This is a genomic window from Aquimarina litoralis (assembly GCF_039523995.1).
GTDB lineage: Bacteria > Bacteroidota > Bacteroidia > Flavobacteriales > Flavobacteriaceae > Aquimarina > Aquimarina litoralis.
This window is the reverse complement of record NZ_BAAAGE010000002.1, coordinates 922,745-1,153,430: the sequence shown is the minus strand read 5'-3', so window position 1 is coordinate 1,153,430 and position 230,686 is coordinate 922,745. Positions and strand designations below refer to the sequence as shown.

At 32.8% G+C, this 230,686-nt stretch carries 189 protein-coding genes, 5 tRNA genes and 1 pseudogene (2 of these 195 cut by a window edge); 118 read left to right on the top strand and 77 right to left on the bottom strand.

Annotated features, from left to right (window positions below; translation table 11 throughout):
• The 20 genes from ABD077_RS14095 to ABD077_RS14000 all read right to left on the bottom strand — a co-directional run.
• A protein-coding gene (locus ABD077_RS14095) for a DUF6531 domain-containing protein (protein WP_343912927.1) crosses the window boundary here: on the bottom strand, positions 1 to 3,688 show its 5' portion. It extends 446 nt beyond the left edge of the window; only the first 3,688 of its 4,134 coding nucleotides appear in the window; it begins with the start codon at positions 3,686 to 3,688; the stop codon falls past the left edge of the window.
• Between the two features lie 2 nt (positions 3,689 to 3,690).
• On the bottom strand, positions 3,691 to 5,052 hold the full coding sequence (locus ABD077_RS14090; RefSeq protein WP_343912926.1) for a hypothetical protein: 1,362 nt from the start codon (positions 5,050 to 5,052) through the stop codon (positions 3,691 to 3,693).
• Between the two features lie 6 nt (positions 5,053 to 5,058).
• On the bottom strand, positions 5,059 to 6,846 hold the full coding sequence (locus ABD077_RS14085) for a type VI secretion system Vgr family protein (protein WP_343912925.1): 1,788 nt from the start codon (positions 6,844 to 6,846) through the stop codon (positions 5,059 to 5,061).
• 400 nt (positions 6,847 to 7,246) lie between these two features.
• Positions 7,247 to 7,756 (bottom strand): hypothetical protein, encoded by a 510-nt coding sequence (locus ABD077_RS14080; protein ID WP_343912924.1) that lies wholly within the window; start codon positions 7,754 to 7,756, stop codon positions 7,247 to 7,249.
• Positions 7,757 to 7,856: 100 nt separating this feature from the next.
• Positions 7,857 to 8,429, bottom strand: coding sequence for a hypothetical protein (locus tag ABD077_RS14075; protein WP_343912923.1), 573 nt, complete (start codon positions 8,427 to 8,429; stop codon positions 7,857 to 7,859).
• Positions 8,430 to 8,459: 30 nt separating this feature from the next.
• The gene (locus ABD077_RS14070; RefSeq protein ID WP_343912922.1) at positions 8,460 to 9,182 is read right to left on the bottom strand and encodes a hypothetical protein; all 723 of its coding nucleotides are present in this window, start codon (positions 9,180 to 9,182) and stop codon (positions 8,460 to 8,462) included.
• Positions 9,183 to 9,498: 316 nt separating this feature from the next.
• The gene (locus tag ABD077_RS14065) at positions 9,499 to 9,753 is read right to left on the bottom strand and encodes a hypothetical protein (RefSeq protein ID WP_343912921.1); all 255 of its coding nucleotides are present in this window, start codon (positions 9,751 to 9,753) and stop codon (positions 9,499 to 9,501) included.
• 1 nt (position 9,754) lies between these two features.
• A complete protein-coding gene (locus ABD077_RS14060; protein ID WP_343912920.1) occupies positions 9,755 to 10,444 on the bottom strand; it encodes a hypothetical protein in 690 nt (229 codons plus the stop codon).
• A gap of 116 nt (positions 10,445 to 10,560) precedes the next feature.
• Entirely contained in the window at positions 10,561 to 11,094 is a 534-nt protein-coding gene (locus tag ABD077_RS14055; RefSeq protein ID WP_343912919.1) for a hypothetical protein, read from the bottom strand.
• A gap of 34 nt (positions 11,095 to 11,128) precedes the next feature.
• Positions 11,129 to 11,995 carry a hypothetical protein gene (locus ABD077_RS14050; RefSeq protein ID WP_343912918.1) on the bottom strand — a complete coding sequence of 289 codons (867 nt, stop codon included), beginning with the start codon at positions 11,993 to 11,995 and terminating at the stop codon, positions 11,129 to 11,131.
• A gap of 85 nt (positions 11,996 to 12,080) precedes the next feature.
• Entirely contained in the window at positions 12,081 to 14,612 is a 2,532-nt protein-coding gene (locus ABD077_RS14045; RefSeq protein WP_343912917.1) for a hypothetical protein, read from the bottom strand.
• Positions 14,613 to 14,904: 292 nt separating this feature from the next.
• A complete protein-coding gene (locus ABD077_RS14040) occupies positions 14,905 to 15,516 on the bottom strand; it encodes a hypothetical protein (protein ID WP_343912916.1) in 612 nt (203 codons plus the stop codon).
• A gap of 23 nt (positions 15,517 to 15,539) precedes the next feature.
• On the bottom strand, positions 15,540 to 17,489 hold the full coding sequence (locus ABD077_RS14035; protein ID WP_343912915.1) for a DUF4280 domain-containing protein: 1,950 nt from the start codon (positions 17,487 to 17,489) through the stop codon (positions 15,540 to 15,542).
• 30 nt (positions 17,490 to 17,519) lie between these two features.
• Positions 17,520 to 18,500 carry a hypothetical protein gene (locus tag ABD077_RS14030; protein ID WP_343912914.1) on the bottom strand — a complete coding sequence of 327 codons (981 nt, stop codon included), beginning with the start codon at positions 18,498 to 18,500 and terminating at the stop codon, positions 17,520 to 17,522.
• Positions 18,501 to 18,515: 15 nt separating this feature from the next.
• Complete coding sequence (locus ABD077_RS14025; protein ID WP_343912913.1) at positions 18,516 to 20,300, bottom strand: type VI secretion system Vgr family protein; 1,785 nt, start codon at positions 20,298 to 20,300, stop codon at positions 18,516 to 18,518.
• 266 nt (positions 20,301 to 20,566) lie between these two features.
• Positions 20,567 to 20,962 carry a type VI secretion system tube protein TssD gene (tssD, locus tag ABD077_RS14020; RefSeq protein ID WP_343912912.1) on the bottom strand — a complete coding sequence of 132 codons (396 nt, stop codon included), beginning with the start codon at positions 20,960 to 20,962 and terminating at the stop codon, positions 20,567 to 20,569.
• A gap of 143 nt (positions 20,963 to 21,105) precedes the next feature.
• Positions 21,106 to 21,492, bottom strand: a complete 387-nt coding sequence (gene tssD, locus ABD077_RS14015) for a type VI secretion system tube protein TssD (protein ID WP_343912911.1) — start codon at positions 21,490 to 21,492, stop codon at positions 21,106 to 21,108.
• Positions 21,493 to 21,750: 258 nt separating this feature from the next.
• On the bottom strand, positions 21,751 to 22,626 hold the full coding sequence (locus tag ABD077_RS14010) for a TssN family type VI secretion system protein (protein ID WP_343912910.1): 876 nt from the start codon (positions 22,624 to 22,626) through the stop codon (positions 21,751 to 21,753).
• Positions 22,623 to 23,549, bottom strand: coding sequence for a hypothetical protein (locus tag ABD077_RS14005; protein ID WP_343912909.1), 927 nt, complete (start codon positions 23,547 to 23,549; stop codon positions 22,623 to 22,625). Before ABD077_RS14005 ends, ABD077_RS14010 begins: the two co-directional genes overlap by 4 nt.
• Positions 23,550 to 23,576: 27 nt before the next feature.
• Positions 23,577 to 24,206 carry a C40 family peptidase gene (locus tag ABD077_RS14000; RefSeq protein ID WP_343912908.1) on the bottom strand — a complete coding sequence of 210 codons (630 nt, stop codon included), beginning with the start codon at positions 24,204 to 24,206 and terminating at the stop codon, positions 23,577 to 23,579.
• A 202-nt stretch (positions 24,207 to 24,408) separates the two neighbouring features.
• Here ABD077_RS14000 and ABD077_RS13995 point away from each other — a divergent pair, with 202 nt between their 5' ends.
• From ABD077_RS13995 to tssO, 5 genes are read left to right on the top strand one after another with little or no spacing between them, the layout of a single operon-like run.
• A complete protein-coding gene (locus ABD077_RS13995) occupies positions 24,409 to 24,840 on the top strand; it encodes a GPW/gp25 family protein (protein WP_343912907.1) in 432 nt (143 codons plus the stop codon).
• A gap of 8 nt (positions 24,841 to 24,848) precedes the next feature.
• Complete coding sequence (locus ABD077_RS13990) at positions 24,849 to 26,684, top strand: type VI secretion system baseplate subunit TssF (protein WP_343912906.1); 1,836 nt, start codon at positions 24,849 to 24,851, stop codon at positions 26,682 to 26,684.
• Positions 26,685 to 26,706: 22 nt separating this feature from the next.
• Positions 26,707 to 27,696 carry a PKD domain-containing protein gene (locus ABD077_RS13985; RefSeq protein WP_343912905.1) on the top strand — a complete coding sequence of 330 codons (990 nt, stop codon included), beginning with the start codon at positions 26,707 to 26,709 and terminating at the stop codon, positions 27,694 to 27,696.
• Between the two features lie 19 nt (positions 27,697 to 27,715).
• The gene (locus ABD077_RS13980) at positions 27,716 to 28,873 is read left to right on the top strand and encodes a hypothetical protein (protein WP_343912904.1); all 1,158 of its coding nucleotides are present in this window, start codon (positions 27,716 to 27,718) and stop codon (positions 28,871 to 28,873) included.
• Between the two features lie 27 nt (positions 28,874 to 28,900).
• Positions 28,901 to 29,419, top strand: a complete 519-nt coding sequence (gene tssO, locus ABD077_RS13975; RefSeq protein ID WP_343912903.1) for a type VI secretion system TssO — start codon at positions 28,901 to 28,903, stop codon at positions 29,417 to 29,419.
• A gap of 79 nt (positions 29,420 to 29,498) precedes the next feature.
• Here the strand turns inward: tssO and ABD077_RS13970 are convergent, their stop codons facing one another.
• Positions 29,499 to 31,307: a M61 family metallopeptidase gene (locus ABD077_RS13970; RefSeq protein WP_343912902.1), complete on the bottom strand. Its 1,809-nt coding sequence runs from the start codon at positions 31,305 to 31,307 to the stop codon at positions 29,499 to 29,501.
• Between the two features lie 385 nt (positions 31,308 to 31,692).
• Here ABD077_RS13970 and folE (ABD077_RS13965) point away from each other — a divergent pair, with 385 nt between their 5' ends.
• From folE (ABD077_RS13965) to ABD077_RS13905, 13 genes are all read left to right on the top strand, one after another.
• Positions 31,693 to 32,391, top strand: coding sequence for a GTP cyclohydrolase I FolE (gene folE / locus ABD077_RS13965; RefSeq protein WP_299600238.1), 699 nt, complete (start codon positions 31,693 to 31,695; stop codon positions 32,389 to 32,391).
• Between the two features lie 33 nt (positions 32,392 to 32,424).
• Entirely contained in the window at positions 32,425 to 33,057 is a 633-nt protein-coding gene (locus tag ABD077_RS13960) for a flavin reductase family protein (RefSeq protein ID WP_343912901.1), read from the top strand.
• A 517-nt stretch (positions 33,058 to 33,574) separates the two neighbouring features.
• The gene (locus ABD077_RS13955) at positions 33,575 to 33,718 is read left to right on the top strand and encodes a DUF2256 domain-containing protein (RefSeq protein ID WP_299600242.1); all 144 of its coding nucleotides are present in this window, start codon (positions 33,575 to 33,577) and stop codon (positions 33,716 to 33,718) included.
• Positions 33,719 to 33,734: 16 nt separating this feature from the next.
• A complete protein-coding gene (locus tag ABD077_RS13950) occupies positions 33,735 to 35,036 on the top strand; it encodes a DASH family cryptochrome (protein ID WP_343912900.1) in 1,302 nt (433 codons plus the stop codon).
• 3 nt (positions 35,037 to 35,039) lie between these two features.
• The gene (locus tag ABD077_RS13945; RefSeq protein WP_343912899.1) at positions 35,040 to 36,575 is read left to right on the top strand and encodes a cryptochrome/photolyase family protein; all 1,536 of its coding nucleotides are present in this window, start codon (positions 35,040 to 35,042) and stop codon (positions 36,573 to 36,575) included.
• Positions 36,565 to 38,043 carry a cryptochrome/deoxyribodipyrimidine photo-lyase family protein gene (locus ABD077_RS13940; RefSeq protein WP_343912898.1) on the top strand — a complete coding sequence of 493 codons (1,479 nt, stop codon included), beginning with the start codon at positions 36,565 to 36,567 and terminating at the stop codon, positions 38,041 to 38,043. The genes ABD077_RS13945 and ABD077_RS13940 overlap by 11 nt, the downstream gene beginning before the upstream one ends.
• Before the next feature lie 6 nt (positions 38,044 to 38,049).
• Positions 38,050 to 38,331 carry a TIGR03643 family protein gene (locus ABD077_RS13935; RefSeq protein WP_299600253.1) on the top strand — a complete coding sequence of 94 codons (282 nt, stop codon included), beginning with the start codon at positions 38,050 to 38,052 and terminating at the stop codon, positions 38,329 to 38,331.
• On the top strand, positions 38,331 to 38,729 hold the full coding sequence (locus ABD077_RS13930; RefSeq protein WP_343912897.1) for a DUF2452 domain-containing protein: 399 nt from the start codon (positions 38,331 to 38,333) through the stop codon (positions 38,727 to 38,729). The genes ABD077_RS13935 and ABD077_RS13930 overlap by 1 nt, the downstream gene beginning before the upstream one ends.
• Positions 38,730 to 39,537: 808 nt before the next feature.
• Complete coding sequence (locus ABD077_RS13925; RefSeq protein ID WP_343912896.1) at positions 39,538 to 40,812, top strand: tyrosine-type recombinase/integrase; 1,275 nt, start codon at positions 39,538 to 39,540, stop codon at positions 40,810 to 40,812.
• Entirely contained in the window at positions 40,813 to 41,865 is a 1,053-nt protein-coding gene (locus tag ABD077_RS13920) for a hypothetical protein (RefSeq protein WP_343912895.1), read from the top strand. It abuts the gene before it with no gap.
• A gap of 79 nt (positions 41,866 to 41,944) precedes the next feature.
• On the top strand, positions 41,945 to 42,220 hold the full coding sequence (locus ABD077_RS13915) for a helix-turn-helix domain-containing protein (protein ID WP_343912894.1): 276 nt from the start codon (positions 41,945 to 41,947) through the stop codon (positions 42,218 to 42,220).
• Between the two features lie 33 nt (positions 42,221 to 42,253).
• On the top strand, positions 42,254 to 43,279 hold the full coding sequence (locus ABD077_RS13910; protein ID WP_343912893.1) for a protein rep: 1,026 nt from the start codon (positions 42,254 to 42,256) through the stop codon (positions 43,277 to 43,279).
• A 46-nt stretch (positions 43,280 to 43,325) separates the two neighbouring features.
• A complete protein-coding gene (locus ABD077_RS13905) occupies positions 43,326 to 43,928 on the top strand; it encodes a hypothetical protein (RefSeq protein ID WP_343912892.1) in 603 nt (200 codons plus the stop codon).
• A gap of 23 nt (positions 43,929 to 43,951) precedes the next feature.
• On the opposite strand, the gene ABD077_RS13900 is transcribed toward ABD077_RS13905, so the two are convergent.
• The 4 genes from ABD077_RS13900 to tssD (ABD077_RS13885) are packed head-to-tail and all read right to left on the bottom strand — an operon-like array spanning position 43,952 to position 47,034.
• Positions 43,952 to 44,398: a hypothetical protein gene (locus ABD077_RS13900; RefSeq protein WP_343912891.1), complete on the bottom strand. Its 447-nt coding sequence runs from the start codon at positions 44,396 to 44,398 to the stop codon at positions 43,952 to 43,954.
• Positions 44,399 to 44,400: 2 nt separating this feature from the next.
• Positions 44,401 to 45,003, bottom strand: a complete 603-nt coding sequence (locus tag ABD077_RS13895; RefSeq protein ID WP_343912889.1) for a toxin-antitoxin system YwqK family antitoxin — start codon at positions 45,001 to 45,003, stop codon at positions 44,401 to 44,403.
• Positions 44,996 to 46,345, bottom strand: a complete 1,350-nt coding sequence (locus ABD077_RS13890; protein WP_343912887.1) for a hypothetical protein — start codon at positions 46,343 to 46,345, stop codon at positions 44,996 to 44,998. The genes ABD077_RS13895 and ABD077_RS13890 overlap by 8 nt, the downstream gene beginning before the upstream one ends.
• Positions 46,345 to 47,034, bottom strand: coding sequence for a type VI secretion system tube protein TssD (gene tssD, locus ABD077_RS13885; RefSeq protein WP_343912886.1), 690 nt, complete (start codon positions 47,032 to 47,034; stop codon positions 46,345 to 46,347). Before tssD (ABD077_RS13885) ends, ABD077_RS13890 begins: the two co-directional genes overlap by 1 nt.
• Before the next feature lie 207 nt (positions 47,035 to 47,241).
• Here tssD (ABD077_RS13885) and ABD077_RS13880 point away from each other — a divergent pair, with 207 nt between their 5' ends.
• The 4 genes from ABD077_RS13880 to ABD077_RS13865 all read left to right on the top strand — a co-directional run bounded on the left by ABD077_RS13880 (position 47,242) and on the right by ABD077_RS13865 (position 55,005).
• Positions 47,242 to 49,344: a class I SAM-dependent DNA methyltransferase gene (locus ABD077_RS13880; protein ID WP_343912885.1), complete on the top strand. Its 2,103-nt coding sequence runs from the start codon at positions 47,242 to 47,244 to the stop codon at positions 49,342 to 49,344.
• Position 49,345: 1 nt separating this feature from the next.
• A complete protein-coding gene (locus ABD077_RS13875; RefSeq protein WP_343912884.1) occupies positions 49,346 to 50,692 on the top strand; it encodes a restriction endonuclease subunit S in 1,347 nt (448 codons plus the stop codon).
• On the top strand, positions 50,685 to 53,630 hold the full coding sequence (locus tag ABD077_RS13870) for a DEAD/DEAH box helicase family protein (RefSeq protein ID WP_343912883.1): 2,946 nt from the start codon (positions 50,685 to 50,687) through the stop codon (positions 53,628 to 53,630). The genes ABD077_RS13875 and ABD077_RS13870 overlap by 8 nt, the downstream gene beginning before the upstream one ends.
• Positions 53,631 to 53,691: 61 nt before the next feature.
• Positions 53,692 to 55,005, top strand: coding sequence for a protein NO VEIN domain-containing protein (locus ABD077_RS13865; RefSeq protein ID WP_343912882.1), 1,314 nt, complete (start codon positions 53,692 to 53,694; stop codon positions 55,003 to 55,005).
• 75 nt (positions 55,006 to 55,080) lie between these two features.
• Here ABD077_RS13865 and ABD077_RS13860 read toward each other — a convergent pair.
• Positions 55,081 to 55,165: transfer RNA gene (locus tag ABD077_RS13860), tRNA-Ser, on the bottom strand.
• Between the two features lie 263 nt (positions 55,166 to 55,428).
• Between ABD077_RS13860 and ABD077_RS13855 the strand changes: the two genes are divergently transcribed.
• On the top strand, positions 55,429 to 56,466 hold the full coding sequence (locus ABD077_RS13855; protein ID WP_343912881.1) for a M28 family metallopeptidase: 1,038 nt from the start codon (positions 55,429 to 55,431) through the stop codon (positions 56,464 to 56,466).
• A 79-nt stretch (positions 56,467 to 56,545) separates the two neighbouring features.
• Here the strand turns inward: ABD077_RS13855 and ABD077_RS13850 are convergent.
• The 4 genes from ABD077_RS13850 to ABD077_RS13835 all read right to left on the bottom strand — a co-directional run bounded on the left by ABD077_RS13850 (position 56,546) and on the right by ABD077_RS13835 (position 60,913).
• A tRNA-His gene (locus ABD077_RS13850) sits at positions 56,546 to 56,621 on the bottom strand.
• 59 nt (positions 56,622 to 56,680) lie between these two features.
• Entirely contained in the window at positions 56,681 to 57,397 is a 717-nt protein-coding gene (gene bshB1 / locus ABD077_RS13845) for a bacillithiol biosynthesis deacetylase BshB1 (protein ID WP_299600296.1), read from the bottom strand.
• 1 nt (position 57,398) lies between these two features.
• The gene (locus ABD077_RS13840) at positions 57,399 to 58,568 is read right to left on the bottom strand and encodes a trans-sulfuration enzyme family protein (protein WP_343912880.1); all 1,170 of its coding nucleotides are present in this window, start codon (positions 58,566 to 58,568) and stop codon (positions 57,399 to 57,401) included.
• Between the two features lie 101 nt (positions 58,569 to 58,669).
• A complete protein-coding gene (locus ABD077_RS13835; RefSeq protein ID WP_343912879.1) occupies positions 58,670 to 60,913 on the bottom strand; it encodes a tetratricopeptide repeat-containing hybrid sensor histidine kinase/response regulator in 2,244 nt (747 codons plus the stop codon).
• A gap of 276 nt (positions 60,914 to 61,189) precedes the next feature.
• On the opposite strand from ABD077_RS13835, the gene ABD077_RS13830 reads away from it, so the two are divergent.
• The 3 genes from ABD077_RS13830 to ABD077_RS13820 all read left to right on the top strand — a co-directional run bounded on the left by ABD077_RS13830 (position 61,190) and on the right by ABD077_RS13820 (position 62,471).
• Positions 61,190 to 61,828 carry a peroxiredoxin gene (locus tag ABD077_RS13830; protein ID WP_299600304.1) on the top strand — a complete coding sequence of 213 codons (639 nt, stop codon included), beginning with the start codon at positions 61,190 to 61,192 and terminating at the stop codon, positions 61,826 to 61,828.
• A gap of 90 nt (positions 61,829 to 61,918) precedes the next feature.
• Entirely contained in the window at positions 61,919 to 62,233 is a 315-nt protein-coding gene (locus tag ABD077_RS13825; protein ID WP_343912878.1) for a thioredoxin family protein, read from the top strand.
• Positions 62,214 to 62,471 (top strand): DUF6952 family protein, encoded by a 258-nt coding sequence (locus ABD077_RS13820; protein WP_299600312.1) that lies wholly within the window; start codon positions 62,214 to 62,216, stop codon positions 62,469 to 62,471. The genes ABD077_RS13825 and ABD077_RS13820 overlap by 20 nt, the downstream gene beginning before the upstream one ends.
• 116 nt (positions 62,472 to 62,587) lie before the next feature.
• Here ABD077_RS13820 and ABD077_RS13815 read toward each other — a convergent pair whose 3' ends face one another.
• A complete protein-coding gene (locus tag ABD077_RS13815) occupies positions 62,588 to 64,693 on the bottom strand; it encodes a T9SS type A sorting domain-containing protein (protein ID WP_343912877.1) in 2,106 nt (701 codons plus the stop codon).
• Positions 64,694 to 64,827: 134 nt separating this feature from the next.
• Here ABD077_RS13815 and tpx point away from each other — a divergent pair, with 134 nt between their 5' ends.
• From tpx to ribB, 6 genes are all read left to right on the top strand, one after another.
• Positions 64,828 to 65,328 carry a thiol peroxidase gene (gene tpx / locus ABD077_RS13810; protein ID WP_343912876.1) on the top strand — a complete coding sequence of 167 codons (501 nt, stop codon included), beginning with the start codon at positions 64,828 to 64,830 and terminating at the stop codon, positions 65,326 to 65,328.
• Between the two features lie 8 nt (positions 65,329 to 65,336).
• The gene (locus tag ABD077_RS13805) at positions 65,337 to 65,705 is read left to right on the top strand and encodes a diacylglycerol kinase (RefSeq protein ID WP_343912875.1); all 369 of its coding nucleotides are present in this window, start codon (positions 65,337 to 65,339) and stop codon (positions 65,703 to 65,705) included.
• Positions 65,706 to 65,772: 67 nt separating this feature from the next.
• Positions 65,773 to 68,250 (top strand): FtsK/SpoIIIE family DNA translocase, encoded by a 2,478-nt coding sequence (locus ABD077_RS13800; RefSeq protein WP_343912874.1) that lies wholly within the window; start codon positions 65,773 to 65,775, stop codon positions 68,248 to 68,250.
• A 43-nt stretch (positions 68,251 to 68,293) separates the two neighbouring features.
• Complete coding sequence (gene lolA1, locus ABD077_RS13795; protein ID WP_343912873.1) at positions 68,294 to 68,932, top strand: outer membrane lipoprotein periplasmic chaperone LolA1; 639 nt, start codon at positions 68,294 to 68,296, stop codon at positions 68,930 to 68,932.
• 76 nt (positions 68,933 to 69,008) lie between these two features.
• Positions 69,009 to 71,039, top strand: a complete 2,031-nt coding sequence (locus ABD077_RS13790; RefSeq protein WP_343912871.1) for an LptF/LptG family permease — start codon at positions 69,009 to 69,011, stop codon at positions 71,037 to 71,039.
• A 68-nt stretch (positions 71,040 to 71,107) separates the two neighbouring features.
• Positions 71,108 to 72,259, top strand: a complete 1,152-nt coding sequence (gene ribB, locus ABD077_RS13785; RefSeq protein WP_343912869.1) for a 3,4-dihydroxy-2-butanone-4-phosphate synthase — start codon at positions 71,108 to 71,110, stop codon at positions 72,257 to 72,259.
• A gap of 8 nt (positions 72,260 to 72,267) precedes the next feature.
• On the opposite strand, the gene ABD077_RS13780 is transcribed toward ribB, so the two are convergent.
• From ABD077_RS13780 to ABD077_RS13770, 3 genes are all read right to left on the bottom strand, one after another.
• A complete protein-coding gene (locus ABD077_RS13780; RefSeq protein WP_343912868.1) occupies positions 72,268 to 73,458 on the bottom strand; it encodes a DegT/DnrJ/EryC1/StrS family aminotransferase in 1,191 nt (396 codons plus the stop codon).
• A gap of 85 nt (positions 73,459 to 73,543) precedes the next feature.
• Positions 73,544 to 73,999 (bottom strand): thioredoxin family protein, encoded by a 456-nt coding sequence (locus tag ABD077_RS13775; protein WP_343912867.1) that lies wholly within the window; start codon positions 73,997 to 73,999, stop codon positions 73,544 to 73,546.
• A 70-nt stretch (positions 74,000 to 74,069) separates the two neighbouring features.
• Positions 74,070 to 74,699, bottom strand: a complete 630-nt coding sequence (locus ABD077_RS13770; RefSeq protein WP_343912866.1) for an NAD(P)H-dependent oxidoreductase — start codon at positions 74,697 to 74,699, stop codon at positions 74,070 to 74,072.
• 90 nt (positions 74,700 to 74,789) lie between these two features.
• Between ABD077_RS13770 and ABD077_RS13765 the strand changes: the two genes are divergently transcribed.
• Positions 74,790 to 75,176, top strand: coding sequence for an acyl-CoA thioesterase (locus tag ABD077_RS13765; RefSeq protein ID WP_299600333.1), 387 nt, complete (start codon positions 74,790 to 74,792; stop codon positions 75,174 to 75,176).
• Positions 75,177 to 75,232: 56 nt separating this feature from the next.
• Here the strand turns inward: ABD077_RS13765 and ABD077_RS13760 are convergent, their stop codons facing one another.
• Both ABD077_RS13760 and nhaC read right to left on the bottom strand, forming a co-directional pair.
• Positions 75,233 to 76,891 carry a S8 family peptidase gene (locus tag ABD077_RS13760; protein ID WP_343912865.1) on the bottom strand — a complete coding sequence of 553 codons (1,659 nt, stop codon included), beginning with the start codon at positions 76,889 to 76,891 and terminating at the stop codon, positions 75,233 to 75,235.
• A 102-nt stretch (positions 76,892 to 76,993) separates the two neighbouring features.
• Entirely contained in the window at positions 76,994 to 78,475 is a 1,482-nt protein-coding gene (gene nhaC / locus ABD077_RS13755) for a Na+/H+ antiporter NhaC (RefSeq protein WP_343912863.1), read from the bottom strand.
• Positions 78,476 to 79,516: 1,041 nt separating this feature from the next.
• Between nhaC and ABD077_RS13750 the strand changes: the two genes are divergently transcribed.
• Positions 79,517 to 80,149, top strand: a complete 633-nt coding sequence (locus tag ABD077_RS13750) for a CPBP family intramembrane glutamic endopeptidase (protein ID WP_343912862.1) — start codon at positions 79,517 to 79,519, stop codon at positions 80,147 to 80,149.
• On the opposite strand, the gene ABD077_RS13745 is transcribed toward ABD077_RS13750, so the two are convergent.
• From ABD077_RS13745 to ABD077_RS13735, 3 genes are all read right to left on the bottom strand, one after another.
• Entirely contained in the window at positions 80,146 to 80,718 is a 573-nt protein-coding gene (locus tag ABD077_RS13745; RefSeq protein WP_343912861.1) for a non-canonical purine NTP diphosphatase, read from the bottom strand. The genes ABD077_RS13750 and ABD077_RS13745 overlap by 4 nt on opposite strands.
• A gap of 108 nt (positions 80,719 to 80,826) precedes the next feature.
• Positions 80,827 to 81,351, bottom strand: coding sequence for a KdsC family phosphatase (locus ABD077_RS13740; RefSeq protein ID WP_299600343.1), 525 nt, complete (start codon positions 81,349 to 81,351; stop codon positions 80,827 to 80,829).
• The gene (locus ABD077_RS13735; protein WP_343912860.1) at positions 81,335 to 82,099 is read right to left on the bottom strand and encodes a Rossmann-like and DUF2520 domain-containing protein; all 765 of its coding nucleotides are present in this window, start codon (positions 82,097 to 82,099) and stop codon (positions 81,335 to 81,337) included. Before ABD077_RS13735 ends, ABD077_RS13740 begins: the two co-directional genes overlap by 17 nt.
• A 133-nt stretch (positions 82,100 to 82,232) precedes the next feature.
• Here ABD077_RS13735 and ABD077_RS13730 point away from each other — a divergent pair, with 133 nt between their 5' ends.
• From ABD077_RS13730 to ABD077_RS13675, 12 genes are all read left to right on the top strand, one after another.
• A complete protein-coding gene (locus ABD077_RS13730) occupies positions 82,233 to 85,394 on the top strand; it encodes a cytochrome c biogenesis protein CcsA (RefSeq protein WP_343912859.1) in 3,162 nt (1,053 codons plus the stop codon).
• A 144-nt stretch (positions 85,395 to 85,538) separates the two neighbouring features.
• Positions 85,539 to 87,119 carry a solute:sodium symporter family transporter gene (locus ABD077_RS13725; RefSeq protein WP_343912858.1) on the top strand — a complete coding sequence of 527 codons (1,581 nt, stop codon included), beginning with the start codon at positions 85,539 to 85,541 and terminating at the stop codon, positions 87,117 to 87,119.
• Positions 87,120 to 89,927: a helix-turn-helix and ligand-binding sensor domain-containing protein gene (locus tag ABD077_RS13720; protein WP_343912857.1), complete on the top strand. Its 2,808-nt coding sequence runs from the start codon at positions 87,120 to 87,122 to the stop codon at positions 89,925 to 89,927.
• Positions 89,928 to 90,182: 255 nt separating this feature from the next.
• Positions 90,183 to 93,200: a SusC/RagA family TonB-linked outer membrane protein gene (locus ABD077_RS13715; protein ID WP_343912856.1), complete on the top strand. Its 3,018-nt coding sequence runs from the start codon at positions 90,183 to 90,185 to the stop codon at positions 93,198 to 93,200.
• A gap of 6 nt (positions 93,201 to 93,206) precedes the next feature.
• Positions 93,207 to 94,676, top strand: coding sequence for a RagB/SusD family nutrient uptake outer membrane protein (locus ABD077_RS13710; protein WP_343912855.1), 1,470 nt, complete (start codon positions 93,207 to 93,209; stop codon positions 94,674 to 94,676).
• Between the two features lie 20 nt (positions 94,677 to 94,696).
• A complete protein-coding gene (locus ABD077_RS13705; RefSeq protein ID WP_343912854.1) occupies positions 94,697 to 96,754 on the top strand; it encodes a PKD domain-containing protein in 2,058 nt (685 codons plus the stop codon).
• A 92-nt stretch (positions 96,755 to 96,846) separates the two neighbouring features.
• Positions 96,847 to 98,463, top strand: a complete 1,617-nt coding sequence (locus tag ABD077_RS13700; RefSeq protein ID WP_343912853.1) for a glycoside hydrolase family 16 protein — start codon at positions 96,847 to 96,849, stop codon at positions 98,461 to 98,463.
• 195 nt (positions 98,464 to 98,658) lie between these two features.
• Positions 98,659 to 100,986: a beta-glucosidase BglX gene (gene bglX, locus ABD077_RS13695; RefSeq protein WP_343912852.1), complete on the top strand. Its 2,328-nt coding sequence runs from the start codon at positions 98,659 to 98,661 to the stop codon at positions 100,984 to 100,986.
• A 1-nt stretch (position 100,987) separates the two neighbouring features.
• On the top strand, positions 100,988 to 101,746 hold the full coding sequence (locus ABD077_RS13690) for a glycoside hydrolase family 16 protein (RefSeq protein WP_343912851.1): 759 nt from the start codon (positions 100,988 to 100,990) through the stop codon (positions 101,744 to 101,746).
• A 303-nt stretch (positions 101,747 to 102,049) separates the two neighbouring features.
• The gene (locus ABD077_RS13685) at positions 102,050 to 105,973 is read left to right on the top strand and encodes a family 16 glycosylhydrolase (protein WP_343912850.1); all 3,924 of its coding nucleotides are present in this window, start codon (positions 102,050 to 102,052) and stop codon (positions 105,971 to 105,973) included.
• Between the two features lie 210 nt (positions 105,974 to 106,183).
• On the top strand, positions 106,184 to 109,654 hold the full coding sequence (locus ABD077_RS13680; RefSeq protein WP_343912849.1) for a glycosyl hydrolase: 3,471 nt from the start codon (positions 106,184 to 106,186) through the stop codon (positions 109,652 to 109,654).
• 487 nt (positions 109,655 to 110,141) lie between these two features.
• On the top strand, positions 110,142 to 113,987 hold the full coding sequence (locus tag ABD077_RS13675; protein ID WP_343912848.1) for a hypothetical protein: 3,846 nt from the start codon (positions 110,142 to 110,144) through the stop codon (positions 113,985 to 113,987).
• A gap of 364 nt (positions 113,988 to 114,351) precedes the next feature.
• Here ABD077_RS13675 and ABD077_RS13670 read toward each other — a convergent pair whose 3' ends face one another.
• On the bottom strand, positions 114,352 to 114,960 hold the full coding sequence (locus tag ABD077_RS13670; RefSeq protein WP_343912847.1) for a hypothetical protein: 609 nt from the start codon (positions 114,958 to 114,960) through the stop codon (positions 114,352 to 114,354).
• A 291-nt stretch (positions 114,961 to 115,251) separates the two neighbouring features.
• Between ABD077_RS13670 and ABD077_RS13665 the strand changes: the two genes are divergently transcribed.
• The 3 genes from ABD077_RS13665 to ABD077_RS13655 all read left to right on the top strand — a co-directional run bounded on the left by ABD077_RS13665 (position 115,252) and on the right by ABD077_RS13655 (position 118,237).
• Positions 115,252 to 116,073 carry a LytTR family transcriptional regulator DNA-binding domain-containing protein gene (locus ABD077_RS13665; RefSeq protein WP_343912846.1) on the top strand — a complete coding sequence of 274 codons (822 nt, stop codon included), beginning with the start codon at positions 115,252 to 115,254 and terminating at the stop codon, positions 116,071 to 116,073.
• 94 nt (positions 116,074 to 116,167) lie between these two features.
• Positions 116,168 to 116,998, top strand: a complete 831-nt coding sequence (locus ABD077_RS13660; protein WP_343912845.1) for a cupin domain-containing protein — start codon at positions 116,168 to 116,170, stop codon at positions 116,996 to 116,998.
• A 192-nt stretch (positions 116,999 to 117,190) separates the two neighbouring features.
• Positions 117,191 to 118,237: a succinylglutamate desuccinylase/aspartoacylase family protein gene (locus ABD077_RS13655; RefSeq protein ID WP_343912844.1), complete on the top strand. Its 1,047-nt coding sequence runs from the start codon at positions 117,191 to 117,193 to the stop codon at positions 118,235 to 118,237.
• 6 nt (positions 118,238 to 118,243) lie between these two features.
• On the opposite strand, the gene ABD077_RS13650 is transcribed toward ABD077_RS13655, so the two are convergent.
• From ABD077_RS13650 to ABD077_RS13625, 6 genes are all read right to left on the bottom strand, one after another.
• Positions 118,244 to 119,590, bottom strand: coding sequence for a DUF3526 domain-containing protein (locus ABD077_RS13650; RefSeq protein WP_343912843.1), 1,347 nt, complete (start codon positions 119,588 to 119,590; stop codon positions 118,244 to 118,246).
• Positions 119,587 to 121,038 (bottom strand): DUF3526 domain-containing protein, encoded by a 1,452-nt coding sequence (locus ABD077_RS13645; RefSeq protein ID WP_343912842.1) that lies wholly within the window; start codon positions 121,036 to 121,038, stop codon positions 119,587 to 119,589. Before ABD077_RS13645 ends, ABD077_RS13650 begins: the two co-directional genes overlap by 4 nt.
• A 4-nt stretch (positions 121,039 to 121,042) precedes the next feature.
• Positions 121,043 to 123,541 (bottom strand): TonB-dependent receptor domain-containing protein, encoded by a 2,499-nt coding sequence (locus tag ABD077_RS13640; RefSeq protein ID WP_343912841.1) that lies wholly within the window; start codon positions 123,539 to 123,541, stop codon positions 121,043 to 121,045.
• Positions 123,542 to 123,565: 24 nt separating this feature from the next.
• Positions 123,566 to 124,261: an ABC transporter ATP-binding protein gene (locus tag ABD077_RS13635; protein ID WP_343912840.1), complete on the bottom strand. Its 696-nt coding sequence runs from the start codon at positions 124,259 to 124,261 to the stop codon at positions 123,566 to 123,568.
• A 247-nt stretch (positions 124,262 to 124,508) separates the two neighbouring features.
• Entirely contained in the window at positions 124,509 to 125,180 is a 672-nt protein-coding gene (gene folE / locus ABD077_RS13630; protein WP_425545863.1) for a GTP cyclohydrolase I FolE, read from the bottom strand.
• A 13-nt stretch (positions 125,181 to 125,193) separates the two neighbouring features.
• Positions 125,194 to 125,631 (bottom strand): MerC domain-containing protein, encoded by a 438-nt coding sequence (locus tag ABD077_RS13625; protein WP_343912839.1) that lies wholly within the window; start codon positions 125,629 to 125,631, stop codon positions 125,194 to 125,196.
• Between the two features lie 72 nt (positions 125,632 to 125,703).
• Between ABD077_RS13625 and ABD077_RS13620 the strand changes: the two genes are divergently transcribed.
• The 5 genes from ABD077_RS13620 (at position 125,704) to ABD077_RS13600 (ending at position 129,964) form a co-directional block, all read left to right on the top strand.
• On the top strand, positions 125,704 to 126,336 hold the full coding sequence (locus ABD077_RS13620; RefSeq protein WP_343912838.1) for an ABC transporter ATP-binding protein: 633 nt from the start codon (positions 125,704 to 125,706) through the stop codon (positions 126,334 to 126,336).
• A 53-nt stretch (positions 126,337 to 126,389) separates the two neighbouring features.
• Positions 126,390 to 127,751 carry an ABC transporter permease gene (locus ABD077_RS13615; protein WP_343912837.1) on the top strand — a complete coding sequence of 454 codons (1,362 nt, stop codon included), beginning with the start codon at positions 126,390 to 126,392 and terminating at the stop codon, positions 127,749 to 127,751.
• Positions 127,744 to 128,187: a hypothetical protein gene (locus ABD077_RS13610; RefSeq protein ID WP_343912836.1), complete on the top strand. Its 444-nt coding sequence runs from the start codon at positions 127,744 to 127,746 to the stop codon at positions 128,185 to 128,187. The genes ABD077_RS13615 and ABD077_RS13610 overlap by 8 nt, the downstream gene beginning before the upstream one ends.
• Positions 128,188 to 128,272: 85 nt before the next feature.
• The gene (locus ABD077_RS13605) at positions 128,273 to 129,040 is read left to right on the top strand and encodes a 5'-nucleotidase C-terminal domain-containing protein (RefSeq protein ID WP_343912835.1); all 768 of its coding nucleotides are present in this window, start codon (positions 128,273 to 128,275) and stop codon (positions 129,038 to 129,040) included.
• Positions 129,041 to 129,049: 9 nt separating this feature from the next.
• Entirely contained in the window at positions 129,050 to 129,964 is a 915-nt protein-coding gene (locus ABD077_RS13600; RefSeq protein ID WP_343912833.1) for a bifunctional metallophosphatase/5'-nucleotidase, read from the top strand.
• An 88-nt stretch (positions 129,965 to 130,052) separates the two neighbouring features.
• On the opposite strand, the gene ABD077_RS13595 is transcribed toward ABD077_RS13600, so the two are convergent.
• The 4 genes from ABD077_RS13595 to ABD077_RS13580 form a co-directional block, all read right to left on the bottom strand.
• Positions 130,053 to 130,883 (bottom strand): hypothetical protein, encoded by an 831-nt coding sequence (locus ABD077_RS13595; RefSeq protein WP_343912832.1) that lies wholly within the window; start codon positions 130,881 to 130,883, stop codon positions 130,053 to 130,055.
• A 210-nt stretch (positions 130,884 to 131,093) separates the two neighbouring features.
• On the bottom strand, positions 131,094 to 131,678 hold the full coding sequence (locus ABD077_RS13590) for a HupE/UreJ family protein (protein ID WP_343912831.1): 585 nt from the start codon (positions 131,676 to 131,678) through the stop codon (positions 131,094 to 131,096).
• Positions 131,679 to 131,721: 43 nt separating this feature from the next.
• The gene (locus ABD077_RS13585) at positions 131,722 to 132,240 is read right to left on the bottom strand and encodes a DUF6702 family protein (RefSeq protein WP_343912829.1); all 519 of its coding nucleotides are present in this window, start codon (positions 132,238 to 132,240) and stop codon (positions 131,722 to 131,724) included.
• Positions 132,241 to 132,256: 16 nt separating this feature from the next.
• Entirely contained in the window at positions 132,257 to 132,565 is a 309-nt protein-coding gene (locus ABD077_RS13580) for a cation transporter (RefSeq protein WP_343912827.1), read from the bottom strand.
• Positions 132,566 to 133,539: 974 nt separating this feature from the next.
• Here ABD077_RS13580 and ABD077_RS13575 point away from each other — a divergent pair.
• Positions 133,540 to 134,808, top strand: a complete 1,269-nt coding sequence (locus ABD077_RS13575; protein WP_343912826.1) for a S8 family serine peptidase — start codon at positions 133,540 to 133,542, stop codon at positions 134,806 to 134,808.
• Between the two features lie 69 nt (positions 134,809 to 134,877).
• On the opposite strand, the gene ABD077_RS13570 is transcribed toward ABD077_RS13575, so the two are convergent.
• The gene (locus ABD077_RS13570; RefSeq protein WP_343912825.1) at positions 134,878 to 135,267 is read right to left on the bottom strand and encodes a Fur family transcriptional regulator; all 390 of its coding nucleotides are present in this window, start codon (positions 135,265 to 135,267) and stop codon (positions 134,878 to 134,880) included.
• Between the two features lie 167 nt (positions 135,268 to 135,434).
• Between ABD077_RS13570 and ABD077_RS13565 the strand changes: the two genes are divergently transcribed.
• Positions 135,435 to 135,944 carry a hypothetical protein gene (locus tag ABD077_RS13565; RefSeq protein ID WP_343912824.1) on the top strand — a complete coding sequence of 170 codons (510 nt, stop codon included), beginning with the start codon at positions 135,435 to 135,437 and terminating at the stop codon, positions 135,942 to 135,944.
• A gap of 110 nt (positions 135,945 to 136,054) precedes the next feature.
• Here the strand turns inward: ABD077_RS13565 and ABD077_RS13560 are convergent, their stop codons facing one another.
• From ABD077_RS13560 to ABD077_RS13550, 3 genes are all read right to left on the bottom strand, one after another.
• Positions 136,055 to 136,975 carry a GTP-binding protein gene (locus tag ABD077_RS13560; RefSeq protein WP_343912823.1) on the bottom strand — a complete coding sequence of 307 codons (921 nt, stop codon included), beginning with the start codon at positions 136,973 to 136,975 and terminating at the stop codon, positions 136,055 to 136,057.
• 669 nt (positions 136,976 to 137,644) lie between these two features.
• Entirely contained in the window at positions 137,645 to 138,358 is a 714-nt protein-coding gene (locus tag ABD077_RS13555) for a hypothetical protein (protein WP_343912822.1), read from the bottom strand.
• Between the two features lie 181 nt (positions 138,359 to 138,539).
• Positions 138,540 to 139,766 (bottom strand): GTP-binding protein, encoded by a 1,227-nt coding sequence (locus tag ABD077_RS13550; RefSeq protein ID WP_343912821.1) that lies wholly within the window; start codon positions 139,764 to 139,766, stop codon positions 138,540 to 138,542.
• 165 nt (positions 139,767 to 139,931) lie between these two features.
• Here ABD077_RS13550 and mog point away from each other — a divergent pair, with 165 nt between their 5' ends.
• Positions 139,932 to 140,462, top strand: coding sequence for a molybdopterin adenylyltransferase (gene mog, locus ABD077_RS13545; protein ID WP_343912820.1), 531 nt, complete (start codon positions 139,932 to 139,934; stop codon positions 140,460 to 140,462).
• Between the two features lie 213 nt (positions 140,463 to 140,675).
• Positions 140,676 to 140,894, top strand: a complete 219-nt coding sequence (locus ABD077_RS13540; protein WP_343912819.1) for a hypothetical protein — start codon at positions 140,676 to 140,678, stop codon at positions 140,892 to 140,894.
• A gap of 221 nt (positions 140,895 to 141,115) precedes the next feature.
• On the opposite strand, the gene ABD077_RS13535 is transcribed toward ABD077_RS13540, so the two are convergent.
• From ABD077_RS13535 to ABD077_RS13520, 4 genes are all read right to left on the bottom strand, one after another.
• Positions 141,116 to 141,526 carry an arsenate reductase family protein gene (locus ABD077_RS13535; RefSeq protein ID WP_343912818.1) on the bottom strand — a complete coding sequence of 137 codons (411 nt, stop codon included), beginning with the start codon at positions 141,524 to 141,526 and terminating at the stop codon, positions 141,116 to 141,118.
• Positions 141,527 to 141,763: 237 nt separating this feature from the next.
• Positions 141,764 to 141,837, bottom strand: a tRNA-Arg gene (locus tag ABD077_RS13530).
• Positions 141,838 to 141,860: 23 nt separating this feature from the next.
• Positions 141,861 to 141,935, bottom strand: a tRNA-Pro gene (locus ABD077_RS13525).
• Between the two features lie 29 nt (positions 141,936 to 141,964).
• A tRNA-Ser gene (locus ABD077_RS13520) sits at positions 141,965 to 142,048 on the bottom strand.
• A 284-nt stretch (positions 142,049 to 142,332) separates the two neighbouring features.
• Between ABD077_RS13520 and ABD077_RS13515 the strand changes: the two genes are divergently transcribed.
• Complete coding sequence (locus ABD077_RS13515; protein WP_343912817.1) at positions 142,333 to 143,928, top strand: hypothetical protein; 1,596 nt, start codon at positions 142,333 to 142,335, stop codon at positions 143,926 to 143,928.
• A gap of 291 nt (positions 143,929 to 144,219) precedes the next feature.
• Here ABD077_RS13515 and ABD077_RS13510 read toward each other — a convergent pair whose 3' ends face one another.
• The gene (locus ABD077_RS13510; protein WP_343912816.1) at positions 144,220 to 145,464 is read right to left on the bottom strand and encodes an NAD(P)/FAD-dependent oxidoreductase; all 1,245 of its coding nucleotides are present in this window, start codon (positions 145,462 to 145,464) and stop codon (positions 144,220 to 144,222) included.
• A 102-nt stretch (positions 145,465 to 145,566) separates the two neighbouring features.
• On the opposite strand from ABD077_RS13510, the gene flxA reads away from it, so the two are divergent.
• The 32 genes from flxA (at position 145,567) to ABD077_RS13350 (ending at position 177,442) form a co-directional block, all read left to right on the top strand.
• The gene (gene flxA / locus ABD077_RS13505; RefSeq protein WP_343912815.1) at positions 145,567 to 147,096 is read left to right on the top strand and encodes a flexirubin biosynthesis tyrosine ammonia-lyase FlxA; all 1,530 of its coding nucleotides are present in this window, start codon (positions 145,567 to 145,569) and stop codon (positions 147,094 to 147,096) included.
• Between the two features lie 100 nt (positions 147,097 to 147,196).
• Entirely contained in the window at positions 147,197 to 148,336 is a 1,140-nt protein-coding gene (locus ABD077_RS13500; RefSeq protein WP_343912814.1) for a WG repeat-containing protein, read from the top strand.
• Positions 148,337 to 148,476: 140 nt separating this feature from the next.
• On the top strand, positions 148,477 to 149,208 hold the full coding sequence (gene flxB, locus ABD077_RS13495) for a flexirubin biosynthesis SDR family reductase FlxB (protein ID WP_343912813.1): 732 nt from the start codon (positions 148,477 to 148,479) through the stop codon (positions 149,206 to 149,208).
• Between the two features lie 3 nt (positions 149,209 to 149,211).
• Positions 149,212 to 150,435, top strand: coding sequence for a beta-ketoacyl-[acyl-carrier-protein] synthase family protein (locus tag ABD077_RS13490; RefSeq protein WP_343912812.1), 1,224 nt, complete (start codon positions 149,212 to 149,214; stop codon positions 150,433 to 150,435).
• Positions 150,436 to 150,461: 26 nt separating this feature from the next.
• On the top strand, positions 150,462 to 150,707 hold the full coding sequence (locus ABD077_RS13485) for a phosphopantetheine-binding protein (protein ID WP_027392758.1): 246 nt from the start codon (positions 150,462 to 150,464) through the stop codon (positions 150,705 to 150,707).
• Positions 150,708 to 150,716: 9 nt separating this feature from the next.
• Complete coding sequence (locus ABD077_RS13480; protein WP_343912811.1) at positions 150,717 to 151,607, top strand: lysophospholipid acyltransferase family protein; 891 nt, start codon at positions 150,717 to 150,719, stop codon at positions 151,605 to 151,607.
• A 3-nt stretch (positions 151,608 to 151,610) separates the two neighbouring features.
• Positions 151,611 to 152,534 (top strand): NADPH-dependent FMN reductase family protein, encoded by a 924-nt coding sequence (locus ABD077_RS13475; RefSeq protein WP_343912810.1) that lies wholly within the window; start codon positions 151,611 to 151,613, stop codon positions 152,532 to 152,534.
• 12 nt (positions 152,535 to 152,546) lie between these two features.
• Positions 152,547 to 153,680, top strand: a complete 1,134-nt coding sequence (gene darB / locus ABD077_RS13470; RefSeq protein ID WP_343912809.1) for a dialkylresorcinol biosynthesis protein DarB — start codon at positions 152,547 to 152,549, stop codon at positions 153,678 to 153,680.
• Positions 153,680 to 154,138, top strand: a complete 459-nt coding sequence (locus ABD077_RS13465) for a hotdog family protein (protein WP_343912808.1) — start codon at positions 153,680 to 153,682, stop codon at positions 154,136 to 154,138. The genes darB and ABD077_RS13465 overlap by 1 nt, the downstream gene beginning before the upstream one ends.
• 36 nt (positions 154,139 to 154,174) lie before the next feature.
• Positions 154,175 to 154,576, top strand: coding sequence for a flexirubin biosynthesis protein DarG (gene DarG / locus ABD077_RS13460; RefSeq protein ID WP_343912807.1), 402 nt, complete (start codon positions 154,175 to 154,177; stop codon positions 154,574 to 154,576).
• Positions 154,573 to 155,571, top strand: a complete 999-nt coding sequence (gene darH / locus ABD077_RS13455) for a BtrH-related acyltransferase DarH (RefSeq protein WP_343912806.1) — start codon at positions 154,573 to 154,575, stop codon at positions 155,569 to 155,571. Before DarG ends, darH begins: the two co-directional genes overlap by 4 nt.
• A gap of 7 nt (positions 155,572 to 155,578) precedes the next feature.
• On the top strand, positions 155,579 to 156,337 hold the full coding sequence (locus ABD077_RS13450; protein WP_343912805.1) for an ABC transporter ATP-binding protein: 759 nt from the start codon (positions 155,579 to 155,581) through the stop codon (positions 156,335 to 156,337).
• A complete protein-coding gene (locus ABD077_RS13445) occupies positions 156,330 to 157,622 on the top strand; it encodes an ABC transporter permease (RefSeq protein ID WP_343912804.1) in 1,293 nt (430 codons plus the stop codon). The genes ABD077_RS13450 and ABD077_RS13445 overlap by 8 nt, the downstream gene beginning before the upstream one ends.
• Positions 157,600 to 158,046 (top strand): acyl-CoA thioesterase, encoded by a 447-nt coding sequence (locus tag ABD077_RS13440; protein WP_299600491.1) that lies wholly within the window; start codon positions 157,600 to 157,602, stop codon positions 158,044 to 158,046. The genes ABD077_RS13445 and ABD077_RS13440 overlap by 23 nt, the downstream gene beginning before the upstream one ends.
• Positions 158,043 to 159,185: a beta-ketoacyl-[acyl-carrier-protein] synthase family protein gene (locus ABD077_RS13435; RefSeq protein WP_343912803.1), complete on the top strand. Its 1,143-nt coding sequence runs from the start codon at positions 158,043 to 158,045 to the stop codon at positions 159,183 to 159,185. The genes ABD077_RS13440 and ABD077_RS13435 overlap by 4 nt, the downstream gene beginning before the upstream one ends.
• A gap of 5 nt (positions 159,186 to 159,190) precedes the next feature.
• On the top strand, positions 159,191 to 159,799 hold the full coding sequence (locus tag ABD077_RS13430) for a 3-oxoacyl-ACP synthase (protein ID WP_343912802.1): 609 nt from the start codon (positions 159,191 to 159,193) through the stop codon (positions 159,797 to 159,799).
• A gap of 2 nt (positions 159,800 to 159,801) precedes the next feature.
• A complete protein-coding gene (locus tag ABD077_RS13425; protein WP_299600498.1) occupies positions 159,802 to 160,059 on the top strand; it encodes a phosphopantetheine-binding protein in 258 nt (85 codons plus the stop codon).
• A gap of 1 nt (position 160,060) precedes the next feature.
• A complete protein-coding gene (locus tag ABD077_RS13420) occupies positions 160,061 to 161,257 on the top strand; it encodes a beta-ketoacyl-[acyl-carrier-protein] synthase family protein (RefSeq protein WP_343912801.1) in 1,197 nt (398 codons plus the stop codon).
• Positions 161,257 to 162,321 carry a beta-ketoacyl synthase chain length factor gene (locus tag ABD077_RS13415; protein ID WP_343912800.1) on the top strand — a complete coding sequence of 355 codons (1,065 nt, stop codon included), beginning with the start codon at positions 161,257 to 161,259 and terminating at the stop codon, positions 162,319 to 162,321. Before ABD077_RS13420 ends, ABD077_RS13415 begins: the two co-directional genes overlap by 1 nt.
• 44 nt (positions 162,322 to 162,365) lie before the next feature.
• A complete protein-coding gene (locus ABD077_RS13410; protein ID WP_343912799.1) occupies positions 162,366 to 163,088 on the top strand; it encodes a polysaccharide deacetylase family protein in 723 nt (240 codons plus the stop codon).
• Positions 163,081 to 163,710: a flexirubin biosynthesis/transport protein LolA2 gene (gene lolA2 / locus ABD077_RS13405; RefSeq protein WP_343912798.1), complete on the top strand. Its 630-nt coding sequence runs from the start codon at positions 163,081 to 163,083 to the stop codon at positions 163,708 to 163,710. Before ABD077_RS13410 ends, lolA2 begins: the two co-directional genes overlap by 8 nt.
• Positions 163,691 to 164,311 (top strand): flexirubin biosynthesis protein LolB2, encoded by a 621-nt coding sequence (gene lolB2 / locus ABD077_RS13400; RefSeq protein WP_343912796.1) that lies wholly within the window; start codon positions 163,691 to 163,693, stop codon positions 164,309 to 164,311. Before lolA2 ends, lolB2 begins: the two co-directional genes overlap by 20 nt.
• Before the next feature lies 1 nt (position 164,312).
• Positions 164,313 to 164,678: an ApeI family dehydratase gene (locus tag ABD077_RS13395; RefSeq protein ID WP_343912795.1), complete on the top strand. Its 366-nt coding sequence runs from the start codon at positions 164,313 to 164,315 to the stop codon at positions 164,676 to 164,678.
• A gap of 10 nt (positions 164,679 to 164,688) precedes the next feature.
• Positions 164,689 to 165,159 carry a hypothetical protein gene (locus tag ABD077_RS13390; protein ID WP_343912794.1) on the top strand — a complete coding sequence of 157 codons (471 nt, stop codon included), beginning with the start codon at positions 164,689 to 164,691 and terminating at the stop codon, positions 165,157 to 165,159.
• An 84-nt stretch (positions 165,160 to 165,243) separates the two neighbouring features.
• Positions 165,244 to 166,452, top strand: coding sequence for a DUF2062 domain-containing protein (locus ABD077_RS13385; protein WP_343912793.1), 1,209 nt, complete (start codon positions 165,244 to 165,246; stop codon positions 166,450 to 166,452).
• Entirely contained in the window at positions 166,445 to 170,122 is a 3,678-nt protein-coding gene (locus ABD077_RS13380) for an MMPL family transporter (RefSeq protein ID WP_343912792.1), read from the top strand. Before ABD077_RS13385 ends, ABD077_RS13380 begins: the two co-directional genes overlap by 8 nt.
• A 3-nt stretch (positions 170,123 to 170,125) precedes the next feature.
• The gene (locus ABD077_RS13375) at positions 170,126 to 171,667 is read left to right on the top strand and encodes a phytoene desaturase family protein (RefSeq protein WP_343912791.1); all 1,542 of its coding nucleotides are present in this window, start codon (positions 170,126 to 170,128) and stop codon (positions 171,665 to 171,667) included.
• Positions 171,667 to 173,334 (top strand): C45 family autoproteolytic acyltransferase/hydrolase, encoded by a 1,668-nt coding sequence (locus ABD077_RS13370; protein ID WP_343912790.1) that lies wholly within the window; start codon positions 171,667 to 171,669, stop codon positions 173,332 to 173,334. Before ABD077_RS13375 ends, ABD077_RS13370 begins: the two co-directional genes overlap by 1 nt.
• Before the next feature lie 4 nt (positions 173,335 to 173,338).
• Positions 173,339 to 174,646 carry a flexirubin biosynthesis putative acyl-CoA ligase FlxY gene (gene flxY, locus ABD077_RS13365; RefSeq protein WP_343912789.1) on the top strand — a complete coding sequence of 436 codons (1,308 nt, stop codon included), beginning with the start codon at positions 173,339 to 173,341 and terminating at the stop codon, positions 174,644 to 174,646.
• Positions 174,647 to 174,947: 301 nt separating this feature from the next.
• On the top strand, positions 174,948 to 175,370 hold the full coding sequence (locus ABD077_RS13360) for a hypothetical protein (RefSeq protein WP_343912788.1): 423 nt from the start codon (positions 174,948 to 174,950) through the stop codon (positions 175,368 to 175,370).
• Positions 175,371 to 175,970: 600 nt separating this feature from the next.
• Entirely contained in the window at positions 175,971 to 176,777 is an 807-nt protein-coding gene (locus tag ABD077_RS13355; RefSeq protein WP_343912787.1) for a sensor histidine kinase, read from the top strand.
• On the top strand, positions 176,774 to 177,442 hold the full coding sequence (locus ABD077_RS13350; RefSeq protein WP_343912786.1) for a response regulator transcription factor: 669 nt from the start codon (positions 176,774 to 176,776) through the stop codon (positions 177,440 to 177,442). Before ABD077_RS13355 ends, ABD077_RS13350 begins: the two co-directional genes overlap by 4 nt.
• Before the next feature lie 17 nt (positions 177,443 to 177,459).
• On the opposite strand, the gene ABD077_RS13345 is transcribed toward ABD077_RS13350, so the two are convergent.
• From ABD077_RS13345 to ABD077_RS13330, 4 genes are all read right to left on the bottom strand, one after another.
• Positions 177,460 to 178,647, bottom strand: coding sequence for a THUMP-like domain-containing protein (locus ABD077_RS13345; RefSeq protein WP_425545866.1), 1,188 nt, complete (start codon positions 178,645 to 178,647; stop codon positions 177,460 to 177,462).
• Positions 178,648 to 178,797: 150 nt separating this feature from the next.
• Positions 178,798 to 179,886 carry an AI-2E family transporter gene (locus tag ABD077_RS13340; RefSeq protein ID WP_343912784.1) on the bottom strand — a complete coding sequence of 363 codons (1,089 nt, stop codon included), beginning with the start codon at positions 179,884 to 179,886 and terminating at the stop codon, positions 178,798 to 178,800.
• 88 nt (positions 179,887 to 179,974) lie between these two features.
• Positions 179,975 to 180,493, bottom strand: a complete 519-nt coding sequence (locus ABD077_RS13335; protein WP_343912783.1) for a TrmH family RNA methyltransferase — start codon at positions 180,491 to 180,493, stop codon at positions 179,975 to 179,977.
• A gap of 4 nt (positions 180,494 to 180,497) precedes the next feature.
• Entirely contained in the window at positions 180,498 to 181,145 is a 648-nt protein-coding gene (locus ABD077_RS13330; protein WP_299602573.1) for a DUF4159 domain-containing protein, read from the bottom strand.
• A 43-nt stretch (positions 181,146 to 181,188) separates the two neighbouring features.
• Between ABD077_RS13330 and ABD077_RS13325 the strand changes: the two genes are divergently transcribed.
• The 5 genes from ABD077_RS13325 (at position 181,189) to ABD077_RS13305 (ending at position 187,035) form a co-directional block, all read left to right on the top strand.
• On the top strand, positions 181,189 to 181,908 hold the full coding sequence (locus ABD077_RS13325) for a DUF1223 domain-containing protein (protein ID WP_343912782.1): 720 nt from the start codon (positions 181,189 to 181,191) through the stop codon (positions 181,906 to 181,908).
• 248 nt (positions 181,909 to 182,156) lie between these two features.
• The gene (locus ABD077_RS13320) at positions 182,157 to 182,660 is read left to right on the top strand and encodes a hypothetical protein (RefSeq protein ID WP_343912781.1); all 504 of its coding nucleotides are present in this window, start codon (positions 182,157 to 182,159) and stop codon (positions 182,658 to 182,660) included.
• A 41-nt stretch (positions 182,661 to 182,701) separates the two neighbouring features.
• The gene (locus ABD077_RS13315; protein WP_343912780.1) at positions 182,702 to 184,570 is read left to right on the top strand and encodes a DUF885 domain-containing protein; all 1,869 of its coding nucleotides are present in this window, start codon (positions 182,702 to 182,704) and stop codon (positions 184,568 to 184,570) included.
• Positions 184,571 to 184,680: 110 nt separating this feature from the next.
• On the top strand, positions 184,681 to 185,058 hold the full coding sequence (locus tag ABD077_RS13310; RefSeq protein WP_343912778.1) for a nuclear transport factor 2 family protein: 378 nt from the start codon (positions 184,681 to 184,683) through the stop codon (positions 185,056 to 185,058).
• A gap of 237 nt (positions 185,059 to 185,295) precedes the next feature.
• Positions 185,296 to 187,035, top strand: coding sequence for a T9SS type A sorting domain-containing protein (locus ABD077_RS13305; protein ID WP_343912777.1), 1,740 nt, complete (start codon positions 185,296 to 185,298; stop codon positions 187,033 to 187,035).
• 60 nt (positions 187,036 to 187,095) lie between these two features.
• On the opposite strand, the gene ABD077_RS13300 is transcribed toward ABD077_RS13305, so the two are convergent.
• Together ABD077_RS13300 and tsaD are read right to left on the bottom strand one after the other, a co-directional pair.
• A complete protein-coding gene (locus ABD077_RS13300; protein WP_343912776.1) occupies positions 187,096 to 187,800 on the bottom strand; it encodes a 16S rRNA (uracil(1498)-N(3))-methyltransferase in 705 nt (234 codons plus the stop codon).
• 5 nt (positions 187,801 to 187,805) lie between these two features.
• Positions 187,806 to 188,828, bottom strand: a complete 1,023-nt coding sequence (tsaD, locus tag ABD077_RS13295) for a tRNA (adenosine(37)-N6)-threonylcarbamoyltransferase complex transferase subunit TsaD (RefSeq protein WP_343912775.1) — start codon at positions 188,826 to 188,828, stop codon at positions 187,806 to 187,808.
• 81 nt (positions 188,829 to 188,909) lie between these two features.
• Here tsaD and ABD077_RS13290 point away from each other — a divergent pair, with 81 nt between their 5' ends.
• From ABD077_RS13290 to ABD077_RS13275, 4 genes are all read left to right on the top strand, one after another.
• Entirely contained in the window at positions 188,910 to 193,337 is a 4,428-nt protein-coding gene (locus ABD077_RS13290) for a translocation/assembly module TamB domain-containing protein (RefSeq protein WP_343912774.1), read from the top strand.
• A gap of 25 nt (positions 193,338 to 193,362) precedes the next feature.
• The gene (gene pfkA / locus ABD077_RS13285) at positions 193,363 to 194,349 is read left to right on the top strand and encodes a 6-phosphofructokinase (protein WP_343912773.1); all 987 of its coding nucleotides are present in this window, start codon (positions 193,363 to 193,365) and stop codon (positions 194,347 to 194,349) included.
• 7 nt (positions 194,350 to 194,356) lie between these two features.
• Positions 194,357 to 194,719, top strand: coding sequence for a methylglyoxal synthase (locus ABD077_RS13280; RefSeq protein ID WP_343912991.1), 363 nt, complete (start codon positions 194,357 to 194,359; stop codon positions 194,717 to 194,719).
• A gap of 356 nt (positions 194,720 to 195,075) precedes the next feature.
• Entirely contained in the window at positions 195,076 to 197,268 is a 2,193-nt protein-coding gene (locus ABD077_RS13275) for a T9SS type A sorting domain-containing protein (RefSeq protein ID WP_343912772.1), read from the top strand.
• Between the two features lie 73 nt (positions 197,269 to 197,341).
• On the opposite strand, the gene ABD077_RS13270 is transcribed toward ABD077_RS13275, so the two are convergent.
• Together ABD077_RS13270 and ABD077_RS13265 are read right to left on the bottom strand one after the other, a co-directional pair.
• Complete coding sequence (locus tag ABD077_RS13270; protein ID WP_343912771.1) at positions 197,342 to 197,722, bottom strand: RidA family protein; 381 nt, start codon at positions 197,720 to 197,722, stop codon at positions 197,342 to 197,344.
• Positions 197,723 to 197,789: 67 nt separating this feature from the next.
• Positions 197,790 to 200,570 (bottom strand): putative LPS assembly protein LptD, encoded by a 2,781-nt coding sequence (locus tag ABD077_RS13265; RefSeq protein WP_343912770.1) that lies wholly within the window; start codon positions 200,568 to 200,570, stop codon positions 197,790 to 197,792.
• Between the two features lie 199 nt (positions 200,571 to 200,769).
• Between ABD077_RS13265 and ABD077_RS13260 the strand changes: the two genes are divergently transcribed.
• The 10 genes from ABD077_RS13260 (at position 200,770) to ABD077_RS13215 (ending at position 214,455) form a co-directional block, all read left to right on the top strand.
• Positions 200,770 to 201,906, top strand: a complete 1,137-nt coding sequence (locus ABD077_RS13260; RefSeq protein ID WP_343912769.1) for an N-acetylmuramoyl-L-alanine amidase family protein — start codon at positions 200,770 to 200,772, stop codon at positions 201,904 to 201,906.
• An 86-nt stretch (positions 201,907 to 201,992) separates the two neighbouring features.
• On the top strand, positions 201,993 to 202,943 hold the full coding sequence (locus tag ABD077_RS13255) for an MlaD family protein (protein ID WP_343912768.1): 951 nt from the start codon (positions 201,993 to 201,995) through the stop codon (positions 202,941 to 202,943).
• Between the two features lie 13 nt (positions 202,944 to 202,956).
• Complete coding sequence (locus ABD077_RS13250; RefSeq protein WP_343912767.1) at positions 202,957 to 204,276, top strand: 4Fe-4S dicluster domain-containing protein; 1,320 nt, start codon at positions 202,957 to 202,959, stop codon at positions 204,274 to 204,276.
• Between the two features lie 66 nt (positions 204,277 to 204,342).
• On the top strand, positions 204,343 to 204,789 hold the full coding sequence (locus ABD077_RS13245) for an LNS2 domain-containing protein (protein WP_343912766.1): 447 nt from the start codon (positions 204,343 to 204,345) through the stop codon (positions 204,787 to 204,789).
• A gap of 57 nt (positions 204,790 to 204,846) precedes the next feature.
• Positions 204,847 to 205,638, top strand: coding sequence for a (Fe-S)-binding protein (locus ABD077_RS13240; protein WP_343912765.1), 792 nt, complete (start codon positions 204,847 to 204,849; stop codon positions 205,636 to 205,638).
• A 121-nt stretch (positions 205,639 to 205,759) separates the two neighbouring features.
• Positions 205,760 to 206,245 (top strand): ABC transporter ATPase, encoded by a 486-nt coding sequence (locus ABD077_RS13235; protein WP_343912764.1) that lies wholly within the window; start codon positions 205,760 to 205,762, stop codon positions 206,243 to 206,245.
• A gap of 134 nt (positions 206,246 to 206,379) precedes the next feature.
• Positions 206,380 to 209,262, top strand: a complete 2,883-nt coding sequence (locus ABD077_RS13230; RefSeq protein ID WP_425545865.1) for a serine hydrolase domain-containing protein — start codon at positions 206,380 to 206,382, stop codon at positions 209,260 to 209,262.
• A gap of 38 nt (positions 209,263 to 209,300) precedes the next feature.
• The gene (locus ABD077_RS13225; protein WP_343912763.1) at positions 209,301 to 210,203 is read left to right on the top strand and encodes an aldo/keto reductase; all 903 of its coding nucleotides are present in this window, start codon (positions 209,301 to 209,303) and stop codon (positions 210,201 to 210,203) included.
• A 505-nt stretch (positions 210,204 to 210,708) separates the two neighbouring features.
• On the top strand, positions 210,709 to 211,161 hold the full coding sequence (locus ABD077_RS13220; RefSeq protein ID WP_343912762.1) for a hypothetical protein: 453 nt from the start codon (positions 210,709 to 210,711) through the stop codon (positions 211,159 to 211,161).
• A gap of 399 nt (positions 211,162 to 211,560) precedes the next feature.
• On the top strand, positions 211,561 to 214,455 hold the full coding sequence (locus ABD077_RS13215; RefSeq protein WP_343912761.1) for a T9SS type A sorting domain-containing protein: 2,895 nt from the start codon (positions 211,561 to 211,563) through the stop codon (positions 214,453 to 214,455).
• A 54-nt stretch (positions 214,456 to 214,509) separates the two neighbouring features.
• Here the strand turns inward: ABD077_RS13215 and ABD077_RS13210 are convergent, their stop codons facing one another.
• From ABD077_RS13210 to ABD077_RS13200, 3 genes are read right to left on the bottom strand one after another with little or no spacing between them, the layout of a single operon-like run.
• Complete coding sequence (locus tag ABD077_RS13210) at positions 214,510 to 215,055, bottom strand: RsmD family RNA methyltransferase (protein WP_343912760.1); 546 nt, start codon at positions 215,053 to 215,055, stop codon at positions 214,510 to 214,512.
• A 1-nt stretch (position 215,056) separates the two neighbouring features.
• The gene (locus ABD077_RS13205; protein ID WP_343912759.1) at positions 215,057 to 215,893 is read right to left on the bottom strand and encodes a DUF3822 family protein; all 837 of its coding nucleotides are present in this window, start codon (positions 215,891 to 215,893) and stop codon (positions 215,057 to 215,059) included.
• Positions 215,862 to 216,521 (bottom strand): hypothetical protein, encoded by a 660-nt coding sequence (locus ABD077_RS13200; protein WP_343912758.1) that lies wholly within the window; start codon positions 216,519 to 216,521, stop codon positions 215,862 to 215,864. The genes ABD077_RS13205 and ABD077_RS13200 overlap by 32 nt, the downstream gene beginning before the upstream one ends.
• A 136-nt stretch (positions 216,522 to 216,657) precedes the next feature.
• Here ABD077_RS13200 and ABD077_RS13195 point away from each other — a divergent pair, with 136 nt between their 5' ends.
• The 6 genes and pseudogenes from ABD077_RS13195 to ABD077_RS13170 all read left to right on the top strand — a co-directional run bounded on the left by ABD077_RS13195 (position 216,658) and on the right by ABD077_RS13170 (position 221,930).
• Positions 216,658 to 218,085 (top strand): ATP-dependent DNA helicase, encoded by a 1,428-nt coding sequence (locus tag ABD077_RS13195; RefSeq protein ID WP_343912757.1) that lies wholly within the window; start codon positions 216,658 to 216,660, stop codon positions 218,083 to 218,085.
• Positions 218,086 to 218,096: 11 nt separating this feature from the next.
• Positions 218,097 to 218,660, top strand: a complete 564-nt coding sequence (locus ABD077_RS13190) for a DUF4126 domain-containing protein (protein WP_343912756.1) — start codon at positions 218,097 to 218,099, stop codon at positions 218,658 to 218,660.
• A 76-nt stretch (positions 218,661 to 218,736) separates the two neighbouring features.
• Positions 218,737 to 219,441: pseudogene (kdsB, locus tag ABD077_RS13185) on the top strand (3-deoxy-manno-octulosonate cytidylyltransferase); the annotation flags it as partial.
• Positions 219,442 to 219,519: 78 nt separating this feature from the next.
• Positions 219,520 to 220,581 carry an iron-containing alcohol dehydrogenase family protein gene (locus tag ABD077_RS13180; protein WP_343912989.1) on the top strand — a complete coding sequence of 354 codons (1,062 nt, stop codon included), beginning with the start codon at positions 219,520 to 219,522 and terminating at the stop codon, positions 220,579 to 220,581.
• Positions 220,582 to 220,607: 26 nt separating this feature from the next.
• Positions 220,608 to 221,159 carry a 1-acyl-sn-glycerol-3-phosphate acyltransferase gene (locus tag ABD077_RS13175; protein WP_343912755.1) on the top strand — a complete coding sequence of 184 codons (552 nt, stop codon included), beginning with the start codon at positions 220,608 to 220,610 and terminating at the stop codon, positions 221,157 to 221,159.
• Positions 221,160 to 221,198: 39 nt separating this feature from the next.
• Positions 221,199 to 221,930: a hypothetical protein gene (locus tag ABD077_RS13170; RefSeq protein WP_343912754.1), complete on the top strand. Its 732-nt coding sequence runs from the start codon at positions 221,199 to 221,201 to the stop codon at positions 221,928 to 221,930.
• Here the strand turns inward: ABD077_RS13170 and ABD077_RS13165 are convergent.
• The 7 genes from ABD077_RS13165 to ABD077_RS13135 form a co-directional block, all read right to left on the bottom strand.
• Positions 221,927 to 222,439, bottom strand: a complete 513-nt coding sequence (locus tag ABD077_RS13165; protein WP_343912753.1) for a hypothetical protein — start codon at positions 222,437 to 222,439, stop codon at positions 221,927 to 221,929. The genes ABD077_RS13170 and ABD077_RS13165 overlap by 4 nt on opposite strands.
• 100 nt (positions 222,440 to 222,539) lie before the next feature.
• Positions 222,540 to 223,265 carry a YebC/PmpR family DNA-binding transcriptional regulator gene (locus tag ABD077_RS13160; RefSeq protein ID WP_299897607.1) on the bottom strand — a complete coding sequence of 242 codons (726 nt, stop codon included), beginning with the start codon at positions 223,263 to 223,265 and terminating at the stop codon, positions 222,540 to 222,542.
• A gap of 81 nt (positions 223,266 to 223,346) precedes the next feature.
• Positions 223,347 to 223,631: a 4a-hydroxytetrahydrobiopterin dehydratase gene (locus ABD077_RS13155; RefSeq protein ID WP_299897605.1), complete on the bottom strand. Its 285-nt coding sequence runs from the start codon at positions 223,629 to 223,631 to the stop codon at positions 223,347 to 223,349.
• A 16-nt stretch (positions 223,632 to 223,647) separates the two neighbouring features.
• Positions 223,648 to 225,810 (bottom strand): glycoside hydrolase family 9 protein, encoded by a 2,163-nt coding sequence (locus ABD077_RS13150; protein ID WP_343912752.1) that lies wholly within the window; start codon positions 225,808 to 225,810, stop codon positions 223,648 to 223,650.
• Between the two features lie 152 nt (positions 225,811 to 225,962).
• A complete protein-coding gene (locus tag ABD077_RS13145) occupies positions 225,963 to 226,910 on the bottom strand; it encodes a septum formation inhibitor Maf (protein ID WP_343912751.1) in 948 nt (315 codons plus the stop codon).
• 101 nt (positions 226,911 to 227,011) lie between these two features.
• A complete protein-coding gene (locus ABD077_RS13140) occupies positions 227,012 to 227,599 on the bottom strand; it encodes a Maf-like protein (RefSeq protein ID WP_343912750.1) in 588 nt (195 codons plus the stop codon).
• A gap of 3 nt (positions 227,600 to 227,602) precedes the next feature.
• Positions 227,603 to 228,487 (bottom strand): geranylgeranylglycerol-phosphate geranylgeranyltransferase, encoded by an 885-nt coding sequence (locus tag ABD077_RS13135; protein WP_343912749.1) that lies wholly within the window; start codon positions 228,485 to 228,487, stop codon positions 227,603 to 227,605.
• A 202-nt stretch (positions 228,488 to 228,689) separates the two neighbouring features.
• Between ABD077_RS13135 and ABD077_RS13130 the strand changes: the two genes are divergently transcribed.
• Positions 228,690 to 229,877, top strand: a complete 1,188-nt coding sequence (locus ABD077_RS13130) for a S41 family peptidase (RefSeq protein WP_343912748.1) — start codon at positions 228,690 to 228,692, stop codon at positions 229,875 to 229,877.
• Positions 229,877 to 230,686, top strand: the 5' portion of a protein-coding gene (locus ABD077_RS13125) for a sensor histidine kinase (protein ID WP_343912747.1). Its footprint extends 588 nt past the window's final position; only the first 810 of its 1,398 coding nucleotides appear in the window; its start codon is at positions 229,877 to 229,879; the stop codon falls past the right edge of the window. Before ABD077_RS13130 ends, ABD077_RS13125 begins: the two co-directional genes overlap by 1 nt.

Below are 230,686 nucleotides of genomic sequence, written 5' to 3'. Positions count from 1 at the left end.
ATCCAATAGGATCCTGGCTCAAGTATAAACCTTCATCAGGCGAATAATATCTAAATCTATTATAATACAATCCAGTTTCTACATCTTCATACTGGCCTTGATATCTAAATGGACAATCATTCAATGAACCTTTTACAAGTTTACGTACTTTTCCATAAATATCATACTCTACTTGCCAGGTTTTTTCGCCTTTGCTATTGTACATTTCTACGGGAGTTCCCAGATAATCTGTAATGATAGAGTAGGAGTCTTCTGCTGTAATTTTAGCAGCAGGTTTAAACGTACTTTCATCAAATACCCAAGTAATCAGATTTTCAATAGGTTCAGGTTTACTTTCTGCCAGCATTCCAAACTCGTCTACTACTAGTTCGGGTCTGTCTTTGAGATCATAACTCCATTCGTGGAGAGGGACGTTGCCGTCCCACACCCATCGGGTGATTTGCTTATTTGCCTTCGACAGGCTCAGGCTGACATCGGCGATCTTGGCAGTTCTGCGACCTAGAGCATCGTATTCGAATTGCGTAGTGTTATTTTTAGGATCGGTTACAGATCGTAGCATCCCGTTTCCGTACCAATCATAGTCCCAGTTTCCTTTGTTGGTTACTTTAGTAATTAGATTTCCTTCAGCATCATACTTAAATGTATTTCCATCGGCTTCTAAAAGTTGTCCACCAGTTCCATATTTTCGATCACCTTTGCCTTCCGTTCTGTATAAATTACCCACCTCATCTGGTAATTTGTAATCAAACTGCTTGTTTTCATATCGAGCGCTAGCCAGATTATTAAATTCGTCATAACTATAGGCTACCGTTCCACGAGTTAATTCGTCGACCATTTTGGTCAATCGGTCATTTACATTCCAAGTGTAGGTACGATGGCGCATTTCTCTATTGCCAGCAGTTACTTTGTGTTGTATCGGTCTACCAGCATGATCATATTCTATATGATTGGTAATACCACCAGGAAGTATGCGTTCTACTTCCATACCCAAACTGTTGTGCGCAAATTGTGCGGTCCAAGAACCTCTCTGTCCACTTTGGGTGGACATCTCTCCTTCGGAAGGAGAGAAGCTTTTAAAAGAAACAGCAGCATTCATTTCTTCAATCAAGCCAAGTTTATTTCTAGTTAGGGCAATATTAGCACCTAGACTACTGGTAATGTTTGTACGATTGCTTAGTGCATCGTATTCACTCTCTACAATATGACCGTCTTGCTTTTCTGCAATGATTCTTCCTGCAGAGTCTCTAATGAGTTGTACATGGCTATGTTCGTTGATAGCTTCTGTTAAATTACCGTTTAGGTCATAACTATAGGTTTCCCAGGTACCATCACTATGTTCTGCTCTCGTAATTCGTCCGTTATAATCATATTCATACTCCGTATATTTATCATCTGGTCGATTTACTCTTAATACTTTTCCTGCGCGATCACGATCATATTTTCTGGTCAATCCATCAAAACCGATTTCTCTAATGATTTCTCCCTTTTCATTTCTAGAAAAACGATAGTATTCATTATGCTCGTTGGTAATAGTGTTTAACTGTTCTTCTGTGTCATACTTAAAAAATACTTTCCTGCCATTTTCTTCTCGCATTTTAAGGCTTCCCATTGGCGTATAGTCAAAATTCACTTCACGTTTCTTTTGATCAATGGTTTGTATTACTTCATCATAAGCATTGTATTTTAGTTTTACTAGATTGGTATCTGCTTGTCTTATTTGATAGATACGATCTAATTCATCGTAGAAGAATTGCTGCTGGTGATCTTCAGAATTTTTAGTGTGTAAACAGCGACCCCAAGCATCATATTCCCAATGAGATTCAGCACCATTAGGTAGTGTTAACTTGTGTAAGTTATGATCTTCATCATAAGTAAGTTTAGTTCTATTACCAGCATTGTCTCTTACTTCATTAATCAATCCTTGCTCATTATAATCAAAGGAAGTTACCCCTCCATCCAATCCAATTACGGCATGCAGGCGATCATTTTCAAAGGTTTTTACTACCGATCCACCAGCTGGATCTTTAGTAAGTACTAATCTGTCTTTTTCGTCATATACAAATCCAATTACAGAGCCATCTGGCTGATGTAATCCCGTTAGATTTCCACGTTCATCATAACTATATCCTGTAATGTTTCCTTCCTCATCAATATCCCGATACGGTTCCATATATGGAGTATATTCATGAAAAATATGATCTCCCATTGGATCTGTTACTTGCGTACAAAGATTCAGATTGTTGAAATAATATATGCTTTCTTGTTCTAAAGAATTGGTAACGATATTATATCCTTTATGATATTCAATGCTTCCTGAAAGAATACCACCATCTCCCCAAGTTCTGATACATTTAGCTCCCGTGGTTTTTCCATCATATTCCCAATAGAAGGCTTGACCATTACGGTCTGTTTTCTTAATCATTAGATGATTTTCATATTCCATCACCGTTTTTTGATCCAATGCATCAATGAGTTCGGTTAAATCTCCTTCTTTGTTATAATTGTATCGAACTAGTGTTCTCGTTTCTCCTTGGTGTGTTGCTGTTATTTCGGTAACTCTATTGTCTTCATCTAATTTTAAAACAATCCTTCTACCTGCAGTATCAATGATTTGCTCCAACTTATAAACTGCATTATATACAAATTGAATTTCGAAACCTTCAGGATTTCTTAAACTAGTAGGTTTATATAGCGTGTCAGTATATTTTGTAAACGTATAGGTTTGTTGGGTCTGATGATCTGTAACCTCATAGGTGCGACCATCGATGAAAGTGAGTGTTAATTTTTCAGTTCTGTTATAAGAAGATTCATTTTCTGCAAGTAGCATTGGGAAAGAAGTAATTCTTCCATCTGGTAAACGCATTACAATACTATCTTCGTCATAGTCTACGTGCAAGGCAAGGTCATAATTGCAATGCATTCCATATCCCATGATACCTTCATATGCGGAATCTGAGTACCAATTTCGTTCCCAACGAATAGGAATTGGTCCAGCAATACTAAAGTCTTCTCCTTCGTACACCATCCGACCTGTAACCAGATCTACAGGTTCGAATCCCATTTTACACATCTTTTTACTAAGACCTTGTGTGGCAGGAAACTTTTTTAATACTTTATGGTTTAATTTTTTCAAACCTTTTCCAGCCCCTTTCATCAATGCACCAAAACCATAAGACATCACTAGTGCCATTAGCATTCCCATTAAATCCGGAGCGTAGGGTCCACCAACATTTACAGGTTTTCCCATGGGCATAGGAACGCTCATTGATGACGGCAGGTATAAACTAGGAACAGGTTTCATTTTTTTTCCTGGAGTGGCAGATAAAGGCATTCCAATATCATTACAGGTCATGGTCATATATCCTGCAGGAGTGAAGTAGGAATCTTCTACACTTACTTTGGTACTTCCGAAAAAGTTCATGGAATCATGCCCAATCATAGGAGCCATGGCAAAAGGACCACCCATGGGTATATGGATTACAGTACCAATCATACCAGCAGTACCACTGTTTCCTTTTGGTACACAATTTACATTTACCGTAGACCCAATAATAGGAACATAATCCATAGGATCTATTACCATTCCAACATATGGATAGGGTAGTGGGGTAGGAATTCCTGGTGGAAGTACTGTGATATGTATATCGATTCCGATGACAGGAGTAAAATGTTTACTAGCTAATAACATACCTAAAACCAGTTTAAAATTGAAAGACTCTTTTTTTCCATTTCTTTACGATGTGCTTCTACATTTGTTCTCCATTGTTCTCCTTCGATTTCTTTCATAAAAACATCAATAGATTCACATTCGTTTAGATCTCTGTTCTTTTCGCATAGATTGTAATAATCTGCTGCGATATAGGCCATACAAGTTGATTTTATCAATTCTGGAGCTAAAGAAACTCCGTATTGATACGCTTCGGTAACAACAGTTGCATAGCGTTTTTTATCTCTTTTTTTAATCACATTATATCCTAGCCACCAAGCGGTTAATGCTTGCGGACCAAAGCCAAATTCTATAGAAGTTTCAGCTTGTTTACAAAATAAATCAGCTGCTAGATCCTTTTGTTTTTGTAATTGCTTACAGCTAGCTTGATATCCATAGGTTTGCACGATAATAGGTTTGCAATTATCTTCTCCACCAGACAGTCCTTGTTTTGCGATAGCCATTGCTTTTTGCAAAAGTTCATCAATAGCATGATATTCTTTAAAATTAAAAAGCATACCTGCATAAATCACATGCGCTGTTGCAAATGCAGACTTACTACCAGATTTCTGAGTGATCATTAGTCCTTTCTTTCCCCAGGTATGAAGTCGTGGTAAATTCTTTTTGGTAACGCTTTTAGACATTTCGATCATACATTGCCTAAATTGAACTTCGGGATCATTAGGATCTCCTGCGGCAGCGATTTTATTAATAGCTCCTTGTAAATCTAAAGGAACAGCTAAAGACTTAGTAATATCTGAGTGTGTTTTGACGAGATTGTCAAAATATCGTTCTTCTACATAATCAAAGAACATAATCCTAACCTTATCCGGTAAGCCTAGCTGTATCAGATGGTCAATCCATTTTCCATAATCTTTGGTTTCTTCTACAGAATATGGATACAAAGACAATGCTAGATGCAATTGAGGATTCGGCATGGCTTTTTGGAACGTACTTAACATTTCCAGCAATAGCAAATTATGATCTGTATCTTCATTTTCTAGTTTGGTCTCATATTCAGAAATATTCCAATCGAATTTTAAATCTCGTGCATTAAGTTCTTTCTGTAGTTCTTTATCCTTTTTAAAAGTTTCGATCCAATCTTTGATCAGATTTCTACTATGAGTTTCTTTATTTTCAAAAGCTGTTAGTAATACAATTGGAATATCTGGTAATCCACCATTGGGAGTAGATTCTAAACGCAGAAACCCTTCATATAATCTAGCTTGATCAGGTTTGATTAACCATCGTACAAGCTGTATATGATTATTTGGAGTTACCTCATCTATCCATTTTTGTTGAATGGTAGTAATCAATTGTGCTATAGGATTGTGTTCATTATTCATGATTAATTACCCACAATTAAGATTTAACAATCCTCCTTTTACATTGGTCATGGTAGTACCATCAATATCGGTCATCCCTTTACTCGTAAGTTTTAGTTCTGCTTTTCCTTCTACTAGTGTACTAGGGGCACCTACTTCTACTTTTGCAGCGCTATTGATAGTTACCTTAGAACTACCATCGTTTAGAATTTCTTTGGACTTAACGTTTACATTGTTTTTGCCATCAATATTTACAGTTTCTTCTGCATTGATATTAATCTCTTTAGAAGAAAAATTAATTTTTTCTGGAGCGCTAATGTTTATTTCTTTTTTAGAAGTATCCAGAATGATAGAATTGCCATTTTTATCGGTTATAGTAATCGTTTCCTTTCCATCTTCATCGGAAAAGGATAGGGTATGACCTCCACGCGTTTTGATTGCTTTGATATCATTTTTCTCGGTTTTCCAATCTCCTGCATTGCTACCTCCTGTAAACAAAGCTCCCATCACATATGGTCTCTCGGCGTTTCCGCCTTCAAATCCTACGATTACTTCTTCTCCTTTTTCTGGTGTAAACTGAAATCCTTTACCACCACCAGCATGAGGTGTTAGTACACGTAACCACGGCGTTTCTTCTCCGCTTGCTTTTTGCCAAGGGAACTGCACTTTTATTCTACTCATTCCTTCAGGATCCGAATTATCCATAACAGTGGCTACCTGAGATTCACTTTTTGGAAAAGCCATCATATTGGTATTTGGATAGACATCTAAATCGGCTGTAACGCCAATAAAATTATTTTGGTACTTACCATTTTCTGTAGAACTATGAGAAACACTAATGATTCTGAAACTGCCATAATCGGTTTGGTCTCCTTTAATTTTGATAACCTGTCCAATGTTAACACCTGGGTTATCACTTACACCTTGTACCTGAACTTGTCTGATTTCGGCAGCTTTCTTTTGCTGTTCTACGTGTGTGTCTAATCTCTTTTTTAATTGTGGATCGTAATATGAGTTTACATAAATACTAGTTTCTTTGGCAAAAATCGCTTCACTTTTTTGACTGGTAAACCCATTAAAACCATTTACTCCAGAATTCACCTGAGCGGTAGTCATTTCATGTTGCTCATCTGTGAGATAATCATTCGTGAAATACTTGAAGTTATTAGGAGTAGGGCGAAGATTAATAGAAAACTCCTGTAAATCATGGCCATAATTTAACTCTACAGTTTCTTTATCTTCCGGTTTTCCGAATACTAATTTACTTCCATCATAAAAGAACCATTCACTGTATTGGGCTGCCAGTCGGCTAGCATATTCAAAAGCACTTTCATTATGCTGCACACTATAATGAAGGCTTTCTGAATTGTTAGGGCTGATTGTAGTTTCCAACTTTGATTTGTCGTAGCCTTGAAATGTTTTATCTAATATTTCAGATAGTCCAACGTCGCTATGCGAATCATAATGTGGTCCATCATCAGTAATGATGCTACAAGAATGTGCCTTGATAGAAACCATATCACCATTTTGTTGATGAAACCCTTTGGTATTGCTTACAGAAGTTACAATACCTTTAAACTCTAGTTCTTTATATCCATTAGCAGTATCTAAAGAGGCTATTTTAATGGTTAGGATTTCTCCCAGGTAATTTTTGCTCTCCGAAGCAATTTCTCCTGAAACACCTTCTAATACATCCATTCTACAGATTAGTTCCAGAACGTGATGCGCATCAATCTCTTGATGAAGCATTAATCTTTTGTAAGCTTTAATAGGAGTTCCTCCTATGAAAATTTGAGTGTTTGATTGCAGCGCCATGATTTAGTTATTTATGTTGGTTGTATTCTATAATACTACTAACGAAATTTTCTTTATCGTGTTTATATATTAGTATACGATTGGTATACTGAGTTAACATTTTAGACGGTTCAATCGATTTGGGGAAGAAATTGATACATCGAACCGTATAATAGACTTCTTTATGTTATCAAAAATAGTACCTAACTATTCTCATATAAAAATACTTAATTTTTTAAGAGTGATGTAGTTACCTATGTTATTTTTATGTTTTCCTACATAAAAATGGGTGTTTTTCCCCATTAGATTACGTCTTTGTTATTAGATACAAATGGTAATGAAATTGTTACCCTTTTTTGAAAAGAAAATGATATTTGGGTATAATATATGGGATAAATAATGATAGAGTGGAGATTACATTCTATCCAGGTAATAGTTTTCGTCTTAAATCTACTTCTATCCATTGGATAAATAATTCCTCGAAGTATTGAATTTTATCTGGGCAACCTCTTTGAAAATCGTCGCAGGATATTCTTTTGGTGTTTTGATTATATATAATAGTAATTTGCAAAAGACTGTTATCTGTTGTTTCATTATTGTAGTGATCAGAACTGTTCAATACGTTATGTGTAATCATATAAGCTAACAAACTATCCTTTTGTTTTTTGGATATATGTTTTACAATTTTTTTGGAGTAAGTACTATCTTTTTCAAAACCTTCTTCGGATGGATGATAAGTAAGTATGGTATCCCTTAAACTAAAACTATCATACTCAAAAGCTCCTCTATCTACATATATTTCTAAACGAGCTGTTGGTTTATCTGTACCTGTTGGATTACTTTGTTGTGTGGTTTTTTTGCATCCAGAAATTATAGTTATTACTGATATTGAAGTTATTATAAGTGTTTTAAAAATTCGAGTCCTATTCATATCACTAAGATATTCTTTTTGCACACTACTTTTTAAAATACATTGTATTGTTTTTTCATCTTGGATAATCTAAGATCCTTTGATGTTAAAAAAGTAATGATTAGCATGGAAAGAAATAACGGAGTTCTTTTAATTTTTTGTTATGAAAGGTAAAGATATAGAGATCATCAGATAGGGTATGAGTCTTCATAAGAATAGTAATAATTCCATTTTTTTCATCATCTTTATTTTTCATAAAAGACACAGGAAAATCTTCTTTGAAATTTAACAATGTATAATTTTTTGAAAAAATAACTTTCTTATATTTAATGGTAAAGTTCGAAAGCTCTACATCTATTTTTCTAAATGCATATTCAGTTTTTGATACTTCAATTTCACAATGCAAATACTGCCATAATTCATCAGAATCTTCGATAATTGCTCCACAATCATCTATCTGTTTTTGAATAGTGTCGGGTGTTTTTATAAAAGACTTTAAGGTATCTAGTTTTCCTTTAAACGGATATTTACTGTTTACATATAAAGTTTCAGATAAATATTCAACTTCAGGTTGTTGAAACAAAATGGCATCTCCTTTTATTAAGGAATCAGTTGGTTGAGGAGTTATATTGCTTTCACAAACAGTTGAAAGTAATGCGATTAAAAATAATGTGATATGTATTGTTTTTATCAACTTTTATTTGTGAATTATTAGCCATCGAAATCACCAACCACCGATTGTTTCTCGTTCTTTTTGTTGTTCTTTAGTGGTTTCTGGAGTTTTGATATCGCTTGGATATAGAGGTTTTGGAAACCCAGACGCTTTGCGACGTTCATAATCTTGTTGTCGGAATTGATCGAAGACATCAACAGGTGGTAATGGCCTATTTTTATCCATATACCATACGTAGAATGACCAGATACTTAACAGTAAATTTTCTTGACTTGGATACTCTAGGTCTTTATAAATCTTTGTTCTGAAAAAGAAACCATAATTGGTTATTGATAGATAACAGAAATCAGGATCAGGATTTCCTTCTGTATCCATCAATCGTAATCTCTTTATTTTAATGTTTCTAAAACAAACTTTCTTTTTTATTCTTAATAGAGTTAAAGGAAAAGATATCGTGTTATTCTGTCTATCCAATTCTATATGATATTCTGAGGCGCTAAAACTTCGTATAATTACTAGTAAACCTATACATACAACAAAAGAAAAAAATATAGTCCATAAAATGTTTTCTTGAAAAGAAAAGAATAGAAGAAATATTGCAATAGAACAGATAATGATTCCGCTAACTAATGGATTATATTTCATGTCTTGACTAAAGTCAAGAATCATTTTAGTATGATCTAATTCAATAAAGTTTAAATCGAATGATTTAAATTTAGATGAATTAATTCCAGAATTAGCACTAATGTTGTGTTTAACTTTTTTGCCAAACATTATTTCTTAATGTTTATAAACTGCAAATTATGTAATTTTCAATTCTTACTTAAAACCTGTATTTGCTTGTGTATTACGTAATATTATTTCTCATTTATTAGAGAAATTCTTGTTGTCTTTTTTCCACTTCATAAATTAAATTGTTGTTATTACCCTTAAACTTTATATAAGTTTATTTAGTTAGAAGAATACATAAAAATAAGTAGATATTATAGCCATTTCTTTATTTTTTCTCTGAAACTTTTCCGATTTTCCATAATCTGTCGGCATAATGCAGACAGAAAGCATAACATGCAACTGAGATAAAAAGACCACTTTACAAAATAATTTCTGTGGTTATATCTATGCAAAGAAGTATACCTAAGAAAAGAAGATTTACAAAAGTAGCCATTAACGCACCTGCAGAAATAGTACCCAAAGTATTATAAAGTATCTTAATCGGTTTAAGAATATAACAAAGGATGCTTAAAATGATAGCTAAACCCATATTGCCAAAGATGAAAAAAGCTACAAGCAATCCTTTGTGTATATTATTAATATCAACCCATTTGACTATTTCATCTAATCCCATGTTAGTTAGAAAAGGATTTGTAAATAACAAAACACAGAATTCCAATGACTAGAAATACTATAAAAAAACCAACTTTCTTTTTCATAAAAGGGATATCTTCAAAAGTGAATTCATAAAAAGCTATATCCATAACACGTAACTCTTTATCTTTTTCGTCTTTTATAATTTCAACACTATTATTTTTATTGACGACCGTACCCGTAATGATATATTCTGTATCATCTTCTAGCAATAAATTTTCTACATCTAGTAACGTTCTTGACAGCTTTTTCTCTGATCGATTTACATTTATTTGTATCGAAATGTCTTTAGTATTTACTTTTATTTTTCCAGTATCATCTTGGATGTAGAAATCGGTACTTTTAGATTCGGTTCTATAGGTCCGCCATTTTTTACTCCCTTTTGCTCTTCTTACTCCTGCAGATCTGTATGCAAGCTGACTATAATTATAACCGATACATTTGGTTTCTGTGATAGGAGATTTTACATGATCTACTGCTTTTAATCTCCCTTTAATTTTAACTAATCCGCTAGAAAGTGTTTCTATTTTGGAAACTTCAAGAGTTTCGATTAGACCTGGTTTTTTCTTTTTAAGCAAAGGATATAAAAGCATGCCTGCTATTAATAGAAAAAATAGTATATCCCAAGAGCTAAAAGAAAACAAAAAAGTAAAAAAGAAAATATACTTCATGGAAAAAATATGAATTATATTATTAATAAATAATTAAATGTAAGCACTACATAGTTTCGCATTACAATTACAATCACAGAATGCATATATTCTATTAGCGAATTGTTAATGCTTTATCATATTCTAGAATAAACCAAAAACAGCAATCCTCCTATTATAATTATAGAAACTAAAATAGATCCGATATACATAAAGATAGACCAAAATGACTTTTTTATTAGGATTTTGTCTTTATAAGAAACAATTATTTTTTCTCCGATAATGATTTTTTCATTTGTTCCTTCATTACTATCAATACGGATTATGTTTCCTTTTTTATCTTCTAACTCAAGAACTGCATAGTTAAGGTATATTTCTCTTCCAAGATCACTTCGTCCATTATACTTGGAAACACTATCTACAGTTGTTGCTTCATATTCCGGGTAAGATACTATACCATATAATGCAAAAAAAGCACTAAAAGTCAATTCTAAAAGAAAATATGAAAAAGGAGTAACTCCGATTATATGAAATAGGAAAACTCCATACCCTTTTTTTTGATCTTTGCTCTTTTTTACTTTTTTAAAAATTAGGATGGTAAAAGTAATAAGTATTCCATAGATTATATAGATAATATAATCAGGCGATTGAGGTAATCCAAAAGAGTGCATGAAAAATTAAATAATATACTTAAGTAAACAATTATTATTTTCTTATAATCTCAAAAGTATCACTACCTAAAGGCATATGAATCTTTATTCCCATATCATATACACCTCCATCGTCATTATAAATTAGAGGGCTCCATCCTTTTATATTAGCATCATAACCTTCAAATTCTTCAGTTTTTCTTCTTTCTAAAGATAATATTTTACCTTCTGCATAAAAAAAGAGGTCATAATCCTCTAGTGGTAACATATTATTCCTACACTCATCAGTTACGGTCTTTTTTAGTTTTTTGAGGGTCTCTTTTATCTTATCCTTTTGTTTGTACATCAAGCTCCAGGTTTCCTCTCTTCTTTTTTTGGTTCTTTCTAACCATTCCTTATCATCTCCGATATTTAGAATATTTCTCAATTCCTCATAATAAGCTACTACTTGTTTCATAATAACTAAAGAATCTTCTTTTTTAAAAGCTTTACTTTTGCTCCAACCTTCTAGTTGATAAGGTAAGTCATCAATTTCTACTTCCCATTTCATTTCTATAAAGGGTAGAGGTGTTGTCATTGGGGGTAAAGGTAGTTTCATAACTTCTTCATCATACTTTAAACCTTTTCCATTTTGGTTTTTTATTACCTTTACTAATTCAAAATGACTCATTTCATAAGATTCCACATCAATTGTTTCTTTTCCCATCTGTGGTAACAGTCTAAGTCTTATGGTATGTGTTCCGTTACCCAATAAATAGGGATTCATCTCTATTGCAGCATTTGATCCTGAATCATAATCTTTTTCCGCTGCTATATCATTAATATACAATTCATATGGGATATAGGTTGTTACCGATATTGCGTAGGTGAATTGTTTGTCTAATGCAATTTCTTTTAATTTTAAGTTTTCAGCTGTTTGCATTTTTTTATTTTCATTTTTTTTGTTACATCCAACAACTAGTATTATTGAATAAAAAATTAAGTATCTCATTATTTATTATTTGCCATTAAGCGATCTTGGTCTCATTAATAAATTTAAAACCATCGTGTATTTTAAATTTATCTTTTGGTTTTTTCTTATCCTTCCGGTTATCTAATCCATTGTTTTGATCCATATCTAAATCAAAATTTGCATATACTACAGCAAAAAGCCCATCATAACTACATTCTAAACCTTCTGGTTTTTTAGCAACTGTAAATTTTGCAAATGCTTGCCCGCCGATAATTGCTTCACTAGTTATCTTTTTGACTTGAAATTTTGCTCTTAATTCACAATCAATACCAAATTTGAATTCGCATTTAACTTCTATATCATCACTTGTGAAACCATCAATCGTGTGATATTTTGTAGCGGTTGCTTCCACTTTAAGTTCTCCACTAGCAAAAAGATCAACATGATAATCAACATCAATGTTAATTTTGTCATCATCATCTCCACCAAAAGTATCTACTAACCAATTCCAGAAATCGTCTGAACCATCAATTGCATCTGCTGTTGCTGTTATGGCTTTAATTGCTTGTCCGATATATGGTATTTTTGTTGCTATAAATAATAAATCAAGACGTCCTTCTATAGCTATTAAAGGATCGGCTTTAAATTTTAAGGCATATTCTTTTCCTATTTTTGCAGGAAATTTAGTACTTGGGGCCATTTTCCATGCTATAGCACCAGCAAATACAGGTTGATCAATTTGAATTCTAAAAGGCAGAATCTTTCCTGCTTTTTTTCCAACTTTATCTACTTTTTTTAAGTATTTGTTTCTTTTTCTTTTTCTACCTTTTAATTGTTTTGCTTTTTTTCTGTCTTTAACCGATTTAGGATTTTCTATTAGTTCTTCAGCTTCTTTCTCTGCATCTTCAGATTCTTTTTTAAACGAAAGTGCACTAAGCTTATTTATAATCCACATACCGGTTTCAATAGCATTGATAACAGGTCCGTCTCCCTCTATTGGTATAGTGTTTTTTGTAAAACCTGTTTCTCCTTCATCTCCAAAAGCATATTCCAATCCCGCTTCAAATGAAGTGTAATTAAAAAGGGATCCTTCTTTTATAGCCTTTCGTTCTTCGTTGTAAGAGTTTCTTCTATCATTAATCGCTTGTCTTCGATTCTTTTTTCTTTTCTTTTTTTCTTTTTTCTTTTCTTTACCTGTAAAAAGACCTTTACCTCCACGATATTTCTTATCCGTATAAGCTTTAGTTTCTCTAGTGTCAAAAGGGTTATCAGTTTTATACTTGAAAAACAATTCATATTGGAGCATTGGATATACTTCAATGTCAATTTCTTTATTATATCGGCAAGTATTCAATTGAATTATATGCTTTATTGGGATAGCGTTTGGTAACCAAGCCATTTTGGCAAATTCAATAATACTTGGTGAAGGGTAAGATTGTTTAAATTTAAGTGACTTATCTGTTTTTTCTTCAACTTGAAAATTCCCACCTTTTTTTTTAAGAGTTATTACTTTATCGGTATGATCAAGAGAATTACCTTTGTGAATACAATCATTTGTATCTATATCAGGTAAACTGACAGTTACAGGAGTTTTATGTGGACCTGCTAATATTTGTATAGGTTCGTCGGTACAATCAATTGCTTTTTCCTTGTTAAAATATTCGGTGGATACGCTTTTATCATTTTTTCCATATTCAACAACTATCTTAGTGTAAAAACAAGGTTTAAATTCTGCTACATCGGTTACGATATCTCCAATGATTGTTGGTTTATTTCCAGATTTAGTAGCATTATTTACTTTGTTTTCCTCTCCTTTTTCTGGAGTTTTTACAATTAGAACATTTTGATCAAACAGTTTTTTTACACCTCCATCAATTTTACAAAGTACTTCAGCGATTAATTCTATCTCGCTTTCTTCGGTTTCCGCCCATCTTTTTTCCAGGCGTATATCGATTACTACTTTTTGTACTTTACTGGTGTTGTCGTCAGCATCTTGCAATACTTTTACTTCACGATTAAAATACTTTGCTAGGTTACTTGTGTCGTTGTCATGTACATTTTCATCTAATTCTAAACGATCGTTTTTACTTATAGTATCTTTATCATATAAGGTTACTTGTATTTCGTGCCCATATAATCCCGTGGTATAAATGTGTAATTGTACTGCCTCAGTAAAGAACTTAGAGTCACTTATTTCGTTTCCATGAGTATCTCTCCATTCTATCTTATCAATTTTACGTTCACCAATTGAATTGATAAAATATCCAAAAGGAGGTTTAAATTGGGGATCATGCCCTGGTATTACGGGTTCTACCCATCCTAATCCACCACCAGAATACACCGTAGGTACTCTAAATTTAGCTTTAGGACCTTTAAGGGTTTTATGAAAAGTTGAATTTTGAGGTCTGCCATGAAACATGTTGGCAATCCATTGGATGTTTTTTATTTCTTCATCCGTATATTTTTCAGTATCAGTAAATTCTAAAGTAACACTTACTCCTGGATCTAATGTAATTAAATTATCAGAATCGTGAACAGCTACTTCTGTTGCAGGATTGTGTACTTTTATATAATCTTTGGTTGTCATACTTCAACTATTTTTTTAGAGCCTTATTTACTGTAGAACCAGGCTAGTAAAATCATTCCAATAGATATTATTATTGGAATTTTAGTTAATAATCCTGTTGGCTTGTATATAAAATATAAAATGATAGATAAGATCAGTAGAACGATAGCAATTCCTCCAAAAATAAGCATTCTAATAAACCCAGCTGGCATATGAGTGTGACTTATTGTAGGTAGTAAATACCATATACAACTAATGATCTGTATGAGTATAAGAGGAAAAATTACGTTTTGCCTTGTCAGATTCCTTGCTATCATTTTATATATTTTTCTTTATAATTCTTGATAAAATCTATTTCTGTAGCATCATACCCATCTAAAGTTTTTTTACCTTCTATCATATACCATATATCTACAGTCATGGTTCCTACTAATTTTTCTGAATCTAGACCTTCTAGATCTTCTTCATTAGAATTCAATCCTCCAAACCATCGATTTTGAATCGCTAAATGTTTAGGGAAATCTGAAGTGTTTATTTCTTCAAAATCTCCATTTTCAACAGATTTAAAAAATTTAAATGTAGTATTATTGATGTCAGTTTCTCTATCATAATATATAATGTAGAAACTTTGATTTTCATATTTTATAGAAATAGGAATATATGGAGTTTTATGTTTATAGGATATTCCTGCATATTCAAAATCAATAGCATTTTTCTGATGTCCGCCACCCCATCCTAAACCATGTCCTCCAAAATATCCACGTTGAGAACTCATAAGATTCACTGATACTTCAGTGTTTGGAGCAACAGTTATATTTTCTGTCCATTCTTTGGTTTCTCTTTTAAAAAGTAAGTAAAAAATTAGCAGTACTACGATTAATACTATTCCCGAAAATATAAGTCCCATTTTTTTTAAAGTTTTCATCACAACACGTTTTGAAATGATCGTTATTCTGGATCAGGTTTAAATTCTTCTAAGCTACCTCCAGCTTTTTTATTAGCTGTGTTAACTCCTTTTTTATCTACACCAAATTTATACACAGTGTTTCTCAAATATTTTTCTAATTCATCACTAGATCTGCCATTACCAAATAAAACTAATATGGATGCGGATGCTTCTATCGCTCTTGTTATTGGTTTAGAATGACCGTGTGGATCTGCTTTATCAGGTTCACCGTGCTTATGTTCGTCTTGTTCGGTATAGGATTGTATTTGTAAAATACCCCCGGTTTTTTCATCTCTATGAACATGAGATGCAGAATAAGAGTCCTGTACCATATGCAGAATCTTTCCTACATGAAATAAACCATAGTAGTGATATAGATTTAGTTGTTTAGCTTTGTCTTTATTAGCTTTTTCTACTTCTTGAGCTTTGGTATACCATTCTTTTGCTTGTTCAACGATTTTGTCTACCACTTCCTGATTGGTAAAATCTCCAGGAGGAGCCATAGAATGCCAAAATTGATATTCTCCAAAATGACTTTTGTACACAATGCTGTTTTTGTCAATCCATTTTCGAGATGTTTTGGTCTTGTTGAGAGCCATTACATAGAGCATATCACCATAACAGGTCTCCACCGAGTTCTCATTACCACAGGGTACATCTGGCCATGCTACTCCTTTATCCAGTTTTTCGTCAAAATATATCTTACAGTTTAATCTTTTGCTAGCAATTTCTGCAGCTTGTTTTGTAATGCTTTCATGTACTGCACCTCCACCTTCAATTTTAAAGAATTCTACTTCTCTTTGTTCTCCATTTTTTAATGTTATGGTTCCGTGATCGTCAGATTTGTCTTCGACATACACCAAATCTTTTCCTTTTTTATCTTTATTAGGGGAACTTGTAAGGACCTTAGCCTCAAAGTCTCTAATACTGCCATCGGCCCCTTTTATCTTGAAACTTGCAAATTGAAAATCTTTAAAAAGTAATTGATTGTATATTACAAAATCAGCAGCAAATAACGTTCCTTCATCTCCAGCGGCATCACCTCCAATATTATCATATTCATTTCGCAATAAATCATCAATATAGTGTCCTGTTTCCTCTATCATTACTCTAAATAATAACCAACAAGCTTCTGGGTCTTGTTCTGCTTTTAAAACAAGGTTTTCATTTAAGTAAATGGTTTTGTCTGTATAGTAACCTCCACGATTATCACTAAGAGAACGATCTACTTCCCAAGATGGGGGAGGAATAGCACCTTTTTCAAGATTTTGTTTAAACTCTTTTAAAACAGGATGTTTAATGTCATCTCCAAAAATAGCTTTTAACCCTGAAATAAAAGGTTTAGAACTTTCGAAAAGTAATTGATCTTTACTATTTAAACGTGGAGTTTTTAAGTCATCAGTACTCTTAATATATAAGTCTGTGGTAACTGATACGACTCTTTCTTCTTCGTTTCGAACCCAATTTTCTTCTTCGACCTCTAGATCATTGTCTAAAGATTCTACCATCTTCTTTACATTAACTAATGGGTTTAGTTGACTTTGTACTTCTTCATCAGCTTGTTCTACACTACTACTGCCAGCAGCAGCGGTTTGGCCATGCCATGTAAATTCTACACTTGGCGAACCTGATATGGCACACATGGCTTTACTTTTTTCTGTAAGAATTTGCCCTTGATTGGATAATATCACTTTGTCATAAAAATCCTGCCACTGCGTAATTGCAGGAACACAAGGTAAATATCCGCTAGAACTTGGCTGTAGTTTACATTGCCCGAAAGTTTTGGCTTTTAAAGGCATGCCAATATCCATGGTATTTGCAATTAGTTTTTTACTCCCACCAGAATCATTAATATATTCTTTCTGTTGCGTTAATACAACTAAAGTATCTGGCGTTGTACCAAATTTGCATTTGCACATTGCTCCATCAACTACTACATGTCCTGTACTCATATATAATTATCTATTAATGATACTCTATATTTATTTCCCAAAGAAAAAGAAACGTTTTTTCTTCTTTTTAGGAACTTCTTTATCTTCTTCTATTTCGAAAAGAGCTGCTCTTTTACTCGAAGATAAAGGTGTTTTGTTTTTTAAACTATACATCTCTACAGTTGTTTTTTTAAATTTTCCAGAAGGAAACTCTAACAAACATACTCCAGTTATAGCATCTGCTATTAATGAGTTTTTATAGATTTGATATTTTAAATCTATTGAACCCTTTACAACTTTTTTATTTTTATCAATAGAAATAAGATTTCCTCTTAAGATATCTTTTTCACTTCTATTATCTATACATTTTCCTTTAACTTTTATAACAACGTCATTTTCCTTATGCTTATGATTGCCGATATTATTTTTTATTTGGAAAGGCACACTAGGAGCATAAGGAATAAAGGGTAACAATTGTTGTTTTTGCTTTTTGCTAATCTCTTCAATTCCATAAACAGAAGAAAAAAATAGTGAAATAAACCAATCTCTGCGAATGATAAGATCTGTAAGTTGGCTTTCATTATTAATAATAAGATCCATATTTTTTAGTAGAAGATCTATTTCCTTTCCTTTATAGGATTGTTTGATATTTTGTTCTTCGGTTTTCCACCTTTCGAGAATCTCATTCTGATTTAAAACAGAAACAGCTTTTCCTTGTCTATTTACTTTTAATCGTAATGGGTATAATACTTTTCCACATCTATCTGATAATTCATCTATCAGAATATCAGGAGCTTTTTCGTTAATAAAAACTTGATGTTTATAAACTTCAAATTCAAAATGATTGTTATCTGTTTCATCAATACAAATTACATCTATCTCGTAATGTATTTGCAGCTTTTTTTTCTTATCATCTTCAAAAACAAGTATAACCCCATACGTGTTTGCAACTCCAATAGGATTATAGTTAAAAGATCCAACTTTTTTTTGGTTATCTTCTATAATACCAGTGCCAATATCTAGTTTAGCCATTCTACGCTAGTACTACTAAAACAATTTTATTTTATCATCTGCCTGAATATCCACTTGTTTAGAACTTACAAGTTCCATGTTTTGTTTGGAACTTTCGATTCTAACTTTTTCTGCATTATCTAGTATTTCTTTGGCAATGAGCGTTTTATTTTCTTCAATACTTTCTGTAGCATTCTTTGCAGATATCGATAGGTCTTCCGTTACTCTAGTAATCAAATTCGTACCTGCATTTATCTTTACTTCTTCAGAAGCATTAATTTCGACATTCTTTGCATTCAATGTCATGTTTTCTCCTGCAGAAATGGTAATATCATTATTAGCAGTGTCGATATGGATGATATTTCTATTTTTATCAGTAATCATGATAAATTCAGAACCATCAGCGTCGTTTAGTTCAACAGTGTGTCCACTTCTGGTTCGTAATGCTTTGACATCATTGTTCGCAGTGTTCCAACCTGCTGGGTTAGCTCCTCCTGTATACAAAGTACCTAATACATAGGGTCTTTCTGCATTTCCTCCTTCAAACCCTATTAAAACTTCTTCATCAATTTCTGGAATAAAGTGAAATCCTTTTTCTCCTCCAGCGTGTGGAGTTACAATTCGTAACCAAGGAGTCAACTCACCAGTTTCTTTTTGCCAAGGGAATTGAACTCTTATTCTACCGATACCATCAGGATCGCTATTCTCTTTTACAACGGCTACCTGAGTCTCACTTTTTGGAAACGCCATCATATTGGTATGCGGATATGCATCTAATTCTGAAGTAACTGCTTCGAAATTATTTTGATATCTACCATTTTCGGTATTGGTATGTGTTATTTTGATCACACGAAAACTTCCGTAATCTCCGTTGTCACTTTTGATATTTATAAGTTGACCAAGTTTTACTCCTGGATTATCACTGGATCCTTTTAGGATAACTTGTTTTATTTCTTCGGCTTTTTTCTGTTTTTCAACATAGCCATCGATTCGTTGTTTTAAAGAAGGATCGTTATAAGAATTTAGGTAGATATTGGTTTCATTTGGAAAGATTTCATCAGATTTGTTGCTGGTAAAACCATTATATCCATTAACACCAGAACTTACTTCTGTAGTAGCTTTTTCGTGCTGTCCATCGGTTAAATAATCGTTGGTGAAATATTTGTAACTATTGGATGATGGTTTTAAATCCAAAGAAAACTCTTGTAGATCATGACCGTACGTAAGAACTACTTCATCTTCATCTTCTGGTTTTCCAAAAACTAATGCACTACCATTATAATAAAACCACTCCCCATATTGAGCAGCCAATCTACTGGCATACTGAAAAGCACTTTCTTGGTGCTGTACACTATAATGAATGTTTTCGGTATCTGATGGACTGAAAATAGTTTCTAATTTAGATTGATCGTATCCCTGAAAGGTGTTGCTTAAGATAGAAGCAAGATCCATATCATTAAAAGAGTTATAATGAGGACCATCATCTGCTATAATACTACAACTATGAGCCTTAATCGTTACTAGATCTCCATTTTGTTGATGGAATCCCATTGTGCTATTGACAGAAGTAACTACTCCCTTAAATTCAAATTCCTTATATCCAGAGAACGTACCCAAGGAAGAAATTTGAATGGTAATAATCTGACCTAGATAATCTTTAGTCTGAGAGGCGATATCTCCTGTGAAATTCTCTAAGACATCCATTCTACAGACCAATTCCATGATATGATGTGAATCAATTTGTTGATGCAACATTAACTTCTTGTAGGCACTTATAGCTGTTCCTCCAATAAATATTTGTGTTTTCGACTGTAACGCCATAGTATTATATTTTTAGGGGTACTATCAATATCATTAATAGTATTTAATTGTAATAAAGTTACCGAATTTATAATTGATACATACTCTTATCAAGAATCATTAAAGTACTCTCGTTTTTAAATCAGGTAAGTTTATCTGCGAATGATACTCCTTTTACTACTTAAAAAAGAAATAAAAGACCAAAAATCATCTACCAATTAGGATAGTCCCTATATGGATATAGAAACTATGCATAATTGATATTATGAAACTCAGAAAATTCAGTTTTAAGCTTTCGAAGGCCAATTATTGGTAAACGTAGTACCTTTAATTGTGATCTCCTTTGCTGAAAGTACTAAATGTATCTGTAAAGGTTTTGCACTTTCTGCATTAAAATGTTCGGTATATTCTATGCAGTAAGCATCTTTAACTTCTACATTTTTAAGACTGGACATGTTATCTCTTCTGAAAAAAGTGATTTTACAATTTTTAGTAATTGTAGGAGAGATCGTCCAATCTAAAAAATCAGCGCTTGCAGTGGATTCTATTAATAAGCTTACTTGTCCGCCTTGCGGTTTTGCACAAGGTCTTCCTGTATAATCGGTATCTTGTCTAAAGGAGAATGAGCAATCCAGAATGTTCATCTCTTCTCCATCAAGATCTAGTTTTGCTAAAAATGACATGAGTAATAGTTTTAAAATGAATAACTACTGTATCAGTTCCATTATTGTTTTCAGATATGTGAAAAAAAATGGAAATGATATTGTAAGATGAGAAAGGGAGTGAAAAACACTCCCTTTACTTAATACTATATTAAATGGGGAAATTATACCCACTCATTCACGTGCTCTCCGTTTCCGATAGAAATTTCTCTAGCTGAGATAGTGATCTTCTCTATCATTGGATTTTTTCCAGTAGCATCAAAATTCTCCATATACTTAACTGCATAAGCGTCAACGAAATTTAATTCTTTTGAAGTTGCCTCAGTATCTCTCTTTAAGAATACAACTGAACCACTTCTCATTTCGAAGTTATTAAACATCCAATCTGATAAACTAGTGTCAGAAGTAGACTCTACTTCGATAGTAATCATTCCTCCTCTTGTTACAGAAGAAGGACGTCCTGTTGCGTCAGTTTCCTGAGCTAATCCGTAATTGCAGTTTAACACGTTATACTCGTTTCCACCAACTTTTAATTTTGCTTTAAAAGACATAATAAATAAATTTTAATTAATAAATAATAATAATAATTGAATATAATAAATGTAACTTGTACGATGTAAAGATAGCAAAATATGTGGTAATCTGTATATTATGCTTTTGTTAAGTGCTTTAAAAATAGTTGTTTTAGAAAGAAAAGGACTACACTGTTTTCGGGGAATTTGCACTTTATCGTGGAATTCATCTAGCAAAAAAAAGATCTCAACGAGAAAATTGAGATCTTTTTTTAACAAAATTTTAACAGATATTTTTTATGCTCTTTTGCAAATAATAACGTCATTTTCCTTAATTCCATTTCCTTCTATCGTTCTGGTAAAGTCGATATGAGATTGCATTCCTATCCAATTAGGTTTAGTGTAAAAAATCCAACCATATGGATTGTTTTTATCGTCTAAAAACTCAATTTCTCCTTCAGGATGTCTATCGTTATAATCATTAATAAAGAAGTAAAAAAGCTTGCCAAATTCCATTTTTTCTGGCGCTTTTAGTCTAAAATTACTTAACTCGTCTGTAGTTTCTCCTTTGTTAAATTCAAATGAAATTACTAGTGGGTTGATTAATTCATCATCTTTAGGATCCTTCATTTTCTTATCGATAGGGTAGAACCACTTTTTATAGATCGGCACTGGTATTGAAATTGCAAATTCATATAGTTTTACTACCATTATAGGTATAATAAAGCAAATAGAAGAAGCGGCAAATATATATTTATAATCAGGCTTGTATATTTCTACCACAAATAGGAAAGTAATTAAACCAATGAAAACAGTAACTACCGTGTACAGAAATTCGGGCCAAAATTTAGTAAGATCATCATCTAATAAATTAGGGAAAAATTTTCTCATTGCTAATACATGCAGTGTTCCTAGGCATAAAAAGATAATTTGAAAACCTATAAAGCTATTTAAAGGAATATTATTAAGTACTTTTTCATTGCTTAATAAAGCTGTACCTGCAAATACAAGTAAAACTACTAGCATATATAGCAAGAATTTCTTTTTATTTTTAACAAAAAGTTTTTTTAATCCAGCAACTACTCCCATTAATATAGCACTAACTGCTAATAACAAGATTCCTACCTTAAAAAAATCAGCATTTACTGCTGCAGCTTGTAATGTTAAATTCATATCATAGTGGTTAGACCCATTCTGGGACTGTTAGTCTCATTTAATACAAATGTCTCTTCTTTATTCGAATATGTTACGTTAATTGTTGTGTCTATCTCCATAGGGATAAAATAGTCACAAAAGATACTAATAAATTTCTTAGTAGCTCCCCCAATTATATATTTATCGATATTTTTTTGGTCCACTGGACCTATATTAATTTCCCAAAAAGGATAAGAAATGACCGTTTCATTTAGTTCTAAAACTAAATCTACACCTAATTGATTTTTGCTATCATTGTCTTCATCTTCAGCATCTTCTAATGTGTGATATTTTCTTTTAATCGTTACTTTTTCTTCGATTATCTTTTCTAAACTTAATGCTGTTAGTTCAATTTCACCCGAGATTTTGTGCACATAAGGAAGAAGTTGCAATAGCTTTATGCTATAATCAGAAGGGATTTCTGGATCTAAATTCCAAAATTTTAAGAGAAAATCCGTTTTTAAATTTGCAAACTCATTTATAAGCTGTCGTTCATTTTTCTCAATATTTACACGCTGTGTAAAAAATTCATTTTCTAAAGGTGAAAAGAACGACCTGGCATCTTTTTCTTGTTTTTTTTGCTTTTGATGCAGCTCCGTAAAGGAAATATCGCTTTTTGCTTTTACCGGTTCATGAAAAAAACCTTCTGGAAGTGTATCATAAAGGCCATTTCTAGATAAGTGCAACTGTAATTTGTCTTTATCTCGTGAATAGGTGTCTAGTTTGATGTCAATAACATCCCTTCTATAAGACCTTGAAAAGGTGCTGCTGTTGAATATATCAATATCCGTAAGATCTAGACTCGACTTTTCTAAAATTTCAGTAACAAAAATTTCTGCTTTTAAATTTTGATAAGTTGAAATCAATTCTTCGTAGACAACCTGTACCTCTTCGTTGTTCATTCGTTTAGTTGGTGTAAATGAATGGAATTATTTGTTTTGTGCGGTTTTGTTATTGGTATATTTAGGTTTCTTTCCAGCTGCTACAAACATTCTTTTCCATGGTTGTTCAGATAAAATACTGATCTGTACGCCATTACCACCAGAGTTTCCTCTTCGAGAGGTAGAATGTACAAATCTATCATTACCAAGATAGAAACCAACATGGGTAATTTCTCTATGTTCAGAACCTTGTTTGTTGAAAAAGATCAAATCTCCCTGTTTTAAGTTGTGTAGTCCTTTAAATTTGTTTGTATCGTCGGCTTTAAATTGTTTTTCTGCTGTACGCTCGATTAAATTTCCATAAACATCGTGATATATGTATTGGGTAAAATACGAACAATCAATACCTTTCTTTGTATTTCCTCCTAAGAGATAAGGAGTGTTCATCCATTCATCTATAAATTCAAACAAAGCGACATTTTCTACTTTTTTCGGAGGAATTCCCAAAATTGCTCCATATTTCTTTTGGATAGGTAATATGGCGTTTTGTTTTGCTAAAGCAATAGAATCTCTTCTGGCCTGTGCAAGAGCTTCTTGTTCTGCTTTCTTAGAACCTCCACAACTCATTACCCCAATAATGATTGCTAATAAGAAAAACGTTTTATAAAGTGTATTCATGCGTCAATTAAAATTTAGACAAATATAAAAAAACTTATGGTTATTTTCCACCCCATATACAGGGATAACAATAAAATAAAATCATAAAATTAGGGATTCTTGTATTTTTAATTAGTTTATTGTAATATCAAGTGCTCGTAAATAAAATCTTTAGTAAATTGCAATTGGTTTTAAGGTGTATTAAACACACAAATTAGTATACATGAATTCTTCTTATTATAAGTTGCCTTTAGATACTTTTGGAATTGTTAAGAATAAAGATATCGATAGTTGTGATTTGAAACAATCTATAGTTGGTTTTATTCATCTTATTACAACTTCGTATTTCGGAGAATGTACCTTTGATGAGACTTTTGGCTGTTCCATTTGGAATGTAGATTTTGATAATCTGACAAGTACAAATAAATTAAGAAACACGATTTCTGAATCGTTGGTAGAAAGTATCGCTTCTCAGGAACGAAGACTTAGAAGAGTTACTGTGGATGTAAATATCCAACAAGAAGAATTTAAAAACAGAGGAAGTTTAAATAGAATTAAAAAGAGGGTAGATATAAAAGTAAATGGTGTTGTTAGCCGGACAAATGAGGAATTTTCTTGTCTGGAACAATTTTATATAGCCCCATTATCGTTTTAAAAGAGTTTATGAGTACAGAAAATAAGGTTCAGATAAAAAATAGAATGATCAAAAAAGCGGCTTCGCTTTGGGGAGTTTCTCCAAACGAAATCGAAAGTTCTTTTGATCCCGTTGTGTCTCTTTTAATAGGTGCATGTGCTTCTGAAATTGAAAAAATATCTAGTGAAATAGATAATTCTCAAACCCGTATCACAGAACGTTTGATTCAGTTAATGACTCCAGAAACATTATATGGATCTAGACCAGCTCATGGAATTGTGTATGCAGAACCCATAGAGAAAAAAACAACAATTACGCCAGAACATTTGTTGTACTTTAAAAAGAAAATTAAAACAAAAAACGCTAGTACAGAATTAAAGAATATATATTTCTCGCCAATTCAAAAAAATCAATTGGTCGATGCTACAATTGGTCGAATGATCTCTGGCGATAAGTTATTTGAGTTAGAGGGTAAGAGAAAAACCGCTAGTTCATTGTCTTTAAATGATACAAAAAGATTGTCACCATCTACCCTATATTTAGGTATCAAAACAGAGCATGATAATGTATCATTGAAAGATGTGTCATTTTATTTTGAGTTACTGGATGTTCAGGAAAATGAATTGTTTTATCATCATCTAAAAAATGCAAAGTTTTTCTTTGAAGAAAAAGAATTTAAATCTATTCCCGGGTATTTTAATAGTGATATTTCCCGTAGAATGAATTTAGAATCTATATTTGGTTATAAGCCAAATAAAACAAGGAATATCGAGGAAAAAATAAATAAATTATACAAAAAACACTTTGTTTCAATTAAATCCGATATTTCTCTAAGACCAAAAGGGAATTTGCCGGAAGAATTCTCTAAATTTATAGATCAGCAGGTTCATGAAGATTTAACGGATTATAACTGGATAAAAATAGAGTTTCCTAGAATTGTTAATGATACTATTTTAGAAAGTGTTTATTGTACTTTTAATGCGTTTCCTGCATTGAATAGAAAATGGGAAAGTATTTCCTATCAGTTAAAAGACTATATAGATATAGTTCCTATTAGTACACAAGATCTATTTTTAGATATTAAGGGTATTTCTAATACATCTGGTAAGGAATATAGATTAAGAGAAAATGATTCTGCCACGGATGATAAAGGAACTTATGTTATTCGAAGAGATAATGTAAGTAAATTAGATTACAGAAAAGCGAGAGAATATTTGATTCATTTAATAGAATTGTTGAAAGATGAGAGTGCATCATTTTCGTTTTTTGGAAATGATTTTCTACAGTCTAACATTAATGAACTTAATCAGAATATTTCACTTTTAGAAAAAAAGGTATCTGATATGAAAAAGTCTTCGGAAGAGACTAATTATGTTTCGGTTAAACCTTACAAGAAAAAAGATACCTTGCTAGTGGAGTATTGGGTTACAAATGGAGAAGATGCCAACCAGATAAAGTCTGGTAATAGTTTAAGTATTTATCAAGGGAGTGATCTAAAACAAAAAGGAAGTATGTTTTTAACGTCAACATTCCAGGGAAAAAACAATCTGGGAATGGAAGAGCGTTTGAGTGCTTACCGGAGAGCTTTGTTATCAAGAAATAGAATTGTAACTAGAGAAGATGTAAAAGCGCTTTGCTATGAATTATGTAGTACAAAGGTTCAAGAAGTAAAAGTAGGGAAGGGGTTTAAGACAGATATTCATGTTTCTAAAGGTCTTATTCCTTGTATAGAAGTACAGTTAATAGAAAATAAGGAAGAAATAACTTCTGATATAGAGTGGAATTCTCTAAAAAGTAATATTTTGTCAATTTTGGAACAACAATCATTGAATGTTTTTCCTTATAAAATAATAGTAATAAGTTAATTAGATTAGAAAACAGATACTAATGAAAACATCGAATAACACAAAAAATTATCATTTAGATAAAAGCGTAATATTGTTCTTTGTAGTAACAATATTAGTTACAGCTACTGTTTTTGCTTTTAAATATGTAAACTACACACCTTGCGAAATAATAGATTTTTCTTTTAAAGATGGCGAGGTTAGAGTAGGGGATCCAATTCAGTTTGAGGATATGACTATTGGAGCTTTGGAATGGAAGTGGGATTTTGGAGATAGTACAACAGTGGATACTAGAAGAAAGCCATATCACACGTATAAAAAACCTGGGGATTATACGGTTTCTTTAATCGTTAATGGAAAATGTCCAAAAGTTAAAAGGATTTCTGTACTGGAGAAAAAAGAAATCTTAGATCCATCTAAGAAAGCGAAATTTGAGATTCTAACACCACGAATACGTGTAGGAGAAAAACTAAAGGTACAAGATAATACCCTTAATGCAACAACTTGGGAATGGAATTTTGAGAACGCATTAGGTGCAACTTCCAAAGAGCAGAATCCTGAATATACCTATAGTACCTCAGGTAAAAAGACAATTACATTAATCGTCAATGGAGAGTTAAAATATGCAACCACAAAAACTATAGAAGTATTACCTAAGAAGAAAGACCCGATTAGAAATGATGATGTTGTTGTTCGTGATATATCAACAATCCCTGATGATCCTATAGGACAAGATCCTATAGCAGATGATCCAGTTGACGAATTTAAAGCGCCTTTTATCAATGAAAAATCGTTTAAAGCTAAAGTGATTCTAGTTTCTACCAAAAAATTAACCGCAAATGACTTCAAGGACTATTTATGTGGTAATTTAGATTTACCAATTATCGTGAAGAAAAAGAGAACTACCTTTATCGAATTTTGTGAAAAAATTAAAGGAAAAAATATTACTATTAAAGATTTGAAGTTAACTCATGAGGAAAATAACTGTATAAAGAATATAGTGATAGATTACAGAAAAAATAGTCTTTTCTAATAATTAAGAAATATCAAAGATGGAATTATCAAATAAAAATCATCATCGTGTCAACTGGATTGACGGCATGAAGATTAATAAAAACCATTTTATTGAGGCAGATAATGCATTTACTAATTTTTCGCAACTTATTGGAGCGAAAGATATTAATGCGATTAATTACGGTTTATTACCAGATTTAGCAGGAGATGAAGCTGTTGATATGGTTTTTTCAATGGATGGTCAAGATACTATTAAAGTACAACTAAATAGGTGCATCGCTGTAACCAAAGGAGGGTTTATTATCAATATTACACCAGAAATATCCTCTGCTTTAGAACAAATAGGAAGCATTATAAGCACTGAATATAAAATTAATAGTACAGATGAAGAATGTTATATTGTTCTTAGTGTTGATCCTTACGGTAGGGTACCTGTAGGTGATGCTGATCCAGAAGAAGAGCCACCACGACATCCTTATGTTTTGCCAGAATATAGTTTACACGTTATTAATTTAGCTGAAGCAAATGAGCAAGAGTTTGGTAGACATCATATAACTATAGGTAAGATAGAGTTTAACGATGGTGTGGCTTCCTTAGCGGAAGATTTTATTCCACCATGTGTTTCTATTCAGAGCCATCAGGATCTTAGGTATATTTATACAGAGATACATACTTTTTTTAATGCCATAGAAAAATATTCTATGAACATTATTCAAAAGATTTACCAAAAGAAGCAGTCTAATGAATTGGCTACTATGGTACTTACACTAACCCAAAATTCTTTGCAGTATTTAGGTGGTATGTTACCGGAATTCCGTTTGTATGATCGTCATTTACCACCAGTAACAATGATTACTAAATTAATGTCTCTTGCGAGAGTTATTAAAAATAGTATGGATATATATGCGGGAACTGGTAAGGAAGAACTTTTAAATTATCTTTCTGATTGGTGTGATCTAAATCAAGGAGCATTTGAAAATGTTTTGATAGAAATGATGGATTTGGATTATCAGCATACAGATATTAACAAGGCATTGCACAATGTATCTAGTTTTACAAAATTGATGCTTTCGCTATTTAAAAAACTAAACGAGCTGGATTATATTGGTAAAAAATCCGATTCTAATATATTTGTAAAAGAAGAAGTAATAGCAAAACCAGATGTAAAAAGTAGAAGAAGCTTTTTATTAGATTAATGTGTGTTTAAATAATATTTTAAGAAAATGAAACCAAAAAACAGTAAAGAAAGAAGAAACAGTGTTTTAAAATTTGCATTATTATTTTTATTTACAGCGGCCTTAATCGTTACTGCCTTCTTCTTTGATTTTGATAGAGTGCCTCTTAAAGAAAATGAAGTATTAAGAGAACGCACTGCGATCGTGGAAAAAGATGCTAAATTTCAAAAAGATTTTTCTAAGGGAATGTTTAAAATAGAGAAGCTAATCGATTCTTTAGACCGACCAGGAAAAGAAGATAATTTATATTATATCAACAGAAATTTAGAATCTGAAATAGGTGATCTAAACGAGGCTATAGATCAAAAAGATACAACGTATAGATATAAAATGTACGTAAACATTGTAACTTCGTATAGACAGATTAAAGAATTAAAAGCAGAGCTTGCAAAACAGAAAAAAGAGTTTCAGGAGTTTGAAGAATATAAAGAAGCTTTAGAAAAAACCAGAGAGCAGTTAGATCGAGCTAGAACTGATTTGGATCGTTGCAGAGCTTCACGAAGATAAAAATCTATAGAAATCATAAAATAAAAAAAAGTCGACAATCAGTTTGTCGACTTTTTTATTTTTATAAGTTAAAAGAAAATTATTTTGCTTTTAGCCAGTTTTCTCGTTTTAATAAAGCTTTTTTACTTGGTTTCGAAAATTGAGTGATTACTACTTCTGGATCGACACCAAATCTGATCAATGCTTTTTTCTCTTCACCAAGTCTTCTATATATGACTGTTGCTTTTTTTCCTGGTTTATATTTACTAATAACATCATTAAAAGTTCCCAGATCAGAAAATGACTTATTGTCTATGGCTACAATCACATCTCCTTTAGCTATTCCGGCAGTATAAGCTGGTGTGCCCTTTTTTACATATTTAGAAACTACTGCATTGTCATTAGTGTCGAAAGTAACGTCTACACCCAGATAAGCTTTCTTGCTATTGGTTTTTGGGTATATGGCTACGGAACCTAATAATTTTTTAAAATCTGGAATCTGACTGTCGAAAATATACTTTTCAAAGAAATCATCAGCAAAAGATTCTCCTGCATATTCTCTTAAGGTAAAGAATAGATTTTCTATAGTATACGGAATTTCTGTTTTTCCATATTTTGTCCAGACAAGTTTTAGGTAGTCATCCAAGTTAAGATCGTCTTTATCTCTAAGAGAAAGATCTAAAGCTAATCCAAGCATACTTCCATAAGAATAATAGGATACAAATGTGTTTTCTCTATTGGTTGGGTCCACAGAAGTTGCAGCATCTACAAAAGGAGCCTGATAACTCATTTCTATTGGATTGAAATATTGAAGTGCAGGAGAGTTCCATACATAATTATAGGTCTTACTTAAGCTATCAATATACTGGTCCGGAGTGATAATACCTGCTCTACATAAAATTAAATTGGTATAATAACTTGTAAATCCTTCTGCAAACCAAAGTTCACCAGACATGTTTACATTTTCAAAATCAAAAGGTTCTAAAGAAATTGGACGAATTCGCTCCACATTCCAAGCATGAAAAAACTCATGAGCTACTGTACCTATGTTTTTTTCCATACCTCCATCTGCTAGGCTTCTAGTGCTAGTTAAGATTGTAGAGTTACGATGTTCCATTCCGTCACCCGAAACAGTAGGCATGTAGCTGGCAATAAAAGTGTATTCTCCATAATCAAAATTCGGGTAATCTCCATAGATAGCTTTTGTTTGTTCTACGATTTTTTTTATTTGTTCAAAGTATTGATCAGCTTCCTCTTCTGTGCCCGGATGCAGTAGAGCTAATTTTATAGTGTATTCAGTCCCGGCAGCTGGTACTTTAAATTCTTTGACTGTATGATTGCTAATTCCAGCAGGGCTATCCATAAAATATTGTAGGTTAGGTGCTAGGAATTTGTTTCCTCCTAATGGGATTAGTTGGGTAGCAACTTTCCAGTTTAGATCCTCTCTTACCAAATAAGTTACTTCTATTGGCCTATCTTTTAATGTAGGGATATACATAAAGGTAGCGGGCATATTAAGATGCGCATGTGTCTCGTTTATCTGTGAGTATGTGCCATCAGCACGATCGGCAAATAAGGTGTATGACAGGTTTATGGTGCCATCATGTCCAGAAACATCCCATTGGTAAGGATTAGGTCTAGTTACGGTGACATCTTTACCTTTACTGTCAGTTATTTTGACATTATAAACATTTTTAGCAAATTCATGAAGCGCATATCTTCCAGGAGATGTTCTACTCATTCTTAAGGAAATTGTACCACTTGCTAAATTTGTGAATTTTGCATTGATCTCAGCTTCATGATGTACAGCATTATCAAAAGAAATTTGGTATTCATTTCTTACTTGAGAATAGCCGAAAGTAATACAGAATAGGAATAAAAGAAAAAAGAAAAATCTAAAAGACTTCATTAAAAGAGTTTTTGGTTAAAAGATACATGCGTTTAAATGTGGCAAAAATAATATAAATTATTGCCAATGTTAGGTGGGAAGTTTTAAATATATCTGGGGCTCTGGAAATAAATAAATCATGATAATTTATTCAAAAACAGATGTCAAAAATACAACAAACTCTTAATTGCACAAATTAAAGGCACGAAAATTGAATAGGATAAGATCAAACGAATCACAAGATTTTCTTAATTTTTGTAGGTTATAAAAATATATGTTAATTATTGTTTAATAAATAGCTGCAAAAGTTAAACAGTTTTGTAAATTTGAATGAAAAAGAAATTTTAATTTGAAAATAGATGCATACACATGTTATTTTATTTTCGGTAAACATTATAAAATTTAGATGAAAATAGGAGTAGAAACATTGATAGAGACAAATGGGCATGGTTTAAATGGATTTTCCATTGACGAAATTGGAGATGATCATATCAGTACAGGTATGGAAACTCCAATGAAAGAAGATGCTTTTGATATTACAGATGAAGAAAAGAAGGAAAAAATATCCTATTTGTTTCGAGAAATAATGGAGGTAATGGGATTAGATCTTACTGATGACTCATTGCGAGGTACTCCTGATCGTGTTGCTAAAATGTATATAGAAGAAATTTTCTCAGGTTTAGATCCTAAAAACAAACCAAAAGTAGCGTTGTTTGATAATAAGTATAAATATGAGCAAATGCTTGTAGAAAAGAATATTACTTTCTACTCTAATTGTGAACATCATTTTGTTCCCATCATAGGAACCGCTCATGTTGCATACATTTCTTCAGGAAAAGTTATTGGTTTATCAAAATTAAACCGAATTGTTCAGTATTATGCTAAAAGACCACAAGTACAAGAGCGTCTTACAAATCAGATTGCTATGGAGCTTAGGGAAGTTTTACAAACTGAAGATGTTGCTGTAATTATTGATGCAAAACACCTTTGTGTTTCTTCTAGAGGGGTAAAAGATGATACCTCTGCAACAGTAACAACGTATTATGGAGGTGCATTTAATAGTCCGGAGAAAATAGCAGAGCTTCAGAATTATCTAAATAATTAAACAGGTTTAAAATTCGGTTTTATAACTATCCATATGCATTATACAAAGGAACAAATTAAGACAATGGAGCGCGTAAAGCGTTTAAAAATAATAAATGCTGTATCCGGAATCAAACCTGCAAATTTAATAGGTACTATAAGTGATGACGGTGTAAGTAATGTTGCTATTTTTAGTTCGGTAGTGCATTTAGGGAGTGATCCTGCATTAATGGGGTTTATTATGAGGCCTGTTGGTGATGTTCCTAGAAACACCTACGATAATATTCTACAAAATAAATGTTACACTATTAATCATGTGCATCAGTCTTTTGTTAAAAATGCACATTATACTTCGGCAAAATTGGATAGTACAGAATCAGAATTTGATAGATGTGGTTTAACCGAAGAGTTTATTAATGATTTTAAGGCTCCTTTCGTAAAGGAAAGTAATCTAAAAATTGGATTGCGGTTTGTGGAGTCTATTGATATTGCTATTAATGGGACTATTTTAATGATAGGAGAAATAGATCATCTTATTCTTCCAGAGGAGACATTTCAACATAACGATGACCTAGATTTAAGTAGTATGGATACTGTTGGTATTTCTGGGTTGAATTCTTATTACAGCCTGAATAAAATAGAAGAGTTTCCTTATGTAAGAGTTTCAGAAATGCCTGATTTTAATTAAATGAATCTTCTCGAAATTCAATTATTATTAGATTTTGGATTAGTAGTTCTTATATGGATTGTGCAGTTAATAGTTTATCCTAGTTTTAAATACTACAACATTAATAATCTTGTTAATTGGCATAGGATTTACGCCTTCAGAATTGGTATGATCGTTATGCCTCTAATGTTGGGGCAAATTGTGATTAGCTTTATTAGGTTGCTAGGACCTTATTCTTTGCTAAATATTTTTCATATACTGTTAGTGACATCAGTGTGGTTTTCTACTTTTTTTCAATTTGTACCAATGCACAATCAAATTGCTGATAATACAGGCAATGATGAGGTAATAGTTAAGTTGATTAGAAACAACTGGCTCAGAACAGTTGTGTGGACATGCATATTCATTTGTACTCTCTTTCAATCTCCAAAATAAATTTAATTAGTCTTTTCAAACATTTCCTTATATCCTGTTAAAGTTGTATTCTAATTATTTTTTTGTTTAAGTATTTTGTAATTTTATTAAACAAAATATTTATATGAAAAAATCTCATCTCCCAACAAAAATTTGTAAGGTCTGTGAAAGGCCATTTACATGGAGAAAGAAATGGGAAAAAGTATGGGAAGAGGTGCAATATTGTAGTGTGCGCTGTAGAAATAATAGAAATAAAGTAAAAGGTTAAAAAACAAAAGGAATACATGAAACGAACAGGTTTGGTTTGGTTTAGGAATGATTTAAGAGTTTTTGATAACACCTCCTTGCATAAAGCCACTAATGAAAATGATCGTGTAATCGGCATCTTTTGTTTTGATCCACGATTATTCGAGGTGGGTCAATTCGGATTCAAGAAATCTGGAAAATATCGTGCTAAATTTCTTATTGAGTCGGTGAGTGATTTACGAGAAAATCTACTTAAAAAAAATATTTCCCTTTTGGTTTATATCAAGAAACCCGAAGATATAATGCCTAGTTTAATTGAAGATTATGAGGTAAATACAATTTATAGCCAAGAGGAGTGGACAGCAGAAGAAACAGATACATACGAAACGGTAAGGAATGCGGCTAAAAGTCCAGATGTAGATTGGGTAACTTCTTACGATCAGTTTTTATTTGATCCACAGGATATTCCTTTTGATATTCAGTCAGTTCCAAAAGTGTTTACTGTCTTCAGAAAAAAATGTGAAAAATATGTGCAGGTTGCAAGTGAAATTGATATTTCAGGATTGGAACCAGATAATTTAATAGAAAATGAAACCAAGATCCCGGTTTTGGAGGATCTAGGATTCGAAACTTTTGAGGTTGACTCAAGAACTGCATTTCCTTTTCTTGGAGGAGAAAGTGCAGCATTAAAAAGGATACAATCCTATTTTTGGAAAACCCATAAGCTTTCATATTACAAGAAAACCAGAAACGGTTTATTGGGAACTGATTATAGTTCTAAACTTTCTGCATGGTTAGCTAATGGTTCTATTTCTGCTCGTACTATTTATCATCGGGTGCGTGATTATGAGAAGGAGATCGAAAAGAATCAAAGTACGTATTGGCTGATTTTTGAATTGATTTGGAGAGATTTTTTTAAGTATGTATCTCTAAAACATGGTAATGATTTGTTTAAGAGAAATGGCATACTTCATAAAGAATATTCTTGGTCTCAAAATCAAGAGAAGATTGAGCAATGGATTCAAGGTGAAACTAAAGAACCTTTTGTAAATGCAAATATGATCGAACTTTTACATACGGGATGGATGAGCAATCGAGGGAGGCAAAACGTAGCTTCTTATTTTGCAAAAGAATTACAATTAGATTGGAGAATAGGAGCTTCTTATTTCGAATCTTCCTTAATAGATTATGATGTACATAGTAACTACGGAAACTGGCAATATGTGGCAGGAGTAGGTAATGACCCCAGAGATCGAAAATTTAATATCCAACTCCAATCCGAACGTTACGATCCACAACAAAAATTTCAAAATCTTTGGTTTCAACCTACATTATTCTAACCCATGATATTACGATTACTACTTGGCGACCAGTTAAATTACGAGCATTCTTGGTACAAAGAAGCTGTGCAAGATGATGTTTGCTACTTTATGGCGGAAATGAGGCAAGAAACCGATTACACCAAACATCATATTCAAAAAGTTGTTGGTTTTTTTAGCAGTATGCGAAACTTTTCTTCTTGGCTAAAAGAGCAAGGGAAACAGGTGGTTTATTACCAACTAGATCATGAAAAAAATAAACAAGACTTAGTTGGTAACTTAGAGCAGATAATGAAGGATAATGAGATCACTAAATTCGAATATCAACTCCCTGACGAGTATCGATTAGATATGCAGTTAAAAGAGTTTTGTGAAACTCTATCCATACAGTTTGAGGTATTTGATACGGAACACTTTTTGACTTCCAGAACCGATTTTGCTAACTTTTTTGAAGGTAAAAAGCAGTATATCATGGAATATTTTTATCGTGATATGCGCAAGAAATATGATATCATGATGCTTACCAAAAAAGACCCAGAAGGCGGTAAATGGAACTTTGATCATAGTAATAGAAAAAAATGGAATGGAAAACCGGAAATACCTAGTCAGAAAGATTTCAAAAAAGATGTAAGTAAGATTGTCGAACTAATTCATGATTGTGAAGTTAGTACTATTGGAAATATTGACCCGAAACAGTTTAATTGGCCAACTTCCAGGAAAGAATGTCTTTCGTTACTTACCTATTTCTGTGAAAACTTATTAGTGTATTTCGGAGACTATCAGGATGCAATGCATGTAGAAGAAAAATACTTATTTCATAGTAGGTTATCTTTTGCAATGAATAGCAAAATGTTACATCCAATGGAAGTAATTACTACTGTCGTTGAATATTGGAGAGATAGACAAGATGAAATTGATATTTCGCAAGTCGAAGGGTTTGTGAGGCAGATTTTAGGTTGGCGAGAATATATGAGAGGAATGTATTGGAGTCAAATGCCAGCCTATAAAAACCTAAACGAACTTCAGAATACAAACAAGTTACCTGATTTTTATTGGACAGCGAATACCAAAATGAATTGTTTACGTTCTGCAATTCAGCAAAGTTTAGATGACTCGTATGCACATCATATTCAGCGATTAATGATTACGGGAAACTATGCCTTATTAACCATGATCGATCCAGATGAAGTGGATCAATGGTATCTAGGAATTTATATAGATGCTATCGAGTGGGTAGAAATTACCAATACTCGGGGAATGAGTCAATTCGCAGATGGAGGTTTGGTAGCCACTAAACCTTATGTATCCAGTGGTAGTTATATCAATAAAATGAGTAACTATTGTAAATCGTGCGAGTATAAAGTATCTAAGAAACATGAGGATGATGCGTGTCCTTTTAACGCTTTATACTGGAATTTTTTAGATGAGAAGCAAGGGTATTTTAAAAATAACCAGCGTATGTCTATGATGTTGAATCTCTTGCATAAAATGGATAAAGAGAAGTTACACAAATTAAAAACCAGGGCTAATCATATAATAGCAAATCCTGATGAGTACTAATAAAGAGCATGTAAATATAGTTTGGTTTAAGCGAGATCTTCGTTTACAAGATAACGAGGCAGTTTATAACGCAATTGCGACGGATTCACCAACGTTGTTGTTGTATGTTTTTGAGAATTCTTTAAAAGAAGATAAACACTATAGTCAACGTCATTGGAACTTTGTTAAACAGTCTATAGTTGATCTGAATACACAGTTAAAAGTATATGATACAAAAGTGCTATGTGTTTCTTCTGAAGTTATTCATACAATCGGAACATTACAACAATTTTGGAAAATAGATCAGGTGTTTTCTCATAAAGAAACTGGAATAAGAAAGACATATGAAAGAGATAAAGCATTTTCGAGATTTTGTAAAAACAATTTGATTCAATGGGTAGAAAACAATAATAATGGTATTCACAGAGGTCTTAAAAACAGAGAGAGTTGGAGAGACGATTGTGAGCATTACATGAATCAACCTCAATTTGAATTTAATCCGAAACATGATAGTTTTATTTCACTAGAAAAGATAGGCGAATTAGAGAAAGTTTTTCATATCGAGAACCTAGATACGATACCAGATACTAATTTTCAACAAGGAGGTACCAATAAAGCATATCAATACTTAGTTTCTTTTTTTAAAGGAAGGTATAAGAATTATAGCTTTCATATTTCGAAACCAGAATTAGCCCGTAAAGGTTGTAGTAGGTTATCTCCATATTTGGCTTGGGGAAACTTATCTATCCGACAGGTATGGCAATATGCTATTCAACAACGAGCTACATCTGATAGTAAAAAACAAATAGATGCCTTTACTTCCAGATTACAATGGCAAGTTCATTTTGTACAAAAATTTGAGATGGAAGATATTATGGAGTTCGAAAGTATTAATAAAGGATATCGAAAATTAAAAAAACAAATATCAGAGGAATACAAGGCTGCCTGGAAGGAGGGAAGAACAGGTTATCCTCTTGTAGATGCTTGTATGAGATGTTTAAAGGAAACTGGGTATATAAATTTTAGAATGCGTGCGTTGGTAGTGTCTTTTTTTACGCATAATCTTTGGCAACCATGGCAAGAGGCGAGTGCTCACTTATCTAGTATGTTTTTGGATTTTGAACCAGGTATTCATTTTCCTCAGCTTCAGATGCAAGCTGGAGAAACGGGAATTAATACGCTTAGGATTTATAATCCCATAAAAAATAGTATTGACCATGATCCAGAAGGTGTTTTTATAAAAAAGTGGGTTCCGGAGTTAAGCAATTTGCCAATCGCTTATATACATGAACCTTATAAAATGCCACCACTAGAACAGCAATTTCATGATTTCGAATTAGGAAAAGATTATCCATATCCTATTGTCGAAATGAATAGTACAAGAAAAAGAGCAAGCGATACACTCTGGAAAATGCGCGATGATGCATTGGTGAAAAGAGAAGGGTATCGAATCCTAAAAAAACATACATTACCAAACAGAAAAATTTAACAGTACATGCAAAAAGAATTATCCATACGTGATATTGACAGAATTATAGAAATGGCATGGGAGGATAGAACTCCATTCGATGCCATCCTCATGCAATTTGGATTAAAAGAGCAAGAGGTGATCAATCTAATGCGGAGAGAAATGAAGCCTTCGAGCTTTAGAATGTGGAGAAAAAGGGTGCAAGGAAGAAAAACGAAGCATTCAAAAAAACGTACTTTTGAAGAAGGTAGATTTAAATGTTCTCGTCAAAAACAAATTACACATAACAAAATTTCAAAAAGGAACTAATGAGCGATAAGAAACCAGACCAAGTAGTATACAACGAAGATGAAGGAAGGTATGACGCTGCCTTAAAACCTTATGCTACGGATGTAGGAGCACCGTCAATTACCATTCCAGATACGGTTGCTTGGAAAAATACAAACGTACACAAGGTAAATAAGCAGGTAAAGGCAAAATACGATGAGCTAAAAGCGCAGTATGATGTATTGATGGAGCAATTTGAGTATAACAATTTAGTATATAACGCTAAGTTTACTTTTGAACCTATCGTGGGAGAAACGTATCATCTATATCGTAATTCTAATGAAGAACCCTTTTTGTCTATAATTGCTCCAACAGAGTGTAGCTTTGATCATCTAGGAACATTTAGATTAAATGCTGATAAAATGTGGGAGCGGTTGTAAGTTAATTGCATGAATTAGTGTGTTCTCATTTCTTTCGGAAAGAAAACTAGTTTCTGGTTTTCAAATGAATACTAAGTATATTATCTTCTCTTGGATAATCGCTAGCTTTTAATTCACTTTTATTGTTGATGTTTTCGTGTGTTAGTGTTACTTGTTTTTCAGTAATTATGTTGTTTTCCTTTTTTTGATACGCTTTTTTGATTGCGTAAGATTATAAGTTTCAAACAAAGACCTGTTTTTTTTGCAATGGTGGGCTTTATTAAAATTTAAATACTAGCTCATTCATAAAGTTAAATGCACCCGATAGCGCGGAAATGTTTTCCGTGTGAAATAGTAAACCAAAAGTCTAAATAAACGATAAATTTAACAAAATGAGTTTTGTTATAGTAATGATAGCAGGGATTTTAGGAATAGGATATAACCTTAATCTGTTTCTAAAGAACAAAAAAAATCATAACGCTTTATTAAGGATGGTTTCTGTATCTGTAATACTTTGTTATTATGTTTTTAATGAATATTTCGCTTAAGTTCAATTATTAAATTACAAAATCTACATAGAGATTGGATTTAATATATAGAGTATTTTCCTCTTTCATACCCTTAAAAACAAAAACGCTTCAACCATAAGTTAAAGCGTTTTTCTTGCGGAGAAAGAGGTATTTGAACCTTTGATATTTTGATATAGCTAATTTTTATAAATTACTTTATTGTCAATAACTTGGGGATAACTCTATAGATTGATAGTATCTAAAAATAGTATTAAATCATAACTTTACTGTCAACGATTCTGTCAACTGATAAAAAAGTTATGAGAAGTACATTTAATCTTAAAGAACCTAAGAAAGACGGGGATACCCTAATACTGTTTTCTGCATATTTTAAGAATGAAGGACGTAAGTTTGTCTACTCTACAGGTGAATTAATTCATCCAGATGATTGGGATTTTGAAAATAAACATCCCAAAAACCTCAACGGAAGAACTACTAAGGCAGAAAAACTTCGAATTGTTAAGAGACAGTTAGATAGGTACTCTAATTTCTTTTCTGATGTAGTAGGGAACTATAAGTTGTCTAATCGAGAATTGATTATATCTAATATTAAGGATGAATTTGATATTGAGTTCAAAAGAACTAAAGCAATATCCAATAAGTTTTTCAGCGTATATGATTTGTTTTTGGAAATGAAGAAGAGGGATTATACAGATGAAGCAAATTCTGAAACAACTATCAAGCGTTATGAGTACAATAAAAGGCTATTAGAGGATTATCAATCTTTCATAGGTAAGAAATTACATTTCAATCAAATAAATAATGCTTTCTATAATTCATTTGTAAGCTATTGCGTTAATGAGAAAAGACATTCAGCGAATACCTTAAGAAGAAATGTAGGATTGCTAAAGACTTTTCTGTATTGGGCTAATGAAAATGGGCATACGTATAAAATAGATTTTCAAAAATTCAAAGCTCCGAAAGCTCAGCAAACTGATGAGGTTGCATTGACATTGGATCAGGTTCAGGAAGTTTTTCAGTTCGATTTAACAAATAATCCCAGATTAGAAAAAGTAAGAGACTTATTTGTTTTTGGCTGCGCTACAGGAATGAGAATAAGTAATTACTCTAAGATTGAAAAGAAAGATATACAAGATGGATTTATCAAAGTCAGAGATCAAAAGAACACTGATAAGTCTCTGGAAATTCCATTGAATGACTTTTCACTCTACCTATTAAAAAAATATGATTATAAACTCCCTAAAATCTCAAATCAGAAATTCAATGATTATATAAAGGAAGTATTTGAGTTGATGGGGTATCATCAGAAAGTAAAGAAAACGATAAAAATAGGGAAGGAGCTTGTGGAGCAAATCACACCCATGTATGAAAGAATTTCATCACATACGGCACGCAGAAGCTTTATTACGATAATGAAAAATAAGAAGATACCTGACAAGGTAATCATGGGGTATACAGGACATCGTAGTTTAGAAGTATTCAATAAGTACTATAAGCCTAACAATGATGATAAGAAAGATTTTATGAAAAAAGTTTGGAAATTGGAGGATGCTCCGTTAAAAAAAGTGAATTAGATGAGTAAAGACATAATAGGATTTGAAATAGATTTGGAGGAAGGAGATCGAATTGTCGAAATACAAACTTCTCCAGAGCTTAAAGAATATTTCAAAAAACAGTTTGAGAAAAACCATACTTATTATTTAACTGAATTTATAGGAGGTAAAAAGAATTATGATATAGCGTATAATACTTTTGTAAAAGCAATGAGAGAATCTTTACCATTTAATATTGAAGAGAATTGTAAGTTTTGTAAGGGTGAAGGGAAAGAAATAGGGGATAAGTCTTGCCAAAAGTTTTATTTGCAAATGGATTTGACTTATATTATTGCTGCTTCAGAGTTCATAAATTTAGTATTTAAGAATAAATACATCTATAATGACAAACCTAAACTTCAAAAACTTACTGTTAAGTTTTTCGATTGTCTCCGCTTTATCAAAAATGAGGGTAAAATGTATTTTGAGTTGGAGCAAATGTGTCGATATACATTAAATTCAGGTTTTTTAACATTGTCTCAAATGCTTGCTAATTCAGAAAAACTCAATGCGTATAAGATAATTAATAGAACTTTAGATGAATTAAATGAAGAAGAATTACAAAATAAAGTCTTACGAAGGGAAGACGAGAATTATTTAGATTTACAAAAAGAGTTTTTTGAAAATAAGTTGAGGTATTTCAAAGAAGAACTTTATTTAGAAGAGAAAGATAATCAACGCTTACAAAAGGAAAATCCCAAAAAGGAAAAACAGGTAAGAAAGAATCCTTCGATTCTACAGTATGCTTTGTATTATTATTACCTTCAGCAAAGTAAAGATTTTCCGCACTTTGAAAACCATCCAGAAGGAAAAGTCAGGGCTATAGAGGAGCTAATAAAAAATGCCAATCTAAATACAACTCAAAAATACTTTCAGCTTAGGTATAATAAGATAGCAAATCACAAGACAAATAGGGTGGCGCTAAATCAAGTTAAGAATATAGGTTTTGTTGCAAATACAATGCTTAAGGAATTTCCAAAAGCTCAAAAAATAGCATTATCAGACTTAGAAGAAGCCAAAACTAAGAATAGGTAACTATAAGAGGTAACTGTTACTTTATAGTTACCTCATCAATCTGTTAATAGGTTCGTAGCAAATTATAAGATGATTTGTTATGAATAACCCATTTGAGACAATCAATCAAAGATTGTCAAATATCGAAAGCCTTCTATTGGAAATAAAACACAAACCAATAGAAGAAGAAAAATCTGAAAATCTTACCGTAAAAGAAACTGCTGAGTTTCTAAAAGTATCAGAACAATCTGTACACAACTACATTAAAAAAGGATTTCTTTCTGCTCAAAAAGTAGGTAGAATCTTATTGATAAAAAGAACGGATGTAGAAGATTCTCTAAAAGAGGTTAAGTCACTTAAATATAAGAGGACTTAGCCTTTTTTTATTAACGTCAAATAAGTTTCGAAGATGAATAACATCTATACATTAGCAGAAAGTGGGACAAACAAATCAGGTCAAAAACACTTAATAGTTAACGGAAATGGCTCTGACCTCAACAATAATAAAGCATTAAAGGGAAGGGCAAAAAGGAAAATTATAACACAGTCTTTGATGTTGAGATTGATCGATATTGCTAAAGAAGATGGAGAACCAGAACTGGAGAAAGCATTTTGGAATACATACTACTGTCAACAGAATATTATAACTGCCGACGGAAAACTTTATGGGAATTATTGTAAAAATAGATTTTGTACAATATGCTGTAGTATTAGAAAAGCAGACATAATTAATCGGTATTTACCAACCATACAGAAATGGGAAGATCCACATTTTGTCACGATAACAGTTAAATCCTGCAAAGAACATCAACTAGAAGCATACATAAAATCTTTAAAAGGAACATTTAAGAAAATTATCAATAAGTACAAAAAACAAGATCAGCGCGGGAAGGGTAAAAAGCTAATAGGAATCAAATCTTTAGAATCTAATTTTAATCCAGAAAGAAGAACCTATAATCCTCACTTTCATATCATAGTAGCTAACAGAGAAATGGCAGATATTATAGTTGCTGAATGGTATTCACGGAGTAAAAAGGGGTATGTAAGTCTGAAGGCACAAAAAACAGAGAAGATCTGGAACTTAGAGAACGCATTAGTCGAAATTATTAAATACGGAAGTAAAATATTTACTGAACCTGATCTTAAGAAAAGAGCTAAGGAAACCACTACCACTCAAGTCTATGCCAAAGCACTTTATAATATTTTTAAGGCTATAAAGGGTGCACGTATTTTTGATAGATTCGGATTTGATCTTCCCGAAAGGAATATAGAAAAGCCACAGGTAAAGTTGTTGAGTCATTTTGAAGAATGGGAATATAATATAGATACTACTGATTGGGTAAATGTTTATACCACTGAGGTACTTACAGGGTATAAAATACCATCTCCTTTAATTGCCCTTCTAACAAATAATATTAATGATTCAATTGATTAAGAAATGGTTTGTATTTTATAGTTCTATAAACCATTAATAATCAATCATGAAACAGAAACTATCTATAAAGAGAATTCTTATTGACCTTATTTCAATTCAACCGCAAATAAAGGAATACTTTAAAGATAATATTAAGTATAAGAAGGTAGTAGATTTCATTTGTGCAAAGGATTATTTTAATGATGATGATTTACCTTATCCAACTTTAAAAGAGGTTGAGGTGGGAACGGGATTATCCAGTCAAAAGGTTAGAAAACTATTAAATGAAATGTATAAAGATCTTTTTGATTATGAAATAGGGCATGTTTTTAGTTTTCCTTCTATTGAGATTTATGTCAATGCAGAGTATCTAAAAAATTGGGCTTCCTTTAGATGTGATAATTTGCAATATATTCCTAGAGAAGGGGAGACGGTAAAGTTTTCATTTCTAAAAGCTAAAATCAATATTGAATATTTTTATGTATACAAGGTTGAGCATACATTTCATAGCAATAAACAAGTTGTTGATATCTGGTTAAAAGGAGGGTCTTATAATTCTTATTGGAGCTTTCGATTGGATAAAGCATTAGCGACTGGAGAAATCGGATTTGGAGAGGTTCATCGTTTACATGATTTTGAAATCGAGGAAAGATTGGGTATACGCCATTAATGCTGAATTTGAAAACTTTTAGTTTATCTCGTACAGTTTCTAATGGATTCATAAAATCTTCTGTACTCTTCGTATGTGACTAACGCACCATTTTTATCCAGTTGAATTGTTTTGTTGTTTAAGAAATTAACAAAAGAGATTTTTTTAATTGCATAATCGCGGAATACAAACTGAAAGTTAGTCCTTTCATTAATCAAACTTTTATCATAATTAAAAGAAAAATCACCATCAAAATTTCCATAAGAGTTAACACATACAGAATCATTCACGGTTAGTTTAATCGCTACTAAATCGGTTGTGGTAGAATCGTTATGAATAACCTTACCTGTAATAAATTCATTACCAATTTGTTCGTAATCATCTTGGATTTCAATAGTCTCTTCAATTTTCTCAATTGGTGGAGGATCAATTGTTGTATTATTTTTACATGAAGTGAGGCTATATATGATAATTATGAATAATAACCTCATCTTTAGTCCTCTGATGAAATTAGTTTACCATTTTTATAAATTTCTTTAGTTACTTCTTCAATAGTAGTATCCTTTATGATCCAAACACCGTCTTTTTTGCCCTTTTTATATTGTCCTTTAATATGAATACCAGACAAGTTGTCTTCACTAGAATAAGCACCAGATTTTAATCCATTTTTATAGTTGATATTTTCGTGTGTGTCATTTTCACTTATTTCCCAATAACCGTGTTTTTTATCTTTTTTGTAATATCCTTGTTTTGAATATGTATGATTATCAGTTTCAAAGTAATATCCGTCTTTTTTTCCTTTGCAATAGTTGGTGACATTAGCAAGAAACATGATTCCTAGTCCTTTCATAAAAGTTAGTGCCTCACCATGTTTTTTGTTGTTTTTGTACACTATTGTTTTTATGAATGCTACTGTACCGTCTGGAAGTTGCTTTTTAGTATAATATCTACCATCTGGTAGCCCTTTAGTAGTATCACTTACGATATCATTAAATTCAAAATCAATTAAAGTAGTAAAACGCTCTGGGAATTTGTTTTGAGAATATCCTTGTAGCGTAACTACTAAAATTAAAAGAAATGTGATCTTTTTAACCATGGTATTGTTTTATTTCTTCTCTCATTATATCCCATTGCCATTTGTTGAATGCAACAGGATTTGAATTATAATAGTCCATAAAATTGTCAGTTCCAGATTGCTTAAATTTAAACTCATTATTCTCTACAATACTATTCAATTGATCAATTTGTCTTTGTAAAATATCAATATATTCAGAACTGGTTATTACTTGTCCTTCATATCGAATTTTAACGTTTTCTTTAGTACGATACTCTTCAATTTTAGCCTTTCTACTTGCAATTAGTCTGTCATATTTAGCCTTAGTTCCCTCTTTGAAAGAATGTAACAAACCTAATAAGTGACCAAGCTCATGGACAAATGTTGATTTTGCATTGATACCTATTTGATCGGGCGCAACTACTATTGAATCTGATTCCTTAGGATAAACTGCTGCATGCCCTCCTTGTCTACCATCGGGAGGAATTGCACTTAAGTAATATACAGCACCTCTAAAATTAGGATTTTGCTGTTTGAATAACTCATCTATTGTTTTACGAAAATCATGCTTTTCTTCATAAAATCTAGGAATATTTCCTCCAGAATCCATCAACACTCCTTTTTCTTTTAAATCTTCTACATCCAAAACTATTTCTGAAACATTATCTAACGTTATATTTATCAATGCTTGGTTTAAAGATTTCTTGGATAATAGTTCAATTATTTTATTTTCATTAAATCCATTAAAAGTACGGTTGTTGTATGTATTATTTGGTTCATTCCCTTTAACTCTAACAAAATGAACAGATAAGTCTAAAACCTCATCATTTTTTATCACAATAATCTCCCCAACTACATTATCATTCTTATCCAATAGCTCAATACTTGTATCTTGGCTTAATGTATTTTCACAAATAACTTTTACCTCGGTTCGACTTATAGAAGAAACGTCTCCATCATAACCTTTGGCTTTTTCATCATCGACTGCTTCTTGTTCCTTTTGCAAATCCTTAAGAGATATTTCATTTGGTTCAAATTTTATACCATCCTTAGCAGGAAATTTTATAATATCATCTTTACGAGCTTTTCCGTCGAGGACTTCTAGCTTTAAATTGAAAATAACCCCTTCTTGATTTGGCAACATACTCAAATAGGGTACGAAATATTCTGAACCATTAATTTGAGCATCTTTATATTCTTTTTTTAGTTCTTCGTAATTATTAGAAATCTCACTATAATTCTCACGCATCCAATCAAAGCCAAATTCACCATCATAGTCTTTTTTACGCTCAAAATGAACCGTAAACGTAATATCTTCTACAACCTCGATACTAGCAGTTTTAGTGATTCCTGCAACCTGTAATTTAAAAGTATTCGTTCCCATTAGTTTTGTTGCTTTATTACTTCTAGTTCGATTTTTTCGTGGTTACTAGAAATTTCATAATCGGTTAAGGTATCATTAACTAGTATTTCGCCATTGTATTTAAAGTCTACCGTTTGATCATCTAGGTTAATCGTTAATTTTTCACCGATTAAATTTCTGGAATCTATATTTAATAAAATGTTTTCACCTACTACCGTTTCTTCTATTCTTTTATTATTAGTATCAGTGATATAATACTCTACAATTCTTGGTTGATTATCTGATTCTTCGTTGTTAGAAACCGCTGCGGTATTTGGGTAGGTGACTCTCCAGTATTCTGAGAACTCCGCAGTGCCTTCTTTCATTCCAGCTGAGGTAATATTTAGATTAATGGTCATTGGATTTTCACTATCGCTAGTAAATTGCTCAGCATAATTAACACAACAGGCGTCTATAAATTCAAGTGTTCTTCCTCTACCATTCATTGCTCTTGGTGCTATTTGAATTTTTAGTTGTTTTGTTAACATAGGATTGATCATCCATTCTAACAACTCTGCATCTTTTGTAGATTCTATGATCACAGATAACCCTGCGAATTGAGGTTTAGAAGAAGGGTTTCCATTATAATCACTCTCTTGTCTAAAAGTATAAGAAAAATCAAGAATATTTATCTCTTTGTCATCAAAGAGCAGTTTTGCTGTAAAACTCATATATGCCTATGTGTAAAAAAGTACAAATATAAAAGTATATCTATGATGTATGTATACGGTAAAACCTTCTATTTATTGTTTTTAGGAATAAAAAAGAGTTTGTAGGTTATAGGGGAAAAAATATTCTTGTAAAAGTTGGTGTTAAAATGCTATTTTTAGCACAGATATAAAAGAATTAATCATATCAAACAAAGAGAATAATTAATAATGATAAATAAAAATAGATTAGAAAACCTAACTAACGAAGTTTGGAAGGGTGCAATTAAATTAAGAGGAAAATTTAAAGCTAAAGATTATCCTTCTGTTATTCTTCCAATGATTATGATTAGAAGAATTGAATGTGTACTCGAAGAAAATAGAGCCAAATTCAAATCAATTATCATTTCTAAAGACGATTCTTTTGATGATGAAAATATAAAAGCACTTTACGAGAAAGATGCTGAAAAAGGAAAAGTAAAACAAGCTGAGCTTACTAAAAGAATAAAACAATACGAAAAAGCGAAACTTGAATTTTACAATACGACCAATTGGACGCTTAAAAGCATTCTTGCTGATAGTAGTACTTTAGTCGAAAACAACTTTCGTAGTTTTTTAAATGGCTTTAGCGAAAACATAGAAGAAATTATAGACAAGTTTGAGTACCGACAAATGGTTACCAAAATGGTAAAAGAAAAACGATTGTCTCAAATTATTCAATTAGTTGCCGAAGAGGATTTTAGCCCTACTCGACTATCTAATATTGAAATGGGTTATGTCTATGAAAATCTCTTGCAAAGATTCTCGCAAGATGATGCCAAAGACACAGGAGAGCATTTTACACCCAGAGAAATCATTAGAATAATGGTTGACTTGATGGAAATTGATTTTGACCCAGAAACAGCAACAAAAGCGATTTCTTTATACGACCCAGCTTGCGGAACAGGAGGAATGCTTTCTATTGCCAAAGAACATTTAATAGACAAAGCCAAAACACCAAAAGGCATTGCCAATACTGAGGATTTAATTCTACTAAACGGACAAGAAATGCTGGCTCAAAACTATGCGGTTTGTAAAGCTGATATGCTTATAAAAGGCGAAACAAAAGCTAATATTACACACGGTAACTCATTAATTCCTCACATAGAAAGTATTGAAGATGATGGCGACCAACATTCTGGAAAACGATTTGACTATATGATTTCTAATCCGCCTTTTGGTGTAGATTGGAGCGATTACAAAAGTCACGTAGAAAAACTAATTGGAAGTAGATACCAACCTGGTGCTACTGAAAAATCTAGCAAAAAAGGACAATACACCATTACACCAACCAATGATGGTGCTTTACTTTTTCTATTAACAATGATTGAAAAGATGAAGCCTCAGAGTAAAGGTGGTTCAAAAATTGCAATTTTGTTTAACGGCTCGCCTTTAAGCAATGGTGATGCCACACAAAGTGAAAGTGAAGTAAGACGTTATATTTTAGAAAATGATTTACTAGACACCATTGTAATGATGCCAGACCAAATGTTTTACAACACTGGTATTTATACGTATATATGGATTTTAAGCAATAATAAGCCAAAGCACAAAGAGGAAACTGTATTGATTATTAATGCTCGCGAGCAATCTAAAAAAGAACCAAAATCATTTGGTAACAAACGTAACCAAATAACTGACACAAATCGCAAGTGGATTAACAACCAATTTGCCAGTTGGGAAGAAAATGAAGATTGTAAAAAATTCCATATTACAGACTTTGCTTTTCATAAAGTGAAAGTGACCTTTTGGCAAGAAGATGAGAATGGCGAACAAATGTGGATTACTGAAGATTTTACCAAACAGATTAATAATGCCAATATGAAAAAAGAATTTGATTTGTATGGTGATTTTACGGTAAACCTAAAAGTTAATGATTTAGATTTTGAAATACATTATGATGGCGAAACTGCTTTTGAAACCTTAGTAGCCAACCAACTAAAAGAAAAGGTGGCAGAACTGAAAGATGAAAAGCTAAACGACATTAAAAAATGGTTTAAAAACCAAAAAAAGACTGCTACGTATCACCACAGGCATTATATAGTAGATAACGAGTACATACCATTTGACAGAACTGAAACGGATAAGGAAGCCTATATAAACGCTTTTTTAGCCAAAGAAATAGACTACCAAATTATAAACTGGGAAGAATACAAAGAATTAGGTTACGAAATATTACCCAACAAATATTTTTATAAATACCAAGAGCCAGAAAGTAGCGATAAACTCATAGAACAGTTTTGGGAATTAGAAGAAGAAGCTACCAATTTACTCAACGAAATAAAAGCTTTGTAAGATGGAAAAGTACACTTATAAAGATTGTGGAATTGAATGGCTTGGTAAGATTCCAAAGCATTGGGAAACTAAAAGGCTATTTAATATATGTGAGTTTATTAGAGGTAATTCTGGCTTTGAGAAAAACGATTTATTATCAGAAGGGAAATATGTGGCATTACAATATGGTAAAACATATAAAGTAGAAGAAGTTAATGAGAAATTTCAGTATTACGTAAATGAAAATTTTTATAAAAGTTCTCAAATAGTAAATTATGGAGATGTATTATTTGTTTCAACTTCAGAAACAATGGAAGATTTAGGTCATTCCGTTTTTTACAATAGAAATGATATTGGCTTAATAGGTGGTGAACAAATTTTATTAAAACCTAACAAGAATATTTTAGACGGTAAATATTTATTTTACGCTTCAAAAGTGTTCGGTAATGGACTAAAAAAGTTTGCTACTGGCATAAAGGTATTCAGGTTTGATGTATATGATTTAAAAACAATTTACATCAGTCTTCCTAAACCAAAAGAACAAAAAGCCATAGCCGAGTATTTAGACAAAGCCACCGCTAAAATAGACCGCATTATTGCCATTAAACAAGAGCAGTTGATGAAGATGGAGGCGAGTTTGGGAAAAAAAGTAAACGAAATAATAAAACGAGGAGTTAAAGATTTTGAACTAAAAGAAAGCAGGAAAGATTTTATTGGAAAAATTCCAATACATTATAAAGTTCAGAAACTAAAACACATTACTACCAAAATTACAGATGGTGCTCATTTCACACCTAACTATTTGGATAATCCTGATAAAAACAGTATTCCTTTTCTGAGAGTTACAGATGTTCAAGTAGAAAAAATTGATTTAAACAAAACCAAGTTTATCGATGTTGAAGAACACAATGAATTGATTAAAAGATGTAACCCAGAAAAAGGAGATTTACTATTATCGAAAAATGGTACGATAGGAATTACAAAAGTTGTTGATTGGGATTGGGATTTTAGCATTTTTGTAAGTCTCTGTTTAATAAAACCTGATAGACAATTAAATGTAGATTATCTTAATTATTTCTTTAAAAGTGAAATAATGGATTTCCAAATAAAAAATGGAAGTAAACAAATTACTGTTACTAATTTACACTTAGATAAAATTCGAGACTTTTATATAGTTACACCACCAATAAGTGAGCAAGAGCAGATTGTAAAACGATTAAAAGACATTGAATTTAAATTCAATGATTCATTAAAAAACATAAAATCCCAAATAGAAACCTTACAAGCCTATCGTAAAAGTTTAATTCACGAGTGTGTTACAGGTAAAAAGCAAGTAACGTCTGCAATAAAAACCAAAGCCTATGCCTAGCAATAAAGAAATGCTTTTTCAAGACCATTTGTGTGCTTTTTTAAGCACAGAGCATCAATATGAAACATTTGAAGCTTCAAGGCTTAAAAATGACAATCATATTATAGAAAAAGACCTTATTGCTTTTATTAAAAACACCCAAGAACATAAATATCAAGAACTACAAGAAAACTTTGGTACAGATGCAGACCGAGAAATTATAAAAGCCTTAGAACTTGCCATTACAAAAAAAGAATTGTGGTTAGTCATACGAGAAGGCTTAACAGTAAAAGGCACAAAAGTGCTTTTATATGCTCAAAAGCCAAGGTCTGCAACCAATACAGCACAAGCAGAAAACTACGCTAAAAACACGTTTACTTATAAAAAAGAATATTACTACAACCCAAACAATCAAGAGCGTATAGATATTGCTATTTGGTTAAACGGTTTACCAATTATTGTTTTAGAACTAAAACACGAAGACGAAGGACAAGATGTAAATGATGCTATTTATGAAAGTTTTCTAAACCGAGATTTACAAAATCCTATTTATAAAAATCCATTTTTGTATGTAGCATTAAGCAATACAGAAGCCAAAATTGCTACCAATCCAAGTTCGGAAAAAAACTTCAGATGGTTTAATGCAAGTTTACAAAACAAAGCAGAAACACAAGGCGAATATCCTGTAGAACACGTGTACAGATATGCTTTATCACCAGAGAATATTTGTCACTATCTAGAACATTATTTGGTATTTGTTCCTGCAAAACAAAAAGAAGTAGATGGAGAATGGCAAACCACAGCTTCATTTACAATTTTTCCGAGATATCACCAGTTTAGAGCTAGCAAAAGCTTAGCAGAGGATGTAAAGGATTTTGTAGAAAACAAGCAAAGTCTTGGTAAAAAATATTTAATCAATCATTCAGCAGGAGCAGGAAAAACCTTAACCATTGCGTGGATGGCAGACCGTTTAGATAGTTTGTACACCAGTAATGGCAAAAAGGTCTTTGACAATATTATTATCCTTACCGATAGAAATGCTTTAGACAAAAACGTAAAAGACGATTTAGAAATGTTCACTCATTTGAGTACAAAACTAAATTTTGCCAAAAGGTCAAAACATCTTGCTGAATATTTGGAAAAAGACCGAGATATTATTGTTACTACCATTCATAAGTTTGCTCACATTCAAGAGAAGTTAGAAAACGATAAAATTCTTCAAAATAGAAATGTCGCTTTTTTAATAGATGAAGCACACCGTTCGCAAGATGGAAAAATGGCATTAACAATGCGTAAGTTCTTCAATGATGATGAAGCAGAAGCTTCTGAAACAGATGAAGACGAAACACTAAAAGAATTACAAAAATTAAACATAAGCAATCAAGTATTTGTTGCTTTTACAGCGACTACAACACCAAAAACCGTTTCATTCTTTGGAGAACCTTTTGATGTGTATAGTGAAGAAGAAGCTATTGCAGAAGGTTACATTTTAGATGTTGCTCATAATATAATTTCTTACGAAACCTTATACAATTTAAAACTAAAAGAAGCTATTCCAGAAAAGGATTTTCCAATAGGAATAGTAAGCAAACTACTAAAAAATATTGCTTACGAAGATGATGCTATTATTCAATACAAAGCAGAAGTAATTGTAAAACTGTTTGAAGAAAAAGTAGTACCTAGTATCAAAGGACAAGGTAAAGCAATGGTAGTTACTTCTTCTCGTATTGCTGGTTTGAAATATTTTAATACGCTAAAAACCATTTTAGAAGACAAAGAATCTGAATGGAAAGTGCTTTATGCTTTTAGTGATTTTACTCATCCAATTACAAAAGGGAAAATAGAAGAAAACACAGTCAACCAACTTAATGGAAAACTAATCGAAGATGTATTTGCAGAAGAAGGTAATCGCATTTTAGTAGTAGCCAATAAATTTCAAACAGGTTTTGACCAACCTTTGCTTTCTACAATGTTTTTAGATAAATCTATAAACGGAGTAAATGCCATACAAACCGTTTCTCGCTTAAACCGAAAACACAAAGACAAAGAACAAGAAGATATTTTGGTGATTGATTTTACCAATAATGCTCAAAATATATTTGATGCTTTTAATAAGCACAGAAAAGGAAGTCCATACAAAGAAAAGCAACCTGAAAAACAAGTTTTAGTCGACTTGTTCGAAGAAATTGTAAATCTGAATGTATTTACCGTAGAAGAAATAGAACTGTATGTAAACGCGTTTATTGATGCAGAATTAGAAGCTACAGAAAGAAACTCAACTGCTGATGCTATTTTAAGTAATCTAAACCAAGATTATAGAAATACATTTAAAAAGAAACTCCCAGAACTAGAAGCACAAAAAAGCTATGTTTCCTTATTGAGAAGATATACCAAGTTATATTATTTTATCGCTCAATTTTTTGAATTAACATCAGAACTAAACGAATTTATTGTCTTTGCAGAAGTAATGGGAGAAATCTTAATCAGAAAAGGCAAAGCTTCAGAAATGAAAGAGTTTTTAAAGAAAGTTGAACTAAGCAAAGGAGCTGTGAAATTTCAAGGAACTAAAACCAATTTAACTGTTGCTGGAAAGCCAAAAAAGAAAACAGGTTTAAAAACAGGAAAAGGCGGTCACGAAATACCGAGAACAACTATTGAATCTGCTATAAAAGAAATTAAAGAAAAGTTTCAAATTAGCGAAGAAGATGCAATTTTGATAAAAGAAATTGTAGAAGAAGTCTCTGAAACAACAAGCACGAAAGAAACTGTGATTGCGAATAAGAATAATGAAGTTTATTTAAAAACAAGTGCTGAACCAAGAGTACAATCGGAAGTAAAAGACGAATATATAAAACGTGACTTATGGGACAAATTGGACGACCCAATGTATGTACAGAAAGGCGGAATTATAAGCTTAATCGGAAAAACAGTAATTCGGAATTTGATACAAACTGGGTAAAATGATTCTATATTTTGAATAGTAATTTTGTAAAGAATAATATTTAAAAACTTAAGGGGAGATGCATATTGATATACTAATTGATGCCTCGGGTAGTATGGGTTATATGAAAGGTGCTGGTAAAGAGCACGAAAACAAATACTTGATTGATGCTAAGTATACAAGGACTGATTTAGTAAAGTCGATTTTAATTAATCATTTAATTCCCAAAATAAGCTATTGTACTTCTCTTCAAATTGATAGATTTAGAAATTTAAAAAAGCGTGATATTAATGGTAATCCTATAATTAAGAATAAAAAGTACTTAGAATACCCAAAAAATATAAATCATTATAAGGGCAATTATAATAGAGATTTAATAGTCCAAAAAATTAATACTATTCCAAATCCAGAGCCAGGAGGCACACCATTGCGTTGGTCTTTATTAAATAAAATACATAATTTATCATCTAATAAATCTAATATCATTGTAATTACAGATGGTGATGGTTATTTGGATTCAAAAACAGATACTGATTGGCATAATGCTGTGTATAAAAGAATAATTGATTCAAAAAGGGATATAAAGATTCACATTATAGGTATTGCACAAGGTGATGTTGCGAAAACTAAATCAAAAGAATTATGTATTAGAACTAAAGGTGTTTATATAAATTTAGATTCCATTAATTATGATGCTTCAAAACTAGATGGTCTATTATTTACTATAAAATCTAATATAACTTCGCAAGTAATTAAAGAACAAATTGAGTTATTGCCAACTAATTCGATTGTAGTTGAAGAAGACGGCGAAAGTAAATCTGTGGATTTAGCAAAAAAAGAAGAAAAGTTTTTTAATAGTAATTTAGAAGAGCGTGTTGAAAAGAACACTCAATCGTTATTGCTTATTTCTAACCAATTGGATAACATAATTAAACTTCTGAAATCTAATGAATCTGTTGGAGAGCAAGAAATTACTGATCTGGCCGAAAATGAAGAATATAATAATAGAATTGGTCGTAAAGCAGAAAAGTATCTGTATACTGAATTATTAAAGAAAAATTGGGAGAAAGTTGTATGGGTGAATGAAGAAACAGAACAATTTTTACCCTATGATTTTAAAGTCTCAAACAAAGGTAAAATTCTTTATTACGAGTGCAAAGGTACAGCATCAGATAGCAAAGAGTTTCTATTAACAAAACGTGAATGGCAATTCTATTTAGAAAATAGAAATAACTACAGACTCTGTTTTGTTTCTAATGTTAATTTAGAACCAAGCTACGTTAGATTTATGGATTTGATAAATGATATGGAACAAAGTAAATTGTTACCCTGCTCATCTATAAATAAAAAAGTCAAAGCTAACAGGATAATATTTCAAATATTAAATACTTAATTTGGATGAATTGTCAACGATTTTGTCAACTAAAAAATAAAAGCCTTGTAAATCAAAAGATTACAAGGCTTTTTGCGGAGAAAGAGGGATTCGAACCCCCGGAGGTGTGACCCTCAACAGTTTTCAAGACTGCCGCATTCGACCACTCTGCCATTTCTCCAGTGTTTAGTCTCATCAGGTATTCCCTGAATGCGGGTGCAAATATAACAACCTTTTTTAAATCTATAAAAGTTTTTTTAAATAAATTTTGAAGGATTTTTTATGAAATAAGCCATAACAAATAAGTTGATATCTACCGATATGATTAGATGGCGATTACATCTGACTATATAAAAAACCAATAAAAATATAAACAGATGAAAACATTCATAAAATCATCTGCAGCTAAATCAGTATATTGCGTAGTGTTATAAAAAGAAATAAATGAGAAGTATTTTAATCGCTATTCTAGGCTTAGTATTTTTGTATTCTTGTGGAAGCTCACAAAAATCATCTAACAAGCCTGGTAATAACAAAAAAGCAGATATCATATCGTATGCAGAGACAATAACTTCAGAGGAACTTCAGAAGTATTTATACAAATTTGCAGGGGATGAATTTGAAGGTAGAGATACAGGAGAACCTGGGCAAAAGAGGGCGGCAGAGTATTTAAAAGAGCAGTATATTAGAATGGGAATTCCTTCTCCACTTGGAGGAGAAGATTATTTCCAGGAAATAGATGAAAGTTATTTTAGAGGAAGAATTAAATCATCTGAAAATGTTTTAGCGTATATAAAAGGAACTGAAAAGCCTGATGAAATAGTAGTAATTTCTGCACATTATGATCATGTAGGGGTCGATTCTAATGGAAATATATATAATGGAGCTGATGACGATGGATCAGGTACTGTAAGTATTTTGGAAATAGCTCAGGCTTTTGCGAAAGCAGCAAAGGACGGTTATGGTCCCAAAAGAACTATATTATTCTTGCATGTAACAGGAGAGGAAAAAGGGTTGTACGGATCTAGCTATTATACCGAGAATCCAGTTTTTCCACTAGAAAAGACTGTTGCTAATCTTAATATCGATATGATTGGTCGAATTGATGAAAATCATAAGAGTCCAGAAAAGAATAATTATATCTATTTAATAGGTAGTGATAGGTTGAGTACAGAGTTACATAATTTAAGTGAAGAAATAAATAAGGAGTTTACTCAATTAGACCTAGACTATACCTATAACGCTAAGGATGATCCGAATAGATTTTATTACCGAAGTGATCATTATAATTTTGCAAAGAATAATATTCCTATCATCTTTTATTTTAATGGTGTTCATGAGGATTATCACGAGCCAACGGATACGGCAGACAAAATAGAATACGATCTGATGACAAAACGGGCTAAACTAATTTTTTATACAGCCTGGGAGATTGCTAATAAAGAAGAAAGATTAATTGTTGATGGTATTGGCAAAGAATAGAATCAGGAAAAGCTAAGTCTTACGATATGTGATATAAAACGAAAAAGACTCCGTAGTTACGGAGTCTTTCTTTTTAAAAGGGTGGAAGATCGGTCTCGAACCGACGACCTCCTGAACCACAATCAGGCGCTCTAACCAACTGAGCTACAACCACCATTTAATTTCGGCTGCAAAAATAAGGTATTTCTTTGTTTCTGCAAAGAAAAAAATGAAATTATATAAGGTCAAATATGGAATCTACTGCGGCATAGCGTTCTACGGTATAACCTTCTGCATGATCTACTCCGATGATTCTACCTAAATCAGCAGCTCTATAGCGAATACTTTCCATAAAATTCCTACTAGAAATTGGAGTAGAAGGCGCTTTGCTGTCTGCATCATAAAACTGAGTTTTATAGGCCATTACACTTTCCATTTTTTTATCTAAATATCCAGTGATATCTACTACAAAATCTGGTTCCAATATTTTCCATTGGATATAGTGATATACTTTTTTAGGTCTCCAAGCATCTTGCTTCGTTCCTTCTAAAGATGTTTCTATTTTGCGTAATCCTGATAAAAAGCACGAATCACTAACTAATTTACTTCCTTTACCATGATCTATATGACGATCATCAATAGCATTGCAAAGCACTATTTCTGGTTGGTACTTACGTATGATTTGGATAATAGCAAGTTGATGTGCTTCATCATTTTTAAAAAAACCATCTCTAAACCCTAGATTTTCTCGAACAGTTACTCCTAGAATTTCTGCAGCATCTTTTGCTTCTTGATCTCTAGTTTCTGGAGTTCCTCGAGTTCCTAGTTCTCCACGAGTAAGATCTAGAATACCTACTTTTTTACCATGATCAATTTCTTTAGCAAGTGTTCCTGAGCAACTTAGTTCTACATCATCAGGATGCGCTCCAATAGCTAGTATGTCTAGTTTCATATTAGTGTTCTAATTCTAAGACTTTAATTTTTTGAAGTGCTTGTTCAATATCCATCATCAAATCTTCTTTTTCTTCAATACCAACACTAAACCTAAGCAATCCATCATTTATTCCTTGGTGCTTTCTTTCTTCTGCAGTTAATAGGGCATGAGAAGTTAATGTAGGAGAGAGTATGGTACTTTCTACTCCCGCAAGACTCATGGAACTTTTTATAAGCTTTAGTTCTTTCTGAAATTTACTAGCATCTAACCCTTCTTTTAATTCAAATGATAGCATTCCCCCAAATCCTTTCATCTGTCTTTTTGCTATTTCATAGTCGGGGTGCGATTTTAAACCAGGATAATATACCGCTTGGATATCGTCATGTTTTTCTAACCATTTGGCTAGTTTTTTTGCGTTTTTATTTTGTTGTCTTACCCGAAGTCCTAAAGTCTTTATACTTCTTTCTAACATCCATACCGTAAAATCACTTAAACTTCCGCCAAGATTCTTAGCTAACTGAAAAATTTGTTCGATATTTTTTTCGGAAGAAACTACGGCTCCAGCAAGAATATCGCTATGTCCTCCTAAATATTTTGTAGCAGAATGAATTACAATGTCGATGCCTAATTCTATAGGGTTTTGATTAACAGGAGAAGCGAACGTATTGTCTATCATCGTAATAATACCCTTTTCCTTTGCTAGTGATGCTATTGCTTTTATGTCAGTTATGGTTAATAATGGGTTAGAAGGAGTTTCTATATAAATTACTTTAGTGTTGTCTTGGATTTTTTCTTCGAACCCTGTCACATCCTGACTATCTACATAAGAGTATTCAATACCATATTTGCTAAATTCTTCATTAACCAAATTAGCAGTACCTCCATAAAGTGTTCTTTGTAATACGATATGATCGTCCTTTCCTAAAAAAGCAAGTAAAGCAGTACTAATAGCTGCCATTCCGCTTCCGAAAATAAGTGATTCCTCGCCTTTTTCAAGTTTTGCAATTTTTTTACAAAGCGCTTCTTGATTTGGAGTATTAAAATAACGCGGATATCTTTTAATATCTACATCTTCAAAAGCGTAAGATGTAGAGAGGTAAATAGGAGAAATTGCTCCTTTGAATTGTTTATCTTCTATTTCTCCCACATGGGTACAAATAGTATTAAAACCAGTGTCTTTTGAGTTCATGTTAGTGTTCTAAGCTTAAATTGAGCTCTAAAAATACTATATAAAAGATTAAGGAGAATAAGCTTTAACAGAATAAATTAATAAATAAGAAAGAACTAGAATTAATTGATGTATTTCACTTTGGAAATGTTCTTCATTATTGTTTGGAAGAATTGCTGCGTATCATAAGGTTTGATAATCACGTCATTCATGCCTACAGATAAAGCTTGATCTCTAATCTCACCTTCTTCAACTGCAGTAAGTGCTATGATTGGGATATGGGTATTAAAAGTTCTAATTACTGTAGTAGCATCTAAACCATTCATTTCAGGCATGTTTATGTCCATAAGGACTAGGTCAAATGCATTGGTTTTAACCATCTCGATAGCTTTCATTCCATTGCTTGCCAAATCACAGGTATATCCTTTTTTCTTAAGAATGTTTTGAGTAACGATTTGATTAATTTTATTGTCATCAACAATAAGAATATTAAAATTGGTAGTTCCAATACTGATACTTTCTCCAGTTTGAGAAGAGATATCTTGCTCTTTTACCGCTTTTTCATACACTAAATCAAATGTAAATTCGGAGCCTACACCTTCTTCACTATCAATAAAAATTTCACTCTTATGCAGATGGATAAGCTTTTTCACGATCGCTAGTCCTAGACCTGTTCCTTCGTATTCTTGATTTTCATTTTTTACTTGAGCAAAATTTTCAAAAATGGTTGCTTGCTTGCTTTTCGGGATTCCAATACCGTCGTCTTTAATGATAAAACGTAAATTGTAATTATCGCCTTCAGATGCTTGGCTTTTTACCTTGATCCAGATATTTCCATTATTGGTAAACTTTAATGCGTTACCAATCAGATTTATTAATATTTGAGATAGTCTTACAGAATCACCTAGTAATGTAGTTTTAATATTTCTATCAATATCAATATGAACTGTATTATTATTGTTCTTTTGTTTAGAATGTAGTGAGTTTACGATTCCTTCAATTAAAGATCTAAGATCAAAAGAAACTTTTTCTAGTTTTACTTCATTAGTTTCTATCTTACTTAATTGGAGTACATCATTTATTAGCGCAAGCAAATAATCTCCAGAAAACTTTAAAGATTCTAAATATTCATTTTTCTTCTTTTCTTCTGGATTTTCCATAAGCAATGAAGTAAGACCAATTACCCCATAAAGTGGTGTTCTTAGTTCATGACTTACAGTAGAGATAAATTGAGACTTTAGTGTAGAAACTTGTTCCGCAGTTTCCTTTGCGTTAACCAACTCCTTATTTTTCTCTATAAGGTCGTTATTCAGCTTTTTCTTTTGTAAATTATTTTTGTAAGAACTAATTAAGAAAGCCAGAGAAATTAGTATTAATACTACACCAAGTATAGTAATGATTTGCCATTTGATTTCTTTAGAGTAGTTTTTAGCGTCTTTTTCATCAGCTTTTTTAACCTTATCTTTCATTTGATTTACATCAAACTCAATTTCAGCTTTGATCAATTCTATTTTTCTGGTTATCTCTTCTGCTTTGGATAGATTGTTGTAATGTTTTTCCAAATACGGAATAGCCTTTTCAAATTCTTTTTTAGCTCTATAAACCCTATGTTTAGTATAATATGCTGTGGCTAGTTCTTGGTAAGAATTAGAAATTACTAATTCGTTGTTTTCAATATTATTTATTTCACTACTGGCGTAAGATACTGCATTATCAATGTGTTCATCGGCTCTTTCATACCTTCGTACCCTTAGGAAATATTTTCCTAATAAATTACTTAGTTTAATTTTTTCACTTGGAGCTAAATCAAAATCAGAACCTATTAATGCTCTAACCTTTGTTAGATATTTGTCGCTAGTTTGGTAATCTCTATTATCTATATAATGTTCTGCAAGTTTTAACCAAGGTTTAATAATCTTTGTAGTATCCTTAATCTCTTTAGCTATTCTAGAACTCGATTCGAGGCGATTGATACCATTTTGTACAGTATTATCGTTTTTTAGATATATTTTACCAAGATTATAAGTTATTTTCGCTTGTACTTCTTTACTTTTTGAAGTAGATGCATAGGTTATAGCAGTTATATAATTGGTAATTGCTTCGCTATCTTGGCTATTTAGCTCATGTATTTTTCCAATTAGAAAACGTATTTTTGCTCTACTTCTATCGTCATTATTGTAGGTAGCACTCTTTAAAGCAATTTGTACTTTTTCTAAAGCTTGTTGATACTTAAATTCTTCTAAGAATACTTCGGCTTGTTCTATATGTATTTGGATACTATCTCTATCTAGAGATGATTGCGCCAATGTATTTATGGAAATACAAGTAAAAAATAAATAGATTGTATGTTTTATAAAGTTCTTCAACTTTTTGGTTTAGAGGCTAATTATATGAAGCGAAAATACAAAAATAGATCTAACAATGTGCAAATCATCGTATAAAAAGAACAATTTATCCGTAATTTATGTAAGGTATTTTATTTTTTTGTAAGAATTTTTGAAGTATTATTCTGAGGATACTTAAGTATTAGAAAAAATTATGTTAATATAAGAAAATCTAATTATTGTATTCTTTATATATGTATATGCAGCGTATATTTGCCACTTCAAAAATTAATTAATTACTTTTTAAATTAACAAAAAATGGCATTTGTAGGTAAAAAATTCCCAGATCTTAACGTTGACGCAATGAATGAAATGGGAGATACTTTCAAACTAAATGTATTGGAAGAAGCAAAAAATAACAACAAAAAAGTACTTTTATTCTGGTATCCTAAAGATTTCACTTTTGTTTGCCCAACAGAATTGCACGCGTTTCAAGAGGCACTAGTAGAATTCGAAAAAAGAAACACGATTGTAATCGGTGCTTCTTGTGATACTCCCGAAGTGCATTTTGCTTGGTTAAATACTTCAAAAGATAATGGTGGTATCGAAGGAGTAACGTATCCTATATTAGCAGATTCTAATCGTAATCTTGCTAGCACATTAGGGATCTTAGATATTACTAACGAAACTTATAACGAAGAAACTGGTGTTGTAACAGTAGAAGGAGATAACGTAACATATAGAGCTACTTATTTGATTGATGAAGAAGGAACTGTTTTCCACGAAGGGATCAATCATATGCCAGTAGGAAGAAATGTGGCAGAGTTTTTAAGATTAATTGATGCTTACGCGCACGTGCAGAAAAACGGGGAAGTGTGTCCTGCAAATTGGGAAGAAGGTAAAGAAGCAATGTCTGCAAATAGAGACGGAGTAGCTTCTTATTTAGCTTCTCACTAAAAATTCAGATCAATATAGTGTTATAAGAAACTTCTCTAACTACTAAAAGTATCTAAGAGAAGTTTCTTTTTTATCAAAAAAAAATAGATTATGATTCAAGAATTAACAACAGATAATCTTTCTGAATTAGTACAAGCTAATGAAAAAGTTATCGTTCAGTATTCTGCTACTTGGTGTGGTAATTGTAGAATTATGAAGCCAAAATTTAAAAAATTAGCTTCTGAAAATGAAGATGCAACTTTTGTAATTGTTGATGCAGAAAAGAATCCAGAATCCAGAAAAATGGCCACGGTAGATAATCTACCAACTTTTGCTACTTTTAAAAATGGAGGTTTTGTGAATCAGGTACAGACTAATAAGTTTGAAGTTTTAAAAGATTTAGTGAATGAAGTTACCAATAATTAAACATTTAACGTCTTTTATAGAGGAAAATGATGAAGATTTTGTTGTTGAGGCAATAGAAACTTTAGAGGCACTCACAGAAGTTCCTTCTTTAAAGGATGAGGAGCTAGATGTAATCGGAGAGCTTATTTCTAATATGTACGGTGCCATTGAAGTAAATAAAATGGTAAAGGAAGGCACTCCAAAAAAGGAAGCCTTAAATGGTTTTATGCAACGAGTTATGGGATCCATCGATACTTAAAAGATTCCTAATTATATGTACACAAAGGAGTATACACTATAAAAAAACCGAAACAATATTGTTTCGGTTTTTTTATAAAATACTTTTTGCAGATTTTAATTTGATATTACTTACGCTTAATTCTTAATGAATTTTAAGTTTCCTTTTTTACCTTCAAAAGATCCAAAATATACTCCTTTAGGAAGTTGAGCGATGTTGATATTTGTAACTTTTTGCGAAATAGATACCGTCATAATCTTTTGCCCAACTAAATTATGAATGATTAAAGTTTCTTTAGTATCGAAATCTCCTTGTAGTATAATATTTTCATTTGCAGGTATTGGATATAAAACAATTTTAGATTGTTCTATAAAATCATCTGTTCCTAGTACATTGTCCACAGTTAAATTAAAAGTACAAGATGCCGAAGTTGTTCCTGTAGCTGTTAAAGTTATGGTGTGAACTCCTTGAGGTAACGTAGACCCTATTGCTGGATCCTGAGTAATCGTTGCATTACAACCAGTATTGATGGCATTAGCCATAGAGGTAAAATCTTCAACAATATAATTAGAGTTTCCAGAATTTACAGAAACCGTTTGGTCTCCGGGGCAGTTTACCACCAAGTTAATAGCTGGCATATTATAACCTGTATTTGTAAATTCTGTGGTAAAAACATTAACGTCACTACAATCATATCCCATATCTATAGCAGCTTGTCTTACAGCTATGGCGGCATTTTCTTGATTGGTAGCACTGTTAGTCATTGCTAATCCTTCTAAAAATGCTTTATCTGTTTTCTCTCTTCCAATAATATCGTATATTCTCATTAATGAAGTAGCCCATATTTGACCATCTCTATGGATACTCCCAGAAAGATCTCCAGGAAAGTTGGCATTGTAATTTGTGGATCTACCTGGCCAGAATTCATTATTCCCATCCCATCCAAAAACAAAGTGATAAGATGCTTCTGAAGATTGCCATTGTCCTAGACTTCTTTTGTAAGATTGTGCCCAATAATCACCACAACCTTCGCTCAATCCGTTTACTTGAGATAATGAACCATTGGTTAGCCAGTCATGTAGTCCATGACCTAATTCATGAAGAATAACGTCGGCATCTTCAGCATCGTCTACGCCACCTTCACCAAAATTTAATTGACCACCACCATAGGATGAGTTGTCAGCACCATTGAAACTACTTGGATCATATTCTAAAACGCCATTATTAAATAAAGAAACTAAATTGATACCAAGCGTTTCATTAATATAACGCAAACTTTTGTCAAGATGATAATAACAGTTTACAGCTTCAAAAGCATCATCACTTCTATTAAAATTAAAATCTGATGTTGCTTGAGTAAATAAACCTTTGGAAGGACCTTGAATATCTACTATTTCTACATAAGGACCTTGTAGTCTGTAAACACCATTAGCAAAGGTAATATCTCTTAAAACAACAGAAGATCTTGCAGCATCAAGTTCAGCGTTAGTGGCATCATTGTTATCTGAGAAGTTTCCTCCATACGTCTGACCACTTACAGATAATGGATCTGGGTCAAATACCATTCCTGTTCCATCAACTTTCATGGCAATTGCTTCATTTTCGAATTCATGTATAAGCTTTTTTGATACGGTTTTTGGTTTTTGGGTGTTTTTTTTCAGTGCGGTAGATTTTCTTCTTTCTTTATTTCTTATTTTGAAATTATGCTCTATATCAATATTCTTTGATTCAATTATCTCGCCTGTAGTTGCATCGACAATTACCTGCCAATATCCAATAGGAGTAGTTGCTCTAATCTTATTTACATAAACAAGTTTGGTAGTGCCCGTTTTGTTGTATACGTATAGTTTGGATTCCTCTCTGGAAAAATAACCATCGGCTTTAATGTGTCTTTTAGCAATATCTAAAGCTGATGTTTTAAGAACAGCTGGTGCGGTATTGATCTTAACAATATTCTCATTAGAATTATCTTCGACATGAGTTACTTGATTTTTATTAGATACATGAATTGTTAGTTCTGTATCGAAAACAGGAATTCCATTAATAGTCTGTTGATATCGCATTGTATGACCTGATAATCCTTTTCTCGAAGCTTTAAGCATTAGATTTTCATCAGAATTAGTTTTTAGATTGCTTTTGTTTTTAGAGATCCATTCTCGTGCTATTTGATCTGGAGTTTGTTGAGCATTTGAAAAATAGGTTAATAGTAAGAGGGTGATGGTTGTAATGATATTTTTTCTCATGACGATTAAGGTTTGTTTATTTTTAAAACATTTATTCTCTTTAAAACCCTAAAAATTTTTTTATTTCTTGGTTAATGTGTAAACTTGAAGTAGAAATAAATCGGCTTAAATCTAAAGTTAAAAACACATAAAAAATGGCTACAATCACATTAGGAGGAAACGAGATACATACCAGTGGTGAACTTCCAAAAGTAGGAGAGAAAGCTCCGGATTTTGCATTGGTTAATACTGATTTATCAGTAGCAAAATTATCAGATTATGAAGGATCTAGAGTAGTACTTAATGTTTTTCCTTCGATAGACACAGATGTATGTGCTACATCGGTAAGACAATTTAATCAACAAGCTAGTCAATTAGAGAATACTAAGGTACTGTGTATTTCTAAAGATTTACCTTTTGCACAAAAAAGATTTTGTGGAGCAGAAGGATTAGAAGGAGTAATCAATCAATCTGATTTTAGAGAAGGTCAATTTGGCAAAGATTATGGTTTAGAAATCGTTGATGGTCCTTTACAAGGGTTACACTCTAGAGCGGTTATAGTGCTTGATGAAAAAGGGACTGTGATGTATACAGAACAAGTTCCGGAGATTGCTCAGGAGCCTAATTATGAAAATGCACTAAAAACATTGGCATAATTAGCTATATGAGTAATTTCTCAAAGTTTATACTTGGCAGAATAAGAGGTTGTGGATATGCATTAAAAGGTGCATTGATATTGATTAAAACAGAACCAAGTATTCAGGTACAGGCTGTCATAGCAATTATTATGACAGCCTTAGGTTTTTATATGAATATTACAGCTACTGAATGGATATTACAAACTTTTGCGATTGGATTGGTCATGAGTATTGAAGGATTAAATACCACGGTAGAAGCAATCGCAGACTTTATTCATCCGGATTTTCACAATAAGATAGGTTTTATTAAAGATATCGCAGCTGGAGCTGTTTTTATTGCAGCGATTACGGCAGTAATTATTGGAGGTATCATCTATATACCTTACTTGTCATAGAAAATTTTTTTTCCATTTTTACGTTCCAATATAGATATTCGTATTTTTGCGATAACATATCCAAAAAATGGCAAAAAAAAAGGCAACAACAAAAAGAAAAACCACTAAAAAAACTAAAACTCCTCTAAAAGAAAGACTTTTATTGTCTAGACAACAAAAGGTTATTTTGGGAAGTTTTTTGTTCTTTTTAGGTATCGCATTATTCTTTTCTTTTATTTCATTTTTCTTCAATTGGAAAATAGACCAGAGTGAAATTTCTCAGTTCCCTAACAGAACGGCATCTGCGAAAAATTGGCTCAGTATTTCTGGGGCTAAGGTTAGTGACTTTTTTATTTTTAGAGGTTTTGGAATATCAGCCTTAATATTACCCGTTTTAATTTCGTTAACAGGAGTTTACTTATTTTTTGATTTAAACAGAAAAAAGCTAGCAGGTTTCTGGTTTTGGGGAACTTTGGTAATGCTTTGGATATCTGTGGTTTTTGGTTTTGTACAAAAAGAAAGCGGTCTATTCGCTGGAGTAATAGGTTATGAAGTAAATGATTTTATGCAGGATTATATTGGGTTTATTGGAACCGTTTTGGTACTGGCATTTTTTGCAATAGTATATATTGTAGTTCGTTTACGATATACGCCAGAAAAGATATCGGCGTCCTTAAAGAAAACTCAAACTGAAATCACGAAGGATTATCAGGCAGCTAAAAAATTGAATGGAGCAAAAAAAGTAAAGACAGAGGAAAAGCCAGTAGTCGAAGAAAAAGAAGAATTATCAATTGGTGAGACGCAAGATTTATCGATCGAGAAGCCTTTAGTTAATGCTAATGTATCTCAATCAACGCAAGTCCTGGATAAAGCAAATACATCTGGTAAAACAACTGTCAATGAATTCTATGGCAATCCTGATAATCAGTCTAACGAAATTCCAGAGAAGTTAATCATAAAATCTGATGATAATCCGGAAGATATTGCGATGGAAGTTGAAACTGTGGTTGAAGAAGAAGAGGTAGAAAACCTTAGTGCAAAGCTGGTAAAAGATTTTGGAGAGTTCGATCCAAAGTTAGAGTTAGGAAATTTTAAATTTCCAACTATAGAATTACTAAAAGATTACTCTGCACAGAATGGTGGTATTACAATAGATCAGGGTGAATTAGAAGAAAATAAGAACCGAATTGTAGAAACGCTTAAGAACTATAAAATAGAAATAGCTCAGATTAAGGCAACTGTAGGACCTACAGTAACACTATATGAAATTGTACCTGAAGCTGGTATTCGTATTTCTAAAATCAAAAATTTAGAGGACGATATTGCACTTTCGTTAGCAGCATTAGGAATTAGAATTATAGCACCAATACCAGGGAAAGGAACTATCGGAATCGAAGTGCCTAATAAAAAATCTACCATTGTATCTATGAGGTCGGCAATTGCTTCTTCTAAATTTCAAGGAGCAGAAATGGAATTACCACTATCATTGGGGAAAACAATTTCAAATGAGACTTTTGTGGTTGATTTGGCTAAAATGCCCCACTTATTAATGGCAGGAGCAACGGGACAAGGAAAATCCGTTGGACTAAATGCTATTTTAACTTCCTTACTTTATAAAAAACATCCCGCAGAAGTAAAGTTTGTATTGGTGGATCCTAAAAAGGTAGAGCTTACGCTATTTAATAAAATAGAAAGACACTATTTAGCTAAATTACCCGATGCTGAGGAAGCTATCATTACGGATAATAATAAGGTGATCAATACGCTTAACTCTTTGTGTATTGAAATGGATTCACGTTATGACTTGTTGAAAAATGCAATGGTTCGTAATATCAAAGAATATAATGCAAAATTTAAAGCAAGAAAACTAAATCCAGAAAATGGACATAAGTTTCTACCCTACATCGTATTAGTTGTGGATGAGTTTGCAGATCTTATCATGACAGCAGGAAAAGAAGTAGAGACACCTATTGCTAGATTAGCACAGTTAGCCCGAGCGATTGGAATACATTTGATCATTGCTACACAACGACCATCTGTAAACGTAATTACAGGTATGATTAAAGCAAATTTTCCGGCTCGAATTGCATTTAGAGTTACCTCAAAAATCGATTCTCGAACAATTTTAGATTCAGGAGGAGCGGATCAATTAATTGGTAGAGGAGATATGTTATATACGCAAGGTAATGATTTGGTTAGGATACAGTGCGCCTTTGTAGATACACCAGAAGTGGAACGCATCACAGAGTATATTGGTAGTCAAAAAGCATATCCCGAAGCACATTTATTACCAGAGTATTCCGGAGAAGAAAGTGGCACAAGTCTTGATATAGATGTAAAAGATCGCGATAAGCTTTTTAATGAAGCTGCAGAAGTTATTGTCACAGCACAACAAGGTTCGGCGTCTTTATTACAAAGGAAACTAAAATTAGGGTATAATAGAGCAGGAAGATTGATTGATCAATTAGAAGCTGCTGGAATTGTTGGACCTTTCGAAGGAAGTAAAGCGAGACAAGTTTTAGTTACAGATTTGGTCGCTCTAAAACAATTATTAGACGCTGAGTAAAACTTAGTAATGATTTAAATTTAAACTACACAAAGATTACAGAATGATACGAAGAATATTTTTTTTGGCAATAGCAACACTTTTTATAACAAATGCACAGGCCCAAGATGCTAAAAAGCTTTTGGATGAAGTGTCAGCAAAAGTAAGAAGCTACGATAATATTGTAATTGGATTTAAGTATGCTTTAAATAATCCTGCAGAAAATGTATCTCAAGAGACAAGAGGAGATGTCACCTTATTAGGAGAGAAGTATCGATTAAATCTTATGGGAACTGAACAAATGTATGACGGAAATAAATTGCATATTATCATTCCTGAAGATGAAGAAATTAATATTTCTTCGCAAAGTCCCGAAGATGAAGCCAGTGTTACACCTTCTAAAATGCTGACATTTTATGAAGATGGATATACTTCAAAAATGGATATTGTACAAAATGTACAAGGAAGAAAAATTCAGTTTGTGAAATTAAATCCTATAGATTCTAATAGCGACCTTAAGGAGATATTATTAGGAATTGATAAGCAGACAAAACATATTTATAAATTGATTTTAATGCAAAATAATGGAACTAATATTACTATAACTGTAAATAGTTTTAAGACAAATCAGCCTTTGTCCAGTACATTATTTGTATTTGATGAATCAAAGTATGCTAATTATTACATCAATCGTTTAGATTAATTATATATTTAGGCATTATTAGTAAATCATAAACATCCCGAAGTTATTCGGGATTATATTTTATATATACGAATAGGTGAAAATATTAGACAGATATATTCTTACAACTTTTTTAAAGACTTTTTTTCCGCTCTTTATCATTATAATGTTCATTCTTTTGTTGCAAACCATCTGGTTATTTATATCAGAATTAGCAGGGAAAGATTTAGATTTTTCGGTAATTATTAAGTTTTTAACTTATGCTACGCCTAGGTTAATTCCTATGGTTTTGCCACTTACTATTTTACTTACTTCTATTATGATCTTTGGTAATTTTGCTGAGAATTATGAGTTCGCAGCGATGAAATCATCAGGGATCTCATTGCAAAGAGCCATGAGGACATTATCTGTATTTATATTTTTTGTTGGTATTGGGGCATTTTTGTTTTCTAATACTGTGATTCCTAATTCCGAGAGAAAGTTTGTAAATCTTCGGAAAAATATAGTAAAGGTCAAGCCAGCAATGGTTATTACTCCTAATCAGTTTAATGATTTAGGAGATATTAATATTCGAGTCTCGGAAAAATATGGAGACAACGATCAGTTTTTGAAAGATGTGATTATCCATAAAAAAGCTGCTAGAGTTGGAAACTTTACGGTAATTAAGGCTACCGATGGTGAGTTAAAAGGAAGTATAGACTCTGATCTTATTACATTGGTTCTTAATGATGGTAATTATTATGATGAGATTCAACAAAAATCTCCTAAACAAAGAAAGAAATTACCTTTTGCAAAAACACATTTTAAGCAATACGTTTTAAATATCGATTTATCTTCATTAGATAATGTTGATATGGATGCACAACAGTATAGTAAAGGATATAATATGCTAAATGTGAACGGGCTTAAAAATGAAATAGATACATTATCAATACAGGTTAATACAGAGTATAAGTCTGCTGGTGATGATGTGAATAGAAGGAATGGTTTTAAAGAGTTAAATCGAAACTTAAAAATAGATACCTTACAAAAAGCTACAAAAGACACACTAGATTTAATTAAAGATCGATTTACTACTAAACAAAAATCTCAAATATATAATCTTGCATTTTCTAATGTAGATGGAGCAATTAGAAGAATTCAAACGGCTAAGAGAGCAGTAGAAGTAAAGAAGAGAGCTCTTAATAAGTATGAGATGTCATTACACGACAAGTATGCATTAGGAATATCTTGTGTACTATTGTTTTTTGTGGGAGCACCACTTGGAGCGATTATTAGAAAAGGAGGTTTAGGACTGCCTATCGTTATTGGAGTAGTATTATTTCTTTCATATCATTTTATAGGAATATTTGCAAAGAACGGAGCAGAAGAAGGCGGAATTCCCCCATTTGTAGGTTCTTGGTTGTCTACTTTCATAATTTTTCCTTTGAGTATCTTCCTTACTTATAGAGCTACAAGAGATAGAGGATTTGTAAGTTTTGATATTGTCATGCAACCTATTCGTGATTTCTTTGCTAGAATATCAAAGAAGAAAGACAAAAAGGAGGGTGTAAAGGATACTTTGAATTTTAGTAATGAAGAACGGTTTGAAAAAGATGTTGATATTTCCAAGTATGAACTGCTATTAGATTACGATACTCATAAATTAAAGGATATTGTAAAAAATTATCGACAATATGATTTTGATGAGTCTTATAGAAATGCATCATTGAAGATATTAGATGAGAGAGGAATTTCTATAAATGACCTGAGGTTACGTGGAGAATTAGATAATATAGATTTTAATAAAGCTGAAAAATATTACAGAGATTTTAATGAATATTCTATTTTGACAATCACGATAGCTTTGTTCTCAATTTTTGTGAATCTAATTGTGAAAATAATTTCAGCAGAATCTTTACCAACTGAAACGGAGGTGATGTTGTTAGTTTTTAATGTGTTAATTAATATAACTTATTTAGTGTTTTTTATAATATCATTAGTAAACCATAGTAGGTTTTATGAATTAATAAAGAGTAGAACTGATCGACCTAGCTTGATATTTTTTCTTTTAGGGATGCCTTTTTATATTTTAGGTTATTTTCATTATCGCCGTTTGATTAAAGAAGACATAAGAAAAATCAGATAATTCATCGATACTTTCCATTTAAGAATTATATAAAGTACCTTTGCTTTTTAATAAAGAATTGGATTCATATGTCACAAATTACGGACACTAAAAACAAGGTTAAGCTAAATACCATCCAAGAAGCTATTGATGATATTCGCCAAGGAAAGGTGATTATAGTTGTGGATGATGAAGATAGAGAGAATGAAGGAGATTTTCTAGCTGCAGCTGAAAAAGTTACGCCCGAAATGATCAATTTCATGGCTACACATGGTCGAGGGTTAATTTGTGCTCCAATAACAGAACAGCGTTGTAAGGATTTGAAGCTGAATATGATGGTAGATAATAATACCGATCCTATGGAAACAGCTTTCACAATTTCTGTAGATCTTAAAGGGAATGGTGTTACTACAGGTATTTCTGCAAGCGATCGTGCTAAGACCATTCAGTCGTTAATTGATCCAAATACTAAGTCTCACGAGTTAGCACGTCCTGGACATATTTTTCCTTTGAAAGCAAAAGAAGGAGGAGTACTTAGAAGAACAGGTCATACAGAAGCAGCGATTGATTTTGCAAGACTAGCAGGTTTAAAACCAGCAGGAGTTATTGTAGAAATCATGAATGAAGATGGTAGTATGGCACGTCTTCCTCAATTGGTAGAAGTAGCAAAAAAATATGATCTTAAACTAGTTTCAATAGAGGATTTAGTAGCATATCGCATGCAACACGATTCTCTTATCGAAAAGAAAGAAGATTTTGATATTGTAACACGTTTTGGAAAATATAGATTAAGAGCCTATAAGCAAACTACCAATAGTCAAATTCATATTGCATTAACAAAAGGGAGTTGGGCTGATAACGAACCTGTATTAACAAGAATAAATTCCACTTTATTTAATAACGATATTCTCGGAACTTTAACAAACAATGCGGATGAACGTTTAGATGCGATGTTTACCACTATTAATAAAGAAGGAAAAGGAGCTATTGTCTTTATTAATCAAGAAAGTCAGTCTTTTAACCTGTTAAATAGGTTAAAAGCTTTAAGCGAAGCCCAAAATGGAGATGAGGTGGTAAAAGCACCAAAAATGGCTATGGATTCCAAAGATTTTGGAATTGGAGCACAAATCTTACATGATTTAAATATTCATAAATTACGATTGATATCTAATAGTATCCAACAAAAACGAGTGGGTATGATAGGATATGGGTTAGAGATCTTAGAATACGTAAATTATTAAAAATACAACTATAAAATACTTTTCAGAGCTTCAATCATTTTTGAAGCTCTTTCTTTTACTTCTTGTTCTGTCCAACCTACTTTAATTAGACAAGAGATTGTTCTACCCATCCAAGCATCACTAGCATCAAAAGATTTATTGTTTTTTTGTAAACCTGCTAATTGTTCTTGAGAAAGTTTATTTAATGAAGTAGGTTCTAAAAGGTGTTCCCATTTTCTATAATAATGCCAATTGTTATCATACCAATAAAAACAAACATCTACTCCATGTTCACCAAATGCAGTATGCGCCTTTTTAGCCAGTTTTTCAGTAGGTAAAAAGATATTTAGAAAAGCATAACTTTCTACTCCTGTTTCAGGAACTCTTCTAAAAGTAACCTCTGGAATTTCCGATAAAGCATTCCGAAGTATAGTATAGTTTTTCTCTTGCAGTGCTAATGTACTATCCAGTTTTCTTAATTGAGCAATCCCTACTGCAGCATTAAGCTCTGAAAGTCTGTAGTTATATCCAAGAAAAGGGTGTGTTTCTGCTCCACGATTGTTTCCTATATGATCGTGTCCATGATCTTGATATTTATGAGCATGATCTGCATATTGTTTGGAGTTTGTGATCAAACCACCACCTTCTCCACAGGTTACCGTCTTTACATAATCAAAGGAAAAACATCCTAAATCTCCATAACTTCCCAGTGGTTTATTATCATATGTTCCACCGATAGCTTGACATGCGTCTTCTAATAGAATCAAATTGTGCTCATCACAAATGGTTTTTAATTTTTTCAAGTCAGCCATGGAACCACACATATGTACAGGCATAACTACCTTAGTTTTGTCTGTGATTGCAGCTTTTACGGCTTCTGGATCTAAAGTTAAAGTATCATCTATATCACATAGGATAGGAGTAGCACCAACCGATAATATGGCTTCGAAACTTGCTACAAATGTAAAAGTAGGCATGATTACTTCATCACCAGAACCAACACCTGCAGAAGCTAAAGCTACTGTTAATGCTGCTGTTCCGCTAGATACTACTTGAGCATATTTTGATTGCATTCTTTCGGCAAGATCTTTTTCTAGTTCTAATGCTTTATAGTGTCCATTTCTATTTCCATCAAAACCATATCGCATTAAAACTCCATTGTCTAATACATCTTGCACTTCCTTTTGTTCTTCAGTTCCAAATAGCTCAAATCCTGGCATAGGTATAGTCTTAAAATTAAAAACTCTTTTCGGCAAAAATACCGAAAAGAGTTTTGAAAATATAAAGGATATCTTATCTTTTTGACTAGTAATTATCGATAATCTTAGAAACAAAAGCAAAGTATCTACTAGGATCTCTAAGCGAAGCACTGTAAGAACCCTCTGTGTCAATTACTTTACCTTTATGATTCATCGCAATGATATTAGGAAAACCACCTTCCTTATTATAGACTTTTACTAATTTTTTATTTGCTTTTAGTTGGTTTTCCGTTAGAATATCCATTCTTCTTGGAATATCTACTTTAAGTAAAACCACGGATTGTGATTGTCTATTAAACTTTTCGGTAGAAAAGAAGTCTTGCTCTAACATAATGCAAGGAGCACACCAATCACTACCAGTAAAATACATTAATATAGGTTTCTTGGATTCTTTTGATACTTCCTTTGCGGTTTCGAAATCGGTTAACCAATTTAATTTTGATTCCTGACTATATGATGATATCACAAAAATGAATATTAAAAACGATATGATCTTTTTCATTTTTATAAAGTTTTAGATACTACAAAATTATAATAATTTTCATATACCAAATATCTTGCCAAGGATATGGTTATAAAACAATTACTGTTTCGTCTATTGTACGTCTTACTTTTTTTAAGGTAGCAAACATATCATCTTCAGCACGATATCCGACTGGTAAGACCAATACAGAAGTAAGTCCTCGTTTTGATAATTCTAGAATTTGATCATACTTTTCTGGAATAAAACCTTCCATAGGACATGCATCAATTTTTTCAGTTGCGCAAACTGTTAATAGATTCCCCATAGCTAAATAGGCTTGCTTAGCTGCCCAATTAGCAATTTCATCTGCCTCCTTGGTTTTAAACGAGTCTATGAGTTGTTCTCTAAAAGGTTTTAATATTTCTTCGGGAGTATTTCTGATAGCTTTTACGTGATCAAAGTATTTGGTGATATACGTTTCCCCAACTGTTTTTTCAATACAGATAACAAATACATGTGATGCATCTGCAACTTGTTGTTGATTCCACGAGTGTGCGGTAAGTTCTTTCTGTAATTCTTTATTTTTTAATACGACCAGTTTTAGAGGTTGTAATCCATAAGAGGTAGCAGTAAGATTAAATGCTTTGATAAGTATATTGACTTTTTCCTCTGGTAGTATTCTAGTATTATCAAATTTTTTTGTCGCATAGCGCCATTGTAAGCTTTCTATAATTTCCATTCTAGAATTTTAAAAATATGCTGCAAAGATACAGCTATAAGAGGTATCTTTATGGATTAAACTAATAAGAAAAAACTATATCACTATTATATGAATACTATTGAAGAATTGATTCAAAAATCTGAAACAAGAATTTTCAAAGCTGTTTTTCCAAATACAACAAATCACTATGAAACATTATTCGGAGGAACTGCGCTGCAGCTTATGGATGAGGTTTCATTTATTTGTGCTACTCGTTTTAGTAGAAAAAAAGTGGTTACCATTTCTACCGGTAAGATAGATTTTGAAAAACCAATTCCAGAAGGTACCATTATTGAATTGGTTGCTAAAGTTCAAGAGGTAGGAAGAACGAGTTGTATGGTAAAAGTGGATATATATAAGGAAGAAATGTATAGTTATGACCGAGAGATAGCAGTTTCGGGATTATTTAAGTTTGTAGCCATCGATAATGATAAAAAACCAACACCAATAGTATAGTAGGAATCAACTACCCTCGTGATAATTATACAAAAGGGTAGTTGATATTATAATGTTTATAAACCTAATCCACCAAATAGATCAAAATATTTGTATGCTTCTAAGGTGTTTACTTTTCCATATCCAAAGATTGGATTGGTTCTAAATGGGTAGTCTGATTTTTGTTTTAATGCAAGAACCAAATCAGCTCTAGGAAGTGTGGTGTTTTTACCCCATACTAAAGCAGCAATTCCAGCCATTGTTGCTGTAGCTACAGAAGATCCTCCAATAGTAGTTGTGTATAATCCACCTCTTCCAGTGGCAAGCGCTTGTGTACCATTTAATTGTTCCATTACTACTGCAAAATCAACATTTTTACCTTTTACACATTTGGTACAAGCCGTATAGTTAGTTCTTATTCCTGTTACTCCATACACTACATCTCCGTTATATTCGGTCATGTTTGCTGGAAATACAATATTAGCAAGATTCGGATATTGACCAGAAACAAAGCTTCCTAGCTCTATGGTTCCTGCGGCAGAGAATATTAATTTTCCTTTTCTATACGCATATACTATTGCATCTGCAATTCTGCTTGATCTGCTTACAGAACCCATACTCATACTAATAATTCGTACATTACTAGTATTTGCTGCAGAAATAAAAGAGTTAGCTACTGCAGTAATATCTCTGGTTCCGTTTATAAATACATCACTGTTAGCTCTATAGTTGTACAAGTTACATCCGTAAGCCACTCCATGAATACCATATTTCGCTCTTGGCGATGCTATTACTCCAGATAAAGCGGTTCCGTGACCACAATCATCAATTCTGTAAGAACCGTTAGAACCATATTGGTCAGAAAATCTAATGATTCTATTAGAAACCAATCCTTCATTAAACATGTATTGATTTCCTTGAGAAAAACCATCAATTAGTTGTTCTTGTCTATGGCTTAATCCAGTATCCAGAATGGCAACTCCTATTCCTTTTCCGGTTCCTTTGGTGGTAATTCCACCCCAATCCCAAGTTTCCTTAATTTTGTGGTACTTAAAATTCCAACCCATTTTTCCGCCTGGATGTAGGTTGATATAATCATAATTTACTCTTAAATCATATCTTGGATTATCTTCTCCGCATCCCAAGTCTCCACTGTCTTTAGCATCATAATCTTCTGTATGATTATTGTAATAAATGTCATACATAGGTTCTAGATATCTTAAATTAGGAGAGGAAAGTAATGTTTTTAGAGTTTCAAGATCTGAAATTTTAGCAGTTATACTTAATAAATTGTCTGCTTCTTCTATAATTGCTTCTTCTTTTAGTGTTTTCATTGAAGTTTGGTTAGACTCCAATATATTAGCAATCATATTGTCTTTTATATATACGATATCTTCATCAAGACTTTTCTTGTAATTAAACATATAGTCTCTGGTTTCATTATCATTCCATCCATCTTTTTTGTAACCAATCATAACCTCGTAATTAGAATGCACTATAGCACTCCAAAGTACTTCTTCAGTAGCCATATTCCAATCAAAAGACTTTTGTTGTTGGTCTGTAGTTTCTAAAATAAAATGATTGATTTTTTCTTTACTAAGCACTTTGTTAGAAGGCTGTTCTGTTAAAAAATCATCCTGAAGGTTTTCGTTTTCACAGGAGGCAAGAATACTTGATAAAAGTATTGAACCAATAATGCATTTAGCAATCTTTTTTTGTTGTTTTAAAAAAATCATTTTAAAGTTTTTGAGTTAATTTTTCGGGCAAAAATAGACTCAACAACCTTATGTTTTTTGGGTACATGTACTCAAAAAAAACATGATTTTACTAGTATAAAACTAACTGTTTAATTGCTTTATTTTAATTCTAAAAGCAGCAAAAAGCAATGTAGTAAAAGGACTCAGCCAATTAAATATGGCAAAAAAGAAATAATCAACGACTGGTACTCCTAAAACACCACTTTGATATGCTCCACAAGTATTCCAAGGAACCAAAACAGAGGTTACAGTTCCTGAATCCTCTAAAGTTCGACTTAAATTTTCTGGAGCAAGTCCTTTATCTTTAAATGCCTGTGCATACATTCTACCAGGAACTACAATCGCTAAATATTGATCAGAGGCGGTTAGGTTTAAAGCTAAACAACTAGCTACAGTACTGGCAAAAAGACCAAATACAGAATCGAATAAACTTAATAGTGCTTTGCTAATTCTTGCTAATGCTCCGATTGCATCCATTACACCTCCAAATACCATAGCGCAAACAATTAACCAAATGGTACCGAGCATACCCGACATACCTCCTGCAGTAAATAAATCGTTTAATTCTTTACTAGTAGTTTCTACAGCGGTATCTACGGTCATCGCTTTCATAACACCAATATAAGCCGAATTCAAAGTTAATGTATCACTACCAGCGATATTCATAACGATTTCTGGCTGAGCGATAATAGCCGCTATTCCACCTAACAATGTTCCTGCTAATAAGGCAATAAGAGGTGGTGTTTTTTTGATGATTAAACCTATTACGATTATTGGAACAATAAATAACCATGGCGAAATGGTAAAAGCACTGTCTATCGCTAGCAATTGTTGATCAATCTCTGGAGTTCCCGAAGTGTTTAAAGTAAAACCAATAATAATAAATACAATTAGTGTTACAATAACCGTTGGAACCGTAGTATAAGTCATATATTTTATATGAGAAAACAATTCTCCACCTGCCATTGCAGGAGCTAGGTTAGTTGTGTCTGATAAAGGAGACATTTTATCACCAAAATACGCTCCCGAGATTACAGCTCCAGCCGTCATACCTAAAGAGATTCCTAAGGTATCACCGATTCCAATCAAAGCAATTCCTACGGTAGCAGAAGTAGTCCAAGAACTTCCTGTAGCGATCGATATAATCGCACAAATAACTACACAAGCAGCTAAAAATATACTAGGACTTAGAATTTGTAAACCATAATAAATCATGGTTGGTATGATACCGCTAATAAGCCATGTACCAGCCAGAGATCCTACCATTAACAAAATAAGCAATGCACCTGTAGTAGATTTTACATTTCTGGCTACTTCTTCCATCATCTGTTTGTAGGATACTTTATTAAAGAAACCAACAATAGCTGCAACAGCAGCTCCTAAAAGTAAAATAAATTGATTACTACCACTTAACGCATCATCACCGAAAGCGTAGTAAACATTGTAGAATAACATTCCTACTAAAGCAATAATCGGAATTAAGGCTTCCCAAATATTCAATTCTTTATTTTCAATAATTTCTTCGTTTTGGGGATTGGTAGGATTGATTTGCTGACTGTCCATAAATTGTATTCAAAATTTAAGAATGTAATGTTACGATATTAATATACTTTATGCAACGTAATCTTTTTGTTTCAGGATAAAAATTACTTTTCTATTCATTATTGAAATAAAATATGTTTTTTGTCGGTTATTTTTGTTTTTTGTCGATATTTTGTTTTATATTTGAATCATCATTTCGGTGATATATGAGTATTTAAAATACCTTTGAAATATCAAATAAGAGAATTGATTTATTAAAATATACCGAAAGAGAAAAATTGGAATTGATTGTTACGTTTTTTTGTCCCTAACAAATTTAATCCCCCCTTAAGTTAAATTTGAAAATTATAAGCCTCAGAAATGAGGCTTTTTTTTTGCACATATTTCAAAGTTAAATGAGCGTAAGTCTTTTTTAGGTTTTATAGGAATAAGTTGGTTTTTTGATACTAAAAATTACTTTTATCGATAAAAAATGCTTTTTATCGATGTTTTAATAAATATTGATATATGATAATCGGTTAAATATTGATGTGTCATGTAAATTTGAAGTGTGAAATAATTAAAGTTTTTTTGAATTAGTTTTAATGTTACCCCATTATAAAAAGGTTCTTCAGAACCTATCGAACTACCTTTTTTAGCCCCAAATTTATTTCGCCCCAATAGCCAATAAGCCTCGTACCCCATGAGGCTTTTTTTTATGCATAAACTCTTTTCATGTTTTTCTAAAGCTTGGAAAACAAACTAAATATATAGCAAACTTACTGGAAAACCGCACTTAATCGATATAAAAAAGCACTTAATCGACATTTTTAGTGTTTTTTGTCGTTTATTTTCAGGTTTATATGTACTTATCCTGTATATTTGAAGTGTTGTTTAAGATTGATATAAATTAAATTTAGTTGTTAAAGTATTGTTGAATACTAATTTTAATTACCCTCAGTAATTAAATATTTTCCCAAAATTTGATTTGTTTCAAAAAAGCCTCTTGCCCGGAGGCTTTTTTATTTGTTAAAAAATAAGTTGTTTCGAATTTTATGCTGAAATTAGTACAAAATTGAAATAATGTCATCTACTTTAGCCAGAGGTTTAGAGCTACTTTTTTTATTTGTTTTGCTACCAATTAGTTTTCTATTTGATTATCATATTTTGATAAAAGTTGGAATCACGCTTGTCGGTTTCATCTATATACTTTTGCATCTTAGGAGATCAGGCCTTTTAGAGCTTAAGAAACCGAATAAACTTACTTGGAAGCCATTCTGGAAAGAAACAATCATAAAGTTAGCCATTATAATAATTGTTACAAGCCTCTATGTACTTTGGATTGCACCGGATAAGCTATTTGCTTTTTTAATAAAAAAACCTGGAACGTGGGTAATGATCTTATTTATTTACACGTTTTTGTCTGTATGGCCACAAGAAATTATTTATAGAACTTTTTTTTACGATAGGTACGAAGCGTTATTAAAGAACAAATGGTTATTTATATTTATTAACGCCATATTATTTTCACTAGCACATATTTTTCTAAGAAGTTTTCTAGTGCAATTACTTACATTTATTGGTGGCTTATTATTTGCATTTACATATCAAAGAACAAAATCGACCACACTAGTATCTATAGAACATGCTATCTATGGGAATTGGCTTTTTACTGTTGGCATGGGGGAAATGCTTGCTTTTCCCGTGGCGGATTAATTAGTTAAAAATTCTACTAGTTGTTTGATCGCTTTTCCTCTATGACTAATTAAATTCTTTTCGCTTAAGGTTAGCTCAGCAAAAGTTTGATCATAACCTTTTGGTTGAAAAATTGGATCATACCCAAAACCATGAGTTCCTTTTTTTTCTGAAATAATATTTCCTGAACAAATACCGGTAAATGTATTCATATTTTCACCGATTATTAATGAAATTACCGTTTTAAATTGTGCTTCACGATTATTCTTATCTTTTAGATTTTCTAGCACTTTTTTCATATTGGCTTCAGCATCTTTAGCTTCTCCCGCATATCTTGCAGAGTAAACACCAGGATCACCATTTAATGCCTTTATTTCTAAACCAGTATCATCGGCAAAACAATCATATCCGTAGTTCTTTTTTACATATGTTGCTTTTTGAATGGCATTACCTTCTATAGTATCAGAGGTTTCCGGAATTTCTTCGGTACATCCAATTTCTGAAAGTCCTATTAACCTAATATGACTTGGTAATAATTTTTGTACCTCTTTTAATTTATTAAGATTGTTAGTAGCGAATACTAATTTCACAGCTTTAAATTATTAATGATTAGGGTATTCAGAAAGGAACTCATCATTTTTTGTTAATTAAGAATTATAAATAATCTCGTTTATTGATCAGTTCTAAGTCTTCTTTGACTAAGCTTTCGCGTTATAATTTTGGATCCATTTCCCTTGCACTTTCAAGACTTGTTCAATTACATCTCTAACACATCCTTTTCCACCTTTTTTAAAAGAAACATATTTCGAAATTTCTTTAACCTCGGCTACAGCGTCCTGAGGACATGTGGGTAGTCCTACCATTTCCATAACAGGTAGGTCCGGAATATCATCCCCCATATATAATACATTTTCTAACTTTATATTTTTTCTGTTCATATATTCTTTTAGTTGTTCAATTTTATGGTGAGCACCTAAATAAATATCTGTGATTTCTAATCCTTCCAGTCTTTTTCTAACACCTTCATTTTTTCCTCCAGAAATTATACATAAATTAAACCCTTGACGTACAGCAGCTTTTAATGCATAACCATCTTTGACGTTCATTGTTCTTAATAATTCTCCTTCTGTATTGATGATAACATTTCCATCGGTGAGAACACCATCTACATCGAAAATAAATGTAGTAATATGCTGTAAATATTCTTTATAACTTTTTTCCATATTTAATTTGTATTGCTTCTGTAAGCGCGGTATATAATTGTTTTTGAGAGTCGTTGTTTAAGAGCTTTAAATGCCTGTTAATGGTCTGTATATCATTACGTATTCCAGGTCCTGTTTGAGCATTATCCGGATTCATTTCTGTTATTTTATTCGCAGTCTCTTGAATTAGTGGATGTAATATTTCAAACGGAACATCATTTTCTTTGCATATATCATTTCCCAAAGAAAATAGATAATTGGTAAAATTGTTTACAAAAACAGCGGCAACATGTAGTATGTTTCGCTGATCAGAACTTATTTCATAAACCTTTTTTGATAGCTGAGATGCTACATTTTTTAATAGCATAAGCTCATTTTCTTCTTCAGATTCGATACAAAATGGAATACTGGTGAAATCTACCTCTTTTGTGGCACTAAATGTTTGTAAAGGATAGAAAACACCTCTTATATTCTTATCGTTCATAAATTTCATAGGAACACTACCCGAAGTATGCACAACTAACCGATTTTGAAAAGGAAGTTGATCAGAAACTTCTACAATCGCGTCATCACTTATTGCTAGTATATATAAATCCGCTTTTTTTAAATTCTGCAGATTATCCGTTACGAAAACTTCTTCTTGGTTTTCGTGAATAGGTATTCCTTTTCGGTTATAGCATTGTATGACTTTCACTAAATTTAGCGGCAAAAAGGCTTCATAAAGATGTTTAGCTACGTTTCCGGCACCAAGAAGGACGATTGTAATCATTTGGCTAAAATAAGGAAGATACTTCAAAAATTAGACAAGTTTTATAGTTCTGTTAAAAGGATCAAAATAGGAATGTGATCGTATACAATTATCCTTTCAAAAACATTAAATTTGCCGAGCTAAAAAAGTTACAATGCAAAAGAGGTTAGCAAGTATTTTATTTTCTACGAGATTAATGGCAATTCTGTTTATAATTTTCGCTGTTGCTATGGCAGTGGGTACATTTTTAGAGGATGGCTATGGAACAACAGCAGCAAGGATTTGGATATATAATACTTGGTGGTTTGAAGCAATTATGGCCTTTTTTATGATCAATTTTTGTGGGAATATTGTTCGTTATCAATTATATAAGAAAGAGAAGTGGGCAACATTGCTTTTACACCTTTCTTTTATTTTGATTCTCTTAGGAGCTTTTATCACAAGATATATTAGTTATGAAGGTGTGATGCCGATACGAGAGGGAGAAACTACTTCAGAATTTCTTTCAGAAAGAACTTACCTAACTATTTTTTTGGATGGTGAAATTAATGGAGAGCCAAGAAGAAGACCTCTTTCTGAGCAATTAGAACTTACAGAAGCAACTGACAACCATTTTGTTATAAATACAGATTATAATAAGCAGCCTGTTACTATAACGTATAAAGATTATATCACCGGAGCGGAAATGGGCTTAGTAGAAACTAAAGAAGGTGATAATTATCTAAAGATTGTAGAAGCAGGAGATGGAAGTAGACATGAACATTACCTAAAAGAAGGAGAGGTTTCTAACATACACAACATTCTAGTAGCTTTTAATGTTCCTACTAAAGGTGCTATTAACATTACTTATAAGGACGATGAATATTATATAGAGTCTCCTTTTGATGGTTCATTTTTGAGAATGGCTGATCAAAAACAAGGTTTGGTAGTTAAAGATAGTCTACAACCATTGATGTTGCGGTCGTTGTATCAAACAGCAGGAATGCAGTTCGTAATTCCTGATCCGGTAATTACGGGAATATATGATGTGGTTCCTATCGAAGTAAAAGACAAAGGGCAACAGGATGCATTAATTTTTGATGTTACAACTAAGGGAGAAACAAAAGAAGTGAAACTGCTTGGAGGAAAAGGATATGCTAATGATATGCAAAAAGTTTCTCTTGGAGGTCTAGATATGTATTTTAGTTATGGATCAAAACGACTAGAATTACCATTTGCTCTAAAACTTAATGACTTTATTGCAGAGAAACAGCCGGGAACTCAAAAGGTGTATAAGTCATTTATGAGCAAGGTTGATATTGTAGAAGAAAACAAAACTCCAGAGCCTTATGATATTTACATGAATCATGTATTAGATCATAAAGGATATCGTTTTTTTCAAGCGTCTTTTGATCCTGATGAAAAAGGAACGGTGTTATCTGTAAATCACGATTATTGGGGAACTAAAGTTACGTATGCTGGATATATGCTATTATATCTTGGACTGATGCTTATTTTGTTTACAAGAGGATCTAGATTTAAAGATCTTGAGAAAATGCTGAATAAAGTAAAGTCGAAAAAGAAAAATTTAGCTATCCTACTAGCATTGGTAACCAGTAGTTTTTCTTTTGCTCAAGAACAAACGGATCATGTAAATCATTTGCAAACGCTGCCGAGTAAAGCGAAACTTGATTCTATTATTAAAGCAAATGCTGTAAGTAAGGAGCATGCTGCAAAATTTGGAAGTATTGTTATTCAGGATGAACGCGGTAGAATGAAACCTGTAAATACGTTTTCTTCCGAGTTACTTCGAAAGCTTAGCAAAAAGGATACGTATGAAGGGTTAACAGCAGATCAAGTATTTGTCTCCATGTTAGAGAATCCATTTATATGGTATAGTATACCGATTATAGAGATTCAAAGAGAAAATGATAGTATACGTAAGATTTTAGGAGTTTCTAAATCAGAAAGAAGAGTTTCTCTTATTGACTTAGTAGAGCAAGATGGATCGTATAAATTAGATCCTTACTTAGAAGAAGCGAGTAGTACAAGTACACCAAGTAGTTTTGAAAAAGACTTTTTGAAAACCCATGATAAGTTTTACTTATTAAATCAAGCGCTTGGTGGTGGCATCCTTAGAATATTTCCTGTACCTAATGACGAAGGTAATAAGTGGGTTTCCGTACCTCAATTAAACGAGTACAAGTTTACGGGGATGGATTCCGTATACACTAAACAGATCATTCCAATCTATATACAGTCGTTACAGGAAGCAAGAAAAACTGGAGATTATAGCAAACCAGAACAGTATATAGAGAGTATTAAATCATTCCAAAATAAGTTTGGAAGTGAAGTAATGCCGAAAGACGAAAAGATACAAGCAGAAATAGCTCTTAATAAATATGATATTTTTAGAACCTTATATCGATATTATGGATTAACAAGTGTCCTATTTATTTTAATTATCATTTTTGGAATATTTTTCCACAAGAATAAGTTTGTAAAGTTCTTAATACAAGTTTTTACAGGAATTACGGTACTTATTTTTATGATTCACACTTCTGGTTTAATTATCAGATGGTATGTTTCAGGTCATGCTCCTTGGAGTGATGCTTACGAATCAATGATATATGTCGCCTGGGCTACTATGGCTTTAGGATTAGCATTTGGTAAGAAAAGTAGTCTTACAGTAGCTGCAACTGCTTTTGTAGCTGCAATTATATTGTTTTTTGCACACGAGAACTGGACAGATCCTGCTATTGCTAACCTACAACCGGTATTAGATTCGTATTGGGTACTGATTCATGTGTCTATTATAGTTGCCAGTTATGGACCATTCTTTGTTGGAGCAATTCTAGGAATACTCTCGCTTTTATTGATGGTATTAACCACAAAATCAAATAAAAAGAGAATGGATCTAACTATCAAAGAGATTACTATTATTAATGAAATGGCATTAACTATAGGGTTAGTGATGTTAACCATCGGTAATTTCTTAGGTGGAATGTGGGCAAACGAAAGTTGGGGGCGTTACTGGGGATGGGATCCTAAAGAAACATGGGCATTAGTGAGTATTATGGTATATGCTTTTGTAATACATATGAGATTAGTTCCTGGTTTAAGAGGTAGATGGTTCTTTAATTTAATGTCAGTTTTGGCAGTAGGATCGATTTTGATGACTTATTTTGGAGTGAATTTTTATCTAAAAGGGTTACATTCTTATGCTAGTGGAGATCAGGTTGTAACTCCAAGTGCTGTGTATTATAGTTTCATAGCATGGGCAGTTTTAGGAGCTTTTTCTTATTGGAGATATACAATACACTACAAGAAAGCGTAATTTCTAACAATTTGTATTTCATTAGGTTATTCGCAAAAAGACCTATACAAAAACTATACATTCGTATTTTTTTAATATAATCATTAATAGTATTAAATGATAACTGATATTTTTATGGTGTTAACAAATCATTAAAATTATAAAATGGGTATCATTTCTTTTGTAGGTTTCACGCTTTTAGTTGCGGTCATTTCTTATTTAGCTACAAGAAAAACAGACGAAACTTCTTCAGACGGTTATTTTTTGGGTGGGCGTAGCTTAACAGCTGTTGTCATTGCGGGGTCCTTATTACTAACCAATTTGTCTACAGAACAGATAGTAGGGTTAAATGGATCTTCTTATTCCGAAGGGATTTTGGTAATGGCTTGGGAGACTTTGGCGGCAATTGCTATGGTGATCACTGCTATTTTTTTATTACCAAGATATCTTAAAGGTGGAATTACTACAGTACCACAATTTCTAGAAAGACGTTATGATACAACTACTAAAGCTTTTACTTCTGTACTGTTTTTGTCAGGATATGTTGTGGTTTTTTTACCAGTGGTATTGTACACAGGTTCTCTTGCTATTACTACTATGTTCAATGTTCCGGAAATGTTGGGGGTTTCTAAAGATACATCTATTTGGATTTGTGTTTTCGGTATTGGAATTATAGGATCCATTTATGCAATTTTTGGAGGACTAAAAGCAGTGGCAGTTTCAGATACGATCAATGCAGTTGGGTTATTAATTGGAGGTATTATGATTCCTGTTTTTGGATTATTAGAAATAGGAGAAGGAAATATTTCTGAAGGGATTAGTGTTCTTATGAGATCTCATCCAGAAAAATTTAATGCAGTTGGTTCAAATGAATCATCAATTCCTTTTGCAACTATTTTTACGGGAATGATGTTAGTTCAGTTATTCTATTGGGGAACTAATCAGGCTATTATACAAAGAGCTTTAGGAGCAAAAAATTTAAAAGAAGGGCAAAAAGGACTATTATTAGGATCTTTTATAAAAATATTAGGGCCAATTATTGTGGTATTACCAGGAATAATCGCTTTTCATATTTTTAAAGGAGAGCTCACTACTGCAGATGAAGCTTATCCAAAGTTAGTAAGCCGAGTATTGCCTCTTTCTTTAGTTGGTTTCTTCGCAGCAGTATTATTTGGAGCGATCTTGAGTTCTTTTAATAGCGCCTTAAATAGTTCCGTTACACTTTTTGGAATAGATATTTATAAAGAATATTTTAATAAAAATGCAAGTGAAAAGCAAGTGGTAAAAGCAGGAAAAAGTTTTGGTGTTGTTTTAGCAATATTAGCAATGTTAGTAGCTCCTTTTTTAGCACAAGCAGAAAGCATCTTTACGTATCTCCAGAAAATAAACGGATGTTATAGTATTCCAATTTTAACAATTATTGTTGTGGGATATCTTACTAAGAAGGTTCCTTCTATTGCTGCTAAAGTTGGTTTGGTTTCTGGAGTACTATTATATGTGCTTTATATACTTTTAGATGAGTTCGTTTTTATAAATAAAGAACTTCCTCATTTTTTACACGTGATGGCGATTCTTTTTGTGGTTAACATAATTATCATGTTAATTATTGGTAAATTGTATCCTAGAGAAGAGGCGTATGAACAGCAGTATACGAAAGAAGTAGATATTACTCCTTGGAAATATACCAAAGTGGTAGGAGCTGTTATATGTTTAATAGTGATATCTACTTACATCTATTTTAATTAATTGAGTATTAGAAAAAGCATATTTTTAATCCTATTTCATGTACTTCCGACTTTTATAGTTGGTCAGGAGTTACCTCCAATAGAGGTGTATTTGCCCCAAGTTTATGGTGCAGAAACTCAAAATTGGTCAATCTCCCAGGCTGAAAATAAGTACGTCTATATAGCCAATAATAAAGGACTATTAGAGTATAACGGAGCTAATTGGGAATTGTATCCTACACCAAATGAAACCGTCATGCGATCTGTGAAAGTAATAGGAGATCGTATTTATACCGGTTTCTATATGGATTTTGGATACTGGAAAAAAAACAACTTCGGCAAACTAGAATATTCCTCTTTAACAAAAAAACTTCAAGATAAACTTATCGAGGATGAACAGTTTTGGCATATCATCAATCAAGGTGAGTGGGTTTTATTTCAGTCATTAAACAGAATTTATCTATATAACACTGATACAGAGGGTATTTCATTTATAGATGCTAACCTTACTATTACCAATATATTTAATGTTAATGGAAGTATTTATTATCAGGATGTATCACATGGAGTTTATAAGATAGTTAAAGGAAGGCCAATTCTAGTTATAGATAATCCTGAAATTATAAACGATAAAATAGTTAGTATTTCGAAATATCAGAATGAAATCATTTTACTTACTGCAACTAAAGGATTTTTTACTCTATCTGATGATAATATAAATAAGTGGGAAATACTGTCGGATAATCTATTAGAGAATACTACAGTTTATAGTTGTACAATACTTAAAGATGGAGGTTTTGTATTGGGAACAATTTCTAAAGGAGTGATGTATTTTGATCCGAAAGGAGAGATTGTTTTTCAAATTAATCAAGCCAAAGGCTTAAGTAATAATACAGTTTTATCATCTTTTGAAGACGTAGAAGGAAACATTTGGTTAGGTTTAGATAAAGGGATTAATTGTTTAAATATAAAATCAGCGGTACAAAGTTTTTATGACGATAAAGGAGTAATAGGAACTGTTTATACAACGATCATTTTTGATGGTTATTTATACTTAGGAACAAATCAAGGCTTATTTTATAAAAAACTTGATGAAACCGAAGAGTTTAAATTTGTGGAAGGAACAAATGGGCAAGTCTGGAATCTTTTTACGTATGAAAACACATTATTTTGCGGACACGACGCCGGTACTTTTCTTATAAATAAAGGTAGTTCTAAATTGGTTAGTGAAGTAGGAGGGACATGGATATTTAGAACCTTGCCAAATCATCCAAATTGGTTATTACAGGGACATTATACCGGGCTTAGTCTTTTAGAAAAAAAGAATGACACTTGGATACTTAAGCATAAAATAGAGGGCTTTGATTATTCTGCTAGATTTTTAGAATATTATGATGATAAGTTTTGGATTAATCATGAATATAAGGGACTTTTTCAATTAACCCTTGATACTAACTTTACTAGAATACAAACAGTATCTAGGGATACGTTAACACCTAAAGGAAAGAACTCAAGAATAATAACGTACAAAGATGATTTTTTCTATGTTCATGACAAAGGCATTTTTCACTACAACAAAAAGGAACAAAAATTTAATAAAACCAACATAATTAATGAAGCTTTTGGTGTTCAAAAAGATAATGTAGGGAGATTAGTAAAAGATAATAAAGGAGGCCTTTGGAGTTTTGCAGAAAATGAATTGAATTACATTTTTCAAAGTCAATTTTCAGAAAATTTGGACGCTAAAAAAATACCAATACCATATACGTTGCGAAAGGAAATGATAGGTTTTGAAAACATGTTGCATCTAAAGGATGACACTTACTTATTGGGAACTACAGATGGTTATATCGTGTTAGATATTTCTAAAGTACACTCAGAAAATCATACTATTATTCTTGAGAATGTAGAAGTCAAACAAAAAGATACTGAATTTGAAAAAGTAGATATAGCTCAAGAAGACCCAGTTTTTAGATCAAAATTAAATACGATTTCTTTTTCGTATACGATTCCAGAATATGATAAATATCTTATCTCAAAGTTTCAATATAAGCTAGAAGGGTTTTATGAGGATTGGAGTGCTTGGACAACTGAGACTAGCAAGGTTTTTGAAAATTTGCCTTTTGGAGAATACAGATTCGTTGTAAGAGCTAAAATTGGTAATGATGTAACTACTGAAGAAATGATTTATAAGTTTACTATCGACCGACCTTGGTATTTTTCAGTATTTGCCATTGTACTGTATTCAATCTTATTTTTGGCTTCTTTGTTTGCCATAAATAAAGCTTATAAAAGGTATTACACTAAGCAAAAAGAGAAGTTGGTAGAGGAGAATAAAAAGCAATTAGAGCTTAGACAGTTAGAGAATGAGAGAAAAATCATGAAATTGAATAATGAAAAGTTAACTCAGGATATTGAAAGTAAAAATAGAGAGTTGGCGTCTTCGACAATGAATATTATTAAAAAGAATGAAATCTTAAATACAATTAAAAAAGAACTTCAAAAATCACATCAAGAGACTAATGGTTTAAAGAATGTAGAGCGTATTATTGACAGGAATTTAAATAATAAAGACGATTGGAGACATTTTGAAGAAGCTTTTAATAATGTAGATAAAGATTTTCTAAAAAAACTAAAAGCTAAACATTCAAATTTAACGCCTCATGATTTAAGATTCTGTACCTATTTACGACTCAATTTATCATCTAAGGAAATTGCGCCATTATTAAATATTTCTGTGAGAAGTGTCGAAATTAAGCGGTATCGTTTGAGAAAAAAGTTGGAGTTAGAGCATTCAGATAGTTTGGTAAACTACATCTTAGAAATTTAAGACTACAACATCCTTAAAAATCACCTCAACATTACCTATACTCCAACGTTGTAGTTAGTATACAAACTAGTTTTTATTTCGTTTTTTTCAAAAGTCTTCGAATCCTTAATAACTGTTGATTTTACTGCATTTTATCATAAATTCATCCGATATTACTAAAAAAAACTTCATTACTGTATGTTTTTTGTTGTGGCTTCATATTAATGATTTCTTAACATTCGTGGCTAAATTTGAGTAATTCAAAGAAAAAAGCTTATGAAAATTGCATATTTCTTAATTGTTGTTTTTTTGACAACAGTTATAAGTGCTCAAGAAATTAATGTTAATGGAAAGTTAAAAGATGCAACTGGTTTAGAATTACCAGGTGTAAACGTAATTGTGAAAAACACATCTAATGGAGCAGTTACTGATTTTAATGGAAACTATACACTAAATAATGTTTCCATCGGAAGCACATTAGTTTTTTCGTATATCGGTTTTACAACTCAAGAAATAAAGGTAGGACAGAATTCTGAGATTAATGTAACCATGCAAGAAGATAGTCAATCCCTAGAACAAGTAATCGTTATAGGATATGGTTCTCAAACTAAAAAAGAAATTACAGGAGCGGTTTCTGTAGTTGGTTCTGAAACGATAGAAGAGTTAAATCCTGTTAGGGTAGAGCAAGCGTTGCAAGGACAAGTAGCAGGTGTAAATATCACAACACAATCAAGTTCTCCGGGAAGTGGTTCTACCATTTCTATACGTGGAATTTCTACGAATGGAGATAGTAGACCTTTGATTTTGGTAGATGGTAATGTGATAGAGGATCTAAGTGTTTTAAATCCAAATGATATAGAGAGTATTAATGTACTTAAAGATGCTACAGCAGGTATTTATGGAGTACGAGCCGCAAATGGTGTTATTCTGATAACAACAAAGTCAGGATTTAAAAATACAGATTTAAAATTCGAATTGGATTCGTATGCGGGTTTTCAAGAAACGACTAGAAGATTACCCGTACTAAATGCTACAGAATATGGGGTTATTATCAACGAAGCATTTGCAGCTGGAGGTAGCACACCACCTTTTCCAAACTTTACAACTTTGGGAGAAGGTACTGACTGGCAAGATGAAATTTTTAGAACCGCTGCGATTTCCAATATTAATTTTAACCTATCTGGTGGAGGAGAAAAATCTACATATGCAGGAGGACTTTCTTATTTGTCACAAGATGGGATTGTAGGAGGTTCTGATGCTAACTTTGATCGTTTTACAGGACGATTAAATTATAGTTTGGATTTTGCCAAAAACTTTAAGTTCACAACTTCTGGGATTTTTACACAAACTAATAGAAAAACTTTATTAGAAAACACATTAGGTTCAGTATTATTCAATGCTTTAAATATGGCTCCAACCTTATCGGTTAGAGACGAGAATGGAGATTTTACATTGGCGGAGGGTTTAGGAAATGAAGTTATTAACCCTGTAGCTCAGATAGAAAACACGTTCAATAAGACACAAGTAAATAGAATAGGAGCTACGTTTGGTCTTCGTTATGATTTTCTAAATAATTTCACAGCAGAATCGAAGTTTCAGTTTAATTATTCTGAGGTGGACGGAAAAGTATTCTCTCCAGAAGTATTTTACGGATCTGGAAAGGTATTTAATGTAGATAGAAGTAACGTTACGGAATTCAAAAATTTCTTTAGAGATTTTACTTGGGATAACTTTTTAAAGTATGAAAAGATATTTGCCGATGATCATGATGTAAAGGTATTGTTAGGAATGTCAGTTTTTAAAACAACTGGAACTTTTACAAGTTTTACAGGTTTTGATATAATAGACAATTCTTATTCAAATGCTAATATTTCTCAAGCCTCTGATGTGGTAAATAATTTTCAGAATGGAGGAAATGAATTTGATAGTAGGCTTTTATCATATTTTACCAGATTACAGTACGGATATAAAGGGAAGTATTTATTCTCTGCAGTTCTGCGTAGGGATGGTTCTACAAAATTTGGCCCAAAAAATAAATTCGGATATTTTCCTTCCGCGTCGGTAGGATGGGTAATGTCTGATGAATCCTTTCTGAATGATAGTAGTTGGTTAAACTTTCTAAAAATTAGAGGAAGTTATGGAGTTATAGGAAATGATAGAATCGGAGATTTTGGATTTGTTTCTTTGTTAAATGGAGAAGGAGCTTATGTAATTAACGATGAGTTATTATTTGGTACTGCGATAGGACAACTTTCTAACCCAGAAATTAAGTGGGAACAACAAAAAACATTAGATATTGGTTTTGATACTAGGTTTTGGGATAATAAAATCGATATCACTTTTGATTATTTCAAAAAACGTACAGAAGATTTACTGGTAGTGGCACCCGTTTCAGGAATTTTAGGAGTGGCCGCTCCTGGATCAGCTCCTCCTATCATTAATGCAGGTATTGTGGAAAATAAAGGATATGAATTCCTGATTAGTTATAATGATCGTTTTTCTGAAAACTTCAAACTGAATGCAAGTTTCAACTTAACGACGATTGATAATGAAGTAATAGCCGTGAACAGTGATAATAGTTTTATCGCGGGAGGTTCATTTGGAGTAGGACAAGATCCTCCATCCAGAATGGAAGCTGGGAAACCTATAGGATATTTCTTCGGATTGCAAACCGATGGTATTTTTCAGAATCAAGCAGAAGTAGATGCCCATGCGACTCAGGCAAATGCAGCACCAGGAGATCTTAGATATGTAGATGTGAATGGTGATGGAGAAATTAATTCAGATGATAGAACAGATATTGGAAATCCTATTCCAGATGTTACGATGGGATTAAATATTGGTTTCGAATATAAGAATATTGACTTCACAACATATGCATTCGCATCTTTAGGTAATGATATTATCAGAAATTATGAGCGTAATCAGCCTTTAGTGAACAGAAGAACAGGATTCTTAGATCGTTGGACTGGAGAAGGATCTACTAATGAGTTTCCTAGAGTTACAACAGGTGCCAATTCTAATAATTTATTCTCTAGTTTTTACGTAGAAGATGGATCTTATCTAAGAATTCAAAATGTACAATTAGGATATACTTTTTCTGATCAATATATGAAGCCTATAGGTATCGATAAGTTTAGAGTATATGCTTCTGTAAATAACCTATACACATTTACAGAATATCAAGGGTATGATCCGGCAGCATCTTCCGGTGCCCCTATAGGTGGAGGTATAGACCAAGGTTTTTATCCAGTACCAAGAACATATTTATTAGGTGTTAATCTTAAATTTTAGTCAAACATGAAAAAGATAAAGTATCACAAACAATTAATCATGTCCCTAGTATTAGTAGGATCTGTTCTTATGGGATGTAGTGATGATTTTGTGGATGTAGCTTCAGAAGATGAGAATTCAGAAGACTTTTTTAACAGCGAAGAGGACTATCAGAGTGCTTTAATTGGTGCATATGATCTATTACAGTCTACTTACATAAATGTCATGTTAGGTGAGATAGCATCCGATAATACATTGGCAGGAGGAGAAAGTGCTACAGATGTACCAGGAATACAAGAGATAGATGATATGATGCATACTCCTGTAAATGCGCAATTAAGGGATATTTGGAATTGGATGTACGCTGGAGTAAATAGAGCTAATTATATCATGGAGTTTCAGGATAAAACAGATTTTCCGGGAAAAGAAGAAGTGATTGCACAAACCCGTTTTCTAAGAGCTTATTATTATTTCGAATTGGTGAAATGGTTTGGTGATGTTCCTCTTGCGATAGATAAAAGAATTCTATTTGGAGAAGAAACTGAAATAGATCGCTCTCCAAAAGAAGATGTATATGTACTTATAGAAGAAGATTTGTTATTCGCTTCAGAAAATCTACCAGCAGTTCAATCAGAAATCGGTAGAGTAACACAAGGCGCTGCAAGAGCATTACTGGGTAAAGTATATTTGTTTCAGGATAAGTTTAGTGAAGCTGCAGATGTTTTAGACTTAGTAATTGCCGGGCCGTATGATTTAGTAGATGATTATGAAACCATTTTTGAACAAGAAGGTGAAAATAATATAGAATCCGTCTTTGAAGTTCAATATACAGATGTCGAGGGAGCAGGTTTTGGTTGTTTGCAGTGTAGCGAGGGGAATGTAGCAGTCGGTTTCAATGGAATTAGAAATTATTCAGGACCACTATTTGATTCTGGTTTTAGTTTTAATGTACCTACTCAAGAAGTTGTTGATGCTTTCGAAGCTGGTGATGTAAGGTTAGATGCTGCTATTCTGGATATTGATGCTTGGGCAGCAGCACAAGGCGCTACTTTCTCTATTGGTTTTGAGCATACAGGATATTACAATAGAAAATATATTGCACGTCAGGGAGATTTGAATACCGGAGATGCTAATCTTACCAATCCAAATAACTATAGAGCCATTCGTTTCGCTGATGTTCTATTAATGGCGGCAGAAGCACATAATAGAAAATCTCCGAGTAATGATGGTATTGCACAAACCTATTTAAATAGAGTGAGAACAAGAGCACAACTAGCAGATGTTACTGCTACAGGAACTTCGTTAGCAGATGCTATCTATCAAGAAAGAAGAGTAGAGTTAGTGGGAGAAGGACATCACTTTTTTGATTTGGTAAGAACAGGACGAGCAGCTACAGAAATAGATGGTTTCGTTACTGGAAAACATGAGGTTTTTCCAATACCATTGATAGAAATACAATTAGCAGGAAATAGATGGGAACAAAATCCAGGATACTAAAAAAATAAAATGATAAGAAAATGAGATTATTAAAATTTATACCAATACTAACGATACTTGCATCTATTTTTGTTGGATGTAATGATGATGATATTTCTTACGCATTTGAAGGAATATCAGCACCTACAGATGTAAATGCAGTTTTTGATATTACACAAGACGATACTGGATTGGTTTCGATTACACCAAGTGCTACAAGTGCTTCTTCTTTCGAAATATATTTTGGTGATACGGATAATGAAGAAGCTACTGTAATATCACCAGGAAGCACTGCTGAGCATATTTATCAAGAAGGAACATATACTGCTAGAGTAGTAGCTGTTGGAGCAACTGGACTTACTAGTGAGTTTTCGCAAGTAGTAGTAGTATCTTTCAGAGCACCAGAAAATTTGGTAGTAACCTTAGATCAGGATACTGTTAACCCTGCAATAGTAAGAGTGAGTGCTAGTGCAGATTTTGCTACTTTGTTTGATGTGTATTTTGGTGATGTTGAAAATGAGGAGCCAACAATAATAATGCCTGGTGAAACGGTTGAACATACCTATGAAAACCCAGGTGATTATACCGTAAGAGTAGTTGCCAGAGGTGCAGGAGCAGCTACAACAGAAACTACACAACTAGTAACCATAACAGCAGCTACAGATCCAGTAACATTGCCAATAGATTTTGAATCATTTACTATTAATTACGGATTTACAAGTTTTGGAAATGCAACTGCACAGGTTATAGATAATCCTAATCAATTGGATATTAATACTAGTGCCAGAGTTGGACAATTAACAAAACCAACGGGAGCTGAAGTATGGGCAGGAACATTTTTGCAATTAGAAAACCCAATAGATTTTTCTACTAATAAATTATTTAGAGTAAAAGTATTTGCTCCTAAAAGTGGAATTACAGTAAAACTTAAAGTTGAAAATGCAACAGATGCTAACATCGGTTATGAAGTGGATGCTGTAAACACGATTGCCAATGAGTGGGAAGAGTTAGAGTTTGATTTTAGTGCAATTGATACGAATAATGAATATCAAAAAGTGGTGATTTTCTTCGATTTTGGAGTAGCAGGTGATGATTCTGTATACTTATTTGATGATGTAACCTTAACAACGAATATGACAGCAAGTATAGAGGGAGTATGGAAACTAGCACCAGAAGCTGGGGCTTTAGGTGTTGGACCTGCTCCAGGAGATACAAGTTGGTTCGCTTGTGATGATGCATGTGTTGCTGAAAGAGCTTGTTATTATGATGACTTATATGTATTTGACATCGATGGGACATTTAGTAATGTACTTGGTGATCAAACTTGGATCGAGGGATGGCAAGGTGGAAGTGATGCGTGTGGAACACCTGTAGCTCCTTATGATGGGAATAACGTAGCGACCTATACCTACGATCAGGCAGCTGGTACTTTAACAGTAAATGGAACTGGAGCTTATATAGGTTTGCCAAAGGCTAATAATCAAGGAGAACTTCCTAATGTAGCAGTGCCCTCTTCAATTACCTATAATATTTCCTTTATTGATAATAATACAATCAGTGTCATTGTAGAATCTGGAGCAGGTGTGTTTTGGCAATATAGATTAATTAGAGAAACGTATTCCACGCCAATAGAAGGAGTATGGAAATTAGCACCAGAAGCGGGAGCATTAGGAGTTGGGCCAGCTCCAGGAGATACAAGTTGGTTTGCTTGTGATGATGCCTGTGTTGCAGAAAGAGCATGTTATTATAATGATTTATATGTTTTTAGTGCAGATGGTACTTTTAGTAATGTATTAAATGGCGAATCTTGGATTGAAGGATGGCAAGGAGGATCCGATGCTTGTGGTACTCCTGTTACACCTCATGATGGATCAAATCCTGCTACATATACATATGATCAAAGTGCTGGAACAGTAACAATTACAGGAACCGGAGCTTATATAGGTTTAGCAAAGGCAAATAATCAAGGAGAGCTTCCTAACGTAGCAGTTCCTGGAGCTATTACCTATGATATAACATTCCATGATGTCAATACAATGTCTGTAATTGTTGAAGCAGGTTCTGGAGTATTTTGGCAATACAGACTAATACGTCTCTAATCTCTTATATCAAAAAAATAAATATTCGTAGTTTTTAGAGTTGATATAGAGGATTAGAAAGAAAAAATAAAAAGATAATAAAAGGTAATCTAATGATACAGATTTATAAAAAAATAGTAATAGTAATTGTACTAGTGATGTGTGTTGGTTGTCAAGATGATGATTCGGAACTAAGTGCAATTATTCCACCTTCTAATCTTCAGATTGATGCAATCATCGAAGACGGACAAACAGGAAACGTAACTATTACACCTCAGGCCGATAATGCGCTGAATTTTCATATTTTCTTTACGCAAAATGGAGAACCCACAGTAGCATTGCCAGGAGAATCACAAACATTTAGATATACACAATCTGGTCAATATTCGGTGTTAATTACCGTGGTAGCTTTTGGGACAGGAGGGACTTCTTCTTCCCAAACGATAGAATTGGATTTGGACGTAAGGTTATTTATTGATCAAGCAACATTACAAATGATTGGTGGAGACGGTAGTAAAAGATGGGTTTGGGACCGTGGTGTAGGAGGACATTTTGGAGTGGGACCGATTACAAATGATTTCCCAGAATTCTTTTCTGCTTCGCCAAACCAATTAAATTCATGTCTCTATGATGATGTTTTGGTATTTAGTTATGACGCTAATGATAATTATACTTTCGAATTAATTACGGGCGATGCGAACGAAACTTTCATTAACTGGGCAGAGATTCCGAGGTTTTTCCCTAATGATACTCCAACTCAGTTTGTAGATGAATGTAGAGATATTACAGATCAGATAGCAACGAATAGTAGTTTCGTTATTTTCGAAAATGAAGAAGGGAAAAGAGTTATTAGTGTAGAAAATAGCACCATGTCTTACTGGTCTGGAGCTTTAGAATATGAAGTAATAGAATTAACTGCAGACAAACTAAGTATTCGAGGAATTCAGGATGTCTCTAGCGATTTTGGTGGAGGACAATTAGCATGGTATCATACTTTTGTTCCAGAAGATTCTGGATCTGGAAATGTAGGAGAACCACCATTTGATACTTTAGTATGGTCAGATGAGTTTGATGCTAATGGAGCTCCGAATCCAGCAAATTGGACATATGATTTAGGAACCGGAGATAATGGGTGGGGAAATGGAGAGTCTCAATCTTATACCGATGATCCTTCTAATGTTTTAGTCGAAGATGGAGTACTAAAAATTACAGCGAGAGCAGAAAATGGAGGATATACATCGTCTAGAATAAGAACACAAGATTTGTTTGAGTTTACCTATGTTAGAGTAGATGTTAGAGCAAAATTACCAACAGGTGGAGGAACGTGGCCTGCCATATGGATGTTAGGTGCAAATATTAACGAAGTGGGATGGCCAAATTGTGGTGAGATTGATATTATGGAACACGTAGGGAATAATCAGGATGTTGTTTCTAGTGCACTTCACTTTCCTGGAAATAGTGCCGGAAATGCAATTTTTGAAGAAACTACTGTTTCAGGTGCATCAAATGACTTTCATGTGTATAGCGTAGAATGGTCCTCAACGGAAATAGTCTTTTCTATAGACGGTACCGTATATCATACGTTTCCATATGCTAATAATTTACCTTTTTATAATAACGATTTCTTTTTGATACTAAATGTAGCAATGGGAGGAACTTTTGGAGGAACTATTGATCCTGCTTTTGTAGAATCCACAATGGAAATTGATTATGTAAGGGTTTATCAGTAAAACTAAAGTTAAAGTTAGTTTTTAAATTGTTTTTTGTGGGGAAGGCTATTGACCACACATAGCCTTCCTATAAACAAAGATTATGAAAAAAAGGCTTAGATCTTTTATAACGAAACAAGTCTGAATTAAATTTGACATACAAACAAATGATTGTTGTTGAGTTCTACATGACCTCTAGAACAATAATATAAGAGAATGAAAAAGAGAAGTAGCATATTTATAGGGATTCTATCTAGTTTATTAATAATGAGCTGTACATCTTCATCAGAAAAAACATTGGATTTAAATACAGAAGCTAGTCCAAATACTTCTTTAGGATTAGATCAAGCTATTGAATCAAAATTAGATTCTCTGCTTGGTATTATGACTTTGGAAGAAAAAATAGGACAAATGAATCAATATAATGGATTCTGGGATCTAACAGGTCCTCAACCCAAAGAAGGTGCTGCTGCTAAGAAGTATGAACATTTACGCAAAGGCTGGGTAGGATCGATGTTAAACGTACGAGGAGTAAAAGATGTTAGAGCTGTACAAAAAATTGCCGTTGAAGAATCTAGATTAGGAATTCCTTTAATTATAGGTTTTGATGTCATACACGGATATAAAACAATGAGTCCTATTCCTTTAGCAGAATCTGCCAGTTGGGATATGGAAGCAATTAAAAAGTCTGCTGAGGTAGCTGCCTTAGAAGCATCCGCAGCAGGAATTAATTGGACATTTGCACCAATGATTGATATCTCTAGAGATGCCCGATGGGGAAGAGTTATGGAAGGTGGTGGCGAAGATCCGTTTTTAGGTGCTAAAATAGGTGTTGCCAGAGTACAAGGTTTTCAGGGAGAAGAACTATCTGCTAACTATACGATAGCTGCTTGTGCAAAACATTTTGCAGGATATGGTTTTTCAGAATCTGGTAGAGATTACAATACCGTAGACATTGGTACTTCTACCTTAAATAATATTGTTTTTCCTCCATTTAGAGCTGCAAATGATGCAGGAGTAAAGACTTTTATGAATTCGTTTAATGAACTTAATGGAATTCCTGCTACGGGTAATAAGATGCTGCAAAGAGATGTTTTAAAAGGAGATTGGAATTTTACAGGTTTTATAGTTTCCGATTGGGGTTCTATTACCGAAATGATAGCACATGGATATGCAAAGGATGGTAAAAAAGCAGCTGAATTAGCTGCGAATGCTGGGTCTGATATGGATATGGAATCTTATTTATATGTGGAACATCTTGCAGATTTAGTAAAAGAAGGAAAAGTAGAAGAAAAACTGATTAACGATGCTGCCCGAAGAATTCTTAGAGTCAAGTACGAACTAGGATTATTTGATGATCCTTATAAATATTGTGATGAAAAAAGAGAAAAAGAAGTATTAGGTAGTTCTGAAAATAATGATGCTGTTCTAGATATAGCCAAAAAATCCATAGTATTACTTAAAAATGAAAATCAATTACTTCCTCTTAAGAAAGAAGGACAAAAAATAGCTTTAATAGGTGCATTGGCAAGTGATAAAAATAGTCCGCTAGGTAGTTGGCGAATAGCGGCAGATGATGATACAGCTATATCCGTTTTAGAAGGAATGCAGCAGTATAAAGGAAACTCTTTGAAGTATGCAAAAGGTGCTGATGTTTCTATCGGTAATACTGCTTTTGTTACCGAAACTAAAATTAATACCACTGATAAGGGTGAGCTTGGTGAAGCCATAAAAGCTGCTAAAGATGCAGATGTGGTGGTTATGGTATTAGGTGAGATTGGTTTCCAAAGTGGAGAAGGTAGAAGTAGAACAGAACTAGATTTACCAGGAGTTCAACAAGAATTACTGGAAGCAATATATAAAGTGAATACGAATATTGTTTTAGTGCTAAATAACGGACGACCTTTAGCCATTCCTTGGGCAGATGAACATATACCAGCTATTGTAGAAGCTTGGCATTTAGGAACACAAAGTGGAAACGCTATTGCTCAAGTTTTATATGGGGATTACAATCCAAGTGGTAAATTGCCGATGTCTTTTCCTAGAAATGTAGGGCAAGTACCTATTTACTATAATTATAAAAATACAGGTCGGCCAACGGAACCAGCGCCAGATATTGTTTTTTGGTCACATTATTCTGATCAAAAGAATTCTCCACTCTATGCTTTTGGTCATGGATTAAGCTATACAACTTTTGAGTACTCGAATTTAAAAGTTACGACAGAAAATCAGTCTTATAATAATCCAAAAGTATTAGTGTCTATTGAACTTGCTAATACTGGAGATTATGAAGGAAAAGAAGTGGTACAATTGTATATAAGAGACCTTTTTGCAAGTATTACCAGACCTGTAAAAGAGTTGAAAGGATTCGAGATGATCTCCTTAAAACCAGGAGAAACCAAAACAGTAAATTTTGAATTAGACAAGGAAACACTTGGTTTCTACGATAATAAAAATACCTGGATTATCGAACCTGGAGAATTTGAAGTTTTTGTGGGTGGGAGTTCTGACAAAACAATGAAATCAACTTTTGAACTTAAATAAATTGAAAAATCTCTTAACCTATATTATTATTTCTTTTTTCCTAGTGTCTTGCCAAGACTCTAAATCTATTATTTGGGAAGAAAATTTTGAAGGAACAGAATTAAACGAATCTTTTTGGAACTATCAACTAGGAGATGGTTGTCCCGATTTATGCGGTTGGGGTAATAATGAAAGGCAAATTTATACTAGAGAAAATGCCAAACTACAAAATGGAAATTTAATTATCACAGCGACTAAAAAAGGAGATGTATATAAATCTACGAGAATAACAACTAAGGATAAAATAGAGTTTCAGTATGGTACTATAGAAGTAAAAGCAAAATTACCTACTGGTCAAGGTTTATGGCCTGCAGTGTGGATGTTAGGATCAGATATTGATGAAATTGGATGGCCAGACTGTGGAGAAATAGATATTTTAGAATATGTTGGTAAGGAACCTCATACGATTTATACTTCTTTACATACTAGGGATAGTCATGGAAATACAATCAACTCTAAGAAAACTGTTAATTATAGTATTGAAGAAGGTTTTCATATATATAAGTGCATTTGGACAGCAGAAAAGATAGAATTTTATTTAGATGACCAACTGGTTTATACATTTTTCCCAGAAATAAAAAATGATCAAACATGGCCTTTTAATAAACCATTTTATATAATTATTAATCTTGCAATTGGTGGTAATTTTGGGGGACCAGAAGTTGATGATTCGATTTTTCCGAAAGAATTTGAAATCGATTATATCAAAATCTGGCAATAAAACCAATTTATAGATTAATATATTATTCTACCCTTAGTTTCAGTTATGTATAAATTCATTGTACAGCTAAACTAGATTTAAGACTACGATATTTTAATATCACTTGGAAATAGATCAATAGAAACCGATTAAATGTTTCTATGTATCACGGACTACTTGGGAAAAACATAATTAGCGTATCCATTATTTATTGATAATAATGTTAATACGCAGAGAAGAAAAGCTATATGAAGAAATTCATATAGCATAGAATTATTATGTAAAAATTTTACAACTAACTGATTTACACAAAACATTTTAATGATGAAAACAAACAAATTTCTTAAAACCATTTTACTATGCAGTTTTCTTGTAAGCTGCTTAAATACTAGTTATTCCCAATGTTCTGAATTAATATTTAATGATGAATTCGATGGTACTTCTGTAGATCTTTCCAAATGGAGTTTTGATAATGGAGATGGATGCCCTACACTCTGTGGTTGGGGTAATGTAGAAGAGCAGTGGTACAGACCAGAAAACACAACAGTACAAAATGGGAATTTAATAATTACAACTAAAAATGAATCCTTTGGAGGAAAACAATATACTTCTTCTAAATTGATAACTTCTGGTAAATTTAATGCAAGATACGGAAGATATGAAGCGAGTATAAAATTACCGTCGGCAGGTGGCATATGGCCAGCATTCTGGATGCTTCCGGAAAACGGAAGTTGGCCTTTTACTGGAGAAATTGATATTATGGAATCCCAACATAAAAATCCCGAATCTATCGGTGGTACTGTACATTATAATAATGGAGGTCATCAATTTAATGGTAGAGAATATGATGCAGGTTTGGACCTTTCTGAAGGGTTTCATGAATATGCGGTAGAATGGGAACCAACAGAAATAAGATGGTATGTAGATGATCAATTATATCATGCTGTTACACCTGCTAATACCGTGGATCCGTGGCCATTTAATCAAGGAGACTGGTATATTATTCTTAATGTAGCCGTTGGTGGTCCAGGAACTCCATATACTGGATTTATAGCACCTACACCTGCAGATTATCCAACACAAATGGAGGTAGATTATGTAAGAGTCTATAGTGGAACTCTTAACACACAACTCACTGGAGATAATACGGTTTATCAAGGTGATACGAATAAAGTATATACTATATCACCAACTGAGGGTGCTTCTTACAATTGGTCTGTGCCATCAGATGCCACGATTGTATCTGGTCAAGGTACAAATTCGATCACCGTAAATTGGGGGAATACTGGTGGCAATGTCTCAGTTTCAGTTAATACCGCCAATTGTGGGAGTAATGAGTATAGCATAAGTGTAACTGTAGAACCACCAAGAAATTTAGACTTTGTTTTTGAAGATTTTGAATCAAATAGAAACCTAATCTATGGCACTACTACTTCGGGAGTATTAACAGAAAGTATTACTAATCCCGAGACAGATAACACCAACAATTCATCATTAGTAGGTAGCTATCAACGAGACGGAGGATCACAGTATGATGTGCTGTTTATGGAATCTTCGGATATAGGAAATGCTCTAGATTTTATATCAGGAAAGAAATCTATTTGGATAGATGTATATACAGAAGCACCGGTTGGAACGGAGTTTATTTTACAATTAGAAAATGGAAATTTATCTTCTGGAGATTGGCCAATCGGAAGACATAGTCGATATGCTGCCAGATCTACTACCCAAAATCAGTGGGAAACCTTAGAATTTGAATTGTTAGATAGACCCGATGTAACCGTTGGAGCTCTTGAAGTAAATCAATTTGCTTTATTAATAGATTCTAATAGTAATACAAATCATATTGTTTATTTAGATAATATGAGAAGTATGATAGCTGGAGAAGTTCCAGTAATAGATGAAGTTATTATTGCTAATTATGATGGAGTAAACGAGTTAAATCCTATTTTTCAGAATGGTGTATATACAGCGGATGTTTCTAACCCTTCCGTAAATAATATAAATAATAGCGCAAACGTAGCTAGCTATGTTAGAGATGCTTCATCACAATACGATGTAGTAAGCTTTTCTACATCGATCATAACAGATAGTAATCCTTTTAAAGAAGGAGATCAACTTTTCTTTATGGATATTTACACAGAAGCAGAAGTTGGAACAGAAATTACTATTAGTTTAGAAAATCAAGCAACATCGGAAAACGATTTTCCTTTAGGAAGAAACAGTCAGTATATCGGAATAGTTTCAGAGCAAAATGCTTGGCATACCATAGCATTTACACATGCTGCATCACCAGATGGAGGAACATCTAACTTATCCGTCGATGAAATTTCGATACTTTTTGATCCGAACTCCAATACTTCAGATACCTACTACTTTGATAATTTTAGATATGGAATTACTTCTCTTCCTGCATCATATATTTTTTCGGAAATGATTCAGGATTATGATGGTAACAATCATTTGACTTTTGATTCCAGATCAACAGGAGTGTATCAAGCTCCTTCGGTTAATCCAGAAGAAAATGAAATTAATTCATCAGCACAAGTGGGAAGATATGTTAGAAATGGTGTTGAACTATATGATGTTTTGTTTTTTGAAACAAATTTTATCAATGATGCTAGTTCATATGTTTCTGAAGAAAAAAGATTTGCAATGGATATTTACACTGATGCTCCGATTGGAACGGTAATTAGTTGGCAATTAGAATCAAGTACAATGGCAACTCCAGCTAACTATCCAACAGGACGACATAGTGTTTACCAAGCTGTAGTAAAAGAACAAAACAATTGGCATACATTGGAATTTGTATTAACCGCAACACCCGATTTAGTGGTGAATGATGCACAAATAGATAATGTAGTATTACTTTTTGACCCTAATAACGAAAGTGATCACATATTTTATTTTGATAATTTGAGATCGTTACAAAAAGAAGATGTTGTGCAAACTCCAGTATTGTCTTCTGTTGTTGTTTCTTCTGGCGCCTCAGAAATGTATCAGGGAGAAACTTTACAATTTCAAGCACAAGGATTTGATCAAAATGGAGAACCGTTTGTTACTAATGTTGATTGGACAGCTACTAGTGGTTTCATTAATTCGGATGGTTTATATACTGGTTCGGATATTGGTACGCATACCATTTCAGCATCTAGTGGATCCGTATCTGGATCTGCTACAATTACTGTTTTAGAAAATAATACATCATTATATACACTTCCTGGAATAATTGAAGCAGAGGATTATAAAGAAGGAGGAGAAGGAATCGGATATCATGATCTTACCTCAGGAAATACTGGTGGAGCTTATCGACAGGATGATGTAGATATAGAAAACACTGGAGACGTATTAGGAGGATCGTATAATGTTGGTTGGATACGAGCAAGCGAGTGGTTGGCCTACGATGTTTCTGCTACAGCTTCTTCATCCAATTATGATATAGATTTTCGTGTAGCTTCACCTAATGGAAATGGTCAGTTCCATTTAGAGCTTGATGGTGTTGCGATTACAGATGTTATATCCGTTCCTAATACAGGAAGTTGGCAACAGTATGAGACAGTTTCTGTAAATGATATTACTATTGCGGAAGGGAATCATGAGCTAAGGTTAGTTTTCGATTCAAATGGTTTAAATGTGAATTATCTTGAATTTAAAGAATCAGAAGTAATTACTATTGATAATTGTACTGGATTAGCTGCTAACAACCAATATAGTTATGAAATTTCATCGGATACATCTAATCCTACGATTACCTTTATACCAGAGATTGCTGGCGTAGGTGATGGAATTTGTATTTTGTATTATAGTACAAATACTTCAGGCCCATATCCAGGATATTTGGTAACACCTAATGTACCTTTTCAGATCAATGCCACTAGTGGAGAGCAGATTTATTTCTACTATACTTATAGTCTTCCAACTGGAGGAGAAAATAACACAGCAGCTACTAAACATGATTTTGTAGTAGGCGATTGCGATCAAAATCGTACGTCAGATATTCTCGATAAAGAAACAAATATTGTAATGTATCCAAATCCTGCTAGTGATGTTTTAGAAATATCCAACATTAATGGAATATCTCAAATTCACTTGTACAGTATAAAAGGTGTACCAGTACTCAAAAGACAACTTGATAAAACAACAACGGCATTGACTTTAGATATTAGCTCATTAGCTAAAGGTGTATATATCATAAAAGCTTATGGTCAAAATACAGAACCTTTTATCTCTAAAATAGTTAAAAACTAATCTACCAAAAGGAGCGACTTTATTAAAAGTTGCTCCTAATATTTTCTTACTATCAAAAATCGAATTCTTGGAGTATTCATCTTTGTTTCATCAAAAAATACTTTTTAAGAAGTTGTTGATGAGATTAGACTCTATATGCAATATTTATGAATACCAACATAAAAACTCAAGATATCATATTCATTAAGAATTCACACAAATACCATACTCATGAATAAAACCATAATATGCACCAAAATAGTATTGGGATTACTATATCTAGTATTTCCATATACAGAGCTTTATTCCCAAAATGTAGTTCCCGTGGGAGCAGGATCCTATGCAGAATATCCTCCTTCTCATGAATATATAGGAAACGATCCCGAAAATGGAACATTTCAGAGTATAGCGCTAAACCCTACACTAGATCTCGGTCCTGATATGATAGGAAAGCCAATACCTACAAATGATTGGTGGACGAGTGTTTTGTATAACGAAAATGCAGATGGATCCCGAAATGGAGGAAATCTGTGGACATACCCACTATTATCAAGAGCAAATGATAATGGATATCAAATTGGTCATAGAACCGCAAAAGACTGGGGAGGTAATGAAAGTGTTGGTGTTAGTGTTGATTATTTGGTGACTTTAACTGGAAATGGTTTTACAGCTAACAAAACATCAGCGATAAACTGGTCTGATTGGCATGTAGATTTAGAAGTTCAAAGTACAACCAATAATCAGACCATTGATGTTACTTTAGCACAAGGAATGCCATTTGTCTGGACAAAACCAAATGGATTTGATGCTGTTATTCAATCTATCCATACTGGTGTTAGAAATTATTACGATGTTAATGGAAATACGCTTGTTTTTCCTGCAACCCTAGATCGATTTATTATCGAATATGATGGAAATTTATACGGCGTCCACCTTACCGAAAGTACGAGCATCATTCCAAGAAATGGGATAGAAGGAGATCTAGAACTAGTAAATAGTAATGGTAAGTACATCGTTTTTTCTGCATTAACAGAAATATCAGATCTAAATTTTTTACATGATTATGCTTTTTCAAAACCTGTGAATACAATAGCGACATATGAATATCAACCAGAGAATAGTTTAGTAAATGTTATTTATAATGTTGAAAAAACAAATATTATTGGTAGTCAGCCTAATGTTTTACAAGGTTTTATACCACATCATTATAGAGGAAACGCAAACAATTTTTCGTTTCTTAATAATAGAGAATATAGCGCTACACCTAGAGGAACATTAAAATTAGCTGAAGGAACTAGTTTTTCTTTTAATTATGAGTTTAATGCTAATCTTTTACCACATTTTAATGAACCTATAACTGATAATAATGATATAACTCCTTATGAGCGTGCTAAATTGATCGAAATGATCGATAATTATAATGCTCGTCTAGATAGAGATAATTTTGCTGATGGCACATATTGGGGAGGAAAATATTTGGTCCAACTAATTAAATATGTTCTTATTGCCAAAGAAATCAGCCATCCAGACTATCAAGATTTATTGAATTTTGCAAAAGAGAGAACATATGACTGGCTTACTTATACACCAGGGGAGACATCTTTTTACTATGCATACTATCCAGCGTGGAAAGGATTAGTAGGATTTAACGAGGAATTTTTCTCTGGACTTTTTACCGATCATCATTTTCACTATGGATATTTAGCACATGCCGGAGCATTATTAGAAATGGCAGAACCAGGATCAATGGATGCATATTGGCCTATGCTTACAAAAGTTATAAAAACATATGCTAATTGGGATAGAAATGATACAGATTTTCCTTATTTGAGAACTTTTAGTCCTTGGATGGGGCATTCTTTTGCAAATGGTTTAGGAAACGCTATTGGAAACAATCAAGAATCTACTTCAGAAGCAATGCAGTCTTGGGCAGGAATGTTTATGACAGGAGAAATAACTGAAAATGTTGAAATGAGAGATGCTGCAGCCTATGGATATGTAATGGAAGGAAGAGCCATAGCTGATTATTGGTATAATGAAAGTGGTGTATTTGAAGAAATCGGATATGAGCAACCTATAGTAGGTATTTTAGAGATGAATAGATACGTTTATGGAACTTTTTTTGGTGCACAAGACACTTATATTCATGGTATACAATGGTTGCCAATTACACCAGCATATAGCTTTTGGAATGACTTCTTAACGACAAACGAAGTAAATGCTTTGGTAGATCCGATTATCAATAATATGGAGAGTGATTTAGGGAATTTAAGTGGAGACTGGATGAATGTTTGTTGGGGTTTTAAACTATTTTTTGATCCAGAGGGCGTTACCAGTAAGTTTGATGAGTTTTGGGATAGTGCAGTAGGATCTCAAGAATATGGTGTCGCTCATAATTCTAATGAAAGTGCCTTAACATATTACTATGCTCATAATTCTCAAAACCTTGGATTAAGACAATCAAATTATCGACTAAGTTTACCGCTAAGTAGTACTTTTCAGAAAGGTGGAAAGATAACATATGTAGTGTATAATCCTAAAAATATAGATCAGACATGTATTGTATTTAAGGATAATATAGAGATAGATTCATTTGTTGTTCCGGCAAATACATTATTAACAACGGATGGTGATGAAATTATTGTTCCTCCAAATAATGATCATATGATTCCTGGAATACTTGAGGCAGAGGATTACAAAGAAGGAGGAGAAGGTGTCGGATATCATGATCTTACCTCAGGAAATACCGGTGGAGCATATCGGCAGGATGATGTAGATATAGAAAATACTGGAGACGTATTAGGAGGATCGTATAATGTTGGTTGGATACGAGCAAGCGAGTGGTTGGCCTACGATGTTTCTGCTACAGCTTCTTCATCCAATTATGATATAGATTTTCGTGTAGCTTCACCTAATGGGAATGGTCAGTTTCATTTAGAACTTGATGGTGTTTCCATTACAGATGTTATATCAGTGCCCAATACAGGAAGTTGGCAACAGTATGAGACAGTTTCTGTAAATGATATTACTATTACAGAAGGGAATCATGAGTTAAGGTTAGTTTTCGATTCAAATGGTTTAAATGTGAATTATCTAGAATTTAAAGAATCTGAGATAATTACAGTTGATAATTGTACCGGATTAGCTGCTAACAACCAATATAGTTATGAAATTTCATTAGATACATCTAATCCTACGATTACCTTTATACAAGAGATTGCTGGTGTAGGCGATGGAATTTGTATTTTGTATTATAGTACAAATACTTCAGGCCCATATCCAGGATATTTGGTAACACCTAATGTACCTTTTCAGATCAATGCCACTAGTGGAGAGCAGATTTATTTCTACTATACTTATAGTCTTCCAACTGGAGGAGAAAATAACACCGCAGCTACTAAACATGATTTTATAGTAGGATCATGCGATCAAAACCGAACATCAGAGGTTTCTGATGTAGAAACGGACATTGTGATATACCCAAATCCTTTTTTGGATAAAGCATATATAACACTACCGATAGAACATGATTACTTTAGATATAGAATCATTGATGTTGCTGGAAAAGTGGTTTTGGATAAAATGATAGATTCAAAACAACAAGAACTCGAATTTAGTATGCGTAAAAACCCAACTGGGATATATTTTTTGAGATTATATAATGGAAGCGAAATACGAAGTTTCAAATTGGTAAAAATATAATACAGGTTTCTCATTTGAGATAAAAAAGTGATTTGAATACCTCAAATCACTTTTTTCTTTTTTGTAGTTATTTGAGTCTGTTTTGATGGCTTTTTTCGCATAGACTGTCCAATAATAACCTTTGAGTTAGATGTTTGAGTGATATTTTTCGATGAAGTGTAATCTTTTTAAGAAAAGTAAGTCTTATACTACAATTTAACACTTATTAAGAAATTTTAACATTTTATAGGAGGAATCTGTTATTCAACGTTTTTCGTTTTTTTTTCTTCTCAGACATATCATAATTTATAATATTTGTGCTGGGGATAGGGGTAAAACTTCATTATGTTATTGCTTTAGCATAACATTAAAAACTAGTGCTTAGTTTTTAGATTTTCACTGTATTTCCAATTTTCATTATTACATTTTTTACTCTTCATTTTTTACATGTAGAGCATAATTTATGTACAGACAAACTAACTTAAAATCATTAACAAAAACCAACCTTATGATGAAAATTACTTTAGAAGAGTACAAATCAAAAAGGCGTAATATGACTAGTATATTACTAGTCTTGTTATGTTTTGTGTCTTTAACCACACAAGCCAAAACCGAAGAAAAGGCTTTTGAAACTTTTGAAACGTATACGGATGTTCCTATTGGAGCTACAATCGTATTAATTGCCAATAATGGTAAATATGTTTCTTCAGAGAACGGAAAGAAACCTATTAACGCTAATAGAACTAGAATTGGTTCTTGGGAAAAATTTGTAGTAGTAGATGCTGGAAATGGTAAAATTGCTTTAAAAGGAAACAATGGGAAATACCTTTCTTCAGAAAATGGAGAAAAAAGAATGTATTGCAACGTAAATAACGTTTGGGCTTGGCAAAAGTTTAAAGTTGTTAAGTTAGGAAATGGTAGAATTGCCTTAAAAGGAAGTAATGGTAAATATGTTTCTTCTGAAAATGGTAAGAAACCGATGATCTGTAACAGATCAAGAATAGGTTCTTGGGAGAAATTTAAAGTGAAAGTTCTTCATTATAACAACTGCGAGTTGAATGCTGGTAAGATCGAAAAAACACAGTGGAACTGTGGTGGTTTTACGCCACAAGAGTTTATCGGTACTGCAGTAAGTAGTGGAGATCAAAGAAATGTGAAATACCAATGGCAAATAAAAGAGAATATCGGAGGACAATGGCAAAATATCCAAGGAGCTAATGCTAAAAATTACCAACCTCCATTTAGAGATTCTGGTTCGGTTTGGTACAGAAGAGCTGTAAAAATAGAAGGATGTAATACTTACAAATATTCTAATGTAGTTGATATTCATATAAAAGAAGTGCCAAATGTAGATGTTAGTGTAAAGAATGCTAATTGTGAAAAGAATGACGGTAGCATTACTTTCACTTTTGGAGATACTAACGGAAGAACTCATATCGAATTTTCTAAAGATGGAGGTACAACTTATAAGACAGTACCAGACGATTCTGCAATCTTTTCCTTTACAGGATTAGGAGCAGGAAGTTATGATCTTTGGGTACGTTGGGGTAATAATCAATGTCCTGTTGATTTAGGAGTAGTAACTATTGAAGATCAAACGATTACTGTAGATGCTGGAGAAGACGTAGAAATTTGTAAAGGTGAGGAAGTTACCTTAACAGCAACTGTAGAAGGGAATCAAAATTGTAGCGATTGTATTGGATACACTATTTTAGATACCGATCACTGTAATAGAAATGAAAATTATGTGATGTGGTTAACAGATGGAACGAATCCAAGATGGTTTTCTAATGTAGACCTTCAGTGGGAAGAGTTTGCCGATGGTACTGCTAAACTTTCTGGAACAGTGTATGATCACACTTTAGAACAAAAAACATACGAAGTAGATGCCTTATTTACAGGAAAAGTAGTAAATACACCTGCCGATAGTCCAAAAGATCATATCTGTAATGATGAGGATAGTTCTGATTGGATATACTACACAGGATTAGTAGGTACAGTAAAAAGTACAGATGGTTCTTGGTCTGTTAATTTATCCAGAAGAGGACCAGCATTCCAAATGGGTAATGGAGCAAATCAAACAGAAGCTGAAAAAGGTAAATTTGGTGCTTGTGGATGGTTCGATACAACTGATCAAACATATAATAGAGGTGATTTCAACATTAATTTTGGTGATTGTATCGCTACAGATGAAAATGATCTAACATATTTATGGTCAACAGGTGAAAATACACCAAGTATTACTGTGACTGAAGCTGGGGAATATTCAGTTACGGTTAAAAATTGTAACGATTGTGAAGCAACAGATGTTGTTACAGTAACATATAAGAACGAGCTTGAAGATGGAGGAGAAATAGAAGAAACACAAATCAACTGCGAAGCTTTTGATCCAGATGAATTAACAGGAACTGACCTTGCAGAAGAAACTGGTTTAACAGTGGTATATCAGTGGCAGGTAAAAAGAGAACAAGGACAAGCCTGGGAAGATATTGATGGGGCAAACGGAATAAACTATTTACCACCAAGAATTGAGTCAGGTTCTTTATGGTATAGAAGAGCGGCAAAAAGCGAAGAGTGTGGAGAATATGTATATTCTAACAGTGTAGATTTACGTGTAAGACAAGCACCTGTTGCCGAAGTAATTCTTACCAATACAGACTGTACTAATCCAACAGGAAATATACAACTTGTTTTTGAGGATACTGATGATCGTACACATATTCAATTTTCCATTGATGGAGGTCTTACATATACTGAAGTACCAGATGATTCAGGTTCTTATAGTTTTAATGATTTAGAAGTTGGAGATTATAACTTATGGGTACGTTGGGGTAATGAAGACTGCCCAGTTGATCTTGGTACGTTTACAATTGAAGAAGTTGAAGTATTGATTGTAGATGCAGGTACGGATGAATTTATGTGTAAAGGAGATGAAATTACATTAACTGCTGAAGTTACAGGAGAAGGTGAGTGTGAAGAATGTGTTGGATATAGTATCAAAGACACAGATTATTGTAGGGGAAGACATCATCAATTTGTAGTATTTATAAATGATCAAGGAAAGAGATTATGGTTTAGAAACGTGGATTTACTTTGGAGTGAGAATGCAGATGGAACTGCAACTTTAAAAGGAGAAGTTTTTGAATATAATTCTACCAATACTTCTTTTATGGTAGATGCTACTTTTACAGGTTTTACGACAGTACCACCAGTGGGAAGTCCAAAAGCTAGTTCTTGTCAAACAGAAGATCCAACAGGTTGGGTGTATTATACGGAGCTAAGTGGTACGGTGACTCAAATTAATGGATCTTTAAGTTATGATATCTCTAGAAGAGGAGAAGCATTTCAGCTAGGAAATGGAGCAAATACTTTCGAATATACTCCAGCAGTTTATGGAGGTTCTGGATGGTTTAATATTGAAGGAGATCCTACTTCTTTTGGAGATTTTAATATCAATATCGGAGAATGTGTTGATATACAAACCAATGGTGTAGAATATCTATGGTCTACTGGAGAAACAACTTCTAGTATTACGGTATTGCCAACAGACGATACTACCTACACAGTTACAGTTTCGAATTGTGCAGACTGTGTAAATACAGATGAGGTAACAGTATTTGTTAATGAAGCAAACGTAGATCTAGGAGCTGATCAGTATATCTGTGCAGAAGAAACAGTTCAGTTAGATGCTGGAATTGCAGATGCATATCTATGGTCTACTGGAGAAACTACACGATCTATTACTGTTGCTCCTTTAGTGGATACTATATATTCAGTAACGGTTATTCAAAATGGTTGTGAAGCTTCTGATGAGGTAGCAGTTATGGTAACGGAGATCTCAGTAAATGCTGGAGATGACATTACGATCAATTATGGTACTGTTCAGGTTCCTCTAACCGCTACGGTATCTGGTGATGTAGATTCTTATGTTTGGTCTACAGGTGAGACTACAAATACGATCAATGTTTCACCTTCGAAAACAACTACCTATAGCGTTACTGTAACCAAAAACGGTTGTACTGTAGAAGATACGATAACTGTATCGGTAACATCAGATCCTTGTTTAAGTAGTGCTTTTGAGGCTACTGCATTCCCAGTACCTGTTAGCAGAACTGGACAAATGAATGTAGATATTAAAGTAGATAGAGCACAAACTGTAACATGCGAAATTTATACAATGGAAGGTAATGCAGTAGGACCATTAATGACTGATAGTCTAGATCCTGGTTGTAATACACTTACAATAGATATGGCGGCACAAGCAAACATTCAACCAATGATGAACTATATTTTAGTACTGAAAGGTGATACTTCTGAAAACACAGAAACAATCCAATTTTCTACGATCAATTAAGTAGGAAATTATAATTATTTAATTGAAAAACCTGTAGCATGTGCTACAGGTTTTTTTTATTGATTTTTTTCTAAATAAAGAAACGTAAAATTCAACTTTATTAAGACTTTTGGAGTTTATAGATGTATTCGGAATTATATAATTGAGATTGCTATTAAAATAACAGAAGTGATAACTCAAATGTTTTAAGCCATATTCTTTTCTAAGCTAGATCATGATCTATAATCTTAATGTTATCAATAATTTTAATCGAACATATTATTCATTTTACATATATTGTTTTTTACAAAGTGATCAAAAAAATGCCATAAAAAAAGCTGTAGTAACCTCTTACTACAGCTTTTCCTTTATGTCGAATAAATGTTTATTTCGCCTTTTTCTTGATATATTTTGCAAGTTCTTTTGCAAGTTTAGCATATCCTTCAGAAATTCTATAACCAGAGTTATAGTCATTTCCAAAAGCACCTCCACCAGGAACTTTTATGTAATTAGTGGAGAATATGATTTTATCAGGATTTGCAGTTTCATAAACGATAATAGTAGCATTTAATTTTGCCGGCTGTCTAGAAACACCAACATTGTAACCTGGATATATCCAAGTTGTCTTTACCTTCATAGTATGCGTAGCACTAGAAAGGTCTTTTCCAACTTTTACTTCACCATCTTCAAAACGTTTGTTGAAAGATTCAATAAATTTTGGCTCGTATCTTTCTTCTCTATCACCAAACCATGATTTTTTGAATTTTTCACCTCTTCCTTCTCCTGGATGTTTCTTTTCTCTTTTTTCCATTTTATCTTTTAGGAACTCTTCTTCAGTATCGAACTTATGAACCTTAAGGTTGTCATAGTTAAATACAAGTGTGTATTCAGAAATTCCTTTTAGATTTTTGATGCTTCCTTCTTGATCTTTTCTCTTTTGGGCAAAAGCAACAGTCGTGGCCATAAGAACAGCTACTAGTAATAGTTTTTTCATAATTAGGTCTTTTAACTGGGTTAAAGATATTTATTTTTTTAAAATAAGAACTCTAATGTTATAATTTTATAACACCACTCCATGATACCAATTTGTATGCCAAGAATGATTTATGTGTTTTGGGAGAATTATTCTCTTATTTGTTGTAAAATGATTTGGCTTGTTCTATTATAAAGAAAGGTTTTTAAAATATGCATTTTTGGAAGATTAATATATTGTTGTTTATCTTCATTGCGGCACAAAATATATTCTAAGTTGCAAAAGAATGGAAAATGGCAAATAGCAATTCTAATGTTTAAATTATTTCGAACTCCCTTTCCAAGGCCAAAAATGACTACCAGAAATATTATTTGGGTGTTTTTTATAGGATTTTTGGCCAGTGTATTCGTTATTCTCTTTAAACCATTTAATATAATTAATCAAAATGGTATTTGGTATTATAATCTTATTGCTATCAGTATGGGAGTTGTTTTTTCCTCTGCTATTTTTTTTATAGAGTTTTTGATTCCTCGGATTTTTAATAACGTTTTCAAAAAATGGAATATTGCTAAAGCACTGTTGTGGTATTCCTTGGTAATACTTTTTGTCGGAGGAGTAATGTTCTTATACAAGAGTTTTTTGGGAGGTTTTAGAGATTTTACTTTTACAGAATATTTCCTTGTAATAGGCAGACTTTTAGGTATAGGTATTATTGTGTCTTTTTTTGTTGTAGGGATTTTTAGTTATTTCAATCGTCAGAGTATTGCTTCTATATCTTCAAAAGAAACGTATCGCATAACTTCTTCCAATGGAAAACAGTTAGATCTAAGTCTTAATGAGATTTTATACATAAGAAGTGATGATAATTATGTAGATATTCATAAAATAGAAGATGGACTTCGCAAAAAAGTTGTTTTCAGGTCTAGTCTAAAGAATATAGAAGATCAAATAGTAAATCCAATATCACCAGTTTATCGTTGTCACCGAAGATATTTAGTGAACATAAATTCCTTTAGTATTAAAAATGATAAGCGAAGAAATACTATTATAAAGCTTCTGGATTACGAAGATGAAATTCCAGTTTCTGAAAAGTATTATGAGAACATCTTAAATCTATTGCGAATTAACCCCTAAAACTTGTAGTTTCCCCACAAACCCCTATAAATACTGATTTTTTCAGTTGTTTTTGTATTCATTTGCCTTGTGGAATTTTAAAATCATTAATCAAATGAAAACATTAAAAACTTATTTATTTACCGTACTATCATTGATAGGTGTTTACAATTTGCTAGCTACCGAGAATTCAATTTCTAATGGAGGACTCGTGCACTCTTGCTATATTACAGATAATGATGCTGAATTAATTTTGAGGTCTTTTGTAGACGATTATACAAAAGATCGATATGCGTCAGAACCCAGAGTTGTTGGAATTGAAGTACCCGATTACGGCTCTTGGACCGTAGAGATTACAGGTCAGAAAACCAAAGAGAAATGGGGAGTGACTCTGGAAAAAGGTTTGCCTCAAAAACCAACATATGTATACTCCATAGAATTTGAAACTTTAAAAGCAATTCATATTGGTGCAATCAATGCGTTAACTGCACAAGGAAAAGCATTTGCAGGAGATTATACACCAATGAGTGTACGAGAAATGGATGGGTTTACGCCATCAGAAATTGATGATAGTAATCTTAATGCCTTTTCTTTTCATTTTTGGACAAAAGGGTTTCCTGAAATCATTCCCTTTAAAGAGAGTACCACTAGAAAGGCACATGGTTCTAATTTTACAATTTTTTATTATGAAAAAGGTTTAAGAACAGCATGGTACAGAATTTTACCAGGTGAACGAGTACGAGATGATGCTAGAGAACAAGCAGCTCCGTTTCCCATGTTAGGAGTTACCATTAAAGGTACTATTGAGGGAGAAGTAGACGGGGAAAGAATAACGGTGTCTGAAGGAAACACAGTTTTTATTCCTGCCAATGTGAATCATAAATGGTGGAATGAAAAGGATGAGGCAGTAGAAGTAATATTAATCATGTTTGGAAAAGGAGCGTAAACAATAGACATGATAAATCAATTTGGATTCGATTTTCTAATAAAGAAAGGTTCTTTTTAATAGAGAGAATCTTTCTGTTTTATTATGAGTATATAGGTCGTTATCTCAACTGTTAATGTTAAAAAATGAGCGCTTTTATTTCTAAGTTTTAGCCAATAAAACTAGTACCTTTAGATGCTAAAATATATCTTTATGAAAAGAGCATTTTCCATAAGTTTACTTGTAATACTACATATTCATGCTTTAGCACAAAGTCCTTTTTCTTTTCAAAATAAATCAATCGATCCAGGAACCAAAAGTCATATTAAAGTTCCTATAAGATCTGATAAGGATAGCACATTTGTACCTGTTACTATATTTCATGGCATAAAATCTGGACCCGTTTTAGGAATAACAGCAGGAGTACATGGATATGAATATCCTCCGATATTAGCAGCCCAAGAATTGAATAGGAAAATAGACCCTCAAAAATTGTCTGGGACGATTATTTTAGTCCAGTTAGCCAATGTACCTGCTTTTCTAGGAAGAAGTCCCTATGTAAATCCTATGGATGGAAAAAATCTAAATCGTTCTTTCCCAGGAGATCCCAATGGAACAATTACTCAACGTATCGCGCATATGATTACGACTGATATAATAGCTAAATCTGACTTTTTTGTGGATATGCATGCTGGAGATGCTCCTGAAGATTTACGCGCTTATAATGCTTGGTATCAGAGTGACGCGTTACCTGAAGTTTCTAGAAAAGGTAAAGAAATGGCGTTAGCTATGGGATTTGATTATTCTATAATTTTTAATATCAAAGAAGAGAGACTTAAAACTCCGAGTATATATTGTTCTCAAGAAGCTTTTCATCGTAAGATCCCATCAGTAGATATAGAGTGCGGTCGACTTGGTATTCCTGGTAAAGTAGAAACAAAAAGAATTGTAGATGGTATGATTTCTTTATTAAAACATTTGCAAATGTTTGATGGTATATCCTCCGAATCTAAAATAAAACCAACAATTATTGCAAAAAGAGTAACTCTAAAAAGTAAATCAACCGGCCTCTTTTACACAGAAAAAAAAGCCGGTGATCTTATTAAAAAAGGAGAACTTATGGGCTATACAACTGATTTTTTTGGTAATACCTTAGAAAAAATAATAGCTTCAGAAAGTGGAGTAATCCTTTATATGATTGGTACTCCACCGATTAATAAAGGTGAAACACTTATGAGTGTAGGCGTGTTACCTGAATGATCTTAGCTACAATTTTTTTGTCATGGGTATCGAAATTAATATCATCAATATCGATGCAATAAGTAAAGGAGCTATACCTTTTATAGGGCTCAATGACGTTTTTGTGGTATAATATTCAGGAACAAATTGCTTCCAATCTATAGTCTCAGCATATTTGCCTTCAAATATCTTTGGATAGAAAAATAAACGTAATTTTTCATGAAATTCATCGGTAGCATTCAAGTATCCCATTTGTTGGTTCATACTGGTTCCTGCTAGTTGGTTAAATGCCAATTGCAAATGCATATTTGGAATTATAGATGCAATTTGGTCACTGGTTTGTTCGCGCAATTTAATTTTTTCATTAAAAGCATCTCTTTGTTTTTTAGAATCATCATCTCCCATTTGTTGCATAGCATAGTACCATAACCAATTAAAACCATCCGTTGGATATCCATACTTCTTAAACTGAGGATAATGTTTGTAAAATTTCTCTATAGTTTCTTTTTTGTCAGTATCCCATTTTACATGATAACCATCTCTTTGTGCTATAGCAGTACTTAATGCTTCTGGTAAAGGGTATTTAGAGGAAACATAGGCATTAATTCCTGATGGCACAAGGATGATTAATACCAACCAAACTGATAAAAGTAATAAGGCATTAAATCCAGAAGATTTCTTAAAACTTATAATAAAAAAACTTACCGTAAACCAAAAAACAACATAAAGTAAGGATAAACCAAACATCCAAAAAAAATGTAGATTCAATGGTAGGTTGAGAGTTAATTTAGCAATCGTAAACAGAACAATTAGCACTATGGATAATAAGATGAACCTAATCAGAAGCTTGGAAATAATAAAACCAAGTTTCGATTTAGATTGGATGGCGACAAGTCTCCAGGTTCCTGTTTCTGTTTCTTCAGAAAGGACATTAAAACTAAGAACAATTACGAGTAGCGGAAAAAGATAAATAATCACAAAAGAAAGATCTAGATTACCAGATTGCAGGTTCATAGGATTTATGAGATCGGTATCATATTTTTGTGCCTCAAAAGTTTTAATTGTAATTCGTTTTACGGTTGGATTAACATCAGATTGTCCAATGGATAATCCTGCCAGCGGGTCTAATGAGTTTATATAAGCAAACTTGGCATAATATAATAAGAGACCTAAATCATCATTATGCAAAGATACTTGTCGATCAAAGTGTTGCTCTTGGTATTCTTTTACTTCGGTAATCGCATCTTGCTGTCTCTTAAGATGTTTATCTCCAATAATAATTCCTACAACACCTAATAAAATTAGTAGTACAAGGCTTATCCAAACTTCTTTGGATCGAATACATTGCTGAAATAATAATTTATATAATGTCATATGGCTCTTGCTCTTTTAGAAGTGAATACCAATAACCCGATTGCAGCTATTGTCCAAAAAATAATGGATAGTAGGGCAGGAAGCGCTTCATTCATAGATTTAGAAAAAGTTATGGGCTCGTGTTTAAAATCTTCAAACTCTTCCCAATGCTCGTGATCTACTACATGTGTTTTTCCTTCAGAACCACTTTCTTTTTTTGGACTGATATATTCCATCTGTAATTCATTCATGGTTTGCGCTAATGTATATCGATAGTCATCAGCTTTATCCTGAAAATCCATGTACGATGAAAAATCCGTACTAGACATGGTCATGGATACTAATTTGATTGCAGTAAACGGATTGATAAAGGATGAAAATTTCGTGACATCATTTTGACTTTTATAAATATCAACCAATCTTGCTTGATGTTTTTTGTAAAGAGCCGAAGTGATTTTCTCACCTTCGCGCATTACAAAACCCGAATAGTTAAAAGGAAGATCGGTAACTTTACTAACATTATGAACGGTTAATACAGAATCCCTTAAACCATTGTAATGAGGGTCATTTGGATTATGACTATCACCTTTTTTAATAACTTCTTTTTCAATAGCGGATTGAAAAGCTAATTTACTTGGTGTAGGAAACCAATAGTTTCCCATAGCTTGCGCAGATTTTGGTAATAAAATAACCAAGAGTAACCAAATACCTAATAAACGCAACAGTGCGTTTTTAGGAGAATTACTAGAAGTAGATATGGCAATGGTGATAGCAGATAAGGTAAATAGGAAAGCCAAATAGCTTAGCCCAATGATTCCGAGACGTAACCATCGATAGTTTGGAGATATTGGACTTTCTAAAAAGAACAGAGCAATAATTACCAATAATAGGATAGGTGCAAAAAACAATAAAGAAATCATAAAAAGACCGATAGATTTCCCAAATAATATCTCTTTCCAGCGAGCTCCTTGAGATAATAGTATTTTCAAAGTTCCGTTTTGTTTATCTCTTGCAACTCCAGAAAAACCAATAAAAAATAAAATAATAGGTAATACCAATTGTAATAATAGAGCAAGACTTAACTCGCCGAATCGTAACATTCCTGTAGAAAATGTAGCTTCAGAAAAATTAACACTATTCTGTCGATGCGCTTCTAAAAAAACTGTATTCCCAGTAAAACTTTCTAATCCATAATCAAATATTCCTAATGTTGAAGGGATCCGAAATACAAAAGTTCCAAAATGTGCCATTCTATGCGGATGCTTATCTGGATTAGCTTCCCAACTTTGTCGCGCTTTTTCCTGATGTTCTTGTCGAATCTCATTTTGCGTGATATAGTTGTTTATACCACTAACAGCGGAATACGCTGTTAGTAGTATAAAAATTGAATACAATACATAAAAAGTCTTGGGAGTAGTCGCATTACGCCAAAAGTGAATTGCGAATAATCGAATATTAGCCCATTGCATCTTTTTAGAATTTATAGGTTGCGGTTAACAAAAAGTTTCTGGGAGCACCAGGTCCTAATCTATTTGGACTAAGACCACCTAACCAATATGTGTCATTAAAGATGTTATTAACTTTTAAAGTTAACTGCATATTTATGATGTTTGGCTTGTAATAAATAGCTCCATCAAATACTGTATATTCTGGCAATAATACTCTACTAGTATTATAAGTAGGATTATACCAAGTAAATCTTTCATCTACATATTGAGCACCGAAACCAATTCCTATTCCTTTTAATAGTGGAGTAGTGGTGAAATCATATCTACCCCAAAAATTAGCATTATGCTTAGGAGCACCTCCAATTCGTTGTCCCACAAATTCTGCAATGGCATCTTCTTCAATGGTGGCATCCGTATAACCATAAGAAGCTGTTAATTGGAAATTTGGTAATACATAACCCGAAATATCCGCCTCAAAACCTCTACTTCGTTGTTCTCCTCTTGTGGTTAAGTTATCTAAATCAAAAGTGTCTCCAAGTAAGATATTCTTTTGAGTAATGTTAAAGATTGCTAAGTTGGCAAATATTTTTCCGTTTAAAAATTCTCCTTTAGCACCTAGTTCGATTAAACTACTTTCTAATGGATCGAATCTACCAGGTGATGCAGACCAAAAGAATCCTTCTGCAGAAGGGGATAACGATACTGTATTGGTATGCGGTTGGAACCCTTCTAAATATGTTGTATAAACACTTATGTCATCAGTAACCTCGTAAGTTACCCCAAGTCTAGGTACAAAAGCATTAGTAGTAAACTCTTGTTCATCACCTTCATAATCAAAGATATCTTTAAACCATTCATATCGTAAGTTTACTAAAGCCGAAAGCCTCCCAATCTTAAACTGATTCTGAATGTAAACACCATTAGAAGTTGTTAAGTTTGCAGGAATTTCAAATTGTGAAAGCACATAATTACTGGTGTTTCTTATTCCATTAAAAGGATTTGTTAAGTCTAAATGTGGAACGGCAGGAACTAATAATCCATCTGCAGTTTGCTGAAAATCATTAGGGTCACTTGTTCCAGGTCTAAATCTAGCTGTAGATCCATCATTTAGTAAATAATCTCTAGAACTATTAGCTCCACCGGTTCTTCTTTCCCATCTGGAAGCATCATATCCTACTAAAATTTTATTAGTGATATTTCCTTTTTCTATATCGTAATTAAAAAATCCACTGAAATTATCAGTATTCCAGTTTTGTTGTCTTTCAGCGTATCTCATAGCTACAAGATTAGGAACCACATCTCCATTAATGTCATACGCCTGACGGAATGCATCCGCTCTGTGTTCTTGTAAATCTTCATCCCAAGTTTGCTTCATATACTGAGCATTGAAACCAAAGTTTTTCGTAAACTTTTTACTAAAGCTCGTCATAAATATGAATTCTTTAGTTTTGTAGAAGTCGTTAATTGCACCAGGATTTAAAGTAGTTGGTGTACTGTTTGGATCATAGTTATCATCAACAGCATCAAAAATTGGCTGACCTCGATCCAAGTTACCTTCAGCATTATTATAAATCATTTCTACATTAAGCGAAGTACTTTCGTTAGGGATATAACTTAAAGATGGAGAAATTAAAATAGCATTATTGTTTACGATGTCTCTAAAAGAATCAGCTTCCTGAATTGCTGCATTAAAACGATATAATAACGTTTTAGAATCGTTTAAAGGGCCTGTAAAATCTGCAGTGGCTCTTAATGTTCCAAAACTACCTGCAGATACAGATACTTCATTGTAATTTTCTGTTAATGGTTTCTTAGTTACCATATTTACAGTTCCTCCAGGATCAGCACTAGAAAATGTTACAGATGAAGGTCCCTTGATCACTTCTACGCGTTCTAAGTGAGAGGTGATTGGTTGTAAAAAGTAGTACTGACGCGTTCGCATACCATTAAGTACTTGGCCATCATCTGCCTGTGTAATACCTCTAATGTTATAATGGTTATACAAACCAGTGATAGCAACGTTACTAACCGTTCTTACTGCCTCAGGTAATTGAAATGCCTGTCGATCGGCAATAAGTTCCTTGGTTACTGCAGCTACTACCTGTGGCAGTTCTTTATTTTTAATCGCGATTTTGGTAGCAGAAAACGAATAATCACTGTTATAATCTTTTCTAACACGCCCTACAACTTCGACAGTTTGTAGCTGTTCTGTTCCTTCTTCTAATTGGATAGTACCTACATCATATGAAGAAGTGCTACCAATTTCTATGGTATTCTTATACGCCTGAAAACCTAAATAACGTACTTCGATTTTATAATTTCCCGAAGGAGCATCGATTTCAAATTTTCCAGAACCATCTGTTAATTTTCCAAAAGTATTTGCGTTGCTTTCTAAAGAAATGGTAGCTCCTACGATGGGTGTATTTTGAGAATCGACGATGGTTCCTGTTACTTGTACTTGTGCAAAGGCAGCACAACTACAAATCAGAAAGAATAGTTTGGGTAATAATTTAAAAAGTTTCATTGTGTGAATTGATTTGTTTTACGTTTAGATAGTTTTTAGGTATAAGTCCTGTAATTCTTCTGCTGTGATAGCATCGGTGTTTGAGGTATGTACCAGTTTTCCTTCTTTCATGATACCAATTTTAGTACCTACATTAACAGCGTTAAAGATGTCATGAGTAGCCATAAAAATTGCTTTACCTTCATTGCTTAGTTCTTTACATATTTTAGTGAATTCTAAAGTGGCTTTAGGGTCTAAACCAGAAATAGGTTCATCCATGAATATGTAATCCGCGTTTTTGGAAAGTGCAATGGCAATACCAACTTTTTGGCGCATACCTTTGGAATAAGATGCAAGCTTGTTTTGATGAGCGCTTTCCTGAAGACCTGCTTTCACTAAAAAATTAGATAGTTCAGAGTTAGAATATTTAAAACCGGCGAGTCTACTAAAAAAATTAAGATTTTCTAGACCAGATAAATTTCCGTAGAGTTGAACTACCTCAGGAATATAGGCAATCATCTGGGTAGTTTTATTGCTATTTGGAGTTACTGTCACCCCGTTTATTTGCGCTGTACCACTGGTGGCTTCAATCAAACCTAAGAATAGATTGATGGTAGTTGTTTTACCTGCACCATTTTGACCAAGTAGACAAAAAATTTCTCCTTTATTAACGGATAAATTTAAATCACTAAGAGCCTGGTGCTTACCATATGTTTTGGTGAGATTTATTGCTGTGAGCATAGTATAGAGTAGTATAGAGTTTATGAGTTGTGTGTAATTTTTTTAAGAATTAACCAGTAATTCTATAGAAAATATAGATTAGTTAAGCTGGAGGAGGTTTATATAGTAAACCACAAAATTCACAAGAAAAAGATGTCTTACTTTCTGGTGAATTTTGTGACTTATAAATATTAGTAGCGAATAGATACATAGCAATAATTTTATGTATTAAAAATCTATATATCCTTAGTATTCGTTTCATTATAAATTAATTATCACCTTTTGCTATAATTCCTAAAAATTCATTTCGGTATATAGGATCAGCAAACTTGCCACCAAATTCGATAGTGGTGGTAAAACTGTTTTTATCTTTGATTCCTCTAGAAGAAACACATAGATGTTTAGCATTTACAACAACAATAACATCATCGGTACCTAAGGTTTTTTGTAGATCCTTTAATATCTGCAGACATAATCTTTCCTGTACTTGCGGCCTATGTGAATAGTAATCAACTAAACGATTGATTTTTGATAATCCTATTACCTTATCTTTTGGGATATATCCCACATGCGCATTCCCAACTATGGGAAGAAAATGGTGCTCACAAGAAGAGTCGATATTAATATTTTGCTCTACGAGCATTTTCTGATACCCATATTTATTTTCAAAAGTTGAAGTTCTCGGTCGATTAGCTGGATTAAGGCCATAAAAAAGTTCCTTTACATACATTTTTGCAAACCGATAAGGAGTTCCAGAAAGACTATCATCAGTTAAGTCCAGACCCAATTCTTTCATGATCTCTGCAAAATGATGTTGTATGTTCTTTATTTTTTCATCATCACTTTTGTCAAAAGCATCCGCTCGCAACGGAGTTTCCGTAGCACTAGAAGCGTGCGCATCACCAATAGCTTCTATTTCTTCTTTGTTTATTGTACTCATAATCCTATATCCATTAATTTTCACAACATTTTTCATCGTCGCATTTACAATATTTTTGATTGTAAAAATGCAAAGCGACCAAAGAAAGTGTTACGACATATATTATACTTTCTCCTAAGTGAATGAGTTCGAGTTTTTCATTAAGTATACTAGCAAATAAAATTCCCCATAGACTCCAAAAAAGATATCTCATAATGGGTCTGCTTGTGGTCTGAGTAGATCGGTATACAGCAATAAATGATAATGCCAGAAAAATAAAGTCCATACTTTTCCACCATAGAGGTTTAGAACCATGGTGGTCTGCAGCATGTGAAGCGGTATGCGCTAAGAATAAAAAAGGAGTAGCGATACAATGTATTAGGCAAAGGCTGCTAGCCAACATACCCAATTTGTCTGAGTTATTTTGTATGTCTAATAATTTCAACTGAAGTGCACATTTAAATCCCGGCAAATATACTACTATTTTTATAATTGCAACGTTGTTGCGTTAATATAATTTCTATACTTTTGACAAAATGTTTTTATGATACGAACAAGGTCTCTTCAATATGCTTATAAGCACTCCGAAGATCAAAATCTAATTTTTCCCGACATTCATCTTCCTTCCAAAGAGAGTTTATTGGTTTTAGGAGCATCTGGCGTGGGAAAGACTACTTTATTGCATTTATTGGCAGGGCTTTTGCCTATAGATACGGGAGATGTTTGTATTGGAGATACTCATATAAATAGATTATCAAGAGGTGAGTTAAATCATTTTAGAGGGCAAAATATTGGTCTCATTTTTCAGAAATCCTATTTTATAAAATCTTTATCTGTAATAGAAAACTTGTTGATTCGAGAAAAATTCTCAAAGAGTAGAAGTGATCGATACCGAAGAGAAGAGTTATTAATGCATTTAGGATTATGTGATCAAATGCATAAAAAGGTATATCAGCTTAGCGAAGGACAACAACAACGATTATCGATAGCTCTAGGAGTGATACATAAACCTAAAATTATATTAGCAGATGAACCTACATCTAATTTGGATGATATCAATTGCGAAATAGTGGTTTCTCTTCTAAAAAAGGAAGCTAAGATCTGCAATAGTAACTTGGTAATCATAACGCATGATCAGCGAGTAAAGCCCCATTTTAATAATCATATAAACCTATAAAATTGTTATACTTAGCGTACAAAAATCTTATTTCCAAACCTCTAAATACGATATTGAGTATTTTACTCTTGATACTCAGTATTTCACTTACTACGTTCATTTTGCAAGTAAAAAAACAACTTAATGAACATTTAGAAGGAAATACGAAGCATTTTGATATGGTTATTGGGGCCAAAGGAAGTCCCCTGCAATTAGTATTATCGTCTCTTTTGCATATAGATAATCCGACTGGAAATATAGATCTTGAGGAGGCTATGAAAATAGCTAAAAAACCAATGGTCAAATATAAGGTTCCTGTTTCATATGGAGATAATTATAAAGGATATAGAATTTTAGGAACTACACACAAATACTTAGAGGTTTATAAAGCACAATTGCAGAGCGGAAGATTATATGAAAAATCATTCGAAGCTGTCGTCGGAAGTCAAGTTGCAAAGCAAATAAATCTTAAGGTTGGTAAAACTTTTGTAAGCAGTCATGGTTTGGCTGAAAGCGGTTTAGAAACTCATGAAGAAAAGCCTTTTGTGGTTACTGGTGTTTTGAAACCAACAGGAACTATCATTGATAATCTGATTATTACAAATCTCGAAAGTATTTGGGAAGTTCATGAACACTTGGATGATAAAGATCATGAAAATGAAGAGGAACATCAAAAGCATCAAGATCCCGTTAAGAAAGAGAATTTTAATCTTATCACACAAACACAATCTCATAAAGATGACGATCATGATCATGAAAGAGATGAGCATGCTCATGAAAATGAAGAGCAACACCCTGCCGAAGAACATAAACATTCGGAAGAGGATGCTAAGAATGAAAGCGAGCATGATCATAAAGAAGAACACCATCACTTAGAAAAAGGTCATTCAGAAAAAAAAGAAATCACTTCATTATTGGTTAAATTTAGAAATCCGATAGGAGCGTTGCAGACATCCAGGTTTGTAAACGAAAAATCTACAATGCAAGCAGCAATTCCAAAATTTGAAATTGATCGATTAACGACGTTTTTAGGGGTAGGTTTTCAGACAATTAATGGGATTTCTTTAGCAATTCTCTTTATTGCTTCCCTTAGTATTTTTATTAATGTTGTAAGATCAGTAACAGAAAGAAAACAGGAGTTGGCCTTATTGCGAACCTATGGAATAAGTACGTTTCAGTTGATAAAACTTGTTTTTTTGGAAGCGCTAATGCTAACTTTAATCAGTGCTATTTTTGGTTGGTTGTTTGGTAGATTAGGCGTCTGGGTGTTTTCAGTTTTCTCCGATGCTTATGGATATGATTTTCAGTTCGGCATGCCTAATAGAGAAGAGGTTTATATGTTGTTACTAGTAATGGTTACTACTTTGCCAGCAGCAATTATAGCCTCTTTGTCTTTATTAAAATTAAATGTTTCTAAAATATTAGCTGATGCGTAAGTTTTGTTTGTTTATCGTAGTATTATTTAGTGTTACTTCGACCTTGTTTTCTCAAAAAAAAGTATCCTGGAATGACTTGGCGCAAGTAACGTTTCGTAATGTTTATAATGTAAACTATGATGATTATTTTTTGAAACCAACATTTGATAGCTCTGTAGAAGCTCTTGAAGGTACCAAAATAAAGCTTACAGGATATTTTCTAGACTTTTCATCAGAAGATGATCAGTTTTTTCTACTTTCTCGAAACCCAATGTCCTCCTGTTTTTTCTGCGGAGGATCTGGACCTGAATCTGTTGTAGAAGTGATATTTAAAAATAATACAAAATATAAAACGGATCAAATTGTGGAGGTGATCGGTGTACTCGAACTCAATGACGATGATGTAGATCATTGTAATTACATTCTTAGGGATGCTACTGGTAGATTAATAGAATAAATTAATCACATTCGCGCACTGGTTTTTAGATCGAATTACTTAAGTTTGACTTCGAATTAATAAAGAAATATACGATTCATAATCAATGAAAAAGATGCTTTTAAAAAGCTATTTTATAATAGCACTTCTAACAATTTTTTCTTCATGTAAGAAAAGTAATTACCTTAATAATATCGAAGGTGAAAGAATTGAAATTAACGAAGCTATTGCTAGCGATCCAGAAGTTGAAGCTTTTATTAAGCCTTATAAAGCTCATGTAAATAAAATGCTAGATAGTGCTTTGGCTTACGCTCCACAAACGTATTCCAAAGGTGATGGAGATCTGAATACTGCTATTGGTAATTTAATGGCAGATATAGTATTAGAACAAGCAAATCCAGTTTTTAATTCTAGAACAGGTAACAAAGTTGATATGGTACTTCTAAATTATGGAGGAATACGAGCTCCTATTTCCAAAGGGAATATAAGTGCAAGGACAGCATATCAAGTAATGCCTTTTGAGAATAGCATAATCGTAGCCGAAATGAAAGGAGCTTTAGTTAAAAAGTTGATTGCGTATTTACAGGAATCTAAAAGAGCACATCCAATTTCTGGATTAAAACTTACTTTGGATCATAATTTTGAAGTTGTAAATGCATTAATTAATGATAAAGAGATTGATGACGAGACTTCATATTTCGTGGCGACAAATGATTATCTATATAACGGAGGTAGTAATATGTCTTTTTTTAAGGAATCAACTAATTCACACATACTGAATTATAAAATTCGAAATGCCATGATTGACTATTTCAAAAAAGTAGATACAATTAATCCTGTAAGGGATGATAGGTTCATACAAATTAACAAATAAGGTATAGGAATGAAGCGTAGAGAATTTGTAAAACAAACAGCTGTAACAGCAGGAGCGGTAGTATTAGGAGGTTCGGGTTTATCATCTTTTACAGGGAATTACACTAAAAAGATTACCATCTTACATACCAATGATGTGCACAGTCATATAGATCCATTTGGTCCAGAAGATGGACGAAATGCAAATAAAGGAGGTGTTGCAAGGAGAGCCACAATTATAGAAAATGTTCGAAAAGAAAATCCAAATACCTTATTGTTGGATGCAGGAGACATATTTCAAGGGACACCTTATTTTAATTTTTATGGAGGAGAATTAGAGTTTAAGCTAATGAGTATGCTTAAATATGATGTAGCTACTATTGGGAATCATGATTTTGATAATGGTATTGAAGGTTTACATGCACAATTGCCTTATGCGGGATTCAAATTCGTTTCTGCGAACTATGATTTTTCCAATACGGTAATGGATACTTTTGTAAAGCCTTATGAAATTATCATAAAAGATGGTGTTAAGATCGGAATATTTGGACTTGGTATTGCTTTAGAGGGATTGGTGATGAAAGATTTATATAAGGAAACGAAATATTTGGATCCGATTGAGATTGCTCAGGATATGACCTCAAAACTAAAGAATGAAGAAAAATGTGATTTGGTAATATGCTTGTCTCACTTGGGATATGATTATAAGAAAGAACCAAATAAAGTAGGGGATATAAGTCTAGCCAAAGCGACAGAAGATATAGATCTTATTATCGGAGGACATACACATACTTTTCTTAAAGAACCAACGATAGTACAAAACCGAAAAGATAAAGAGGTGATGGTAAATCAGGTAGGTTGCTTTGGATTATACTTGGGTAGAATTGATTTTTATTTTGATCATAAAAAAAGTAAAGTTTCTAAAGCGAGTACGATTTCTGTATAAAAAGTAAATAGTGCTAAGAATAGTTTAAAATAAAAGTCCAGTACAAAGTTGTACTGGACTTTTATTTTAAAGCCTTTTGGTATTGGTTTTATTCTTTAAGTGTAACCGTACGCTTTACGTTATTAAATGGTCCTGGAATTAAATTTCCGTCTGCGTCTATAAGTTCTAATTGGATAGACACTTCTCCTTTAGGTAATCCTTTCATTACATAAGGAGTCCATTCTGTAAGCATGTATACTTTATCATTGATGGTTGCACGTACCTTATTCCCCTCTGGAGATAATTCAGTATTCAGAACAAAAAAGTCTAATAAAACCTGTTCAGTTCCTTTTCCAGAATATTCACCTTTAGGTCTGCTATAAATAAGTGTTGGAGCTTTCATATCAAGACCTATAGTATCTTTTGGGTTCTCTCCAACTACTACTTTGCGAACTACTACAGAGTTTTCATTCTTTACAGACTCATGAAATGAACGGCTTAAAAAAGCAACTAAATGATGAACGCCATCAGGAATTTCTTTTTTGAAAGTAGGTTCGTAATGAGCAGAATACGGTTGGTTATTCAGGATAAAATGAATGTGCTGTCCTTTTCCTGAGTTTGCTAATTTTTCTGGGTTTGGACCTGTAGTTTGTGCTCCTAATTCATAGTTTTCTACTTTAAACGAAAAGTCCATCTCGCCAGATGCTTTAGCAACTATTTCTTCTGGCGTATCCAATATAAGTGTTGCATCGGCATATGCAGGAGAACCTTCAAGTTTATCTAATATGATTTCTGGCTTTGCTACTTCTTCTTTAACCTCAGTTTCTACTTGGTCAGTTGTCGTTTCTGTTTCTGATGCTTTTTTCTCCTGTTTACAAGCTGTAAAAGTAACTGCTATTAGGAGTATTTTAGCTAATAAGTGTTTTGTGTGAAATTTCATTTGTTTGGTTTTCAAGGGTTATAAATTTGTAATTAATGAAAGTACCAACTGTAATTGGATTAGTTAATTCTTGACTTAAAATTGTTGAATTTTTTCTTCTATAATTTTAGCCCAAAAAATACAAATTATCCTAGTATTTCCATTGTATATCTTGATGTTTTATTAGATTTTATTTATGACTTAAAAACAGATAAAGAAATATAAGGTAAACTAAGCTCCATTAAGAGCATTTAGGAAAATTGTAGTTGCTATTCCAAAACCTGCTCCTGATACAAATAGATTCCATTTAAGATGTTCTCCTTTGATGAATTTGGTATATACCCACAAAGCAATGGTAAATAAAAGTACAATGAATAGCTGTCCAACCTCTATTCCAATATTAAAAGCAAATAAAGGCATAACAATACTATCAGTAAATAACATGAATTTAAAATTACTAGCAAAAGCTAATCCGTGGATTAAACCGAAAACCAACGCAATGGTGTATTTTATTTTGGTATCCGAGAATTTACCTTCTTTGCCATAGTTTACAATATTAGCGATGGCGGTTATCATAATGGTAAAAGGAATTAAAGTGTCTATGAGTTTGGAATTAGCCGGTATCACATCTAAAGCGCTGAGAATAAGAGTTCCACTATGTCCAATAGTAAAGGCTGTTATGATTACTAATATTTGTTTCCATTGTTCTAGTTTGAAAGCAGCACACAATGTCATTACAAATAACAAATGGTCATAAGCATTAATATCTACAATATGCTCCCATCCATTAATAAAAAAAGAACCGAAATTATCCATTAAAAATTTACGTATTAAAAGTTTAGTTTATGTTTTGTATGGTTTATAGGTTTAGAGTTATGGGTTCGTCTAAAGAGGTGACTTCAAAATACTCTTCAGAAATATGAGGAGGAATTCTTACGGTCATTCTATTGGACTGTAAAAAACCAAAATCTTCAAAAAATAGAGTGTTTTCTATACAAATTTGATCTCCTTCTGTAATTGAAGGAATTTTTTTAGCAAACTTTATAGAGAGTACGTTGTGCTTTTCAAAGACTTCGGAAGAAGTATAGATCAGCGGATAAACCTGGTCATTAATAATGATCTTATAATAACGCTGAAAATATTTTTCAATAGCTTTTATATCGTCTTTTGATAAATTGCTAGCATTAAAGTTCTTGGTATACGTATCATTCATGCTAAAAGTAAAGTCATCAATAAAAACCCTACATTCTACACCTAATACGTTGTCTTTTGGAAAGCTTTGAATTAACGAAGAGGTCAATTTTATGGGATGTGTGCTATTAAATGACGTTGATATAAGGAGTATGCCTCCAAGAAGTATGATTTTAAAAAATTTCATGTTTACAATAATTTAATTATTTACAGGGGATTTGTGTAGCAAGTCTTTCTATAGTTGTTTCTAAAATTCGTGGTGAAGTTTTTTCCGGAGTATAAACTACAGAAAGATTTTTCGTATGGAGATTCAAAATAGATTGTTGAACTCCAGATTCTTTAAGAATTCCTTCTTCTAATATTTTTTGGCACTTTTTACATGCAGCCTTGGGAATATTTACAACTAAAGTACTATCTCCTTCTTTTATTTGTAAAACTCTTTTTTCTTCTTCTTCGTTGGAACCACAAGACGTAAATAGTACAGCGAATAGTATAAAAAACAGGTTTTTCATAGCTAATGTTAAAATAAGTTTGAAAAGTAATATGAGAAATTTTCAATGATAGAGTCTAGAGTTTCTTTAGTGGAAAAAAATAGGACTTAGACTATATCAATTGTTTCTTTAAGCGAAGCTTTTAATGACTAGGTGTATGCAAACATAACGTTTTATCAGATATATAAAACAACTTGTTAACCTGCTGTAAACATCTTATATGTGCAGAAAGATTACAAAAAATAACATGAAAAAATAAAAACTTCGTATAGACTTAACAACTAGGGGGAGGTTTGTTGTAGACCGTTTTAGGTAGCGTAATGCAATTGTTGAGTGTAGTATAGTTAAAGTTAGTGGTTTCTTTATAACAGACAATAAAAGGTTTGTACTCAAAACTTTCTACATCATGATTAGAAAAAGGAGTAAACTGATGATGAGTAATGATTATCTCACATAATTCACATTCTACTCCAATATCATCGGAGAAATGAGAAAACGCATGCAAGTCAGCAACTCTTATCAAGAGAAAACTGAAAAGAAAAAATAGAGAAATAATATTTTTTAAAGAAAGACTCCTCATTGGGTAAATATAAGAATTCTAGTGAATCTTAGAATATATCGTACAAATTTAAAGCTCTGATTATATTTAGCAAGTAGATATTATATCATTTTGTTTGATCTATTTTGTTGTAGATTAAACATTTAATGGGGTTGTTAGATGTTAAAAAGATTTTTTTATAGTTAAATTTAGTTAAATAAAAGTTAAATGTTTTGGTGAATTTATTTTCATTTAAAACAAAATTTGAAATCTTTTGTTAAAGGTAAAACTCTTCTCAACAGCGGAAAATACTAATGCAGTAGTGTTGCATTAGTATTTTTTGTTTGGTTGTTTTTACCCTAAAAATGGATTTGTTAATACGTTGGCCTATGGTTTTACCACAGTGATTTTTTCATTTGAATTTTTAATTTTGGGCACTAACACAAATTTAACTCATATGAAAACTTTTAGTAAACTAGCTGCGGGCGCTATGCTCTCAGCATTGATGATCACCTCTTGTCAAAACGAAAATTTTTCGGACGGAACGGTGGAAACAATTGTACAACCAACGAGTACAGAAGGTAAAATTATTCCAGGACAATTTATTATTACGTTCAAGGATTCTAAGGTAGAACCAGCATCAAAGGTTTTAGAAAAAAGATCTTTTACGAGTAGAGAGGACAAGGCAAGTGCCGTTCGCGATATCTCGGAGGTTTCTATTAAAAAAATGAATACAATTTTATCTGAGTACAATGTAGATCAGTCCAAAGTATTAAGCTATTACACTACGAAAATTTCTGGAGTAGCAATTAATCTTGATGATAGTGAATTCGAAAAAATAGCAAAAGATGACAATATTGCTTCTATAGAATATGATAGAGTAGTGGAGTTACCAAAATTCGAAATAGAAGAAGTAATCTCTGGAGAGCAGTCTCAAAGAATGGCACAGCAGACACCTTGTGGAATTACACGTGCTGGTGGAGCTGGAAATGGCGCTGGAAGAGATGAGTGGATTTGGGTAATTGATACAGGTATTGATTTAGATCACCCAGATCTTAATGTAGTAACGAATACTACCTACGCAAGATCTTTTGTGGGAGGTTCTGCAAATGATTGTAACGGTCACGGAACGCATGTTGCGGGAACCGCGGGAGCAATCAATAACGGAATTGGTGTTGTAGGAGTTTCTGCAGGTGCACCAGTAGTACCGGTAAGAGTTTTTGGATGTAGTGGGGGAACTAGTACATCTACAATCTTATCAGGGATCAATCATGTAGGTCAGTATGATTTACCAGGTGATGTTGCTAATTTAAGTCTAGGAGGTTTCTTTGGATCAGGATGTGCTAACAACTCTTCTTATAGAAGTGCTTTAACTGCATTAGCTAACGGAGGGACAAGAATAGCTATCGCTGCAGGAAACAGTAGTGCGAACTCTGCAAATTATCAGCCTGCTTGTGTAAATGGAAATAATATTTACACAGTAGCTTCTATGACTTGTAACAGAGGTTTCTCATCTTTTTCTAATTATAATATGAATCCAGTAGATGTAATTGCTACAGGAAGTAGTGTAAGAAGTACATATCTAAACGGAGGATATGCAACTTTAAGCGGTACGTCAATGGCATCACCACATGTAGCTGGAATCATGCATGCTAGAAATAACGGACCAAGAACATCCGGCACAGTTAGTAGCCGAGGAGAAAACTATCCTATCGCTGTAAGATAAAAAGAATATCATTTTATTTTATCGTTGGGATGTGTAGTTACGAAACCATTAGCTGGAGAGCTGATGGTTTCATTTTTTACATTTATTACAAATACCAATCACTAAAAACTGTGTTTCCTGTATCGTAAACCCTTCTAAATTAGGAATATGAAGTGTGTTTGGTTGGCAGGTAACTTCATTGCATATTTGACATTCGAAATGAATATGGTTATGGATTTTGTGAGAAGTTCCACAGCTATTACCACATAAAGCATAATACGCTTTTCCATTTTTACCCGTCACGAAATGAACTTCTCCCTTTTCTGTAAAACGATCCAAAATCCTATATATCGTAGTTTTATTGACTTTTATAGGCATGGCGAGCATGATATCATCTGCAGACAATGTGTGCTCCGATTTGGATAAAATTTCTTTAACCAGGTTTTGTTTTTCTGTATTCCTAGTTTTTTTTATTTCCATAATATTATGTTCAAATTCCCGTTGATACGGTTAAAATAATAATTTTTAATCAGAGAACAATCATTTTAAGAAGTATACATAAAGAACTTTTATCAATATTAAAAAAAAACTATCCTGTATAAAGAGGGAGTTTTTTTATTTAACTTAGCAAAACTTAACTACATATTATGAAAACACTTAGTAAATTAACAGTATTAGTAGCAGTAATTTTGTTTGTTTCTTGCAAGCAAAATCCAGCAGAATCTCCAGAGCACAAAGCAATGGTAGAGAAACACAAAACCATGGAAACGTCTCATGAGACTATGGCTCAAGAGCATAGTGCTATGAAGGATGATCATCAACAAATGGTGAATGCGCATAAAACATTAGAAAACGATTCGATTCATGTGATTACTGAAAAAAAACACACTGATGTTTTGGCAAAACATGGAGAGTTAATCGCTGCGCACAAAGCATTAATAGAAAAACATGCAGAGCTTGAAGCTAAACATGTTTCTGGTGAAATTACGTTAGAGCAGATGACAAAGGAGCATGAGTCTATGAGTGCAGAGCATGAGACCATGGAAAAAGAACACCAAAAGTTAGCTTCTGAGCATAAACAAATTAAGGAGGAAGATGAGAAAATGATTAAAGAAGATCAGGAAAAAGCTAAAGAAAGTGAAGCTGATAAAGAATAAAACTTTATCAGTATAAATTATCAATTATAAGTCGAGTTAAAAGTAATTTTAACTCGATTTTTTTTATGTTGATACCAATTGCAATTGGTATCAGATTAATTCAATTATAGTTAATGGTTTATATTTTGAATACTGTTTTCAATTGCTTCTGTTAAAGCAGAAGGGTTGCTTCCTGGTCCAATAGTAAGAAGTTTAGCTCCTGTTATAGGTATTCCATTAAAAGGTCGTATATAGATATCTCCATCAGGTTTTCTTTCGAAGTAGGTGTAGTTTTTGTCATTTCTTATTTGGGTACATCCTTTTACTCTAAGAATACTTTTAGGAAGAGCTTCACAAATCTTGTAAATACAGTCAATTTCAGGAAGGTTGGGTAAATCCACAGAACTAGATGCCCAATGTGCTTTTTGATGATTAAATTGCTGGGCAACATTGTTCGAGGGTACTAATTCAGGAAGTGATAAAACATTCAAATCCTTCATTGTCGTAATTTTTGCGAATGGATTTAATATTTTTAATTCTTCAACTACAGTAGTTTTTCTATTTGAAGAAACAGTATGTATATGCGTTAGTACAATCAAAGAAGAAACCTGTATTTGATTTGTTTCTAATTCATTGTGTTCGCCTCTATGTTGCCAGTTTTTAACATCCACCACAGATACTTGGATAGGAGGTAAATACCGTTCATTCAGCCCAACACCTAGAAACTCCATCAATGTGCACGCATCTGATGTTCCATTAGCTTCAATTAAAGTGATTCCGTTTTTTCGGTCTGGAATTCTATTAATCACATTTCTTAGTTCCACAATACCGCTACAGCAAATGCAACTGCCACTTAATGGTTTAATACTATTTAATTTAATTTGTTCAGAAAATTGTTGAGCATCCAAATACGCATTTTCATAGTCATTGAGAATGACAAATGGATCCCAATTTTCACTGATAAAATTAGTTAATAAGTGTTTGAGTAATGTAGTTTTTCCAGTTCCTAAAAAACCTACAACCGTTATGATGGCTTCTTTATTGTTAACCACTATGATATTAATTTAAAAGGTATTGTTTTTAAGTAATAGTTTAAGATACTATCTTTTTATAGTATTAGACGAATACTTCTCCTTATAATTTCTGTTGAGATTAGCTTTTGAAGGAATTTTGGAGATTAGTTTAGATAATGTTTGTCTACACAAACTAAATCAGAATAAATGTTTTTAAAAATAGCTTCCTTTTTAATATAAATCTTACCGGTTATTTTTATAGGAATCTTATATATAGTGTTCAGTGCAAGTTGTAACTCATTAATTTTTTTATTCAAATGGTATGAGAAAACTGAAAAATAAGGATGATCTGTTTGCCAAAGTATATCTGAATGTTGCTTCTGCTTATGAATTTGCTCATAAAAATCATTTAAACCTTTGATATCTATAAAATGGCGGTTTTTTATAGCGTCTTTAACAATACGATTGTTGTCGGATAATGCAAAGGTGATTTCTTTAATATCATTCTTTCGTATCAACCTATTCCTACCATTTCCGAATCAAATGTTATAGAGTTTCCTAAAGAGCTATAATAATAGTTCTCCTCACGAAAAGTAGCATTTATAATTGACTCTAAATAATCGGTAGGACAAAGAAAATATAGGTGTTTTTTCACAATAATGAAAATAGTTTTGTCGATTAAAAAAACGTTGTATCTAAGAAAGAGTATTATAGACTTTTAAGGTCTACTATTTCAAAGTTTTTAGCATCAAAATAATCGTCTAAACCATAATCTGTATTGATGATGATTCCTCCTAAAAGAGCAACTTTATCTACAGGGAATTCATTCTTACATGTTTTTACATACTCATGAATTTTTTTGTCAATAATATCATAGGTTGCTTCCGTTATAGCTTTCTGCGGATTGTCACTATTTATGATGTCTTCCCTGTAAGGTAATAAGCTCTCTTCCAGCTTCATTTGCTGGTAATCATTTTCATTCAATACGGGTTGATAGTGCGAATCTTGAAGTCGACTAAGTGCTAACATAAGGGCTCCGCAGGAATTTCCTGTTTCTTCTTGTCTAGGACGGTACATTTTGCCTAAATCACCATCTAAGGTTACTCCTATGTGTGGTCCGTAAAATATAAAGGCACTTCCTTCATCAGGAATGTGATGCGCAAAAGCGGTCATACCTGTCTGACCTACAAATGGGATTCCTCCAAGTCCTCCCATGATAAAGGGCCCAAATAAAACATTAAAAAATGTTGTAGAAGGAATATTAATATCGTCCGAGCAAACTGATGTAGCCATTAAGACTTTTGAAATATCAAGTTTGTGCTCATTTTGCATTTTTCCTAAATAATGAATGGAGGTATCTTTTGCATCCTTAGCATTAGGATAATGCTGCTTTACAACTTGGTCAAATTTTCTTTGTAACATAATGATGATTTTATGATGATAATATCTAAGAGTGATAATGTTTTAATTACTCGTAAATATAAAAGATAATTTGTTAATGCAATATTATTGCATTAACAAATTATCTAAAGAAATCATAAAATATTAGCGTTATATTTTAAAGGTGTCAAGACTTTTAATAATATCTATTACCATTATGGATTTAAAGTGTTGGTTCTTGATAGGTAGGGATTGGCCAATTGTCTTTTGCTAAAAACTGATTGTTTTTCCATTCGATAATTTCTTCTTCCGTAAGCAAACAAGAATCTAATAGCTCGGTTGTACCTGTAACATCCAGGTTTTGACCAATAAAAACAAGTTCAGTTTTGCGATCCCCAAAAACTGCATCCCATTCAGATTCAATCATTTCTTGGTTATTTACAAAAGCAGCGTAACCAATTCGATCAGTAAACGGCATAGAAGCCCACCAAACTCCGGCAGGATCTGTTTTTAAGGATCCTCCGGCCGAACCCCAAATAAGTGCTTGATTAGGTCTAGAAGCAAGCCAGAACAATCCTTTACTACGAATTATATTTGAAGGGAAGTGTTCTGTCGCAAAATCTAAAAATCGCTCTGGATGAAAAGGTTTACGACTTCGGTATACAAAAGAACCTATTCCGTACTCTTCTGTTTCAGGAATATGTTCGTTTTCTAGTTCTTGTATCCATCCGGCAGATGCTTCTGCTTCATCAAAATCAAACAAACCAGTACCAATTACTTCGGCTAGTGATATCTCTGAATTTTGAGTCGGAATAATTCGAGCCTTAGGGTTTAATTTATGAATGATGTCATATAAATTTCTTAATTCAGATTCGGTAACCAAGTCAACTTTGTTTAATAAAATTACGTTTGCGAATTCTACCTGATCTGTAAGAAGATTAACAATAGTTCTATCATCTCCCTCTATATTAGTGAGGTCTCTATCTGTTAAGTATTGAGGACTAGAAAAGTCTTTTAGAAAATTAAAAGCATCTACCACTGTAACCATAGTGTCAACATAACTAAATCGGCTTAAATCCAGTTGTCCGTCCTCACTGGCAAAACTGAAAGTTTGTGCTACTGGTATCGGTTCAGATATTCCTGTGCTCTCGATAATTAAGTAATCAAACCTATCCTCTTTAGCCAGTTTTTCAACCTCAATCATCAAATCTTCTCGTAATGTACAACAGATACAACCGTTGGACATTTCTACAAGTTTTTCTTCAGTTCTAGATAGTGTGTTTTCGTTTTCTACAAGCTGTGCATCAATATTCACTTCGCTCATATCATTTACGATAACCGCAACCTTAAGACCTTCTTTGTTATGTAAAATATGGTTTAATAAAGTGGTTTTTCCAGCTCCTAGAAACCCACTTAATACTGTAACAGGTAATTTCTTTGAAATATTCATCACTATAAAGACTAAAATTAAATATACTTGTGAGATCAAAGTTAGTAATAAAAACACAAATGCAACTATGTTGCTTTTAATGTTTTCTCTCCTTATTATTGCATCGAATCGAATAAATAGGTTAGAACGTATTGAGAAAACATTGACCAAATTAAAATTATTTACATGAGTAAAATAAAAATTGGAATCCTTACTATATCAGATAGAGCTAGTCAGGGAGTTTATGAAGATATTTCTGGTAAAGAAATTATAAAGGTAATGAGTGAATATATTTCATCGGATTGGACTCCGTTGTATCAAGTAATTCCTGATGAACAACATCTTATCGAAGAAAAACTAATTGCTTTCAGTGATGAGGAAGGGTGTTGTCTAATATTTACCACAGGAGGCACTGGACCAGCGCCAAGAGATGTCACTCCAGAGGCCACGGAAAATGTATGTAAAAAGATGATGCCAGGTTTTGGGGAGTTGATGCGACAAGAAAGTTTGCAATATGTTCCCACAGCAATTTTATCCAGACAAACTGCTGGAATTAGAAATAAAACATTAATTGTAAATCTTCCTGGTAAGCCTAAATCTATTAGAGAATGTGTACAAGCAGTCTTTCCTGCAATTCCTTATTGTCTAGAATTGATAGGGCATCCTTTTCTAGATACTAATGATGATCATATAAAAGTATTTAGGCCTAAAAAGTAATAGCGATTAAGACGTATGACTCCTTAATTTATATGAATATCTTATCTTTAATTGAATAAGGGAAAATTCAACTTTTGTGCTATATTTATTTGATAATTTGAATATAATCAAATCAAAAATAACAATAAGTTCATTTAGAATAGTTAGTTAAAGACAATAATCCTGATTGTCTTTAAATGTTCAGGAATTAATTACTCTTAAATTAAATTTATTATGTTAAAATCACTTTTAGAATTAAAGAATGTCAGTAGTCTAAGTAAGCTCGATCAAAGATCAATAAATGGAGGTACTCCATTGATACCTTTTCATTGTTATGGTTTGCCTAAGCATGAATGTGGTCGTAATATAGGGTGTCAATGGGATGTGTCTTATTGTGGGTTTGATGTTTCTCACGCTGTAGGATTGACTGGTTGTAATGAAGAAGGTCAATAAAATAAAAAGGAGGCTGTCTATTTAGAGATAGTCTCTTTTTTTATAGTAATATCATAATTGGTTTGGGATTAATTATATGCTAAAACTTTGCGCTAACAGTGTTCTGATATAGGAGATGACATCGTCGTTATTCTCCGTAAATATAAATTTATGTGTTTATAAATTTATTATATCTATATAAGGTATAAGGTATTAGTGTTTTTAAACTTTTGTTTATAGGATTATTTTTCTGGATTCCTAGATACTCCAGCGCTGTCTGATTCCATGTGTTTTAGATAATCCGTTGGATTTTTTAAAAGATAAAATTCCTCTTTTTTAATTAAAATAGAAGGTTGTATTAGCTGAGGGTTTTCTTCTAGTATTTTTAACCAATCATGGGTTTCGAGGCTAATATCTTCGCTGTATAGGTTTTTAAAGTTAGGATGTTTTTTATCCACTAAATCTTGAATTTCGACATCTAGTTTTTCTGCAATTTCTGTCCATTGTGTTCCTGTTATTTTTGTTTTTGATGTATCAATACTTCTTATCTCTTTTTTGGAGTTGATAGTATAAGCATACGTTTGTCTTCCAATAGATGTTTCCGAATTGTAAATTAAAGTGATTTGTTTTTTGTCGGTTGCAAATAATCCCATGATGATTTTGGTTTTTGCCAAAAGTAAGGTGCATTTAATTGGCTTCTGAATCCTATTCCAATAAATATTAATTCATTTGATATATTGAAAAGAATATTTTTTACTAATCATAGATTATCTACTAATTATTCGTTTTTTCTGCAACATTGATTATTAGAACCACTAAAAAGAAAATAAATGGTAGACATAAATAAGTTATATAAACAAAAAAGCCTTACAAAAAAGTAAGGCTTTTTGTGATCGCGACAGGATTCGAACCTGTGACCGTCTGCTTAGAAGGCAGATGCTCTATCCAGCTGAGCTACGCGACCAGTAAATTATATCTTTCAAATTGTCGGGGTGGCAGGATTCGAACCTGCGACCTCCGCGTCCCAAACGCGGCGCGATAACCGGGCTACGCTACACCCCGAATTTTGAAAATAATACTCAAAATTAAAGCGGAGAGACTGGGATTCGAACCCAGGCAACACTTACGCGTTGACAGATTAGCAATCTGCTCCATTACCACTCTGGCACCTCTCCTAAATCAAATTTTGATTATGAACTCCACATTAATATTTCAAATGCGGATGCAAATGTAGCTTTTATGAATCTACAATGCAACATTTTTTTGTCATTATTTTCGTTTTATTTTCTGGATAATTTTAAAAAGTTGAAAATCAGTTTTTTTGTTTGGAATAATTTTTGAAAAATTAAGATGTTATGATATCAAAGGATATAAATAGTGATTTCAATCTATAATCATATATTTGTGAAACACGACCCAAATACAATGACCTATGCGTTTTGATAAAAGAAAATTTACAATGAAAATAAAAGCCCTTCTAGTTTTTGTTCTACTAATTGCAGGATATAACTATGGTCAAAAACCTGTACTTTCTGAAGATTTTAATTTTAAAATAGGAGAAAAGTATAAAAGGATCAAAAGTTTAAGTTCCTACTACGTAGCTTCTGGAGAGCATATGGTAGCTATAAAAAAGGGAAGAAAGGATATGACCATTCAAAGATTTTCTTTGAAAGATCTCAAGGAAGATGTCAAAAAAAGACAGGTAATTGAAGATAAAGGAGATTTTCAAACAGTCATGAATTTAAATGGTAAAGCGGTTGCCTTTTATACCGTCAAGGATAAGGCGTTTGCGCAGCGAATATCACTAACAGGGATTATTGCAGAAAAACCGGTTTTAGTAGGTAGTGATAAAGATAATATTACCAATGATGTTGGATTTAAAAGTACATATGGATTCGATGCAGGAGGAAGAATTAACAAATTCGTTTTTAAAAAGTCTTTCGATGGTACTAAATTATTAGTGTTATTTAGAGTAAAAACAGCAAATGACAAGGCTGATAAAATAGGAATTAGTGTTTATGACTCGAATTTAAAATTGCTTTGGAGCAGAAAAGTGCGATTACCGTATGTTAGTAAACGTATCGAGAATGAAGATTTCGCGATAGATAATGAAGGAAGTTTTTATATGACTGCTTCTATTTTTAATTCTGGTGCAGAAGAAAAGGATAAATTAGAAAACACTTATAGAACGGAAGTTTTTAAAATAAAAGAAAACCCTAAAGATATTATTAAAAGTAAGATAGAACTACCAGGTAAATCGATAATGGATGCTGTACTTGGTTTAGATAAGCAAGGTAAGGTTAGGGTTTCGGGTTTTTATGTAAATAATGATAATAAAATAGAAGCTTCAGGTTTGTTTTCTGCAAGCTTAAGTAATGAAGGAACTGTTTCTTCAATTATCAAAAGTGATATTCCAGCAGGTACATTAGAACAGTATGCATTAAAAAGAGAAGAGCGCATTAATGAAGGAACACAGGACGAAAAAGATAAAAAGGATTTTGAAAATTTAAAAGTGAATGACGTTGTATATAATGAAGATGGAAGCGCAGTTATACTAGGAGAACAGCGGTATGTTGAGTCATTTACAACGTCTAGTTCATCGGGATCTAGAACTACGTATAAATATTACTACAGAGATGTGATAGCTTCGAAAATTACTTCTGATGGTACTGTAGTTTGGTTTCATAGATTACCAAAATATCAAATTGGTGCGCGAGGAAAGAGGAGTATGTCATATCTTAATTTTAAAAATTCTGGTAAACATTATTTGTTTCATATCGATGATTTTACTAACCTTAAAAGGTCTTTTGATGAATATCCAACGAGATATTTTGATGGTAAAAAAGAATTCTTGTATCTAACATCATATACTATAGATGATGCTACTGGAGAAGTTGTTAAAGAACCGATTTTAACAGGAAGTGACATCAGAAATTCTCGTTTGGATAACCTAGAAGTATACAAAGCCGCTACGCTGCCTAACCAAGATATGATTTTTGAAGCTTTTGATGGTAAAAAGAATAATTTATTACTAAAAGTTTCTGTAGCTAAATAGTACTTGTGCTATAAAATATAAGTGGGTTTAATATGACATACTTTATTTGAATGTTTATTGACTTTATTTGTTTAAATTTTTTTTAATGTAGTATTGGGTTTTTAGGTAGAATTGATAATACAATTTTATTTACTTGTGATCTTGATAAACATGATCCCTATTACAAATAATAGAAACTAAAAGTTAGTAGCAACTGTAAAAACAATTATTTTGAGATTAAACGAGAATATTTGGATAAAAAAAAGGAGGCAAAACGCCTCCTTTTTTTATTGTATAAATTGTAGAAGAAATTTATTCCGTTATTTTTTCCTCTTCCATTTCGATTAGTTTGGCTACATTTCTAACAATGTGATTGTGTTTTTTTACAAAAGGGTTGGTTTGATCCCAAACATACCCAGCTAATACCGCACATATTTGTTCCTTGAAATCTTCTCTTGGCTTATCATGGAAAATAATTTTCTGAAGATTTCCTGTGTACCATTCTTTTACATAAGTAGAGAATACATCAACTCCGCGTTTCATATGATCAACAAAATTTTCTTGCCAATCAACTTCTTCTCCATTCAATTGTTTGATAGCTAACTTAGCAGCTAACAAACCGGTTTCTGTAGCAAACGAAACCCCTGAAGAAAAAACAGGATCTAAAAACTCTGCACTGTTACCAGTTAGCACAAAACCATTACCAAAAAGCTTGGTAACATTTTTAGAAATGTTCTCTACTTTATAAGGTTCAAAAAGATAGGGAACATCTTTAAACTGATCGTAGTAATATGGCGAAGTTTTCATCATTTCTTGTAAAACTTCGGTTGTGTTACCTTCAAATTTATTGATCCATTCCATTGGGCCTACAAAACCAATACTTGTGTTGCCATTAGAAAAAGGAATGTACCAAAACCATACCTCGGTTTCTATAATTTCAAATGTAATTGTAGTTCCTTCAACTCCTTCAGGTCTATTTACATCTTTTACCTGTGTAAAAATAGATCCGTGTTCAGCAATTTTCGGGGGTGCTTCTAATCCTAGTTGTCTTGCAATAACTCTACCAAAACCACTGGAATCTATGATGAACTTAGCCTCAATTTCGCTTTCTGAACCGTCTTTATGCTTTACAGTGGTTAAAGAATTTGTTCCGTCAAACTGTACATCAGTAACTTCAGTTTCAAAATCAACACTAACACCTTGTGAGATAGCTTCGTCAATTAATGTTTTGTCAAAATGATCCCTAGGTACTTGCCAAGTCCAGTCCCATCCTTCACCGTGTTTTTTGCTAAAATCAAAAGAGCCTTTTACACCATCTTTGATAAAACGAGCACCATATTTCTTTTCGTACCCTTGCTTCATCAAACAATCAAGAAGACCAGCTTCTTCAAAGTTATCCATGCATCTGGGAATGAGACTTTCCCCCACTTGAAAACGTGGAAATTTTGTTTTTTCGACTACCTTAACGTTGACTCCATGTTTGTTAAGATATGCAGCACTTACACTGCCTGAAGGACCAGCGCCAATAACTAGTACATCTACATTTTCTTTTTTCATAATTTTCAAAGGTACATTAAATACATTACATTTGCCCTCGTAAAAATAAAGAGTAAACTTGAATTTTTTTACAAATATTGGAAAAAACTTACTAAATCGCGAATGCTAATATCAAAAGAAAGGTTAGAAATTAAAGATTTCCTAAGCGTAATTTTTAACGAAGAAAAGGTTACGATAGATGAATCCATTGTAAAAAGAGTGGAGGATAGCTATAATTTTTTAGAGAAATTTTCTGAAAATAAAGTTATTTATGGTGTTAATACTGGATTTGGTCCTATGGCTCAATATAAAATTGATGATAGGGATAGGATAGAATTACAGTTTAACTTAATCAGAAGTCACTCATCAGGAACTGGAAAACCTATGGAGCCAGCCTACGTTAAGGCATTGATGCTAGCAAGACTAAACACGTTATCCTTAGGAAAATCAGGTGTGAATACAACAGTGATTAATGGATTGAAAGATTTGATCAATCATGATGTTACGCCTTTGATTTTTGATCACGGAGGAGTAGGTGCGAGTGGAGATTTGGTGCAGTTAGCGCATTTAGCACTGGTGTTGATTGGAGAAGGAGAAGTTTTTTACAAAGGAGAAAGACGAAACACAGAAGATGTTTTTAAAGAGCTAGGACTAAAGCCTATTGAAGTAAAGATTAGAGAAGGGTTAGCATTAATGAATGGTACTTCTGCGATGACCGGTATTGGTATTGTTAATGTAATCAACGCTCAGAAATTGTTGGATTGGTCTATAGTATGTTCTTCAGCAATCAATGAAATAGTTCAAGCTTATGATGATCATTTGTCTGAAGAGCTTAATCATAGCAAATTACATTTAGGACAGCAGGATGTGGCTCGAATGATGAGAGAACATCTATCAGATAGTAAGCTTACAAGAGATCGTACAGAGCATTTATACTCTGGTCAGAATGGAGATACGTATTTCAAAGAGAAAGTACAAGAGTATTATTCGCTCAGATGTGTTCCACAAATCTTAGGGCCAGTTTGTGATACTATTAAGCATGTAGGGAGAATTTTAATCGAAGAATTAAATTCTGCTAATGATAATCCAATTATCGATGTAGATAAAGAGCATGTGTATCATGGAGGTAATTTTCATGGAGATTATGTGTCTTTGGAAATGGATAAGTTAAAATTGGTAGTTACAAAACTTTCTATGTTGGCAGAACGCCAATTAAACTATTTATTAAATTCTAAACTAAATGATATCTTACCGCCTTTTGCTAACTTAGGAAAGTTAGGGTTTAATTTTGGAATGCAGGGTATTCAGTTTACAGCGGTTTCTACAACAGCAGAAAATCAAACGCTTTCTAACTCTATGTATGTGCATAGTATCCCTAACAATAATGACAATCAGGATATTGTGAGCATGGGTACAAATGCTGCTAATATGACTAAAACGGTTATAGAAAACACTTTTGAAGTACTTGCGATAGAATTGATGACTATTGTACAGGCATTGGAGTATCTAGATTTTGGGGACAAACTTTCAAGTAGAACACAAAAACTGGTAAAAGATATCAAAGCTATAGTTCCTCCATTTGATAAGGACTATATTACATACCCCTTTGTACAGCAAGTTAAAGACTTCCTAAAAGAAAATAATGCATATTAATTTATTTCATTAATATTTAATATATTTTACCATAAAGAAAAAAGCATGTTAACCTATGCTTTTTTATTTGTACTAAAAAATAAACCTTAAATATAAAATAATGAAAAAAGCATTTTTAATTACAGTAGCATTAGTATTTGGTTTACAAACAATATTCTCTCAGGAACTGGCAAAAGTTCGAGAAAATGGAAAGTTCGGGTACATAGATAAAAAAGCTGAATTCGTAATAACGCCACAATTTAAAAAAGCAAATAGTTTTGCAGATGGTGTTGCTTTAGTTTTAGACGGAAAAAAATGGGGGTATATACTTCCTGATGGGACATGGCTTTTAGAACCTCAATTTAGTAAAGCAAAAGACTTTAATAGTGGAGTAGCGATGGTTCTTAAAGATAAAAAGTGGATGTATATCAATAAAGAGGGCAAGGAGTTAGGATATTCAGATGCCGAAAAAATATATCCGTTTAAAGAAGGTGTTGCTTTTGTTAGAGAGGATAAAAAAGTGGGTTTAATGAACTCTAAAGGAGAGGTGATTGTTAAACCTGAATATAAAATAATAAAAGGTTTTCAGGATGGTTATGCTCGTTTTGCAGATCAGTCAGGAAATTGGGGTATCATAGATAACAAAGGTAATATTGTTATTAAAGCAGAATATACTTCAATTGGCAATTATAGGAATGGTGTCGCAAGGGCAGAGAAAGGTGAAGATAATTTTGGAATAGCTTCATCATCATCATTTAATGCAGTAGAAGGTGCAACTAAAATTTGGGACTTTAGAGAAGGAGGAAAGTACACCATAGCCATGAAGGATGAAAAATATGGTTTTATAGATAAATCAGGAAAATGGGTTATAGAACCACAGTTTGTAAAGGCAAAAGCTTTTCAAAATGGACATGCAGGAGTTTTTGATGGTAACAAATGGGGCTTTATTGATACTAATGGAAAAGTAGTTGTTGAAAACAAATATGATGATGTTGATTATTTTGATGAAAACGGGATGGCTCCTGTGAAAATTGAGGATTGGGGATTTATAAATGCAAAAGGGGACCTAGTTATAGAGACAAAGTATGGGATTACAGCTGGAAGTTTTGGATTTCTATCGGGTAGAGTTCCTCAAAAAGGATTTGTCGATGGCTTAGCAAGGGTTAAGTATGAAAAAAAATGGGGTTTTTTAACTCCAGATGGGAAGTTATTAGGAGGGAAATGGTTTGAAAATGCAGAGCCTTTTGTAACTGTGAAATAGAATTTCTAGCATCCCAACAACCTTAGACGATTGTTAAAGTTGTTGGGAATTTTTTAATATTGTTAATTATATCTTAATTTGGAATAATTGTTGTTTTATGAAATTTCAATAATTATTTGATCTTAAAACCAAATATGTAAATGAAATACGCCCTCGTTACTGGTGGATCCAGAGGAATTGGAAGAGCAATCGCAGTAAAACTAGCAAAAGAATTGGAGTATCCAGTTTTAATCAATTATCAGTCAAACGATGCTGCTGCGAATGAAACTAAAAAGTTAATTGAAGATGAAGGAGGAAAATGTACATTATTAAAATTTAATGTTGCAGAAAGGGAAAATACTCATAAAGTTCTAGATGCTTGGATTGCGGAAAATCCTGAAGCAACCATAGAAATTATAGTAAATAATGCAGGTATTACTAGAGATGGTTTGTTTATGTGGATGAAACCAGAAGATTGGCATGATGTTTTAAATATTAGCTTAAACGGTTTTTACAATGTGACAAATCATCTGATACAAAAAATGTTGACAAATAGATACGGACGTATCGTAAATGTAGTTTCTGTGTCAGGAGTAAAAGGAACTGCAGGTCAGGCTAATTACTCAGCCGCTAAGGGAGCTTTAGTTGCTGCTACAAAAGCATTAGCTCAGGAAGTAGCTAAACGAAAAATTACTGTGAATGCAGTTGCTCCAGGTTTTATTAAAACGGATATGACCGCAGAAATGGATGAAAAGGAGTTAAAAAGAATGATTCCTGTAAATCGTTTTGGTGAAGCAGAAGAAGTTGCAGATCTGGTAACTTTTTTGGCATCTAAAAAAGCAGCATATATCACAGGGGAAGTAGTAAATATTAACGGAGGAATTTATTCATAGAAGATGAGTACGCGAAGAGTAGTTATTACTGGAATGGGAATTTATTCTTGTATTGGTACAAATGTTGATGAAGTAAAAGAGTCCTTGTACCAAGGAAGATCGGGTATTATTTACGAGCCATCACGCAAAGAATTTGGATACCGATCTGCATTAACAGGAACCGTTCCAAAACCTAACCTAAAAAAAGAGTTAAGTAGACGGCAAAGAGTGAGTTTTGGTTCTGAATCTGAATATGCTTATATAGCTACGAAGCAAGCGTTTGATCAAGCGGGAGTAGATCAGGAGTTTTTGGATAATGAAGAAATAGGAGTGCTGTTTGGTAACGATAGTACAGCAGAGTCTGTGATGGAAGCGATAGATAAGATAAGAATCAAAAAGGATACTACATTAGTTGGTTCTGGAGGAGTCTTTAAATCTATGAACTCTACGGTAACTATGAATCTTTCGACGGTTTTCAAGCTGAAGGGAGTTAATTTTACCATTAGTGCAGCATGTGCAAGTGGATCACATTCCGTTGGAATGGGGTATTTGTTAATTAAACAAGGACTTCAGGACTATGTGCTTTGTGGTGGAGCTCAGGAAATAAATGATTACGCTTTTGGAAGTTTTGATGGTTTAGGAGTTTTTTCGGTAAACGAACAAAACCCTACAAAAGCTTCGAGACCCTTTGATAGTAACCGAGATGGCTTGGTGCCAAGTGGAGGAGGGGCAGCTCTTTTTATGGAGACATATGAAAGCGCGATGAAAAGAGGTGCTACGATTTTAGGAGAAGTAGTTGGGTATGGTTTTTCTTCTAACGGAGATCATATTTCTACTCCAAATCAAGAGGGGCCTGCAAGGGCAATGAAAAGAGCAGTGGATCAGGCAAATATAAAGCCAGAAAATATAGATTATGTAAATGCGCATGCAACATCAACTCCGATTGGTGATGCAAACGAAGCAAAGGCTATTAATGAGGTTTTTGGGGAATCTAAACCTTATGTAAGTTCAACAAAATCCATGACAGGACATGAATGTTGGATGGCTGGAGCAAGTGAGATTATATACTCTTTAATTATGTTGAATAATTCGTTTATAGCACCTAATATTAATTTGGAAGAACCAGATGAGGATTCTACAAAGTTAAATTTGGTAAAAGAAACGATAGATAAAAAAATTGATGTATTTTTGTCGAATTCATTTGGATTTGGGGGCACAAATTCTGCAATCGTAATTAAAAAGATTTAGGATAGAAAAAAATTACTAGAAAGATGATGGAAACAAGTGTAATTGTCGAAAAAGTTGATGACTTTTTGATTGAAGAATTCGAGGTTGAAGCAGATGAGATAGCTCCTGAAGCAAACCTTAAAGAAACCTTAGATTTAGATAGTTTAGATTATGTTGATCTTGTTGTAGCTATAGAAGCTACTTTTGGAGTAAAGTTAGTTGGTGATGACTTTGTGGGTGTAGAAAGCTTCCAAGATTTTTATGATTTAATAGAGCGTAAAGTCAATATTTAAAAGACCACAATGGCCCAATGGGAAGGTAAAGCTAAAGGTACGCCTTTAGGCTATAAAATTTTTATATTTTTCATTAAGAATTTTGGGCTGAACGCTGCATATACTGTTTTGGTATTTGTAGCTGCATATTATTTGGTCTTTTCTTTTTCTTCTACAAAATCAAGTTTTTACTTCTTTAATAAAAGACTTGGTCAATCTACTTTAAAGTCGATCATTAGTGTTTACAAAAATTATTTTGTTTTTGGGCAAACGCTTATCGATAGAACTGCTATTTCCTTTGGACTTAAGGATAAGTTTAGCTTCACATATGATGGTAGAGAAAAAATTCAGAGATTATTAGAACGCAAAGAAGGAGGTGTTGTTTTTAGTGGTCATGTTGGAAGTTTTAATATTGCTCGATATTTTTTTGACGAGTTTGATATGACAGATACTGGTGTGAATTTGATTGTTACCGATCAAGAAAATGAGCAAATCAAACAATTTGTCGGAGCTGTTTCTACAGATACTACCATGAAATTTATTGTAATAAAGGAAGATATGTCTCATATTTTCGAAATGAATGAGGTATTGTCTAATGGAGAAGTTATCGTTTTTGCTGCAGATAGATATGTGGAAGGTATTCAGTTTATAGAACAAGAATTTCTAGGGAAGCCGGTAAAATTTCCTTCCGGACCTTATAAACTAGCCGCACGTAAAAAGAAACCTATCCTTTTTATGTATATAATGAAAGGAAAAGGTAAAGAATATAACCTGTATGCTCGAGAACCAGAATTTACTGAAGCTTCAGTAAAACCTAGTCATGTATTAAAAGAGTATATACGGTATACAGAAATCATGCTTAAGAAATACCCATTACAATGGTTTAATTATTACGACTATTGGGAAGATATTAATACCTAACATATGAAAAATATACTGGTGTTATATTATAGCCAAAGTGGGCAGCTTGGAGATATATTATCAAATTTGATAAGCCCACTGGAAAAAGATAAGAATTGTTCGGTTACGGTACAGCAAATTTGCCCTGAAGAACCTTACCAATTTCCATGGAATAAGAAAGATTTTCTTCAAGTGTTTCCGGAATCGTATTTGCAAATACCAAAGCCAAATATTCCTATTCCTGATGAAATTAAGAATAAAAAATATGACCTAATCATTTTAGGGTATACTGTGTGGTATCTTTCACCTTCTATTCCGATCAATTCATTTTTGAAGGGAGATGATGCAAAGATTTTGTTGAGAGATACACCTGTAATTACCGTCAATGGATCTAGAAACATGTGGATTTTAACCCAGGAAAAGGTTAAAAGACTGTTGGTAGATTGTAAAGCTAAATTGGTAGGTAATGTTGCTTTCGTAGATCGACATTGGAATCATGTTAGTGTAATAACCATTGTTCATTGGATGATGGGTGGTAAAAAAACAAAGTACTTAGGTGTTTTTCCAAAACCTGGTGTTTCTGATAAAGATATTAACGAAGCGGATAAATTTGGAATTATTATAAAAAAACATCTTTTCGGAGAAAATTATGAACAACTGCAAAAGGATTTGGTAAATGAAGGAGCAGTTGCAATAAAACCTTTTTTAATACGATCAGATAAATCTGGAAATCATATATTTAGTAAGTGGTCAGCTCATATCTATAAAGTAGGGTTGAAATCTCCAGAAAGGAGACAAAAATGGTTAAACTTTTTCCAGTATTATCTACAATTTGCTATTTGGGTTTTTGTACCTATAGTTTTTATTATATTTTTGTTGACTTATGTACCTTTTTATGTACGTATAAAAAAGGATATTAAATATTATCAATCAGTAAGATTAAGGTAGGTAACCACTTTTATGAAGAACGTTTACATAACAAAAACAGGGCATTTCTTGCCAAATGAGCCAGTCTCGAATGATGAAATGGAAAAGAGACTAGGTATGATTGATGATCAACCTTCAAGAGCTAGGCGGATAGTGCTAAGAAATAATGGTATTAAGCAAAGATATTATGCAGTAGATAATGAAGGTAATGTAACTCATAATAATGCAGAACTTACCAAAGAGGCTGTTAAAAGTTTATGTAAGGACGGTTTTACCGAAAAGCAAATAGAATTGCTTTCTTGTGGGACTACAGGACCGGATAATTTATTGCCTTCACACGCTTCTATGGTACATGGATTATTGGATACCGAAAGTATTGAGCTCAATTCTGCTTCAGGGGTTTGTTGTTCAGGAATGAGTGCGTTAAAATATGGTTTTCTTTCTGTAAAATCCGGTAATACCAATAATGCGATATGTACAGGGTCCGAACGCTCATCTAGTTGGATGCAATCGCAAAAATATAATGAGGAGATAGAAAATCTTAAAAGTCTGGAAGAAACTCCAGTGATCGGTTTTAAAAAAGATTTTCTAAGATGGATGTTATCTGATGGTGCGGGTGCATTTTTATTAGAATCAGAACCAGGTGATGATCTTTCTTTACGAATTGATTGGATGCAAGCATATTCATACGCTTATGAACTAGAGGCATGTATGTATGCAGGAGGAGAAAAACAGGAAGATGGTTCTCTAAAACCATGGACTGATTATACACCTAAGGATTGGCTTAATGACTCTATCTTTTCTTTGAAGCAAGATGTGAAAGTATTGGATGAGCACGTTGTTAAAAAAGCTATTCTTAGTCTTAAAGATGCAATTACGAAAAATGATTTAGATATAAATGATGTAGATTATTTTTTACCACATATGTCATCGTTTTATTTTGAAGATAAATTGGATGATGAAATGAAGGAACAAGGTGTTGGTATTGACAAAAAAAAGTGGTTCACAAATTTAAAGGACGTTGGTAATGTAGGTTCGGCATCTATTTATTTAATGGTGGATGAATTGAAAAATTCAGGGAAGTTAAAAAAAGGTGAAAAAATATTATTGCTTGTGCCAGAAAGTGGTCGTTTTTCGTATTTTCATATTCTACTAACAGTTTGCTAATGAATAATCAATTACAGGAGGAAATCACAGATATTGATTTAATTAAAAAATTAATCCCACAAAAGGATCCTTTTGTAATGATTGACAAGTTGCTTTATTTTGATCCTGATAAAGTTGTGTCTGGGTATAAAATTTCTGAAACCAATATTCTTTCTAATAATGGATATTTTACAGAAGGAGGTTTAATTGAGAACATGGCACAAAGCATAGCCTTGCACAGAGGGTATAGAGGTTATATTAAAAAGGGCAAAGATGGCAAACCTAAAACAGGTTTTATAGGATCTATAAAACACGCTACAATCCATGAGCTGCCTAAGGTTGGTACAGAGTTGATTACTACAGTAGAAATTATTGCTGAAATTATGTTAGTGTCTTTGGTGAAAATCGAAGTAAAAGATATAGAAGGTAATTTGCTAGCATCTTCAGAGATGAAGACAATTATTGTGGATTCGCAATGATCTTACGTTTTTAGAAACTTTTAAATCTAAATAAGTATGAAAAAAGAAGAAGTACCTCAGGATGAAAGTTGTTTCTCTCATACAGATATGAAAGAAGTAGTATATGCTGTAGATAAGGATGGTAAATACGGTAAAGCACTTAGTTCTGGTTGGGAAGCAAAGACCATTGCTTTAAACGAATCTTTAGATTTAATCGAGGAACAGCTACAAGAAACAATTCAAAAAATAAAAGAAGGAGAGCTTAGCCCAATTGCTTTTTATATGGAATCCCAACGTATGGATGTAGTGGTGTTATCTGGTTATGTTGGTATCTGGCAGTGGAAGGTGAAAAGACATTTGAAAGCAAAAACTTTTAAAAAAATGAGTGATAAAACACTAAAAAAATACGCAGAAGCTTTCGAGATTTCCTTAGAAGAACTTAAAAATCCAAAGATTTGAAAATAAACTTTGAACACAATCAATCTGCTCATTGCGAAAATGGAGTGGTTTCGAATTTGTTAAATTATAACGGACTTAAAGTAAGTGAGCCTATGGTATTTGGGATAGCTTCTGGAGTCTTTTTTATATATATACCATTTATTAAGGTGAATTTTGCACCAATGTTCAGTTTTAGACCTGTTCCCGGATTTATCTTTTCTAGAGTAAGTAAAAGATTAGGCTTTAAAATTAAGAGACATAAATTTAATTCTAAAGAGAAGGCGCAGCAAACATTAGATGCAGAATTGTCAAAAAATAATCCTGTCGGATTACAGGTTGGAGTGTACAATCTTACTTACTTTCCTGATGAGTATCGTTTTCATTTTAATGCACATAATTTAGTAGTGTATGGAAAGGATGGAGGCGATTATTTGATAAGTGATCCAGTGATGCCTCAGGTAACTACGCTGTCTGCAAAAGAATTAGAAAAAGTACGTTTTGCTAAAGGTCCGTTTGCTCCAAAAGGGCATATCTACTATCCTACAGAATTACCAAATGATGTAGATCTTAAAAAAGCGATAACAAAAGGAATTAAACAAGCATATAGGCATATGTTAGCTCCGGTACCACTTGTAGGGTTTCGAGGAATAAGATATGTTGCGAAGCGTATTCGTAAATGGCCTGATAAAATAGGAGTTAAAAAAACCAATCATTATCTTGGTCAGTTAGTACGTATGCAAGAAGAAATAGGAACTGGTGGTGGAGGTTTTAGATTTATTTTTGCTGCTTTTTTACAAGAGGCTTCTGTAATTATGGAGAATCCGAAATTAGCCGAGTTATCTGTAGAAATGACCGCTATAGGAGATCAATGGAGAGATTTTGCTATTGACGCTTCTAGATTATATAAAAACAGAAGTAGGGAAACTGATGCATATAATAAAATTGCAGATAAACTAGATGCAATTGGATTAGCAGAGAGAGCTTTCTTTTTAGATCTTAAGAGAGCAATTAAATAGTTGTGAGATGGATCAAAATCCTCTTATTCAAATAAAAAATATATCCAAACAGTATAAAGGAGCTACTTTTCTTTCTTTAGATAATGTGAATCTTGAAATCAAAAGCGGAGAGGTCTATGGCTTATTAGGGCCGAATGGAGCTGGTAAAACTACATTAATATCTATTTTGTGTGGTCTTATAAAGCCATCATCTGGAGACGTTTCAATTTTTGGTAAAGATTTAAAACAAGAAACCAAAGAAATTCAGAAAGAAATAGGTGTTGTTCCGCAAGAATATGCTTTATATCCTAAATTAACTGCTAGAGAGAATTTATTCTATTTTGGGAGTATGTTCGGAATGACGAAAGCCCAATTGAAACCAATTATTTCTTCTCATTTAGAAGCATTGGGACTTTTACCATTTGCAGATAAAAAAATTAAAACATTTTCTGGTGGTATGAAAAGAAGAGTGAATTTAATAGCAGGAATACTTCACGATCCTAAACTTTTGTTTTTAGACGAACCTACTGTTGGTGTGGATGTGCAGTCAAAGCAAGCAATTACTACCAAATTAAAAGAGCTTAATGATGTGGGAACTACAATTATTTATACTTCGCATCATCTAAGAGAAGCTCAGGATCTATGTTCATTGGTGGGCATCATTGACTCAGGTAAGATAATTGCAGAGAACACACCTGCCAAGCTTATTTCCGAAACAAAAGATGCACGTAATCTAGAAGATGTTTTTATTGAATTAACAGGAAGAGAACTTAGAGATTATGCATAGGTTTTTAGCATCCATAAAAAAAGAGTTTTTACTTCTGCTTCGAGATCCTGGAGGGTTAGTTATCCTCTTTATTATGCCGATTATTTTAGTGATAACCATAACACTAATTCAGGATGCAACATTTAAATCCGTTTCTAGTAATTCTATAGATATATTATTAGTAGACAAGGATCAAGGAAAGTTATCCAATGAGATTCAAAAGAGTTTTTCGGATATAGAATTTTTAGATCCTATTTCTAAGATTGGAGAAACTCCTTTGACTGAGGAAACTGCAAAACAACTTGTTGCTGCTGGTGAGTATCAGCTGGCGGTAGTTATACCAGAAGGGTTGAGTATTGAATTACAAAAGCAAATAGATAAGAATATCACCAAAATACTTGAAGAGTTCGAAGGTACAGAGGATTCCTTAAAAGTACCTCCGATCAATGAAAAGGTGCCCTCTAACAAAGTTGTTAAACTTTATTTTGATCCGATTACTCAAGAAACTTTTAGAAGCTCAGTTATATTCGCAGTGGATAAGCTGGTAGCAAGTATAGAAACTAGATCGATTTATGAAGCTTTTGAAAAAGAATTAGGGGAATCCGAAAGCTTAAAATCTTTTAATAGAGATAATTTTGTGAAATACGATCAAATTAATCCATCCTTGTCAGGAAAATCTGTTCTTCCAAATTCAGTACAACACAATATACCTGCTTGGACCTTGTTCGCTATCTTTTTTATGATTTTGCCTTTGTCGCTAAATTTGGTGCATGAAAAAGGACAAGGTACATTTATAAGATTACAAACAACTCCTGCAAAATACGGTACTATTATTGCTGGTAAAGCATTTTTATTCTTATTGGTTAGTTTATTACAATTCACCCTGATTTTGTTGTTAGGGATTTTTGTTTTTCCAAAATTAGGATTACCTGTTTTGGATTTAGGAGATCATTTAGGGTTGTTGTATTTAGTGGCATTAAGTTCAGGTTTAGCAGCAATTGGTCTTGGAATTTTATTAGGAACAGTATTTAATTCACACGAACAGGCGGCACCATTTGGAGCTGTTTTAGTAGTGTTGTTGGCGGCAATAGGAGGTGTTTGGGTACCTGTTTTTGCGATGCCGGATACAATGCAAATGATCGCTAAAGTATCTCCAATGAATTGGGGATTAGAGGCTTTCTATGATTGTTTCTTACGAAAAGGAAGTCTGAAGGATATTCTTCCAGAGATTGGTTTGCTTATTGTATTTTTTATTAGTACTATCGTAATTGCTATATTATACTATGAAAAGAAAAAAACGGTCTAAAGAGGTTGTTACAGATATAAAACACGTACATGAGGTAAGAGTCAGGTTTAACGACTGTGATCCTTTAAGTATTGTGTGGCATGGTATTTATATAACATATTTTGAAGAAGGGAGAGAAGCTTTTGGAAGGAATCATGGTATTTCTTATTTACATGTAAAAGATAATAACTATGTAACTCCAATTGTAAACTCTAATTGTGATCATAAATTACCTCTTAAATATGGTGATGTAGCTACAGTAGAAACCATATATGTGGATAGTCCTGCAGCGAAAATGATTTTTAGATATAATGTCTATAACCAAAGGAAAGAGCTTGTGTGTGTTGGTGAAACTACTCAAGTCTTTTTGGATATGGATGGGAATATGTCTTTGAGTATTCCAGAATTTTTTCTTGATTGGAAACGTAAAGTTGGTTTACTATGAGAAAAGTGTATCTAGTCGACGATAGTATTATTTCTCCTCTTGGTTTTTCAACACAAGAAAATTTCCAAAATCTTCGTAAAAATAATATTGGAATTAAAGAGGTAAAAAATAATGACATCTGGTCTGCACCCTTTTACGGTTCAGTAGTGGATAATGATAAGCTACATGAAGCATGGAACCTGATTTCTAATGATAAGAATGGAAATTATTCCAAGTTAGAAAAGATGATGATTTTATCTGTTTCTAAACTTATATCCAATAATCCTTCACTAGATATTTCCCGATGTGGAATAGTGATTTCGACTACTAAAGGTAACATAGGTCAAATAAAAGAAGAACAGAATGATAAAGCCTATCTAGCTAGTATTGCTAAAACAATTCAAGGTTATTTTAATTTAGACCAAACGCCAAAAGTACTATCGAATGCTTGTATTTCGGGTGGTTTGGCATTGGCAATAGGAAAAAGAATGATTCAGGCGCAACTATATGATGATGTTATTGTTATTGGAGGAGATTTGTTATCTGAATTTACACTTTCAGGATTCTTCTCTTTTCAAGCAGTTAGTTCGGCTCCTTGTAAACCTTTTTGTAAAAACAGAACTGGGATCAGTTTGGGAGAAGCAGCAGCTTCAGCTTGGTTAAGCGCGGATAAAAAGAAAATAAATGGAGAAGCAATTAGTATATCAGGAGATGCTTCGGCCAATGATGCGAATCATATTTCAGGCCCATCAAGAACAGGTGAAGGTTTGTATATCAGCATAACGAAAGCGTTAAAAGAAGCTAATTTGGAAAGTCAACAGATTGATTACATTACCGCCCACGGAACAGCAACACCGTTTAATGATGAAATGGAAGCGATTGCATTTAATCGAGCAGGTCTGCAAGAGGTTCCTCTTAATAGTTTGAAAGGATATTATGGTCATACATTGGGGGCATCTGCATTAATAGAGAGTATTATAGCAAGACATTGCCTACTTCATAATGTGTTAATTGCATCTGTAGGTTTTGAAGAGTTGGGAGTCTCGCAACCTGTTAATGTGATTACAAAAAATGAAACTAAAGAGTTGACTAGAGTTTTAAAAACAGCTTCCGGTTTTGGAGGATGTAATGTAGCTTTAATCATAGAAAAATTAGCATAGTGAACATGGAAAAATTTTACATATCAGATTTTTGTTCGCTACGAAATAATAAAGTCTTTAAAAATGGAGAAGAAATTTATTCAGATGTAGCATCGGATAGTATTAAAGATTTTGCAAAAGGTCTCTATAAGTCTCTGGATTTAAAATATCCTAAGTTTCATAAAATGGATGAATTGTGTAAACTAGGTTTTTTGGCAACAGAAGTACTTATAAGTCAATTAGAAAATATTGATCAGGATACTGCTTTGGTATTGTCCAATAGAGCTTCTAGTTTGGATACTGATAGAAAACACCAAGTTAGTATCGATGATAGAGCCAATTTTTATCCTTCTCCAGCTGTGTTTGTATATACATTGCCCAATATCATTATGGGTGAAATAAGCATAAAAAATAAACTAAAAAGTGAAAACGCGTTTTTTGTGTCAGAACAGTTTGACCCAGAGTTTATTGCTAATTATTCTAAAGCCTTACTTCAAACAGGAAAAGCAAGCAATGTTATTTGTGGTTGGGTTGATTTGGATAATGATAAATATGACGTATTTTTGGCTTTTCTTTCAAAAAAAGGTAGAAAAGAGCTAACAAAAAAAGAATTAAATAATTTATACAATCAATAATTATGGCTGAATTACAAGAAGAGCTAAAAGAAAAGATAATAGAGCAATTAAGCCTTGAGGATGTAGAAGTAAGTGAAATTGGAGATGACGATCCTCTTTTTGGTGATGGCCTTGGTTTAGACTCAATCGATGCATTAGAATTAATAGTTTTATTAGAAAAAGATTACGGGATTAAATTAAAAGATCCTAAAGAAGGAAAGGCTATTTTCGAGTCGATTAATGTAATGGCTGATTATATTTCAAAACATCGTACAAAGTAATATGAATAAAGGCGTTGCCATAACTGGTATGGGAATAATTTCTTCTATTGGGAATAACGTAGAAGAAAATTTAAATGCTTTAAAATCTGTTTCTCACGGAATTTCTAGAATAGATCTAATTGAAACTCGTCATAAAAACGATATCATGGTTGGCGAGATTAAAAAAACCAATGAAGATCTTATAAAAGAACTTGGATTAAATCCTTTGAATAGTTTTTCCAGAACAGCAATGCTTGGCGCAATTGCAGCAAAAGAAGCTTTGGTAGACGCCCAAATTTCTGATATTAGCGAATACCGAACAGGTCTTATCTCAGGAACGAGTGTAGGAGGAATGGATACAACAGAAAAGTTCTATCTTCAATATCCAGAATCCGAAGAGAATAGAAGGTTCATTAAAGCGCAACATGCTGGGTATACTACACAATCCGTTTCTAACTATTTAGGGATAAATGGTTATGTTTCTACTATTAGTACGGCGTGTTCCTCTGCGGCTAATGCAATCATGTTGGGAGCACGTATGATCAAAGCTGGTAAGATTGATAGAATGATTGTAGGAGGAACAGATGCTTTATCAAAGTTTACGATTAATGGTTTTGGAACATTAATGATTTTATCAGATGAAGAATGTACTCCTTTTGATGACAATAGAAAAGGTCTTAATTTAGGAGAAGCTGCAGCATTTTTAGTGCTAGAGAGTGAAGAAATTGTAGAAAAAGAAAATAAAAAAATTCTCGGTAGAGTAGCTGGATGGGCAAACGCAAATGATGCTTACCATCAAACTGCTTCTTCCTCGAACGGAGAAGGAGCCTATTTGGCCATGAAAAAGGCATTAAAGATTGCTGGTTTAGAACCGAAAGAGATAGATTATGTAAATGCACATGGAACAGCTACACCAAATAATGACTTGTCAGAAGGTGTTGCTATGACTAGAATTTTTGGAGAAGATAATACACCTGTTTTTAGTTCTACTAAAGCATTTACGGGTCATACGCTAGCAGCTGCAGGTTCTGTAGAAGCTGTATATTCTTTATTGTCTCTTCGCGAGAATTTAATTTTTCCAAATTTGAATTTTAAGACTAAGATGCAAGAGTTTTCTTTGGTTCCACAAACTGAATTGCTTTCAAAGGAATTAAACACAATTCTTTCTAATTCATTCGGTTTTGGAGGAAATTGTTCTACTTTAATTTTTACTAAATAATGGGAGAGTGCTACATAAACGGTATCGCTAATATTTCGGCGCAACCTACCACAAATGCGGATGAATTTTTAGAAGAAATAATTTCTCATAATACATCAATTTTTAAAGCTCACGATCCGAATTATAAAGAGTTTATAAAGCCAGCAGCAATGAGACGTATGTCTAAGTCTGTAAAAATGGGAGTTACTGCTGCTTCTATAGCTTTAAATAATTCTGGTGTCGAAATGCCTGATGCTATTATAACAGGAACGGGAATGGGGTGTAAACAAGATTCTGAAAAGTTTCTTGAAAAGATCTTATATGATGATGAGCAATTTCTAACGCCAACATTGTTTATTCAGTCTACTCACAATACTGTTGGTGGACAGGTAGCACTTGGTTTAGGATGTAAAGCATACAATCTAACTTATGTACAAGGAGCTGCTTCATTTGAATCTTCTCTTATAGATGCGCAGCTTATGTTATTGGAAGAGCCTGAAAAGAACATATTGGTTGGAGGTATCGATGAAGTAGCAAAGAATTCTACCTTATTACATAAATTAGATGGGCAGATTAAGGAGGATGATATAGATGTAATTAATCTTCTGGATTCTAAAACAGGAGGTACAGTTCATAGCGAAGGAGCAACTTTTATGATGCTTGGAAGCAAGAAAACGGATACCAGTTGTGCTAAAATTGTAGATATTGAAACTATTAGTAAGGCAAGTAGCGAAGAAGCAGAGAAACATATTGAGACGTTCTTAGGTAGACAAGGTATTTCTATAAAGGATGTTGATGCTGTAATTCTTGGGAATAATGGTGATGTCGATTATGATCATTATTATAGAAATTTACAGACCTCTCTTTTTTCTGAAACTGAGCAATTATGCTATAAGCATTTAATAGGAGATTATCCAGTGGCTTCTAGTTTTGGCTTTTGGCTTGGATGTAAGATTTTTGAGAAGAATACTGTTCCGGCTATTTTAAAGGTTAATTCAACTACCGCTAAGAAGTATGATACAGTACTTCTATACAATCAATACCTTGGAAAAAACCATAGTATTGCTTTATTGCAAAGATGCTAATTAGAAATATAGTTAATATTATAAGTGTTATAGCTGGCTCGTTGATGCTAGCAGCAATAATATTTGATAAACTCCCTTGGTGGAGTTTATTTGTTTTAATACTCATCTGGTTATTAATTACAGGGTATGGTGTAGCGAATATTAGATCTGGCTATTTTTTAAAAAGTCTTAGTAATAATTCAAAGATTAATCAAAGAAAGATAGCGATTACTTTTGATGATGGTCCTGATCCCAATACGTTGGAAGTCCTAAAAATATTAGATAAGTATGATGTGAAATGTACTTTCTTTTGCATAGGTAAGCAAGTAGAGAAATATCCTGATATCTTAAGAGAAATTACTAAAAAGAATCATGTGATTGGTAATCATACCTTTAGTCATGATAAGTTAATTGATATGTATGGTACCGAACGATTTACGAATGAAATAAAAGATGCGGATCATATTATAGAAAAATATACAACAAAAAGGCCTTTACTATTTAGACCACCATATGGAATTACGAATCCAAATATTGCCAAAGCTGTAAAAGCTACAGGTCATTCTGTAATTGGATGGAATAAAAGGTCTTTTGACACAACCATTCCTTCTGAAAAAGTGATTCTGAGAAGAATTACCAAAAACCTAAAAAATGGCGATGTGATCTTACTACATGATACAAAAACTATTACTTTGTCAGTATTGGAACAATTGTTGCTATTTTTGCAAAGGAATAACTTTACAACCGTTACGATAGATGAACTATTTTCGATACAGGCATATGCTTAGATTTTTATTAAGTGCTATTTTTTTTATTAGTATTTCATGGGTAAAGGCTCAGGAAACTGAATTAAACAAGACAGAAGCTATCTCTTTCGTAAATGCCGTAAGTGCCAGCGCAAAGAAATCTAAGACTATTGTTAATACTTTTACCCAATTAAAACATATTGATTTTCTTTCTAATGATATAGAAAGTAATGGAGATTTATATTTCAAATCGCCTAATATTATTAAATGGTCTTATTTAAAACCTTATGAGTATAGCGTAATTTTTAAGGATAAGAAGTTATACATTAATGATGCAGGTAAGAAAAGCGACATTAATTTGGCTTCGAATAAGGTTTTTAAAAAATTAAATGACCTTATAGCGAAAAGTGTTAGCGGTGATATGCTCAATGAATCACAGTTTGCAATGCGTTTTTATAAAAATAAAAGGGTTTATATAGCCAAATTATCCCCTAAAGACCAAACATTAAAGAATATGTTTAAAGAGATTGTATTAGGTTTTCAGTCTAAAAGCTATCTGGTCTCTAGTGTAAAACTTATTGAACCTTCTGGTGATTATACGCTTATTAAATTTAAAAACACATCTGTTAACAAACCAATTCCAGATGCGGTATTTGTACATTAGCATACTCCTTCTTAGCGTTTATAGTTGTAAAGTAACGACAGTAAAAGATTATATCGAGTCAGATGTAAAAGAATCTGATGTGTTTGAGAATTTATATTTTGCAAGCGCCACTATTGATTATGTTTATAAAGCAGATATAAGGGTTTATGGTAATGAATTTAGTGGTATTCTAATAATAAAAAAGGTATCAGAAGATAAACATCGTATTGTGTTTACTTCTCAGTTTGGATCTACTTTTTTTGATATTGAATTACAAAATGATTCTTTTAAGATTAATAGTGTTGTAGAACAATTGAATAGAAAAATAATCTTAAACACTTTAATTAGAGATTTTTCAGTAGTAGTGGATGAAAAGGGACCTGTTATTGGAAAGTATTATAATGATTCTTACAATGTTCTAAAAAATAGAAAAGGGAAAAGAAGTAATTATTATTTTTACAAGCTTTCTGATAAAAGATTAGATAAGATTGTGCAGGCGACGAAAATGAAAGAAAAAGTAATCGTGTCTTTCAACAAAGTATCAGATGATCAAGTAGCAAAAAATATAAAGATTGATCATAAAAATATTAAACTAAATATTGAATTAAACTTTTTAAAATAATATGCTAATAGCTGATTTATATAAAATTAACGAAGATTCTGTAAGGGATGGTGTGCAGACTACGACTATCACATTAAATCCGGATAATGATATCTTTAAAGGTCATTTCCCTGGTAATCCTGTTACACCAGGAGTATGTACGTTGCAGATTATTAAGGAATTGACAGAAAAGAGAATAGGTTGTTCTTTGTTTATGAAAAAATCGTCTAATGTAAAGTTTATGGCGGTTATCAATCCTGAAAAGAATCCAGATTTAGAGATTACCAATGACTTTAAAGACTCCGATGAAGAGATTAAAGTTAAAAGTACTGTAAAATATGATGATACAGTAGCTTTAAAGGTAGTGATCACTTTTACTAAACTATAAATCAGTTGTTATGAAATTTTTAACATTATTTATTGGATTGCTTTTTACAAGTTTTACAACTACTACAGATATTGTAGAAGTAAGGAATTTATATAGATATGCCAAGGATACTAAAGAAAATACAGAGAAGTTTTATAAGGCTACTCAGAATACTGATTATCAGGGAAATCCGGTCTTATCTGCTTATCACGGATGCGCATTGACACTAAAAGCTTCTTATGCAGATCGTACAGGAGAGAAAATATCTTTTTTTAGAAAAGGTAAAAAATTAATTGAAGCAGCTATAGAAGTTGAGCCGGATAATATAGAATTAAGAATGATAAGACTAAGTGTACAAACCAGCGCACCTAGAATTACCAGATACAACAAAAACAAGGACGAAGACAAAAGTTTTCTAACTAATAATATAGAAAAAGTATCCTCTCCTAAATTGAAGAAATTTATAAAAGGGTTCATGTCTACTTCTGAAGCTTTTAAATAATATAGTTTCTTACTTCTATAAATTTCAATTCCTTTATAATTAAAATTATTATTATGCTATTTTTGCATCGGAAAAAATAGCGCTGTGGCAGAAAAGACTTTATTTGACTCACGTTTCGAAACACTAAATTGTTGTGTTTTTATTCCTACCTATAACAATCATAAAACTTTGGATAGAGTAATTCAGGGTGTTATGAAATATACGGATCGGATCATTATCATTAATGATGGATCAACCGATAGCACATCAACTATCTTAGAGCAATATAAAAATTCCATTAAAATAATAACCTTTCCCGAAAACAAAGGAAAGGGAATGGCATTGCGAGAAGGTTTTAAGATAGCGTCAGAATTAGGGTATGATTATATGATTACCATCGATAGTGATGGTCAGCATTTTCCTAGCGATTTACCTGTTTTTTTAAATGAGCTTGAAAAGCAAGATCCAGCAATTTCTTTATTACTTATAGGATCGCGTAATATGGATGATCCTACAGTACCAGGAAAAAGTAGTTTTGGAAATAAGTTTTCTAATTTTTGGTATTATGTAGAAACAGGAATAAAACTTAAAGATACCCAATCGGGATATCGATTATATCCAATCAAAGAGATTAGTAAACTAAAACTGTTTACTACAAAATTTGAGTTAGAAATAGAAGTTATTGTAAAACTTGCCTGGAGAAATGTCGAAGTTCGAAATATACCCGTACAGGTGCTATACGATGAAACCGAAAGAGTTTCTCACTTCAGACCTTTTAAAGATTTTACCAGAATCAGCATTTTAAATACTTGGTTGGTTACCTTAACATTGTTTTTTTATCTGCCTAAACGATTAATCGGGAAAGTAAAAAAAAAAGGCTTTAAAAAATATTGGAGAGAAAATGTATTAAGAAGTAATGATTCCCCTGTAAAAAAAGCCAGTGCTATAGCTTTGGGTCTTTTTATAGGTATTGCTCCATTATGGGGTTTCCAAACAATTTTAGTAATATCACTGGCAGTTTTATTAAAACTCAATAAAGCTATTGCCTTTTTGTTTTCTAATATTAGTATTCCACCGTTAATTCCTTTTATAATTTATGGTAGCTATCAGATAGGAGCTATTGCCATGGGTAAAGAAATGGATGCTACACTAAATATAGAAGATATTAAATCAGGAACGGATGTTTTTAAGGGTTTGGGTCAATATATTTTGGGAAGTATAATTTTAGCAACACTAGTCTCATCAATTTCAGGAGTCATTGCGTATTTGTATTTTAGCTTTCGCAAATCTAAAAAAGAGGCTGTGGATGCATAATTTTTTTCTTTCCTTATATCAATATATTAGGCGAAACAAATTAATTGCCTGGCCAATAATTGTTGGGTGTATTGCAATTTTTGCATTTCTTGCTAGTAGAATTGGGTTCGAAGAAGATATAACTCGATTGATACCTAATAGTGATAAATCTGAAGTTACCCAAAAAGTACTCAAGACTGTTTCTTTTTCAGATAAGATAGTTGTAAATATTTCTAATAGAAGCGAGAATCCTGATAACCTCACTACATATGCAGCTTCTTATATTGACTCTATCAATAAACATTTGCCAAAATATGTTGAAAAAATACAAGGGAAAGTGGCCGATGATAATGTAATGGAATTATACGATTTTGTGTATCAGCATCTTCCTTTCTTTCTAACGGAGGAAGATTATAAAGCTATCGATAGACAGATCAATCCAGATTCTATCACAAAAGTAATAGAAAACAATTACAAGTCTTTAATCTCTCCAGCAGGTTTAGTAACACAAAAATATATAGTAAAAGATCCATTAACATTAACGCCAAAAGGTCTTCAAAAACTTGCGCAGCTTCAACTAGGAGATAATTATGATTTGTATAACGGTTTTTTAGTTACCAAAGACAAAAAAAATCTTTTGTTATTTCTAACACCTGCATTGGCAACGAATGAAACAGGTGAGAATACGCTCTTTGTAGAAGAATTAAAGCGAATTACAGAAGACTTAAATAGTACTTATCAGGAAACTGCAAGTGCCACTTTGTTTGGATCTACATTATACGCTGTAGCCAATGCAAAACAAATAAAGAGTGATATTCAACTTACTGTAAGTATCGCGATGACGATCTTATTGCTAATACTTATTTTCTTTTACAGAAAACTAGCGGTACCTCTTATTATCTTTACGCCAACGGTGTTTGGAGCTATTGTAGCTATTGCGATTCTCTATTTGATCAAAGGTAAGATATCAGCTATTTCACTTGGAATTGGTTCAGTATTATTAGGAATCACATTGGATTATTCCTTACATATTCTTACGCATTTTAGAAACAATAATGATGTAAAAGAATTATATAAAGATGTTTCTATGCCAGTTCTTATGAGTAGTTTAACAACGGCGGTAGCATTTTTATGTTTGGTTTTTGTGAAATCAGAAGCATTAAATGATCTGGGTATTTTTGCAGCAATTAGTGTAGTAGGAGCCTCTGTATTTGCTTTATTATTTATTCCGCAAGTATATCGCTTTTCTAAAACTGTAAAAAGTGAGCGAAAAACATTTATTGATAGAGTTTCGCAAATCAAGTTTCATAAGAACAAAGTATTAATCGGGCTGATTAGCTTGATATTTATTATTGGCTTGTTTTTATTCCATAAAGTCGGTTTTAATACAGATTTAAATACGATGAACTACCAACCAGAAGAGTTGTTGGCGGCAGAAGAAGATTTAGATCGTATTAATAATAATAAAGCCAAATCAATCTACTTGGTTTCGTACGGTTCTTCTCTAAATGAAGCATTAAATGCCAATAATAAGCTGTTTAAAACCTTAGAAAAAAAGAAAATTAATGAAGAGATCATTAATTTTAGTTCTGTAGGAGGTGTGGTTTTATCCAAAGAAGCCCAGCAGGAAAAAATTAAACTCTGGAATGAATTTTGGACGCAAAAGCGTAGAGATTCTCTCACTAATTTATTGATAGAAAAAGGAAATGTTCTTGGTTTTAAACCGCAGACCTTTCATCAGTTTTATGCAATGCTTACCAATAAAATTAATCCTATTGGTTTCGAGGAGTATCAAAATATCAAAGAATTGTACTTAGAAGAGTTTGTGACTACCGAACCTAACTTCGCAACGGTAGTTTCTGCAATTAAAGTAAGTCATGAAAATACAGATCAACTAAATGCATCACTAAGTAAGATTTCTAACACAGTAGTAATTGATCGTAAGCAGTTAAATGAAACGTTGTTAGGGAATCTTAAAAACGATTTCAATTCGTTGATAGGATATTCTTTAATAGCAGTGGTAGCATTACTACTTCTGTTTTACAGGGATCCTATGCTTACTCTTATCACAGCATTACCGATTGCAATAACCTGGGTGATAACCTTAGGAGTCATGAAAATCTTAGGAATAGATTTTAATATTTTTAATGTAATTATTTCTACATTTATTTTTGGTCTGGGAGTAGATTATAGCATTTTTATTACCAATGGTTTAATAAAAGAGTTTACTTATGGTGTAAAAGAACTTCCGACTTATAAAACTTCCATTCTTTTATCGGTTATTACTACAATTTTAGGAGTTGGAGTTTTAATTTTTGCAAAACATCCTGCATTAAGATCAATATCTACAGTATCCTTAATAGGGATTTTATCGGCTGTTTTGGTGGCTTTTACCATTCAGCCAATGTTATTCAGAACTTTTATAACAAATAGAGTAAAGAAAGGTCTAACACCTTTAAGACTTAGACAAACACTATGGTCAATATTTAGTTTTGGGTATTTCATTATTGGAGGATTTATCGTATCACTACTAAGTAGTCTGATCATTCCATGGTTTCCTGCAAAGATGAAAAAGAAAATGAGTGTTTTTCATAGAGTAGTTTCTAAATTAATGCGATCCGTGTTATATTCTAATCCTTTTGTAAAAAAGAGAGTGTATAATACAGAAAACGAAGATTTCAGAAAGCAATGCATTATTATAGCAAATCATTCTTCATTTTTGGATATTATTTCTATAGGAATGTTATATCCAAAACTTATATTTTTAGTAAAAGATTGGGTATATGATAATCCGGTTTTTGGTCGTGCTGCGAAATTAGCAGGTTTTTACCCGGTTTCTTCAGGTATAGAAGGAGGTGTAGAACATCTTAGAGAAAAAGTAAAGCAGGGATATTCATTAATTGCATTTCCTGAAGGTAGTAGAACGAATACTGCAAAAATGAGTAGATTCCACAAAGGATCTTTTTATTTAGCGCAGGAATTAGATTTAGATATCTTACCAGTGGTTATTCATGGAAATGCACAGGTATCTCCAAAAGGAGATTTTATTATCCACGATGGCGCTATTCAATTAAAGATATTACCTAGAATCACTAATGATAATGTTGATTTTGGCGAAGGTTATGCCGAAAGAACGAAAAAGATAAGTACATATTTCAAAGATCAATATGCAGAGTTACAGAGTGACTTAGAAGGCGTAGATTACTATAAAAAAGCATTGCTGAATAATTATAGGTATAAAAGTTGTTATCGAAAAGTAGCATCGGACTATTCAGAAAACAAAGAAAGATTTTATAAAGCTACTAGTTATATTGATCATAAAGAACGAGTTTTGGTATATGATGATCAGTATGGACAGTTATTGCTATATATTTCTTTTAAAAGACCGTATGCTAAACTTAAAGGAATAGTAGCGGATAGTGAAAAATTAAGTGTTGTAAAAAATTGCTATACTACAATTAGAAACAAAATAGAATTTGTGGATAGTGAAGATTTGACATCGTCGAAATTTGATGTACTTTTGTTACATACAGCTACACCAGTACAACCACAACATTTAGAAAAAATAGTATCAGAGGATATAAAACGTATCGTTTTGTTCTCTGAAGAAAATTATCTTTCCGAGTTATTGAAAGAAACTTTTAAAGTGTCTTCTCAAGAATTTGGATTAACAGTTTTGAATAGAATATAATACATGCAAGATAAATTTGATGTTGTTATTATCGGTAGTGGACTAGGAGGATTGGTTTCTGCGAACATTCTTGCCAAAGAAGGTAAAAAAGTATGTGTACTAGAAAAAAACAATCAGTTTGGAGGTAATCTACAGACCTTTGTAAGAGATAAAAGCATATTCGATACCGGAATTCATTATATAGGAGGATTAGATAAAGGACAAAATTTATATCAGTACTTTTCGTACCTGGATATCATGGATGATCTTAAGATCAAAAGAATGAATTTAGATGCGTATGATGTTATAACTTTTGATGGAGATGAAAAAGAATATCCGCATGCTCAAGGGTATGATAATTTTGTAAAGCAATTGGTTAAGTTTTTTCCTGAAGAAGAGGAAGGAATAAAGACATATGTGCAGAAAGTAAAAGATACTTGTTATAAATTTCCGCTGTACAATTTAGAAGAAGGAGATCGCTATTATGGAGAAGATCTTTTGACACTAAAAGCAAAAGATTATATCGATAGCGTAGTAAAAGATCCAAAATTAAGAGCGGTACTAGCAGGATCCAACTTATTATATGCTGGTGATCCAGATAAAACACCTTTCTATGTACACGCATTGTCTATCAATTCGTATATGGAAAGTGCCTGGAGATGCATACAAGGAGGAAGTCAGATAGCAAAACTCTTGGTGAAGAGATTTAGAGCCTTAGGCGGAACAATTTATAAGTATCAGGAGGTTAATAGTTTTAATTTTGAAGAAAAAGAAATAGTATCTGTTTCTACAACCAAAGGAGATACCTTCTATGGCGATAACTTTATTTCTAATGTAGATCCTAAACTTACCTTGCAGATTATTGGTAAAGAACGCTTCAGGAATTTGTATTACAAAAGGATCCAAAATACAGAAAGCATCATTTCTTCCTTTAGCATTTATATCGTTTTTGAAAAAGGAACCTTCCCTTACTTGAATAAAAACTATTATCACACGAATACAGAAGAAAAAGTATGGACTACGCAGGAGTATGAGGAAGAGAACTGGCCAGAAGCGTATTTAATATCAATGAATGAGGATCTTAAAAACCCTGGTTATGCCGAAAACTTAACATCGATAGCGTACATGCGTTTTGAAGAAACTGCTCCTTGGGCAGATACCTTTAATACGGTTGCGAAAAAAAATGAAAGAGGTGAAGATTATGAAGAATTTAAGCAAAGAAAAATAGAAGCTTACCTCAAAGAAATTGAAAAGAAGTTTCCAAATATTCGATCATGCATAAAGTCTGTGCATACCTCTACACCTTTATCATACAGAGACTATATCGGTTGTTATGAAGGATCTATGTACGGATTTGCAAAAGATGCAGACAATCCAATGAAATCTTTTTTATCTCCTAGAACTAAGATTCCTAATTTATTATTTACAGGGCAAGGATTAAATATGCATGGAGTATTAGGTGTTACCATTAGTGCTGTAGTTACTTGTGGAGAATTGGTAGGGAAGGAAAAATTGCTGAAGGATATCAAAAGTGCTTTAGCCGAAAAAGAGTTGTTAGGTTCCTAATGAAGCGTTGTTTACATCATATATTTTTGGTATTTCTAGTGTTACTGGTATCTTCTTGTGGCGTTAAAAAATCACTAGAAGCAAGACCTGATATTTCAGGAATAGAAACAGTAGATACCACAAGAATAAAACATAGTGATACATTCTTTACGCTCAATAATAATCTATTGCGAAAAAATAAGCAAGGTTTATGGGAACTGTATATAGAAGGAAAACCACTAGAAAGAGGTATTGCTGCCGGAAGTCTGAGTAGAGAGTTAATAAAAATTCAGGAAGATGCTTTTATTGGAAAAGTAACAGAATTAGTGCCTTCAGAAAGTTATTTAAGATTCTTAAGTAAAGTGGTAGCTTGGTATAATAGGAAGCTACATCTTAATGTTCCAGAAGAGTTTAAAACGGAGATTTACGGAGTTTCTCGTTATGCTTCCAATGATTATAATGATTTCGCCGAGCCTTATGTACGTATGCTCTATGCGCATGGAGCTCATGACATTGGTCATGCATTGCAAGATCTAATGTTGGTAGGATGTACTTCCTTTGCCGCTTGGGGCGATAAAACTGATGATGGAAAACTGTTAATAGGTCGTAATTTTGATTTCTATGCAGGTGACGATTTTTCCAAAGAGAAACTGGTTACCTTCATGAATCCTTCTGACGGTTATAAATTTATGACATATGGTTGGGCCGGAATGATGGGAGCATTATCTGGTATGAATGAAACGGGATTAACCGTTACCATTAATGCAGGAAAATCAAAAATTCCTTTGATTGCCAAAACTCCTATTTCCATACTTACCAGAGAAATTTTACAATATGCCTCGACTATAGAAGAAGCAGTAGCGATTGCAAGAAAAAGAGAAGTATTTGTTTCAGAATCTATTATGATCGGTAGTGCCAAAGATAAAAGAGCAGCCTTGATAGAAGTTTCTCCTGATAATTTTGGAGTGTATAATGTTCCTAATTCAAATCAATTGATTTGTTCTAATCATTTTCAGAGTGATTCTTATAAAGAAGATAAACGCAACCAAAAAGCGATAGAAGAGAGTCATTCTTTTTATAGATATCAAAGAATGACCGAACTCTTATCAGAAAATGATAAACTAAACCCAGAAAAGGCAGTTGCCATTTTAAGAAATAGAGAAGGACTAAAAGATAAACTGATTGGTTATGGAAATGAAAAAGCACTAAATCAGATGTTAGCACACCATGGTATTGTTTTTCAGCCAGAAGAAAGAAGAGTGTGGGTGTCTACCAATCCTTATCAAATGGGAGAGTTTGTAGCGTATGATTTGGATGAGGTTTTTGATAGCATCGCTGTGCAAAAAGAAGAAGTAGTGATTGCCGCAGAAGAAATGAATGTTCCAGAAGATCCTTTTATTCACACCAAAACATATGAGAACTATGAAGCGTTCAGAGTTTTAAGTAGAAAGATAGAAAGCGCTACCGAAAATGAAATAGCTATTTCTGATGATGAGCTTATTACATTTCAGAATTTAAATACTAATTATTGGGCTACTTATTATGTATTGGGCGAGTATTACTATACTCATAAAAAGTATAAAAAAGCATTAATAGCTTTTAAGCTAGCATTAAAAAGAGAAGTAACTACAGTTCCAGATGTGAAAAATATACAGAAGTATATTAGAAAATGTGAACGAAAAATTTAAGCTGATGACTCAGGATATTGAACGATCTACACAAGAGGAGATAACAAAAATGCAAAACGAAAAACTCACAGCGTTAATTTCTTTTGTATTAAAAAACTCTCCTTACTACAAACGATTGTTTGATAAACTAGGTCTTTCAGCATCTGATATTCATACGGTAGAAGATCTTAAAAAACTACCTATTACGACCAAGGATGATTTACAAGCATATAATGATGATTTTTTATGTGTTCCAAAATCAGAGATTGTAGATTATGTAACTACTTCGGGTACCTTGGGGAAGCCGGTTACTTTTGCACTTACAGAAAAAGATTTGCAGCGATTGGCCTATAATGAGGCTACTTCTTTTGCTACTGCGGGAGTTACTAAAAATGATGTGGTACAGCTCACAACTACTTTGGATCGTAGATTTATGGCTGGATTAGCGTATTTTCTAGGCACCAGAAAATTAGGAGCGGCTATGGTTAGAGTAGGATCCGGAATTCCAGAATTACAATGGGATTCTATACATCGTTTTCAATCTACTTATTTGGTGGTAGTCCCTTCTTTTTTATTAAAACTGATTTCCTATGCAGAAGCTAACGGAATAGATTATAATAGTTCTTCTGTAAAAGCTGCCATTTGTATCGGAGAACCACTAAGAGATCAAGATTTTAAGTTGAATACCCTTGGAAGTAAAATTAAAGAAAAGTGGGATATAGAATTGTATTCTACCTATGCATCTACCGAGATGAGCACTGCGTTTACAGAATGTTCCGCCCATCAGGGAGGACACCATCGTCCAGAATTGATCATCACCGAAATTTTAGATGATGAAGGTATTCCTGTAATAGAAGGAGAAGTGGGAGAGTTAGCAATTACTACGTTGGGAATTGAAGCAATGCCACTAATTCGCTACACCACTGGTGATATGGTACAAGCGCATACAGAACCTTGTACTTGCGGTAGAACAACGATGCGATTAAGCCCAGTTTTGGGCAGAAAGAAGCATATGATCAAATACAAAGGAACTACTTTGTATCCACAAAGCGTTATCGAGGTGTTAACTAGTTTCGAAGGATTGGGAATGTATGTTATTGAGGTGATTACAGGAGATTTGGGTACTGATAAACTATTAATTCATATATCCGATACTCTATCTGCATTGCGACAAAAAGAACTAAAGGAACATCTTAGAGCCAACCTTAGAGTAGTACCAGATTTGGTATTAAATTCTAAAGAGGCATTAAAAGCTAAAAAATTCCCAGAGATGAGCAGAAAACCCATTTCGTTTATAGATTCAAGGGGATTAGTATCTACAGATAAGAGTTAAAATAAACGTCTCCTTAATAAATATCCTTACTAAAGAGACTTCTTAACTCCCTTCCTTTGAAGGAAGGGTTGGGGATGGATGTTCTTATTTATGTCTTTGATTTTCAATCACAAGAAGGATTTCTGTTTAAATTGACAGAAAATTTTCTATAAAACTTTACGATTTAAGTAGGAATTATTCTAATTTTAGAAAAATCTTTATGAGTTATAATAATTTCGTTATTACTACTTGTAAAGTTATTATACCCTTACTCCATATTTTGTACGTTTAATCTAATTACTAATTTAAATCTAAAAACACAATGAATCCAAACAACGAAAACACAATTTCTTTAGCAACAGCTCAGGATTGGACACAAAGATGGAGAACGCAATATCCAGAAAATAGCAGAGCTTACTTGATACCTGCAGTTGATCTTATCGAAGTATTAAATGAAATGGGCATTTTAGCTGATGATGTTGCTGCAGAGGCTCAACAGAAAGCTAATCAAGAATCCTTGGATATTCGTGCTTACATGGCTATAGAAATGAAGAAATCTGGAGCTAACTTGGAAAAAGTAATTTTGGTAGGAACTCAAAAAGATGATGAAGGGATCTATAGAGATATAATTAATGGGCAGGTACAATTAGCTGATGGAAAAATAAGTGATGGTCCAGAAAGTGGTTTGTATGACTTAACTAATCCTTGTCCACCATATTGTGATCCAAACAGTCCACTGAATTAATAGAATGGAGTTAACCAGATACTTGGGTTTTTTTTCTACAATTTTACTAATTGTGAATACTATTTTATATTTAAAGGCCTTATATGAAAATAAGGCTTTTAAAATTTTCACTTTTTTTCTTTTAATTAGTTGTATCACACAGATTTCTATGATTGTGATTGCTTCAGTTTTTCATAAAAACAATCTTTTTATAACAAATATATTTTTGATATTACAGTATGTTGTTTTGTCTTTTTTTTATAAGATATTGCTAAACAGTAAGTGGGTAACTTTCTTACTTTTTCCGGTATTATTGTTTTTGTTATTTCAGTATTTAAGTGATACAAGCCTTTTTTTTAAGTATAATGGTATAGGCATGACTGTTACACAATTACTTTTAATTGTTTACTCTATCAAGTATTTTTATAACTCCTTACAAGAAAAAGATTCTTTATTTATTTATGTTAATATTGGTGTGTTTTTATATTTAATATGTAGTAGTTTAATATTTGCGTCCGGAAATTTAATTTTTGATATTAATATTCCAGTAAAAACTTATGATTTACTTTTTAAATCGAATGTTATTTTATACATCATTTTCCAAATCTTAATCTTTATTGAATGGAGAAAGAATTATTACAAGAAGATTCACAGATCATAGTGATTATTTTAATTGCTATTATGGTGTTGCTATTAATGGCAGTATCGTTGGTACTTTTCTTTTTCTTTTCTCGTAAAAAAATAATTGCAGCAGAACTAGAAAAAGCAAATCTGGAGATCTCTTACCAAAAAGATTTACTGCATAGCACCATCGAAGTACAAGAAGAAGAGCGCAAAAGAATTGCTCAGGACTTACACGATGCTATTAGCTCTAAACTAAATGTAGTGAGTTTAAGTACCAATTTTCTAATCGATGGGAATCTACAAGAAGACGAAAAGGATCGAACCCTTCAGCATATACTTGCTGTTACTACCAAAACGTTAGAAAGCTCTAGAAGATTAGCGCATAATTTATTACCTCCGATTCTTGAAAATTTTGGATTGCAGGCGGCAATAGAAGAACTTTGCGATGAGTTTATTTGTAGCCAAAAATTACAGATCGATCACAATATTGTTTATACCAATTTATTGTCTAAGAACAATGAATTGCATATCTTCAGGATTATTCAGGAATTACTTAATAATTCCGTGAGACATGGTAACGCTACTAAGGTCACTTTACAAATGAATGAAGAAAATGAACAAGTATTCATTAAATATTCAGACAACGGAACAGGCTTCGATGTGGAATCTGTAAATAAGAACAAAGGGATTGGTCTTAAAAATATCGAAAGTAGAGTAGACATACTCGATGGGGAACTTTCATATGATAGTAAGATTGGTAAGGGAGCAACTTTTAACATCAGCACTAATACACCTAAACAATGAAGAAAGACATTATTAAATTAGCGATAGCCGATGACGAAACATTATTTCGACAAGGAATTACATTTATCCTAAATAAAGAGCAAAATATTGATATTAACATTCAGGCAGAAAATGGTAATGATTTAATTAAGCAATTAGATAATACCAGAGACTTACCAGAGATTATTCTAATGGATCTAAAAATGCCAGATCTTAATGGTGTAGAAACTACAAAGATCGTAAAGAAGAAATTTCCAGATATCAAGATTATAGCATTAACTAGTTATTATAGTAAACCATTTATTACCAATATGATTCAGCAAGGAGCGGTAGCATATTTGGCAAAAAATGCAACACCTACCGAAGTGGTGAATACCATTAATCACGTAGCAATAAAAGGATTTTATTATGATGAGAATGTAATGACCATGCTAGAAGAAGCTTCGCTAAAGTCTGGCAAACAGTCTAGAGATGAAGAGTATTTAACGAAACGAGAACGTGAAATCTTAAAACTTATCTGCGAACAGAAAACAACTTCTGAAATAGCTGAGCAATTATTTATCAGTCCAAGAACAGTAGAAGGACATCGAAATAATTTATTGGTAAAAACAGGTTCTAAAAATATAGCAGGTTTGGTGATTCATGCGATCGAAAACCAGATATTTGTTAGAAACGCAGAGTTATAAAAAAATAAATAATTATTTTAATACGAAGGCTTATTGCATACAATTACAATCTTTTCATTATCACTATTAGTGGTAAAAAATAAATAGGTGTCACCACCGTCTTTTATTTTAAATTTTTTCCGAATACCCGATACGGTTTCAGGAAAGTTGCGTGTGGTAATATTCGCTTTAGTAATGTTGGCTTTTTTGATATTTTTTTTCTGATAAGGAATGATTTGAAGGATCTCAAAACTTCTTCCAGGAAATTCGATCCATGTGTCAGAAGTATATAAATGAGAGTGATTGTGGAGTTTTTCAATTTTAAAACTCTTTGATATACTTAGAAAACCTCCTGATTTCATGATCGCAGCATTCGGTTCGTACAAATACTTCTTTGGTGCAGATATAGTAGGGATACTAGTTTTTTCTTCTTCATACAAAAATGAAAATTCCTGTCGACCATCTTTGGTAAGGTTGATGGTTTTTATTGCAATATCATTGGTATGATCTTTTTCAATGACCCAAAGCAATTCTTTAACCTCATTTTGTACGGCAACAACATGGATTTCTTTTACAAATCGTAATGATTTGATACCAGCATTGATGTCGAGTAGAGGAGATGTTTTAATTAAAATATGATCGCTTTTGGATAGTAAAAAATCTAAATGTGTGGGAACATCAGGCAAACAGTCTTCCAGAAAAAATACTTTCCCTTTGCTATCATGTCTACGTGAAGGGTCGATATAAATCCAGTCAACTTTGGTTAAATTCTCTAGAGTAACTAAACCATCACCTGTTTCAGTTTGGATATTAGTAGCTCCTAATACCTGGAAGTTATGATTGGCTATCTCGCTAAGTTCAGCGTTTAGTTCGCAATGGATAACTCTAGAAACTTTTTTAGAAAAATAATAATCATCAATTCCTAATCCTCCAGTGATATCGATTAAGAAATCACCAGAGACTAATTCACTTTTATACTTAGCAGTCACCTCTGATGAGGTTTGTTCTAGATTAATGGTTGGCGGATAATAAATGTCTCTCGTTTGATACCAAAGAGGAAGTTTGGTTTTTGCTTTGTTTCTTCCATTAATTTGCTGCGCAAGTTCTTTGCTGCTAATACCTTCAAAAGAACTACGGGATAGTATTAATTTTGTAATATCAACCGGACCTTCGGATGTTTCGAAAACGTAGTCTTGAACTTCGCTATGTAATATTTTTGGATTCAATATAAAATCTAATAAGTACAGTTTGTCATTCTTAAATGTCACACTGAGCTTGTCGAAGTGCTTTTCTATCAAACATTAAATTGTCTTCGACAAGCTCAGACTAACAATAGCATATGATAAGTTTTTATTGCGTTCTTTTCTTAAGAAGTATTATAACTCTTTTGTCAATTGTTTTACAATCTTATATTCTGATAAAAACTCTTTGGCTATTACTTTTATCGCTGTATAGAATGGTACGGCTACAATCAATCCCCCAATGCCAAATAATGCTCCAAAAATAAGTATGGCAAGGAAAATTTCTAAAGGATGTGATTTTACACTATTACCAAAAATTAAAGGTTGATTTAGGAAATTATCTATTAATTGAATGATGATATAACCTATTAATATGTAACATAATTTAGGCAGTATTACCGATTGGAAATCTGCACCCAAATTACTAGTAGTCGCAAGGATTAATACCAAAGCGCCTCCAAAAAGGGGTCCTACGTATGGTATTAAATTAAAGATAGCTGCAATAAGTGCCAAAGCAACCGCATTATGAACCCCAAAAATTAAAAGTAGAATGGTATACAGAACAAATAAAATCAGCACCTGAAGTAACAGACCAACAAAGTAACGAGACAATAAATCTTTGATTTTAGTAAAAGCCCTCATAAACCTAGTTTCATCTTCTTTTTTTGCAAAAACTAGTAAACTTGTTTCTAGAAGTTTGCTATCCTTCAAAAGAAAAAAGGAAATAAAAAGTACAGGGAATAGTCCAATGAGTACAGCACCAAAACCACTTAAAAAATTATTAATAGTATCTGGAATAGCTTTTAAATCAAAGAATTCCATCAAGTCTGTTTGCTTAATCAATTCTACAAAATTCAGTTTTTCTACGTTAAAATAGTCACTTATTTCTTGATTCAATTGATCTAGGTCATCTCCAACTTCATTAATATTAATTTCACCAATTAATTGACCTTGCTCCGCAATAATAGGAACAAATAGTAGAAAAAGACTCATGAAAAGACCAATAGAAATAAATAACGTAAACATGACCGCCAGGGTATTGTTAAACTTCAATCTTCGTTTTAGAAACAATACCAATGGTCTACCCATTAAAGAAAATACGGCAGCAAAAGCAATGTAGATAAGTATGGACTGTATTTTATATAAAAACCAAAGTAAAATAAGTATTCCAACAATTACTCCAAGAGCCCTTAGAATACCATATGCTATTATTTTTGAATTCATATGAATAATTTTTCTGGAGTCCCAAAGTTAGCATAAACCGCATAGCTAACATGGATACTTTTAGGTTATTTTTTGCAATTACTTTCGATCAATCAGCAATCATCATTTGCTTTGTGATTTCATATAACGCAATACCAGTGGCGGTTGCCACATTCATACTGCTATTATTTCCATACATATTTATATGTACGCTATTTGTAAGTTTTGTGAGGATATGTTCGGAAATTCCTAAATTTTCTTCCCCTATTACCAATGCTATTTTATCGTTTGCAGAAAAGGTATAATTTGCAATTTCAATGCTATCTTCTGTAATTTCTAAACCTACTATTTTGTATCCTTTATCTTGTAAGGTATCCAATACAGTCACAATATCTTCCTGTTCTTCATAACTCACAAAGTTATGAGTAGATCTAGCAGTACGCTGCATTCTCTTACTAATAATGGTAAGATCTTCTCCACAGAAATAAATATGTTCTACACCAAAGCTATCTGCTATCCTAAAAATACTGCCAATGTTAGCGGGAGCATTTACTCGATCACAAACAAGAGTAATAGGAAATTGTTTTTTGATAAAAGTAGTATTGTCGTGATGAAGCTGTGAAGACATGAATTTAGTTTTCAAAAGCGTATTTGATAATATTAGCACCCATTTTTAGTGCTTTTTGTCTTACTTCTTCAGGATCGTTATGAACTTCTGGATTTTCCCATCCATCACCTAAATCACTTTCAAAAGTAAAAAGCAATACCAAACGGCCTTCATGGGTAATTCCTAAAGCTTGCGGTCTTTCTCCATCATGTTCATGTATTTTTGGCAAGCCATCAGGAAACTTAAATTTTGCAGAGAAAATAGGATGAGAAGCAGGTAACTCTTCCAATTCTATGTCTGGGAAAACTTTAACTAACTCTTTTCGAATATAAGGTTCCATCCCATAATTATCATCAATATGTAAAAAACCTCCACTTAATAAATAGTTACGTAGATTTTCGGCGTCTTGTTCTGTAAAAAATACATTTCCGTGTCCAGTCATATGGATATATGGGTACTGAAAGATATCTACACTTTGCGGTTTTACGGTTTTAGGTTTAGCGCTCATGGCTGTATTGATATTCTGATTGCAAAAACTAATAAGATTAGGTAATGCCGTTGGATTACTGTACCAATCACCACCACCATTATAATGTAAAATAGCAATATCCTGAGCGTTTAGCATCGCACTAAAGAATAATACTCCGATAAAACTTGTAAGTTTTGTTACCATCATCGTCTAAATAAGAGATTCTAAAAGTACTAAAATAAAAAAGATGATAAGAAACCTTTTGATACTATTAACGATCACAATTTCTTCATGGGCCAATGCACAACAAGAAGATAAGTCTTTTGTAGTTATGGAACTATTTACATCACAAGGATGTAGTAGTTGCCCTCCAGCAGATGAATTGCTGGATGTAATAAAAGAAAAGTATAAAGATGATAACGTTTTTGTATTGTCTTATCACGTTGATTACTGGAATCGATTAGGTTGGAAAGATCCTTTTAGTACCGAAGGATTTACGGATTATCAGCGGGATTATGCACAACAGTTTAATAGCAGATCTATCTATACTCCACAGTTGGTAGTTAACGGGAGCGAACATTTTACAGGTTCTAATAGTAGTAAAGCAGTTTCTGCTATTCGTAATTATTCAAAACAAACAACAAATAATATTATTCAATTAAAGGACGCCAAACGAAAAGGTGAAATCATTGCTATAAATTATGAAGTAGAAGGAGAAAGTTTTGAGCAAATCACATTAGCATTGGTGGTATCCGAACGGATTACAAAAATTAAAAGAGGAGAAAATCGAAATAGAACACTTAAAAACTCTAATATAGTAGCTAATAGAGTTATAAGTACTAAAGATATAGATTCTATTCAGATTACAATACCTGATTGGGTAGAAGATAAGGATGAATTGACAATTATCGCATATACTCAAAACAATAAATTAATCACTACAGGTGCTGCAAAAGTATCTATCTGATTAATTACTTTTTTACATACGTTAAAGTCATAACTAGTGATATAGTTATGACTTTTTTTGTATAGATTTTATTGCATAAATTTATGTTTTATTCAAAGATTTTTTAGCTAAGAAATAGATTCGTTGTAAGCTTAAATATAATAGAGCAAAAATCTAGCGCAAATAGTAACGTAACAAAAAAGTCGTTTCGGCGTCTAGTTAACATAATCGTATTTAGTTAAATTTCTTTTTCCAATAAATTTAAAAGGATGTTTTTATTTGATAATAGTTTTGAGAAAAAGGTATTGATGTGTTTATTTTTTGGGATGTTTTTATGTGTCTCCCATGCTCAGAACGAAGATGTTACAACCGAAGTAAAGAAATATTTTCTAATTGCAGCTTCTACGACTAATTACGAAGAAGCGCTTTCAAGCGCTACATCAATTGCTGAAAAATTAAAATTGCCATTAGATCTACGAAAATTAGAGTATAGTGATGAGAATTTAGGTTTAACTTGGTCTAAAGAGGAATGCGAAGGAAGTAATTGGGGATATCCTTGCTACGTGGCAAGAGGACGATATGATGATGGAGATTTTGTAAGTATAGAATGGTCAAGTGCATATGGTGGTTTTTCTAAAGGGTATTATATAGTTATTGTATCTGGAAATCAAATTTATGATGATTCGTTAAAAGATCTTTTAAGAAAAACAAAAGAATTTGTGCCTAGTGCCTATATAAAATCGTCAATGGTATACATGGGCTGTCTACACTAATCTAATACGTTATCAATCAAAAACCACATAAATCATTTATCATGAAAAAAAAACGTACCTGGAAGTTTTGGACTTCACGAACCTTGCTAGTCATTTTTGCCTTAGTTGCATTTTGGGTTGGAAATCTTATTTGGTTTCGTCCTTTTAATATCACTCATTTTTATGATAGGATATTTGCAGAGTTGGCTTTGGATAGTCCAGAATTAACCACTGCAATGGGAATTCCAGTAATATATAACTGGTCCAAAGATGAGTTAGACGATATCTCAGACAAAAAGCAATGGGAAACTTTTAATAAAATAAAAGAAGATTACGAAACCTTAAAAAGTTATGATTTCGAAAGTCAATCAGAAGCCAATAAGTTAAATACAAGAATTTTAGGGTATTATTTAGAAGGAGAATTAGAAGGAGAGCGATTTTTTTATCATGATTATCCCGTAAATCAAATGGGTGGTGTACAAAGTTCATTACCAAGTCTTATGGAAGATTCGCACAAGCTTAGGGATAAGAGTGATGCTGAAGCGTATATTACTCGTTTATCCAAATTTGAAACAAAATTTAATCAGCTTATAGAAAATCTAAAAATTAGAGAAGAAAAGGGGATTATACCTCCAAAGTTTGTAATGGATAGAGTACTCGATGAGATGAAAGGTTTTATCGGAAAAAAAGAAAACGAGATCAAGGAAACGGATGATGCAGTAACATCGAATATTTTGTACAGCAATTTTGATACGAAAATTGATAAAATAGAAGACTTATCTCAGGAAGAAAAAAATGAGCTTAAAGAACAAGTGAAGAATGAAATTGCGACTACAGTATTCGGCTCATATCAGAAGCTTATTAGTTATTTTGAGCAATTAAAACAAAAAGCAACGACAGATGCTGGTGTTTGGAAATTACCGGAGGGAGATGCATATTACAGATATCAGCTGAAACAACGTACCACTACTGATCTAGATCCAGAAGAAGTGCATACTATTGGTTTGTCAGAAGTAGCAAGAATTAAAGGCGAAATGGAGGCTATTCTTTCTTCTCAGGGATATGCTGATTCTACAAAAACTGTTGGAGCTATTATTCAGGAATTAAATAAAGAAGACCGTTTTCTTTTCCCTAATAATGATGAAGGGAGACAAATGGTGATTGATGAATATAACCGAATTCTTTCTGAGATTAGTAATGGTCTGGATGATGCCTTTGATATAAGACCCAAAGCAGCACTAGAAGTAAAAAGAGTTCCAGAATTTAAGGAAGAAGGATCGGCAGGAGCCTATTACAATAGACCAGCAATGGACGGATCTAGAGGAGGAGTGTTTTATGCTAATCTAAGAAATGTACATGAATCTGTTAAATTCGGAATGAAGACTTTAGCCTATCATGAAGGTATACCGGGACATCATTTTCAAATTGCAATTCAGTCTGAACTCGAAGGAGTTCCTATTTTTAGAACGATAGGGCTTTTTACTTCTTACATCGAAGGATGGGCTTTATACTCGGAACAATTAGCTTGGGAACTTGGTTTTTACGAAAGTGATCCTTTTGGAAATTTAGGAAGATTGCAAGCAGAAATGTTTAGAGCTGTACGATTGGTAGTGGATACTGGAATTCATCATAAAAAATGGACACGAGAGCAAGCGATCGATTATATGGTACAAAATACAGGTATGACCACCACAGAAGTAACGACAGAAATAGAAAGATATATTGTATGGCCAGGACAAGCATGCGCCTATAAAATTGGGATGTTGAAAATTTTAGAACTTAGAGAAAAGGCAAAAAGAGAATTGGGAGATCGTTTTGATTTGAGAGAGTTTCATAATGCAGTTTTAAAAGATGGAGCCGTTCCCTTAGATATTTTAGAAGAAATCATTAATGATTATATAGAGAGAACCAAAGTAAAAAGTGCTAGTTAGAACATTGGTTTTAGAACTGTTTTCTTAGGATGTCTATTTAATTTCTATGAGTTGGTTTTGGGTGTGTTTTGAGAAAATAGTAGTAGTTTTAAATTACGTAAAAATAGAATATGGATTTACAACAAAATAAAGATAATGCTGTAGCTTTCTACAAAATGGCTTATGAAGGTAATCCTAGGGCGGCAGTAGAGAAATATGTAGGGGATCAATATATTCAGCATAATCCAGATGTAGCAGATGGTACCGAAGGATTTATTTCATATTTTGAAAGAATGCAAGAAGAATATGCAGATAAATCCATAGAATTTGTGAGATGTATTGCAGAAGGAGATTTAGTGGCATTACATACACATCAAACTTGGCCAGGAAATGATGAATACATTACAATGGATTTTTTTCGTTTTGATGAAAATGGAAAAATTTGTGAGCATTGGGATTCTATTCAGCAAATTCCAAAAGAGTCTGCGAACCCTAATACGATGTATTAGGTAGTAAATTATACTTATTATAACTAAGCATAATGGAATGTACCATAATAGCTAGGAATAAAAAAAGAGTGCCTTATCAGACACTCTTTTCTAGTATATAATTGTAGTAAACCTGTATATTAAAGTTATTAAGGTTTTAACTTAAGGTTAAATCCTCTACTAGAATTTTGATTATTGGCTTAAAAAGTTCGTATTGTGTATCTTTACACACTTATTTTTTAAACTTTAATGGGAATTATGAAAAAAATTACTTTATTACTCACTTTATTATGCACGACCATTTCTTTTGGACAAATAATCATAACAGAGTTAGCGGATCCTAATAATAATGCGTCTGCTAGATATGTTGAAATTTATAATATTAGCTCTTCTGATGTTGATTTAACGGACTGGGAACTTAGAAGATGGACTAACGGGAATGCAGATCCACAAACCTCAGGAATAGATCTTACACCAATAGGTACATTAGCAGCTGGCGAATTTGCTATCATAGCTGCAAATGGAACGGAATTTCAAACTGTTTTCGGATTTGCACCTGATATTAGTGCAGGTACTGGAGGAGCTGCAGATAGCAATGGAGATGATCAAATTGCTATTTTTGATGCTAGTGATATGACTATTGATATATTTGGTGTACCAGGAGAAGATGGTACAGGTACTTGTCATGAATTTGAAGATGGAAGAGCAGAAAGAGCATCGAGTGTTACGGCTTCTGCAAGTACGTTTGATGAGGCAGAATGGAATGTATGGGCAGATAGTGAAGTTATGGGATGTACAAATCATACGTTAGGAGCCCAAGATGTAGTTGGTATATTTGATCCAGGTTCTTGGATTGGGGCTTCAAGTGATCCTTCCTTAATTGCAAGTACAAGTTCTTCTGTTTTTACTCCAGGCACTACCTCAGTTGATGTAACATTTTCTGTAAATAACTTCAGTTTAGGAGGTGATAATGTAGTAGAGTATATTGTAGATGGAGGAACACCAATGACCACTACTATGAGTCCAATAAGTGTTTCAGTAGCAGACGGACAGTCATATACAGTTACTCTAGAATTAAAAGATGCTAGTGGTTCCCTTACTCCTCAAGTAATAGAAACAGTTAATTTCTCAGTTGCTTCAGCAACGGATGTTTCTGATATAGCTACTCTAAGAGCTTCCGCAGAAGATAATTTTTATACTTTAACAGGAGAAGCTTTTATAACCTATCAGCAGACGTTTAGAAATCAAAAATTTATTGAAGATGCAACTGGTGCCATACTAATAGATGATGATAGTTCAGTGATTACAACTATGTATTCTAGAGGAGATGGTATTACTGGTATAACTGGAGAATTGAGTAGTTTTAATGGTCAGTTACAGTTTGTGCCTTCAGCAGATCCAGGAGCTGCTACTTCTACAGGAAGTTTAGTAGATCCGCAGATTGTAACTGTAGCGCAACTTGTTGCCAACCCAGAAAACTATGAGTCTGAATTAGTGGCAATTTCAGATGTTACAGTAGACAATACTCCATCAATGACTTGGGATAATGGTACTGAATATCCTGTTACTCAAAACTCTGATATGTTTACATTTAGAGCTACATTTTTTGATGTTGATTATATTGGTCAAACAGTGCCAACATCATCAACCAATATAGTAGGTTTAATTACAGAAAGAAATAATGGAAGCTATTTTATTACAGCTAGAGATAGTAATGATTTCCCGGCGACTTTAAGTGTTGCAGAATTTTCTGATAACAAAGATTCTATAAAAATATATCCTAATCCAGTAGATAATGGTGTAATTACCTTACCAGCTATTGCAAATAATAATTCCACAATTAAAATATTTAATATTCTTGGTAAGGAAGTCGCTAGTACAAGATTAACTAATACTTCTACTACTTTAAATGTTTCTAATTTTGCTCCAGGAGTGTACTTAGTGCAATTATTGGAAAACAACAAAAGAATTTCAACTGATAAATTGGTAATTAGATAATTTCCAGTTTTTTTAGACTAAAAGAGCACTTTGAGGACTTTCAAAGTGCTCTTTTAATTTTTACTGATTCAGAAAAGCAACACTATGTGTAGCAACGATTGCGGCAGTTTCTGTTCGCAAACGTGTATTTCCTAAGGTTACTGGTGTATAGCCAGTAGTTATAGCAGTTGCTATTTCTTTACTAGAAAAATCACCTTCGGGTCCGATTAAAATAGTGGTACTGCCTTTTGTTTTTAGAGTTTCTTGCAAGGATTTTTTATCAGTTTCTTCACAATGCGCTATCAATAACTGATCGTCGTTTTCCTGTTTTATGAACTCTGTAAATGAAATAGCAGGGTTTAATACAGGTAAGTAATATTGCAAAGATTGTTTCATAGCACTTTGTAGAATACGCTCAAAACGTTCTTGTTTTATTACTTTTCGCTCACTATGATCACATATAACGGGAGTAATCTCATCAATACCTATTTCTGTTGCCTTTTCTAAAAACCATTCGTACCGATCATTCATTTTGGTAGGAGCTACGGCTAGGTGTAGTCTATAGTCTTTTCGATCATGATGATTTTTATCTTGTAGTTGTATAATACACTTGTTAGGACTGGAAAACGTGATGAGACCTTTACATAATAAACCAATTCCATTTGTAATCTGAAGAATATCACCTTCTTTTTTACGAAGTACCTTGGTTATATGTTTACTTTCTTCTCTCGAGAATTCGAATTCTTCAGTAGTGGCTGTGATATCTTTACTATAAAAAAGCTGCATAGTAATTAAAACTTAATTCTAGCTTTGGCTACAATACTCATATCTGTAAAATCTTGTTGTAAGTACTTTAAGTAACCAACAATACCGATCATCGCTGCATTATCCGTTGTATATTCAAACTTTGGAACGAAAGTCTTCCATCCATATTTGAATTCGCCTTCTTTTAACGCTTTTCTAATTCCTGAATTGGCAGAAACACCGCCACCAATAGCTATGGATTTAATTCCTGTTTCTTTAGAAGCTTTTTTTAATTTATCGATCAAGATATTGATTATAGTATATTGAATAGATGCACATACATCATGAAGATTTTCTTCTATGAAGTTAGGGTTTTCTTTTAATTGTTTTTGAACAAAATATAAAATTCCTGTTTTCAAACCACTAAAACTAAAATTCAAACCATCTACTCGAGGTTTGGTAAATGGAAACGCTTTTGGATTCCCTAATTGAGCATATTTATCCACAAGTGGTCCTCCTGGATAGGGTAAACCTAATATTTTAGCACTTTTGTCAAAAGCCTCTCCAACAGCATCATCAATCGTTTCTCCAATAATTTCCATGTCGAAATGATTAGTAACCTTCACTACTTGTGTATGGCCACCACTGATCGTTAGAGCTAAAAAAGGAAATTCTGGTTTATCGAATCCTTCTTCATCAATAAAATGCGCCAAAATATGTGCTTGCATATGATTTACATCAATCAAGGGGATATCTAACGCTAACGCCAATGATTTCGCAAAAGATGTTCCGACTAATAAAGATCCCATTAAACCGGGACCTCTTGTAAAGGCTATTGCAGTAAGATCTTCTTTGGTAATTCCAGCCTGTTTTATAGCTTGATCAATTACAGGAACAATGTTCTGCTGATGCGCCCTAGAAGCTAATTCTGGAACCACACCACCATATTGTTCATGAATTTTTTGTGAAGCAACAACATTTGATAATACACGATCGTTGCATAATATAGCGGCAGAAGTATCATCGCAAGATGATTCAATACCTAAGATGTATACATTTTGTGAGCTCATTATGAGGAAAAAGGCATAGAAATTGTTAATATTGTCAGCAAAGTTAAAACAATAAAACGTATCAAAAAATTTGGGAAAATATTGAAAAGGATATTACTTATCCTTATATCGCTATTTGTGCTATTAGTGATCCTATTTTCAATTCCCGCAATTCAAACTTTTTTTGGTCGAAAAATAACCAATTATATCAATGAAGAATATAATGTAGATATTAACATTGGTAAAGTTGGTTTAACTTATTCTGGAAAAGTAAATTTAAAAGAAGTCTTTGTAAAAGATCATCATCAAGACACCTTATTATTTGCTAGGAGTATTGCAACTTCCATTTTAAATCTTAGAGAGATTTCTAAAGGGCAGCCAGAGTTAGGAGCAGTTTCGATAGATGATCTAACATTTAGAATGAAAATGTACAAAGGTGAGAGTAGTGATAACCTCATGACTTTTATTAGAAAATTTAATACTGGTAAAACATCCTCGTCTACAACTAAATTTTTACTAACAACAGGTAATGTAACTATGGAGAATGGTAAGTTTAGTTATATCGATGAAAATCTTAATTATTCTGATATTGTCATTCTACGGGATATTATGTTGGATGCGGAGAGTCTTAGGGTTGATGGAGAAGATTTTTATATAACAACAGACCTTTTGGCATTTAAGGATCATAGAGGTTTAAATGTCTCGAATCTGAAAACTGGTTTTTCTATTACTCCAACAGAAATGCGTTTTAGAGATCTAATTTTGGAAACGAAAGATTCTAAAGTAGATGGTGAAATAGTATTCGAGTATGAAAGAGGTGGGCTCGTAGATTTTGAGAATAGTGTGAATATTACAGCCGATTTTATGAAAGCTGTAATTTCTACAAACGATTTGATTCCGTTTTATGATGAATTTGGTCGTGATGAAGATCTTACGTTAAAAAATACTACGTTAAAAGGGACTTTAAATGATTTTGAAGTATTAGATTCTGACATTTCTGGATTAGATAGATCGGTAATTCAGGGAAATATACGAATTAGAAATGCGGTGACAGATGTTTCCAAATTCAGATTAGATGGAGACTTAACAAACTTGACAACCAACTATTATGATCTAGTTAATCTCCTTCCAAATATTTTAGGACAGTCGCTTCCAAAACAACTGTATCAGTTAGGAAGTGTAAAAGGAGTGGGTAAGACCATTGTTACCATTAAGGATGTGGATATAGATATGGATTTCTTTTCTCAGTTGGGAAAAATCAATGCTTTTGTCTTACTAGGGGATTTAGATGATGTTAAAAGTGCGACATATAATGGTAGTGTAATATCAAATAATTTTAACGTAGGTCAATTATTAGGGAAACCGCGATTAGGAAATGCAGCATTTGATATTAATGTTGATGGAAGTGGTTTTACCTTGGATAACCTAGATACAAAGCTAGAAGGAGATATTAAAAAACTGGAGTTTAATGGATATACATATACCAATCTTAATGTATTTGGAAATTTAAAAGATCCAGTTTTTGATGGAAAGCTAGTAGCGGATGATCCAAACATGAAATTTAGCTTTAATGGTGTCGCCGATATTTCTGAGGCAATTAATAATTATGATTTTGTTGCCAATGTAGATCATATAGATCTTCATAAGCTTAATATTTTTACTAGAGATAGTATTTCTATTTTTAATGGAGATGTAAAGATGAAGATGAAAGGAACAGGTATTAACGATGCTTTTGGTACCATCTCTTTTGAAAAAACACTATATAAAAATCAAAACGCCAGTTATTATTTTGATGATTTTGATATCACATCTAGTTTTGATGATCAAAATATAAGAACGATAACTATGAATAGTCCTGATATTATCGAAGGTAATGTAAAGGGAGTATTTAGATTTGAAAATGTGTATGATTTATTTCGCAATTCTATAGGTAGTTTATACACTAATTTCGAGCCAACTCAAATTACAGATAATGAATTTATGGAATTTAATTTCAGGATCTATAATAAGATTGTAGATGTCTTTTTTCCAGAAATTCAGTTTGCTCCTAATACGTTTATTAAAGGAAAAGTAGAAAGCAATGATTCCGAATTTAAATTAACATTTAAATCACCTTCAATTAAGGCGTTTGATAATTTAATGAAACAGGTAGACATTCAAGTTGATAATAAGAACCCTTTATTTAATACCTATGTTGCTATCGATAGTATTAATACTAAGTATTATGATTTCTCTAAGTTTAGCTTGATTAATGTAACTCTTAATGATACACTATTCATGCGTTCTGAATTTAAAGGAGGGAAGAATAATGTGGATAATTACAATTTAGAATTTTATCATACAATCAACGAAGACAATAATTCGGTATTAGGATTTAAAAAATCCGATTTTACTTTTAAAGGATATACATGGTATGCAAATCCATATAAAAGTAAGAGTAATAATAAGATCATTTTTGATAATAACTTTCAGAATATCGATATTCAGTCGATCAAGTTAACTCATGAAGACGAGGAGATTAGTGTTTCAGGTAATATGGTAGGCAAAGATCATAAAGATATCAAAGCTACTTTTAAAGATGTGGATTTAAATAAGATTACGCCTTACATAGAAGATCTAAAATTATCGGGAGTAGTCGATGGAGATCTTAATATATTTCAAGAAAAAGGAGTTTATTTCCCAAGTTCTACAGTAATTATTAATGATTTAGGTGTAAACGATATCAATATGGGCGAACTACGAGTCAATGCTTCGGGTAATGAATCATTGACTCAGTATTCGATAAATACAAGGTTGGTAAACAACGACGATATAAAGACATTATCCGCCGTGGGTTCAATTAATGTTTCTAACAATAATCCAGATATGAATATCGATGTAAACTTAGATCAATTAGATGTATCAGGATTTAGTGATTTAGGCGGAATCGTAATTTCTGATCTTAGAGGATTGGTTTCTGGAAAAGCCAAAATAAGTGGAAATTATGTCAATCCTTCGATTGATGGAGTTTTAACATTAAATGAAGCAGGTCTAAAAGTGCCATACTTAAACGTAGATCTCGATTTTGATAATAATTCTAGAGTTATTTTGGAGCAGCAACGTTTTAATTTTGATAATATCAATATAACAGATACGAAATATAAAACGAAAGGAATATTAGGTGGATATATAGGTCATCAACGATTTTCTAAATGGGATTTAGGTCTTACTTTAAAAGCAAAAGAAAGATTGTTAGTTCTCGATACTGAAGAAGATGAGGAATCGTTATATTACGGAACAGGTTTTATCAGTGGAGATGCTACTATAGCAGGACCTACCGATGGTTTAGTAATTGATGTTAATGCTACTACAGAAAAAGGAACAGTTTTCAAGATTCCTCTAAATGAGTCTGAATCTATAGGAGATAATTCTTATATACATTTCTTAAGTCCAGAAGAGAAACAGGCGCGATTAGATGGTAAGGAGATTATTTTAGAAGAAATTAAGGGGTTAGAGCTAAATTTTGATTTGTATGTAAATAACAATGCTTTAGTAGAAGTTGTAGTTGATAAAAAAACGGGAAGTTCTCTAAAAGGTAGAGGTGCAGGAACGCTACTAATAGAAATAAACACCAATGGTAAATTTAATATGTGGGGAGATTTTGTAGCATACGAAGGAAGCTATAATTTTAGATACGGCGCATTGGTAGGTAAAGATTTTACAGTAAGATCAGGAGGAAGTATTAACTGGGATGGTAGTCCGACTAGGGCAAAACTTAATTTAAGTGCAGTATACAAAACAGAAGCAAATCCTGCTGTATTATTAGAAAATGCTACGATTAACCGAAAAATACCAGTAGAAGTAGTTGTTGATCTTAATGGAGAATTAATACAACCAGATCTTAATTTTAATATAGAATTGCCTAATTTGAGTTCAGTAGCCAAAAGTGAGTTGGAGTATCAATTAGAAGATCAAGCAACTAAGGAACTACAAGCGTTGTCTTTAGTAACACAAGGTCAATTTTATAGTGGAAATTTAGATCCTACCTTTATTACAGGGAATTTGGTAGAAAGAGCTGCAGGATTGGTAAATGGAATATTTTCTGGAGATGATGATAAGTTTAAAGTAGGGGTCAACTATGTTCAAGGTAATCGGAATATAGATCAAGAAGCTGCAGATCAATTTGGAGTTACTGTATCTACACAAATAAATAATAGAATTTTGATAAACGGTAGAGTGGGAGTTCCTATAGGAGGTGTTAGTGAATCCGTTGTAACAGGAGATGTAGAAGTAGAATATTTGTTTAATGAAGAAGGAACACTAAAAGGAAAGATTTTCAATCGTCAGAACGAAATTCAATATATCGGAGAAACTCAAGGATATAAACAAGGATTAGGACTTTCCTATTCAGTAGATTTCAATAATTTCGGCGAACTGATTGATAAAGTTTTTAAATCAAAAAAAGTAAAAGATACGGTAGCCCAAAAAAAGAAGGATACTACCAAAATAGAAACACCAGATTTTATTAATTTTACCGATAAGAATAATTAATTTCTGATAAAATAACCTACGTTAGATGGCTAAAGAAATTCGCACAATAGGAGTAATGACTTCTGGAGGTGATTCTCCTGGAATGAATGCGGCAATTAGAGCAGTAGCAAGAGCTTGCTCATATTACAATGTAAAATGCATTGGTTTTTATAGAGGTTATCAGGGCATGATCGAAAATGATTATTGTGAGATGAATGCACGAAGTGTTCGCAATATTATAAGCACAGGAGGAACGATTCTGAAATCCGCTAGGTCTTCGGAGTTTAGAACACCGGAAGGGAGAAAAAAAGCTGCGGACAACTTAAAAAAAGCCGGTGTAGATGCTATGGTACTGATTGGCGGTGATGGAACTTTTAAAGGAGGACAAGTTTTTAGTGAAGAATATGATATTCCGGTGATTGGAGTTCCAGGAACCATTGATAATGATATTGCAGGAACTAATTTTACTATTGGGTATGATACGGCTTTAAATACCGTAGTAGAGGCTATTGATAAAATTAGAGATACGGCAAGTTCTCATGATAGACTGTTTTTTATCGAGGTAATGGGACGTGATGCTGGTTTTATAGCATTAAATAGTGGTGTTGGCGCTGGAGCAGAAGAAATCCTAATTCCAGAAGAGGATCTTGGGCTAGATAGGATGCTAGAATCATTAAAAAGAAGTAAAAGATCTGGAAAATCTTCCAGTATTGTGGTGGTAAGTGAAGGAGATAAAATTGGAAAGAATGTATATGAACTAGCGGATTATGTTACCGAAAACATGCCTGATTATGATGTAAGAGTAACCGTTTTAGGTCATATGCAGCGTGGAGGATCTCCAACTTGTTTTGATAGGACTTTAGCGAGTAGGCTTTGTGTTAAGGCAGTTGAATTATTACTAGATGGAGAAAAGAACGTAATGGTAGGATTGATTAACAACGAGATTGTAGCCACTAATTTTGATGATGGTCTGAAAGAAGACCACAGCATTAACAAAGAATTATTACGAATTTCCGATATACTTTCTGTATAAATTTATGATGACAATAGCTATAATCGCTCACGATGGTAAGAAAGCCGATATGGTGCAGTTTCTTAACGAACATCGAGAAATATTAGATTCTAAAAAAATTAAGCTTGTTTCTACCGGAACTACAGGAGAAAAAGCAAAAAAAGCTGGTTTTAATGTAGAAGCATTACTTTCTGGTCCTCTTGGTGGAGATGCACAGATTGCAGCAGGTGTTGCCGAGAAGGATATACATATGGTCATTTTTTTTAGAGATCCTTTAGCTAAACACCCTCACGAACCAGATATTTTTATGTTAATGAGACTTTGTGATGTATATGATGTTCCGTTAGCTACAAACCCATCTACTGCAGAATTATTGCTTAAAGGATTATAACGATAAGTGATAGATGCCTCGTTCTTGTAATTCTCATATCTTCTAGAACGCAAAGTAGATTCTTTTCAAATATTAGTTAGTTTTAATAGGATTAATAAAAGCTCTACAGGATTTTTTCTTTAAAAGTACTATAGAAATACAAATTTTAAATTTTATAGAATAGAAGTGTTTTGTTGATCATTATTATAAAATAGTATTTTGTTTAAAGAATGATTTAAAATCATAGTTAATTTATAAGCGTTAAATTAAAATATTCATTATCCATTTTAAGGTTTGATTAAAAAAGAATCACGTTGATTTTTTGTTTGCTCATTCGCATATTTTCGCGAAAAACTAACAACTAAATATAGCTTTACATGAAATCAAATCTTAAAAACCTAATCTTTTTATTTTTATGTACACATTGCTTTTACGCTCAACAAATAAATACGGTTCTTACTAAAATAGAGCGAACTGTAAATGTAGGTGATGTGTCTGATTATTTTAATCCTTCGTTAGCACCATTTTATCACGGTGTTGCATCGGGAGATCCGTTAGAAAATTCTGTTATTATATGGACTAGAGTTACAACTAATGAGACTAATGTACAAGTAAATTGGAAAATAGCCAAAGATCCTCAGATGAATCAAATTGTACAACAAGGTTCTACAAATACCAGTCAATCAAAAGATTATACAGTAAAAGTTGATGCGATCGGTTTGGAGCCTTATACAGTGTATTATTATCAGTTCGAATCTTTAAGTGCAAAATCGATTATAGGAAAAACCAGAACTGCTCCCGCACAAGAGGATTTAGTTGATAACTTAAGATTTGCTGTATTATCGTGTTCAAATTATCAAAATGGATATTTTAATGCATACAATCAAATTGCAAGTAGAACAGATTTAGATGCTGTAATACATTTAGGAGACTATATTTATGAATATGAGTCAGGAGGATATGGCTACAATAATGAAATTAATCGAGGTCATGTACCAGAAAATGAAATTATTACTTTAGATGACTATAGAGTACGTCATTCTTATTACAAGTTAGATCCAATGTTACGTAATGTGCACCAACAACATGCCTTTATAAATATATGGGATGATCATGAGTTTGCAAATGATGCAAATAAATTTGGAGCGGAAAATCATTCCTCATCCTCAGAAGGTGATTGGGAAGCAAGAAAAAATAATGCGTTCAAAGCATATTTTGAATGGATGCCAGTAAGAGCTAATTCCATTGAAGAATACAGACTGTACAGAAAGATATCTTATGGTAAGTTAATGGATTTAATTATGTTAGACACTAGAATAGAAGGAAGAGATACACAAGTAAATTCTTCTAAAAACCTTATTAGTGCTGCCGCTTCTAACGATGCATTCAAAACCTTTGCACAAAATGTAATTGCTAAAAAGGATCTTACCAAAGAAGAGGAATTAAAAGAAGTATTAAAAGAAGTGTTACCAATGATCTTGAATGTTTCTTTAGATAGTAGTGAGGAATCTAAAAATGAAAAGGCACTAAATGCAGAAGAGCTCGATCAGGTGATTGATGGTTTTGTGAATCAAGTTTTGCAAAAAGGAAGTTTTGATAATAAATCGACTTTTGCTTTAGAACAATTACTGCAGAAAGGAACAAAATATAGAGAAAGTCAACTATCAAAATCTAATAGAGAGTCTTATAAATCCATATTAGGATCAGAACAATTTCTGTGGTTAAAAAATCAATTACAAAGCTCTTCAGCAAAATGGAGAATTATAGGTAATCAGGTAATGGTTATGCCTTGGAATGGTGTTCCTTCTAATGATGCGTGGGATGGATATCAGGAGGAGAGAGAACAACTTTTAGAATTTATTAATACTAACAATATTAATAATGTAATTGTTCTAACAGGGGATATACATAGTACTTTTGTTGGTGAAGTGCGTTATAAGGGTGATTGCGAAATGTGCGAGTTTGTAGTTCCTAGTGTCACTTCTACAAATTTGGATTTTTTAGGAGGAGTTGCTTCTGGATTATCAGAATTTTATATACGATTGCTAAACAGACATATAAAAGATGTTGATTTAGATAATCATGGATATTATGTGCTTGATGTAAGGGAAAATAGAGTACAGGCTGATTGGTTCGATACGAATGATGTTTCAAGACCTATAGCACAAGAAAATAGATCACGTAGCTGGTATGTAAATTCTAATGATTGTAAAGTAAGAAGAACTTCTCAGGCTGCAATAGCACTAAATGGCAGAGAAACGCAAAAGGAAACTACTATAAAACATGAATTGTCTTCAGGAAGTGTTAGTGAAAAATTTGTTGTCATGGGAGTGTACCCAAATCCCATTTTTGATAAAGGGAATGTTCATTATGTTATGAATTCCGAGGGTAAGGTGATTATTAATTTATTTGATGTTCAGGGAAGATTAGTTCAAAAGTTACAGGAACAGGAACTTCAAAAAGGGATTTATAATCTATCATTTGATGTTGACGGATTGAAAACGGGTAATTATATACTTTCTATAAAAAGTGGTAATACAAAAGCCACTCGAAATGTCATAATTAGATAAAATAATATCTCTTATAAACACAAGAGCCTAAGTCAAATAAACTTAGGCTTTTTTATTTGAATCAAATGAGCTTTTATTTAACCGCAATTACCGAAATTTCAACGTTAACAAACTTTGGTAGTGCAGCTACCGCTACTGTTTCTCTAGCTGGAGCAGTATCTTCATTAAAATAGCTTCCGTATACTTCATTTACTTTTGAAAAGTTATTCATATCACTTAGAAAAATAGTCGTCTTAATAACATTTTCAAAAGTCATTTCCACCTCATCTAAAATGGCTTTAAGATTTTGCATTACCTGTTCTGCTTCTTTTTTGATATCATCCGTAACCAATTCTCCAGAAGTAGGATTAATCGCAATCTGACCAGAAGTATATAAAGTATTTCCGTTTAGAATAGCTTGACTGTAAGGTCCGATAGGTGCAGGTGCTTTAGAAGTCGTGATGATTTTTTTCATGATGTGTGTATTGTGTTATGTTATTTTGATTTATAAAACTTCAATTTATTTCCCTCAAAACTCAAACCTAAAGCTGTCTGTCTGGTTCTCTACGTTTATCGTATTTGATATCACTTAGAACAGAAGAAGAAATTCCTATGAAAAAGTTCCAGGAAGTCCTTTCGCTAAAAGGAATCCAATTAAAGCTCATATTCCAACTATCTAAATCCCTTTGGAATCTTAAATTAGTAAAAGTGAAACCAGGATTTTTGAGATCATACCCAGATGAAACACCAACGGTCCATTTAGGAGCTAACTCTACATCTCCAGAAAACATGATGGAGTGAGAAGATATCTCATTTTGTCGAGCATTATTGCTATAGTTGACAGTGTAAGATAGTCGTAATGACCAAGGGATTTTATAATTGTAATTTTTAACGTCCTTTTTCTCTGTATCTTTATTATTTTGACGATAACTTTGTTCTTCTCTAAAATCTGTTCCTCCGCCAAACAAATTATCCGGTCGACCACCATTTTGGAAGGTCTGGTTTGTGAGAGGATCCTCATTGGTTTTACCTTTTTCAAAATCTTTACTCGAGAAAGAATATCCAAAATTAGCACTAGCTCTGGTTAATCTAAAAAGACTACCTCCGTTATCAATATTCCAAACATCAATTTTACGATTATTATTATCTAATGCATATGGATCCAGTTCTGCACTAAAATTAATGTCTAGTTTATTCTGAACAATAGGAATATTTCCTGTTATTGATAAGGGACTTAATTGAAGTGAATCACCGGCAATATTATAAGCAGTTCTAAAGTTTAAATTATTAAGTAAAACCACTTTCTTGGGTTCGAGATCTGTAGTATCTTTACTCCGGACTTTAGCCTCTAAGTTATTGCTTAAGGAAAAACCAATACTACTAGAAAATGTATTACTAGGGGCACCAAAGAATCCACCTTCAAATCTAGAGTACTCTACTACTTCTTCCTCGTTAATATCCAAAGTTGCAGGGTTATCTGTAATCGTGTATTCGTCATAAAACTGATCAAATGCAGGGTTAATACTATAGCTAACACTTGGTCTCATTGTATGACGAATAGCTTGTATTTTTTTGTCTTTCTTAAAATTGAATGTTCCGTAAATCGTGGTTCCTAAACTGGTAGAGAAATTATAGGTTCTAAAAGCATCAAAACCTGCAATAGTATCTCTAACTACTTCTCCAGCACCGTCATTAGCATCCGGATCATAACTTTGCTCTATCGTTTCGAATACCCAGTTTTCTTGGAAACTTGTACCCATAGTCGCACTTAAATACTTAAAGATTTTAAAGTTGGTACTAATCGGAATAGAATGTTGCATTCCAATTCTAGCGTCATTAAACATATCTCCAGTAAATAAATCATCATCATTGGTAGTAATGCGGTTCTCACCTCTAAAATTATATTGGGTGTTGATATTTTGAATAATACCTTTTTTTACACCAACTTTTGGAGCAAAAGGAAATATCCTTGAAACACTTGCATTTACATTAGGCAGTGATAGGTTAACTTCTTGTGTGTTTGTATTGGAGTTATGATTTGCAGCAACATTCAAATTCACCTGAGGATCTCCCTGAAAAGTTTTGGAATAGGAGATAGATGAACTTAACTGGTTATTCAAGAAATTTCCTGTGTTTAACTGATTGGTAGACTGCTGGAAGAAGTCGCTGCTTCCAAAATTGACAGATGCCGAAAATCTAGAGTTTGGATTGGATTTGGCATCTTGCGAATGTGTCCATTGGATATTATAGGTAGTTCTCTGAGCAAAGTCAGGAAAACCTCGTTCGCTAGTTAGGTTGTTCTCAAATCGAAATCTCAAATTACCTCTATATTTATAGCGAACAGCATAAGATGTTTCGGCTAATAGTGTATAACTCCCATTGGTATAATAATCACCGGTAACAGTAAGATCAGCATAATCACTCAAAGCAAAATAATACCCACCATTTTGTAAAAAATATCCTCTGTTATTTTCTTCTCCATAACTAGGAATGATAAATCCTGAGGTTCTTTTTTCTTGTAAAGGGAAATAACCAAAAGGTAATCCTAAAGGAGTTGGTACATCCGCGATAAACATATTTACCAATCCTGTAACAATTTTCTTTTTTGGTACTAGTTTGATTCTTCTGGCGTAGAAGTAATAATCTGCATTATCAACATCTTCTGCGGTGGTAAACTTTACATTACTCATGTATATAACAGAGTCATTAACTCTTTTAGAAACTTCACCTTTTACATTCATTTCACCTTGTTTGGTTCTAGAATTATAAATAAGTGCTTTTTCTGTATCAAAATTAAATCGAATAGAATCAGGTTCAACTACATTTTGTGCTTGTTTAAAAACAGGGGTTTGTGTATAATCTCCTACAGAATCTTTAATACCATAGGCGTATACCTCGTTTTTAGAATTGTCTACAATGATCAATCCAGCATTTATTTGCATTTCTCCATAGATGATTTCTGCTTCGTTGTAGAGGTACATTTTGTTTTCTCTACGACTTAATCTCATATAATCTTTGGACTTGTAAGTTACCTTATCTGTTAATAATTGTGGTGGTTCCACCACGCTATCTTTCTTTACAGTATCCTGATCTTTTTCATTTTCAAGGAGTTCCGTCTTAGGTTCGACATCCTTTTTGGGTAAGGTAATAGAATCCTTTGGAGATTGAATAGGTTTCTTTGTCGTTTTATCAAACTCTTGTGCAGTTGTATAACAAATACAAAATAGTGAAAAACTTAGTGAATAAAGTATGTTACGTACCGTTGTTTGCAATGGTTTATATCCTATTTTTGTAAAACTATGGCTTAGTTTTTGAAGTGCCAAAATTACATATATTTTTTATGTAGAGATTGTAATTGAGAAAAAAATAAATATTTCTATCAAATACGATACTCCAATGTTATTTTTTAAGAAACTATGTCGATTAAATTCCAAGATCATTAACCTTGTGATTTTAGAATTATTATACTAAATACGGAAACAATTTGGGAATGTTTCAAGCTAAGGGATAATTTTGATAATTATGAAAAAGAAAATTATATATAGCATTGTATCTGTAGCACTAATTATGGTGTCCTCTGGATTTGCTTTGATGTCCAGAATTTCTGATTCGAATACAGAAAAGTTTATCGTGGCTTTAGATGCTGGTCATGGAGGTGATGATCCGGGAAATAGAGGAAACGGATATAAAGAAAAAGATATTGCATTAAAAGTGGTCTTAGCCGTAGGAGCAGCATTAGAAAAAGACGATCGTTTTAAAGTGGTATACACAAGAAAGACCGACAAATTTATCGAACTTCATGAAAGAGGAAGGATTGCTAATAAAGCAAAAGCTGATCTTTTTGTTTCTATTCACTGCAATTCTCATAGGTCTCAAGCATATGGAACAGAAACTTTTGTTTTAGGATTGCATGCCAACGATGAAAATTTTAACGTAGCCAAAAAAGAGAATTCTGTTATTTTGATGGAAGACAATTATGAAGCGAATTACGATGGTTTTGATCCTAATTCTCCTGAATCTATTATAGGGCTTACCCTTATGCAAGAAGAGTATCTGGATCAAAGTTTAATTTTGGCAAGTTATATAGAAAAAAGATTCACGAATACTTTAAAAAGGAAGAGTAGAGGTGTAAAACAAGCCGGTTTTGTAGTATTACATCAGACATATATGCCAAGTGTATTAGTGGAGCTAGGTTTTTTAACAAATAATAAAGAAGGTAAATATCTAAATTCTAAAAAGGGACAAGATGATATGGCAAAATCCATCATTAAATCTATAGTTGATTACAAGGATAGTCTGGATGAAACGTATTATGTTCCTGAACCAAAAACCCCGGAGGTAGTCACCAATGATACCATAATAAAAACAGTTGATGAAGAATTATATGATGGAATCACTTTTAAAGTGCAAATTGAAGCTGGCTCAAACGATGTAGTTTTAGATCCAAAAAATTTCAATGGGCTGGATCAGTTATCAAAAGTTCAGTTTGGAGAGGTTTATAAATATTACTTTGGAAATACACCTAATTATAATTTAATCAAGGAGTTAAAAAATGTTGCTGTTGCTAAGGGATATACCTCTTGTTTTGTTGTTGCATTTAAGAATAATGAGATAATTCCATTAAGTGAAGCCCTGAAAACTAATACTTCATCGAATTAATCTAAATAAATACTGATAAATCGTTCGTTAATAATCTTTGGAAGTATATTTTTTATTCTAAATTTGTGTCCTAAATATATGCTATTTTGAAATTTACTCGAGAAGTTAAAACTGGAATTTTAGCATTATCTGCTATAGCCCTTCTGATATTTGGATATAGTTTTTTAAAAGGAAAGAACCTTTTAGAATCTGATCGAACATTTTATGCGGTATATGATAATGTGGAGGGACTAATACCTTCCTCTCCAGTAACCATTAATGGATTGGTTGTAGGAAAGGTTGTTTCTATCAATTTCGCTGATACCAAAGGTAATCTTATTGTAGAATTTAACGTAAGTAGCGATTTTTCCTTTTCTAGAAATAGTGAAGCCATGGTGTATGGTGGTGATCTGATAGGAGGTAAGTCTTTAGCTATTAACCCAATTTACGAAGTAGGAAAAGAAGCAAAAGATAAAGATACCTTGCCAGGAAGAGTAAAAGCTGGTTTACTAGAATTGGTAAATGAGCAACTTACTCCTTTACAATTAAAGCTTGAATCAGCCATTAAAGACGCAGATACGTTATTAACTTCTGTAAACGGAATTTTATCTGTAGATAATAAAAACAATCTAAATTCCATCTTTAAAGATTTAAGCATTACTGTTCGAAACTTCAAGGGAGCTTCAGGATCATTAAATAATATTTTATCAGGTAATGAAGATAAGTTAAATACTACGCTTTCTAATCTAGATAAGATGTCTACTAATTTAAATCAATTCTCAGATTCGTTATCAAAAGTAAATATTGGTAAATTGGTGAATGATTTAGATGCGGTGTTAGCAAATTTTGATAAAATTTCTAAAGATTTAGAAGTAGGAAAAGGAACAGCAGGGAAGCTATTAAAGGATGATCAGCTTTATAACAATTTAGATAGAGCTAGTAAAGAACTAGAATTACTACTTCAAGATCTTAGATTACATCCTACTAGATATGTAAATATTTCGGTTTTTGGTAAAAAGAACAAACCTTATGTAAAACCGGCAGATTCAATAAACTAACTATCACTAAACTATGCAATATATTCCAAATATCATTTTTGTAATTATCCTAATCGCTGGAATAGGATATTTTGCAAAAAATGTTCGTAAGCTTATTCGTAATATAAAATTGGGTAAAGATGTAGATCGAACGGATAATAAAAAAGAACGTTTTAATAATATGGCTCGTATCGCTTTGGGACAATCCAAAATGGTAAGGAGACCTATTGCTGGTATTCTACACATCATTGTGTATCTAGGTTTTATTATTATTAATATCGAAGTTCTGGAAATTATTATAGATGGTATTTTTGGAACACATAGAATTTTTGCATTTCTAGGAGGTTTATATGACTTTTTAATTGGTTCATTCGAGGTGTTAGCCCTGTTAGTATTGGTAAGTGTATTTATTTTCTGGATTAGAAGAAATGTTATCAATATTCGTAGATTTAAAACGCTAAAAGGATGGCCTAAAAATGATGGTAATATAATTCTGTATTTCGAGGTTGTTCTAATGACCCTGTTTTTAACAATGAATGCTGCAGATTTACAATTACAAAATTTAGGAGCTGATCATTACGTAAAAGCAGGAGCATATCCAATAAGTCAATTTATATCACCATTATTTGATGGGATGTCTGAAGGTTCCCTAATTCTTTTAGAACGAGGAGCATGGTGGATGCATATTATTGGTATTTTAATTTTCCTTAATTATCTATACTTCTCTAAACATCTACATATTCTTTTAGCATTTCCTAATACTTATTATGGAGATTTAAATCCTAAAGGACAAATGGATAACCTAGAAGCGGTAACGAACGAAGTAATGTTAATGATGGATCCAAACGCAGATCCGTTTGCAGCTCCAGCGGGTGACGAACCAGAAGGGGAGCCTGAAAAATTTGGTGCATCCGATGTAACAGATTTAAATTGGGTACAATTGTTAAATTCTTACACTTGTACGGAGTGTGGGCGTTGTACCAGTGAATGTCCTGCAAACCAGACTGGCAAGAAGTTATCACCTAGAAAGATTATGATGGATACCAGAGATCGACTTCAGGAAGTAGGAGATAATATCGATAAGAACGGTAGCTTTGTAGATGATGGTAAGCAATTATTAAATGATTATATCACAACTGAAGAATTATGGGCTTGTACTAGTTGTAATGCTTGTGTAGAAGCTTGTCCAGTGAGTATAAGTCCATTGTCTATTATTTTAGATATGAGAAGATATTTGGTCATGGAGCAAAGTGCTGCGCCTTCAGACCTAAATAATATGATGTCCAATATCGAAAATAATGGAGCACCATGGCCATTCAACCAAATGGACAGATTAAATTGGAGTCAAGAATAAAAATTAAATATTATTAACCATAACTATTAACCGAAAACTTTTAAAAATTAAGAGAATCTAGAAATTATGAAGAAGGAAGAAGTAGAGAAATTATTGCATGAAAAGATTGAAGCTGGAGAACATATAAGTCCAGTTTTACCAGAAGGTATTAAAAATTATCTCATCGATATTGATGGGACAATTACAGAAGATGTTCCTAACGAAGAACCAGAGCGTATGGTTACTTGTGAGCCTTTTCCAGATGCTTTAGCAACCTTAAATAAATGGTATGAAGAAGGACATATTATTTGTTTCTTTACTTCTAGAACAGAAGAGCATAGAGAGGTTACCGAAACTTGGTTAAATAAGCATGGGTTCAAATACCATAGCTTATTAATGGGTAAACCAAGAGGTGGAAACTATCATTGGATAGATAATCATTTAGTAAAAGCTACTCGATATACTGGTAAATTTACAGAACTAGTAGAGAGAGTAGTTACCATCGAGGTTTTTGATGATGGAAAACACGATTAATAAATTTTTGTAAGACATCTTTTCTAACAAAAACGATGTATATAAATAATAAAACATATGAGTGAAGCAGTAAAGGTGCCAACAATGGCAGAGTATATGGCCGAAGGTAAAATGCCTGAGGTTTTATTTTGGGTAGGATGTGCTGGAAGTTTTGATGATAGAGCTAAGAAGATTACAAAAGCTTTTGTAAAATTACTTCATAGTTCCAAAGTAGACTTTGCTGTATTAGGAACTGAAGAAAGCTGTACTGGAGATCCTGCAAAAAGATCTGGTAATGAGTTTTTATTTCAAATGCAGGCAGTTACTAATATAGAAGTAATGAACGCCTATGAAATAAAGAAAGTAGTTACTGCCTGTCCTCATTGTTTTAATACCTTGAAAAATGAATACCCAGCGTTGGGAGGAAATTATGAGGTAATGCATCATGCACAATTTCTTAAGTCTCTTTTAGATGAAGGACGATTAACGGTTGAAGGAGGAAAGTTTAAAGGTAAAAGAATAACTTTCCATGATCCATGTTATCTTGGTAGAGCTAATAATGTATACGAAGCTCCAAGAGATTTACTTAAGAAATTAGAAGTAGAACTTACAGAAATGAAACGAAGCAGACGCAATGGTTTGTGTTGTGGAGCTGGTGGAGCACAGATGTTTAAAGAGCCTGAACCAGGTAATAAAGATGTAAATATCGAAAGAACAGAAGATGCTTTAGAAACAAAACCAGATATTATCGCTGCGGGATGTCCTTTTTGTAATACTATGATGACCGATGGAGTTAAGAATAAAGAAAAAGAAGATAGTATAGAAGTGTTGGATGTAGCAGAGTTAATCGCAAATGCTCAAGATTTATAGAAAGAATTTTTAAAGATTTCTAAAAATAAGTAAAGAGTTGATATGTTTGTTCATATTAACTCTTTTTTGTTGCAACAATTAGGAATACTTTTTGTTATTTTAGAGAATAAAAAGAAAGTAGATGTTAGTAGATTTTAATGAATTGCCAGATACGTCGAGAGTTTGGATATATCAGGCCAATAGATCTTTTACAAAAGAGGAATTAGAAGAAATACAAGAAAAGCTAGAGGTTTTTATAAATCAATGGACTGCCCATGGAGCAGATCTTAAAGCTGGCTTTGATATAAAATATAAGCGTTTTATTACCATTGCGTTAGATCAGGATCTAAATCAAGCAACAGGATGTTCTATCGATGCTTCTGTTCACTTTATTCAAAAGTTAGAAAACGATTATAAAGTAGATTTAATGGATAAAATGAATGTTTCTTATAAACAGGGAGAGTTTGTTGCTTATAAGTCTCTTACAGATTTTAGAAAAATGGTAAAAAATCGCTCTGTATCTCCTAATACAATTGTATTTAACAATCTGGTTACAAATATAGCGGAATATAAAACAGATTGGGAAGTACCAGCAAAAGATAGTTGGCATAACCGTTTTTTAAATTAGGATTAGTGAGTTGTATTTTTAGAAGATATTTTTCTGTTTTAGTTTTTATTTCCTCGGTATCAGTTTTTTCACAACACCCCGATACTCTTAATGTATCAGAACCGTTGTATGAGAAGAATACCGATTCTTTACCAGTGGAAGAGGTTTTGGAAAACATTACGGTTAGCCCATTGATTGTAGAGGATGAAAAGGATCGACAGCGATTTTGGGTAGATAGTATCTACAATAAAATGACTTTGAAAGAAAAAGTTGGCCAGCTTTTTATGGTGGATGTTTTTTCTTCTAAACCAAAGAAAGAAACTGATAAAATCAAAAGGTTAATCGAAGAATTTCATATTGGTGGGATTATATTTTCTAAAGGCGGTCCAAATCGTCAGGCAAAACTAAATAACGAGTATCAAGAGCTTTCTAAAGTACCCTTAATGATTGGGATGGATGCTGAGTGGGGATTAGCAATGCGATTAGATTCTACAAAAGCATTTCCCTGGAATATGACTTTAGGAGCTATTCAGGATAACAGCTTAATAGAAGAAACTGGTCAACAAATTGCCAAACATTGTAAGCGATTAGGAGTGCACATAAATTTTGCTCCTGTGGTAGATATGAATACCAATCCCAAGAATCCTATTATCGGAAATCGTTCTTTTGGAGAAGAAAAAGATAATGTAACAGAAAAAGCATTAGCTTTTATGAAAGGGATGCAAAAAGAGGGTGTCTTGGCAAGTGCAAAGCATTTTCCTGGTCACGGCGATACTGATAGCGATTCTCATAAAACACTACCGACAATTAATTTTGATGAAAAAAGAATTGATAGTGTAGAACTATATCCTTATCGCAAACTAATAAAAGAAGGATTGTCTAGTGTGATGGTAGCACATTTAAATATTCCAAGTTTAGAACCTAGATCTGGATACCCATCTTCTATTTCTGAGAATGTAGTAACCAATATATTACAAGATAGTCTTAATTTTGAAGGGTTGGTAATAACCGACGCTCTTAATATGAAAGGAGCCTCTGATTTTAAAGCGCCTGGAGATATCGATCTAGCAGCTTTTAAAGCAGGGAATGACATCTTGTTAATATCGGAAGATGTTCCTTTAGCATCTCAGAAAATTATTTCAGCGTATTATGCTGGAGAAATTTCAGAAAAACGATTATCACGTTCGGTTAAGAAGATTTTGATGGCTAAGTATAAAGTTGGTTTACATTCTTATAAACCAATCCAATCAGAATATCTTATCGAGGAGTTAAATAGTATTGCTAATGAAATATTACATCATAAACTGGTTGAGAATTCTTTGACTTTATTAAAAAATGAACGTGCTATTTTACCAGTTAAAAATTTAGACCTGAAAAAAATAGCATATGTATCCTTAGGTGATGATTCTGGTGAAGTTTTTTTAGAAGAGTTAAATAAATATACCAAAGTAGATTGGGTAAAAGGAAATCAATTACCTGATATCTTGGAGCAACTTAAAAACTATAATTATGTAATTGTAGGATTGCATAAATCAAATGCTAATCCTTGGAAAGATTACAGGTTTAAAGATAAGGAGCTTGTATGGTTGTACGAAATAGCTAGACTTAATAATACTGTGCTTAGTGTTTTTTCTAGACCCTATGCGATGTTAGATCTACAGACAACTACAAATTTCGAGGGTATTTTGATGTCATATCAAAACAGTAAGGTTGCTCAAGAAAAGGCAGCACAACTACTTTTTGGCGCTATCGAAGCAAAAGGTAAACTTCCAGTTAGTTTGGGGATGGATTTTCCGTTGGGAACAGGTTTAGAAACAAGGTCTTTAAAACGACTTGCATATGGAATTCCGGAAACGGTAGGAATGAATAGCCACAAATTACAACGCATAGATTCTGTTGTGAATATAGCGCTTAAAGAAAATATGACTCCAGGAGTGCAATTAATGGTAGCTAGAAAAGGGAAAGTAATCTTTAATAAGAATTATGGTTATCATACCTATGCGAAATCTAGAAAAGTCAGAGGATCTGATATTTATGACCTTGCTTCCTTGACAAAGATTCTTGCTACGCTACCGTTAACTATGGAATTAAAAGATAATGGGATTCTATCATTGGATAGTAGAGTAGGTGAATTATTACCTTCTTTTCAAGATTCGAATAAGAAGGATATCACAGTGCGCTCTATGTTGTCTCATTATGCGCGTCTAAGAGCATGGATTCCATTTTTTCTAAAGACCTTGGATAGCGTTACCACAAAACCTGATAAAAAGTACTATAGAAATAAACGCTCAGATGATTATAATATTAGAGTCACAGGCAATTTGTATTTAAGAAGTGATATGAAAGATTCCTTGATGCTACGTATCAAAGACAGTGAGCTTCGTAAGAGACTGAGTTATAAATATAGTGATCTTCCTTATTATATGATGAAATCTTTTATCGAGGATCATTATGGGAATAATTTAGATGCATTAACTCAGCAACATTTTTACAGAGGAATAGGAGCGAGTAATATGGGGTATCTTCCTATTAATAGATTCAAGAAAAAGCGTATTGTTCCTACCGAAAATGATCAGGCGTATCGCAAAGAAATAATTCATGGATACGTACATGATCAAGGTGCAGCAATGTTTGGAGGGATTGGAGGGCATGCAGGCTTATTTGCCAACGCTAATGATGTCACCAAAATAATGCAGATGTATTTAAATGGAGGGTATTACGGAGGAAAACAATACATTTCTCCAGAAACTATTGCTGAGTTTAATACCTGTTCCTACTGTCATAAAAAAGTAAGACGTGGAGTGGGGTTCGATAAACCTCAGTTAGGAGATATAGGGCCTACTTGCGGTTGTATATCTATGAATAGTTATGGTCATAGTGGCTTTACCGGAACATTTACCTGGGCGGATCCGGATGAAGAAATAATTTACGTATTCCTGAGTAATAGAACATTTCCCGATTCTGCCAATCGAAAATTAATTTCTAATGATATTCGATCCGAGATTCAGAGGTTAATTTACGAGGCGATAAATTATTAAAATTAACCACTAACCTAATATTTAAAATTAATAGTATTATGAAAACAAAGGTTTCAGGATACGGACCTGAATTTTCCAGAATTGTTGCAGGATGCATGAATTGGGGAACTTGGGGCGCAAATCTTAGTGCAGAACAATCGTTACAATTAATAGAAGATTGTATTTCTATTGGAGTAACTACTTTTGATCATGCAGATATTTATGGTCATTATACTACTGAAGCGTTGTTTGGAGAGGCTTTGACCAACAATAAATCATTACGGGAAAAAATACAGATTGTTACCAAATGTGGTATTAGATTGGTAACTCCCAATAGACCAGATAATCGGATCAAGTCTTATAAAACTACAAAAGACTATGTTGTAAAATCCGTAGAACAGTCTTTAAAAAACTTACAAACGGATTATATAGATATGCTATTGATTCATAGACCTAGTCCTATAATGAATCCAGCAGAAATTGCAGAGGCTTTCGAGCAGCTTAAATCTGAAGGCAAAGTATTGCATTTTGGAGTTTCTAATTTTACAACATCCCAGTTCAAAATGTTACATGGTTTTTTTCCTTTGCAAACAAATCAGATAGAAATTTCGCCATTGCACCTAACACCTTTTGTTGACGGTTCTTTAGATCAATGTATACAATATGGAATAAAACCTATGGCGTATTCTACATTGGCAGGAGGGAAGTTTTTTGCTAAAAACCCCGAGGATAGTGTGTTCAGAATCAATACTGTTGTTAGTGACTTATCGAATAAATATAATGTTTCAGCGGATCAGATATTAACCTCTTGGTTATTAAAACATCCTTCAGGAATACTTCCTATAATTGGATCTACTAAAATAAATCGAATTCAATCTGCTGTAGATTCATTACATGTTCAAATCTCTGATGAAGAGTGGTTTCGAATTTGGGAAGCTTCTACAGGACATGAAGTAGCGTAATAAGTTTATCTTATTGTTTTCTAGATAATTTTGTCGCTAATTTCGATGCGATTAAAATATTTTAAAGAAAAATTAAAAAAAAACAGAAAATCGGGGTAACATATTTGACTCAAATGATACTTATATATAGCAAACATTGATTTTGATAAATAAGGTAGGCATTTAATCAAAGAAACAATTTTGCTTATAAATCAATGACTACGGTTTCATAGGGGTATGTGTACCGTAGTCAGATTTTTTATAATGTATTGGTATTCAGTATGTCTGTGTTTTTTTGATATAAAAACCCTTTTAAAAGTCAAGTTTTTTATTTTTTAATGATTGTGAATAACTATGCATGCATTGTTAATAAATTGTGCATAAAATTATTTTGTATTATTTTTTTGTGTAAATTTAGCGCACTAACAATTCGATCCTTATATGATTACATTCTAACTCAATGTAATCATAATGTTTAAAAAAGCAAGTCACAAATCGTCATTAATTTAAACTGCTTACCCCTATAATGAACAACTACAAGCTCACGATTATTGGATTGGTATTGTCCATCTTCGTTTATTTCACCTCAGTTTTTTTAGAATTAGACATTTTTAAATATATCCTAATCGCTCTTTCTAAGATAGAACAGTTGCGATTCGATGAATTAATTCTACCCTTCTTAATTTTTGGTATTTTCTTAGCACTGGATGCACGCAGACGCATCAAAAAGATAAAATTAGAAAATGCAAAACTCCGAATTTATAAGGCAATGTTATCTTCTAGCCATCATATCTTAAATAATTTCATCTACCAGATGGATATCTTTAAGATTACAGCAGAAGATACTCCTGGGTTTGATGCCAAAACATTGGCGTATTATGAAGATATCATCAGCAATACATCGGATCAGATACACTCTTTAAGCAATCTGTCGAGTATCGATGAGTATTCTATACGTACCAGTGTAATGTCTGCTTAAGGTAAGTGTTATAAATTCAATTTACTTTCTTTCTTACTAATGTAAGTATCCATCATATTTGCCGACTTTAGAGCAAAAGTATTTGTATGGACATTATCGATTACCTATTGGGTAGGGGAGGATTTGCTATTTTGGCGTTGATCGTTGTTGTTATTCTACTATACAATAAGATTAAAGCGCGTAAACAGTTTGGAGTATCTAATAAAAAGAAGAGGAAGTAAATCATACTTCTATTACCAAAGGTTACTTTAATAAATAGAAATCAATAGTTGATTTCTTTTATCTTGAAAGGTTTTTCTGGCAACACGAAACATTTCGTAATAAAAATAAAATTGAAAAGTTTTATTTTTTGAAATAGTTAGTTTTTAACTAATTATATCGAACCAAATCTCTTATGTCATGAAAAAATACTGCTTTCTCTTAGCTATCTCTTTTTTAATATCTGCTTATACCAATCTTAGAGCCCAAAAAATAAACCTTCCTATAGAAGTTTTTGGCTTACCCGAAAATATTGCCGTTGCTAATACAGAATTGGAAGGTTTAAGCTTGAAACGTGCATTAGCAGAGATTAGATTTACCATAGATCAATCTATGTATGATCGCATACGAAACACCAATAACCTTTACTTGCAGATTAATAATGCTAGTTATGATGAAAAGGTGTCTATAAGTGTAAATCATACTACGTTTACCAGCTTACATAAAAATAATACCAGTATATATCCACAAGAGTTAGCCAGAGGAGGAATGGTGCATGGTGGTTATAATACTATAAGATTACATTTTACAAGTACAGATTTGAAGGTTGGTCAAAATTCAATTCGGTTTAGAATGAAAATCTCTGATGGTATTTCTAACGGATACCGAATCATAGATCTAGATCTTGTAGATAGTGGAGGAGCACGAATATTAAAAAATAGTGAGTATTATCTTCCTGCAAATCAGGTTTCAGAAGCTTCCAGAGTATACGGTGCAAGTTATTTTAACGAAGATGACCCTTTAACTTGGACAAATCCGTATACCGAATCCGGAATTTCTATCAGTCAATCTGCTTTATTAGATAGTATCTATAAAGGAAAAAGTTTATGGTATTATGGAAGAGGAGGAGATTTTGTATCCGAAACAGCTGGAGAAGATTTATGGAGTAATTATTTAACTAGTGGAAATAACGGTTTCTGGTATGGTTATGATTTAGGGAATTCTAGAAAGATCAAGGCCAAATGTACAGATTGTCATACGCATGATGGAAGAGATTTAGAGATTTTTTCATACTCAAATAAAGCGATTGTAGAAAGATCTAAGTTTCATCGATTAACAGAAGAAGAAGGTAAATTAATAGCTGCTTACATCCGTTCATTGTCAGACGCTGATGGTAACAAAAATAATATTCATAGATATGGACGTCCTTGGAATCCTCCATACCAACCGGGTACGGAGCTAAAAGACAAACCAATAAACGAATGGTCGGCAGGAGCTGGTTTAGAGGCTGTTTTGGGAAATGATAGCGATATGGCGCCCTACTTATTTGGTAAATCTTCTGGATTTACTCAAGCTGATATGGATGCTTTCTTTGATGCTGATAAATCTCCAGAAACCTATACACTTCCGTTACCAATTCAATTTCCTGATTGGAAACATTGGCTACCGATGATACATCCTATGGATGCCTACACAAAAAATAATTTCTACCAAACGACTTATGATGATCGTACTCCTTTTGTAAGTATTGTAAAGAGTTACTTAAATCCCCAGAAAGGATATGAAGTATTTAGAGAGCTATTAGAAAGCTATGCTACAAATAGCACGGCAGTTACTAAAAACATTAATTTATCGAGTTTATCACAAGATCAAATTAATGAATTAATGCAAGGGCATGTTAGGCATAGAGTACATTATCGTTTTTTTCAGGCACAGGTACTAAATTCAGATAATGAAAATATGAGTGGACATTGGAGAACAAGAACAGGTGATGGATTAAATTCCATCGCAGATCATGTCCCTCAGGTTTTCGCTGCAACCAGTATGGCTAGGTTGATGGCTGTGAAGAATTTTGAGTTTATGAATGAGTTTAGTCTACAAAATCAGGCAGCGAACTATCTAAATCCAGAAGATAATCCCTCGGATCATCAGTGGTTTGTTCCAGATTATGATAGTAAACATGTTTTCGAAATACCACCACATCTTACAGGATGTCTGGATGAAGGCGGATGCCAGAATTTTATGGGACAACCTAGAGAAACTGGGCAATATGAGTCTACCGCATGGTATCAATTGCAAATGATTCTTACACCTGGTTATGGTGTAAATTATGGAAATGGTCCTGTAGATTTTAATTACCAGCCAGAGTTTATATTAAGTTCTAGTAAATCCTCCGGAATTAATCAGCCACTTCGGTATTTTCATACGATTAATAATATGTATCAAGTAAAAACCTGGTCGGGAGATACCAATCCAAATGATGCCAGGGGTTTTCGAATTCGAGTGATGGGACCTTGGTACTTTTTTGGAAAAGAAGCAGATGCGGGAGCCTCTCAGCTTGCGGGACATGCACCGCTGGAGTTCGTAAAATCCGTTAATGAAATTGAAGGAGGGATGTTACCTCTAATTTTAAATGCACAGTTGAAACAGTTTTTAAAAGAAATTAATAAACCACGCAATAGGTTATATATTGTCGATAATTCTGATTTTAGTAGTAGTAATGAAAATTGGTGGCGCTATGATAACATGGAAAGCATTCCTGGAGGACCAGCTAGTAGAATAAAAGGAGGAAATGGTTCGCAGAATCTGGATTCTTGGAGCAAAACAGAAATATTTGATGTTACAAAAGCTATAAGTACCGAAGAACCAATGTATGCAGATCATATATATTGGGCATTAAAATCTGGAGAAGAATTAGGAGCAGATTGCGGGTTGTTAAATGAAGTAAAAGATTGGGCGAAACGTGCCTGGCCTAATATTAATAAATTGATTATTAAACATCAGAACAATATTTTAGGAGAAGAAACAATCAGTTGGGATACAGTTTTGTCTTGTAATATCTTGTCTACAGATGAAGTTGCTCATAAAATTGTTGGAATGTATCCAAATCCGGTTACTAATAGGCTGTATTTAGACGGGTTTAATCAAGGAAATAATAAGTATTTTATTTATAATATTTTAGGGCAACAGTTTTTGTCTGGTACTATTTCAGAAGATCTTTATACAATCGATGTAAGTTTATTGAATGCTGGTCCTTACTTCATTAAAATAAAAAACAAGACGGATAGTAACGTTTTTAAATTTATTAAGCAGTAGGAAGGATTCCGATACTTAGATTGTGAGTTTATTGGTAAAATATTTTTCTGTAAATTATGTAGTTGTTTTTTCAAAAAAGCTAAAAACAGAACCTCCATATTTTCTCGAATTCCTAAAGTTAGGAAGGTCTTCTAAGGATGTGTGCTTAGAATGTTCTATAATTAACACACCATCATCATTGAGCAATTCATTTTCGAATACTAACGCCGGTATTTTGGCAAACTCTTCAGCAGTAAAATCATAAGGTGGATCGGCAAAAATAATATCAGAAGTTTTTTTTACTTTTTCTAGATAGTTATATACATCACTTTTGATAGTATCTATAGAAAAATCAAGCTCTTTGGCAACACTTTTTATATATCCTACACATCCATAATGAGCATCTACTGCAGTAATATGCTCGGTTCCACGAGAAGCAAATTCATAGCTGATATTTCCTGTTCCGGCAAAAAGGTCTAACAAGGTAACTTCAGAAAAAGCATAATGATGATTAAGAATGTTAAATAGTCCTTCTTTAGCCATATCCGTTGTAGGGCGTACAGGTAGTTTTTTAGGTGCTTGTAATCGTTTTCCTTTATATTTTCCTGAGATAATTCGCATATTAAAAATGACTTAGTAACAAATAGTGTTCATGTTCATGAATGGTTGAGATCTCTTCTGAAAGACTAATAAGATTGCTTCTTTTTCCGAAACAAATATGTCTAATATAACTATACGCTATGGTATAGCAACTACTTGTTTGGGTAATGTCACCTAAAAAGATCAGTTCAAACTCTTCTGGGTTTAACCGAAGTTGTTCTGCAGCAAACATTACATAGTATAAAAAGTCTTCTTCGTTTGCATACGGATATGAGTTAGATAATAATAGTTTACCTTTTGAAGTGATTACTAGATCAAAAGATGCGTCATTCATATGGGCATATACTTTGATAGTATCGTTATTCTTTTCTTTTGCTAATAAATTGTCTACTAAAATTGTAGCTGCATGCTTATAGGTAAATGATCCAAATGTGTCGAAAAAGAAATTATTGATGTTTGCATAGGGGACATACACCACAATGATATCATGCTGATGTAGTTCATCGTAAGCAATAAAATCATTTTCTAATACTTTGATATTGTATTTTAAGTATTCTTTGAGTTGTTCTTCGTCAAACAAAGCTTTAGGTACGCAGGTATACAAGTCATTTTGATAAATAACTTCTATGCTTTCAAAATCCTTGTTAAATTTAGGGTGATGGTCAAATATATATTTGATTTTATCCAGTACTTGTTCTGGAGATAAATGAATCCCAAAATTATCTTGTTCTAAGGCAATGATTTCTTTTTCAGAATTTGCGATACAAAAAGAAAGTCCATTCAGGCTAACCTGAATGGACAATATATGTTTTTCATTACCAGAGGTGTTACTCTTCTGTGGTTGTAACGTTGGTGTCATAAATTTTTGGCCAGTTTCCTTTAGTATTAACTTCCTGCATAGAACCTACTGACAAGAAAGGTCCGTTTACTTCTTCAACAGAAACAACTTGCTTTTCCTGAAAAAGTAAATCTCTATCAAGATCGTGTAATAAAACATCTTTCGCTACTCTCGCTTCGAAAACACTTACACGAATACCATTTTTATCAATGAATCCAGCATCCAATTCAAAATTCGCATCTTTACCTTCTACAGGAACTTTCATCATGTTTTTATAACGATCACTTCCTTTAAATAAAGAATCTTTTACAGAAGCATAGCCAAGAGTATCAACTACAACAGTATCTTTTGGCTCATCAATTTGTAATATTTTATTAAATCTCACAAAACTTGAATCTCTACGCTGCGTAAGTGTAAATTTAGCAGTATCTATAAAAGCAATTAATTTAGTTGGATCTTTTTCGAATCTACCAACCACGGTTTTATGAGCTAATTCTGCTTGTCGGATATCTCTTAAGTTTTCAATGGCTTTCGCATAACGCGCTTCTTTAACTTTATTGAACCTTACAGGACCCATTACAGAATTAAATACCAGGTATCCCAAAACTCCGATAACTACCCATAGAACTAATTGAAGAACAATTTTCATTTTATAATTTAGCTTTTAGACATTAGTGTATACGCAAATCTACAATTTTTTTTTAATCGTAAAAGTTTATAGCCAAAAAATCATTGCTATCTTTGATTTATTAACAGATTATGGATTTACGGAACAAGAATTTTTCATGAGGGAAATAGAGTTTTATCAATTATTAAAAGATGATTTTCCTTTTGAACCTACTCTAAAACAGGATGTTGTACTTCAAAAACTTTCAGCTTTTATTTTATCAAGTAAAAAAGATGATCTTTTTTTACTAAAAGGGTATGCCGGAACAGGAAAAACTACTTTAATAGGTACTTTGGTAAAAAACCTATGGAAAGCAAAGTTAAGCTCCGTTTTATTAGCTCCCACAGGTAGAGCAGCAAAGGTAATTAGCAATTATTCTGGACGACAAGCCCAAACCATTCATAGGAATATTTATTATCCTAAAAAAACTAATAGCGGTGGTCTTGCTTTTCAACTAAAACAGAACAAGAAAAGGAATGCTATTTTTATCGTGGATGAAGCTTCCATGATACCAGATACACCAAGTGATAGTAAATTGTTTGAGAATGGTTCATTACTAGATGATCTAATGATGTTTGTTTATTCTGGTCATAATTGTAAGATCCTGTTTATAGGGGATACTGCACAGTTGCCACCAGTAAAGCTAGAAGTTAGTCCCGCTTTAGATCCTGACACCTTATCAATGGGATTTAATAAAGAAGTAACTCAAATAGAATTAGACGAAGTCGTAAGGCAAGCTGAAGATAGCGGTATACTCATGAATGCCACTAATCTTAGGGAATTATTAAATAGTGGGTTTTATGAATCTTTTCAATTCGATATTCAAGGATATCCAGATATTATTCGATTAGTGGATGGTCATGATATCATGGATGCTTTAAATGATTCTTATGCCAGCTCAGGACATGAAGAGTCTGTTATCATACTAAGATCTAATAAAAGAGCCAATATTTATAATCAACAAATTAGATCCAGAATCTTATTTCAGGAAGAAGAGTTATCTTCTGGAGATTATCTAATGGTGGTAAAGAATAATTATTTTTGGTTAGATAACAAAAGTGAAGCAGGTTTTATTGCAAATGGAGATATTATTAAAATTCTTGAAATTTATGCAATTAAAGAATTATATGGTTTTCGTTTTGCAGAAGTAAAAATTATGATGGTGGATTATCCTGATCAAAAGCCACTAGAAACGGTATTAATCTTAGATACCTTAACTACGGAGACTCCCTCATTATCATATGAAGATTCTAATAAATTGTATCAAGAGGTTTTAAAGGATTATGAAGATGAAAAATCTAAATATAAAAAGTTTTTAGGTGTAAAAAACAACAAGTTTTTTAATGGACTTCAAGTGAAATTTTCTTATGCCATCACTTGTCATAAATCTCAAGGAGGACAATGGGATACTGTTTTTATAGAACAGCCTTATCTTCCTGACGGAATTAATAAAGACTATCTACGTTGGTTGTATACGGCAGTGACCCGAGCGAAAGAAAAGTTATATCTTATAGGTTTTAAAGATGATTTTTTTATCGAAAATTAAAGTAAAAGTATATGCAAGAGACTATTTTGAGTATATGTTTAGGAGTTGGTTTAGCTGCTTCTGTAGGATTTAGAGTTTTTTTGCCATTGCTAGCGATCAGTATAGCAGGGCATTATGGAGTTATTCCTTTAAATTCAGAATGGGAGTGGGTAGGGAGCAATACTGCTTTAATCGTTTTATCTATAGCAACAGTAGTAGAGATATTAGCTTACTATATTCCATGGTTTGATAATTTACTCGATACCATAGCGATTCCACTTGCAGCGATTGCAGGAACAGCTGTCATGGTTTCTACTGTAGCTAATTTGAGTCCTGTAGTTACTTGGGCACTTGCAATTATTGCTGGTGGAGGAACAGCGGCAACAGTAAAAAGTACCATGGGAGCATCGCGTTTAACATCCTCTGCTACAACTGGAGGATTGGCAAATCCAGTAATTGCTACGGTAGAAACCGGAACTGCTACCGTTATGTCGATATTATCGGTATTTCTTCCGTTGGTGGCTATCATTATGGTAATAGCGTTGTTTTTTGGTTTAAGAAAAGTTTATAAGAAACTATTCAGGCACTCTTCTTGAAAATCGATTTAAAAAAGTTATTTTTGACCCGAAAAAGCAAGCAAATTTGAACAACATTGATCTAAAAACTATCGCAATGATCCCTGCGAGATACGCTGCTTCCCGATTTCCAGGGAAACTTATGCAAGATCTTGAAGGGAAATCCGTTATATTAAGAACATATGAAGCTGCGTTAAAAACAGCGTTATTTAGCGAGGTGTATGTAGTCACCGACAGCGAAATTATATTTGATGAAATTACATCTCATGGTGGTAAAGCTATTATGAGTAAAAAAGAGCATGACTGTGGAAGCGACAGAATTGCTGAAGCTGTGGAACATATGGATATAGATATAGTGGTTAATGTTCAGGGAGATGAGCCATTTACAGAAAGGGAAAGTCTTGAAAAAGTATTAAGAGTTTTTCAGGGAGAAGATGCAGATAAGATCGATTTGGCAAGTTTGATGACACCAATGACCGATTGGGATGATATCGTAAATCCTAATAGTGTAAAGGTAATTGTAGATGAGAATGATTACGCATTATATTTTTCTCGTGCCCCCATACCTTATCCACGTGATAAACAAGTAAGTCATACCTATTTTAAACATAAAGGGATCTATGCATTTAGAAAGCAAGCAATTTTAGATTTTTATCGCCTACCGATGAGAACGTTAGAAGCTTCAGAGAAAATTGAATGCATACGATATTTAGAATATGGTAAGAATATAAAAATGATAGAGACACACCATGAAGGTGTGGAAATAGATACCCCGGAAGATTTAGAAAAAGCAAGGAATTTAATTAACAAACAAAATCTTTTGAACATTACATCTACGGTTACTCCTAAAGTAAAAGAATCTTTCCATAAGAATTTTCCTATGGTACCAAGAGTGGTTTTTGGTAAAGGATCCTTTAATCAGTTAGGACAAATCCTCTCTGCAGAACGAAAGAATGGAGCCCCATTCATCTATCTTATTGATGATGTCTTTGAGAACAACAAAACATTTATCGAAGATAGGATTGAATTATCAGGTACAGACAAGATAATATATGTTTCTACGAAAGAAGAACCTAAAACTTCTCAAGTAGATCAACTTGTAACAGAATTAAAGCAAGAGTTTAGCTTTACTCCAAGCGGAATTATAGGAATTGGAGGAGGATCTATCATGGATCTTGCTAAAGCGGTTGCTATTATGATGAATAATTCTGGAAGTGCTACTGAGTATCAAGGATGGGATCTGGTGCATCACAAAGCAGTGTACCACGTTGGTATTCCCACAATATCTGGAACTGGAGCAGAGGTGTCGAGAACAACAGTATTGACAGGTCCTGAAAAAAAATTAGGTATTAATTCTGATTTCACTCCGTTTGATCAGGTAATACTAGATCCAGAGCTTATAAAAGACGTACCAAAGGATCAGTGGTTTTATACAGGTATGGATTGCTATATACATTGTATAGAATCACTAAAAGGTACTTATCTTAATGCATTTAGTCAAAGTTATGGCGAAAAGGCGTATGATCTTTGTAAGGAAATATTTTTAGATAATACTTTAGACAAAGAAGAAGCTGATGCTAAATTGATGATGGCTTCATGGCATGGAGGAATGAGTATAGCTTATTCTCAAGTTGGTATTGCTCATGCTATGAGTTATGGATTAGCATACGTTTTAGGAACAAAACATGGTATTGGTAATTGCATCGTATTCGATAAATTAGGGGAGTACTATCCCGAAGGTGTAGCGATTTTTAAACAAATGAAAGAGCTGCATAACATACATATACCAGAAGGGATATGTGCTAATGTTTCTGAAGAACAGTTGGATACCATGGTCTCTGTGGCTCTTGGATTGGTTCCTTTATGGGAAAATGCGCTGGGTAAAAATTGGAAGGAACATATCAATGCAGATAAGTTAAAAGGTATTTATCGCTCTTTGTAACTTCTCTCTATAATATTTAATGACTCATGAGAAAGCTATCATCTTTTATATTTCATAAAATTATGGGCTGGGAGATGATAGGTGATTTCGATGCTGATAACGTAAAAAAGTGCATAGTCATTGCTGTTCCTCATACTAGTTGGCATGATTTTTACATCGGTTTGTTAATTAGGCAATTAGCAGGTGTGAAGATTAGTTTCATGGGAAAAAAAGAGCTTTTTAAGTGGCCTTTTGGATGGTATTTTAGAAAGGTAGGAGGAATTGCTCTTGATAGGACACCTGGGCAGAATAAAGTAGAAGCAATTGCCAAAGAATTTGAAAAGCGTGATGAATTAAGAATTACGTTAGCTCCAGAAGGTACCAGAAAAAAAGTGGAATCTTGGAAAACAGGATTTTATTATATCGCAATGGCAGCAAATGTTCCAATAATCATGGTAGCTTTTGATTTTGGAAAAAAGCGAGTGGTAATTTCTAAAGCTTTTCATCCAACAGGTGAGTTGGATGAGGATTTAAAGCATATGTATAGCTTTTTTAAAGGGGTTAAAGGAAAAGTTCCTGAATACAGTTTTGATCCTTAAATCTTTTCAATTATACTATAACAGAGCAATGTTAATACTATGAATAGTAATCGATTACAGTGTCCTAGTTGTGGAGCGAATGACTCATTCATAGAGAATAAACCAAATTTATATACATGCTCATATTGTAATTCTGTTTTTGAACATGTAAGTGTTATTGATTATAAAAATGTAGAAGATGTTCTATATAATCAAGTAATTGCACTTCTAGAAGAAAGTACGCTACTAACTCCTGACCAACCCAAGTATTTGGTTAATTTTTATGCTAAAATGGAACAAATCCATGCATACCTTAGTCCATTGGATAAAAGTAGTTTTTATCACAAGTTGTTCTCTAGATTTGAAAAAGTATTAGATCAAGAAATAGTACGATTACATGGTATGGGTGTTTCTCTTGATGCTAGTAAAGAGTTTTTATTTGAAGAGGGTAATTATATCAAGTTTTATTCATTGATTAATTATCAAAAAATGAAAGCACTACATCTAAGTAAGATCCATCATAAAAAGGATGGGCTGTTAGAAACGCTAAAAATTGCTCAATTGGCAAAAGATATTCAGGATAAGTTTATTGGAGAGTATCACGAGGAAATAGTAAGGTGTATTCTATTTTTATTACAAGAACTAGAAGAGAAAGAACGTTTATCTTTATATCTGGACGCCTTATGTAAACAATATAAAGATAACGATAATCAAACCGAACAACTTGAGTCAGATATCTATGAAATTATTGGAAAAGAAGGATATACCGAATTTAAGAAACGGAATAATTAAAATTTCCGAGTACTCTCTTTTTTTATTACTTCTTTTTTAGGTTCTTCTTTTTTTTCTTCTAAAGCGCTTGCTCCAAAAAGTAATTCTGTACTAGAAAACGTAGTTCCAAAGGTTTTGGCAGCAAGATAAACCTGTGATAAAGCACTTTCGACTTGTTCAGTAGTAAGTTCCTTTAACGGATGCACATAAGCGGACCATAGGATTCCATTAGAAATGGCGTATTTTACGTCCAAGGCAGAATGAAAATTAGCGGTCATAGAGTCTAACAATAAATCCTTATCTAGATTATTGGATTCGGTTATAGGAGCTATGATTCGCATTCGGTTATTCCTTTCGTCGGTAACACACAACATTGGGATTTCTTTATAAATAAATTGCCAGTTACCGGTGATTCCATTAATCGTATCAGCTCTTTGGGTAATTATTTCTCCAAGTGTTTCATTATTCATTTGTTGGGCTGTAACGCTTACACCAAACGATAATAAAATCAAAAATATCCATTGTTTCATTGTATGTTGTTTTCATTTAAGTCGAAAACATTATTTAAACATAACAAAAAAGACTGCCTTTTATAGACAGTCTTTTCATAAAGTATTGTTATACTTTTAATTATGCTTCAGAAGATGATTCTTGCATCGTATGATATACATTTTGAACATCATCATCTTCTTCTATTTTTTCTAAAAGCTTTTCTACATCCGCTGCTTGTTCTGGAGTCAATTCTTTAGTTACTTGTGGGATACGCTCAAAACCAGAAGAAAGAATTTCTATTTCGCGACTTTCTAATTCTTTTTGGATAGTTCCAAAACTACCAAAAGGAGCATAGATTAAAATTCCATCTTCATCCTGAAACACCTCTTCAGCACCAAAATCAATAAATTCTAGTTCTAATTCTTCTGGATCTAGACCTTCTCCGTTAATTCTAAAATTGCAAGTGTGATCAAACATAAATTCTACAGATCCCGAAGTTCCTAAATTTCCATCGCATTTATTGAAATAAGATCTAATATTGGCAACGGTTCTATTATTATTATCGGTAGCAGTTTCTACAAGAATAGCAATGCCATGAGGAGCATACCCTTCGAAAAGAACTTCTTTATAATCTCCTTGGGTTTTATCAGAAGCTCTTTTGATCGCACGTTCGATATTGTCCTTTGGCATGTTAACGGACTTGGCATTCTGTATAACCGCTCTTAAACGTGAATTAGAATCAGGATCTGGTCCTCCTTCTTTCACAGCCATTACAATATCTTTACCAATTCTAGTAAATGCTTTGGCCATTGCAGACCAACGTTTCATTTTACGCGCCTTTCTGAACTCAAAAGCTCTTCCCATAATCTAAATTTAAAATCTAATTACAAACATAAGTAGAAACCAAAAGTTTCACAAATAGATGTTTGATTCTACATCATATTTTTATTCTTCTTCTACAATGCCGTCAATTGCCTTTGCAAGCTCAAAGTCTTTATCCGTTACTCCATCAGCATCATGTGTGGACAAGGATATATTTACTACATTATACACATTAGACCAATCTGGATGATGATTTAATGCTTCCGCTTCAAATGCTATTCTAGACATAGCAGAGAAAGCATCTTTAAAGTTTTCGAATTCAAAAGATGTATGTAGTGCATTATCTTCATATTCCCATCCGTCCATAGTTTTAAGACGATCCGTAATTTCAGTTTCTGAAAGTTTCATTTGGTATAATTTTATTTTATTGAATAATAAATTTTTGACTAAAACTTTTTGTTTTATTTTCTGCTGTCAATATATACATTCCTTGGTTTAATTTAGAAACATTTATGTAATCTTTAATTTTGGTTTCAATTAATTTTTTTCCAACTAGAGAAGAAATAGTTACTGTATAGTCTGAAGTATCTATATTATTCGGGAATTTTATTTTTATTTGATTTTTAGCAGGGTTAGGATATACCACTAACTTTGGGTTCCGAGTGTTGGGTGTGTTTATTGACAAAGTATTATTAGTATCTGAAACAAATTTTGATAAAAGTCTAATATATGCTATCTGATATCCACAACTATTTTCAGAAATTGACCACGAATTCAATGGCCAGTTATTATTAAAATCTAAATAAGATTTTTGATCAGGTTGTCCTTTAGGAGGGTTGATGGAAATGGCATTACATAAAGCATCATTTGCGGTACTTCCACAGCTACTGTTACAGCATTGATCTCTATCATAGCTTGGATTAGGTCCTCCGGGAACAAAACCGGGAGCAGGACCATATAAAGAAACACCGGTTTCATCCCAATCCGTTCCATCCTGAAACCAAGTGTGGTATATTTGATTAGCACAATGATCACCTCCATAAGAATACATATTGGTTAGGTATACCATATTCAAAGGGTTTACTCCATGCATATAATGAATGTAGTTTTCTGCCGCTTTTTCGGCGTCTGCTTCTCTGGTATTGTTAAGTGCATATTCTTTAATACTATAAAATGTTAGCCCTTTCTTAGCTTTCGTGTTATTACTTCCCCAAGTATAAGTGTCTAAATGAGCCATGTACGGATCAACCTTATTATCAAATGACATAAAGTTAATAGCATTAGAATTCATCGAATTGTTATACGTGTTTATAATATTATCTTTAACATTGGTAGAAACTCCAGGAATTCTAGTATAGTATAATAAAGTTTCTTGTTCTCTAGCTTCAAAAGGAAAAACAAAGTTCCAAGCAATCATATGAGTTTCGGTATAATTACTTTCGAAAAAAGTTTTATAGCTATCTTGATTTGTAATTTCATACAAATGCGCAGCTGCTCGTAGTTTGTACATGGCTCTTCCATAATCATCTACTTCTTGTTGCCCAGCACCAATACCTTGTGATCCATTAGCAACATCATTATTTCTCCATACTACGTTAGGATTTGTTGTTGCCCAATTCCACGCATTTATGGCTGCCTGTTCTAGAGTGCTGGCGTAAGCAGTCATTCCTAAAGAGGCAAATATTTTGGCTCCATAAGCAAAAGTACTAGCAGAATTCCAGGTACTACTTGTATTAACTGCTCCGTATAAACTTGGTCCGGTTGCAGAAGAAGGCGGACTAGCATGACTTTCGGATACTACAGCAATCATACTACCATCATTATTTTGTAATCGTAGTAAATGATCCATTCCCCATTTGGCTTCATCAATTATATCTGGAATAGTATTTCCTGATTCCGGAATATTATAATCATCTCCCCAAATATCAGGTGATTCTTCATAGGCTAATAACATTTCGTAGATATAGTTAGAAGTCCAGTTGGTGTATTTATTATAATCACCCGCATCGTACCAACCGCCACTTACATCCTTTTCTGTACTAGCATCGTTCGGAGTATCGTAACTCCTACATTGTGTATCTTGTAGCGCACCCATATGACTGGCACCATCTGTCCAATTAGGTTCTGCATAGGGAGTCTCTTTGGCAAACCCTACACGCTGATAATAAAATGTTCGAACAGCTTGTTTGAGTATTTCATTGTATATATCCTCTCTAATTTCGAATTCAAAAGAGCGAAGATTATTAGTAGTATCTAGAATATAATAAGTTCCAGGATTTGTATGACTACTAAAATCAAACCACCAAGCTTTATCTCCTGATGATGTGTCTTCTGCACCAGCATTCCAGGCTACAGGAGTTCCTGTAAATACTTGTTGATCGTTGGAAGCATTTACTAACGCGTATGTATTTCCTGGATTAAAAGATTCGCTAGAATCAAAACCTGTTTGTGGATCTCTAATTACCGCAATTTTATCAGAATTTGGTCTGTATCCGAATTGATCAATAACAATGTAATTCGTTAATGACTGCGCTTCAATTTCGCATATGCACATGAGTAACCATATGCATAACATGAGTTTTTTCATAATTAAGTAGATTTGTTAAGTTTAATTCTTTGGTGATAGCAATTTCTTAATAAAAGCTTAGTTTTCCTAATATCGCCTAACAAATGTTACTAATGAAATATGATTTATGTTTTGGTTTTCAGTAAGTTGTGAAAAGGTTGTGCAGGATTGTATTATTTCAATTCTAAAGCATCTCTAAGAACTTCATCTTTATTACTGTTCTTTCCCCAATACGCGGATTTAATGCTCTTTAATTTTGTAGCTTTTGTTACTAATTCCTTTGTATTTGGACCAAAACCACTGGTAAAAGTTTCTGTCCAATTTTCTATTTCATACGGAAAAGAAGATGAAAAAGTAATATTCAGTTTCCTCTTCAATTCAGGATACTCCAAGTTATAATTATTATAATTACCTTCTTTAGTTATGGTAGCTTTAGCACTATAAGCTTTTATTTCTTTATGTTTTAATCGACAATATTCCAGTGATGGGATTACCTTTATATCTCCAGTAGGAAGATTTTCGGGATCTATTCTAATCTTAGTCCATAGCTCATTTTCCAAAATATCCTTATCCAACGTAAAGTTTTGATCAGCCTCTCCTTGAAAATAAGAATGCGACGTAATCTCATAATTCTCTTTGTTGTTAATTTGTGCGTATACATGACCACACCATTCTTGCATAGAGCTGGATACTTTAATCGCATGTTTATTGTCAGATACTGGATAGAACGTACTTTGCATAATAGAATAAGGATAGATTCCAGTATTAAATTTTTTAGTAGCATTGAGTTTTAGAACAGGCACGTTAGTATCGTTTTGGTAATCAGCTTTTACTTGTTCTTTTGGTAAAAAATCCTCTGTTACATAAATCAGCACAGCTTTTCCTTCTCTTATTTCTCCATATCTTGCTTGCTCTAGAGTATAAGAAGTGATTTCTGCTTTTCCTGCATACCAATATTTTTTAAAATCTTCTGAAAGTTCTTTTGCTGGTTGTAATTCAGATTCTGCTGATTCGGAACTATTGTTTAATGCCGTATTGTTTTTTTCATCAGCTTTGATATTATTACAGGCAATAATAACTAAAACTCCAAGTGCACCAAATAATAGTAAAGACTTTTTCATAGCGGTAATTTTAAGTTTTATGATCTATATGATTATTCAAGATCCTTCTTACTAGTAATCCTTTTGAATAATAGATCAACAAAAACTAAATTACGATAAAGCTATGATCTAGCAAGCGCTATTAACGTTTCATAAACAAGTTGTACCGGTAGTCCCATAACATTATAGTAACTACCTTCTATATTAGTTATACCGATATATCCTATCCATTCTTGTATTCCGTAGGCCCCAGCTTTATCTAATGGAGAAAACGTGTCAACATAATAATCGATTTCATCTTTCGATAAGGTTTTAAAGGTGACTTTGGTGGTTTGGTTAATAACTTTAGTTTGGTGTATCGTTTTAAAACATACAGAAGTGATGACTTCATGAGTCTTGCCAGATAAGGAAGCAATCATTTGTTTAGCATCTTCAGGATTTTTTGGTTTGCCTAATGCTTTATTCTCATGCCAAACGATAGTGTCACTTGTAACTAAAATATCATTGGGTTGTAAATCAGAAAACTCTTCAGCTTTTAGATTAGCTAAATAATCTGATATTTCGGTGCCTTTTAGATCTTCGGGATACACCTCATTTACTTCTCTTATTTGTATGGTAAAGTCGAGATCTAGATCTTTAAAAAACTGTTGCCTTCTCGGAGAACCTGAAGCCAAAATAAGTTGATAATCTTTTAAAACGGTTTTAAGCATAACTTATTTCAATATAAATTGATATAACAGCATAGATAAAGAAGTAGCGAATAAGACTAGTTTTAAAATCATACTTAAAACTTTATAATCTCTGTCATTTTCTGCTCCCCAACTTCTAAACATAAAATATAACAAAGGAGCTACCAATACTGCTAAGACTATAACAACAGCGGTTGAATTATTAAACAGATAAGTATATACATAATAAATAATCATACCAACAGGAACTAGAGTAAGACCGCTGATAAGCTTTGCTGTTCTGTCTTTTCCTAAAGCAATTGGTATGGTTTGTAATCCTGTATTATGATCTTTATCCACGGTAAGAAGGTCTTTTACAATTTCTCTAATGGTGATCATAATAAATGCAAACATTGCATAGTCTACAATAATCAGAAAAATAACTTTTTGGGATGCCTTGTTCTGCTCTGTGATTGCAGGAAGTAAATCAAAAATGGCTACGGAAATTAATCCTAAAGCCATCATAATGCCCATTAGAACATTTTTAACAACTATAATTTCCTTCAAATAGGTGGTGTAAATATAGAATACACCAGAAACGACAATAAATAAAGCAGCCAATTTGGGTCGACCAATAATATTGGAAAGATAAAAACCAATACCTACGGCAATAACATTAAAGATAATGAAAAGTCGATTTGCTACTTTTTCAGAGATTGCAATATTCGATTCTTCTTTATTCTCTAGATACAACATTACATTCAGAGCTGCCACTAGAGAAATGGTAGCAATAATTAGAAGCGAGATTCCAAATCCGTTTAAAGTAATATCAATTCCAAAAGGTTCAAAAAGTCCATACTTAATGCATAATTGAGCTAATGCTATAAGAAGAAGATTATTAAGTTTAATGAGCTTTAGATATGATTGCATAAATTGATGGAATTGATTTGTTCGCAAATGTAATAATTAATCTTTTTTATAGCAGTATTAACTTAGTCTCTTCAATCCTTTATTTTATAAGGGTTTTTGATGCTTGTTAACGTTAATGGTGGGTTAACGATCTGTAATTTTTCGATTTCTTTGAAACCCTTCTATACTTTTGATACCATCAACAATCAAAAAACAAATAGTAATGTTAAGAATCATCATCATTTTAGGAATCGTATCGAGTTCATTCGCTCAAACAAAGTATCAAAAGGATTTTAACACCTATTGGGAAACAGTGGATCAATACTTTGCTTATTTCGACGTTCAGAAAACGAATTGGGATAAAGTGCGAAATATTTACCAACCGATTGTAGATACGATTCAAAATGATGATGATTTTATTCGCTTGTTGGAGATGACTAATAATGAGCTTTATAATGGTCATATTGGTTTAAACAGGAATTTAGCTTCCTCTAGTAGAGTAATCCCATCAGGAACTGATATTTGGGTTTCTTACAAGAACAAACAATTCATTGTATCTGGCATTAGAGATGGCTTTTCGACACAAAAAGAAGGAGTTAAATTAGGAATGTGTATTACAGCATATAATGGAGTTTCAATATCAAAAGCTATTAAAAAGTTTTTACCTAAGAGTGTTACCACGTATACAAAAGAAATGTATGAGTACGCAGCCAATTTATTATTGGCAGGGACACATAATCAGAGTAGAGTTTTGAATGTTAATGACTCATTAACATTCGAATTAGAAAAGGTGAGAAACAAAAATTATGAAGAATTGGTGACCTCAAAAATCATTGATAATAATATTGGGTACATAAAAATAAACAACTCATTAGGAAATAATAATACCATTGCTGCCTTCGATGAAGCATTACGCGCTATAGAGAATACAAATGGGATAATATTAGACCTTAGAGATACTCCTGGAGGCGGAAATACCACAGTAGCAAGAGGAATTATGGGAAGATTTATTAACAAAGAAGCAGCCTACCAAATACATAGCTTTACGTATGAAGAAAGATTATATGGAGTAGAAAGAAAAACGATAGAATTGGTTATGCCAAGAGGAAAGATATATGGTAAGAAGTTAGTTGTTCTTTGTGGAAAATGGACAGGAAGTATGGGAGAAGGAATGACGATTGGTTTCGATGGATTAAAAAGATCCGAAACTGTAGGTGCTGATATGGCTGATTTATTAGGCGCCATTTATAATTATACCTTACCAGAAACGAATATTGGTTTTCAAATTCCTGTAGAAAAACTATTTCATATAAATGGAATGCCTAGAGAAGATTTTAAACCAAAACACTTTATCTTAGATTCCCAAGATCAGTTGCAAAAGGCAATTGAAATTATTAACGCATCTCTATAATGAAGAAAAATATAAACTTATTAATTATTACTTCGGTTATTGCTTTACTTGCTTTATCTGGTATACAAGGATATTTGATATATAATACTTATCAATTAAAGAAAGATGTTTTTATAAAAGAAACAAAGAAAGCTATTAGTAATATAGATAATACCAAAGAAATGGATTCTCTCGCGGAACAATGGTATACATATCTGAGTGAAAATTTAGTAGAGTATAAGAAAAATAAAATTCAAAAGAAAGAAGCTCTTGATAAGTTTAGGCCCAAAACAGATTCGCTAAATGATCTTTTTAAAGAGTATTATAAAAAGGAGATTGCTAAGCGTAATTTGGAGTATGATATTCAATATAAAAAGGATATTAAAAGTATTGTGCTTTTTGAAGGAGAAAAGATGGATAGTATATTTTCTGCAGTAGAGGGTGAAAATATTTACACTTTTGGAGAAAAGTTTCCACAAGAAGATGAGGTAGTAATGAGTAATGCTCGATGGTTTACAGATTTTGAGTATGAAGATGAAGTAAACAGTGGTGGAATTAAAATATCCATGGATTTAGAAGTTCGCACTGTAGATTATATCAATATCATTGGTTGGAAAAGAATCGTATTTGGGCAAATGGCATCATTGTTTATTTTTTCAGTCTTATTAATTCTGTTTGTTGTAATACTCTTATTCTATTCTATTAGAAATTTGATTCGACAAAAAAAATTAGCAGATATAAAAACTGATTTTATAAATAATATAACTCATGAGTTAAAAACGCCAATGGCGACTTTGGGAATAGCTTCTAAAACCCTAAGAAAACCTGAG

Bases quoted from the DNA above. Each gene is read 5' to 3' on its own strand.
- ABD077_RS14090 (WP_343912926.1), bottom strand. From the start codon at position 5,052: ATGAATAATGAACACAATCCTATAGCACAATTGATTACTACCATTCAA.
- ABD077_RS14085 (WP_343912925.1), bottom strand. From the start codon at position 6,846: ATGGCGCTGCAATCAAACACTCAAATTTTCATAGGAGGAACTCCTATT.
- ABD077_RS14080 (WP_343912924.1), bottom strand. From the start codon at position 7,756: ATGAATAGGACTCGAATTTTTAAAACACTTATAATAACTTCAATATCA.
- ABD077_RS14070 (WP_343912922.1), bottom strand. From the start codon at position 9,182: ATGTTTGGCAAAAAAGTTAAACACAACATTAGTGCTAATTCTGGAATT.
- ABD077_RS14065 (WP_343912921.1), bottom strand. From the start codon at position 9,753: ATGGGATTAGATGAAATAGTCAAATGGGTTGATATTAATAATATACAC.
- ABD077_RS14060 (WP_343912920.1), bottom strand. From the start codon at position 10,444: ATGAAGTATATTTTCTTTTTTACTTTTTTGTTTTCTTTTAGCTCTTGG.
- ABD077_RS14055 (WP_343912919.1), bottom strand. From the start codon at position 11,094: ATGCACTCTTTTGGATTACCTCAATCGCCTGATTATATTATCTATATA.
- ABD077_RS14050 (WP_343912918.1), bottom strand. From the start codon at position 11,995: ATGCAAACAGCTGAAAACTTAAAATTAAAAGAAATTGCATTAGACAAA.
- ABD077_RS14045 (WP_343912917.1), bottom strand. From the start codon at position 14,612: ATGACAACCAAAGATTATATAAAAGTACACAATCCTGCAACAGAAGTA.
- ABD077_RS14040 (WP_343912916.1), bottom strand. From the start codon at position 15,516: ATGAAAACTTTAAAAAAAATGGGACTTATATTTTCGGGAATAGTATTA.
- ABD077_RS14035 (WP_343912915.1), bottom strand. From the start codon at position 17,489: ATGAGTACAGGACATGTAGTAGTTGATGGAGCAATGTGCAAATGCAAA.
- ABD077_RS14030 (WP_343912914.1), bottom strand. From the start codon at position 18,500: ATGGCTAAACTAGATATTGGCACTGGTATTATAGAAGATAACCAAAAA.
- ABD077_RS14025 (WP_343912913.1), bottom strand. From the start codon at position 20,300: ATGGCGTTACAGTCGAAAACACAAATATTTATTGGAGGAACAGCTATA.
- tssD (WP_343912912.1), bottom strand. From the start codon at position 20,962: ATGTCATTTTTAGCAAAACTAGATCTTGATGGAGAAGAGATGAACATT.
- tssD (WP_343912911.1), bottom strand. From the start codon at position 21,492: ATGTCTTTTAAAGCAAAATTAAAAGTTGGTGGAAACGAGTATAACGTG.
- ABD077_RS14010 (WP_343912910.1), bottom strand. From the start codon at position 22,626: ATGAATTTAACATTACAAGCTGCAGCAGTAAATGCTGATTTTTTTAAG.
- ABD077_RS14005 (WP_343912909.1), bottom strand. From the start codon at position 23,549: ATGAACAACGAAGAGGTACAGGTTGTCTACGAAGAATTGATTTCAACT.
- ABD077_RS14000 (WP_343912908.1), bottom strand. From the start codon at position 24,206: ATGAATACACTTTATAAAACGTTTTTCTTATTAGCAATCATTATTGGG.
- ABD077_RS13995 (WP_343912907.1), top strand. From the start codon at position 24,409: ATGAATTCTTCTTATTATAAGTTGCCTTTAGATACTTTTGGAATTGTT.
- ABD077_RS13990 (WP_343912906.1), top strand. From the start codon at position 24,849: ATGAGTACAGAAAATAAGGTTCAGATAAAAAATAGAATGATCAAAAAA.
- ABD077_RS13985 (WP_343912905.1), top strand. From the start codon at position 26,707: ATGAAAACATCGAATAACACAAAAAATTATCATTTAGATAAAAGCGTA.
- ABD077_RS13980 (WP_343912904.1), top strand. From the start codon at position 27,716: ATGGAATTATCAAATAAAAATCATCATCGTGTCAACTGGATTGACGGC.
- tssO (WP_343912903.1), top strand. From the start codon at position 28,901: ATGAAACCAAAAAACAGTAAAGAAAGAAGAAACAGTGTTTTAAAATTT.
- ABD077_RS13970 (WP_343912902.1), bottom strand. From the start codon at position 31,307: ATGAAGTCTTTTAGATTTTTCTTTTTTCTTTTATTCCTATTCTGTATT.
- folE (WP_299600238.1), top strand. From the start codon at position 31,693: ATGAAAATAGGAGTAGAAACATTGATAGAGACAAATGGGCATGGTTTA.
- ABD077_RS13960 (WP_343912901.1), top strand. From the start codon at position 32,425: ATGCATTATACAAAGGAACAAATTAAGACAATGGAGCGCGTAAAGCGT.
- ABD077_RS13955 (WP_299600242.1), top strand. From the start codon at position 33,575: ATGAAAAAATCTCATCTCCCAACAAAAATTTGTAAGGTCTGTGAAAGG.
- ABD077_RS13950 (WP_343912900.1), top strand. From the start codon at position 33,735: ATGAAACGAACAGGTTTGGTTTGGTTTAGGAATGATTTAAGAGTTTTT.
- ABD077_RS13945 (WP_343912899.1), top strand. From the start codon at position 35,040: ATGATATTACGATTACTACTTGGCGACCAGTTAAATTACGAGCATTCT.
- ABD077_RS13940 (WP_343912898.1), top strand. From the start codon at position 36,565: ATGAGTACTAATAAAGAGCATGTAAATATAGTTTGGTTTAAGCGAGAT.
- ABD077_RS13935 (WP_299600253.1), top strand. From the start codon at position 38,050: ATGCAAAAAGAATTATCCATACGTGATATTGACAGAATTATAGAAATG.
- ABD077_RS13930 (WP_343912897.1), top strand. From the start codon at position 38,331: ATGAGCGATAAGAAACCAGACCAAGTAGTATACAACGAAGATGAAGGA.
- ABD077_RS13925 (WP_343912896.1), top strand. From the start codon at position 39,538: ATGAGAAGTACATTTAATCTTAAAGAACCTAAGAAAGACGGGGATACC.
- ABD077_RS13920 (WP_343912895.1), top strand. From the start codon at position 40,813: ATGAGTAAAGACATAATAGGATTTGAAATAGATTTGGAGGAAGGAGAT.
- ABD077_RS13915 (WP_343912894.1), top strand. From the start codon at position 41,945: ATGAATAACCCATTTGAGACAATCAATCAAAGATTGTCAAATATCGAA.
- ABD077_RS13910 (WP_343912893.1), top strand. From the start codon at position 42,254: ATGAATAACATCTATACATTAGCAGAAAGTGGGACAAACAAATCAGGT.
- ABD077_RS13905 (WP_343912892.1), top strand. From the start codon at position 43,326: ATGAAACAGAAACTATCTATAAAGAGAATTCTTATTGACCTTATTTCA.
- ABD077_RS13900 (WP_343912891.1), bottom strand. From the start codon at position 44,398: ATGAGGTTATTATTCATAATTATCATATATAGCCTCACTTCATGTAAA.
- ABD077_RS13895 (WP_343912889.1), bottom strand. From the start codon at position 45,003: ATGGTTAAAAAGATCACATTTCTTTTAATTTTAGTAGTTACGCTACAA.
- ABD077_RS13890 (WP_343912887.1), bottom strand. From the start codon at position 46,345: ATGGGAACGAATACTTTTAAATTACAGGTTGCAGGAATCACTAAAACT.
- tssD (WP_343912886.1), bottom strand. From the start codon at position 47,034: ATGAGTTTTACAGCAAAACTGCTCTTTGATGACAAAGAGATAAATATT.
- ABD077_RS13880 (WP_343912885.1), top strand. From the start codon at position 47,242: ATGATAAATAAAAATAGATTAGAAAACCTAACTAACGAAGTTTGGAAG.
- ABD077_RS13875 (WP_343912884.1), top strand. From the start codon at position 49,346: ATGGAAAAGTACACTTATAAAGATTGTGGAATTGAATGGCTTGGTAAG.
- ABD077_RS13870 (WP_343912883.1), top strand. From the start codon at position 50,685: ATGCCTAGCAATAAAGAAATGCTTTTTCAAGACCATTTGTGTGCTTTT.
- ABD077_RS13865 (WP_343912882.1), top strand. From the start codon at position 53,692: ATGCATATTGATATACTAATTGATGCCTCGGGTAGTATGGGTTATATG.
- ABD077_RS13855 (WP_343912881.1), top strand. From the start codon at position 55,429: ATGAGAAGTATTTTAATCGCTATTCTAGGCTTAGTATTTTTGTATTCT.
- bshB1 (WP_299600296.1), bottom strand. From the start codon at position 57,397: ATGAAACTAGACATACTAGCTATTGGAGCGCATCCTGATGATGTAGAA.
- ABD077_RS13840 (WP_343912880.1), bottom strand. From the start codon at position 58,568: ATGAACTCAAAAGACACTGGTTTTAATACTATTTGTACCCATGTGGGA.
- ABD077_RS13830 (WP_299600304.1), top strand. From the start codon at position 61,190: ATGGCATTTGTAGGTAAAAAATTCCCAGATCTTAACGTTGACGCAATG.
- ABD077_RS13825 (WP_343912878.1), top strand. From the start codon at position 61,919: ATGATTCAAGAATTAACAACAGATAATCTTTCTGAATTAGTACAAGCT.
- ABD077_RS13820 (WP_299600312.1), top strand. From the start codon at position 62,214: ATGAAGTTACCAATAATTAAACATTTAACGTCTTTTATAGAGGAAAAT.
- ABD077_RS13815 (WP_343912877.1), bottom strand. From the start codon at position 64,693: ATGAGAAAAAATATCATTACAACCATCACCCTCTTACTATTAACCTAT.
- tpx (WP_343912876.1), top strand. From the start codon at position 64,828: ATGGCTACAATCACATTAGGAGGAAACGAGATACATACCAGTGGTGAA.
- ABD077_RS13805 (WP_343912875.1), top strand. From the start codon at position 65,337: ATGAGTAATTTCTCAAAGTTTATACTTGGCAGAATAAGAGGTTGTGGA.
- ABD077_RS13800 (WP_343912874.1), top strand. From the start codon at position 65,773: ATGGCAAAAAAAAAGGCAACAACAAAAAGAAAAACCACTAAAAAAACT.
- lolA1 (WP_343912873.1), top strand. From the start codon at position 68,294: ATGATACGAAGAATATTTTTTTTGGCAATAGCAACACTTTTTATAACA.
- ribB (WP_343912869.1), top strand. From the start codon at position 71,108: ATGTCACAAATTACGGACACTAAAAACAAGGTTAAGCTAAATACCATC.
- ABD077_RS13780 (WP_343912868.1), bottom strand. From the start codon at position 73,458: ATGCCAGGATTTGAGCTATTTGGAACTGAAGAACAAAAGGAAGTGCAA.
- ABD077_RS13775 (WP_343912867.1), bottom strand. From the start codon at position 73,999: ATGAAAAAGATCATATCGTTTTTAATATTCATTTTTGTGATATCATCA.
- ABD077_RS13770 (WP_343912866.1), bottom strand. From the start codon at position 74,699: ATGGAAATTATAGAAAGCTTACAATGGCGCTATGCGACAAAAAAATTT.
- ABD077_RS13765 (WP_299600333.1), top strand. From the start codon at position 74,790: ATGAATACTATTGAAGAATTGATTCAAAAATCTGAAACAAGAATTTTC.
- ABD077_RS13760 (WP_343912865.1), bottom strand. From the start codon at position 76,891: ATGATTTTTTTAAAACAACAAAAAAAGATTGCTAAATGCATTATTGGT.
- nhaC (WP_343912863.1), bottom strand. From the start codon at position 78,475: ATGGACAGTCAGCAAATCAATCCTACCAATCCCCAAAACGAAGAAATT.
- ABD077_RS13750 (WP_343912862.1), top strand. From the start codon at position 79,517: ATGTCATCTACTTTAGCCAGAGGTTTAGAGCTACTTTTTTTATTTGTT.
- ABD077_RS13740 (WP_299600343.1), bottom strand. From the start codon at position 81,351: ATGGAAAAAAGTTATAAAGAATATTTACAGCATATTACTACATTTATT.
- ABD077_RS13735 (WP_343912860.1), bottom strand. From the start codon at position 82,099: ATGATTACAATCGTCCTTCTTGGTGCCGGAAACGTAGCTAAACATCTT.
- ABD077_RS13730 (WP_343912859.1), top strand. From the start codon at position 82,233: ATGCAAAAGAGGTTAGCAAGTATTTTATTTTCTACGAGATTAATGGCA.
- ABD077_RS13725 (WP_343912858.1), top strand. From the start codon at position 85,539: ATGGGTATCATTTCTTTTGTAGGTTTCACGCTTTTAGTTGCGGTCATT.
- ABD077_RS13715 (WP_343912856.1), top strand. From the start codon at position 90,183: ATGAAAATTGCATATTTCTTAATTGTTGTTTTTTTGACAACAGTTATA.
- ABD077_RS13710 (WP_343912855.1), top strand. From the start codon at position 93,207: ATGAAAAAGATAAAGTATCACAAACAATTAATCATGTCCCTAGTATTA.
- ABD077_RS13705 (WP_343912854.1), top strand. From the start codon at position 94,697: ATGAGATTATTAAAATTTATACCAATACTAACGATACTTGCATCTATT.
- ABD077_RS13700 (WP_343912853.1), top strand. From the start codon at position 96,847: ATGATACAGATTTATAAAAAAATAGTAATAGTAATTGTACTAGTGATG.
- bglX (WP_343912852.1), top strand. From the start codon at position 98,659: ATGAAAAAGAGAAGTAGCATATTTATAGGGATTCTATCTAGTTTATTA.
- ABD077_RS13685 (WP_343912850.1), top strand. From the start codon at position 102,050: ATGAAAACAAACAAATTTCTTAAAACCATTTTACTATGCAGTTTTCTT.
- ABD077_RS13680 (WP_343912849.1), top strand. From the start codon at position 106,184: ATGAATAAAACCATAATATGCACCAAAATAGTATTGGGATTACTATAT.
- ABD077_RS13675 (WP_343912848.1), top strand. From the start codon at position 110,142: ATGATGAAAATTACTTTAGAAGAGTACAAATCAAAAAGGCGTAATATG.
- ABD077_RS13670 (WP_343912847.1), bottom strand. From the start codon at position 114,960: ATGAAAAAACTATTACTAGTAGCTGTTCTTATGGCCACGACTGTTGCT.
- ABD077_RS13665 (WP_343912846.1), top strand. From the start codon at position 115,252: ATGTTTAAATTATTTCGAACTCCCTTTCCAAGGCCAAAAATGACTACC.
- ABD077_RS13660 (WP_343912845.1), top strand. From the start codon at position 116,168: ATGAAAACATTAAAAACTTATTTATTTACCGTACTATCATTGATAGGT.
- ABD077_RS13655 (WP_343912844.1), top strand. From the start codon at position 117,191: ATGAAAAGAGCATTTTCCATAAGTTTACTTGTAATACTACATATTCAT.
- ABD077_RS13650 (WP_343912843.1), bottom strand. From the start codon at position 119,590: ATGACATTATATAAATTATTATTTCAGCAATGTATTCGATCCAAAGAA.
- ABD077_RS13645 (WP_343912842.1), bottom strand. From the start codon at position 121,038: ATGCAATGGGCTAATATTCGATTATTCGCAATTCACTTTTGGCGTAAT.
- ABD077_RS13640 (WP_343912841.1), bottom strand. From the start codon at position 123,541: ATGAAACTTTTTAAATTATTACCCAAACTATTCTTTCTGATTTGTAGT.
- ABD077_RS13635 (WP_343912840.1), bottom strand. From the start codon at position 124,261: ATGCTCACAGCAATAAATCTCACCAAAACATATGGTAAGCACCAGGCT.
- folE (WP_425545863.1), bottom strand. From the start codon at position 125,180: ATGAGTACAATAAACAAAGAAGAAATAGAAGCTATTGGTGATGCGCAC.
- ABD077_RS13620 (WP_343912838.1), top strand. From the start codon at position 125,704: ATGATACGAACAAGGTCTCTTCAATATGCTTATAAGCACTCCGAAGAT.
- ABD077_RS13610 (WP_343912836.1), top strand. From the start codon at position 127,744: ATGCGTAAGTTTTGTTTGTTTATCGTAGTATTATTTAGTGTTACTTCG.
- ABD077_RS13605 (WP_343912835.1), top strand. From the start codon at position 128,273: ATGAAAAAGATGCTTTTAAAAAGCTATTTTATAATAGCACTTCTAACA.
- ABD077_RS13600 (WP_343912833.1), top strand. From the start codon at position 129,050: ATGAAGCGTAGAGAATTTGTAAAACAAACAGCTGTAACAGCAGGAGCG.
- ABD077_RS13595 (WP_343912832.1), bottom strand. From the start codon at position 130,883: ATGAAATTTCACACAAAACACTTATTAGCTAAAATACTCCTAATAGCA.
- ABD077_RS13590 (WP_343912831.1), bottom strand. From the start codon at position 131,678: ATGGATAATTTCGGTTCTTTTTTTATTAATGGATGGGAGCATATTGTA.
- ABD077_RS13585 (WP_343912829.1), bottom strand. From the start codon at position 132,240: ATGAAATTTTTTAAAATCATACTTCTTGGAGGCATACTCCTTATATCA.
- ABD077_RS13580 (WP_343912827.1), bottom strand. From the start codon at position 132,565: ATGAAAAACCTGTTTTTTATACTATTCGCTGTACTATTTACGTCTTGT.
- ABD077_RS13575 (WP_343912826.1), top strand. From the start codon at position 133,540: ATGAAAACTTTTAGTAAACTAGCTGCGGGCGCTATGCTCTCAGCATTG.
- ABD077_RS13570 (WP_343912825.1), bottom strand. From the start codon at position 135,267: ATGGAAATAAAAAAAACTAGGAATACAGAAAAACAAAACCTGGTTAAA.
- ABD077_RS13565 (WP_343912824.1), top strand. From the start codon at position 135,435: ATGAAAACACTTAGTAAATTAACAGTATTAGTAGCAGTAATTTTGTTT.
- ABD077_RS13555 (WP_343912822.1), bottom strand. From the start codon at position 138,358: ATGTTACAAAGAAAATTTGACCAAGTTGTAAAGCAGCATTATCCTAAT.
- ABD077_RS13550 (WP_343912821.1), bottom strand. From the start codon at position 139,766: ATGAATATTTCAAAGAAATTACCTGTTACAGTATTAAGTGGGTTTCTA.
- mog (WP_343912820.1), top strand. From the start codon at position 139,932: ATGAGTAAAATAAAAATTGGAATCCTTACTATATCAGATAGAGCTAGT.
- ABD077_RS13540 (WP_343912819.1), top strand. From the start codon at position 140,676: ATGTTAAAATCACTTTTAGAATTAAAGAATGTCAGTAGTCTAAGTAAG.
- ABD077_RS13535 (WP_343912818.1), bottom strand. From the start codon at position 141,526: ATGGGATTATTTGCAACCGACAAAAAACAAATCACTTTAATTTACAAT.
- ABD077_RS13515 (WP_343912817.1), top strand. From the start codon at position 142,333: ATGAAAATAAAAGCCCTTCTAGTTTTTGTTCTACTAATTGCAGGATAT.
- ABD077_RS13510 (WP_343912816.1), bottom strand. From the start codon at position 145,464: ATGAAAAAAGAAAATGTAGATGTACTAGTTATTGGCGCTGGTCCTTCA.
- flxA (WP_343912815.1), top strand. From the start codon at position 145,567: ATGCTAATATCAAAAGAAAGGTTAGAAATTAAAGATTTCCTAAGCGTA.
- ABD077_RS13500 (WP_343912814.1), top strand. From the start codon at position 147,197: ATGAAAAAAGCATTTTTAATTACAGTAGCATTAGTATTTGGTTTACAA.
- flxB (WP_343912813.1), top strand. From the start codon at position 148,477: ATGAAATACGCCCTCGTTACTGGTGGATCCAGAGGAATTGGAAGAGCA.
- ABD077_RS13490 (WP_343912812.1), top strand. From the start codon at position 149,212: ATGAGTACGCGAAGAGTAGTTATTACTGGAATGGGAATTTATTCTTGT.
- ABD077_RS13485 (WP_027392758.1), top strand. From the start codon at position 150,462: ATGGAAACAAGTGTAATTGTCGAAAAAGTTGATGACTTTTTGATTGAA.
- ABD077_RS13480 (WP_343912811.1), top strand. From the start codon at position 150,717: ATGGCCCAATGGGAAGGTAAAGCTAAAGGTACGCCTTTAGGCTATAAA.
- ABD077_RS13475 (WP_343912810.1), top strand. From the start codon at position 151,611: ATGAAAAATATACTGGTGTTATATTATAGCCAAAGTGGGCAGCTTGGA.
- darB (WP_343912809.1), top strand. From the start codon at position 152,547: ATGAAGAACGTTTACATAACAAAAACAGGGCATTTCTTGCCAAATGAG.
- ABD077_RS13465 (WP_343912808.1), top strand. From the start codon at position 153,680: ATGAATAATCAATTACAGGAGGAAATCACAGATATTGATTTAATTAAA.
- DarG (WP_343912807.1), top strand. From the start codon at position 154,175: ATGAAAAAAGAAGAAGTACCTCAGGATGAAAGTTGTTTCTCTCATACA.
- ABD077_RS13450 (WP_343912805.1), top strand. From the start codon at position 155,579: ATGGATCAAAATCCTCTTATTCAAATAAAAAATATATCCAAACAGTAT.
- ABD077_RS13445 (WP_343912804.1), top strand. From the start codon at position 156,330: ATGCATAGGTTTTTAGCATCCATAAAAAAAGAGTTTTTACTTCTGCTT.
- ABD077_RS13440 (WP_299600491.1), top strand. From the start codon at position 157,600: ATGAAAAGAAAAAAACGGTCTAAAGAGGTTGTTACAGATATAAAACAC.
- ABD077_RS13435 (WP_343912803.1), top strand. From the start codon at position 158,043: ATGAGAAAAGTGTATCTAGTCGACGATAGTATTATTTCTCCTCTTGGT.
- ABD077_RS13430 (WP_343912802.1), top strand. From the start codon at position 159,191: ATGGAAAAATTTTACATATCAGATTTTTGTTCGCTACGAAATAATAAA.
- ABD077_RS13425 (WP_299600498.1), top strand. From the start codon at position 159,802: ATGGCTGAATTACAAGAAGAGCTAAAAGAAAAGATAATAGAGCAATTA.
- ABD077_RS13420 (WP_343912801.1), top strand. From the start codon at position 160,061: ATGAATAAAGGCGTTGCCATAACTGGTATGGGAATAATTTCTTCTATT.
- ABD077_RS13415 (WP_343912800.1), top strand. From the start codon at position 161,257: ATGGGAGAGTGCTACATAAACGGTATCGCTAATATTTCGGCGCAACCT.
- ABD077_RS13410 (WP_343912799.1), top strand. From the start codon at position 162,366: ATGCTAGCAGCAATAATATTTGATAAACTCCCTTGGTGGAGTTTATTT.
- lolA2 (WP_343912798.1), top strand. From the start codon at position 163,081: ATGCTTAGATTTTTATTAAGTGCTATTTTTTTTATTAGTATTTCATGG.
- lolB2 (WP_343912796.1), top strand. From the start codon at position 163,691: ATGCGGTATTTGTACATTAGCATACTCCTTCTTAGCGTTTATAGTTGT.
- ABD077_RS13395 (WP_343912795.1), top strand. From the start codon at position 164,313: ATGCTAATAGCTGATTTATATAAAATTAACGAAGATTCTGTAAGGGAT.
- ABD077_RS13390 (WP_343912794.1), top strand. From the start codon at position 164,689: ATGAAATTTTTAACATTATTTATTGGATTGCTTTTTACAAGTTTTACA.
- ABD077_RS13380 (WP_343912792.1), top strand. From the start codon at position 166,445: ATGCATAATTTTTTTCTTTCCTTATATCAATATATTAGGCGAAACAAA.
- ABD077_RS13375 (WP_343912791.1), top strand. From the start codon at position 170,126: ATGCAAGATAAATTTGATGTTGTTATTATCGGTAGTGGACTAGGAGGA.
- ABD077_RS13370 (WP_343912790.1), top strand. From the start codon at position 171,667: ATGAAGCGTTGTTTACATCATATATTTTTGGTATTTCTAGTGTTACTG.
- flxY (WP_343912789.1), top strand. From the start codon at position 173,339: ATGACTCAGGATATTGAACGATCTACACAAGAGGAGATAACAAAAATG.
- ABD077_RS13360 (WP_343912788.1), top strand. From the start codon at position 174,948: ATGAATCCAAACAACGAAAACACAATTTCTTTAGCAACAGCTCAGGAT.
- ABD077_RS13355 (WP_343912787.1), top strand. From the start codon at position 175,971: ATGGAGAAAGAATTATTACAAGAAGATTCACAGATCATAGTGATTATT.
- ABD077_RS13350 (WP_343912786.1), top strand. From the start codon at position 176,774: ATGAAGAAAGACATTATTAAATTAGCGATAGCCGATGACGAAACATTA.
- ABD077_RS13340 (WP_343912784.1), bottom strand. From the start codon at position 179,886: ATGAATTCAAAAATAATAGCATATGGTATTCTAAGGGCTCTTGGAGTA.
- ABD077_RS13335 (WP_343912783.1), bottom strand. From the start codon at position 180,493: ATGTCTTCACAGCTTCATCACGACAATACTACTTTTATCAAAAAACAA.
- ABD077_RS13330 (WP_299602573.1), bottom strand. From the start codon at position 181,145: ATGGTAACAAAACTTACAAGTTTTATCGGAGTATTATTCTTTAGTGCG.
- ABD077_RS13325 (WP_343912782.1), top strand. From the start codon at position 181,189: ATGATAAGAAACCTTTTGATACTATTAACGATCACAATTTCTTCATGG.
- ABD077_RS13320 (WP_343912781.1), top strand. From the start codon at position 182,157: ATGTTTTTATTTGATAATAGTTTTGAGAAAAAGGTATTGATGTGTTTA.
- ABD077_RS13315 (WP_343912780.1), top strand. From the start codon at position 182,702: ATGAAAAAAAAACGTACCTGGAAGTTTTGGACTTCACGAACCTTGCTA.
- ABD077_RS13310 (WP_343912778.1), top strand. From the start codon at position 184,681: ATGGATTTACAACAAAATAAAGATAATGCTGTAGCTTTCTACAAAATG.
- ABD077_RS13305 (WP_343912777.1), top strand. From the start codon at position 185,296: ATGAAAAAAATTACTTTATTACTCACTTTATTATGCACGACCATTTCT.
- ABD077_RS13300 (WP_343912776.1), bottom strand. From the start codon at position 187,800: ATGCAGCTTTTTTATAGTAAAGATATCACAGCCACTACTGAAGAATTC.
- tsaD (WP_343912775.1), bottom strand. From the start codon at position 188,828: ATGAGCTCACAAAATGTATACATCTTAGGTATTGAATCATCTTGCGAT.
- pfkA (WP_343912773.1), top strand. From the start codon at position 193,363: ATGGCTAAAGAAATTCGCACAATAGGAGTAATGACTTCTGGAGGTGAT.
- ABD077_RS13280 (WP_343912991.1), top strand. From the start codon at position 194,357: ATGACAATAGCTATAATCGCTCACGATGGTAAGAAAGCCGATATGGTG.
- ABD077_RS13275 (WP_343912772.1), top strand. From the start codon at position 195,076: ATGAAATCAAATCTTAAAAACCTAATCTTTTTATTTTTATGTACACAT.
- ABD077_RS13270 (WP_343912771.1), bottom strand. From the start codon at position 197,722: ATGAAAAAAATCATCACGACTTCTAAAGCACCTGCACCTATCGGACCT.
- ABD077_RS13260 (WP_343912769.1), top strand. From the start codon at position 200,770: ATGAAAAAGAAAATTATATATAGCATTGTATCTGTAGCACTAATTATG.
- ABD077_RS13250 (WP_343912767.1), top strand. From the start codon at position 202,957: ATGCAATATATTCCAAATATCATTTTTGTAATTATCCTAATCGCTGGA.
- ABD077_RS13245 (WP_343912766.1), top strand. From the start codon at position 204,343: ATGAAGAAGGAAGAAGTAGAGAAATTATTGCATGAAAAGATTGAAGCT.
- ABD077_RS13240 (WP_343912765.1), top strand. From the start codon at position 204,847: ATGAGTGAAGCAGTAAAGGTGCCAACAATGGCAGAGTATATGGCCGAA.
- ABD077_RS13235 (WP_343912764.1), top strand. From the start codon at position 205,760: ATGTTAGTAGATTTTAATGAATTGCCAGATACGTCGAGAGTTTGGATA.
- ABD077_RS13225 (WP_343912763.1), top strand. From the start codon at position 209,301: ATGAAAACAAAGGTTTCAGGATACGGACCTGAATTTTCCAGAATTGTT.
- ABD077_RS13220 (WP_343912762.1), top strand. From the start codon at position 210,709: ATGAACAACTACAAGCTCACGATTATTGGATTGGTATTGTCCATCTTC.
- ABD077_RS13215 (WP_343912761.1), top strand. From the start codon at position 211,561: ATGAAAAAATACTGCTTTCTCTTAGCTATCTCTTTTTTAATATCTGCT.
- ABD077_RS13210 (WP_343912760.1), bottom strand. From the start codon at position 215,055: ATGCGAATTATCTCAGGAAAATATAAAGGAAAACGATTACAAGCACCT.
- ABD077_RS13205 (WP_343912759.1), bottom strand. From the start codon at position 215,893: ATGACACCAACGTTACAACCACAGAAGAGTAACACCTCTGGTAATGAA.
- ABD077_RS13200 (WP_343912758.1), bottom strand. From the start codon at position 216,521: ATGAAAATTGTTCTTCAATTAGTTCTATGGGTAGTTATCGGAGTTTTG.
- ABD077_RS13195 (WP_343912757.1), top strand. From the start codon at position 216,658: ATGAGGGAAATAGAGTTTTATCAATTATTAAAAGATGATTTTCCTTTT.
- ABD077_RS13190 (WP_343912756.1), top strand. From the start codon at position 218,097: ATGCAAGAGACTATTTTGAGTATATGTTTAGGAGTTGGTTTAGCTGCT.
- ABD077_RS13180 (WP_343912989.1), top strand. From the start codon at position 219,520: ATGGTACCAAGAGTGGTTTTTGGTAAAGGATCCTTTAATCAGTTAGGA.
- ABD077_RS13175 (WP_343912755.1), top strand. From the start codon at position 220,608: ATGAGAAAGCTATCATCTTTTATATTTCATAAAATTATGGGCTGGGAG.
- ABD077_RS13170 (WP_343912754.1), top strand. From the start codon at position 221,199: ATGAATAGTAATCGATTACAGTGTCCTAGTTGTGGAGCGAATGACTCA.
- ABD077_RS13165 (WP_343912753.1), bottom strand. From the start codon at position 222,439: ATGAAACAATGGATATTTTTGATTTTATTATCGTTTGGTGTAAGCGTT.
- ABD077_RS13160 (WP_299897607.1), bottom strand. From the start codon at position 223,265: ATGGGAAGAGCTTTTGAGTTCAGAAAGGCGCGTAAAATGAAACGTTGG.
- ABD077_RS13155 (WP_299897605.1), bottom strand. From the start codon at position 223,631: ATGAAACTTTCAGAAACTGAAATTACGGATCGTCTTAAAACTATGGAC.
- ABD077_RS13150 (WP_343912752.1), bottom strand. From the start codon at position 225,810: ATGAAAAAACTCATGTTATGCATATGGTTACTCATGTGCATATGCGAA.
- ABD077_RS13145 (WP_343912751.1), bottom strand. From the start codon at position 226,910: ATGAAAAAGTCTTTACTATTATTTGGTGCACTTGGAGTTTTAGTTATT.
- ABD077_RS13140 (WP_343912750.1), bottom strand. From the start codon at position 227,599: ATGCTTAAAACCGTTTTAAAAGATTATCAACTTATTTTGGCTTCAGGT.
- ABD077_RS13135 (WP_343912749.1), bottom strand. From the start codon at position 228,487: ATGCAATCATATCTAAAGCTCATTAAACTTAATAATCTTCTTCTTATA.
- ABD077_RS13130 (WP_343912748.1), top strand. From the start codon at position 228,690: ATGTTAAGAATCATCATCATTTTAGGAATCGTATCGAGTTCATTCGCT.